Below are 189,829 nucleotides of genomic sequence, written 5' to 3' on the forward strand. Positions count from 1 at the left end.
TTTCAGAGTTCCGTCCCGCAGCTCACAGCAGGTTGTCGGTGCGCTTAAGGTGATCTCATCCAGTCCGTCCTGTCCATGGACCACGATAGCACGCTTTACACCAAGCTTCAACAGCACCTGTGCCAGCGGCTCCACCAGCTTTTCATCATACACGCCAAGAAGCTGATAATTGGCTCCGGCAGGGTTTGCCAGCGGCCCTAAGATATTAAAGATGGTACGGATCCCCAGCTCCTTCCGAACCGGTGCCACAAACCGCATGGCCGTGTGGTACGTCTGGGCAAAGAGAAAGCAGAAGCCGATCTCATCCAGGATCTTCGTGCTTTTCGCCGGACTGATCGTGATGTCCGCGCCAAGCGCTTCCAGCACATCTGCCGCCCCGCATTTGCTGGATACGCTGCGGTTTCCATGCTTTGCCACAGGGATTCCCGCCGCCGATACGACCATGGAGGAAATCGTAGAAATATTAAAGGTTCCCACCTCGTCGCCGCCGGTTCCCACGATTTCCAGAACATCCATGTCATGGAGAAGCCTGGTGCAGTGCTTCCGCATGCCAGCTGCGCAGGCCGTAATCTCATCAATGGTCTCTCCCTTCATCCGCAGTCCCGTCAAAAAAGCTCCCATGTGGATCTGAGACGCTTCACCGCTCATGATCTCATCCATGACCTGCTCCGCCATCTCATAGCTTAAATCATTTCCGTTTACGATCTCATAAATTGCTTCCTTAATCATGCTGGTTTCTCCTTCTGTAGTCCTATTTTAAGAAGTTCATCATCATCGTTTTTCCGTCCGGTGTGAGCACCGATTCCGGATGGAACTGCAGCCCATAGAGGGGCGCTTCCCGATGCATGACCGCCATCACCTCGCCGTCATCGGTTTCTGCAATCACCTGTAAGCATTCCGGGATCGTCTCCCTTTTGGCTGCCAGGGAATGATATCTTGCCACCGGTTCCTCCTCCTTCATACCCTGAAAGATCGGCGCCGACAGATCCAGCCTTGCCATACTCTGCTTTCCGTGCATAAGGGCCTTTGCGTAGGTGACAGTCGCACCGAACACCTCACAGATGGCCTGATGCCCCAGGCAGACACCCAGGATCGGGATCTTTCCTGTCAAACGCTGCACGACCTCCTCGCAGACGCCGGCATCTGCAGGCTTTCCCGGCCCCGGCGATAAAATGATGTGGCTGGGCGCCATGGCTTCGATCTCTTCGGCTGTATACTCGTCATTTCGGATCACGCGGATCTCTTCCTCTGTCACCGAACCGGTCAGCTGGACCAGGTTATACGAAAAGCTGTCATAATTATCGATCAGTAAAATCATGCTTCCACCTCCCCGGCTCTGCGGATGGCCTCGATCACTGCCCCCGCCTTGTTGGCACATTCCTCATATTCCTTTTCCGGAACGCTGTCTGCCACGATTCCGGCTCCGGCCTGGACATAAACCTTATTATTTTTCTTAACGGCAGTCCGAATGGCGATGCACACATCAAGATTTCCCGAAAAATCCATGTAGCCGATGGCTCCGCCGTAAACACCTCTGGCAATCGGCTCCAGCTCGTCGATGATCTGGCAGGCCCGAAACTTGGGAGCTCCTGAAAGGGTTCCTGCCGGGAGAAGCGCCGGAACGGTATCACAGCCATCCAGTCCCTTTTTCAGCGTTCCCGTTACCACCGAAGCAATGTGCATCACCTTGGAAAACCGATGGATCCGCATATAATCCTCCACCTGAACGCTTCCATATTCAGCAATCCGGCCAATATCATTCCGCGCCAGATCCACTAGCATGTTGTGCTCTGCCCGCTCCTTTTCGTCTGCCATAAGCTCCTGCTCCAGCGCCAGATCCTCCTCGACGGTTCTGCCGCGCTTTCTCGTCCCCGCCACCGGAAAGGTCGTCAGCTTTCCCTCATAAAGCTTTACCATGGTCTCCGGTGATGCTCCTGCGATCTGAAGATCATCGCTCTGAATAAAATACATATAAGGCGACGGGTTGGTTGTCCTGAGAACCCGGTAAGCATTGAACAGGCTGGCAGAATAATCTGCCTCAAACCGTCTGGAAACCACTGCCTGGAAAATATCGCCCTCTTTAATGTATTCCTTGGTTTTTTCCACCATGGCGCAGTACTCTTCCTTTGTCATGTTACAGGTAAACTCCGGTGCTTCTGTGACCGGCTCCCGCTCCATAGGGATCGTTTCACGAATCATATGAACGATCTTGTCGATCTCCAGCACCGCTGCATTATAGCCCTGCTCGCCCTCCTCGGTTCTGGCATTGACCACTACACAGATCTTCTGGCGGAGATGGTCATAGGCGATGACCTTGTCAAAGAGCATGAGATCAAAATCATTGAACTCACTTTCCTTCAGCTTCAGCTTTTTTTCTGCGTAACCATACATTTCATAGGCGAAGTATCCGACAAATCCGCCGGTAAACGAAGGCATTCCCTCGATCCGCGGCGCCCGGTATTCCTTCATAAGCCCCCGCAGCACCTCCATGGGTTCACCGGGGATCACGGTTTTGATCTCCCCGCTTTTTACGGTCACACAGCCCTGCTTACAGGTGGCATGGAGGATCGGATGGAAGCCCAGGAAGGAATAACGACCCCATCGCTCTCCACCCTCAACACTCTCCAGGAGATAATAATGCTTATCCAGTCTCGACAGCTTCCGAAGAAGATTGATCGGGGTCACGACATCGGCGTAGATCTCCCGGCAGACCGGAACCAGGCTGTAATCCTTCTGATACTGTTTGGTCTCTTCATAGGTTGGTGTTACCATGGCGTCCTCCTTAACTACTCATTTCCTGTGAAACGGAGCGTTTTTTGTTTCCTGAAACGTACTTTCCTGTGAAACAAAAAAAGCCTTCATCCCTCTTCTCCAGGGACAAAAGCCTCTAACATGCTTCTGCGATACCACCCTCATTGGCACTTATGCGCCCACTCTGTCACATACCATCATATGTGCCTCATTTTTAACGGCTGAGGTTCCCGTCGAAGCCTACTGAGCAATGTGCCGTTCGACCCGCCCTCTCAGGTCCATTCAATCTGTTCCGAAATACCGGCTCACACCAGCCGCCGGCTCTCTGAAATTTCTTTCCTGATCTACTTCTCCTGATCATCGGTTTAAAGTGATACTTGATTAAGTTTTTCTAATTGGTCTTAGTATAAAACCGCAGTTTCCATTTGTCAAGCAAAAATTTCTTTTCGTATCTGATGAAACTTCTCGTTGCGCTTCCTCTCATGATACGCTATACTGAATTAGGATTTTCCCTGAGAAACCTATTTTTTTATTTCTTTTTCACGGAGGAACGTATGAAAAACCAAACATCCAGCAGCATCGGAAACATTTACCGCCTGGACGGACGGGTTCCGGTCGCCAAGGCAATTCCCTTCGGCCTGCAGCACATCCTGGCGATGTTTGTGGCCAATTTAACCCCTATTTCCCTGATCGGTGCCGCATCAGGCTTAGGCAGCGGCCAGATCGCCATTCTGCTCCAGAACGCCATGTTTGTGGCCGGAATCGCCACCCTGATCCAGCTTTATCCCATCTGGAAGGTGGGCGCAAGGCTTCCCATTGTCATGGGCGTCAGCTTTACCTTTGTCACGATTTTAAGCTATATCGGTGCATCCTACGGCTATGGTACCGTCATCGGGGCCGTTTTAGTGGGCGGTATCATCGAGGGCGTCCTCGGACTTCTCGCCCGGTACTGGAAGAAAATCATCACCCCGGTGGTGGCGGCTTCCGTGGTAACAGCCATCGGCTATTCCCTCTTCACCGTCGGAACAAGATCCTTCGGCGGCGGCTATGCAGAAGACTTCGGCTCCGCCCAGAACCTGATCCTCGGCTCCATTACGCTGCTTACCTGCCTCTTATTTAATATCTTTGCCAGGGGCTATCTGAAGCAGCTGTCGGTTCTGGCAGGACTGGTCGTGGGCTATGTTGCTGCCATTATCATGGGGCGGGTCGATTTCTCCCAGATCTTCTCCGGCGGACTGATCGCCTTCCCTCATCTGCTTCCTTATACGCCTGAGTTTCATCCCGGTGCCATCGCTTCCGTCACCATCATCTTTCTGGTATCGGCAGCGGAAACCATCGGTGACACCACTGCCATGGTCTCCGGCGGTCTGAACCGGGAGATCGAGGATCATGAGATCACCGGCTCTCTGGCCTGCGACGGCTTCTCCAGCGCCCTCTCCTCTCTGTTTGGCTGCCCGCCCTTAACCTCCTTCAGCCAGAACGTGGGACTGGTCAACATGACGAAGGTCGTAAACCGGTTCACCATTATGACCGGCGCCGCCGCTATGATCCTGGCCGGACTTCTTCCGCCCATCGGCAACTTCTTCGCCAGCCTCCCCGAATCCGTTCTCGGCGGCTGTACCTTAATGATGTTCGGAACCATTCTGGTCAGCGGAATCCAGATGCTTGCCAAGGCCGGCTTTAACCAGCGCAACATTACCATCGCTGCCCTGTCTCTGGCTGTCGGCATCGGCTTCACCTCCGCCAGCGAAGCGGAGATCTGGCACATCTTCCCTCAGGTGATCCAGGATGTTTTCTCCGCCAACTGCGTGGCCGTGGTCTTTGTCATGGCAGTGATCCTGAGCCTGGTACTGCCGGAAAATATGGATATCGAAACAACACAGAAGTAAACGGACAGGCAAACCAATTCGTTTCCTGTGACAAAACAATGCTCCCGGCCATTGCGGTCAGGAGCATTTGTCTTATATTTTACTGATTTTATGCTGCCGATGCGTTGGCATTGATCCGGTCGATCACGCTCCTGATCCCCTGCCATACGCTCAGATCAGTAAATACATCAATAATACTTCCCTGTTCCGTAAAGGGCAGCTCCTGGAGAACCGACAGATCCTTCATCATTCCATTATGCACAATAAACTCAACAATCTGATTCACAAAATAAATTTGCCGGCTGTCCAGCCTTGTCTCGTCCAGATAGGCAGAAAACGCCTCCTTCGCAGCCGCCATGTCCAGCCCGACAATTTCACGGACAAACTCTCCCAGCGGCTTCTGTCCATACTCCGCTTCATAATCCTGCTTTGTGCCGACTTCGCTCCACAGGATTTTTTCAAGCTCCTTCACATCTGCCTCCTTCAGAGGAACATTGTTCTTTAACTTGGCAATCACTGCATTGTCCTGATGCTGGCGTACATAATATTCTGCTTTCGCCTTATATGCTTTCAGATCATCGTTTTCCAGCTCCGCCCCCTTCCACTCCGACGAAAGGATTTCGTCATCTATATCGATATCAAACCTCCGGTGCTCCACCGGAAGATACTTGATCAGGTCACGAAGATTTTCCCGGATATGTTCAAACTCTTCGATTCCAGCCTTCTCCACATAATCAGTATGAAGAATCTGCCCGATCAGCTCCGACTGCGCCATAATCTCCGGAACATTGGCTATTCCGGCAATGGCAGCTGCCTTTTTCATCAGCTCATGACGCCCCCGGCTGTAGTTCTTTCCTGCCAGATAAGCCAGTTCAATCCCATACATCAGCGCATCAAACCGCAGTGCCTTCGCATCGTACTGTTCCGGTTCAATGAGCGGAGCAAGTTCCTGGCGGATCATCTGCGTATCTTCAAACGTCAGTGTCTGATAATTCTTCTTTTCCGCATACCGCTCCACATACTTTAAGTGCTGGCGGACTGCAAAATTCTCCCGGTTCAGTTCCTGTACCTTTCCTGCCATGTGCGACACCAGCCTGTCACGATATGCCGTCAGGCGTTTCGTCTGATACTGCAAATCCTGTAACTTATAGGAAATCTCAAACTCCAGGCTGAAAATGGCTCCCTGCAGCGCAATCATATTAGCAGTAGGTTTTCCTTTATTCATGCGGAAAAACTCAAAATTTCCGCAGAAATCAAAGATATAAAACTTCTTTTTGTCCTCCCCGTCCAGAAGCTCCGGACAAAGGCGGGTTCCGCGCCCGATCATCTGCCAGAACTTTGCCTTACTCATCACTTTTTTGAAGAATACCAGATTCAGAACCTCCGGCACATCGATTCCCGTGTCCAGCATATCAACGGAAATAGCGATCTGCGGCAGTTTACCAGGATCCGAAAACTCATCGATTGCACTCTGTGCATAATTGATATAATTATCGATCACTTTCGCATACCCGTTCAGATTCGGATACTCCTTCCCGAATACCTCCAGAATCTTCTCCGCATGCGCATGATTTTTCGCAAAGATAATGGTCTTTCCGATCTTATTTCCATAATCAATTTTCAGTCCGTCCCTCATGAGCACATGCAGAACCTCCCGAATGGTGTCAGCATTGAAGATCCACTCATTCAGGGCAGACGAACCGATCCGTTCCGGCAGTTCCCCGTTCTCATCCACAAAGGTTCCCTCATAAACTTCCTTATCCTCTTCCGAAAGCTCATCATATACGATCCCCTGCTGAATAAATTTCAGGGTTGTTTCCACCGACAGAAAATCAACCAGAAATCCGTCCTGTACCGCCTGAGCCAGCTCGTAGCCATAAGTCGGAACCCCATTTTCCAGTTCAAAAATCTCATAGGTATTCTTGTCGATCTCATCCTTCGGCGTTGCCGTCAGCCCCACCAGCGGCGCATCAAAATATCGGAAAATATCACGGTATTTGTTGTAGATCGAACGGTGTGCTTCATCACAGATCACCAGGTCGAAATGTCCACAGGTAAACAGCTTTCCCTCCTCATCACGAACCGCATCAATGCAGTTCATCATGGTCTGATAGGTGGAGAATACACAGTGTGCCCCATAATTTTCTTTTTCTTCGCAGAGATTTGTTACGGAAAGATCCGGCAGCAGATTCACAAAGCTTCGTTTTGCCTGTGTAACGAGGGAATTTCGGTCCGCCAGAAACAGTACGTTTTTCACCCAGCCCTGTTCCAGCAGAACCTTTACCAGCGCAATGACGGTACGTGTTTTTCCGGAACCGGTCGCCATTACCAGTAACGCCTTGCGGCGGTTCTTTTTTCCAAAGCTGTCACACACCGCCTTGACCGCCGCCTCCTGATAATAGCGGCCCGCGATGGATTTATCCACCGTAATATAAGATAAACTCGACCGCATTTTCCGCAGATTAAACAGCTTTTCCAGATCCCGCTTGGAATACATGGCTGCCACTCTCCGCTCCGGATACTGCCCGTCAATGATCCTTGTCTCAAATCCATTCGTCAAAAACTCCACCGGTCTGCGTCCCTGCATCTTCTCAATGAGATCTGCATACAGCTTCACCTGCTGTCTGCCCTTGGAAACATCCACACAGGTACGCTTGGCCTCGATCACTGCCAGCACTCTGCCATCGTCTCCCAGCAGCACATAATCGGCAAATCCCACCTCCGAACTGTTCTGCATCCCCGGAATTTTATACTCATTGAGCCAGTTCTTCCCCTCGATCCAGCCAGCCTCGTCCAGCATGGAATCAATATAAAGCTTCCTGGTCTTATACTCGGAAATATCCAGAGGCTTCGGCACATACGTCTGCTGCTGTTCCTCACGTCGATTTGTCAGCTGCTCCCGGAGCGCTGCGTTCTCCTTCATCAGCTCGTCCAGCTTCAGCTCCGTTTCCGGCGGAATCACCGGCTCTACCGGCTTTTCTTCTAACAGTGCCGGATCAAACGCCCCTTCCGAATACTGATCCGCATAACAGTACGCGACAAAATCCATGAAAATATATAGATTCTCCAGGCAAAGCACGGCCTGCTCTTTGGAGATTTTCCGCCCTCCATGAGCTGCCGTGTTTCCGCTCTTCCGGATATAATCCATCCGCCGCCGCAGATCCTCATCCACAATATCCCGAAACTCGTCGGTATTCATCAGACTAACCAATTTATCATCCCAAGGCTTCACCAGCACCCTGTCCACCGAATACATCCACTTGATCGCTGCTTCCATCGCCCGGCGGCAGTTCAGAATCGATGCCGTATAATCAATGGGCAGAATCCGCTCCGCCGCAATGGCCGCATCCGCAAACCCATCGAATTTCTTCTCGTTTTTCAGGAAATCGAAATTCGTCATATGTATATCCCCACCTCCCCAATGGTTTTTAGCCGTTAAAAAAGGTTATGTTACCGGCAAATAAATGCTGGCACTTTCTTTCACATCAAGTCATTTCACGCCGGCCCGGCAGATTAAATGCTGCCAAAGTTTTTACTTTATCTGCATTTTCTTTTTATCAACTATAACTCTAACAAAGTATTTTGTCATATGTTTTGTAAGGTAGATTGTTTAATCAATGGCAATTTTGATTTGTTGACTTGATCACTAAACGCGACATAATTTTCAATCATATCCATCGGTGGACAGATAATAGGAAACTCTTCAATATGCTCTTTGTTAAGCTGCCTTTTATCAATTCCGCCAACACATACGCTTCTAATCAAATCACGATATTCATTTGACACTAATATCCTAAGAATAAATTGATTATTCACCTCTGGCTTTAAACGAATAAAATATACATGTCCGTTAACATTGGCTGCATCATCTTCACCTAAATACAAAGCAGCCCTACCAAGAGAACTATTTTCAGTATTTATTCGTCCTGTTTTTGTCATAAGAATATCGCCATGTTTTAAACTACTGCGTTTCATCTTTTCGTGAGTACCAACATCTATATAGGCAATATCATCCATTTCCAATCTATCTTTCCAAACATTTTGGCTTCTAAAAAAAATTATACCTTTATTCACATAAACTGCTGCCCCGCCTTTAGGAGTATTTCCACTATTTATTTGAACTGATAATTCTTTCAATTTTTTAACTGGCCAACCTAATGGATTCTCAACAGGATTCCCAAACATCTCAACAAATCGAGCTTTGATAAGTTCATCTAATCTCTTTATTTCTTTTTTTCTTGCCTGGATAATTCCATAAATTTTCTCAAGTATACTGGAATATTCCAGTTGTTTTTCTAATGAAATATCTGGTACTAAAGTTTCTTCTAATACTTTTCTGCTAATCGCCTTAAATGTACTTCCCGTTCCTTTATTATTTAGTTCTACGTCTTTACCTCTGAGTAGCCAAAAAATAAATTCTGTAGAAACCTTAGATTTATCTGGTGTCAATGCAGCTAAACCACGTCCTATACAACAATCTTCTTTCGCATAATTCATTGCACCAATCGGCGCTCTTACTGAAATCAAAATATCTCCTGCTGCCGCCATTTTTGTTGGTTCTGAACACCACTTTCTTGTCACAGGATAACGTTCACCAAAATCTGCATTTCCTTGAAAAAAAGGAACTCCCTCTCCTTTGTCATTATAACTATTTGAACTTGGTGACTGTCCCATGTTGATGCTACAAACTTCTTTTAACATCAAATATTCCATTGTCCCACCTCTACAAACACAAATCCTCCTTACGCAATGAATTTCTGATGGGATGTTTTTACATTGGTTTGATTTACCATTGCATATTGCATTGTGGTATCGATCTGGGAATGTCCCAGAATCTTCTGTACCTGTTCGATTGGCATTCCTTTATCAATTGCTCTAGTCGCCATTGTACGCCGGAACTTATGGGGATGAATTTTATGAAGATTGATCTTCCGTCCCAATTCCCGGAGTCGGATCTCCACTCCGCTGATTTTCAAACGGTCATGAGGTGCATCTAGCGTTACAAACAGCGCCGGATTGTTGTCAGATCGACTGGATAAGTAGTTCTGGAGGTGTAGCTTTGCTTTTGCATCAAAGTATACCCTGCGCTCTTTGTCGCCCTTGCCAAACACCACACATTCACGGGCTTCAAAATCCACATCGGAAATATTCAGATTCACCAGTTCCCCCACACGAATCCCCGTAGAATACAACAGATCGATCATGGATAAATCCCTCATACAGGCACAATGATCTCTTAACAGCTCAATGGCCTCATCGGATATAATCTCTTTAACCTGCTGCTTCGTCTTAATCTTATGAATCCTCCGCATGGGACTTTTCAAAAGATAATCTTCTTCCTCCAGCCAGGAAAAGAAACTGGAAAGATTCCGACGGATATTGTCCACCGTCACCTTGCCACAGCCATTAATCTTCTGATAATCCGCAAGATACGCTCGAATCTCCTCCGTGGTAATCTTCCGAACCGGCGTTAAAACGCTCTGGAAAAAGCGCTCCGCCGTCACCCGATAATATTGCAGTGTCCGCTCCGAACAGCCTTCAATCTTTTTCGCATCAAGAAACAGTTTCAGATATTCTGTGTTGCTGATCTCTGCCTTCGGAGCTTCGTTCTCCGAAAGATTTTTCAGCAGCACCTCCTGTAACTTTTTCATTTGTGTAATGCTCAGATACTCTGCCATTTCGTTGAGAATCAAGACCAGCTTTTCCTCCATGATGAAACACTCCTTTCGTCTGTGTACCATCATCCTGCACCGGCTTTCCGCCCACCGAACTCTATGTTTTAGATTACTTTATTTTCTCTGTAGCATTCAAACAAATACGATGGATTCTCATAGTACATGCTGCTGTTATAATCATCAATCTTTGGACTGAGGAATGAATTATATACCTTTATCAACGCTTCGATGACGCTGATCTGCTCTTCTTCCGCCACCTGCTTGATCAGCCGTTTATATACTTTTCCAATATCCCAATGGGACGGAATCGCATACTTACAATCCGCCACATTATCAAACGTCCCTGGTTGAATCCCCGCCTCTTCTATGAAATCGTCACTTACCCGATCAATATTATCACAATGGTAAACATCTGCCAGCTCGTAGATTCTTTCTAAACGTTCTTTTCCAAGAGCATTTACAACCACAGCCCTGGTATTCTTTGTTTTTCTGGCAATATAATCGATCAATGCACAGGTAAAAAACAAATCATTATCTTTCCGGCTTTCACGCCCTTGCTCCATTACTCCTTCACCTCCTCATATACTCGATATTCCAGACATTTTAACGCTTTTTCTGAACAGAAATTGATCTGATGCGTCGGATATTTAAATTTTGCCAGTACCCAGAACTGCTCTCTTGTCAATACTCCGTCCATATAATCGGAAATAAAGTTATAAATCTGGTCGTCCGCCATTGCTCCGATCACAATATCATAATCATGACTTGTTCCGGCTCTGCAGGAAATAATAAAATCCAGCCATTCATCTGTCATGTCCCGAAACTCTTTTATTTTTAAATCAGGATCATCAAAATCCAGCCGCACATCATATATGGATACGATCTTGGTTGCATAACGCTTCGCCCAGCGCTGCGCCTGTTCCTTGATAATCGTGCAGTAAAATCCCACTCCAAAATCTTTTGTATTCCGTCCCACTCGGATTTCCGGGTGTTTGACTGGCTGATACCCTCCATGGTACACCGTTATTTTTGCCATTTAACCCCTCCCATTCAACCAAAATACTTCTGCATAAGACTATCGAATAATAGCTGCGTTTTATCAAGCGCCGCCTGAACGGCAGCTTTTGATTTGTCGGTCTGTTCGACGAAGGCCGCGAACTGCTCCTGCAGCTCCAACGGTGGCACATATCCACGCAGTTTTCTTATTTTACCTTGGAACAGATTTGCCTGCGAAGATTGTGTCGCTGACATAGAAATCTGTCGCTGTAATTCATCGGAGGTTATAAGCCATTCTGCAAAAACGGGCTTGATTGTATCATCAAATCGAATTAATGCAGCGCTCCGAACCATTTGGAACCGCAATTCTTCTGGTACAACACAACACCTTCCAATACTTCCAGAGCAAGAAATGAGTACGTCTCCTGCCTGCGGCACGACGCGATGAGCGATGCGAGTATACTCTTCTTCGTCAATATAGTCCACATCGTCTAACTGAAGTGCGTGATTCAAGATATTGCGAGCGGACAATAGATAGATGCCCTTATCAGTACGGCGGGGAGTTGCGTGCTCTCCATCGGTAATGAGTACGCTAATTTCATCGAATTTCTTAACCGGATAGCCTTTCGGGTTCTGCTTGGGGTCGCCGAACAGTTCGATAAATCGAGCTTTGATAAGTTCATCTAATTTCTCAATTTCCTTTTGATAAGCTTTTATTATATGATTGACACCATTTAATATCTTTACAATTTTATCCTGTTTTTCCCGATTTAACACTGGAACTGGATATTCTGCAACTGCCCTAGGCTGTGCTCTCGTAAGAGAACCGCCAATACCTGTAACTTCACTTGTCATAAGCAGTTTGAATTGAGGGCTACGAAAATACCAAGCAAGAAATTCTGGATTATACTCAGAATTTCTTATAACAATCCATTCCGAAGATGCAATATTCTGATATGGCGATTCATCTGCCACAACCCACACACGATTGATTCGCGGATTGATCTTGCAAAGAAGTACATCATCTTTTTTTACAATTACTTTATTAGACGCAATTTCTTCCCCTCGCAAATATTCTGGATGTCCCGTATCATAAATAGGCACACTATATAATTCAAACATTGTACCCGGTGTTTTCATTGGGCTAATACTTTCACTACTATACTCATTGATGTTTCTAATTTTTGTATACTCCATATTTCATCCCCTATATCCGCTTACAACACTAACGCCTGCTTGCTCGCGGCCCCTACAAACACAAATTGTCACTTTCACTCAAAACCTCGAATGACATTTTTTCTCTTTGCCTTTCGATAATAAGGCTTACTCCAAACTTATATTTATAGTTTCCATCTGGATCCATAAACTTCTCAATTTTCTTCATGTCTTGTCCGGTATCATTATTCCAGTATGTCTTAACTTCCATCACAAGCAAATTATTTTCATTATTCTGGCGCTGGTGAATAATGACATCAGGATATACACACTTCTCCTGCAATTTTTTAATATCTGTTCCGTCTCGATTATATTCACAATCGAGTACATAACCTTTAAACACTGGCATTTTATCCATAATATTCTGCATATAATGTGCCAGGCGAAATACAATCGCACGTTCTCCAACATGATGCCCCCCATTATCTTGTTTAACTCCAGGTACCATATCAACAAGACAACTATCTTTTTTATAGAATCGCTTCAAAGCTTTATTCAACAGTTCTTCTATCTGTTCTTTTGTCACTTCCATATCGCCCACTATCCTTCCAGCAGCTTCTCCAGCTCGTCCATTTCTTCCCCGATCTTCATTTCCAGTTCGCGAAGATCCGCCATGATTTCCTCTGTGGACGGATATTCCACCGGTTTATACTCAATCTTTTTGTATTTATTGATGCTTAAATCATAATCGTTGTCCGCGATTTCCTGTTTCGGCACGAAGAACGACTGCTCGGTACGCTGGCGTTCTTTCTCTCCCTCCGGATTATGAAACCGGGCAACAATATCCGGAATATCGTTTTCTGTAACCGGGCTTCGCTTATCATCTAAGCTGAGGCCGTCTGCTTTCATATCATAAAACCAGACCTGATCGGTTCCGCCGTGACCGGTCTTAGTGAAAATCAGGATCGCGGTGGACACTCCCGCATAAGGCTTGAACACGCCGGACGGCATGGAAATCACCGCCTGTAACCGGTTATTTTCCACAATTTCCTTTCGGATTGCCTTGTGTGCGGTGGAGGAACCAAACAGAACCCCATCAGGAACGATGCAGGCACAGCGTCCTCCCACCTTCAGCATGCGGATAAACAGTGCCAGAAACAACAGTTCTGTTTTCTTTGTTTTACACACCTTCAAGAGATCTGCGGAAACGGTATCATAATCCAGACTGCCCTTAAACGGCGGATTTGCAAGAATCAGGCTGTATGCTTCTTTATCCGGATTCTGGTCGGAAAGGCTGTCCCGATACTCAATAAACGGATTATCCACGCCATGCGTCATCATGTTCATGGCGCCGATCCGGAGCATGGTCCGGTCCATATCAAACCCATGGAACATATGATTCATATAGTGTTCTTTATTCTGACGGTTGAACAGTACCTCCTGCTTTCGATTTTCTCTCAGATATTCACTGGCCGCAACCAGAAAGCCGGAAGTTCCGCAGGCCGGATCACAGATTACTTCATCAGCCCCCGGCTCCATCATATCTACCATCATGCGGATAATATGGCGTGGCGTACGGAACTGCCCATTTACACCGGCGGTCGCCAGCTTGGAGAGCAGATATTCATACACATCGCCGCGGACATCCGCCGACTTCATCTGTGCCATCTGCTCATAAATCGTGTCCATTGCCGTCACGATCTTGTCCAGCATCAGCGGTGTCGGAACCTTGAAAATCGCATCTCCCATATATTTGGAATAGGCGCTTTCCTTATCCCCGTGCAGGTTTTTGATAAAAGGAAATACCCATTCCTGCACAATACTGTACATTTTTGCCGCCGGAAAGTCATGGAACACACTCCATTTCAACTGGCTTCCGTCGATCGATCGTTCTCCGATCTGTACTTCCTTCGCAAACACACTCTGATACGGAAGTCCAAGCATGGCGGCTTCCTTTGCATGACGGTTATCGGTATCATCCAGATCGCGAATAAACATGAGATATGTCATCTGTTCAATGACATCCAGCGGATTTGTCAAACCGCCTGTCCAGAAAATTTCCCATAAGCTGTCGATTTTACTTTTCAGTTCCCCAGTAACCATTGTTTCCTCCCAAATATCATGATCTTCATTGACAAAATCGTATTTTTATGTATCATATAAGTGAACCACTGAAACGGCTGATGCCCCGTAGGTGGTGTTTTTTATTTTGGATATTTATAATCTACTATACTTCATTTTCACCGTCAAGCGTCTTAATTTCGTCATTTTTTGTATTTTGACTAAATTAAACTTTATATGACATAATTATCTGAACCCAAAGTCGCCTCCTCCGCTGCAGTGCGATCCCCGCGGAGCGTTTTTTATTTCATAGAACGTTCCTATGAAATAAAAAAAGACGGCCCGTCTGATATGCCCCTTTACCGGGCGCCCCGTATTCTGGGAGACATATCACTCAAAACCGTCTTTTCCTCATAATTCGTTCTTACAGTACCCGGATCACACTGGAAATCTTCTGGATCGTGGACATACCGTTTAACACAGCCATAGCGTCTTTCATGCAGCATTCTTTTACCAGATCGGTCATGACGGCGATCTCTGCGAAGCCGTCCTGTGTATTTTTCTGGATCAACTGAGCAATGCTGACGCCGTTGTTTCCGAACACTGCCGCGATAGTGGCCAGAACACCGGGCTTATCCTGTGCATGGAGCCGCATAAAATATTTGCTCTCGATCTCGCCCATGCTCTTGATGGGAAGCTCCCGGTAGCAGCTGCTGCCGATCCGTCCGGTGCAGCCCCAGACCATGTTCCGCAGTACATCGATCACATCACCGACCACAGCGCTGGCTGTGGGCATTTCACCGGCGCCTCTTCCGTAGAACATCGTATCATCGACCGCATCGCCGTGAACGAACACTGCATTGTATGCATCCTTGACGGAGGCCAGCGGATGACTGCTGGGGATCAGCATGGGATGAACCCGGACCTCAATCCCGTCCTCGGTATTCCGCGCTACGCCTAACAGCTTGATATCACAGCCAAGCTCTCTTGCATACTTGATGTCCTTGGCACTGATCCTGGAAATTCCCTCTGTGTAAACATCCGCAAAGGTTACCCGGGAATGAAACGCAATGGAAGCCATGATCGCCATCTTGCGGCCCGCGTCGTGTCCTTCCACATCGGCAGTGGGATCGGCCTCTGCATAACCAAGCTCCTGTGCCACCGCCAGGGCATCGGAAAACTCCATGCCTTCATCGGTCATCTTCGTTAAAATAAAGTTTGTGGTTCCATTCACGATGCCCATAACATCCGTGATTTCATTGCCCATAAGACACTGACGAAGAGGACGGAGAATCGGGATTCCGCCTGCCACCGATGCCTCAAATAAAAAGTCACAGTGATGTTCCGCTGCTGTTTTCAATAACTCGCCGCCTCTTGCCGCGATCAGGTCTTTATTGGCGGAAACCACATGGCGGCCTGCCTTCAGCGCTTCCATGATGTAGGTACCGGCCGGTTCCAGTCCTCCCATGACCTCAATGATCAGGCTGATGGAATCATCTCCGATGATCTCCTGCCAGTCTGTGGTCAGAAGACTCCTGTCTGCCTTCTTCGCCGCCTTTTCCACATTTCGGACCAGGATCTTTGCTATCTCAATCTCCACACCTGCGCGCTCCGGCATTTCATCTTTGCGCATCTCCAGCAATTTATACACTCCGCCGCCGACGGTTCCAAGCCCCAGCAGGGCGATTCTTACTTTTTTCATCTGTTTCCTCCATATCATTGTCTTTGATGATCTCACCGTTTACGATGGAACTTTCATTCCTCATAGATTGTAGGAAAAAACATTCTGTTTGTCAACCGAAAACAAACGTTTTTCTCCGAGAAACATTCTGCTTGTTTCCTGTTTCATCGGCTTTTCATCCGCTTTTCCTGTGTTTCTTTTGGAAATTTTCCACCATTTCCACCTAATTTTTATAAGAATCCTGCCCGGAAAAGCAATATTTTTACCAAAAAAAGATTCGGGGATTGCCTATTTTCCAAATTCCTGTTAAAGTAATAGTTAATTATTTTAAGGAGGTTTTTCTCTATGTCTGACGATGAAAGATTTATCCCGACTGATTCCGATTTCGACACCCGTCTGGATCAGCTTGTAGAATATTGCAGGAATTCCAACCGCATAGATTTGAATCTCTATACCGAATATGATGTCAAACGCGGTCTGCGCGATTCCAACGGTAAGGGTGTGCTGACCGGTCTGACCGAGATTTCCGATGTTATCGGCTTTGATGTGGTACGCGGAAAAAAAATCCCTGCTGATGGCCGCCTGTATTATCAAGGCTATAACATTCAGGATCTGATCCACGGCTGCCAGGGACGCAAGTTTGCGTTCGAGGAAATCACTTATCTGCTGCTCTTTGGGAACCTTCCCACAGAAGCCCAGCTGGAAGAGTTTCTGGAACTGATGGGACATTTTCGTGCCTTGCCGGATACCTTTGTCCGCGATATCATTATGAAGGCTCCCAGCAAGGATATCATGAACTCTCTCCAGAAAAGTGTTCTGACCCTTTATACTTATGATAAAAACCCCGACGAGATCTCGATCCCCAATGTGCTGAAGCAGTCGCTTCACCTCATTGCCCAGATCCCGCTGGTTTCTGTTTATGCATACCAGGCCTATCGTCACTACCATCTGGATGACAGCCTGGTGATCCGGAATCCCAGACCGGAGCTTTCCACTGCGGAAAATATCCTCCGGCTGCTCCGTCCCGACGGACAGTATACCGAATTAGAAGCTAAGGTTCTTGACGTTGCCCTTGTTATTCACGCAGAACACGGCGGCGGCAATAACTCCACCTTTACTACCCATGTTGTATCTTCCACCGGAACAGATACCTACTCAGCCGTTACTGCTTCTCTTGGCTCCTTAAAAGGCTTCAAACACGGCGGTGCCAATTTAAAGGTTCAGAACATGTTTGCCGACTTAAAGGAGCATGTTTCCGACTGGTCCAATGAAGCAGCTGTTCAGGCTTATTTACAAAAGCTCATCAACAAAGAGGCCTTCGATCACAGCGGCCTGATCTACGGTATCGGTCATGCCGTTTATACAAAGTCTGACCCCCGGTGCGTCATTTTGAAGAAATATGCGGAAGCTCTTTCGGAGGAAAAAGGACGTACGGAAGAATTCAACCTTTACCAGACTGTGGAACGTCTCGCCTGCAAGCTTTTGCAGGAACAGAAAAATCTCCACAAGGATGTCTGTGCCAATGTCGATTTTTACAGCGGCTTTGTTTATAACATGTTAGGACTGCCCAACGAGCTCTTTACCCCCATCTTTGCCATCTCCCGTATTTCCGGCTGGTGTGCACACCGGATGGAGGAGCTCATTAACTCCAGCAAGATCATTCGTCCCGCCTACAAGTATGTGGGGCACCATAGAGATTATGTGGAGCTTGGCGATCGAATGTAACCATTGGCTCCTGTATGACAGGCGAGATAAAACAGACAGCCGCATATCGGAACTGTCACATAGTTTTTATTTCATAGGACGAACTTTCCTATGAAATAAAAGGCCGGAGAGTATTCAGGCTCTCCGGTCTTTTTATATACATGCGGCATAAACTATGACAAGTCACATTCGTTCAATTCTATCTCATGTAAAACAGTACGCCCAGGGTTCCCGGTCCGCAGTGGCTTGAGATCACGCCGCCGGCTCTTGTCTCAATTACATCCCTGAAAATCCCAAGGCTCTTTAAATACGCCCGCACCTGCTCCACGGTCTCCGGATCGCAGCCGGAGTGGGTAATAAATACCCGCGCCGGATCTGCCTGTAAAAGCTCCGGTTCCATATCCTTTGTGTATTTCACCAGAACCTTTCCCAGCGGCCCGCGATATTTTTTATCTACGCCCATCTTTCCGTCCTTGACAACGATCCGGGGCTTTAATTTTAAGGTATTGGCAAGAAGCGCAGTCACCGAAGAGCAGCGGCCTCCTCTGGCAAGATACGTTAATGTATCTACCACAAAGCTTGCCCTGACCTTTTCTCTGGCGCCTTCAATGGCTGCCACGATTTCTTCTGCCGATGCACCTGCTTCTGCCATCTCGGCAGCACGCAGCACCTGAAGTCCGATCCCTGTGGAAAGGCTCATGGAATCGATCACAAAGATCCGATCCGTCTCCAGCTCTCTCGCCGCAAGCCGCATCACATTACAGGTGGTACTCATATCCTCGGAAATACCGAAAAATACAATATCACGTCCTTCTTCCACATACGGCCTTGCCTTTTCAATGGCCATTTCCATAGAAATCGCGGAGGTCTTCGGAGTCGTTTTCTTTTCCTCCGCCCATCTGAAAATCTCCTCCGGCGTCACCTGGGTCCGGTCATAATAACTCTGATCGTCCATAATGATGCACAGCGGAATCATATCAATGTCATACTGTTCAAACAGTTCGTCTGTCAGATCACAGGTACTGTCTGCAATAATCTTAACCTTCTTCATAGCTTCGCCTCTCCTTTTCTGTTCCATTTTCATACTCCGCCAAACTCCACGGTTTTGCAGCCTGAACGCTTCTCCGTTTTACATCCTTCTGTTCTCTTCCAGAAATTTCTCCACCGTCTGGTTGAACAACGCCGGCTGTTCGGATATAAGAAAATGACTTCCCGGAAGGATCGTAAGCCGGCTGTCCGGAATGCACCGCCGGATCCGCTCTGTCTCCTTTTGACGGATCATATCTTTCGTTCCTGCGATCACCAGTGTCGGAGCCTGGATCTTTGCCAGCTCCGCCTCTGAAATATGAGGCTCCTTTACCATCAGCGCCAGCCGCTCTTTTCTGGCAATTGCTTTCTTATCTGCCAGTGCGATGAGCGATACCAGCCCATACCCCATGACAATGGGGATCTGAATGGACAGTTTCACCCCGGACGGACGCGTGTTTCCGCCATTTAAGATCAGGCTTTTTAAATATTCCGGATAACGGATCGCAAACAGCATGGCAATATTGGCTCCATCGCTGAAGCCTAAAAGATGGATCTTCGTTAACCCCATCTGATCCAGCAGAGCCTTCAGATCCTCCGCAAACTGCTCCAACGTAAACGGGCCGGTTCCCCTCGGTGATTTTCCATGTCCTCTCGTATCAACGGCGATCACCCGGTACTTTGCTTCAAAATAATCCCTCTGTGCCTTGAAAATCATCCGGTTTTCGCCATTTCCATGGAGCAGGATCAGTGGTTCTCCCGCCCCGCTCTCCTCATAATACAGCCTGAATATCTCATTTTCCACGTTCTGCCTCCGCTTATTCCGGAACTGCCAGATCCTTTTCCTCCAGCTCTGTAAGAATTTCTTTATAATTGCTGTCCAGCGCGATCTTTCCGGGTGCCTTCTTCATGTTAAGCATAACCTGACCCTTCGCCTTCGTCGGGCTCTGCATTACGCCTGCTCCACCGACACAGCCGCCGGGACACGCCATTCCTTCCAATAAATATCCGTCATACAGCCCTTTCTTTGCGTCTTTCATAAGCTGGCGACAGTTGGCCAGCCCCTCGGCACTGGCCACCTTCACCTCATGGCCCGGCTTCATGCGCTTAATACAGTTGACTACCGCCTTCGCCACACCGCCGCTGACACAGAAGCCCCGTCCGTCAGCACTGGAGGCTGTCATAGGCTCCGTCTGCTCAATGGCATCAAACTCAATCCCCTTCGCCGTAAACATGCCCATGACCTCTTCAAAGGTCAGCACGAAATCAATATCGCTGCGGATCGACCGGCGGCTTGCTTCCAGCTTTTTTGCGGAGCAGGGGCCAATAAAGGCTACCATACAGTCAGGATGTTTCTTTTTGATCAGCCGTCCTGTCAGCACCATGGGCGTCAATGCCATGGAAATATAGGGTGCCAGCTCCGGGAACTGCTTTTTTACCATCACCGACCAGGCCGGGCAGCAGGAGGTTGCCATGAACGGCTGTTTCTCCGGCACTTCCTCCAGGAAATCTCCCGCCTCTTCGATGGTACAGAGATCTGCACCCACGGCCACATCGACCACATCGGCAAAGCCCAGTTCTTTTAATGCTTCCGTTATTTTTTCCGGCGGCAGGTTCTTTCCAAACTGTCCCACAAACGCCGGAGCCACCGCCGCATAAACGGGAACGCCGCTCTTGATGGCCTGAATGGTCTGGAAAATCTGTCCCTTATCGGCAATGGCTCCAAACGGACAGTTTACCATGCACATGCCACAGGAGACACAGGCATCATAATCGATCTGGGCCCTGCCCAGCTCGTCCGCATGGATTGCCCCCACACCACAGGCTTTCACACAGGGCCGCTCCAGTTTGACGATAGCTCCATAGGGGCAGACCGATGCACAGCGGCCACACTGGATACATTTCTCCCGGTCAATATAAGACCGCCCCTGTACAATGGAGATTGCCTCCTTCGGGCATACTTCCGTACAGGGATGTGCCAGGCAGCCCTGACAGGAGTCCGATACCCGGACTTCGTTTTCCGGACAGGCCGAGCAGGCAGCCTTGATGATATTGACCAGCGGAGCTTCATAAAACCGCTTTGCCACGGCGCTCTCCTCGATTCCCTCCTCTACCGGGATATGCTTGGACATATCACGGACCGGAAGCCCGATCGCCAGGCGGAGACGCTCCTCCACAATGGCCCGCTCCAGAAATACACTCTCCCGGTAAGTAGCTGCTTCGCCCGGAATAATCTCATAGGGCAGCTCTGCGATCCGTTTAAAATCACCGCCCTCATACGCCATTTTTGCCACTTCGGAAAAGATCATCTGGCGGATCTTTACCACATTTGTATATACCCCTCTCATGCTCATAGGAATACCCTCCTGCTGTCATTCTCTGTCTCATGTCTGAATCCGATATCCAGACAGCATATTTTTTAGTGTATCATTTTCTCCCCGTTTTTTCAATGATTTATCCCTTTTCTTGCACATTCCTTCATTCTATTGTATAATAAACCTATTAAACTGACAGGAGTTTCGTTCTATGATGATCTCAACAAGAGGGCGTTATGCCCTGCGCCTGATGATTGATCTTGCCGAGCAGCCATCTGACCGTTTCACACCGCTTCGGGAAATCGCTGCCCGTCAGGAAATCTCTGAAAAATATCTGGAGGGAATTGTTAAATCCCTGGTTCAGTCCGGCCTCCTTACCGGACTTCGCGGCAAAAAAGGCGGATACCGTATGACAAAAAAGCCCTCGGAATACACGGTTTATGAAATCTTGTCCGCCACCGAAGAAGATCTCTCTCCCGTTTCCTGCCTGGAGTCAGGCACCCCTGCCTGCCCCCGTGCCGACGGCTGCCGGACGATTTCCATGTGGAAAAATCTGGATCAGATGATCATTCAGTTTTTCAGCGGAATTACACTGGAAAAGCTGATGGAAGATTCAAAACAGTCATTCACCTAAAAACAAAAGCGGCATATCTTGTGCTGTTACAAGTTATGCCGCCATTTTTAATTACATCAAACCAATGAATTATGTTGTTTTCAAACCTTCTTTTGCCCTTTTTCCACTGACCGCTTCTTTTCCAAGATCAGACGACTTTCTCTGACGTATCTTCGCTGCTCTCGAACCGTCTTTTCCCCATCATAATATCGAACAGTTATAATATCTACCGGCAATTCTTTATCCATATCGCTCACCTCCCAAGACTGTGAGAACATTCTATCATAAATAAAATGATATTCAAGTCTTGACAAAAACTGTCTTGAGTCAATCAATCAAAATTTCAAGTATGTTTGCATCATCGTTAAGAAATATATCCATACAATATTCACTTCCGCCATATTCAAGTACTGCCCCCATCTGTTTCTTCTCCGGAGCTTCAAAACACAGGTTTGTATTTCCATCCGGATAATGTGCGATAAATCCCCACTCATGAGATCCATAAATAAAATCAAATCTAATAAAACATAGTTCCTCATTCTCCCAAATTCCAACATTGATATACGTAGTTGATTTACTTATCTGAAATGCCATCATTTTGCTTTCTCCCTATTCTATTTTCATAATTCATGTTTACTTGTTTTACACATAAGTGTCTAACCCTGAAACCGGATTTCTTATATTTTATCTCCGCATTTCCCATCGAATATAGCTACTTCCATTCTATGTCCTGCCAGATTTTTATACTGTTACATGTTTGGGAATCATATAGAATATCAAAGAAAAAGCAATCTAAAAAAGAATTGTATAACACACGAAAGGTTTCCTTGTGGGCATTGTAAAAAATAATGACAGGAACATGCAGAATAAACCGATTTCTATTAGAAAAGCAGCAGTGAAAAGCAACTCATAACAGGCATCAACTGTCGGGCAACAAATGGGCGACAAATGGCACATAAACGAATCACTTTTCACTGCTTTTATCAACTCGTGACCACTCTTACAAATGGCTTAAATCCTTGATTTCTTAGAACTTGCCAGCCTTTGCAGCTTCCTCGATCGAAACTGCAACTGCAACAGTCATACCAACCATGGGGTTGTTGCCGGCACCGATCAGACCCATCATTTCTACGTGGGCAGGAACGGAAGAAGAACCAGCGAACTGTGCATCGGAATGCATACGTCCAAGCGTATCGGTCATACCGTAGGAAGCAGGGCCTGCTGCCATGTTGTCGGGATGAAGGGTACGTCCTGTACCACCGCCGGATGCAACGGAGAAGTACTTCTTTCCGGCTTCCAGACGCTCTTTCTTGTAGGTACCTGCAACGGGATGCTGGAATCTGGTGGGGTTCGTGGAGTTTCCGGTAATGGAAACGTCAACATTCTCTTTCCACATGATAGCTACGCCCTCAGGTACGCTGTTTGCACCGTAGCAGTTAACCTTTGCACGAAGTCCTTCCGAGTAGGACTTTCTGAATACTTCCTTTACCTCGTTGGTATAAGGATCGTACTCAGTCTCAACATAAGTAAAGCCGTTGATTCTGGAAATGATCTGAGCTGCATCTTTTCCAAGACCGTTTAAGATAACACGAAGAGGTTTCTTACGTACCTTATTTGCCTTCTCTGCGATACCGATCGCACCCTCAGCTGCTGCAAAGGATTCATGGCCAGCCAGGAAGCAGAAGCACTCGGTCTCTTCTTCCAGAAGCATTTTTCCAAGATTTCCGTGTCCAAGACCTACCTTACGGGTGTCCGCAACGGATCCGGGAATACAGAATGCCTGAAGTCCTTCGCCGATGGCTGCAGCTGCGTCTGCGGCTCTCTTGCAGCCCTTCTTGATTGCGATTGCAGCGCCTACGGTATATGCCCAGCAGGCGTTCTCAAAACAGATTGGCTGGATTCCTTTGATCTGGTTGTATACATCAAGGCCTGCTGCCTTTGTAATCTCAGCGGTCTCCTCGATGGAATTGATACCATATTCCTTTAAAACAGCAAGAATCTGTTTTTCTCTTCTCTCATATGATTCAAATAAAGCCATTTTTTACGATTCCTCCTAATCTATGTATTTAGACCTGTGAATTACTCCTGTCTGGGGTCGATGATCTTAACCGCGTCAGCAACTCTTCCGTACTGACCCTTTGCCTTCTCCCATGCAGTGTTGGGATCGTCACCCTTCTTAATGAAGTCGGTCATCTTTCCAAGACTTACGAACTGATATCCGATGATCTGATCGTCCGCATCAAGAGCGATTCCGGTTACATAGCCCTCTGCCATTTCCAGGTAACGGGGACCCTTCTTCAGAGTACCGTACATAGTACCAACCTGGGAACGAAGACCCTTGCCAAGGTCCTCAAGACCGGCACCGATTGCAAGACCTTCTTCGGAGAATGCACTCTGGCTTCTGCCGTATACGATCTGAAGGAACAGCTCTCTCATTGCAGTATTGATGGCATCACATACAAGGTCGGTGTTCAGAGCTTCCATAACGGTCAGGCCGGGAAGAATCTCTGCCGCCATAGCTGCGGAGTGAGTCATACCGGAACATCCGATGGTCTCAACAAGCGCTTCCTGGATAATACCGTCCTTTACGTTCAGGGACAGCTTGCAGGCGCCCTGCTGAGGAGCACACCAGCCCACACCATGGGTAAAACCGGAAATATCCTTTACCTCTTTGGCCTGAACCCATTTTGCTTCCTCCGGGATCGGAGCAGCGCCGTGATGAACGCCCTGAGCAACGGGACACATTTCTTCTACTTCGCGTGAATAAATCATGTTAAGACTCCTTTCAGAATATATATTCTATTCAACATCATATTCTGTTATATTTTCTCACAAAACCGCGAATTAGTCCAGATATTTTTCCCTTAAAAATTAGATAAATTGAAAAGAATCTCTTTCCCTTATTTCGGCAATATGATAAAATATAGACAATATGGATCCATTCTGCGCATAAGAATCCCTCAAAATGCCGGAATGACCCAACCAACATCTTCACAATTCAGATGGGAGAGGTAATATGATAATCACAGTCACAATGAATCCGGCCATCGACAAAACGCTGGATGTAAACGGATTTCAGGCCGGAAATGTCCACCGGGTTACAAAAGTCATCCAGGACGCCGGTGGAAAAGGCATCAACGTATCAAAAACCATTCATGCCCTGGGCGGCTCCACCATCGCTACCGGTTTTCTGGGGGGAAACTCCGGCCATATGATCGAGCATGCGCTGGAGGATATGGATATCGGCCACGATTTTATTCATATCGACGGTGAAACACGCACCAACATCAAAGTAGTCGATACCACAAAAAAAGGCTTTGTAACCGAGTTTAACGAACCAGGCCCGGAGATCACCCGGCAGAACATCGATGCTCTGGTAAAAAATCTGGAGGAGCTGGCACGCCCCTCTTCGATCTTTGCATTCTCCGGCAGCGTCCCCGCCAGTGTTCCAAGAGATATTTATGCGTATCTGACCCGAAAACTGCGGAAACGCCAGGCAACCGTCATGATCGATGCCTCCGGCGATCTGCTGAAGGAATCCATCAAGGCAAAACCGTTTCTGATCAAGCCCAACGTCTTTGAGCTTGCCGGTCTGTTCGGTCTTGAAGGCGAGCTTTCCACCGACACCATCGTGGATCTTGGAAAAGAGCTTTTAGGAAAGGGAATCAATACCATCGCGGTCTCCCGCGGACAAAACGGCGCTGTTTTTCTGGATCACAACAGGGTGTTTACGGTCAGCGGTATCCAGATCCAGGCCCATTCCACAGTCGGATCGGGTGATGCCATGTTAGCCGCCCTGGCTTATGGACTGGACACAGAGCTTCCCTATGAAGACTCCGCAAAGCTGGCCATCGCCGCCTCCGCGGGTGCCTGCACCACCATCGGAACAAAGCCGCCCGCAAGAGAGCTGGTAGATGAACTGGTAAAAGAAGTGAACTTGACTTATTTATAAATTTTCCGGATTTTTAAGTAAAAACGCCTGCCCGGTTTCTCCATCTGGATCCGCCGGACAGGCGCTTCTTTTATTTCTCAGGAAACTGCATCCTATGAAACTAAAAACTATGATTTTCAATTCCGATTTAATCTGCCTATTTTCTCACCAGCAGGGATTTTCCGGTCATTTCCTTAGGCTGCTCCAGTCCCATAAGCTCGATCAGCGTCGGTGCGATGTCTGCCAGACAGCCGCCCTCTCTCAGACTGTAAGCAGGATCTGCATTTACCAGAATGAACGGAACAGGGTTTGTGGTATGAGCAGTGTAAGGCTCTCCGGTCTCATAATCCACCAGCTGCTCTGCATTTCCATGATCTGCACAGATGAACATCTGGCCGTTCACTTCCTTTATTGCCTCCACAGCCTTTCCGACACACTCATCTACTGTTTCCACAGCCTTGATAGCAGCTGCTTCCACACCGGTATGACCAACCATATCCGGATTTGCGAAGTTAATAATGATCACATCATACTTTCCGGAACGGATTGCGCCAGTCAGCTTATCACATACCTCATAGGCACTCATCTCCGGCTGGAGATCATAAGTCGCAACCTTGGGGGATTTTACCAGAATCCGGTCTTCTCCTGCGTTAGGTGCCTCCACGCCTCCATTGAAGAAAAAGGTTACGTGGGCATATTTCTCAGTCTCAGCAATTCTTGCCTGGGTCATATGCTTTGCAGCCAGAAATTCACCAAAGGTATTGGTAATCTCTACTTTATGGAAGGCAACCAGCTTGTTGGGAATGGTCACATCATATTCGGTGAAGCATACATAGGTAGTCACTACCCTCTCGCCGCGGTCAAAGCCGTCAAACTCATCGGCACAGAACACTCTGGTCAGCTCTCTTGCGCGGTCGGGACGGAAGTTAAAGAAGATCACGGAATCGCCGGTCTTGATGGTCGCCACAGGCGCGCCGTTTTCCATTACAACCGTGGGAACTACGAACTCATCGGTCACACCCTCATCGTAGGAATCCTGGATCAGTTTTACCGGATCGGTTCCCGTCTTGCCCTCGCCCCTGGTGAGTGCCTTGTAGGCAAGCTCTACACGATCCCAGCGGTTATCACGGTCCATGGCATAGTAACGGCCGCTTACGGAAGCCACCTTACCGACACCAAGCTCGTTCATCTTCTCTACCAGCTGTGCCACATAATCCTTTCCGGAAGCCGGAGGGGTATCACGGCCGTCCAGGAAGCAGTGAACATATACCTTGGAAAGTCCCTCTCTCTTAGCCAGCTCCAGAAGACCGAAGATATGGGTGATATGGCTGTGCACGCCGCCATCAGAAACCAGTCCGTACAGGTGAAGGGCAGAATCATTCTTCTTGCAGTTTGCCACAGCTTCGGCAAACGCTTCATTCTTAAAGAAATCGCCGTCCTGGATCTCCTTGGTGATTCTGGTAAGATCCTGGTATACGATCCGGCCTGCGCCCATATTCATATGACCAACCTCAGAGTTGCCCATCTGTCCGTCGGGAAGTCCCACTGCCAGCCCGCTCGCATTGCCCTTTACAAAAGGACAGTCCTTCATTAACGCATCCATAACCGGGGTCTTTGCTTCATATACGGCGTTGCCGTCATGGCGGTCATTGAGGCCGTATCCATCGAGGATCATCAGTACCGTAGGTTTTTTACTCATAATCATTCTCCTTTATCTCTATGGTTTTCCAAATGAAACCGTTTGTTTCCACCGTGCATTGTACCTTATTTTTTTGTCCGGCGCAAGCCCCGATGCAGAAAATCTTTCCTGCAGATACCAAAAGGACGCCTGTTTCCAGGCGTCCCTATCCATATACCTTCCCCAAAATGCCTGTTCAGGCACCCACGAACAAACTTTTAAGTTTCTGTTTCTCCGGTTTTCCCCAAAACCGCAGACTCAGAACCTCTTATTTTCCAAGCATGATGTTCAGAATTTCCACATCAGTGGATTTCATTCCTTCACGTCCCATACGTCCAATGTTGCGGATGGTCTGTTCCATATCTTCTACGACCATGCCTTCGCCGGGCTTGAAGCTCCGGTCTCTCTTGGCCAGCTCATAACCCAGAAGACCTGCCTCCACAGCACTTGCAATCTTTGATGCACAGGAGGACTTTGCACCGTCACATACCATGCCGCCGATGGTGCTGATGGCATTGATAATGGTATGGCCGATCACATCCAGAGATGCTCCGTCAATGTAGGCAATACCGCAGGCTGCGGAGCATCCGGCGCTGGTTGCACCACAGTAAGCAGACAGGTTACCGATGTAACGTTTCTGATGTAAGGAAAGGAGGTTTGCCAGAGTCAGTGCACGCAGCATTTTTTCTTCCGAACAGCCAACCTTTTTTGCATAGACTAAGATGGGCATGCTGACAGTAATTCCCTGATTTCCGCTTCCGGAGTTGATCACAACGGGAAGTGCACAGCCGCTCATACGGGCATCAGAGCCTGCCGCTGCCATGGCTTTTGCCTTAATTCTCCAGTCTGAATCACCGTTTACCTCCAGAAGTGTCTGTCCAACCATGGAGCCCCAGGGATTTGCAAGACCTTCTTTTGCAATGGCTTCATTATAATCCAGCTGACGCTGCATCAGAGGCTTTACATCCTCCAGCTCTACGGTGTTTGCAAACTCATAAATATCTTTCAGGTTCAGCTTGCTCTTGTCACCCTGGGATCCGGCCTCCAGATCATCCTGAGAAAACAGAACCTTTCCGTTCTTCTCGATCCTGGAAATATGATTGTGCTTTGTCTTTACTTCAACGATGGCGCTTTCCTCTCCCGCAAATACTTCGGCACGGATGTAAAGATTTTCCTCACCCTCCTGAAGATGGCAGTCGCACATACCGGATTTTACCAGTTCTCTTGTCTTTTCAATCTGCTCTTCGGTTACACTGTTCACAACTTCCAGCTCCAGATCTTCCCGACCGCCGACAACACCTAAAACAGCTGCCACGTCGATACCCATCTGTCCGCCGGAATTGGGAACTACTACGCCTTTTACGTTTTTCACGATATTGCCGCTGCAATACATGTCCATACGTTCAGGCATCTTGCCCAGTACAGCCCTTGCCTTGGCTGCTGCGAATGCCACGGCAATGGGCTCCGTACAGCCCATGGCGGGCAACAGCTCTGCCTTTAAAATTGTCAGATAGTTGTCGTAAATGTTCCTTTCCATACTTTGGTACCTCTTTCCTTTCCTATCAGAAATGTTCCATACAGACCGCAGCCCCGCCTGAAGCTCAGGCGGGCCGCTGTATAGGGTAAATATAATATGTTACTTTTATGCACCCAGGTAAGCTTTCTTTACCTCGGGGTTCACAAGCAGTTCCTGACCGGTTCCCTGGAGTGTAATGTTTCCAGTTTCCATTACATAACCACGGTCTGCAATGGAAAGCGCAACCGATGCATTCTGCTCGATCAGTAAAATTGTTTTTCCCATGTCCCGGATCTTTACGATCAGTTCGAAGATATCTTCGATGACAATGGGGGCAAGACCAAGGGAGGGCTCGTCCAGCATCACGATGTCAGGATCCATCATCAGACCTCTGGCAATCGCAAGCATCTGCTGCTCGCCGCCGGATAAGCTTCCGCCTGCCTGCTTATAACGTTCCTTCAGTCTGGGGAACAGCGTATACTGCTCTTCCACCAGTTCCTGAAATCTTGCTTTTGTCATATTCTTGTTTCCAAGAGCACCTGCCCGCAGGTTTTCATAAACGGACAGAGCCGGGAAAATCTTACGTCCCTCCGGCACGTGACACATGCCCATGTGAACGATCTTGTTTGCATGAAGCTTTGTAATATCCTGGCCCTTGAAGGTGATCTTGCTTCCGGGGCGTTTCTCTACCAGGTTGGAGATCGCCATCAGCGTAGAAGTTTTTCCGGCGCCATTGGAACCGATCAGGGTAACGATCTCACCCTTATTGATCTCCAGATTTACATTGCTCAGTGCAATGATATAACCATAGTTTACCGACAGATTCTCAACCTTTAACAATGTCTCAGCCATTTACTTTCACCGCCTCTCCGGCAACAATGCCCTTACCGAAGTAAGCCTCCTGGACTTCCTTGTTTGCCTTGATCTCATCAGGTGTTCCCTCGCAGAGCTTCTGACCGAAGTTCAGAACCAGAATTCTGTTACAGGAATTCATAATAAATTTCATATCATGCTCGATAACTGCGATAGTATAGCCCTTTTCATTCAGCATCAGAATAAACTCACGGAGAGACTCGGTCTCATTGGGATTCATACCGGCAGCAGGCTCATCGAGAAGCAGGATCACCGGGTCAAGAGCCAGTGCTCTGGCAATCTCAACCTTTCTCTGCATACCGTAAGCCAGGTTGCCTGCCATGGTATCCTTATAATCTGCCAGTCCGATGGATTCCAGGATCTCCAGGCTCTTCTCTACCGCATATTTTTCGTCTGCCTTATATCTTTTTGTATGGAGGATTGCGTCCGCCATGTTGGATTTCGTCTGAATATGGCATCCGATCTTTACATTATCCAGAACGCTCATGAACTTGAATAACTGCAGGTTCTGGAAGGTTCTTGCCATCTTCTTTCTTGCAATCTGGTCGGGAGTCATCTTTGTGATGTTCTCTCCCTGAAGAAAGATCTCACCCTTTGTGGGGGTATATACACCGGTACACATGTTAAAGAAGGTTGTCTTTCCGGCTCCGTTAGGGCCGATAATGCCGAAGACATCTCCCTTCATGATCTTCATATCAACCGATTCTACTGCCTTCAGACCACCGAAGTATTTGCAAATGCCTTTTGCTTCCAGTACAGGAACTTCACTCATTATGCCTTTCCTCCTTCTGTCTTCTTTGCTTTTTCCTCTTTCATCTTGATCTTGCCGCCTGCCAGCATAGACTTGGAGGCACCGATCAGACCCTGAGGACGGATCCACATCATTGCGATGATGAGAATTGCATAGATCACATATCTCCAGCTTTCCAGGAAACGAAGAGCCTCAGTCAGCACGGTAACAACCGCTGCACCAAGGATCGGTCCTGCAAGCGTACCCTGTCCACCAAGAACAACCATAGCCAGTACATTGAATCCGGCATCGGTGGTGAACTGAGAAGCCTCAATGTAGTTTACAAACGGTGCATAGGCAACGCCGATCACGCCTGCCCAGAATGCTCCGTACATAAAGTTTACAGACTTATAAAAGCTTGTCTCAACACCAAGAGACTTTGCTGCGATCTGATCCTCACGAATCGACATCCATGCACGGCCCACACGGGATTTAAGTACACGGTTTGTCACGAACAGGAACAGAACCAGTAAGAATAAGAAGATGAAGTAATAATACTTCGGCTTGAACAGATCCAGACCGAAGAAGGACGGATAGGGGATCTGCTTGATACCGAGGGAACCGCCGGTAACCGGTGTCCAGGTCTGGGCAATAATACGGATGATTTCCGATGCTCCCAGCGTTGTGATGGATAAGTAAATACCGTTCAGTCTCAGCGTCGGAAGACTTACGATGAAGCCGACCAGCATAGCCAGGATACCGCCGACGAGCAGCAGAAGCCAGAAGCTGATTCCGAAATTCTTGGAAAGAGCTGCACTGGTATATGCGCCGATAGCGAAGAAGCCTGCCTGTCCGAGACACATCTGTCCGCTGTATCCATTGATCGCATTCAGGGAGCCGGCCAGAGTTGCATACATCATAATATTGCATAAGTAACGGATATAAAGGGTCTTCTTAATCACAAAGGGCAGAATCGCCATGACCACAAACAGAGCGAGCAGAACCCACACTTTGTACTTGCTGTAAAATTCTTTCATTTTCTGCATTATACTCTCGCCCCCTTCTTGCTTACGAATCCCTGAGGTCTGAATAACAGTACAAGGATCAGGAATGCGAACGCGAATACATCACGGAACACGGCTGCACTTGCAACAATACCAAGGTTCTCGATAATACCGATGCACAGACCACCAAGGGCAGAGAACCGGATGTCAACCAGACCACCAAGTACGGAAGCTGCGAATGCCTTCATACTGTAGCTGGAGCCCATGGTTGCAGATACGGAATAATAGTAAATGGAAAGCAGGATACCTGCGATACCACCGAAGCCGCAGCCGATACAGTTTCCGAGAAGCGCCGTCCGCTTCACGTTGATACCCATTAAATAGGAAGCATCCTTATTCTGGCTGACTGCACGAAGCATAACGCCCCACTTGGTCTTGTTAAAGAACAGAGTCAAGGCCACAGCCAGTACGATTACCAGAATAATAATTACAATCTGAAGAAGCTTGATGTTTAACACTGCTCCAAAAAGGTTAATATTAAACGTCTTATTATCAATGATGTTCAAAACCGGCTTTGTTTCAGGTCCAAACACGATCTGAGCCAGGTTCTTTAACAGCATACTGATTCCGATGGTACATAAAAGGGAAATATGCCGGGGAGCATTGAAGAAACGCTCATAGCACAGCTTATAAATCACAATACCGATTACAAAGGAGCCTACAAAGGCTGCCAGAATTGCGAGTGGAAGATTGTTTCCCACTCCCTGGAAAATATAATATGCAGAGAAGGCACCTATCATCATAACCTCGCCGTATGTGAAGGTTACCATACCTACTACGCCTACGATAACGGAATAACCAATGGCCATCAGCGCGTAAATTGAACCCTGGCAGATTCCGTTAAGGAGCTGATTGAGAATATATCCCATGCTCTTCCTCCATTACGAAAGAGGGGACGGCGAAATTGCTCACGCCGCCCCGCTTCTTGTTCAATGATTTTTACTGATCGTTTTCTTACTTGGAATAGTCAAAGCCTTCCAGTACGGTCCATTCGCCGTCCTTAACACCACAGATCATGTAGTTACGGTTGATGTCGCCATCTTCGGTAAACTTGATCTCGCCGGTAACGCCGGTGTAGGCAGGCAGGTTTGCAAGTGCATCACGGATTGCATCACGAGTGATCTCGCCATCGCCGATGGACTTGATTGCCTCAGCGATCAGGTATACACAGTCGTAAGCGCATGCAGGGTGGATAGTAGGAGCGAATCCAGCCTCACCTTCGAACCATTTTGCCCAAGCAGTCAGCTCTGCATCGTTCGGGTCAAAGAAGAACGGAGAGGTTACGATCAGATTGTTCTGATCGGTTAACTGCTTAGCAACCTGCTCAGAGGTTCCAGGCCCTAAAGCAACATGCTTGATCTCCCAGCCTGCAGCATCTGCCTGGTTGAATACCTGAGCAACTGCATCGCCCTGATCCATAACAACCAGAACATCGGGATTTACGGACTGCATCTTGGTGATCAGAGCACTGAAGTCCTTCTCACCGGAAGCATACTTCTCAACAGTTACTTCCATGCCCTCAGCCTCTGCTGCAGGAAGGAAGTTATCGTAGCAGGACTGACCCCAGTCACTGTCTACACGGATAACAGCTACCTTCTTTACTCCAAGGTATTTGCCAAGGATGTACTTTGCCAGGTAAGGAGCCTCAGCATCCTGACGTCCCATAATACCGAAGCAGTACTTGCTCATGGAAGCGTAATCAGGTGCAGATGCCGTAGGGCTTAACTGAGTGATTCCGTAACGGTCGCAGATCTCTGCGTTTGCCTTGCAGGCACCGGATGTGAAGTCACCGAGGATTGCCATAATTTCATCGTTCTCAGCAAAGTCAGTTGCCATTGTGGAAGATGTAACCGCATCACCCTGGGTATCCTTGATATCAATTTCCAGTTTGTAGCCGTTTGCGCCGCCGGCAGCATTGATCTCCTCGATTGCTTTGTTAAAGCCGATATCAAAGCCCTTGCCGTACTCAGCGTAGTTGCCGGTCAGAGGTGCCAGGCCGCCTAACTTAATGGTACCCTTGAAATCACCGCTTGCAGCTGCCTTTGTTTCCTTGCTGTCGTCTGCTGCCTTTGTTTCTCCAGCCTTTGTCTCTTCAGCTGCCTTTGTTCCGGCAGCGGTTGTCTCTTTCTCGTTCTTGGAACCGCATCCAGCTAATGCAGATACAGCCATTACAACGGAAAGAGAAAGTGCTAAAACCTGTTTTTTCATGTTTCTACCTCCCTTTTTTATAATGTGAGCATGCTCGCCTCATTCTTCCATTATACTTCTTATTTATGGAAGTGAAGCTTGCATACCGGACATCCTTTCGCAATGGTGTCAGTCAGATCCAGGGTAAGTCCCATGGACTCTGCAATTCCTCTGTCACCGTCCATTGCCATATCACAGAGCTTTGCACATGTTTCATCATCAATGCCCTGTTTCTTCCATGCCGCCAGTAAGGGGCAATAATGGAATTCAATCTTCAGATCATCTTTTGTACACTCCGTTACATCCATCTGGAATGTGGATTTTCCAAGATCATCCAGGAATGCATGCTCAAACTGTCTTAAATCCGAAGGATCTTCACAGGCTGCCTTAAAGCCTTCTCCGTGGAAATGACCTGTTGCACGGATGGCCTTTCTTGCGATACCCTCTGCATCAACGCCTTCCTTTACGCCTTCCTGGTAAGTAAGTCCCATCCAGGTTGCACGGTGCTCGATTGCTTTCCGGTTAATGTTTACTTTCTCATCATAGACGAGAGACACATTCTTAATTGCCATACTCTGATCCTCCTGATCGTTTTTCCTTTTTCTTTGCCTTTTTTGTGCATCTTCTGTAACATCTGCACTGTTTATGAACTAATCATATCAGTCATATATTATCTTGTCAATAGTTTTTTGGTAAATTTATTTTATTCTGCATTATTTTGTCAAACGGGCACACTTCCCCCTTGCTCTTTTTGTGCATTTTGACTTTCAATTGACAAACGCAATCAAAAAAGTTATAATAAAATTCAAATGCAGGCATTCGAAGGGACAAAACAAATGAACACTAATAATACTAGTTTAAAAAATCAAATTTACACTTCGATCCTTAACGACATTATCATCGGTGCCTATCCCCCTGATCAGGTCATAAATGAAAAGGGATTGATGGAAAAATTCAGCGTAAGCCGTGCTCCCGTCCGGGAAGCCCTCATTGAGTTATGTAACGAAAAGGTACTTTACAGTATCCCCTACTACGGATACAAAATCACACCCGTCACCGATACGGATGTTGCCAACGTTAAAGCCTACCGAAGCGTAGTAGAATGCGGGTTCATGCAGGAATACTGGCGAAAGCTGACCCCCGATGCGATAGAACGCCTTTCTGACATGATAAAAGAAGATATGGCACAGAAGGAGGCGGGCGATGCCATCTCCAACTGGAACGACAACCTGCGGTTCCATCTGGCATTTTTTGAGATCTACGGGAACCAGTACGCCTACAACAATCTCCGTTCCGCCATGTCTATGCAGACACGGGCTTATGCCCAGGCCCGCTGGAACGAATGGCACTCCCACATCTTCCACGATTTCCCCGCATTTCATGGCCCCATTCTGGAAGCCATCCAGGAAAACCAGATGGATCGGGCTTTACGACTGCTCCGCGCGGATATTATCAGCATATGATTCTTACAAACACCTTTTAACGCACACGAGGCGGTGTCTCCCATTCGGGATACACCGCCTCGTGTTTTCTCTCTTTGTAATTGCTTTCGTTAATTCCTGATGGATTTTACTTCCAGTTAACGATCTGGCCAAAATCAGCTTTAAGAGCTGCGCCGCCTACCAGGCCGCCATCGATGTCTGCCTGAACAAACAGTTCGGGAGCAGTCTTGGGATTTACGCTTCCGCCGTACTGGATACGGATTGCTTCTGCAGTTGCTTCATCATAGATCTCAGCAATGCACTTACGGATACCGCAGCAAACTTCCTCAGCCTGCTCTGTTGTAGCTGTCTTGCCGGTTCCGATTGCCCAGATGGGCTCATAAGCGATAACCGCAGTTTTTGCCTGCTCAGCGGTTACACCGAGGAATGCAATCTTAACCTGCTGACGGATGAAGTCCATGGTTACGCCCTGCTCTCTCTGCTCCAGAGTCTCGCCGCAGCATACAATGGGAGTAATGCCATGCTCAAATGCCTTCAGAACCTTCTTGTTTACAGTCTCGTTTGTCTCAGCGAAATACTGTCTTCTCTCAGAATGTCCGATGATCACATACTTAACGCCTACATCTGTCAGCATTGCAGGGGAGATCTCGCCGGTGAAAGCACCCTTCTCCTCGAAGTACATATTCTCAGCACCGATCTGGATGTTGGTTCCCTTTGCAGCCTCGATTGCAGGGATGATATCGATCGCAGGTACGCAGAATACAACGTCTGCTTCTTCTGTCTGTACCAGGGGCTTTAAGGTATTGATCAGTTCTACTGCCTGGCTGGGAGTCATGTTCATTTTCCAGTTGCCAGCGATAATTTTCTTTCTTGCCATTGTTTTGTTCTCCTATATTTGATAATGATTGTTTCTTCGTCAGGTATCCTCTCCTGCCCTCAGTCTCGCTTTGCTTTGCTGAGGGCGGAGAGCCGGTTTTCAACTCCAGAACCGATTCGCTTTACGCGGATCCCGCGCTTACGCGCTTGCCGGTTCTGTCGTGATAAGCCTCAGACAAAAGTAAATGCTCACTTTGCTCGCGCTTCCTTTTGTTTCTTCGGCGGGTAACCTCTCCTGGCCCTAGCGCTTGCTTCGCCTCGCTGAGGGCGGAGAGCTAAGTTCACACTAAGCTCTGTCTGCGCCTTCCGGCTTGCCAGTCGCTAAGTGTTTACTTATCGTTCGCAGCCGCTACGCCGGGCAGTTCTTTGCCTTCCAGGAATTCCAGAGAAGCGCCGCCGCCGGTGGAGATATGTGTCATCTTGTCACCAAAGCCAAGCTGATTTACTGCTGCTGCAGAATCACCGCCGCCAATGATGGTGATGGCATCGGTCTCAGCCAGAGCCTTTGCAACTGCGATAGTTCCCTTTGCAAGAATCGGGTTTTCAAATACACCCATGGGGCCGTTCCAAACAACGGTCTTTGCGGACTTCACTGCATCAGCGTACAGCTTTGCAGTTTCGGTTCCGATATCCAGACCCATCTTGTCTGCCGGGATCTTGTCTGCGGGAACAACCTCCACAGCGATCTCAGCATCAATGGGGTTCGGGAATTCTGCTGCGATGGTGGTATCAACGGGCAGAAGCAGCTTCTTTCCAAGCTTCTCAGCCTTCTCCATCATTTCCTTGCAGTAAGCAATCTTTTCATCATCAACCAGAGAAGTACCAACCTCATAGCCCTTTGCCTTTAAGAAGGTATATGCCATGCCGCCGCCGATGATTAGAGTATCACACTTCTCCAGCAGGTTCGCGATTACATTTAACTTATCAGCAACCTTGGCACCGCCGAGGATTGCAACGAAGGGACGCTCCGGGTTATTTACTGCGTTGCCAAGGAAATCGATCTCCTTCTGCATTAAGTAACCAACTACGGAAGTCTCCACATACTGGGTAACACCTACGTTGGAGCAATGTGCTCTGTGGGCAGTACCGAATGCATCGTTTACAAATACATCGCACAGGGAAGCCAGCTCTTTGCTGAATGCTTCACCGTTCTTTGTTTCTTCTGCTCTGTAACGGGTATTCTCAAGAAGAACAACCTCGCCATCCTTCATTGCCGCTACAGCAGCCTTTGCGTTGGGGCCGACAACCTCGGGATCAGCAGCAAATTTTACTTCCTGGCCGAGAAGCTCGGACAGTCTCTTTGCAACGGGTGCAAGAGAAAGCTCCGGCTTGGGCTCTCCCTTAGGCTTTCCGAGATGGGAGCAGAGGATTACCTTTCCGCCATCAGCGATCAGCTTCTTAATGGTAGGAAGAGCTGCAACCAGACGGTTCTCGTCTGTGATCTTTCCATCCTTTAACGGTACGTTGAAATCACAGCGTACCAGGACTTTCTTTCCTTTAACGTTGATATCATCAACAGATTTCTTATTAAGCATAACTGCCTCCTTATAACCTGTTATTTTTTCAATGAAACAAAAACAGGTCCGGTCCTTTAAAAGAACCGGACCCGCCGATAATTCCTATTTACACTGGGTTTACAATTAAGCTAACTCAGCGAAGTACTTGATGGTTCTAACCATCTGGCTTACGTAGGAGTTCTCGTTGTCATACCAGGAAACAACCTCAACCTGAGTCTTGCCATCAGCAAGAGGAGAAACCATGGTCTGAGTTGCATCGAACAGAGAACCGTAAGTCATACCAACGATATCGCTGGAAACGATCTCATCTTCGTTGTAACCGAAGGACTCAGTCTGAGCAGCCTTCATAGCAGCGTTTACTTCTTCCTTTGTTACAGCCTTGTCTACAACTGCGAACAGAAGAGTTGTGGAACCTGTAGGGGTAGGTACACGCTGAGCAGCGCCGATGAGCTTGCCGTTCAGTTCGGGGATTACAAGACCGATAGCCTTAGCAGCACCGGTGGAGTTGGGAACGATGTTTACAGCGCCTGCACGGCTTCTTCTCAGGTCACCCTTTCTCTGAGGACCGTCAAGGATCATCTGATCACCGGTGTAAGCGTGGATGGTGCACATAATACCGGACTCAACGGGAGCCAGATCGTTCAGAGCCTTTGCCATAGGAGCCAGGCAGTTTGTTGTACAAGAAGCTGCGGAGATAACGGTATCTTCCTTGGTCAGAGTCTTGTGGTTTACATTGTATACGATAGTAGGAAGGTCATTTCCTGCAGGTGCGGAGATAACTACCTTCTTAGCACCAGCCTGGATATGAGCAGAAGCCTTCTCCTTGGAGGTATAGAAGCCTGTGCACTCGAGAACTACGTCTACACCAAGCTTGCCCCAGGGAAGATCCTTTGCGTCCTTCTCTGCGTAGATTGTGATTTCCTTGCCATCAACAGTGATGGAGTTGTCGGAGTAGCTTACGGTATCAGCCAGAGCGTACTTGCCCTGAGAAGAATCATACTTCAGCAGATGAGCCAGCATCTTGGGGCTGGTTAAATCGTTGATTGCTACAACGTCATATCCGGGTGCATTGAACATCTGTCTGAAAGCCAGACGGCCGATACGTCCGAAACCATTGATTGCTACTTTTACTGCCATTTTGAATTCCTCCTAAAATAGAATATGGTGAATTGTTAGTAATACCTTTTATCAAGTAGTACCCTAAGTTCATTAGCTATTTTACATAATTTGTTTAAAAATAGCAAGCCATTTTTTTTGATTTTTAAGTGAACGCAGCGGTTTTATTCATTCTCCACAATATTTTTTCAAAAACGTCCCAAAATCCGGCATTATGACATAAGTTTCACAGATTCTCAGGATTCAATCCGTACAGTTCCGGGATTACAAACCGCCCGTCCTTCCGGATCAGCACTCCGTCGAAATAAATTTCCCCTCCGCCATACTCCGGTGTCTGGATGCAGACAAGATCCCAGTGGATCGAGGAGCCATTTCCGTTGGGCGCTTCTTCATAGCAGTTCCCCGGTGTAAAATGGAAGGATCCGCGGATCTTTTCGTCAAATAAAATATCCTTCATGGGCTTTATCACACAGGGATTCACGCCAAGGGCAAATTCTCCCACATATCTTGCTCCCCCATCCGTATCAAATACGTGGTTGATTTTTTCTGTATCATTGGCCTCGGCTTTCACGATCCTTCCGTTTTCAAAGGTTAAACGGATGTTTTCATAGGTGAAGCCCTGATAGACCGACGGCGTATTATAGGAAAGAACACCGTTTACGGAATTTCTTACCGGTGCGGTAAACACCTCTCCGTCAGGAATATTCATGATTCCCGCACAGGGGATTGCCGGAATATCTTTAATGGAAAACGTAAGGTCTGTTCCCGGCCCCAGGATGTGCACCTGGTCGGTCCGGTTCATCAGCTCCACCAGCGGCTCCATGGCCTGTCCCATTTTTTCATAATCCAGACAGCATACATCAAAATAAAAGTCCTCGAACGCCTCCAGGCTGGTGCCGGCGCTCTGTGCCATAGACGGAGACGGATAACGAAGTACTACCCATTTCGTTTTAGGCACACGGATCTCATGATGGACCGGTGTGGTGTAAAGAGAACTGTACATGGACAGCTTCTCCGGCGGCACATCAGAAAGCTCATTCAGGTTATCTCCGCCCCGCACAGCAATATAACAGTCCATCTGCTCCATCTCAGAGCTGTCCACCTGTGCCATCAGCCTTAACTGTTCCTCGCTGCAGTGTAAAAGAACCTCCCGCTGTACTCTGGGATCGGTATAATGAGCAAACGGAAGCCCGCCCGCCTCATAAACCTCCTTGATCAGTGCCCTTGCCAGATCCTGAGTATCCATACCGGTGTAATGCACATACACCTTTTCTCCCGGCTGAACTCTGCAGGAACTATGCACCAGATTATACGCCAGTTTCTTTACTCTCTCATCCATGTTTTCTTCCTCTTTTCCGATATTTTTTACAGACGGACAATGGTTCCACCCATGAGCGCTGCTTCCTCTTCGCTGTGCGTGATCATGATCACCGTTTTTCCGACACCGTTTTTCCGGATAAACCCGGAGGCACCGGCTTTTGTCTCCGTATCCAGACCATCAAATGGTTCATCAAACAAAAGCATTCCTTCCGGACCAAACCGCTGTCCTGCCAGGACCGCCCGCGCAATGGCCACTCTCCGCCTCATACCGCCGGACAGCTCCAAAACCGGCTGATCCTGTGCAGCCCCGATGATTCCAAGCTCCGAAAGTGCTTCCCGGATTTCCCGAAGCTGTTCCCCGCGTCTTTCCCGTCCGGTTCGCTTCCTCCCTGTACAGTCCGCTGCTTCTCTTTCTGTCCCGGCAATCCTCCGCCCTCCGCCCGGAAGCACAGCCCGGATATTTTCCACCGCGGAAAAGGCTTCAAACAGCCGATCCTCCTGGAATACTGCCGTTCGATTTTCCGGCACGCCCAGGATCCGTCCGCCATCCGGCGTTTCCAGTCCCATAAGAAGCCGCAGAAGCGTCGTCTTTCCGCAGCCCGACCGTCCCATGAGCACCGTAGTCTCTCCGCAGAAAAAGCGCCTGGAAAAGCCGTGAAACACAACCGTCTTTCCATAACGCTTTTCCAGATTTTCTATTATGATTTCCCGCTGTTTCATTTTTTACTCCGTTTCCGGCTGTTTTTCTGTCCGCCGGGCAGCTTACCTGCCATTTTCATGAATACCAGCTCAAAGCATGCGCAGACGGCTACGATCAGGATCGTCCATGCAAACAGATCCGCTGTTTCCAGATAGATCTTTGCCTCATACAGCCGCTCTCCCATCGATCCGTCGGGAATCCCGATGACCTCTGCCGCCACACCGGCTTTCCAGGAAATTCCAAGCGCCAGAGAAGCTGCCGAAAGAAAAAACGGGCAAAGCTGCGGCAGATACAGATAGTAAATTCTTCTCCCGGTACTCATCTGAAAAACCTCTGTCATTTCCAGAAGCTTCTGATCGGTACTGCGGATTCCCTCCAGAAGGTTAAAATAAAACACCGGAAGCACCATGAGAAAGGCAATCAGGATTGACAGACCGGAGGCCTTTACCCAGATCAGCGCCAAAATAATAAAGGAGGCCACCGGAACCGTTTTCATCGCCTTCAGGTAAGGCCATAAAAACACTTCCACGCTATGAAACCGTGCAGAGAGCGCCGCCAGAATGCCGCCCGTGATCATGCCGAGAAAGAATCCTGCTTCAATCCTTAAAAAGCTGTATCCCACCGTTTTCCAGGTGTCTGCCCTTCCAAGAAGACTCCACAGGCGCCCTGCCACATGAAGGGGCGAAGGCAGAAGAAGCTTCTGCCCCAGCCACATGGATAACAACTGCCAGAGCAGGATTGCTGCCGCAATGGACAGAAGCCGCTCTGTGATGGTTTTTCGTTTCATTTTACTTTACCAGATAAAAATCGTCTCCGGGCATGGCACCGCCAACTGCCTGTGGATTCTGCTCAAACAGGATCTGCAGATAGCCGGAGAGTGCTGTTTTCATGTCTTCTCCGTCCAGATAGGTAATATTGCAGGCCGGGATTGCCTGCTTTGCCACTGCAGCCTTTACAATGTCATATTTTTCCACCAGGGCAGCGCCCTCTTCCACATGCTCATTGATGTATGCCGTAGAAGCCTGATATTCCTTTAAAAATGCTGCCAGCGCATCGGGATGCTCCTCTGCGAAGGCCTTCCGGACAATAAGACCGGCCGTGATCAGCATGCTTGTGTTGTCCAGTGCCTCCCACTCCTTTGTCAGATCCAGAGCCACTTCCAGGCCTTCCACCTGTCCCTTTGCAACGGTTACGAAGGGCTGAGGCAGCATTGCAATCCCACTCTCCTGCCCTGCCAGAAGAGATACCACCTCGGTCGGCTCACTCTTCCACTCAATGGCCACATCCTTCTCCGGATCGAGACCGTTCCGGGTCAGCAGATAATTAAGCGCATACTCCGGTGTGGAGCCCTTACCGGTTGCATAGATCGTCTTTCCCTTCAAATCGGCAAAGGAGGTGATCCCCGCCTCGCCTTTTTCCACAATATAAAGTACACCAAGCGTATTGACAGCCGCAAACTGTACCTTACCCTCTGATTTATTATACAAGACCGAAGCCAGGTTTGCCGGTGCTGCCAGAATATCCAGTTCTCCCTGAAGAAGCTTCGGAGTCAGCTCATCTGCACTGGCTGCCATGGTAAAATCCACGGAAAGACCGGAAGCTCCGTTCTCCGCATCATCCAGAAGCTTGACCATACCCATGGTGGTCGGACCCTTTAAGCCGCCAACACGGATCACCGTATCGTCCGCTGTCTGGGAGGCTGCCGCCGATGTTTCCGTTTCTTTTTCTGTTTCAGTCTCTTTTACGGTTTCCGTTTCTGCTGCTTTCGTGGTCTCCGGTGCCGTTGTCTCTTTCCCTGCGCTTTTTCCGCAGCCTGTCAGAACAGACGCCGCCAGTAGAATGATTAATACCCATGCTGCCGTTTTTTTCATGTCTCCAGTCCTCCGTTTTCGTTTACTCTTTCTTCTCAGGATCGAGAAGCTCCTGTTCCTGCACAGAAGCTTCCTGATCCGATGCTTCTGCTTCCTTTTTTTCCGCTTCGTTGTTCTCTGTGTCGTTGTTCTCTGTGTCTTTGTTCTCCGCTTCGTTGTCTTCCGCTTTTTTCGGATACTTTTTTCCGCAGTAAGCTACAATCGCGATTCCTGCGATCAGCATAAAGACCGCAATAAACTGGGAGGTGGAAAGCACTCCCACCTCGCCTCTGGGATCATCCCGGAAGCACTCGATAACAAACCGGCCGATGCTGTAAAAAATCAGATAAAAGCCGCCCACCTGACCGTCGGACTTTGTCTTTTTCGCACAGAATAGCAGTGCAAAAAAATTCAGGAAATCTCCGGCACTGGAAAGAAGCTGAGTCGGAATCAGTGGAATTCCTCCCGGTGCAAACCGGCATTCTGCCGGAAAGATCACATGAAATGCACTGGTGGTCTCTTTTCCGTAGCAGCAGCCTGCCAGAAAACAGCCGATACGCCCGAAGGCCTGCGCCAGTGCGATAGACGGCATAACCAGATCAAAATATTTCAAAAAAGAAAGCTTTTTGATCCGGCAGAACAGCCAGCCGGTAAGGATCCCGCCGATCAGTCCGCCGTATACTACAAATCCATTGGACAACGTTGCCAGAAACTGTTTCGGATCTGCGATCAGGCTCGGAAGCTCCGTGATCAAAAACAAAAGCTTCGCCGATGCCCAGCCTCCCACCAGACACCACATTCCCAGCGAAAATACCTGATCATTGCCGATCTGATATTTTTTCTCCCGGAACATGGCTACCCAGAACGCCAGGACAATCCCGATTGCAATCATCAGACCGTATCCGTATATGGTAAACGATCCGATCTGGACGATAACTTCTTTCATTGTTTTATTCTCCTCTTTTTTATTCGCTTCATTATACCACGTCTGTGTTTCATTATCCACCTCTGTTTCCGCTTCCGATAAAGTTTCTCCAAAAGAAAAACTTTCCATGAATCGAAAATAAACTTTTTGTTAAATGTTAATATTTCATTGACTTTCAGTGAATATTTGTTATACTTTTTGGAGAACCCTTAAAGGAGGTATTTTCATGAATCAAAAAAGCTCCGATCCAAGGCATCTGGCCGAACAGCTTCTGAACTTTTCTCTTTCTCTGTATGTCCGCATGAAGGAGCATCTCCTTCCCGATACAGACATAAAGCTAAGCAGTCATGGCTTTCATATTTTATACATTTTAAATGAAAGTCCTGATGGAACGGTTCCCATGACAGAACTGGTTTCCCGGCTGGGCCGTACCAGACAGCAGCTTTCCAAGCTGATCAGCGATCTGGAGGATGACGGGCTGGTTAACCGCGTTCACACCAGTGAAAACCGCCGCCTGGTCTACGTTTCCCTGACTGCTGCCGGAAAAGAAGCCGCATGCAGGTCCCGTCAAAATATGACCGATGCTGTGGAACAGGCACTCCGGACAATACCGGCCGAAAAGCTGAATGAGCTTGACATGCTTACCAGCCAGCTTGCAGACCTTGGATCCCGTATCAACCACTATTTACAGGAGGTATCTGATGAAAGAAGTACAACCACCTAAAAAGCCACTGTTGTTCTACTACCTGATCGCCCTGATCCTGCTGCTTCTTCTGAACGCTCTGCTGTTTCCACGGCTGTTCAGCACAAGGGTCTCGGAAGTAGACTACGGTACCTTTCTTACCATGATTGAAAATAAAACTATCGGTGAAGTGGAGATTGATGACAATGAGATCATCTTTTCCGATAATGAAGATCCCGCCCATTACTATAAAACCGGAAAGCTGGAGGACGGTGATAAGCTGGCAGACCGCCTTTACAACGCAGGGATCACCTCATTCAGCACTCCCATTGTCCAGCAGACCTCCCCGATCCTGAGCTTTTTACTCAGCTGGATTTTCCCGGTTCTGTTCTTCGTTGCCATCGGACAGCTTTTAAGCCGTTCTCTTGCCAAAAAGATGGGCGGCGGTATAGGCAATGCCATGAGCTTCGGAAAAAGCAATGCCAAGGTTTATGTCCAGTCCACCACCGGCATTAAATTCAGTGATGTGGCCGGTGAAGATGAGGCAAAGGAGATTCTGCAGGAGATCGTGAATTTTCTTCATAATCCTGCCCAGTATACGGAAATCGGTGCAAAAATGCCGAAGGGTGCTCTTCTTGTCGGCCCTCCCGGAACCGGAAAGACTCTTCTTGCCAAGGCGGTCGCAGGCGAAGCCAACGTTCCGTTCTTTTCCATCTCCGGCTCGGAATTCGTAGAAATGTTCGTCGGCATGGGTGCTGCCAAGGTTCGTGACCTGTTTAAGCAGGCTGCCGAAAAGGCTCCCTGTATTGTCTTTATTGATGAGATTGATACCATCGGAAAAAAGCGTGACGGCGGCGGTGTCGGCGGCAACGATGAACGGGAACAGACCCTGAATCAGCTGCTGACCGAGATGGATGGCTTCGATGGTACCAAGGGCGTTGTGATCCTGGCTGCTACCAACCGTCCGGATTCTCTGGATCCTGCCCTTCTCCGTCCCGGCCGTTTTGACCGCCGTGTACCCGTGGAGCTTCCGGATCTTCAGGGTCGTGAAGCCATTCTCCGTGTTCATGCAAAGAAGGTCAAGATGGGCGACAACGTGGACTTCTCTGCCATCGCCAGAGCCGCCGCCGGTGCCAGCGGTGCCGAGCTTGCCAACATGATCAATGAAGCAGCTCTGCGTGCAGTCCGGGACGGCAGAAAGTTCGTCACTCAGGCTGATCTGGAAGAAAGCGTCGAAGTCGTGATCGCCGGATATCAGAAAAAGAATAAGCTGCTGACCGACAAGGAAAAGCTGACCGTTGCCTACCATGAAATCGGACATGCACTTGTCGCCGCACTCCAGACCAACTCCGCACCGGTAACAAAGATCACCATCATTCCCCGTACCTCCGGTGCACTTGGCTACACCATGCAGGTAGATCAGAATGACAAGAATCTGATGTCCAGAGAAGAGCTGGAAAACAAGATCGCCACCTTCACCGGCGGACGGATCGCAGAGGATCTGATCTTCCACTCCATCTCTACCGGAGCCTCCAACGACATTGAGCAGGCAACCAAGCTGGCCCGCGCCATGATCACCCGCTACGGCATGAGCGATGAGTTCGGCATGGTAGCCTTCGAGACCATACAGAATCAATACCTGGGCGGCGATACCTCTCTGGCCTGCTCTGAGACCACCTCAGCCAAGATCGATGATATGGTGGTAGCACTGGTAAAACGCCAGTACGACAAAGCAGAACAGCTTCTCCGCAGCAATATGCCGAAGCTTCATCAGCTTGCCGAATACCTTTACAGCCATGAGACCATCACCGGTGATGAGTTTATGGAGATCCTCTCCAGGCCCATCCCCGCTGTTGCCGATCAGTCCACAAAGGAGAATCACTGATCATGAACAAAAAAGAAATCTCTGAAATCAAGAAGCAGTTCACTCCGGCCAACTGTGCCATCACAAGGCTCTGCGGCTGTTATGTGGACAACGAAAAAGAGAGGAAAGCCGAATTCAAAGAGGCCTTCCTCTCCCTCCCTGAGGAGGAAATGTTTAAATATTTTGAATTATTCCGAAAAAATCTCTCCGGCACTCTCGGGAAAAATCTGATCAACATGGAATTTCCCCTGGCCGCAGAGAATCCCGGAAGCACCCATGACCTGCTCATGCAGCTTCGGGAAACCAGACTGACCGATGACATTCTCATCGACACCTTTTACGACAAGGTTCTGGACAGCCTTGATGAACCTGGAAACTTTCTCATTCTGCTGATTCACGGACTTTATGATATTCCCGGAAAGTCCACCGACGGAAACGAGATGTTCGATGCCTCCGAGGAGGTTTACAGCTTCGTGTTATGCTGTGTCTGCCCGGTGAAGCTGACAAAGGCCGGTCTCTGCTACAATGCCTCCGAGGGCATCATTCAGAACCGGATCCGTGACTGGGTGGTGGACATGCCCTTAACCGGCTTTCTATTCCCCGCCTTCAATGACCGGAGCACTGACATCCACAGCCTCCTCTTCTACTCCAAGGACGCCGACCAGTTCCAGGCACGTCTCATTGAGGATATGCTTGGCTGTACTCCTCCCATGCCGGTTACAAGCCAGAAGGAAGCCTTTCAGGCTCTGGTGGAGGACACCCTCGGTGATGACTGCAGCTTTGAAGCCGTAAAGAACATCCACGAAAAGCTGACAGAAAAGCTGGAGGACGGCAAGGACTCCCCGGACCCGGCCGCACTCACCAAGCGGGATCTGTACCTGCTTCTATCCGACAGCGGCGCTGATGAGGAGCATCTGGAAGCTCTGGACGAACGCTTTGAGGAAACCGCCGGAAAAGACGCTTCCCTCTTCGCCTCCAATGTGATCAATGCCAGAAAATTCGAAATCAAAACCCCCGATGTCGTGGTTCAGGTCAAGCCGGACCGCGCCGACCTGGTGAAAACCATGGTCATCGACAGGCAGGAATGTCTGGTGATCCCTCTGGAAGAGCATGTGGAGGTAAGCGGAATCGTGATCAAAACAAAAAGTGAATCATAAGGATTCTCATCAAAATCACCGGTCCTACTTCAGGATCTTCCGCACGATGCAGAGCACCGCTCCCAGAACTGCGCAGCTTCCGGCAGTTTTTGTCACGGAACCGGCCACGGAAAAGTACAGATTGACGCCGTCCAGGATTCCTGCCCGGTAAGGCAGAAGCATTTGGATCGCGGACGCGGTGAAGATCAGCAGCGCAAACAGGATAAATGCAGTCAAGCCGCGTCCGGTATCGAACTTTTTCAGCCTTCCGTCGTATGCCATGCGCCGTCTGGACGCCATCCAGGCAAGTGAAATCAGACCGTATAACAGGGTCACACCTGACATGGCAAGAAATACCGCCTCGCCTTTATTGAAATTCTCCGGCTGAAGGCTCAGCGTTCCCAGAACGCTCCGCTCGATCCAGATCTCTTTTCCAAGGAACCCGATAATTCCAGCCATAAGAACTACACAGGCCAGACGAAGGACGGTAGAGATCAGACCGGAGGCTGCGCTTCCGGCTGCCTTTCCGGCTTTCCCAACCGTTTTTCCGGCACTTCCAATCGTTTTTCCCGCAGTATGTCCGACAGATCTCACGGTCTTTGCCGCTTTCTTTTTCTTCTTTTTCTTTCCGCCTGTCTTACTGCCCTGGCCGTAGGAATCATCCTCCTCCCAGAGTTCTTCCGGCTCCTCGTCCACATTGGCATAGGGATCCCGTCCCAGATTTCCTTTTGCCACAAAGACGTTCTGCATTCTCTCGCCCAGCTTCTTTCCGGGCTTTGCACCTTCCTCCGCAGTTCCGGTTTCAGAAACAGGAGTTCGTTCCGGATACGCAGCTCCTCCGGCCAGATTTCTCGGTCCCTCTTCCGGCGTATATTGATCCAGCGGCTCCAGTACCACGGTTTCATCGCCAAGACCATCCGGTTTCTCAAAAAAACGTTCTTCCGGAATAAAGGACTCATCCTCCGGTACAAAATCTATATCAGAATAAGACGGCACTTCCCGCTTTGCTCTTTTGCTGTTTCCTGCACCCTGCCCGGGCAGCTTTGCACCGCAGTAACGGCAGAACGCACCGTCTGCCTGTTTTCCACAGTTTGGACAATACATGTTCTCTTCTCCCTTCTGTCATATCCGGCCTTTTCGCCTGCTGAGTGGTTATTATAACACGCTCAACTCCAAAAAGCAAAAGAGTTCACAAAATCTTAACTATTATGAAAGAAGCTGTTTTTCCACGTTTTCAAATCCAAGACGCGCAATGGTATCGGCAAACCGCTCCCCCGGCTGTCCATGATCCTTAAAGAACAGGATCGCCTTTTCGATCACGGTCATGACCTCTTCCTTTGTGGTAAAGAACTGATTTAATGCTCTTCCCATGGCCACCTTCTTTCCCCAGCGGCCTCCAATGTAGATCTTATAACCGTATGTACCGTCTGTGATCGAATCAAACCGGCATGTTCCGATACAGCGGCCGCACTGATTACAGAGCTCGGTATTCCGTACCAGAACGCCGTCCACCACCTTCGATGCCCCGACAGGACAGGCAGCCTCTACGGCACACTTTTTACAGCCCTTGCAAAGCTCCTTATGAAACTGCGGGATCCGCTGGCCTACCACCCCCAGATCATTGAGGTTTGGCTTCACACAGTTATTGGGACATCCGCCTACGGCAATCTTGAACTTATGAGGCAGCTTCACATCATGATATCCCACATAAAACCGCTGATGGATTTCTTCAGAAAGTGCATAAGAGTCCAAAAGCCCATACTGGCAGGTCGTACCCTTACAGGACACCACCGGCCGCACCTTCGGCCCGGTTCCGCCGGCCATGAGTCCTTCCTCTGCAAGAAATGACTGAAATTCCCCGATCTTTTCATAGGGGATTCCGGGAATCTCCACGGTCTGTCTCGTGGTGTACGTTAAGGTTCCGTTTCCGAACCGTTCGGCTGCTTCTGCCATACGCCGGTGCTGGGCGGCAGTCACTCTTCCGTTTCCGGTAATCACACGGGCGGAAAAAGAATCCGTCCCCTTATTGTTTAAAAACCCAAGTCCTTTTAAGCGCTTCTCCTCGTCTGCGCTGATGGTTAACGCTGCCATACGCTCCTCCTCCATTGTCCTTCTTTTTGTTTTTCACCTGTCTTTTTCTAATCTGAAATCAAGTTTCCTCTTTACTATACCACTTATCTTTCCATATGTCATCTGAATATTATTTTCATTGTTGCCCAGTGCGGCTCCATGAGCGGTGCCGCCAGAACCCTTTACCTTTCTCAGGCAGAACCGGGAATTAAACCTGCCGGAGGGAATTGGAAAGCTGACGGAATAAGGTTCCACTGTCTGTCAGCAATTTTCCATTATTTTCCAAAATACATCCACCAGAGTTTCATCTGCCAATATAATCCAAGCTCATAATGACCTTCTTACAAGGTTTTCAAGTGCTCCAGTCTCCTCTGAAACATTTCATACATCTGCGGAAGCTCCGAAAAAGCCTCTTTCTTCACCTCCATGATCTGATTCAGCCCGACTGCCCGTACTGCTTCCTCCGCAGCTTCCCTCTGGGTCGCATGACGGCCAAACAATGTCTGACAGCCAGCTCCGTCAAACGTATCATAGGAATGAAAGGCCTGGTTAAAATCCATCAGCTTATGGAGTGATATCGGACGGTTTGTCCGATTATCCACCAATACGCCCCAGTTTCCCCAGTGACGGTCTGTATTTCCAATCAGGTAATCCAGCAGATTCATCATATAATATCCGTGACGATCCAGTGAGAGCACTGTTTTTTCCAAATTCTTATCATGATTCATCACATACAATTCGAATGCCTCCATGGAGGCAATGGAAACCTTCAGAGAAGTCATATTTTCACTGACACTGACATCCTCTCCCTCAAAGCTTCCTCTCTCATAAAGCACCTGATCTTCCGAAAAGCACCGGCAGACCTGGCTGGCCAGCAGCTCCCGTTCCACTGCCTCTTTTCCGCCGTCCTTCAGCAGCTGGAATCCGTTTCCGGTTCTCCTCCATGCTTTCGCAAAACAGCCGTTGGTTGCCGCATCTCTCGCAAGCTCCTGATTTTCTACCATGTACTGTCTTCCTCGAAGGGAAATATCCAGAAACGTGTTATCCAGATGATTCTGATACAGATTAACCTCTGCAAACGTCACCGGTTCTCCGGTCCGGCGCACCCAGAATACATCCGTCAGCGATGCACAGCGATATGACAATGCGATCTTGGCCCGTTCCCGGTCCGTCACCGCCTGCCTCATTCCCATGCTGTTTAAAATTTCTTTTGCATATTTCCGATCCAGTGTCAAGACCCTGGATGCGCACCAGTAATAGAAGTTGGTGATATTATTAACCAGCGTATCCAGATCCTCCGCTTCCTCCAGCCACAGATTATACGGAAGAAATGCCTCCTCATAGATTTTACTGTGTCCGTACTGATCAATCCGCGCCGTAAGCCGGTCCATATGCATGATCTCATAACCAACCGCTTTGATTTTTGTCAATCTGAATTCCTCCATTCGCCATAGACTGATACCGCAGGCCTGCGCTGCTGTACAAATGCTTTCCGGACATCACCGTCTCATTCCCATCATACCATACCATATCTCTTTTTACAAAATAAAAGAGAAGAAACCGCAGTCTCTTCTCCTCATTTATTTACAGGCTTTCTTCCAGAATATACGGCGTTACCTGATATACGTAATAATTCACCCAGTTGTTATACAGCGCGTTGGCGTGCATCCGCCAGGTAAGCATGGGTCTCTGGCTGGGATCATCATTGGGATAATAATTTTTCGGAATGGCAGTGTCCATGCCCTTTCCGTGGTCTCTGCGGTACTCGCCGTCCAGGGTGATCCGGTCATATTCCGGGTGACCCATAACAAAAATCCGCTTGCCGTCCCGGCTCTGTACCAGGAATACTCCAGCCTCCTCGGACTCTGCCAGGATTACCAGCTCGGAACACGCCTCGATGTCCTCCTTCCGATCATAGGTATAACGGGAATGAGGTGCACGAAATACATCATCGAAGCCACGCACCAGAGGCACCGTCCGGTCGATGACACGGTGCTCATAGATCCCGAACAGCTTCTTATCCATGATATGCTTCTGGATTCCGTAATGATGATAAAGCCCCGCCTGGGCCCCCCAGCAGATATGAACGGTGGAGGTTACATGGGTGGTGGTCCAGTCCATGATCTTCGCCAGCTCCGGCCAGTAATCCACATCCTCAAACTCCATCTGCTCCACCGGTGCGCCGGTGATAATCATACCGTCAAACTTCTGCTTCCGGATCTGATCAAAGGTCACATAAAACTTGTTTAAATGGCTCACCGATGTATGGGTGGACTCGTGGCTGGACATATGGAGAAACGTAATGTCAAGCTGGAGGGGCGTATTGGAAAGCGCGCGGAGAAGCTGAGTCTCCGTGTCTTCCTTGATGGGCATCAGGTTCAAGATCACAATCTGGAGGGGACGGATATCCTGGGAAAGGGCACGGTCCTCATCCATCATGAAAATATTTTCGGTTTCAAGAATTGCTCTTGCGGGCAGATCGTTCTGTACTTTAATCGGCATGTCTGTTCTCCTGTCTTGTCATCGCAAGGAACTCCGCTTCCGTAAGAATGGGAATTCCCAGCTCCTTCGCCTTTTTATTTTTGGAGGAGCCTGATGTGCTGTCATTGTTAATGAGGTAATCGGTTTTTGAAGTCACCGAGCCGGTCACCTTTCCGCCCAGAGATTCGATGAACGCCTTCGCCTCGCTTCGGTTGGCGAACTGCTCCACGCTCCCGGTGATCACAAAGGTCTTTCCGGCAAGGATCTGAGATTCCGCTGATGGCGTTTCTGTTTCAAACGTCACCAGCTTTAACATTCGATCTGCCTCCTCATTATGCTTTTCCGATGCAAAATAAGCCAGGATCCCGTCCGCGATCACCGGACCGATCCCCTCAATCTTCTCCAGCTCCTCCCGCTTTGCATGGCGGAGAGCATCAAAATCATCGGAAAACGCACGGCACAGTACCTTGGCATTGGCGGCGCCGATCCCGGCGATTCCCAGTCCGTACACAAACCGCGCCATGGTCGTATGCTTCGCCCGCTCCAGCGCAGCCTGGAGATTTTCGTAGGACTTTTCTCCAAACCCATCCATGGAAACGATCTGTTCTTTATAGCGGTCCAGCAGGAACAGATCGGCAAATTCTTTCACAAAGCCCTGATCCACAAATTTTTCCAGTGTCGCCTCCGAAAGCCCGTCGATGTTCATGGCATCGCGGCTCACAAAAAGCGAAAAGCGCTTGATTTTCTTGGCAGGGCACTCACCGTTTTCACAGTACAGTGTTTTTACCCCGTTTTCATTGTGAATCCTGGTTGGTCCTCCGCAGACCGGGCAGATCTCCGGAATTGCTGCCGATCCGCTCCTTGTGAGATTTTCCGCGATCTGGGGAATGATCATGTTGGCCTTATAAACCGTGATCTCATCCCCCTCGCCCAGCTCCAGTGCTTCCACAATACTCACGTTATGGACACTGGCGCGGCTTACGGTCGTGCCCTCCAGCTCCACCGGCTCAAAGACCGCCACCGGATTGATGAGCCCGGTTCTGGACGCACTCCACTCAATATAGGAAAGATGGGTCGTCTGGATCTCATCCTTCCATTTAAAGGCAATCGAATCTCTGGGGAACTTGGCCGTCCGTCCTAGAGACTGTCCGTATGCAATATCATCGTATAATAACACCAGTCCGTCGGACGGAAAATCATTTCCGCCGATCCGCTCCGCAAACTCCTTCACAGCCCCGGGCAGAGATTCCCTTGTCACCCGCTTATATTCCACCACATCAAAGCCCTGGGATTTCAGCCATTTGAACTGCTCCTCCCTGGAATTTTTGAAATCAACGCCTTCTGCCCGCACCAGGGAAAAAGCAAAAAAGTTCACATTCCGCTTTGCCGTGACTGCATTATTCAGCTGGCGGACCGTTCCGCTGCATAAATTTCTCGGATTTTTATACCGGGCGTCGGCCTCACCGATTTCTTCGTTGATCTTATAAAAATCCGAATACTTGATGACCGCCTCACCGCGGAGCACCAGCTCTCCCTTATACGGGATCTGAAGCGGAATGTTGGCAAACACTCTGGCGTTATTGGTAATAACCTCGCCAATCTCACCGTTTCCGCGCGTAACCGCCTTCTGAAGTGTTCCGTCTCCGTAGGTCAGCACAATGGTCAGACCATCCAGCTTCCAGGAAAGAAGCCCATCCTTGTCCTTCAGCCATTCTGCCAGAGCTCCTACATCCTTTGTTTTATCCAGAGACAGCATCGGACGCTCATGACGCTCCTTGGGAAGCTCACTCAACAGCTCATAGCCCACCTGCACCGTGGGGCTTCCTGCCAGAGTCGTTCCCGTCTTCTGTTCCAGGGACAGCAGCTCGTCATAACGTGCATCGTATTCATAATTGCTCATGATCTCGCGGCTTTCCTGATAGTAAGCCTTCGATGCTTCCCGAAGCTGTTCCACCAGCTCCTTCATCCGCGTCATTTTTTCCATATGCTCCACGGCTGTCACCTGCCTTCTGTCTTACTTATGTTTATGGGTCTCCCGATAAGGACGGCCGCTGGAATTTTTTAACCGACGCTCCAGCTCCCGCTGCTCTGCTTCTGTTGCCTCCCGATAGCCGCCGGAGGGGATTCCATCCAGGGTAAATTCCATGACACGAATCCTCTTTAATGCCACAACCCGGTAACCGAAATATTCACACATCCGACGGATCTGGCGATTCAGTCCCTGGGTTAAAATGATCTTAAACTGGCGGACACCGGTTTTCTCGGTCTTACAGGGCGCTGTCACCGTATCCAGGATCGGAACGCCGCGGCTCATGGCCTCTAAAAACTCCGGTGTCACCGGCCGGTTCACCGTCACCAGATATTCTTTTTCATGGTGGTTGCCGCCCCGAAGGATTTTATTGACCAGTTCTCCCCGGTTCGTCATAAGGATCAGTCCCTCTGATTCCTTATCCAGCCGTCCAACCGGATAGACACGAACGGGATAATTCACCATGTCTACAATGTTTTTCTCGCCCTTGAATTCCGCTGTCGTGCAGACGATCCCGGCAGGCTTGTTGACCAGCAAAAGCACCGGGCGGTCTTTTCCGCCGACCATGGTGCCGTCAACCTCCACCTGGTCTCCCGGAAGGATCTTCTGTCCCATGGCCGGAAGTTCGCCGTTCACGGTCACACGGCCTTCTTCCACCATGCGGTCCGCCTCTCTTCTGGAACAGATACCGGCCTCACTCAGATATTTATTTAAACGGATTCCTGTTTCTTCCATAGTAATTCCTGCTCTCCGATCTGGTTTTATAACCGGCTTTCAGTATAACAAGAACGTCCGCCACTGTCAAGCCGGGTTCCGAGAATGCACACTGTCCGTCTGTCATAGACATTCCGTCCACGGACGGCAAAAGGGACCCGGATTTCTCCGAGCCCCATATAAAAAAGGAAAATACGATTAAGGCTTGTTTATGAAATTACTTTTTGCTGATCTTTACCTTTGTGGTCAGTGTCTCACTTTCCTTGTAAGGACGGAACAGCATGTAAAGAAGGAATGCTACCAGAGCAATTGCAATGATGAATGCGATCACATTGCCGTTTCCGGTAAACATCATACCAAACTGATATACAACGAATGCGATCACATAAGCGAATACGCACTGATATCCGATTGCAAACCAGGTCCACTTAGGGCTGTTCATCTCACGCTTCATGGCACCGATTGCTGCGAAGCAGGGCGCGCATAACAGGTTGAAGATCAGGAAGGAATAGGCGGAAAGCTGCGTAAATTCCATTCTCATGTTAGCCCATACCTGCCAGCCGTTCTCTGCAACCTCATCGAATCCGCCGAAGAGTACGCCGAAGGTACCAACAACATTCTCCTTTGCGATGAGACCGGTGATGGAAGCAACCGCTGCTTTCCAGAAACCCCAGCCCAAAGGTGCAAAGATCCAGGCGATGCAACGGCCGATGGCTGCTAAAATACTCTGCTCCATATCTACCATGCCGAAGCTGCCATCAGCCCAGCCGAAGTTGGAGGTGAACCAAACCAGAATGGTTGCAAGAAGGATGATGGTGCCGGCCTTCTTAATAAAGGACCAGCCACGCTCCCACATGGAACGAAGAACGTTGCCAACGGTCGGCCAGTGGTATGCAGGAAGCTCCATAACGAAGGGAGCAGGATCACCGGCAAACATCTTTGTTTTCTTTAACATGATACCGGAAACAATGATCGCAGCGATTCCGATGAAGTATGCACTGGGGGATACCCACCATGCACCGCCGAACATAGCGCCTGCGATCAGGGCAATGATCGGAAGCTTTGCGCCGCAGGGGATGAAGGTTGTCGTCATAACGGTCATCTTACGGTCACGGTCATTTTCAATCGTTCTGGAAGCCATGATTCCGGGAACGCCGCAGCCGGTACCGATCAGCATCGGGATAAAGGACTTACCGGAAAGGCCGAACTTACGGAAGATACGATCCATAACGAATGCGATACGGGCCATGTATCCGCAGCTCTCCAGGAATGCCAGGAACAGGAACAGGACTAACATCTGAGGTACGAAGCCTAAGACAGCGCCGACACCGGCAACGATACCGTCAAGGATCAGACCCTTTAACCAGTCTGCACAGCCGGCCTTATCCAGACCGCTCTCGATCAGTCCGGGGATACCGGGAACCCATACGCCGTAATCTGCGTTGTCGGGCTCTTCATGCGTCAGAGCTTCTTCATAAGTATCATAATCAACCGGCAGCTCTTCGGTTACATTTCCGTCATCATCATACAGATAAGCGGTTGTGGTAACCTCCTTTGCTGCATCGGTAAGAACGGTTTCCTCATCCGTGGAAGCAGCTTCATCCACAGCACCCGCTTCGTCACATGCATCCAGGAATGCATCGATCTCTGCGCCGTAAGGCTCATATTCCTCTGCTGCTTCTTCATAAGCGCTTCTGCCGATTCCGAACAGATACCAGCCATCGCCGAACACACCGTCATTCGCCCAGTCTGTAGCAATGGTACCGACAGTGGACACCGATACATAGTAAACAATGAACATAACGATCGCAAAAATCGGCAGAGCCAGCCAGCGGTTGGTTACGACCTTATCGATCTTATCCGAGGTGGAAAGCTTTCCGGCGCTCTTCTTCTTATAGCAGCTCTTTATGATGGAAGCGATATAGATATAACGCTCGTTGGTGATGATACTCTCGGCATCATCGTCCATCTCTTTCTCTGCTGCCTTGATATCGTCTTCTACATGAGCCAGGGTTGCCTTATCAATCTTTAACTGCTCCAGCACCTTCTGGTCACGCTCAAATACCTTAATGGCATACCAGCGCTGCTGCTCTTCCGGCATGTTATGTACAACGGCTTCCTCGATATGAGCCAGTGCATGTTCCACCACGCCTGCGAATTTGTGCATGGGGATTGTCTTCGTACCCTGGGCAGCCTTGACCGCTTCCTCTGCTGCTTCCATGATACCGGTTCCCTTTAATGCGGAGATCTCCACGACCTTACAGCCAAGCTGTCTTCCCAGCTCTTCCGTGTTGATCTTATCACCGTTCTTCTTTACAACATCCATCATGTTAACTGCAACAACAACCGGAATTCCAAGCTCGGTAAGCTGTGTCGTCAGATACAGGTTCCGCTCCAGGTTGGTTCCGTCAATGATGTTTAAGATTGCATCAGGACGTTCTGTGATCAGATAGTTTCTTGCAACAACTTCCTCCAGGGTGTACGGAGAAAGCGAATAAATACCGGGAAGATCCATGATGGTAACATCATTATGCTTCTTCAGCTTCCCTTCCTTTTTCTCTACGGTTACGCCGGGCCAGTTACCAACAAACTGATTGGATCCGGTCAACGCATTGAACAGAGTCGTTTTACCGCAGTTGGGGTTACCCGCCAGGGCAATTTTGATACTCATAGTTCTTCGTCCTTTCCTTGAATTAGTCTCCTCTAATCATACTTCTGAAAAAACAGCTCATTTCTGAGCGTTTTTCTAGTTGATCTCTATCATCTCGGCATCTGCTTTTCTCAAAGACAGCTCATATCCTCTCACCGTTACCTCAATGGGATCTCCGAGAGGTGCTACCTTCCGTACATGGATCTCCACACCGCGTGTGATTCCCATGTCCATGATTCTGCGTTTCACCGCGCCTTCACCGTGGAGCTTCACTACGGTTACGGTGTCGCCGATCTTTGCCTGTCTCAACGTCTTCATACCATAATCCTCCTGTTAGTCTGCACTGGCCTGCACCATGATCTTACCTGCCATCTCCCGGCTGATCGCTATGCGGGATTCCTTTACGTTCACGATCAGATTTCCTCCGATGGTGGAAATCACAGTCACAAATCCACCGGAAACAAATCCCAGGTTCTCCAGATGGGTCCGTACCCCTGAATTTCCACCCACCTTGTGGATCATCTGCTCTTCTCCGATGGGTGCGAATGTCAACGGCATCATAATTTTCCCTCTCTTTCGTCCGGCACGGCAAACTGCCGCCGTAATCTCACTGCCATGTCCGCTTCTCCGAGAGATAGTGGACGCTAACCAGCGATTTAAAATATTGGGTTAGAAACTTCTAACCCAACCAACTGCAATGTTAGCATGCTCTAACCTCTTTGTCAATAACTTTTTTCATTTTCTCAATATTTTTTTGCCGGCAGCAAATTCCGGTCACGATGCTTCAATCCTTCGGCGTCTTCTTCAGTGTCTCCTCCAGTTCCCGCACTGCCGTCCCGATCTCCGGCGAGAAATCCAGATACCATTCTGTACTCTCTTTTATATAGTTTCGTTTAAATTTCTCGCTGCACGCAGAAGCGCTTTTCAGGTTATGAAGCCGGTCTGCCGCTTTCACCGCCCGCGCCATGGGATTTTTCTTAATCCCGGCGATGTAATCCGCCATCACATAGCCCGGCCGCTTTGTCAAAAGCCGCACGGCCTCCAGTACCTCGCGGCCTCCAAGTGCTTCAATCTCCGTCTCAGACGCATCGGTGTCCTCCAGAAGGTCATGAAACAGGCCGGTGATCTGATAGTCCACATCATAGCCCTGTGCACGCAGAGCCGCCGCCACCGCCTCCGGGTGGGTCATATAAGGCTTTCCGCCAATCCGATACTGTCCCGCATGCTTCTTCGCCGCATACTCATACGCCCTCTGATACCGCTCCTGATCCGTCATGACATTCCTTTCCGGACTGTGTATTCCACCCCGTCCGCCTGTGTGTATTTTTGTTCAGTATATCATAAAACTAACGGAAAGGACAGCGGCTCCGGATTGAAAACGAGGCGTTAGCTCGATTCCGCTTCGCTCCATCTCGCTATCGGCCGTCGCCCCGTTTCAATCTGATATAGCCACGAGACGTTAGCTCGATTCCGCTTTGCTTCATCTCGCTATCGGCCGTCGCTCCGTTTCAATCTGATATAGCCACGAGGCGTTAGCTCGATTCCGCTTCGCTTCATCTCGCTATCAGCCGTCGCTCCGTTTCAATCTGATATAGCCACGAGGCGTTAGCTCGATTCCGCTTCGCTCCATCTCGCTATCGGCCGTCGCTCCGTTTCAATCTGATATAGCCACGAGACGTTAGCTCGATTCCGCTTCGCTCCATCTCGCTATCGGCCGTCGCCTTATAGAAATAAAAAAGGAAGCCCGCAGGCGAGTAAACTCGCCGGGGCTTTCTTTTTTATTTCTGCACGTCTCGTGGCTATATTACATCATTCCCATACCGGGGTTTGCTGCGGGCATGGCGGGTGTATCTTCTTTGATGTTTGCTACTACGGATTCGGTGGTTAAGAGGGTTGCTGCTACGCTGGTTGCGTTCTGCAGTGCGCTTCTGGTTACCTTAGCGGGATCTACGATACCTGCGGGGATCATTTCTACATATTCCTCATTCAGTGCATCGAAGCCGAATCCGGGCTTGGATTCTTTTACCTTGTTTACGATTACGGAGCCTTCCAGGCCGGCATTTGCTGCGATCCGATACAGAGGAGCTTCCAGAGCCTTCAGTACCAGCTTTGCACCGGTCTTCTCGTCACCTTCCAGGCCGGCAACCAGCTTCTCAACTTCTTTTGCTACATGAATGTAAGCAGAACCGCCGCCACAGATGATACCCTCTTCTACAGCTGCTCTTGTTGCCGCCAGTGCGTCTTCCATACGAAGCTTTGCTTCCTTCATCTCGGTCTCAGTTGCAGCACCGACACGGATTACTGCTACGCCGCCGGAAAGCTTTGCAAGACGCTCCTGAAGCTTTTCTTTATCAAATTCAGAGGTTGTTTCCTCGATCTGAGCCTTGATCTGGCTGATACGATCTTTGATTGCCTTGCCGTCACCCTTGCCATCAGCGATAATGGTAGATTCCTTCTGAACCTTAACAGACTTTGCACGACCAAGCTGATCCAGAGTTGCATCCTTCAGTTCCAGACCAACCTCTTCAGAGATCACGGTACCACCTGTCAGGATTGCGATATCCTTTAACATCTCTTTTCTTCTGTCGCCGTAGCCGGGCGCCTTTACGCCTACTACGCTGAAGGTTCCTCTTAACTTGTTCACGATCAGAGTAGTCAGAGCCTCGCCCTCGATATCCTCAGCGATGATCAGAAGCTTTGCGCCGCTCTGTACAACCTGCTCCAGAAGAGGCAGGATTTCCTGAATGTTGCTGATCTTCTTATCGGTGATCAGGATATAAGGATTATCCAGCTCTGCACACATCTTCTCCATATCGGTGCACATATATGCGGAAAGGTATCCTCTGTCAAACTGCATACCTTCTACCAGATCCAGTTCGGTCTTCATGGTCTTGGATTCCTCGATGGTGATAACACCGTCCTTGGAAACCTTCTCCATGGCATCTGCAACCATCTCACCAACGCTGTCATCGCCGGCAGAGATTGCCGCAACTCTTGCGATCTGCTCCTTGCCTGTGATCGGCTCGCTCATTGCTGCGATTGCTTCAACAGCCTTATCGGTTGCCTTCTTCATACCCTTTCTCAGGATAATGGGGTTTGCACCTGCTTCCAGGTTCCTTACACCCTCATGTACCATTGCCTGAGCCAGTACGGTTGCAGTTGTGGTGCCGTCACCGGCAACATCGTTGGTCTTGGAAGCAACTTCCTTGATCAGCTGTGCGCCCATATTCTCAAATGCGTCTTCCAGCTCGATCTCCTTTGCAATGGTAACACCATCATTGGTGATCAGGGGAGTTCCGAAGGACTTATCCAGAACAACGTTTCTTCCTTTCGGTCCAAGGGTTACTCTTACCGTATCTGCCAACTTATTTACACCGGCTTCCAGGGCCTTTCTGGCCTCTGTACCAAACTTAATTTCCTTTGCCATGATCTCTCAGTCTCCTTTTCTTATTTTACAATTGCCAGAATGTCGCTCTGCTTTACGACAACATATTCTTCATCGTCCAGCTTTACTTCTGTTCCTGCATATTTGGAATAGATGACCTGATCGCCGACTGCAACTTCCATCTTTACTTCATCGGTTCCGGGGCCAACTGCGATAACTTCTGCCTGCTGGGGCTTCTCCTTTGCTGCACCGGGGAGAACGATTCCGGATTTTGTAGTTTCTTCTGCTTCAACCTGTTTTAATACGACTCTGTCGCCTAAAGGTACTAATTTCATGATTTATTCCTCCTTCTTGATTTGCTAGCACTCACTTGGTTTGAGTGCTAACCAACTGTCACTATACTATAAGATTTACCCTCAAAATGCAACACCGCCCTCCGTCCTGTTTTTGTCTATTTCATTCTATTATCTCTTGTTTTCTCTTGTTTTCTTCTGTTATTTTGTTTTTTCTTATTTTTCAATGCAGAAGCTTCATTTTCTTTTACATTTTTTCGAAACTGTCCTCTTTTCAAAAGACACAAAAAGGATTATAATAAGTCGAAATCTTATGGAACAGAAAGGAGACCGAGTAATGCGGAAACATATATTTGGAAAGCTTGCTGCCGCAGCAGTCGTTGTCGGAGGGACAGCTGCCGCTGTTTCCCGTCTGTTAAAGCTTCGTGAGGCACGGGAACAGGGATGTGATGAATGTGATGAAGATGAGTTTGATCATGAGGCTTTTTCCGGAAAAACGGAACGTACTTATGTTCCGTTGACACCAAAGGCAACAGCAGACCAGGACACTCCGGAAACAGACTCCGAAGAAGAAGCGGTGGAAGATCTTTTAAACGAAAGTGAAACTGCGGAAGCGGTCGAGGACTGATCTCCCCGCATTCCATCCAATCTCAAAGACCTCCTATTGCCCCTGAAAAACCAGGAGCAGTAAGAGGTCTTTTTATCGCCTGAGATCCACGGATCTCCAGATGTTTTCTTCCTTATTTCGGCAGCTTGAAGGAGCTCTTCAGGGAGACGATCCGGTTAAATACCGGCTTTCCAGGCTCGGAATCCTTGCTGTCCACGCAGAAATAACCGTTTCTCACGAACTGGAAGCTGTCATATGCCTTAGCCTCAGCCAGACCGGGCTCCAGACGGCAGTCCTTTAATACCGTGAGGGAATTGGGATTCAGATTCAGGCTTCCGTCCTCCTCATTATAAACACCCTTTTCTTCATCTACGATATTCTCATAAAGACGAACCTCGGCGGGAACCGCATGACGGGCAGATACCCAATGGATCGTTCCTTTGACCTTTCTTCCGGTGAAGCCGTTTCCGCTTCTGGTCTCCGGATCATAGGTGCAGTGAATCTCGGTCACATTTCCGTTTTCGTCCTTCACCACATCAGTACAGGTTACAAAGTATGCATTCATGAGGCGTACTTCATTTCCGGGGAACAGACGGAAATATTTCTTCACAGGAACCTCCATGAAGTCCTCCTGCTCCACATAAAGCTCTTTGCAGAACGGAACCGTTCTGGAACCAAGCTCCGGATTCTCCTGGTTGTTCTGTACTTCCATGTACTCCACCTGATCCTCCGGATAGTTGTCGATTACCAGCTTTAACGGATGAAGCACTGCCATCATTCTGGGCTTCTTTAACTTCAGATCCTCGCGGATACAGTACTCCAGCATGGGCATTTCACAAACTGCATTGCTCTTGGAGATACCGGCCATCTCCACAAACATCTTGATTGCCTCCGGTGTATAACCGCGGCGGCGCAGACCGCTGATGGAAACCAGTCTGGGATCATCCCAGCCGTCCACAATGCCTTCCTCCACCAGTTTCTTGATATAACGCTTTCCGGTCACCACATTTTTCAGATACAGCTTTGCAAACTCGATCTGCTTCGGCGGATTCTCAAACTCACATTCCTTTACAACCCAGTCGTACAGCGGTCTGTGATCCTCAAACTCCAGGGTACAGATCGAATGGGTCACATGCTCCACGGCATCCTCGATGGGGTGGGCAAAATCATACATGGGATAAATGCACCAGGTATCACCGGTGTTATGATGGCTCATATGGGCCACACGGTAGATAACCGGGTCACGCATATTAATATTGGGAGATGCCATATCGATCTTGGCACGGAGCACCTTTTCCCCGTCCTTATAAACGCCGTTTTTCATATTTTCAAACAGCTCCAGATTTTCCTCCACGGAGCGGTCACGGTAAGGGCTGTTCTTTCCGGGCTCCTTTAAGGTACCGCGGTACTCACGGATCTCATCGGCAGTCAGGTCGCAGACAAACGCCTTTCCCTTCTTAATAAGCTTTACGGCACACTCATACATGGTCTCAAAATAGTTGGAGGCAAAGAACAGACGGTCCTCCCAGTCAGCGCCGAGCCATGCCACATCCTCTTTAATAGAATCCACAAACTCGGATTTTTCCTTTGTGGGATTGGTGTCATCAAACCGGAGATTGAATTTTCCGTTGTATTTCTTGGCAAGTCCGTAATTCAGAAGAATGGACTTCGCATGCCCGATATGGAGATACCCGTTGGGCTCAGGTGGAAACCGGGTCTGGACATGGTCATACACGCCCTCTGCCAGGTCCTTATCTATGATCTGTTCGATAAAGTTTTTTGTTTCGTTTTCCATATAAGCCTCCTGCGGTCTGTATTTTAACGAATCCCGCCCTCGCCGGCGAAATCCAAGATTCTTTTATCATATCACAGAATCCTCATTTGTAAAACCCCAATTTCCGAACTGCCCTCTTACTTTAAAAATGCCCGGAATGCCAGATAGTTTTCATAAAGGTCTGCCTTGGAAACCACCTCATAGGGGGAATGCATGGAAATCACCGGCACACCGAGATCCACAGTATCAATGTTATACCTGGCGATATATTTGGCGATGGTTCCGCCTCCGCCAAAATCGACTTTTCCCAGTTCTCCGGTCTGCCAGATCACTCCGTTTTCGTCAAAGATCCGGCGCAGGAAACCGATGTACTCGGCACTGGCATCGTTGGAGCCGCTTTTTCCTCTTGCTCCGGTAAATTTCATCATTCCGGCGCCGCAGGAGAGATACACTGCATTGGTCTTTTCGCAGACATCGGGATAATTGGGATCATAGGCCGCCGTCACATCCGCGGAAATACATTTGGAATGTGCCCGAACCACCGACGACGGAACACCGAAGCTGTCGGACAGCGCCTCCATCAGATCCAGAAACAGTATGCTCTGCATTCCGGTGGTTCCCTCGCTTCCGATTTCCTCTTTATCCGCCAGGATCACCATAGTGGTATGGACATCAGAAGACTCCTCGAACAGTGCCCGCACCGCCGCATAGGAGCAGACACGGTCGTCCTGTCCATAGCTTCCCACCAGTGCCCGGTCAAAGCCCACATCACAGGCCTTGAACGCCGGGACAAGGGAAAGCTCGGCACTCATAAAATCCGCCTCTGTGATTCCGTATGTATCAGAAAGAATCCGGAGAAGCTGTTCCTTCACGGTCTTTTTGTCCTCCTCAGAAGCTGCCGTAAAGGGAATGTTTCCAAACCAGATATTCAGATCCTCCCCCTCGATGGCCTGTCCCAGAGGCTTCTGGTTCTGCTTTGCTGCCAGATGCGGAAGCAGGTCGCTGATATAAAACACCGGATCCCCGGTCTGTTCTCCGACACACACGTTTACCACAGAGCCGTCCTTTCGAGCGACCACCCCATGGAGTGCCAGAGGCATGGCTGCCCACTGATATTTCCGAAGCCCGCCGTAATAATGGGTCTTTCCAAATGCGATGCCCTCTTTCTCATAAAGCGGAAGCTGCTTTAAATCGATCCTGGGACTGTCGATATGAGATGCCACGATCCGAACCCCGTTCTCCGCCAGGTTCTCCGTACCGACCCGGATCAAATACAGGTTCTTTCCGCGGTTATTGTAATATACCTTGTCGCCGGAGCGGAGCTTTTTTCCGAATGTAAATGGAACATATCCCTGCGCTTCCGCCTCTTTTATCACCTCGGCACAGGCCTCCCGTTCCGTTTTTGCCAGATCCAGAAAGGTCTTGTATCCCTCTGCAAAAGAAAAAATCTCTCTTTTTAACGCTTCGTCTGCCGCCTCATAGACGTTGGTCCGCTGATATGCTAATGTTTCTGTCTGTTCACTCATTTTCTGTTTCTTCCTCCTGCTGTTTATCGGTCTGTTTCTACTTCCTGTATCGTTTTCCCCTCTTCTGTATCAGAATTTTTCACTTTCATTGACACTGCTCTGCTCCCATGATACACTCTCTGTAAATATCAGGAAAGAGGGATTTTATGAATTTTCAGGAATTTGTACTGCTGACCAGCATGCTTGTGATCATCTTTTTTCTGTTTTCCATGGCAGGCTGGCTCATCGAAGTAACGCTCAAGTATATCCAGTTCCACCGGTTTATCAACCGCGGCTTCTTCATCGGTCCCTACTGCCCCATCTACGGCTGGGGTGCTGTCGCCGTTACAGTTCTGGTCGGAGGCATGATCGGACGCCACGGAACCATCGGGGAAACCTTTTTAGCCGGTATGTTTGTCTGCGGTGTTCTGGAATATTTCACAAGCTGGTACATGGAAAAGCTGTTCCATGCCCGCTGGTGGGATTACAGCCAGAAGCCCATGAACCTCCACGGCCGGATCTGGATCGGCAATCTTGTGCTGTTCGGTGCCGGTTCTGTGGTGATCGTCAAATGGATCGATCCGGTGCTCTTCCGTATTCTGGGCGGCTGGACCCCGCTTGCGGTAAAGCTGACCGCGCTTCTGATCCTGCTTCTGCTGCTCGCCGACGGAATCATCTCCCATTATCTCATGGGGATTGTCGGAAAGGAATTCAATACTCAGTCCGGTGACAATACCGAAGAGATCAGTAAAAAAGTTCATGCACTCCTAAAAGAAAAAGGGTATTTCCTGCGTCGTATCCATGATGCCTACCCTGCTGCCCAGGCCCGCTCCAGCCGGATGATCCGAGAATGGAAGGCAGCAAAGAAGAAATTTAAAGAAGCTTCCCAGACCTGGAAAGCAGAGAAGAGTAAGGCTGCGAAAGAAGCAAGGCTGAAAGCTCAGACTGAGCTTCGCCGGATTGAAGAAAAGCTGTTCCCGCCTCATTCTGAATCTCTGTGAACCAAACCCTCCCTATGAAATGGGAAAGAAAACAGCAGTCGCCGTGGCTGCTGTTTTTTTACTGCTTTCCAGCACTGCCTCCGCGCAGAGATTTACCAGGCTTCTGCCCACCTTAACAGCCCGTGCCGTCACCAGAAGCCGTTCCCCCACCGGAACTGTTGCAAGATAGTTGATCGTCATGGATACCGTCGGAGTCCGCAGCGTTCCGCTCAGATAACGAACCAGGATCCCACAGGTTGAATCGATTGCCGTGGCAATCAGTCCACCATGCATAGTGCCAATGGGATTCTGTTCCCATTCCTCCACCTCATAAGAAAGAGTGATCCACCGTTCCTTCTCACTGCAGGCCACAAAAGACTTTTTCATCATCTCATGGATTCTGGGCGGATCATTTCTTTCCTCAACGGCCATACGGATCCCATATTCCATGGCTTTCTGTCGTTCCTGTTCACTGGCATTCTCCGTCAGATTCTTCTTTTTTTCCAGTATTTCTAAGTAATCCATTCCGCTCTCTCCTGTATTTTTACCGACTGCGCCTGTGCCCGCACTTCAGGCAGAAGCACGATCTTCTGCTTCTGATGTCTCCCATGCTGTCCTTGTATGTCCGGCTCTCAGGCCTGCTTCCGGAAAACAAGAAGTTTACTGAGTACATAGTTTCCGACCGTCACTACCACCTGGCTCACCAGCTTTGCTATTTTATCGTTTCCGTGAAGCACGGTCACCAGCAGCCACATGACTGCCATATCCATCAAGAGCGTTGCCACACGGGAACCGACAAACCGTGCGGCTTCTCCAAGTTTATTCTGATTTTTGCTTTTAAATACGAATGTTCGGTTTGTCACATAAGCAAACGCAACTGCTCCGATCCAGGAAAGGATATTGGCAATCTGGAGCTCCAGCGCATGGTTCGGATTCAGAAAGGTCAAAACGCTGCCGTAATAGATGAAAAGGCTTACCACCGTAGTCAATACTCCCACGATCAGATAATTGATCAGCTCTTCGTATTTTTTATACAGATTTTTACAGGTATTCCACATTTTATTTTTTTCCTTTCCGATAAAACTGGGCACTCCGTTCATAAAATGTACGGATCTGGCTGCTGTTGCTTAACCGGATCACATTTTCTGTCCGCCGCGTCACAAAGTCCGTCAGCTTTTTCATATATTCGTCCCCGGTAATACTGCCCTCTGCCACATAAGTAAGCCCTTTTTCCCAGCTTGCCGTCAGCTCCGGATTGAGAAGCGGACGGATTGAGACATAAACTGCGTCATGGATTACCTCTCCCAGCAGCGTCGGTGTGATTACCTGGGTTTTCTTATTCAGCGCCAGATATTTATTGTTCACCAGCTTCTTTAAGATCTCTGCTCTCGTGGCACTGGTTCCGATCCCGCTGCCCTTGATCTGCGCACGGAGCTCCTCATCTTCAATAAGCTGTCCGGCATTCTCCATGGCAAGAATCATGGTTCCGGAGGTATAACGCTTCGGCGGTGAGGTCTCCCCTTCTTTGATCCCGATCTCCGAGACCGGCAGCCGCATTTCCTTTTTCAGCTTTCCAATGGCCTCCAGAAACACCGGATCACTGATGTCCGCCACCTGGTCGTCTCCGTCTTTTTCCGGTTTATCCGGATTATCCCCGGAATCATTGCTGTTCTTTGTCTTTTTTCCGCCCCCGTTCACTCTAAGCCAGCCTTCCTCCATCAGGACACGAAAACCAGCAGTAAACCGCTCGCCGCGGATTTCCAGTCCCAGAGATACCTTCTGATAGACGGCCGGCGGGAAAAAGATACTTAAAAACCGACGCACGATCACCTCATAGACACGCACGGAAATCTGGGACAGATTTTTTAATGTCCCGATTCCCTGTCCGGTCGGAATAATCGCATAATGGTCGGTGATCTGTTTATCATTGACATACCGGGTTTTAGCAATTCCACGATAGGTTCCGTCCTCCAGGATCCTGGAAACAAAGCCTGCCACACCCGGAATGGCTGAAAGCCCCCTTATATTCTTCTGGATCTCCTTCGCCACCGCTGTGGAAAGCACTCTGGCATCAGTTCGCGGATATGTAACCAGTTTCTTTTCATACAGCTCCTGAACAACCCTTAAGGTCTCGTCCGGGCTCAGCTTGAACCGTCTGGAACAGGTATTCTGAAGCTCCGCCAGATTAAATAACAGCGGAGGATTCTTCTTTTCCTTTTTCTTCTCCACCGAAACGATCCGCGCCTCAACCGGCTTCTCTTCCATCAGCCAGGAAACAAATTCCTCCGCCCTTTCCCGCTCCAGAAATCCGTTATCCTTATAAAGATAAGGCGCCATGTAATGACGGCTGCCTTCAACCGCATGCCACTCCGCATCAAAGGACTTTCCCTCGCAGGATACAGTGGCCATCACACGAAAAAAAGGAGTTTTTACAAAATTCCGGATCTCCCGCTCACGCCGGACCACCATACCCAGCACGCAGGTCATGACCCGTCCCACACTAACCACGGTACGATCTGATTTCATGCAGGCAGAAATGGCATTTCCATATTTCAGCGTCAGCAGTCTGGAAAAATTGATCCCCATAAGATAATCTTCCTTTGCCCGCAGATATGCCGATTCCGCCAGATTGTCATAGGCGCTCAAATCCTTCGCGGTACGGATCCCCTTTAAGATCTCCTCCTCCGTCTGAGAATCGATCCAGACCCGCAGACGTTTCTTTCCTTTTACTCCGGCCTCCTGTTCCACCAGACGATAAATATATTCTCCCTCCCGCCCGGAGTCGGTACAGACATAGATTGTTTCCACATCATTTCTGGTCAGCAGCCGCTTCACAATCCCGAACTGCTTTTTCACACCGGAGATCACTTCATACTTAAAGATATCGGGAATAAACGGCAGCGTTTCAAGGCTCCACCGCTTGTACTTACTGTCATAGACCTCCGGATAGCTCATGGTCACCAGATGACCGACGCACCAGGTTACAATCGCTTCTTCTGATTCCAGATAGCCGTCACCGCGTTTCCCGCCAAGCTTCAGCGCCTTGGCAAATTCCTGAGCCACACTGGGCTTCTCTGCTATGTAAAGTGCCTTTCCCATAAACCTGTCTTTCCTCCAATGGTCTTTATCATATCATAGACTTTTGCATTTCGCAAGCAAGTTTTTAGAACATATGTTTGCATTTTATATAATTATGTGCTATACTGTTTTTATCCAACAGAACATGGAAAGGAGGCGTTTCATGAACACCAACCCGCTTATTTTTCATATCGATGTGAACTCTGCTTATTTAAGCTGGACTGCCGTTCATGAGCTGGAGCTCGGACGGACTGAGGATATCCGCCTGGTTCCCTCTGCCATCGGCGGAAACAGGGAGACCCGCCACGGAGTCATTCTCGCCAAGTCTCCATCCGCAAAGGCCTGCGGCATCCGTACCGGTGAACCTGTGGTCACTGCTCTGAAAAAGTGTCCTTCCCTCCAGCTCTTCCCGCCGGACTTTGAACTGTACGATAAAAATTCCAGAGCGTTTCTTTCCATTTTAAGGACCTACAGCCCCCATGTGGAACCGTTTTCCATTGATGAGGCGTTTATGGATATGAGCGGAACTGAACTACTTTACGGATCCTCCCTGAACGCCGCCAAACAGATCCGGGATCAGATCTTCTCGGAGCTTGGCTTTACCGTCAATATCGGTATTGCCGAGAACCGCCTTCTCGCCAAAATGGCCAGTGACTTTGAAAAGCCCGGAAAGATCCATACCCTATTTCCCCCGGAGATCCGAACAAAGATGTGGCCTCTTCCGGTCACTGATCTGTTTATGGTGGGGCGGTCTGCCGCAGAAACGCTGCATGCGCTCGGAATCCATACCATCGGCGAGCTGGCCTCCTCCAACCCGGCCACCCTTCGTGCCCATCTGAAAAAACAGGGGGAAATTCTCTGGAAATATGCCAACGGACAGGATGACGGTCTCTTCGACCGTGACACCAAAGACCGGGAAATCGGGAATTCCACCACACTCCCCGATGATATTGACTCCTCCGATGCCGCAAAGAAAATCCTTCTGGCTCTCTGTGAAACCGTATGTACAAGGCTGCGCCATCAGAACCTGCGGGCAGCCTGCGTTTCCGTACAGATCACCGACTGTAATTTTATCCGCCGCAGCCACCAGAAAGCGCTTCCGGTTCTTACCAATATCACCGGTGAACTTTACAGTGCCGTCTGCGCTTTATTTGATGAACTGTGGAACGGAACTCCCATTCGGCTTCTCGGTGTCCAGACCAGCAAAACAGCTTCGGAATCCTACCGTCAGTTCAGCCTGTTTGATTCCGGGAAAGCAGAAAAACTGGAAAAACTGGATTCCTGTGTCGATGAAATCCGAAAAAAATTCGGAGATGATTCCATCAAACGTGCCAGCTTTTTGAACGGTCAGACCCGTCACATGATCGGAAAACAAACAGGAGCGAAAAAACACGATTGATTCCGTTCAGGAGGTTAAATATGCCCGCATGGTGCGCAGTGCGCTTTTTTCCAGCCGGCTTACCTGTGCCTGGGAAATAGCGATCTCTCTGGCCACCTCCATCTGGGTTCTTCCCTCATAAAACCGAAGATGAATGATATGACGCTCCCGCTCGGGAAGTCGTTTTAAAGCTTCACCCAGCGAGATTTCTTCCACCCACTTTTCCTCCCGGTTTTTCTTGTCACTGATCTGATCCATCACATAAAGCGTATCTCCTCCATCGGTATAAATGGGTTCATAAAGGCTTACCGGACTTTGTATGGCATCCAGCGCATATACAATCTCCTCCCTGCTCATACCCACCTCCTCCGCGATCTCCATAATGGTCGGCTCCTTTTCGTTCTTCCGCAGAAGAAGCTCCCTGGCATAAATCGCCTTATAAGCTGTATCCCGCAGGGAACGGCTAACCCGCAGCGGACTTCCCGAATCTCGCAGATAGCGGCGGATCTCCCCGATGATCATGGGAACCGCATAGGTGGAAAACTTTACCATCATATCCGGATTGAAATTATCGATGGCCTTCATAAGCCCGATGCACCCAATCTGAAACAAATCGTCAATATTTTCCTGATTCCCGGAAAACCGCTGGATTACACTGAGCACCAGTCGAAGATTTCCTTTGATATAGCGTTCTCTCGCCTCCGGATCTCCCTCCCGGATTTTCTGAAACAGTACCGTCTTTTCCTCCTCTTTCAGGAGTGGAAGCTTTGAAGTATTTACTCCGCAGATCTCCACCTTGTAAACAGCCATACCCGTACCTCCGCGTCATCATTCTGTCGGTTTCATACGCCGGTCTCCGATTTCGGCCAGGTTCCAAGCCTGGTACGATCAATCGTTCCCAAACCGTTGTATCTTATTTGAATCATGCACGTTTTTTTCGGGATTTATGCAGTTGGAGGAATTTTCCTGTCTGACAGCGCAGGCATAAAAAGAACAGCCAAAAGGATTCCTTTTTATCCTTTCAGCTGCTCTTCTGTTTTTCTTGTTTTCCGAATAATGATCCGAGCTTACCGTGACATATTGACTACCTTATCGTCAAGTGCCTCCATTCGCTCATCACTGATTACATACACATTATTTTCTTTGTCATAATCCAGAACCACATCTACATTGATTTTGCTTCCCCTGGTCATAGCAGAAGTCTTTCCTTCCAGCGCTGAGATCACTGCCTCGCCGTAAGCTTCCTCGTATTCCTGCTCACTCAGATCATCCAGTTCTCCGTTTTTTGCCCGGTTATTAAAATCATCTACCGCCGACTGAAAATCCGTCTGCAGGGTTCCGAAAAAGAGAACCGGTTCGATCTCCATGGTAACGGTATACGTATCACCATCCCGAAGCACATCTACCGCCTGATAGCTTGCCTGCCCGTAAACAGTCTTCGCCATAGTAGAAATCCGTTCCGTCAGACCGGCACTGATCATATCCATCTTGATGGAAAGCGCATCGCCGATTTCCTGAGTAAAATCCTGAACATTTAACTCATAGATCTTCTGGGCTTCTTCTTCTGTTGCTCCGGTGATCTCCATATATTTATCGTAGGATCCAAGATAATTCGCGTCCATGATACCGGTCACATATTCTTTATAGGCTTCCTTTCCGCTGGAAGATCCGCCGCTTCCGGAGCCACAGGCTGCAAGTCCCACAATCATTCCGGCAGCCAGTACCACTGCTGCCGCCCGTTTCAGTATCGCAGGTGTTTTCATCTTAAACTGTTCCTCCTGATCTTTTCTCTTTGATTCGCAAAATTTACCCCATATTATAGCACAACTATTGAAATTGTACAATTTCTTTTTTTAACTGATGAATGATCTTCTTTTCCAGCCTGGAAATATAGGATTGGGAAATCCCCATAAGATCTGCTACCTCCTTCTGCGTCATCTCATTTCCATCGGTTCGTCCCAGCCCGTAGCGCAGTGCCACGATCCTTTGTTCCCGTCTCGACAGTTTTGCGATAGCAAGGCGGAGCAGCGATTTTTCCACTTCATCTTCAATCCCGCGGGAGATCACATCCTCTTCCGTTCCAAGAATATCAGACAGCAAAAGCTCATTTCCGTCCCAGTCCACATTAAGCGGCTCATCAATGGACACCTCCAGTCTGGTCTTGCTGTTCCGCCGCAGATACATTAAGATCTCATTTTCAATGCAACGGGAGGCATAGGTTGCAAGCTTGATATTCTTCCCGCTGTTAAAGGTATTGATGGCCTTAATCAGACCGATGGTTCCGATGGAAATCAGATCCTCCACACCAACTCCCGTATTATCAAACCGTTTTGCAATATAAACCACCAGCCGCAGGTTATGTTCGATCAGTGCCGCCTTTGCCTCTTTCTCCTCCGCCGTTCCCAGCCGGGCGATCATCTGCGCTTCCTCCTCCGAAGCCAGCGGTGCCGGAAGCACCTCGCTCCCTCCGATATAATGTACCTCATTTTTTCGGGCAAACAGAATACTCCTCATGCTGGAAATAATTTTTAACTGAAATCTGCTTGGAACTGCAACCCTGATGACCATGTTTCTTCCTCCTCTTTCCTTTCCATGCTGCCATTTCGCTAAAACTGCCCGGCAGGATCAGCTGAAAGCTGCCATCCGATGTCAGTGCTCCCTCTTTTAATCCGATCAGCACCGGCCCCGGCTTTCTGCCAAGTACCGTCCCCTCCTCTGTAAGAAACACCAGCTGATCTGCAATCCGTCCCTCCAGAAGCCCGTTCCCCCCAACAGTCCGATAAGGGATCATCAGAACACCGTCCGATTCGGAAAACAACGAAATGAATGCCTCCCGTTCCCCTACAGACACTGCCAGCCCCGTCGCCGGGTCCGTCAAAAGATTTCCGGTATCCCAAAGTGCCCGAACCGTAACTTCCCGTTCTTTCCTCTGTACCCGTACCAGAACCAGCTTCTGCGTTTCCTCTCTCTGTGCAAGAAAAAAAGAAATTGCCGATTTTCCAAGAAGGACCGCAAAAGCCGTCAGAGCACCAAACAAAAGCAGATCCGCCGCCCCGTCCGTTTCATGAAAAAATCGTTCTGCCATATATCCGATCCCGGTGTGAAACCGTACCAGCGTGAAAGCTCCGCCTAAAAAGATCGATGACAGAAACAGGCTTATCACGGCTCTTGCAAGGAATCGTCTGCTCCTTTGTCCAAAGGCGATCCTGCACAGCAGCGGGCCTGCGATTCCCACGGTAAGGAGGACTCGCCATACTCCGGAAAGCTCCAAAAACGGGATCACACTACTCCAGATTCCTCCGAAGCACGCTGCCAGAAGTAATCGGTGCCTCGCCACCGTTACTCCCATGATCCATGCCGTCAGAATCAGAAGTCCAAGATCTGCCCAGGCGTTTACCGCAAACAACACATCTATGTATAATTTAATTTTCACGGACTTATTATAAAAAATCCTCTCTGCAGAATCTGCCGAAAGGACAGGGCTGTTATAGACTTTTCATTGACCGATTCAGCCGTAAACAGGCAGGATTTTTCATTTCCATGGAAGATCAGACAGAAAAAGACCAGAAAAAAGAAAAATGGTGGGATTTTCGACATGAAATAAAGAAATAGAAAGGTTAAGCTGTGCTGTGGCGGCGACTCTGAATCATTCACAGCCCGCTCAAATTCAAAAAGATCCGGCTTCAGGCAAGTAAACTTGCCATAGATCATCCGTTATATCGAACACATAGTGTCCTGGCTTCGCCAGTCCACACGCGGGCAGCACTCTGTGCGCTTTCCTCCGGGCTCGAAAACACCTCGCCTCGGAGTCAATGCGTCGTAAAATGCCCGCACAGAAAACGAAAAGGCATACTCTTCGACAAATAAATTTGTCTCTGAGGATGCCTTTTCATTTTCTATGCGTTCGCTTTACTCAAAGCTTTCGCGTTCAGTTTCGTCTTGTGAGGAAATCAGGGATTTTAATTTCTTTGTTTTCAGGTGTTTTATAGGTTGCTCCGCCGTTGAAGGTGGGAGCGGATACCGGACGGGTGGGTGTTACAACCCGGCGTTCCGGTGCTGCGCTCTGGGCAGGAGCTGTCTGTCTTACCTGCTGTGCTGCACTCTGAGGAGCTGCCTGTGCATTCGGACGGTATGACTGGTAGGAAGCGGTCTGCTGAGCAGGAGCAGGCTGTGCTGCTGCCTTAGGCGCTTCTGCTGCACCATAAGTTTCCAGTCCGGTTGCGATAACGGTAATGCTTGCTTCGTCCTGTGCGGTATCATCATACTGTGCACCGAAGATAATATTGGCTTCATCTCCTGCAAGCTCCTGAACATAGCTGGCAGCCTCGTTTGCCTCGATCAGGCCAACATCACCGGAGATGTTGATAATCACGTGGGAAGCACCCTCAATGGTTGTCTCAAGCAGAGGGCTGGAAACAGCTTCCTTAACTGCCTCGATGGCCTTATCATCGCCCTTTGCACGGCCAATACCGATATGGGCAATCCCCTTATCGATCATGGCAGTCTGGACATCAGCAAAGTCAAGGTTGATCAGAGCCGGTACATTGATCAGGTCGGTAATTCCCTGAACTGCCTGCTGAAGGACCTCATCTGCGCGCTTCAGTGCTTCAGGCATAGTAGTACGGCGGTCAACGATCTCCAAAAGCTTATCGTTGGGAATTACGATCAGTGTATCTACATTCTCTTTCAGACGTTCGATTCCGGAAAGGGCATTGTTCATACGGACACGTCCCTCAAACTTAAAGGGCTTTGTCACAACACCAACCGTTAAAATCCCCATTTCCTTTGCAAGACCGGCTACCACCGGTGCTGCACCGGTTCCGGTCCCGCCGCCCATACCACAGGTAACAAATACCATATCTGCACCCTTGATGGCTGCGGTAATATCCTCAGCGGTCTCTTCCGCTGCCTTCTGTCCTACCTCCGGCTTTGCTCCGGCACCGAGGCCCTTGGTCAGCTTCTCGCCGATCTGAATCGCTGTGGGAGCCTTGCAGAGCTGAAGCGCCTGCTTATCGGTATTGATCCCGATGAACTCCACACCGCCGATATTTTCATCAATCATACGATTAACAGCGTTATTGCCGGCACCGCCGACACCGATTACAATAATCTTCGCTGAACTTTCCGATTCGTTCATTTTAATTTCTAACAAAATATATTCCTCCCTTGAATGTCGCTCACAAGGCGGTTTTCCGCCGTTTCCGGCCTGCCGCCTTTATAGCATAAGTCATTTTTCTGAAATAATCAACTATTAGTTTCATAAAAATCTATTATTTTTTACGAAGCTTTTTCGATAAACGGATACGACGGATTCTTCGCATCGGGGCTGTAGCCGTCCAGATAAACCGTACCAGAGCGCCCCTCCAGCTTCGGAAGCATGTCCCCGAACTCCGAAACCTTTTCCGCCAGATACTGGCTGGTTCCCAGAACCGCCTCGATCCCGCCGGAGTAAAGCGTGATGGTTCCGTCAGACGCAAAATTCACCTTGTCCACGCTGATCCCCTTTCCCGAAAGCAACTGGGATAAATTCAAGATCACCCGGAATACACTGTCATCATCTACCGTCAGCTTTTCATACAGAATTACATTATGAAACTGAAGTCCGGTGATCAGCGGCACAGACAGATCCCGCTGTCCGGAGCTCTCTACAATAATCCCGTCCTTATCGAAATACAGATACGAACCCATATATTCCAGACAGCCTGCCAGGCTCTTTTCATAAACGGTGATCCTGGCCGAATGGAGTCCGGTGATCTGTACCTGGTATTTTTCCACAAAAGGAATATCCTGCTTTGTTCCGAATTTTTCATTCCAGAACGTATACAGCGTATTCCGTTCTTTGTCTGTGGGAAAAATCCGGCTGATCAGCTCCTCGTCCGTGTAACGGGTACTGCCCGTCACCTCAATATCCGTAATTCTGATTGTCAGCGCAAAAAATACCATAATGCCAAGAAGCAGAGCCAGAATCCCGGAAAGGATCCACCGGGCATGCCTGCGTTTTTTCTTTTTCCGCGGCCGGTTCTGTCCCGTCCCGCGAAAGGACCGCTCTTCCTCCCGGTATCCCTCTTCCTTCTCATACGGATCGTCCTCGATCCATTCCGTTCTTCTCCAGGTTCCCTCTTCGTCCTGTCGGATTCTCCATCTCATTCGTTCCATGGCACTCACCGTTTAAACCGAATGGCATTGGAGACACTGAGAGCAGCTCCCATCTCCATCATCAGGAACACTACCGAGGTTCCTCCGTAGCTGATAAACGGAAGCGTGATCCCGGTATTGGGAATGGTATTTGTTACCACCGCAATATTCAAAATCACCTGAAGAGCGATATGAGCCATGACACCAACCACTAGGAGGGCTCCAAACAGATCCGGTGCATTGTTTGCTATGACCACAAACCGCCAGATCATAAACAGAAACAGAAGGATCACACAGACAGCCCCAAATAATCCCAGTTCCTCACAGATGATGGAAAAGATCATATCGTTCTGCGCCTCCGGCACAAATCCCAGCTTCTGCATGCTAGCGCCCAGCCCTTTTCCGAAGATTCCGCCGGAGCCTATGGCATATAATCCCTGAAGCACCTGATGACCGCCCTCCAGCGCATAAGCGGAAGGATTTTTCCATACCAGGATTCGTTCCAGCTGATAATCATGCATAATTCCATGCTCGATCAGTACATCAACAAATACCCTCGCCAGAATGATCAGTCCGATTACGGCTGCCGCAGCCAGGAAAAACCGAAGCTTTTTCCGGCTTGCCACAAACAGCATGACAAACACAATACCTGTCAAAATAATACCGGAGCTTAAATTATTCATGGTAACCAGAAGGATCGACGGAGCCTGAACTGCAACGATCAGGATCATAGTCCTCCACAGATCGATCTTTTTGGAAAACCGGTTGATCAGGGACGATGTAGATAAAATCAGTGCTACCTTAACCGCCTCCGCCGCCTGGAACAAAGAGGTGCTTCCGAATCCAAACCACCGTTTTTTTCCGTTATAGGCAATTCCGAGAGGGGTAAAATTTACTGCGATCATCAGAACAATCGCCAGAGCATATGCTAACACCGCCAGCTTCCCAAACCGGTGATAATCGATCTTGGAAACAGCAAACATCACAAGAAATCCGATGATCAGGGCGAATCCCTGTTTCTTTAAATAAAACAGGGAATCGCCTGTTTTTAACTGCGCCGCATAGGAGCTGGAGCTGTATACCATGATGAGTCCGAAGCAGCACAAGAAAATGATCACCGCCAGAAGACTGTAATCATAATAGCGCTCCCGCTTTTCTTTTCTCTGTTTCCTGTCTGCCATAACCGTTCTCCAACTTTTTAGTTCCGTTTCCGTGCCAGCTCCTTAAAGATCCTGCCCCGTTCCTCATAATTCTTAAACATGCCCCAGCTTGCACATGCCGGAGAAAGAAGCACCGCATCACCGGGAACCGCCGCCTGCGCCGCCTGCGCCATGGCATCTTCCATGGAATCGGCAAAGCTTAAACAATCTCCGTATCCCAGGGTTCTTGCTTTCTCGGCAATCTTTTCCGCCGTCTGTCCGAGAAGGATCAGCTTCTTCATCTTTCCCCGACAGGCCTCCAGCCATTCGGTATAATCGGAGCCCTTGTCATAGCCGCCGGCGATTAAAACCGTGGGCCGCACCATAGCGCAGATTCCTTTAATGGCCGCATCAGGATTCGTTCCCTTGGAATCGTTGTAATACGCAACGCCGTCCCGCTCCACAACGAACTCGATCCGATGCTCTACCGCGGTAAACTCCCGAAGTGTCTTCCGGATCACCTCCATGGGCACGCCCATGGCATCTGCAACCGCTGCCGCTGCCATGGCATTTTCATAATTGTGAAGTCCGAGGATCTGAAGCTCTCCGGTCTTTACAACCTCCTCCGGTTCTCCGTGAAGCTCGCTGATGATCTGATCGCCATTCAGCCAGATTCCACCGGGGACGCGCTCCCTGCTGCTGAAATACACAACCCTTGGGCGAAGTGATTTCCCGAATTCCCGAAGAAGCGGATCTTCATAATTGAGTACACAGGTGTCTTCCCCGGTCTGATTCTTTGTGATCAGCTCCTTGACCCGCACATATTCCTCCATAGAGCCATGACGGTCCAGATGATCCGGTGTCAGATTCAAAATAGCACTCACCTGCGGGTGGAACGTATCGATGGTTTCCAGCTGGAAGCTGGACACCTCTGCCACCGTCACTGATTCCCCAGTGGTCTCCAGTGCTTTTGCCGTATAAGCAGTTCCGATATTTCCCACCACAAAGCTGCTCTTGTAATAGTTTCCAAAAATCTTTCCGGTCAGCGCCGTAGTCGTTGTCTTTCCGTTTGTTCCGGTGATGGCTGCCAGCCGTCCCTTTGCATGACGGAACGCAGCCTCGATCTCGCTCCAGATGGGGATTCCGGCCGCCTGGATCTTCTTCACAAACGGCGCCCGAAGCGGAATTCCGGGGCTGATAACACAAGCCTCCGTTTCCGAAAGAATCTCATCGGTCAGCTCTCCCAGTACGATTTCCGCACCTGGAAGCTGTTTTTCCAGGTTTTCTTTCGACAGCGTTTCATTTCCGTCATAAAGGATCACTCCTTTTCCGGTATCCAGAAGCATTTTTGCTGCTCCGACCCCACTGATTCCGCCGCCGGCAACCAGTATTTTCGTTCGTTCTTCGTTCATGATTTTGTCATTCCTTTCCCTTACATTGCCATATAAGCGATCAGACAAAGGATCGCCGTCACTGCTGAGAATACCGTCACGATCCTGGTCTCCGACCAGCCGCCCAGCTCGAAATGATGATGGATCGGCGTCATACGGAAGAGACGCTTTCCATGGGTTGCCTTAAAATAAGTCACCTGAAGCATGACTGATACGGTCTCCGCAAAATAAATAAATCCAAACAGCAGGATAAAAATCGGAAGCTGCAGCATAAATGCTGAAGATACGACAAAGCCTCCCAGCGCCAGGGATCCGGTATCTCCCATGAATACCTTTGCCGGATATGCATTGAACAGCAGAAATCCGAGAAGGCTTCCCACAACCGCGCCGGTAATGGGTTCAATGGCATGGCCCTCTCCCATGGATATCACTGTAAAGAACACGGCCACCAGGATTGTTACGCTGGTGCATAAGCCGTCCAGACCATCCGTTAAGTTGACCCCGTTATCGGTTCCCAGCACGATCACAAAGAATGCCGGAATGAAAAACCAGCCGAGCTCCAGCGCTTTTCCGCCGGTAAACGGAATAATCATGGCTGTCGATACCGCATCGGAGGTCATCAGATAATAACACAGGATCCCGGCGATGATCAGCTGGCAGCCCAGCTTCTGAAGCGGCTTTAAACCCTCAGACCGCTTTAATACCACCTTGATAAAATCATCCAGAAGTCCCACCAGGCCAAAGCCGACTGTTGTAAACAGAACCGGAATGATTTTCGGATAATCCTTCACAAAAAACAGACTGGTGACGGCAATACTGATCAGGATCGCCAGGCCTCCCATGGTCGGCGTTCCGTTTTTCTTGGCATGCGCCTTCGGCCCCTCCTCACGGATCGTCTGGCCGAATTTCAGACGCTTTAAAAACGGAATCAGAATGGGACATAAAACTGCACTGATGGCAAAGGATACCAGCACTGCGATGATCGCTGCATACTTCATATGAACACTCCTGTATTTTCCTGAGAGACACACCTCTCCATATTTTCCTAACTGTTACAGTATAATTCTTTTCCACGGAAGAATCAACCTCTGAAGGTTCAGACTATTTCCGGCACTTTCTATTCCTCCGGGCTTTCAGCCGCCTCGATGCCAAGATAGGGCAGGATCATATCGAACACCTCAGCCACTGCCGGAGCGGCAATGGTTCCTCCGTAATAAATCCCCTGCGGCTCATCGATGGTGATCAGTGCCATAACGCTCGGATCCTCAGCCGGAGCAAAGCCCAGAAATGAGGAAATATACTTATTCTCACTCCGCGGTAGCTTTTCGGAGGTTGCCGTTTTTCCGCCGATCCGAAAGCCTTCCAGATAAGCCCGGTGGCCGGTTCCCTCCGCTACCACCTGCTCCAGAAGATAACGCATGGTTTCACTAGTTTCTTCCGACAAAATTCTTCCCCGGCCTTCCCAGGAAAGCTTCTCCACCGCATTTCCGCCGTCCCGCCGGATCTCTCCTGCCAGATGAGGGATCACCCGGTTTCCGCCGTTCACAATGGAGGCCGCCGTGGTAATAAGCTGCAGAGGCGTGATCTGAAAGGACTGGCCGAAGGAAACCGTTGCCAGCTCCACCTCGCCCATGTTTTCCTCCCGGTGCATGATGGTAGACGCCTCCCCGGGGAGATCCACTCCTGTCCGTCCAAGGAGCCCGAACTGCTTAAAATAGCGGCACATACCTGAGCTTCCAAGCCTCAGCCCCACTTCCATAAACACCGGATTGCAGGAATTCATGGTTCCCTGAAGAAAGTTTTCTGCTCCGTGTCCGGTCACCTTATGGCAGTGGATCCGCCGGTCCTCGACAATCTTATACCCTGGACAGTAAAAGGAATCCGACAGGCTTACGACACCCTCCTCCAGCCCGGCCGCCGCCGTGATGATCTTAAAGGTTGACCCGGGCTCGTATGTATCATTGATGCAGGCATTACGCCACATGGCATTTAACTGATCCCGGTACTGTGTTTCGGAATTCGTCTGCTCTGCAGGTTCCTCCGAAGCCTCAGATTCCGTCATGCTCTGCATCTCCGGTTCTGTTTCATAAGCCGATGTCAGCGTAAAGGGATCGTTGAGATCAAACTCCGGCACATTGACCATGGCCAGGATCTCCCCGTTTCTCGGATCCATGACGATCATGGAAACCTTTTTTGCCTGTTTCTGGAGCAGCACCTTTTCAGCTGCCTGCTCGGCATATTTCTGAATATTGACATCCAGCGTCAAATATAAATCCGCGCCGTTTACCGGCTCCCTCCGGGATTCCGCCTCTGCATCCAGCTCAACACCCCTGGCGTCCGTCAGTGTCAGGATCGTCCCGTTGACACCCTTCAAGATTTCTTCATACTGAACCTCCAGGCCGATGATCCCCTGGTTGTCACCGCCGGTGAACCCCAGAACTCTGGACGCCAGCGTTCCGTAAGGATAATACCGCTTATAATCCTCGTCCACCTTTACTCCGTCCAGATCACAGGCACGGATCTCATCACCCACCTGTTTTTCCACATTGGATTTCAAGATCTCTCTGGAGCTTACCTTCTCCACCTTTTTCCGGACTTCCTCTTCCGAAAGTCCCAGCTTCTCACTGACTGCTGCCGTAACTGCATCGGCATCAGTGATCTGGCTGTGAATCACGGAAACGGTGCAGACCGTCCGGTTATCCGCGATCACCACGCCATTCCGGTCGCAGATCCGTCCACGCGCCGCCTTTATGGATCGTTCCCGCTCATGAAGTTCTTTTGCCAGAGCTGTATAATGAGCAGACCGGAATACCATCAGATAACCCAGCCTGCCCATCAGAATCCCGAACCCCGCCAGAATAAACAGAAACACGATCAGAAGTTTCAGCCGATGATACGTGCTGTTTGGTGTCATGCTCTCCTCCGGGTACTTTTAGTACAGCTTATTCCTCCTGCCCCTGGAAAATTCCATTGGCATAAGAATCCGGATTTCCATTCTCCTGTCCGGCTTCTTGCGTCGGAACAGCAGCTGCCGCTTCACTCTCCGGTGCCACCGGATTCTCGATCGGTTTCTGGAGCGGAGACTCCGCAGGAAGCGCTTCCGTCTCCTCCGCTCCGTCCGTCCGGTCCGGATAAAGATTCAGATAAGGAAGCATATCCACCCACAGATCATGGGTAAGGGTCGTGGTATGGCCGCCGGTGGACTGATCCGGCACATTGGGTTCATCAATCAGCACCATCATGAAATACTGAGGATCATCCGTCGGTACAAAGGTACAGAAGGATACAATGTACTTATTTTCACTTCGCGGCTGCTTCTGCGCTGTTCCGGTCTTGCCGCCGATCTTGTAACCGGGAACTGCCGCTGACCAGGAGGACTGGCTGTCTACCATGGCAAGCATGGCATCCCGCAGAAACTCAGAGGTACTTTCACTGATGGTCTCCCGCACCAGCGTTTTTTCATTAGTCTCCACCACCGAGCCATCGGCGCTCAACACTTCTTTTACCACTCTCGGCGTGTAATATTCCCCACCGTTGATCAGGGAACAATAGGCTGCCGCAATCTGGATCATCGTGACATTAAAGTTCTGTCCGAACGAATTGGTAGCCAGGTCGACCTCGCTCATATTTTCCGCGCTCTGTAAAATACCATATTCCTCACCTGGAAGATCGATCCCGGTCCGCTCACCGAGGCCGAAAACAGGCTGATAACTGCAGAAGGTTTCCGCTCCCATCTGCCAGCCGATCTGCATCAGGGCATCGTTGCAGGACTCCACGATAGCTCCCTTCACATCCAGTACCCCATGGCCGGCATGATTGTGGCAGTTGATCCGTCCGCCTCCATTGGGGATATCCCAGCCGCCGTCACACAGATAACTGTCCGCTGTGGACAGCTTTCCGGATTCCAGCCCCGCTGCAATGGTCAAAGGCTTTGCCGTAGAACCAGGCTCATAGGTAGTCTGAGTCACATAGTTTTTCCAGATCTCATTCAGAGTCTCCATCCGCTCATCATCGGTCATAGCATTCATCTGCTCTTCCGTAAAATACCCGCTTATCGAAAGATCAGAAGGATCGTTGAGGTCATAATACGGGTAGGACGCCATGGCAAGAACCTCGGCATTGTTGGGATTCATAACCACCACTGCCGTATTTTTCGATCCGATCTTCTCATTGAACAGCTTGATCTGATTCTCCACAATGGACTGAAGGTTCACATCAATGGTTGAAACCACCGTGTTGCCGTCCACCGCGTCCCGTGTCACCGTCTCCGCATTGGAATCCTCGTTGATGGAACCGTACTTCCGTCCGGGGATTCCGGCCAGATCATCATTATAGTACTGCTCGATCCCATAACTTCCTGAAGACCCATCCTCCGATGCAAAACCGATCAGGTCACAGGCCAGAGTCGAATACGGATAAACACGCTTATACTCTGTCTCAAACCAGACGCCATCAATCTTCTCCTTAATTTCCTTATTGTCATTGATTTCTGCCTCTTTCGCCAGAAACCGATCCCGGTCCGCCTCACTCATCCGCTTTGTATAACGGATATAGCTCCTGTTTGGATCTGCATTGACCAGATTTTCCAGTTCTGTCCGGTCATATCCAAAACATTCTGCCAGCGCATCCAGGGTCGGATTCAGAATCTTTTCGCTGGATGTGATAACCGATGGGTCCAGAATCAGGTTATAGACTGCCTCGTTGGCTGCCAGAACGGTACCATTCCGATCCGTAATCTGTCCACGCTTAAAAGGAATCGTTTCTGCCGTGTAGGTCTGGTGGGCCAGTACGATCTGGCTGTAATCCTTCCCGTTTTTGCCCACAATAACTCCCACAGCAACAGCCAGTCCAAACAAAACCAGCGCCACCAGTAAAAAGGTCAGCGCCAGCTTTTGTTTCATATATGTTTGAAATATTTTAGGAGCATTTTTCTTCGGACGCCTGTTCTCGCGCCTGTTATTTCGGGATACTTTCATTTTGCTGCACATACTCGCTTTCTGTTCTGTCGTAGTAGATCACCTGATTTTCATCGGGATATACCATACCGAGTTCTTCTGTGGCTCTCCGGTAAATCTCTTTTATATCGGAAGCCACTCCGATCCTGGAACGAGCCGCTTCGTTGGCATCTTTCAGCGCTGCCAGATCATTTTCCAGTCCCTGTACCTCATCGATCCTGGCATCAATGGATGCCCGAACCTGAATATAACCGATACTGCAACCCAGTACCGCCACTAAAAGCATCGATAAAAACAATACAAAGGACGGACTCATCTGCAGGGCCTTTTCCCTGTTCCTCCGAACCTTTCGAACCGTCTCTCCGTCCGTCCGGACCGGCGGATAAAGCTCCGGTGCTTCCTCCAGCTTTCTTACCGTATTTCCGTCAATCTGCGTGCCATAACGCTTCGCCTTGTATTCCCGCTCCGTTCTGCTGTATGAGCGTTCTGCCTGTCTGTCTCTTCCTGAAGCCATGATTCTATCCTCCCGGGGCAGCTCCCGCGGGGGAGTTATGCCCTCTCAAATACCCGAAGCTTGGCGCTTTTCGCCCGCTTGTTCTCAATCAGCTCTTCCTCCGATGGTAAAACCGGTTTTTTCGTGATTACCTTTCCCTTACTCACCTTTCCGCATACGCAGACGGGGAACCCCGGCGGGCAGGTACAGGGGTTTTCATTTCTCTTAAAGTTTACCTTCACGATCCGATCCTCCAGAGAATGGAACGTGATGATACAAAGACGGCCGCCCGGATTCAGCAGATCGATCATCTTATCCAGTGAATGCTCCAGCACATCCAGTTCCCGGTTTAATTCGATCCGGATCGCCTGAAACGTTTTTTTTGCCGGATGTCCGCCGTTCATGCGGACTCTGGCCGGGATCGCTGCCTTAATGATCTCTACCAGTTCTCCGGTTGTTTCAATGGGTGCTTTTTTTCTTGCCTCTACAATATGTTTCGCAATATTCTGGGCGAACTTGTCCTCTCCGTAATCCCGGATAATTCGGAACAGATCACCCTCGCTGTATCCGTTTACAATGTCCTTTGCCGTCATTTCCTGACGGTCATCCATACGCATATCAAGAACGGTATCTTCCTTATAGGAGAACCCGCGCTCCAGCGTATCCAGCTGGTAAGAGGAAACGCCCAGATCCAGGAGAATTCCATCCACGCCGCTGATTTCCAGTTCTTTCAGGACAAGATCCATATTTTCATAATTGTTTCTGACAATCGTTACCCGATCCTTAAAAGGGGCGAGACGCTCTGAAGCAGCTGCAATGGCCGCCCGGTCCTGATCGATCCCGATGTATCTTCCCCGTTCGGACAGCTTCTCACAGACATGGTAGGCATGTCCGCCGCCGCCCAGCGTTCCGTCCACATAAATCCCATCAGGACGGACATTCAGATATTCGATTGTTTCTTCCAGCAATACTGACTTATGTTTAAATTCCATGGTTAAATCCTCAATTCTTCCAGACTGGCTGCGAGATCCTCGATTCCTTCATCACTGCTTGCATTCTCCCATGCTTCACGGTTCCAGATCTCCACCCGGCTTCCGACTCCCACCAGAGTTACTTCTTTTTCAAGGTTTGCATAGGTTCTCAAGCTTCCCGGAATCAGGATACGTCCCTGCTTGTCCACCTCGCACTCTCCCGCACTTCCGATAAAGAACCGGGAAAAGGTTCTGGCATTTTTATCGGTCAAAGACATATGGCTGACCATTTCCACAACAGTTGACCACTTTTCTTCGGTGAACACAAAAAGACATTTATCGAGACCCTTGGTCACAATAAATGTATCGCCGCCGGCCTCCCGGAACTTTGCCGGTACGATCAGCCGTCCTTTGGCGTCCATTGTATGATTGTACTCACCCATGAACTGATTTGTCATCTGTGCCACCTGACTGGAAAATCCACCACTTTTTACCATCTGAACCCACTTTTTAACCACTTGCCTCCATTTTAAGCCATTCATACACAAAAAACAAGGGGGTTTTTGATAAAATTCACTTACTGGAAAGAATTCCCTGCACAATAACAAAAAAAGAACCGGCAAGCCGATCCCCATTCGGCTGCCGATCCCTTTGATAGAGTATCTTTATCTGTTTGAAGTTTATAATGGTTTTTTCACTGCTTCTTCAGAATACCAGATTTTTCACTCCCCCACAAGCCTCCCCGGGGGATATTTTTTCAATTGGTTCTGCCGATTTTTTTCTTCTTATTCGCCAGATACAGATTCTGAAGCTCTGCACCATAAAACCGGCCTCATTCCTCATAAGCCTGTCATAAACTCTGTTTCACGCTCCTCCCAATCCATGTACTGCTCAATCACCCCGTCCAGCTCCCTGCTCAGCTCCAGAATCGCTTCCGGCGGCTTTCCCTCTTCTATCGCACAGGAAAGCTGTCCTCTGAGCTCCTCGATTCGTTTTGTCAAGATTTTCCCCTTTCTGTAATCTCTCTCCCCTTTTCCTCGTGATTCTCTGTCATTTTATACCAGATTTCTTCGGAAAGCAAAAGCTTTTCGCCGCCGCTTTTTCCAAATTTCGACGAAAATCGAGGAATACTCCTGCCTCGTTCACCCGCACAGCTCAGAGGCAGCTTCCAGCTGCAGCCGGGTGATTTGTACAGGTGGCCTGATGATGTCAATTGCCCGGAAACCCCTTGCTTTTTCTTTTCTTTTTTGCTACACTGACACAAGTAGTTTTTATCCTGTGCAGGGCAACGCACACAGGAAACACGGCCGGTTTTCCGGTCAGGCTTATGAAAAAGTGAGGATACTATTATGGCAAATGAACTGAATTCCGGCTGCACCTCTGACTGCAGCACCTGCGGCGGCTGCGATGATGGTCAGATGACCGTAACTCTGACCCTTGACGATGATTCCTTATTGGAATGTGTGGTTCTTACCACGTTTGAGGCGGCAGATAAAAATTATATCGCACTGCTCCCCACCAATCCCCCGGAGGGAGAAGAGGGCGAGGTTTATCTCTACCGTTTCGTGACCATGCCCGACGGTTCTCCCAACCTGGAAAACATCGAATCCGATGAGGAATACGAGATCGTTTCCGACGCGTTCGAGGAGCTCCTTGATGCGGCTGAATTCGATGAACTGGTAACTGAGGAAGAGGAAGAATAACCAATTTGTTTTATTTGACACAAAAAGTGCCACAGGATCCACCGTTTACTGATCCTGCGGCACTATTTTTTCACTATTTTATTCAGGGACTTTTACCGCGCCTCCTGCGCTGCCGGTTCCAGCGTTCCATTTTCCAGAACCGTAACCAGACTTCCCTCAAGGATCTTCTGTTCCCAGAGAAAGGCGTCCTCCACCAGGAATACCTTTGTTTCTCCGGTATCGGAAAATTCCACCTCCACCTCATCTCTGGCCGGTTCTCCGTCCGGTCTGCCCTCACATCCGAAGTCCTGCTCAAAAATCGCTTTTACCACTGCGGGTCTTCTCATCCTTCCACCTTCTGCTGTTCCGTTTTCAGCCGCACCATGATCTGGCAGTTACTGTAATCCGGAAGCGTGATTGTCGCCGACCGGTCGGTACAGTCTCTGGAAAGCCGCCCGTTTACCTTATTTGCCAGCCCACGGAATGCTTTCTTTCCCTCCGGTGCCTCCATAATGACCGAATCTATGTATGCAGTAATATCATTTCGTTCTTCTCTTGGAAGTGTCCCCCGCTTTGCCTGGATTGCTTCCACTTCAAACCCATATTTCATATTTAACACCCTTTCGAACAGCCGTTTTCCCGGCTACGGGTTCTATTCTATCTGGATTCCTCCTAAAATGCAAGCCTATTCTTCTTTTAGACGATTTTTATGCCCTCGCACATAAAATCGGATACAGTTTTTCAAACTCTTCTATGTGAATACAGGAAACAATCTTTCCTTCTCTCAGTTCCCGGTAAAGCTCCGATGCATCCACCCAGCGGACCTGGGCAACCTCTTCCTTCTGAAGCACCAGTCTGGCCGGATCCACATTCTTCTTTACCAGATAGACCCAGTGGAATTCCCGGTCATTATACGTCTCTCCATGATAACTCCATACTGTTTCTGAACGCAGAGAGAACAAAAACTCCAGTTCCTTTGGCTCCAGTTTTACACCGATCTCTTCCTCTGTCTCCCGAACCGCCGTTTCCAGATAATTGCCTCCGGCAGACACATGACCGGCTGCGGACACATCCCACATGCCAGGATAACTGTCCTTTTCCGGGCTTCTCTGCTGTAACAGCACCTGGGGCTTTCTTGTTCCATCGCCGAGTTTTTTACTCCGCATGAGCCAGATCCTGGATGCCCCATGCCAGTCTCCGTCTTTATGTACCTGATGACGCTCCTTCTTAAATCCCGCCGGTTCTCCCTCCGGTGTCAGAACATCAAAATATTCCATCTTGCCTTCATTCCTTTCCGCACACAACGTTCCATTTTATGATAGCACAAATTCGGAATTTTGTATACCAGACAGAATATTCTGATTGTATGCCACAAAGAACCTGCCTTTCTAATAAGCCCGTCTCAGGATCTCCAGCACATCTGCTTTCCCTACCTGCACCGGATTTACTAGCATGGCACCATCATTTAAAGCTGCGGCTGCTACCTGCTCAAAAAGTCCCGGATCGGCGGATGTTTCCTTCAGGGAGACCGGCAGACCGCACCGGTCATGAAGCCTTGCCGCCAGGTTCCGGACCTCCTGCACCATGGCGGTTCCACGATCTTCCGGGGCGATTTCCGCATATGCTTCCGCTCCTGCAAAATGCAGAAGCAGTTCTCCGTACAGATTTCCAAGAGCCTCCATGTTATATTCCATACAATAAGGAAGCAGAACTGTCATGGCATCTGCATGAGGCACATGACAGATACCGCCCAGTGCGTGGCCGATGGCATGAACCATTCCAACCATGGAATTGGAAAACGCTGCCCCCGCCATAGTAGAGGCATTGGCCATACCGAGCCGCGCCTCTTCATCTGTACCATTTTTCACCGCCTGCTCCAGATACATTCCCACCATATGGACGGTCGCCGATGCATAGGCATCGCTGACCGGATTTTTCTGGAGACAAGTATACGCCTCAATGGCATGACAGAGGGTGTCCATACCGGTAGAGGCTGTGATCCTGGACGGAAGTGTCATCGTCATGCGGCTGTCAAGCACGGTCACATCCGGCTGAAGATAATAGGAAATAAACTCCATTTTCATGCCATTTTCCGCATTTCGGATCACCGCCACCAGCGTAGATTCGGAGCCGGTTCCGGAGGTCGTTGGAACTGCCGCAAAGGGGATATGGCGTCCTCTCGTCAAAATCTCGCATCCCAGAAGCTCCATGATATCCTCCGCCTTCTGGGACAGCAGCATACGAACCCCCTTTGCCGTATCAAGAACGGAGCCGCCGCCCACCGCCACCAGACTGTCACAGCCGTTTTCCCGGTAACATCTTGCAATCTGATTTACCACCTCAGAGGAGGAATCCGCCGGGATCTCGCAGAACACCGCGCCGATCGTGATTCCGTCCTGCTGAACCGCGTCACAAACCAGATCCGTTGTACCAATTTTCTTTAATACAGCATCCGAAAGCACCATAGGACGGCTGGCCTCCAGGGCATGGAGCTCCGCAGGGATATTTTCCAGCGCCTGCTTTCCGGAAAGTAATTTTGTGCTGTGCTGAAACTCATAATACTCCGGCATCATCAAACCATTCCTCCTATCATCGCGCCAATCACTGCCCCATACGTACGGATCAGTCCCATCCTTGTCTCCGGCACCTCTTTTAAAATCCGTTTCGTCATTATCTTCGGAAACAGGTATGCCTCCGCCAGATCTACACACCGCACCACGGACATGGCTCTGGCAATATCGCCCTTCAAAGAAAAATAATGTCTTGCGTATGCTCCTGCGATCCCGACCTGCCCTGCCATAACCGGAAAAGCCGCATCCACACTCTTGAACCGGATCAGCAGATCCAGCTTCTGCGGGTCGGTCTGTACCGGCAGACGGTTCAGACATTCTCCTGTCCATTCCATATAAAGCGCCGGAGCCTGTTCTCCCATGGAGATCCCCCAGGTAAACCCAGGCTCCCAGGACTCAACCTCTTCCTGAATCCGCTCCTCTTTTCCGGCTAACACTGCAAGCCCCTGGAACAAAAAACGGAGAATCACAGCGGAAACCAGCTTCTTTCCCGCCAGGACTCTCCTTTTCCGGGCAGATACCCGATAACATGGTTCTGCCTGTACTGCTTCCTGCCTGATAACTGCCTGACTCATCATACCCTCCTGTATCCTTGTCTCTGCACAAAAGCTGTCCCGTGCAGAGATCGATCCACTCTCTTTCTGCATCCGATGCCGGAGCTGCTCCGACAATCTGCACACGATTGGCATTATAACGCGTCCGCATTTATTTGGCAAGTATAATTATTTGATTTTAAAAATATTTCAACTTTAAGACTTTTGTTTTTCCAGCTGGAATAAGATCATCCCTCCGACAATAAGAATTCCGCCAATGACTGTCTCAACTCCGGGCACCTCTCCTTTGACAAGAAATCCGATGAGGCTGGTCAGAAGCGGCATGGCAAACATAAAATTCGACACATCGCTGGTCCGATCCGCCAGGGAAAATGCTTTCGCCCAGAATACATATCCCAATGCACCGCCCAGAATACCAAGATACAGGATCGCACCCCAGGACACCAGAGACGCTGTTTTCATTTCCGGAACCGCACCCGGCAGAAACAGCAGCAAAAACAGGGTCCCGCCGAAGATACAGTAGGCCGTCACCTGAAACGGCGTATAATCCCGGACAAACATCCGCTGGAGCAAATTGTAAATACTGAGGGCCACCGCCGCCAGAAGCATCCAGAGGATTCCCGGCTTAATGGACAGCGCACCGTTCCAGAGCGCCAGAACCAGAATGCCTGCAAAGGCCATGGCGATACAGAGCCAGCCCCGGACACTGATCTTTTCCCGTAAAAACACGCTGGAACATACGGCTGTCAGAATCGGAATAAACTGGGAAATGACACTGCATGTCGCTCCGTTGATGGTCTCCACTGATTTATTGAATGCTGTCACATAGAAGGCAAAACCGATTCCTCCCGCCAGAAGGAACTTCGGAACATCTTTCCATTTCGGTAACCCGATCCGCTTCACAACCAGAATCACCAGCATAACCGCCGAAGCTGCCAGATACCGCAAAAGTCCGATGCTCTGGCTGGAGAAACTCTCCTGTGCAAACTGGGTAAACAAAAAAGCGGCTGCCCAGATCAAAGTCGTGATTCCGGCATAAATCATATAAGATGAATTCTTTTTCTCCCTCATACCTGCTCCCTCTGTGCCATAACTGCCTCGGCAAACCGCATGCCTCCGGCCCACTTTCCACGATAATAATACCAGTTGATCCCGATATAGGTCACGATCCAGCTAAAGGGAAACGCGATATAGATCACCCGGATATCCGGAATAAAATACGATACCAGGAAAATGAATCCGACCCGCGCCGCACACATACCCGTGAGACTGACCACCATGGGAACCACCGTATGACCGGAGGACAATACTGCCCCGTTGATGATCTCATTCCAGGAAAATATGATATATAATGGAAGCTGATGCCTGAGCTGAAGTGCTCCGTAGGCAATGGCATCCGTATCCGTGGTAAAGATCCGGCAGCAAGGCTCCGCAAAAATACAGAGGACCAGACTCATGAATACCGTGATTCCCGATGCGATCCACATACTGATCTGTTTTCCCTGTTTTGCGCGCACATAGTTGCCGGCTCCCATGTTCTGGCCGCTGAAGCTGGTCAGAGCAAGACTCAGAGCTGAGATCATCGCATACAGATACCCCTCCAGTTTGAAAAATAACGTACAGCCTGCCATGGCCGCCACACCGAAAGCATTCACCTGCGACTGGACAATGACATTGGAGATATTGACCAGTACCATGCGCAGTCCCGCCGGAACTCCGACCTGCACCACATAAATCGTTTCTTTTTTATACAGACGGATCCCCCGTACAGTAAGGCGATACGATGGCTCCAGTCTGGTCAGCTTCAGAAATACCAGCACAGCCGGAAGAATCTGGGAGATAGCCGTTGCCGCCGCCGCGCCAGGTACACCCCAGCCGAGAACCCGCACAAACAGAAGATCCAGTCCCACATTGATCACACCTGCAAAGGCCAGATAGATGAGCGCACTTCTGGAATTTCCCATGGCGCGCAGGATTCCGCTTCCCATGTTATAAATCATCACAGGAATCATGCCAAGAAAATAAATTTTAATATAAGCCGTAGACATTGGAAGTACATCGGCAGGTGTTCCCATGAGCACCAGAAGCTTCGGTGCCAGGATCTGTCCGGCCGCCATGAGGATCGCCCCCGAAATCAGTCCGAGACAGATGGAGGAATGGATCGTCCGCCGCAATTCCTCCAGATCTCCCCGTCCGAACGACTGAGACACGGCAATGCTTGCGCCAGTAGACACTCCCACAAATAAATTGATCAGCAAAAAGGTCAGTTTGTCACTGGCCCCCACCGCTGCCAATGCTCCGGAGCCTACGCTCTGCCCCACAATGGCCGCATCCGCCGTACTGTAAAACTGCTGTAGCAGATTGGAACACAAAAACGGGAGTGCAAACAGCACAAGCTGCTTCCAGATCACGCCCGATGTAAAATTTGTTACTGATTTTTCTTTTCCCATAAACGGCTTCCTCCCCATGCTTTTATGGATTTCCTCTTATGATTTCCCATCCCCCCTCGGGCTGAATGATTTTATCCTAACATGAATAGGGAGCTTTTACAATCTACGAAACTGCTCTGTTTTTCCGGAAATGTTCAGTATCCTCCACTCTCCTCCCCTGCCGTGCAATCACCACGAAGCGTCTTGTTTCACAGGACACACTTTCCTATGAAATAAAAAGCAGGAACCACTGTTTCCGGCGATTCCTGCTCTGATTTTTCTGTATTCTGTTGTCTCTTAATCTTCCCGCAGCTTCCGCAGTTCATCAAATACGACATCATTCAGAACCTTGATATAAGTTCCCTTCATTCCGGAGGAACGGGATTCAATGACCCCGGCACTCTCAAACTTCCGAAGGGCATTGACGATCACCGAACGGGTAATTCCCACACGGTCTGCAATCTTGCTGGCAACCAGGATTCCCTCGGTTCCCTCCAGCTCATCAAAGATATGCTGGATGGCTTCCAGTTCGGAAAAGGACAGCGTACTGATCGCGGATTTCACAATCTGAACCTTCCGGTTCTCCTCGGCAGTCTCTTCATTGACAGAACGCATCATCTCCAGGCCGACCACGGTAGTTCCGTATTCACTGAGGATAATATCATCAATTCCATACTGATCCTGGGACTTATAGATAAACAAGGTTCCCAGCCGCTCACCGGCAATATCGATCGGAGTGATGATCGCCTGATATTTTTTTACGTTGGTTTCGGCAAATCCAAGAGTTTCCAGATTAACATTTTCTTTTGTCGAAAGGACACTGAGCAGACGTTCGTTAAACATTTTATCCACAAATCCGCCGACCTCGTCCTGGATCAGCTCTCTGATCTCTTCGACCCCGTCACAGAGCCCAACACCGAGAACCTTTCCCTTCTTACTGATAACCAGAATATTTGAATCCAGGATATCGCTCAAAACCGCGCAAATATCATTAAAGACAACCTTACTTGAGTTGTTGTTGTGAAGTAATTTATTGATTTTTCTTGTTTTATCCAATAATTGTACGCTCATTGACGACCTCCCTCTGTTATTTTAGACTTAACTACTGTTATCCTAACATAACCAAGGGGAAAGCGCAAGACTTTATTGAATTATTTTCCTAAATTTTATACTATTTAGATTATTCCGGTTTTTCCATCAGATAACCGCAGGTCTGTTCAGAACAAATCAGCTTATTTCCTTTTTCCACCATGTAGCTTCCGCACTTGGGACAGCGCTTGTCAGACGGCTTCTGCCAGGACATAAACTCACACTCCGGATTGTTGATGCAGCCGTAATACCGTCTGCCCTTTTTTGTCTTTTTGATGACAACATCGGCTCCGCAGAGCGGACAGGGCACACCGGTTTTTTCAAAGTACGGCTTCGTATTGCGGCAGTCCGGAAAACCGGGACATGCCAGGAAGCGTCCATGAGGACCATACTTGATCACCATGTTGCGGCCGCAGTTCTCACAGATCTCATCGGTAACTTCATCTTCGATGGTGACCGATTCCAGCTCTTTCTGGGCTGCATCCACAGCTTCTTTGAGATCCGGATAGAAGTTACGGACAATGGTTTTCCATTTGACAAGGCCCTCCTCCACGCCATCCAGCAGCGACTCCATGTTTGCAGTAAACGCCACATCGACCAGGGTGGGAAATGCCTCTTTCATGATTCGGTTGACCGCCTCACCAAGCTCCGTCACATACAGATTTTTATTTTCCTTTGCCACATACCGCCTTGCAATAATCGTCGTGATCGTCGGCGCATACGTACTGGGACGTCCGATTCCCGCCTCTTCCAGCGCCCTTACCAGAGAAGCCTCCGTATAGTGAGCCGGCGGCTGGGTAAAGTGCTGCTTATAATCAAACTCCTTTAAGGAAAGCTTTGTTTCCTTTGTCAGATTTTTCGTCAGCGTTGTCGCTTCTTTTTTCTCGTCCGGATCTACATAGACCGTTGTGAAGCCTTCAAACTTCACCTTGGAGGCCGATGCACTGAACCGATACTCTCCTGCATCAATTTTCACATTGGTAGTCTCATACACAGCCGCCGACATCTGGCTGGCTGCAAACCGCCTCCAGATCAGCTGATACAGACGAAACTGATCCCTGGAAAGAGATTCCTTTAATTTCACCGGAGTCAGGCTGATGTCCGTGGGACGGATGGCTTCATGAGCATCCTGAATCTTTGCTCCTGCCTGTCCCTTTCGCTCTGACTGATGAACGAATGCTTCGCCGTACTGTCCGGCAATATAGGAAGCTGCAGCCGCTTTTGCTTCATCGGAAACACGGGTGGAATCGGTACGCAGGTAGGTGATCACGCCGATAGTCCCGCTTCCTTTTACATCAACGCCTTCATAAAGCTGCTGAGCCAGGCGCATAGTCTTCTGGGTTGAAAAATTCAGTGCGTTGGCTGCCTCCTGCTGAAGCGTACTGGTTGTGAACGGAAGCGGCTGCTTCTTCACTCGCTCGCCGCGCTTGATCTCACTGATCTCAAACGGCTCATTCTTTGTTTTTTCCAGAATCCGCTCCAGTTCTTCCTTTTTTTCTATGGTCACTTTCTGATTCTTTGTACCGTAGAACTTGATCCGCATGGGCTTCTTTTCACCCTCGCAGAGAACATCGGCCTCCAGGCTCCAGTATTCCTTCGGAATAAACGCCGCGATCTCATCCTCTCGGTCACAGATGATCCGGAGCGCTGCCGACTGGACACGACCTGCGGAAAGCCCCCGTTTTACCTTCGCCCATAACAGCGGGCTGATGGAATATCCCACCATGCGGTCCAGCACACGCCGGGCCTGCTGGGCATCCACCAGATTCATATCGATCTCTCTGGGGGCCTTTAACGATGCTTTTACGGCCGTCTTTGTGATTTCATTAAACGTGATTCTCTGTACCTTTTTATCTTCCAGCTTGAGCGCTGCCATCAGATGCCAGGAGATGGCCTCTCCCTCCCGGTCAGGGTCGGTTGCAAGATAGATCTTATCCGCTTTTTTCACCTTTTTCCGCAGATTTGCCAGAATATCTCCTTTTCCGCGGATGGTGATGTATTTCGGTTCAAAGTCATTCTCAAAGTCAATTCCCATCTGACTTTTCGGAAGGTCCCGTACATGTCCGTTGGACGCTTCCACTTCATAATTTGTCCCTAAAAACTTTTTAATGGTCTTTACTTTCGCAGGGGACTCCACGATGACCAGATACTTTGCCATAGTGTTCTCCTTTATGTCTTTTGACCGCATAATAATGCGGGGACGGCTCTGCCGCCAGTCCCTCCATTACAAGATCCACCAGGCAGCGGGCTAATTCTTTCATTTCTAGCCCCGTTTCTTCGCACAGCTGACTGGCCGATTTCGGTTCGGAATCCAGACAACTATACACCCTTTCCCATTTTTTATCAAGTAATATCTTTTTTTCCTCATAAAAATTTAAGTTTTTCTGGCTGAGTGCCCAGAATCGCAGCATATCCTCCGGCTCCGTCAGAATCCCGGCTCCGTCCCGGATCAGCTCATTGGTTCCACGGCTTAACCGGTCGCCGACACGCCCCGGAACTGCCCAGATCTCCTTTCCCTGTTCCAGAGCACAGGACGCCGTGATCAACGATCCGCTTCTTGTGTCTGCCTCCACCACAGTCACTCCATCAGAAAGACCGCTGATGATCCGGTTTCTGGCCGGGAAATTGGCGGAAAAAGGCCTGAGTCCCGGCGGATATTCTGAAAGAATCCCTCCGCAGGCAGCCACCGCCTCATAGAGCTTTCGGTTCTGTGCCGGATAGACCACATCAATGCCGCAGCCGAGGACTCCGAATACCAGTCCTGTTTCCCGACAGCCCAACAATGCTCCTTCATGGGCCGCCGCATCAATTCCCTTTGCCAGCCCGCTGATCACCTGAATTCCGGCCTCCGTCAAAACCTGTCCCAGATTTCTGGCCATGGAGGCGCCGTAATAGCTGCAATTCCGTGCTCCCACGATGGCTGCCGCCGGTCCGTTTCCAGGAAGCGATCCCCGTACAAACAGTCCTGCCGGAGCATCCGGCAGATTCCGCAGACGCGCCGGATAATCCGGATCTTCCCAGGTCACAAGACGGATTCCCCGGCGCTTCATCTGTTCCAGTCCTCGTTCCGCCTCTGCCTCCCGCCCCGCTTCATACAGACAATTCCGGATCCGTTCTGCCTTTCGATCCGGCACGGCCTTCAAAAACACCTCTTTTTGTCCGGCCTCAGATAAACCAAAGAGTGCTTCCGCCCCTCCTGCTGCCTCCAACAGTGCCAGCTTGATCTCTGCCGGAATAAATACTGCTGAACAAAACCAGAACCATGCTGTTTCCCATTTTCCCATCCTGCTCCTTTCCGCCCCGATTTCTTCTATATATAAGGGACATTTCTGAATCTCAGCGGTCTTACTTTTCTTTCCGCAGATTCCGATTATTCCCGCTAAAATCCCACACGTTCAAAATCTGCCCGGAAGCTCAGCGCCTCTTTTAAATGAACGGTTTCTACTGCTTCCGTACCCTCTAAATCTGCGATGGTTCTCGCCGTTCGCAAAATCTTATAATATGCTCTTGCACTGATCTCCATTCTGGAACACACCTGCTTCCAAAACTCGTCCTCTTCTTTTCCAAACATACAGATCTTCTCCAGCTTCCCTGCCGGCAGGGCCGCATTGACTGTAAACGGTTCGTTTCGCTGTTCTGCCCGCTTCTGCTGCCTCCGTCTCGCCGCTGTCACACGGTTTCGGATCGCCTCCGAAGTCTCCGCCGGTGCCGTTCTCTGTAATGTCCACACCGGCGGCGGCTCCACAATCACGCCAAGATCAAACCGGTCCAGCAGCGGCCTGGAAAGTTTTGCCTGATACCGTTGGATCTGCCAGTCACTGCATGTACATTTCTGGCGGTTCGGATAGCAGCCACAGGGACAGGGGTTCATGGCGGCCACCAGCATAAAATCTGCCGGAAATACAAAGGTTCCACCTAACCGGGAAACTACCACATTCCGTTCCTCCAGCGGCTGGCGCAGAGCCTCCAGTGCCCCTCTGGAAAATTCCGGAAATTCATCAAAAAACAAGATCCCATGAGTTGCCAGGGAAAAGACCCCTGGCTTCGGCGGCATGCCTCCTCCTGTCAAAGCTGTCACCGGGACCGTATGATGCGGTGCCTGAAATGGACGTTCCCAGACCAGCGGCTGATCCCCGGTGGTTTTCCCGCAGACGCTGTAAATCCGGCTTACCTCCCGGCATTCTTCCCAGGTCATAGATGGAAGAATCCCGGAAAGTGCCTTTGCAATCATGGATTTTCCGGCCCCGGGCGCTCCCACCAGGATCAGGTTATGGCCGCCCGCCGCAGCAATCTCCGCCGCCCGTTTTGCGGCCTCCTGTCCACGGATATCGGAAAAATCTACCGTTTCCCGATTCTCCTCCTGCTCCCGCTCCGAATCGCCGGTTCCACGTTTTCTGCTTTTCCCTCCTGCCGCCCCATGCTTCTGCTTTGTCTTTTCCAGTTCTTCCCGGAAAAACCGCTCCGGCTGTTCCGGCTCCGGCCGGATATTTTTCATCTGATCCGGTTTTTTCAATAACTCCAGAACCTGATTCAGATGGGAAACGCCGAAAACCGGAAGCTTACCGGCAGCCTTTGCCTCCCGCTCATTCTCTTTCGGAACGACTGCCATGGCCAGTCCTTCTCTGGCGGCACATTCCAGAATCGACATGACACCGGGCACCGGACGGATTTCTCCCTCCAGTCCCAGTTCTCCCACAAAAAGACAAGTTTCCAGTGTTTTCCCCGGAAATGCATCCAGCACAGACAAGGCGGCCACCGCAATGGGGAGATCAAATCCTGTCCCGGTCTTTCGCAGACTGGCAGGCGCCAGATTGATTACGATTTTCTTCGGCGGCATGGAAAACCCCATATTTTTCAGTGCTGTCCGTACCCGCCACATGGCTTCCCGCACCTCCGTAGACAACGCCCCAACCATATCTACTCCCGGAAGCCCGTTGCTTAAATCTGCCTCCACTGTCACAAGCCTGCCGTCCAGACCGTGAAGTACGGCACTGTATACTCTGCTATACAAACACACTCCTCCTTTTCTGAAGTTTTACTTTTAAACAGGAAACAATTCTTGAAGGGAAATATCGGTAACGATATGCTGATTTTTTTGTAAAAGATAACAGATATTTCTGAGAATTGAAATTTTTTGTTTCATAGGACCACTTTCCTATGAAACAAGATCAACCCGGATGGGGCCGGAGACTATTGTCTCCGCTCCTCCAGCCATGCATAAAGATCATCAAAGATCACTTCACGATCCAGTTCATTTAAAATCTCGTGACGGTCACCAGGATACAGCTTCATGCTCACATCCCGAAAGCCCAGCTTCTGAAACTGACGGAAACAAGTCTCCACACCTTTTCCGTAATTTCCCACCGGATCTTCCTCCCCGGCCACAAACAGCACCGGAAGTTCTTTATTCATCCGTGCAAAATCCTTTTCCTTCGCCAGATCTACCAGGATTGAAAAGAAATCCCGGTAGGCCCCGGCTGTGAAAATAAACGAACAGTAAGGATCCTGGTTGTAGGCATCCACAATCGCCTCATCCTTTGTCAGCCAGTCGTTTTCTGTCCGCAGTTCCCGGATCCTCCTGTTGTTTCCGCCCAGAGTTAATTTATAAAGAAGTTTACTCCGGTAACGGTCACCTCGGGTCTTACAGATTGCTTCCGCCAAAAGCTTTGCTGTCTGCACAGCAGCTAACGGCATGAACCCGGTTCCCATGATAATCGCGCCGTCCACCTTCCGACTGTATCTGGTCAGATATTTTCTGGTAAAATAGGAACCCATACTGTGCCCCATGATAAACAGCGGGACACCCGGCCAGAGCTCACGTCCGTTACAGGTCAGCCGGTATATATCTCCGATCACATGACGGTCGCCATCTTTCTTGGCAAAATATCCCAGCTCCGCCTCCGTCTCCGCCGTCTTTCCATGCCCCAGGTGATCATGTCCCAAAACCGCATAACCGCGTTCTGCCAGATAACAGGCAAAGGGCTCGTACCGCTCCACATATTCTACCATACCATGAACGATCTGCAGAACCGCTTTTACCTTCCCTCCCGCCGGCTGCCAGGAAATACAGTGAAGCGTCTGTCCCGGATTCCCGGAGGGCACCGAAAATTCTTCTTTTTTTACCGTTTCGTTCATAACCCCCGCTCTCCTCTCGTTTTTTCTCTATTCTAATCGTTCCAGCAATTCTTCGCAACCTGCTTTTTCTTAAATTTCTATAACCAGCAGCAAAAAGACTTGCAACAATCCTCATTTCCCGATAAACTGTAGATAACGGTTCAGGACCCACGCTATCGGCTCTGGATCGTTGTCATTTCTCTGCCCCGGCAGAAATCCCCCGCCGCCGTAATACAAGACGGCGCCGGATTATTTAAGGAGGAATTATGAAAAAAACATTATCCTGCCTGCTCCTTGCAGGCTCTATGCTGCTCACTGCCTGCAGTTCTTCCGGCAAGAAAACAGAGACCACCACAGACGCCGGACTCACATCCCGGCGTGCCACCGCCGAAGCTACTGCTTCTTCCGTGTCTGCAGATAGCGATATTACCGTCCCCCTGAAAGACGGTGATCTCCGTGCCATGCTCCTTGTGGATCCGGATGGAAACCAGTATTTCGTAGACATCCATTCCGGAAGCTTTTTCACCACTGCAATTCCGGACAACCTCACTGATGAAACCGGAGCTGCGCTCTCGCAATCAGATCTGACTGCCGGTGATATTCTGGACATCACCGGAGATGGGATCATGCTGGAAAGCTATCCCGGCCAGTATCCAGGTGTCACAAAGATGGTTCGTGTCAAGGACGGAACCCCTGAAGATGCCGCTGTTTATGCAGATCTCATCGACAGTGTCTACCGGCCAGCCGATCCTTCTGAACGTCCTTTCCTCAATGCAGATTATGAGGATGATCTTGCTGCCACTACCGTCATGCTGACGGAAGGCAATTATGACTGGACCTACACAAAAGCAGATGGAACCACAGCCACCGACCGTTCCTGCGGTTCCCATATTTTAGAGTGGGATACCTTAAATGATACCGTTCTGGCCGCCGGAACGCAGGTCTATTTCCGTTCTTCCAGCCAGCCGGCGCACCTGACCGTGACCCGTTTCCCGATCTCCCTCTGGAAAGGGTATCAGAACGGAAGCGCGGAAGGCTCTTCAGCTGCGGAAGAAGCCACCATTGCTGCCAGTGAGGCTGAAATCCGCAGAGCAGCTGAACAGGATAACGGCGAAGAAGTTCCGGTTTCGGAAGATGAATCCGGTTTCTATATCAGTGCTGATCCGGACTATGTCTATCTGATCTCCGCAACATGGCCCTCGGGAACCATCGAATACGGTTTCTATACAAGAGCACAAAAGACAACAAACTGATTGACAGTAAGCCTAAAAGAGTCCGACAGCTTTCGCTTTTCTCAAAAAACTACTAGGAAAAGCTCCGCCTGCGTGGTATACTGTGTATAAGATTTCATCGTGACAATACTATAATAGAAATGAGGGGAATCATCATGAACGATAAAAGGATTGTTGTTGCCCTGGGCAGAAATGCCTTCGGCACGCTGTTCCCGGATCAGAAAAAAGCGGTTGCAAAAGCCGCCAGCGCCATCGCCGATCTGGTGGAAGAAAAGTACCAGATTGCCATCACCTTCAGCAATGGTCCTCAGGTTGGCATGATCCATACTGCAATGACCGAATTCAGCCGTCTTTCTCCGGAGTATACAGTTGCTCCCATGTCCATCTGCGGCGCACTGAGCCAGGGCTATATCGGCTACGATCTCCAGAATGCGATCCGTACCGAGCTTTTAAACCGTGGGATCTTCAAGCCGGTTTCCACCATCATTACCCAGGTTCGGGTAGATCCTTTTGATGAAGCATTCAGCGAGCCTACAAAGGTCATCGGCCGTTATATGTCTGAGGAAGAAGCTCAGGCAGAGACCGCCAAGGGCAACTATGTTGTAAAAGAAGAAAACGGCTACCGTCGGATTGTGGCAGCTCCGAAGCCCATTGATATTTATGAGATCGATGCGATCCGCGCACTGCTGGATGCCAACCAGCTTGTTATTGCCGGAGGCGGCGGCGGAATCCCCGTTCTTCAGCAGGGAACCCGCTTAAAGGGTGCCAGTGCCGTCATTGAGAAAGATCTGACTGCGGCTCGTATGGCGGATATGGTTGACGCATCGACTCTTCTTTTCCTCACCGGAACAGAACAGGTAGCTATTAACTATCAGAAACCGGATCAGTTCTTTGTGGATGAATTAACTGCAGAAGAAGCAAGATCTTATATGGAAGATGGACAGTTTGAGGCCGGTTCCATGCTGCCGAAGATTGAAGCATCCGTGGAATTTGTTTCTGCAGACAAAGACCGCCGGGCAATCATCACCGATCTTTCGCTTGCAAAAGAAGCTCTTGCCAGAAAGACAGGAACGCTGATCCATAAATAAACAGGACGTTTTGTTTCATTGGCTTCAAACCGTATTCAATGAAACTGCAAAGGAATCAAAAATCCCTGGCAGAATGCCTTTCATTAAGGCCGTTCTTCCAGGGATTTTTTTTATAAAATCTCGTTTCTGCCTGCAATCAGTCTTTATACATTAAATCTGAACAGGATCACATCGCCGTCTTTTACTACATAATCCTTTCCTTCCAGGCCAACCAGGCCCTTTTCCTTTGCTGCCGCATAGCTTCCTGCATTTAACAGATCCTGATAATTTACCACTTCGGCCCGAATGAAGCCACGCTCAAAATCACTGTGGATCTTTCCGGCTGCTCCGGGTGCCTTGGTTCCTTTGGTGATCGTCCAGGCTCTCGTCTCCTTCTCTCCCGCTGTCAGATAACTGATAAGACCAAGAAGCTTATAGCTTGCACTGATGAGCTTGTCCAGGCCGGATTCCTTCAGTCCCAGATCCTCCAGGAACATCTTCTTCTCATCCTCTTCCAGCTCGGAGATCTCTTCCTCGATCTGTGCACAAATTACAAATACCTCGCTTCCCTGCTTTGCAGCAAACTCCCGAACCTGCTGCACATAGGGATTGGATGCGCCGTCATCTGCCACATCATCCTCGCTGACATTGGCTGCAAAGATCACCGGCTTGGCAGTCAGCAGATTCAGTGTATGAATAAATGTTTCCTCGTCATCATCCGCCGCTTCATAGGTAATAGCAAGGTTCCCATCCTCAAGATGAGCCTTCAGTCCCTTTAAAATCTCCAGTTCCTTTGCAAGCGCCTTATCATTGAAGGCCGCTCTTGCGGTTTTGGAAATCCGCCGTTCCAGGATCTCCAGATCCGAAAAGATCAGCTCCAGATTGATGGTTTCGATGTCACGGATCGGATCAATGCTTCCGTCCACATGAACAATGTTGCTGTTCTCAAAGCAGCGTACCACATGAACAATGGCATCCACCTCTCGGATGTTCGCAAGGAACTGGTTTCCAAGTCCCTCTCCCTTGGATGCACCCTTTACCAGACCGGCGATATCCACAAATTCAATGACCGCAGGTGTCACCTTTTTGGACTGGTACATATCGGCCAGAAGTCCCAGCCGGAAATCCGGAACTGCAACGACACCCACGTTGGGGTCAATGGTACAGAACGGATAATTGGCAGACTCTGCACCTGCCTTAGTAAGCGAATTAAACAGCGTACTTTTTCCTACGTTGGGGAGTCCCACGATTCCTAATTTCATCTCTATATATCCTCCTATTATGTATCTGTCTGTGGTCGTGCCAACACATGGACCGATCCGATCATCGACCACGATGTGTACTCAAATCAAAAAAATCTCAACACAGCATTTTGTATTATACCATGCCAAGACTTTTTTGTGAACATTTTGCTTAAAATTCTAATATGAATTCCGTCCTGTCTCTGTGGAAGGACCATAATTCCGGATTATTTTATCATTCTTCTGCGGTCTTATCGAATAAACATCGCATCCCCAAAGCTGAAGAACCGATACCGTTCTTTCACGGCTTCCTTATAGGCGGCCAGTACATGATCCTTTCCTGCCAATGCCGATACCAGCATCACAAGGGTGGACTGGGGCAGATGGAAATTGGTGATCAGGGCATCGATACACTTAAACTGATAACCGGGATAAATAAAGATCTCTGTCCAGCCGCTTTTTGCCTCCAGATGACCGTTTTCGTCTGCCGCGGACTCCAAGGTACGGCAGCTTGTGGTTCCAACGGCAATGATCCGATGTCCGGATTCTTTGGCACGGTTGATCTTCTCGGCTTCTTCCGGCTCGATCCGGTAAAACTCCGAGTGCATATGATGCTCCTCAATATGCTCCACCTTTACCGGTCGGAAGGTTCCAAGGCCCACATGGAGGGTCACACTGGCAATCTCCACGCCCTTTTCCTTGATCTTCTCCAGAAGTTCCTTCGTAAAATGAAGGCCCGCCGTCGGTGCTGCTGCCGATCCGTCGTACTTGGCATACACGGTCTGATAACGGTTCTTATCCTTTAACGGATGAGTGATATAGGGGGGCAGAGGCATCTGTCCCAGCTTGTCCAGGATTTCCTCAAAAATTCCTTCATAAGAAAACTGGATCAGGCGGTTTCCTTCCTCCACCACATCGACCACGGTTCCTGTCAGCAGGCCGTCTCCGAAATCCAGAACAGTTCCGACCTTTGCTTTCTTTCCCGGCTTTACCAGGGTTTCCCAGATATTATTGTCACGACGTTTCAGCAGAAGTACCTCAATAGAAGCTCCCGTATCCCGTTTCACGCCAAACAGACGGGCAGGAATTACCTTGGTATTATTGATCACCAGGCAGTCACCGGGAACAAGCTCATCAATGATATGCCTGAAAATGTCATGGCGGATCTCTCCGGTCGTTTTATCCAGCACCATCAGACGCGAGGCACTCCGATCCTCCAGAGGATCCTGGGCAATCAGTTCCTCCGGCAGTTCATAATCAAATTCTTTTACATCCATCTTCTTCTCCAGACTCCAGAAAAAGGGACGCAGCGCACGCCCCTCTTCCGGTTATTGTTTCTCTTCGTTTGTATTCTGTATCATGCTCGGATCTGTTTCCATTTAAGTCCGCCTGCTTATGATTCCGGTGCGGCGGTGGTCAGATAACCAGCTCCGATATAGCAGGTCTGTCCTTCGTAAACCACACGGCTCCAGCCATCGTTATATCCGGTCCGTTTAATGGATTCACCAGGTGCAAGAGCACCTACAACCTCTGCATTTGCATCAGGACTCTTCCGGATCCGGACACTTTCCTTTGCATAAACCGTTTCATCCACTTCGGTAAAACCGTCTCCGGCACTGGGCGCCGACATAGTCAGATAGCCGGCTGCAATATAACAGGTCTCTCCGTTGTACTCCACACGGCTCCAGCCGTCGTTATAGCCGGTTCGGTGAATGGCCTGGCCGCCTGCCAGCGTTCCGGCTTCCTCGCCGTTGGCATCGGGGCTTCTCCGGACCTTGACATTCTCTTTTGCATAAACCGTTTCATCCACATCTGTAAAGGCTCCGGGATCCTGCGGTGCTGCGGTTGTCTCCGGTGCTGCAGTCGTTTCCGGCACCGTTGTCTCCGGTGCTGCGGTCGTTTCTGCCGCCGTTATCTCGTCCGAAGAATTTCCATACAGCTTTACAACCAGTGCATTCAGAGCTTCATCAGAAGCCATGGCCTCTGTCAGGCGATCATCCGTTTCCTGCATCAGCTTCTTTACATCGTCCCTGGTATTGACCTGATCCATATAAGCCGCCACCTCACTGTCTGTAGCCTGGCTGTAGATATACATACCGCCTTCCTCATTGGTGCAGACATACAGACGGATCAGACAGGGAGCCGGTGTCTCCACATTGATAAACTTCATATCATAAGACACATACACGATATATGTACCGTCAACCAGTCCGTTCAGCGTATAGCAGCTGATATTCTCATAACTCTCGATGAATTCGCGTTCGGACCTGAGCTGTTCTTCCGAGATATTCTCAGTGGAATCAACCAGCTTGGAAATAGCCTCCACATCACAGTTTTCCACTGCTTCAAAGTAAGCCTTCACCAGGTTGTTGACATCCTGATTGGTATCCTTCTCAAGTGCGCCGCCCTGGCTTTCCGCCGCCGACGTTGTCACCTCAAATACGGTCGTACCCTTATTCGATCCGCTTTTCTTCATCTTTCCCACAACCACGATCACTACGATCACCATGACCAGTGCGATCACTGCCATGATCAAGTATTTCGCGTATATCTGCAGAAATTCCACTACTGGATTTCCTTTTTTTCTTCTGCGGCGGGAACTGCTTCGTTCCGAAGCTTCTTCTGTCTCTTTTTCTTTCGAGTTCAGTTCGTCCATAAAAACGCCTCCTTTTCGTATGCTTTGTGCTCCGTTTTCAGGCTGAACCGAACGCCCTTTTTCTGGATACACTGTTTTATCATACCAAAAAATTCCCTGAATTGCAACCTGCACACTGTTTTTTCACTTTTTCAAAAGATTTTTCCACTTTTTTTATTTTTCCTCTTGCTCTTCCGGGGAAAATAAGGTAGAATAGACTGCGTTGGACAATCATGCACCTGTAGCTCAGTGGATAGAGCAGTGGCCTCCGGAGCCACGTGCGGTGGTTCGATTCCACTCAGGTGCAGTCCTTCTTTCTTTTTTTATTTCTGCCGTTCGGCAATTATTTCCCGTAAAAACAGCTAATTTTATATGGGTTTTAAGTTTTTTTGTATTTCTCTTAAAGATTTCTGTTTCTGTCAGTCTTTTTATCTGCTTTTCTATTTGTATCCATTTTTTTATTCTCAGTTTTTCACAACTGATCAGTTTCTCCATCATTTTCTTTCATTATCAGGAGGTATCTTATGAATCTTTTGCAGTCCATGAACTATGAGGAATTTTTAGACCGGGTACGCACCATGGCCGAACATCGGACCGGTGGAGAAGCCCAGGTTACGATCCGCCCGATCCTGAAAAACAATAATCTGCGGCTGGATGGGCTTCTGATCCTTTATCCGGGCGAAAACATTTCCCCGGCCTTGTATCTGAACCAGTATTATGCCCGGTATCTTGGCGGCATTCCCATGGAAATGATCCTGGATGAAATCTTCGCCACCTATGAATCCTGCCGCTGTCCGGATCGGTTTGATCTGGATCAGCTCCGTGATTTTGATGCCCTGAAAAAACACCTCTCTGTTCGTCTGATCAGCCGTTCCGCCAACGAAGCGCTGCTTCAGACCGTTCCCTACATTCCGTTTCTGGATCTGGCGGCTGTTTTTTCTCTTACCATAGACACCGGCTCTCTCGGTACCTCGACCATCCAGGTCAGAAATGAATACCTGGAATTCTGGGACGTGGACACGGAAGTCCTGTATCGGACTGCCCTGGAAAATCTCCGCAGCCAGGATGCTCCTGCGTTCTTTCCGCTTTCCTCCCTGGCCGGCTCCTTTGGCGGAGAACAGATTCTTTCCACCGTCTATGTCCTTACAAACCAGACAAAGCTCTACGGCGCCGCCTTTCTGCTCTCGAAACGAACTCTGACAGCCTTTGCAGAGCGGCATGGTGATTTTTATATTCTGCCAAGCTCCGTCCATGAAGTGATCCTGGTTCCCTGCTCCACCGGCTTCTCTCCCGCTTCTCTCCTGGGCATGCTCCGCGATGTAAACCGGACAGATCTGGAAACAGAAGATATTCTTTCCGATAATCTTTATGTCTACCGCCGGAACGAACATTCCCTCGGGCTGCTGCTTGTCCATCCCTCAGACAGTGCGAAAAAGGAAACTGCCATCTGTACTGCGGATCATTGAAAACCAGCTGAACCATCGTCCTTTTCTTCGATCAGAATCTGTTTGTGTGCGGCTCCCTCACCACATACGAAAGCCGCCCCTTTCGGAACGGCTTTCTCTCCGGCCATACAGACCGGTTTTGATTCTGTTATTTTGATTTTATTCTTTTGATTCTGTTTCTTCCGGATGCTTATTCTTCCGTCTTTTCTGCTTCCTGCGCAACATCCTTCATGCTCAGGTTGATTCTTCCCATGCGGTCGATTTCCAGTACCTTAACGGTCACTTCATCACCGATATTCACGACATCCTCAACCTTTGCAACACGCTTCTGGGACAGCTTGGAGATATGAACAAGACCATCTTTATTGGGAGCCAGCTCCACAAACGCACCGAAGTTCATGATCCGGACAACCTTTCCGGTAATAATCTCACCGGGCTGTACATCATTAACGATGCGGTTGATAATGGTGATTGCCTTGTTGATCATCTCCTTATCAGTTCCACATACAGATACGGAGCCATCATCCTCGATGTCGATCTTCACGCCGGTTTCTTCAATAATTTTATTGATAACCTTTCCCTGCTTTCCGACTACATCGCCGATCTTGCTGGGATCGATCTGGATCTGGATGATCTTGGGTGCATACTGGCCAACCTCGGCACGGGGCTCTGCGATCACAGGCTTCATAACCTCGTCCAGGATATACAGTCTTGCTTCTCTTGTACGGGCAATGGCCTCCTCGATGATCGGTCTGGTCAGGCCATGGATCTTGATATCCATCTGGATTGCTGTAATACCCTTATGCGTTCCGGCCACCTTAAAGTCCATGTCGCCGAAGAAGTCCTCAAGGCCCTGGATATCGGTCAGTACGATGTAATCGTCATCGCTGTCCCCAGTTACCAGGCCACAGGAAATACCTGCTACGGGAGCTTTGATCGGAACACCGGCTGCCATCAGAGACAGCGTCGATGCACAAACGCTTGCCTGAGATGTAGAACCGTTGGATTCCAGTGTCTCGGACACGGTACGGATTGCGTAAGGGAATTCCTCCTCGCTGGGCAGTACCGGAAGCAGTGCTCTCTCTGCCAGTGCACCATGACCGATCTCACGGCGTCCCGGTCCTCTGCTGGGCTTTGTCTCGCCAACGGAGTAGGACGGGAAGTTGTAGTGGTGCATATATCTCTTGGAGGTTTCATTTTCATCAAGGCCGTCTAACTTCTGGCGTTCAGAAAGAGGAGCCAGGGTGCAGGCATTGAGAATCTGAGTCTGTCCGCGGGTGAACATACCGGAGCCGTGAACTCTGGGCAGGATATCGATCTCTGCTGCCAGCGGACGAATCTGTGTAATGGCACGGCCATCGGGACGCTTGTGATCCTTTAAGATCATCTTTCTTACAGTCTTCTTCTGATATTTATAGAGTGCTTCACCGATCACCGGTACCCACTCCGGATGCTCCTCGGCATAGCGAGCCTCCAGCTTGTCGCTCAGATTCCGGATATTCTCCTCACGAACCTGCTTTACATCGGTAAATACCGCGTTCTCCATTTCTTCTCCGGAGATGGTCTGGGTCATATCATCCCAAAGCTCTGCGGGAACCTCGCAGCTCTCATAGCTGTGCTTCGGCTTTCCGCACTCTGCCACGATAGTATCAATGAATTTAATAATATCCTGGTTTACTGCATGTGCAGCAAAGATTGCTTCGATCATCTTATCTTCAGGTACTTCGTTTGCACCGGCCTCGATCATGATAACCTTTTCTCTGGTGGAAGCAACGGTCAGAGCCAGATCAGATACCTTTTTCTGTGCTGCAGTGGGATTGAATACAAACTCACCATCGATCAGGCCTACCTGTGTGGTGGCAGTCGGACCGTCAAACGGAATATCTGAAATCGATACGGCAATCGCGGAGCCCAGCATCGCGGTAAGCTCCGGGCTGCACTGAGGATCTACAGACATAACCAGGTTATTTAAGGTTACATCATTGCGGTAATCCTTGGGGAACAGCGGACGCATGGGACGGTCAATGACTCTGGCTGTGAGGATCGCATTCTCAGAGGCCTTTCCCTCTCTCCGGTTGAAGCCGCCGGGAATCTTTCCTACGGCATACATTTTTTCTTCAAATTCAACGCTCAGGGGGAAGAAATCAATTCCCTCTCTGGGCTTGTCAGACGCAGTTGCGGTAGACAGAACTACCGTATCTCCATAGTGCATGAACGCTGCACCGTTGGCCTGTGCTGCAACACGGCCCACATCAACTGTCAGGGTTCTTCCTGCCAGTTCCATTGAAAAACTCTTATACATGTCTTTCTCCTTTTGATTTTAGTTGGGCGGCGTCCATCGAAACTACTGAAAAAGCCAGAATTCCACTCCGATTCTGTTCTTTTCAGTGGTCTCGATTTTAAAGCGCCGCCGGTCGGCAGTTACATTTCCGGGACTTTACAGCAAAGGTCAGGGTGGACTGCTCCACCCTGACCTCTTCAAGTCTCTGATTACTTTCTGATTCCCAGACGAGCAATGAGGCTACGATATGCTTCAATATCGTTTCTCTTCAGATAATCCAGAAGACCACGTCTCTGACCAACCATCTTTAACAGACCACGTCTGGAATGATGATCTTTGGGATTTTCCTGAAGATGAGCAGTAAGCTCAACGATTCTTGCTGTCAGGATTGCTACCTGTACTTCCGGTGAACCGGTATCTCCGGGCTTTCTTCCGTACTCGTTAATAATTGCTGTTTTCTTTTCCTTGGAAATCATTGTTCTTCCTCCTTAAACAAATTGGAACGTTCCCGAACGGAACCTCCGCCGGAATCGCTTCCTTATGGTCACACCAGATACCAGGCATTGGTTGGAGTTATCCGCACGCTGAGTATCGGCGCATTGTCACACCAGAGTAGTATAGCATAAACCAGATGGCTTGTAAACCACCTTTTCATCGAAATAAAGCCTTGTTTGTTCTCCGGTTTCCAGAATGGCAGGTGCCTCTCCGTTTTCTGTGTGGAGCATCGCCCGGTATTGCCCTGGCGGCGGCAAAAGCTTTTCTCTCGGAACCGAAATCGTCAATACCCGAACGGTTCTCCCTGCATCTTTGTCTGTATTCCCGTTTTTTTCTCCGGCCACCTCCGGCCATCCGTATGGATCGGCACTCCGTGAATCCCACTGCTCTGCATCGATTTCCATCCGTTCCTCGTTCCCGATCATTCCTGTCACCGGATAAGGATATCCCAGCAGGTCCACCGCCTGAGAAACTCTTCCTGCCGCGATTTCCTCACGAACTCTGGTACTGCTGATGGCATTTCCATCTGCAGACAGTTCTTTTTTTAAAACCTCCAGCTCATAGCCGTATTTCGGTGCCAGTGCTTTAAGAAGTGCTGTGTTTCCGCGCCGCTGATACCCGAACCCGAAATCCGGTCCGGTAATAATCTTCTTTGCGTGAAGCCCATCTATCAGGATCTGTTCCACAAAGGCTTCCGGCTCCATACGGCAGACAGCCTCCGTAAACGGAAATTCAATCAGAAGCTCCACACCAAGTGCTTCCATACGCACCCGCTTCTCTTCACTGGTCAAAAGCACCTTCTTTTCGGTCTGCTCCACCACTTCCCTGGGCGGACGGGTAAACGTAAACACCGTTTTCGTAAGCCCCTCTGAGGAAAAAAGAGCAGCGATCAGCTTCTGATGGCCCCGGTGGATTCCGTCAAACTTTCCCAGTGTCACCACGGTGGGCTGTTCCCGGTTAATTCCGGTCTGTCCCGTTATGATCTCCATAACTCCTCTCCTTTCCTCTTCCTGCATTATAAAAACATCTTCACCGGCCGGTATCTTTGAATCTTAGGATCATACTGATAGATCCCGGAAAACCTTCCGTCTGCTGCATAAATCCGAACCAGCCCGTGCTCCGGCGGTTTCACCTCGGTCAGTTCCTCACATAACAGCGGATTCCCGTTTTCCAGCCGTTTTTCTGCCTCTGAGACCGCCTGAAACAACGGATACTGTGAAAACAGCCTGTCCACCGGCGTCAGGATTTCCTCCAGCTGCCCCTCGTCCCGGATTTTCTCGATCTGAGACAAGGTATACGCCTCTTCCAGCGTAAACCGCTCAACCCTTGTACGAAGCAGCTTTTCCATACAGCCGCCGCACCCGAGCTTTCGCCCGATGTCATAACACAGGGTTCGGATATACGTTCCCTTGGAGCAGGTCACTGTCATGGTAACCCGCGGAAGTGCAATTTCCTCAATCCGGATTTCATGGATCTGAACCGTTCTGGCCTTTCGCTCCACCTCTTTTCCGGCTCTGGCAAGGTCATACAGTTTTTTTCCATTTATCTTCAAAGCCGAATACATGGGAGGAATCTGGTCATAGCTTCCAGTAAAAGACTGTACTGCTTCCCGCACGTCCTCCTCAGAGGCCGTTACCGGTACCCGGGCAGTCACTGTCCCTGTGGTATCCTGGGTATCGGTTTCCATTCCCAGTAAAAGCACCGCCTGATATGTTTTGTCTTTGTCCGTCAAAAGCTCGCAGACCTTGGTTGCCTTCCCCAGGCAGACAGGAAGGACACCCTCCGCCTCCGGGTCAAGGGTGCCCGTATGTCCGATCTTTTTCTGTTTTAAAATCCCGCGGAGCTTCGCCACCACATCATGGGAGGTAAAGCCCCGTTCCTTATATACATTAATAAGTCCGTCCATAATTCCCGTTTCCTCGTCTACCGGAGTCCGGCCTTGATGAGCTGCTTTTCGATCTGCTCGGAAAGGTTATTCAGCACATCGTAAGGACTTCCCGCCATAGTACAGCCCGCTGCACGCACATGGCCGCCGCCGCCGAAATAAGCTGCAATTCTGCTTACATCAACCACACGGTTGGAACGCATGCTCACCTTGTATTCCTGAGACGCCGTCTCATATAAAAAGATGGCACATTCCACGCCCTTTGTGATCCGAAGCTGGTCGATGATCCCGTCCAGATCCCTGGTGTCCGCCTCATAATAATCCATAGTTTTCTGACGCAGCACGGAGAATATGCAGAGACCGTCCATAAACAGCACGCTTTCTTCCAGCATACGCCCCAGAATCCTGTTCTGTTTATAAGTTTTCTCATAAAATGTCCGGTCTATGATCTCAGAGAAGTTAATTCCCCGCTCGATCAGTTCCCCGGCGATCCGCATGGTTTCCCGCGTGGTGTTGGAATGTTTGAACACACCGGTGTCATGGACAATACCCATATAAAGACATTCTGCCACCGCTTTATCCACACAGGCGCCGTCCATCAGCGTATACAGGATCTCACAGGTAGCACTCCGGTCAGGACAGATCACCGATTTTCCGGCATAGCCCTGATTGGTCACATGATGATCCACACAGGCTGTTGCCTCTGCCGTATTAAAATAAGAAACAAACCGTCCAAGCCGTTCTCTGTCGCTGGCATCCAGCGCGATACACAAATCATACACGCTTCCGTCCTCCGGATCGTGGCTGATCTCTTCCGCGCCATTCAGAAATCCGAAGCAGTCGGAAAACGGCTCCAGATACACCTGCACTGCGATTTGGGGATACTTGTTTTTCAGATAGTTTTTCAGTCCCAGGCAGGAGCCAACGCAGTCCCCGTCCGGCCTTACATGGCCAAGGATTGCCACATGCTTTGCCTGTTCCAGGATCTCCTCAAAAAAATCCATACGTGCTCCTTCCTTTTCTTTTATTCTTCTTCGCTGTCTGTCTCTTCTTCCGATCCGTCCTCCGCTTCTCCGGCCTCCTCACCGACCACCTCATCAATGAGCCTTGTCATATGAACGCCGTACTCAATGGACTGATCCAGGATAAACTTGATCTCCGGTGTATTCCGAAGGTTTACCGACTTTGCCAGGGCGCGGCGGATATAGCCCTCCGCATTTTTCAGCCCTGCCAGTGTCTCCTTTGCAGCCTCCTCACTTCCGAGAACACTGATATATGCCTTGCAGCTCTTCAGATCCGGAGCCACATTGACTGCCACCACAGAGGTCATGGGGTGGATCCTGGGATCCTTGACCTCTGTGCGGATGATATTGCTCAGTTCACGCTGAACCTCGCTGTTGATTCTGATATTTTTAATGCTGTTTTTACGCATGGTTCACCAATCCCTTTCAGACAACTCTAGCGGGGAACCTCCACCATGATGTAAGCCTCCACCATATCGTCCTCTTTGATATCATTGAAGCCCTCGAATACGAAGCCGCACTCGAAGCCCTTTGCTACTTCCTTGACATCATCCTTAAACCGCTTCAGGGAAGCCAGCGGTCCCTCGAAGATCTGCTCTCCCTCGCGGGTGATTCTTACGCTGCAGCCTCTCTGGATCTTTCCGTCCAGCACATAGGAACCTGCGATGGTTCCGACACCGGAAGCCTTGAAAAGCTGACGTACCACTGCATGGCCGATGACCTGCTCCTCAAATACGGGATCCAGCATACCCTTCATCGCTGCTTCCACATCCTCGATGGCCTGATAGATAACCTTGTACAGACGGATATCCACTTTTTCCCGCTCTGCAATGGATTTTGCGGTTGCGTCCGGTCTTACGTTAAAGCCGATAATGATGGCATTGGATGCCGAAGCCAGGGACACATCGGACTCGTTGATCGCGCCGACACCGCCGTGGATCACCTTTACCACAACCTCCTCGTTGGAAAGCTTGGTCAGGCTCTGTTTTACTGCCTCCACAGAACCCTGAACGTCTGCCTTGATGATGATGCCAAGTTCTTTGACATTACCTGCCTTGATCTGATCAAACAGATCGTCAAGGGACAGCTTTGCTTTTGTATCTGCAAGGAGTTTTTCCTTGCCCTCGGAAATAAAAGTCTCCGCAAAGCTTCTTGCTTCTTTCTCGTTCTCCGGTGCCACGAAAATCTCACCGGCACTGGGAACATCGTTGAGACCAAGGATTTCTACCGGAGTAGACGGCCCTGCCTCTTTTACCCGGCGTCCCTTATCGTCCATCATGGCACGAACCTTACCGTGACAGGGGCCGGCAGCAATGGCATCTCCCACATGCAGTGTACCCTTCTGTACCAGGATGGTCGCAACGGGACCCTTGCCCTTGTCGAGCTCTGCCTCGATAACGAGTCCTCTTGCCCGGCGGTTGGGATTTGCCTTTAATTCTTTTACTTCTGCGGTTAAAAGGATCATCTCCAGCAGATTTTCAATTCCTTCTTTTGTATGAGCCGATACGGGAACAAAGATTGTTGTGCCGCCCCAGTCTTCAGGAACCAGCTCGTATTCGGAAAGCTCCTGTTTTACACGGTCCACGTTGGCACTGGGCTTATCAATCTTGTTGACTGCCACGATGATCTCAACACCGGCAGCCTTTGCATGGTTGATCGCCTCAACCGTCTGAGGCATTACGCCGTCATCTGCCGCAACGACCAGGATTGCAATATCCGTTGCCTGGGCGCCTCTCATACGCATTGCAGTGAACGCCTCATGGCCGGGGGTATCAAGGAATGTGATCTTCTGACCGTTTACCTCAACCACGGAAGCACCGATATGCTGAGTGATTCCGCCTGCCTCTCTGGCGATCACATTGGTGGATCGGATCGCATCCAGAAGCGAGGTCTTACCATGGTCAACATGACCCATAACGCAGACAACGGGCGGGCGGGCCACCAGGGTATCTTCCGGATCGTCCTCATCCTTCAGAAGCTCCTCGATCACATCAACCTTGACTTCCTTCTCGCAGAGGACATCAAACTCCATGGCGATTTCTTCCGCGGTCTCATAATCAACCTCCTGGTTGATCGTAACAACCTTGCCCTGTAAGAACAGCTTCTTTACAATGGCAGAGGGCTGAAGCTTCATCTTGTCTGCCAGCTCCTTGATGGTAAGGGTTTCGGGGATCACAATGGTCTTGATCTCCTCCACAACCGGCTCTGCCTTTACTTCAGGCGCCTTAACCGGCGGTTTCACACCCTTTCCGCCGCGCTTTCCGGGCTTCTTTCCAAAATCTTCTTCCTGCTTCTTGTCATATTTATTATTCTGACGGCTGTTCTGTTTCTGTTTTCCGGTATTCTTCTGGGTGCTGTCAAGACCGGGAGCAGGAACTGCAAAGCCGCCGCCCTTTCTGGAATCTCCGGGACGTGACGTACCTCTTCGTCCGTCACGGTTCATCTGGCCGCCCTGGCTGTTCCGGTCTCCGCCAGGTCTCCGGTTTCCGTCAAAGCTTCTCTGGCCGCCCTGGCTGTTCCGGTCTCCGCCGGGTCTTCGGTTTCCGTCAAAGCTTCTCTGGCCGCCCTGGCTGTTCCGGTCTCCGCCAGGTCTCCGGTTTCCGTCAAAGCTTCTCTGACCGCCCTGGCTGTTCCGGTCTCCGCCGGGTCTCCGGTTTGCATCAAAGCTTCTCTGGCCATTCTGACGTTCTCTGGAGCCTTGTGTATTCTGAGTACGTTCTGCTGTCTTCGGTGCTTCCTGCGTGGTGCCTGCTGCCTTCGCTTCTGTCTCTGCTCCCTCCGGTGCTGCCTTCATGACCGGACGGGGACCTGCCGGTCTTGTACCGGGCCTCTGTCCTGCACCTGCAGGACGTGTTCCCTGGGCCCGTCTTGCCGCTCCGGGAACTGCCGGACGGGGACCTTTGCTCCTGCCCGCCTGGGAGCTGTTCTGGGAACGGAACACTGCAGTGATCCTCTTCTTCGGTACTGCCTGTTCTTCTTTCTTCTCCTCTGCCGGTGCTTCTGTTTTCTCCGGCTTCGGTGCATACGCTCTCCGCACCATATCTGCCTGTGCCTCATCGATCACGCTTAACGGGCTCTGTACATTTACCCCGTTTGCCTGAAGGACATCCAGCACATCCTTGTTGTTTTTATCTATCTCTTTTGCCAGTTCATGGACTCTCATCTTTGCCATACTTACTGCCTCCTTCTGCTTACTCACTCTCTATCTGTTTAACCACAGCGTCCCGGAAGCCTGCGTCTGTCAGCGCCACGGAAGCTCGGAACTCCCTGCCAATGGCTGCACCCAGGTCTTCTTTTTTACCCCAGAAGTACAAAGGAACTTCATAGTAAGTACACATATCTGTGAACATCTTCTTTGTATTGTCCGACGCATCTGACGCAACGATCACCAGGGCTGCTTTTCCGCTTTTGACCGCTTTCTCCGTGAGAAACTCACCGCTTACCAGCCTGCCCGCTTTCGTGGCAAGCCCCAGAAGAGAGGCTGTTTTACTTGCTCTCAATGGCTTCCAGCTCCTTTCTGAGTTTTTCATAGATTTCACCGGAAACCGCCATTTTGAACGAACGCTCCAGTCCGTGTCCTTTCACAGCTTTTTCCAGGCATGCTCTGTCAAAACACAGATACGCGCCGCGTCCGTTTTTCTTTCCGGTTGCATCCAGGGTAATCTCCCCGTCGGCTGTTTTCAGAATCCGGAGCATTTCCCGCTTATCCTTCATCTCACCGCAGCCAACGCACTGTCTCTGTGGGCTTTTCTTTTTTCCGTTCATGGAATCACGCTCCGTTATCGATTACTGCTGCGGATCATCATAGTCTGCACCATCGTCCTCATAGCCCTCCTGTGCATACTCTTCGTCATACTGATAATCCTCATCATCGTTGCTGTCATACTCGCCTTCCATGCCCTCTTCATATCCGATCTCTTCAAGAAGTCCGGATTCACGGGCCTGAGTCTCGCTCTTGATATCGATCTTGAAGCCGGTCAGTCGGGCTGCCAGTCTGGCATTCTGGCCCTCCTTGCCGATCGCAAGGGAAAGCTGATAATCAGGAACGATAACCTGTGCCGTCTTTTCTTCATCATCTGCCACCACGCAGATTACCTTTGCCGGGCTTAAGGCATTTTCAATGAGAAGGGCAGAGTTATCGCTCCAGTTGATAATATCAATCTTCTCTCCGCGAAGCTCTTCAACAACCGCATTGACTCTTGCTCCGTTTAAGCCGACACAGGCGCCTACGGGATCCACATTCGGATCATTGGAATAAACAGCCATCTTCGTTCTGGAACCGGCCTCTCTGGCAATGCTCTTGATCTCCACGATTCCGTCCTTCACCTCGGCAACTTCGGATTCAAATAACCGCTTTACCAGTTCGGGATGAGTTCTGGACACCATGATCCGGGGACCCTTTGTGGTGTCCTTTACTTCTAAAATGTATACCTTGATCCGCTCGGTGGGTTTAAATACCTCCCCCTTCACCTGCTCATTCTCATTGAGCATGGCATCTGCCTTTCCAAGATTGATGCTCACGTTCCGGCCCACATACCGCTGTACAATACCGGTCACAACCTCTTTTTCCATTCCGTAATACTGATTGAAGAGCACCTTTCGCTCCTCCTCGCGGATCTTCTGCAAAATCACGTTTTTCGCATTCTGGGTCGCGATCCGTCCGAATTCTTTTGACTTGATCTCCACACGGGCGATATCGCCGATGTTCAGATGAGGATCGATCTCTCTCGCATCCTCCTCGGAGATCTGAAGTGCCGGGTCTTCCACCTGCTCCACCACTTCCCGTTCTGCAAACACGGAGAAGTTATATGTCTCGCGGTTTACGACCGCCTTCACATTGTCCGCCTTTCCGAAGTGGGTCTTGCACGCCTGGATCAGAGAGTTTTCAATCGCCTCCAGAAGAGTCTCTTTACTGATATCTTTCTCTTTTTCCAGCAGCTCAAGGGCTTCCTTTAACTCCTTGTTTTCTTTCATTTTCCGATTTCCTCCTCTTTTGCTCCCTCCGGGAGTTGTTATTTCTTTCGGTTCTATGGTTCTCAGAAGTCGAATGCCAGGCGGATCAACGCAATCGCCGCCCGTTCAAAGGACGCTTCCGTTCCATCCTCCTGCTCGATGGTCACCGATTGGTCATCGTAAGCAGTCAAGATCCCTTCAAACTCCTTTTTCCGGTCAACCGCCCGGTACAGTCGGATCTCCACCGCTTTTCCTACGCTTCGCTTAAAATCCTTTTCTTTTTTCAGGGGTCTTCCAAGTCCGGGAGAGCTTACCTCCAGGATATAGCTGTCAGCAATATAATCCTCTTTGTCCAGAAGATCACTGAGCGCACGGCTGACCGTCTCACAGTCATTAACTGCGATCCCGCCCGGCTTGTCGATATAGGCGCGCAGATACATGGTACCGCCTTCTTTTACATATTCCACATCCACAAGCTCAAACCCCTGTTCCTCCACGATGGGCAGAATCAGTTCCTCCGTCCGCTTTTCGATGTCTTCCCGTCTTGTCAGCATTTCCGTCCCCTTTCCTGAAAACTTCAAAAACAAAGAGTGGACATCTGTCCACTCTTCATCTCGTCAACTCATTATCGGATATATCATAACACAGTTTTTCTGTGATTGCAAGCACTTTCTTACATAAACAAAGAACTCCTGTGCATTCCACAGAAGTCCGTTTCGAGCGCGAGACGGGATTCGAACCCGCGACCCTCGCCTTGGCAAGGCGATACTCCACCACTGAGCCACTCGCGCACATCATATAAAATTGTTTCTCTGCTTTCTACAATTTCCAATCGAGAATCTTTCTCATTATCCCGGAAACTGTAAGAGCGCGAGACGGGATTCGAACCCGCGACCCTCGCCTTGGCAAGGCGATACTCCACCACTGAGCCACTCGCGCACACTCATTCTCTGTTCCGTTCCATCGGACATGTAATATAATACTATGCCCGTTTCGATTTGTCAACAGTTTTTTGAGTTTTATTTATTGTTTTTAAAATAGCAACAATTCAGACCAGAAGCACCGTCAGAAAATATTCATTGTTCTTTAATTCCTTTGCTGCCATTTCCTCCCGTCTGGTAAACGAAATCTCCCTCCAGGTTTCTTCCGCAGCCAGTGAAATATGCCACAGCATAATTCCCATATCAAAAAGCACCAGCCGCTTCTTTGTCGGAAAAGCAAACAGCTCTTTTCTTATAAATACATGGATCCGGTTCTGGTAAACCACGAACCGCCAGGGCTGCCCGTTCATGGCCGACGGCGCCAGCCGCGCTGCCTGAAGCATAAGCCGTGTCTCCTCGGTGGAATCCTCCCGGAACACACACAGCTCCTTAAAGGGCAGCCGTTTTGCCCGGATCATTTCCCGGTATACCGGCTCGTCCGCCGTTCCGAAGGCCAGGACCATCAGCGGTTCCATGCCCTCCGGCTCCTCAATGCCTTTCACGGAAAGCGCTCCCTGATAACAGGTTCCTACTTCCCTGGCCGTCATATACAGAACAAGCTGCTCCATCAGATACCCGGCATTGGTCATGGCTCCTGCTCCCGGAACAGAATAGAATACCAGATAATACGGGGCCTTCACCCGGAACATGCCCTTGAACTTTGCACCGCTTCCCATGGCATCTACGATCTCGATGCTGTAGGAAAGCTCCGGCTCCAGCGGCTGTAATCCCTGCTCGAATTTCCGGAGATTTTTAAAAAAAGCCTGAGGCAGGAGTTCCATTTTAAAACGTCTGACTGATTTTCTCATGCACACTGCGTCATACTGATTCATACTCTCCCACCTCATCCTTATTTTTCTTCTGGCATCATCATATCATACTTTTCCATGCCATGGACGAAAAAACAGCACTTTTTTCTTAATATTTTCGTAATTTTTTCTAGCCCAGCAGCTCTTCCAGCTCGGTAAGGGCCGACTCAAAGGCCTTCATAGCTGCCCGCACCGGTTCCGGTGTACGCATGTCCACCCCTGCTCCTGCCAGAAGGTCAATAGGATCCTTGCTGCAGCCACCCTTTAAGAAGCCCATGTAATCCTCCACTGCCTGCTTCCCGCCATTTAAAATACGCTCCGAAAGGGCAATGGCCGCCGAAAAACCGGTGGCATACTGATATACATAAAACGGCGTATAAAAATGAGGAATCCTTGCCCATTCCAGGCTGATCTCCGGATCGACCACGATCCCGTCCCCGAAATAATCCTCATTGAGTCTCTGATACATTCCACAGAGCGTATCCGCGGTCAGAACCTCTCCGGCCGCCGCCATCTCATGGGCATTTTTCTCGAACTCCGCAAACATAGTCTGGCGGAAGACGGTTCCCTTAAAGCCATCCAGGAAATGGTTCAGAATATAGGCACGCTCGTTCCGGTCCTTTGCATGATCCAGAAGATAATGATTCAGCAGATTTTCATTACAGGTAGATGCCACCTCCGCTACAAAGATCTTATACTGCGAGTTGGTATATGTCTGCGTCTCATTGGAAAACCAGGAGTGCATGGCATGTCCCATCTCATGAGCCAGCGTAAATACATTGTCCAGTGTACTCTGGTAGGACATTAACACAAAAGGATGGGTTCCGTATGGGCCGGCACAGTAGGCGCCGCTCCGCTTCCCCTCATTTTCCGTATGATCGATCCAGCGGTTTTCCAGTCCTTCCCGAAATGCTGAAAGATAAGGCTCTCCCATGGGCTTCAGTGCCTCCAGGACAATCTCCTTTGCCTCCTCGAAGGGCACACGGATATCGGTCTGCGGCACCAGCGGCGTATACAGATCATACATATGAAGCTCCGGAACACCCAGCAGCTTTTTCCGCAGTGCCACATAACGGTACATGAGCGGATTATGCTCCCGCACCGTCTCAATTAATGTATCATAAACAGAGTCCGGAATATTGGCATCTGCCAGATAATAAGCCCGCGCTGACGGATACCGTCTCGCTTTCGCGTAAAACGCCGCCTGCCTTACATTCGCCTGAAACGTAGCCGCCAGTGTATTCCGATATGCCCCAAACGCTCCGTACATAGCATGGAAGGCATCCTCACGCACCCGTCGGTCCCTGCTTTCCAGAAGGGACGTATAGCGTCCGTGGGTGAGCTGGATCTCTTCCCCGTTTTCATTCCGTATCATCGGAAATTTCAGGTCAGCATTGTTGAACATCTTAAAGATCTGGGAAGCACCGTCTGCCATCTCTCCGGCATCCGCCAGAAGCTCCTCCACCTCCGGACTTCTGGTGTGGGCCTTTTCCCGCAAGATCAGCTCCAGCGTCCGTTCAAAGCTGTGATCCGCCGCCGGATCCTGACGAAGCGTATTCAGCCGCTCCTCCGGAATCGCCGCAATCTCCGGACTGATAAAGGAAGATGCCGATGCAGCCGCCACCCAGAGACTCTGTGCTCTTCCAACCATCTGCTGGTACCGCTGATCCGCCGTGTCCACATCGGCATTGAGATGGGCATAGCTGTAAAGCCGGTCTAACTCCATGCTCACATGCTCATCAAACCGAAGACAGCCATACAGCTTTTCTGCGCCATCCGCCAGATGACCACGGTACGTCTCATACTGTCCCAATTCCTGTTTCAGTGCCTCCATGGCCTGCTCCCATTCCCCCGGCGTCTGAAAAATATCCTCTGTTGCCCAGGACGCTTCCTTCGGCACTTCGTTCCGCTTTCTGATCTCTTTCATGCTGCTCCCTTTCTTCTTATTTTATTGTTCCCGCTTTTTGACTTTAAAAACGACAGCTTTGTTTCCGCCAGAATGATTGCTGTGAACAGCAGTACACAGCCAAAAATCATCCGTGGTGTCATGTGCTCCTTCAGAAAGATCACCGAGCAGAGTACGCCAAACACCGATTCCAGCGACAGAAACAGCGATGCTGAGGTGGCTGTCGTATACTTCTGGCAGACATTCTGAAGCAGGAATGCCACCATGGTGCTCACCAGCCCCAGATAAAGCATGCCCGACATGGCGCGGGGTGTAAACACCGCCACAGGAAATGCGCCATCCATGAACGGTGAAACGATCCAGGATATCAGCGCAGCCGTCCCGATCTGAAACAGGGTCATGATGATGGGATCATGCTTCTCTGTAAACCGGTCGATAAAAAACATATGGAATGCATAACCAAATCCACAGACGATGGTCAGCACATCCCCGATGTTCATAGTCAGATCTCCCTGAAGGGAAAGCAGCCCGATCCCCACAATGGCAAGAATGGCCGCTTCCACACAGTACCGGTCCGGCCGCTTCTTCGCAATGATCCAGCTTAAAAACGGCACGATCACCACATAGATCGTCGTCAAAAACGCATTTTTCCCCGCCGTTGTATACTGGATCCCCACAGTCTGGAAAAAATAACTGATAAACAGCCAGAATCCTAAAAATGACCCGCAGGCCAGATCTGATTTCCGGATCATCGGAATCTTTTTACAGAAGACCAGCGCCAGCCCCAGAAATGCAATGGTAAAGCGGAATGCCAGCATATAAACCGGCGGCACACTGTCCACCGAATCCTTCACCACCACAAAGGCAAATCCCCAGACCAGGGCCGTAAAGATCATGCCGAAGTCTGCCAGCAGGACTGTCTTCTTCCCTCGTTTTTCGCTCATGGTATCGTTCCTCATTACTTCTCCTCCCCGCCGGACTCAGGCGGGAAGCGTTTCTCGTCGTATTTGTTTGTATTCTTTTTTCAGCCAGAACTGATTATACTCTTTTTGCCCGGAATGTTCAATGCTTGTTTAAGGCAGGCTTTCTTCCACGCACAAGGCTCCATACCCGACCTGCGGATTGGGATATGCGGCATATCCGGCCAGAGGCCTGGCGCCGCTGCGGAGGTACGCTTTCAGCTTTTCTCCGTACAGGTAAGGATCATTTCCGCGGATGATCCCCCATTCCATTAAAATCGCCGCCGCTCCTGAAACAAAGGGCGTGGCAAAGGAGGTTCCGGTCACAGGAGTATAACCGCCCCCGGCGCTGGCAGTGACAATTCCAACACCGGGAGCGGTAAGATCCGGCTTGACCTGATTGGTAACGCGGGTATAGCCACGCCCGGAGAAATCGGCATAAGCACCGTATCGGCTGTCATAGGCACCTACTGTGATGACCCGCGCCGCAGTGGCGGGAATAGTCAATGTCGTATCCGGTGCGGGACTTAAAAACCGGGTGGCACGCCCGCGGACAGCTTCTCCCGGAAGCCAGAGATCGTACCGCCCGTCCACGATCTTCTCCGGCACAAGCTGTAACAGATAGATTCCGCTTTCCAGATACGCTTCTGTCGGGATCAGATCCAGATAGATCTCCTGAGCAGTGCTGTAGGGGATCGGTTCCCCGTAATAAACATAGATTTCCGATTCCTCTGTCCGGTAACGTGTCATGGTCTGTCCCTGTCCAAGCGGACCGAACCGCTGTCCCCTTGGCGTTACCAGATAGATTCTTACCTTATCCACATAGGATTTCCAGATCTGAAGATTCAGACCGGTTTCATATAACCCTACCGCAAATCGAATGATCTCCGTTCCTTCGTTTTCTCCCGGAGAGCCGGACTGTCCGCTTCCGCCAGTCAGCCCGGGATTTGTCAACGGCCGCTCCTTCGGATTTTGTAACTGTCCTGCCGCATGGCCGAAACCAATGCCCTCGTTTCCGCTTCCCACACAGATGGTCAGCCTCCCCAGTCCGGAAACCAGATCCAGATATGTTTCCAGCAGCGAAGTTCCTTCATGGGAACCGTAGCTGTTTCCAAAGCTCAGATTGATCACCATGGGGACGCCCGTTTCCAGCATCTTCCGTACTGCATAATCAATTCCCATGAGGAGCTCCGTGGTCCGGGGAAATCCGCCGTCCCGGTTTTCCAGCCTTACAACCAGAAGAACCGACTCCGGCGCCATGCCTCGATATCGGATTCCTCCTCTTCCTCCGTTTCCAGCTGCAATGGCAGCCACCGGCGTTCCATGATTTTCCGGATCACCGGAATCGCTTCCGTCCGGTCCCAGCGGATTTCCTGTTCTTAACGCTTCGTTGATCTGTTCCGCAGAAAACTCTGTTCCGATCCCGTAGCCTGCCGGCGGATTTCCGTCTATGGTCTGATCCCAGAGCCATGCGATCCGGCTGGTTCCGTCCCGGTTCCGAAAATCCTCCAGCCGGTAATCGATGCCGGAATCAATGACCGCGATCATGATGCCTGCCCCGAATAGTCCCGCCGCTCCGGTCTGTAATCCGCTCACACAGGACTCCTGCCGTCCCTCTGCCGACGCAAAGCACAGCCCCTTCGGCTTTTCCACATAGGTGATCTCCGGCTGTCTGGAAAAGGGTTCTACCAGTACCTCTGGCAGCGTGACCACCGCATAACCGCCGAGAAGCTCTGTGATCTGAACTGCTCCTGCTGCCAGCCGCTGAATATCCCCCGTATATTTGACGATGAGATCCCACGATTTTTCTGCCGGATCATACCCTGTCTTCAGATCCAGAGAGCGCTCCCGCTCTGCTTCGGGAACACGCAGTGCAAGATTCAGCGAGTTTTCCAGCTTTTCGTCCGTCATACCTGCCTCCGTACGTTTTTCTAAATATTATGACGGACACCTGTATTTTCATTCAGCTTCCGCTGTTTTCTTTGACACGATCTTATACAGCACCTGTGCCGCCCGCTCCATCTGCTCCGGATTGACCGACGAATAATTCATCACGTATGTATTTTCATATTGTTCCGCCCTGCCGCCGGAATAATAGCCGGACATGGGCGCCAGACGGATGCCCCTGGATTTCGCCTCCGCCACAAGGACCTCCTCCTTCAAAGAGGTTTTGATGTGCATAAGGAAATGCACCCCTGCTTCCTCCTCCTGGATTGTCACATACTCCCCAAGCGGCCCCTGCTCAAAGGCCTTCAGAATTGCATCCCGCTTGTTCTGGTAATAATTGCGGAGCCGGTTGATATGCTTCTCAAAGCTGCCGTTTTCCATGAACTGGGCCAGGGTATACTGCTCAAAGTTGGAGACGGTACAGGAATAAAAGGACAGTTCCCGGTAAAACCGCTCCGCCAGCGACGGTGGCAGCACCATATAGCTGATCCGCACCGTGGAAGCCAGCGTCTTTGTAAACGTATTCATATAGATGACCTTATCGGAGATATCAATGCTCTGGAGCGTCGGAAACGGCTTTCCGCCGAGACGCAGCTCACTGTCATAATCATCTTCGATGATATAGTGATCGGGATTTTTCGATGCCCAGCCAAGAAGCTCGTAGCGGCGGCTCACCGGCATGACGATCCCCGTGGGAAAATGGTGAGACGGCGAGGTATGAATAATATCCACCTGCTTTTCCTCCAGATCCCGGATCTCCACCCCCTTGGTATCCAGACGGATATTTTCATAAGGCACCTTCATCCGCTCATAGATCCGGGCGATCTTATGATACCCAGGATTTTCCACCCCGTAAACCAGATCATTTCCCAAAAGCTGGATCAGCAGGCTATGAAGATACTCTGTCCCGGCTCCCACCAGGATCTGCTCCGGCTGCACCTGCATGCCCCGGAATGCCCGCAGATACCCGGCGATGGCCTGGCGCAGCTCCAGAATTCCGCCGCAGGGCGGATTGATCATCAGCTGGATCCTGTTATCATTTAAAACACTGCGGACCGTCTTTGACCAGATGGTAAACGGAAAAATCTCGCTGTCCGTCTGGTTACTGGAAAAATCCGCAAAATAGGAGCTTTCTCCGCCGGTAACCATGACCGGGCGCTTCTTTACCGGCCGGATCTTCGGATTGGTATTTCCGATATCCGCCACATAAAAGCCCCGTTTCGGCATGGAATATAAATAGCCTTCCGCCATGAGCTGTCCGTAGGCATTTTCCACCGTGATCACACTGATACCCAGATTTTTTGCGAATGTACGCTTGGATGGCAGCTTCTCCCCGGCCTTGATTTTTCCCTGTATAATATCCCTTTTGATACATTTATATAAATATTCATACATGGAATCTGACCCTATATTTGTGAAACTGTATGTAAGCATTTCCGTTTTCTTCTCCAATCTGACCTTACTGAATATATTTATTTTGACGCTTTTTCAATAGCCACTCTCCCAGTATAATGGGGAACAGATCAAATGTAAAGAACAATCTGATCACGCGAAAAACGCGGCTGTTTCAGCGATAAGAACAGGAAAAGCTGGCGGACAGCCATCACAGAGAGGAAGCAGGCGCATGCGCCGTTATGGCACTGGAGCGGATCCCCGCAGACATCCGTGCAGCCGGCGGCGTTTCCCGTATGAGCGATCCGAAGATGATCCGTGGAATCCAGGAGGCCGTTTCCATTCCCGTAATGGCAAAATGCCGGATCGGGCATTTTGTGGAGGCACAGGTTTTGGAAGCCATCGAGATCGACTACATTGATGAGAGCGAAGTTCTTTCCCCGGCCGATGATGTCTACCATATCAATAAGCGGAATTTCCGCGTACCCTTTGTCTGCGGTGCCAAAGATCTGTGCGAGGCACTGCGCCGGGTCAACGAGGGGGCTGCCATGATCCGTACCAAGGGCGAACCCGGAACCGGCGATATCATCCAGGCAGTCCGCCATATCCGGAAAATGAACAGTGAAATCCAGAAGCTGACCTCCATGCGGGAGGACGAGCTTTATGAAGCAGCAAAAACGCTCCAGGTACCTTATGATCTGGTTCTGTATGTCCATGAAAACGGGACGCTTCCCGTTGTAAACTTCGCCGCCGGCGGCGTTGCAACTCCTGCCGATGCAGCTCTGATGATGCAGCTTGGCGCCGAAGGGGTATTCGTAGGCTCCGGTATTTTCAAATCCGGCAATCCGGCAAAGCGCGCCGCTTCCATCGTTAAGGCTGTCACCAACTTCACCGATGCAAAGCTGCTTGGCAACTTCCACACAGAAGCACCGGTAGCCGGGCTCGGAACCGTTCCCATGACCTTCATCCGGGCGCATTACGTGGCTTCTGTTTCCGATGATGCCAGGGTTCTCGCCACCGTGGAGGAGAACATTGTGGCAGTTCGTCACGGAAACCAGCTTGCCATTTCCTTCCACCCGGAGCTGGATCCGGATCTGCGGATCCATAAAACATTTCTGGATTTGATTTAGAAAAGAACAAATAAGGTTTCCTGCGTTGTAAAGTCGCTCCCAGTAAGGCTCACGGGCATTCTAAGCCATGACCTTACGCTCCTCCATAAAAAGTCTCCTTTCGTTTACAGCATGATTGCGTCCATAATCATCTGAATGGTATTACAGGTATCATCAAAGGAAATGTCCTTTGCATACTCATACTCGCGGCTGTATTTTTCCCACAGCTTGCGGAGCGTATCGCTTTCGCGGATCTCTTTCATAATTTCAGGGTAGTCTGTCTGAATCATACCGCTGCCGCGTTTCTGCGTCGTTCGTTCCAACGCCAAGCGCAACGTCGCTTTGTCACATTCCGCACCGTGCAGCACGTACAGAATATGTACGTCGTAATAATCTCTTGGACGAGTATTCGCAATGTTGCGGGATAGCACAGTTTCCAGCTTTTCCGCCAACACCGTTTCAAGGTTGTACGCAAGAATACTGATTGTTCGATCATCGAACAACAATGAGAATGTATATTCCACCTCACGAGGCGTTATGATATCGCCCGTTGTGACATCCACTGTCAGCGGCACACTGATCGGCGGATAGTTCGCTTTCAGCGCAACACGGATACCAGGGTAATCGTCAGTTTCCCGAATATCAGAGATATCGACAACCTCAAATTGTACATCGTCGTCAATCCAGACAGCACAAATCTCCATAAAAATTTTGTGGATTATTTCATGCGTCAGGGTGAATCCTTTAATCGTTGTATCCAGATCCATGGTTGCCCGCGTGTCCAGTCCCACAATGGCGGAAATTAGAAATCCTCCTTTGAGAATGAAATTGTTCTTATAAGGCGAGCTTGAAATCCGTTCCAGCAGTCGTTCAAGCATATAGTTCTGCATAACGAGCTGTGCCGAGATATGCTTCTCGGCCGCTTTGTTCTTGATAACGGCTTTCTATTACATTGGATTTTTTGTAATCATAGCAAAACCTCCATGTATCGCAGCACCTTAGGCTTCACTCGAAGCAGGTCTGCGTACTGCATCAGTCTGTGAATGTTCTTATCTTTAGACAATGCATAGCGTTTCATGGCCTCTCCAACGATTTGTACATCGCTGCCGCTACCGCGCAGGATATCACACAATGTCCGTTCCAAATTGTAAACACGAATTGGATTGCCGGAAGGAGACTTAATTTCAATTCTGCCGAACTCATAATTTTCTGGCACAACACGCTTAACAATTATATTTTCTTGCTTCAAGGACGGGGCATTGTAGCCTTTGGGAAAGGTCATCGTATATTTCGCCGGGGTACGGTCTGAATAATCCAACAGATACAAGGCGGTATCATGTGAGTAGATTCCACGTCCATACTTACGCTGCAAAAGATAAAAATCATCCTCCCACACACTGCTTCGCACATACAGGCCGCGTCCGAAACGATATATTTCACCGTTTTTGACAAACTCCTGTAACACACCACGATACACTCCGGCTTCCATCACCTGTGCTGTAGTAATCGTGCCATCCTCCGACGCTTCCAACAATTCTTCGATTTTCTCCTTGGCGTTCATGCTTATCACCTCGCTTTGACAATTGCACATTATATTATATAAAAATAATGTGTGATTGTCAATTTATAACGACGATCATATATTAAATTACTCAAAAATACGGCATAACCGTTAAGCTATACCGTTCTTTGCTTCAATATTTTTTTAATTTAGGAACGCTAAGACCGGCCGTACTAATTATAAATTTGTTTCCGACTCGCCGTGCCAGGCTCAAAAAGCTTTGCTTTTTTCGCTGTGGGCAGTCGCCATCCACCACTTTTAGTGCTCTCCGACTCGCCGTGCAGGCTCAAAAAGCTTTGCTTTTTTCGCTGTGGGCAGTCGCCCTATAAATAATTTGACCGGTCGTTTTTCGGAAGCCAGCTTCCTTTACGACCGGTCAAATTATTTGCACTGCTCGTTGCTATTGCACATATTTCCTGGCTCCAAAAATAGCGGTTCCGACACGGACCATGGTGGCTCCTTCTTCAATGGCCACTTCAAAGTCTCCGGTCATGCCCATGGACAGTTCTTTCATTTCTACGTTTGGAATGCTGGCGGCTTTGATTTCTTCGAAAACAGCCTTCATTTCTTTAAAATAGCCTCTGGCATCTTCCGGATGCTCCACCGGCGGTGCAATGGTCATAAGGCCTTTTACCTTTACATTGGAAAGAGCTGCGATTTCCTTTACCAGACCCATGGCTTCTTCCTTCGGCACGCCGCTCTTGGTTTCCTCTCCACCGATGTTAATCTCCACCAGAACATTACAGGTCACATTATGCTTCTGCGCTTCCTTCTGGATCTCCTGGGCCAGCCGCACAGAATCCACCGAATGGATCAGATACGCCTTATCCACAATGTATTTCACCTTGTTGCGCTGAAGATGACCGATCAGATGCCAGTGCAGCGGCTCGGTGATCACTTCCATTTTACTGCACATCTCCTGCACCTTATTCTCGCCGAAATCCACTACGCCGCACTCCATGATCTCACGGATCATTTCCACCGGTTTTGTTTTGCTGACAGCGATCAGCGTCACATCCTCCCGCTTTCTTCCGGCCCGTTCACAGGCTGCTACGACCCGCGCTTCTACATCCTTCAGGTTTTCTTTTACCATAATCTTCCACCTCAATTTTTCTTGCAGACTGGCCTTATTCTAACATATTTCTTCCGTTTTGTGAACTCCCCGGACAGCCTAAGTCCATACTGGAATCCATGTCCTACATAGCTTTCACAGCCCATGCCTTCGCATTTTGTCTGCTGTTCTTTTCTCCGTTTTTCTTGCTTTTTTCTCTTTGTTCCTTATAATAGAATCTGGAACCGGGCAGGTATCCGGATGCCTGTTCGAATCACTTTCAATTATCAGATTATCAGGGAGCATTGTATGCAAAAACGTATTATCTTTACGGATGAAAAAAAGAGGGAGCTGAACAAACCGATTGACGGCCGCTTCCCCCTCCACATTGAGCATGAAAATATTCAGGACTTTCTTCGCTGCCAGGTTCCCTTTCACTGGCACCCGGAGCTGGAGATGGCCTTTGTGACAAAGGGCAGTATCATCTGCCAGGCTAACGGAGCCACCTACCGTCTGACGGAGGGCACCGGCATTTTTTTTAATACCAATGTTCTTCATGCATACATGCAGGATGATGACAACGGCTGTCTCTATAAGGCAATTCTCTGCGATATCAGCCTTCTGTTCGGTCCGCCGGGAAGCCTGATTTATGAGCGTTATATTGCTCCCTTTCTCTCTGACACAACGCGTTCCAGTATCCTCCTGGACAGCAGTTCCTCCTGGCAGCGAGAATTGATTGACACCGCCGTCTCCATGGCAGACAAGGATCTTCAGCAGGCGCCTTTTCTGGAGCTTTCGCTTCTGGAGGGGATCACAAAGATCTGGCGGCTGCTCTGTGAACATACCGGTGCCGAACGGCCCGCCTCCAGTCGTTCTGTCAGGGATATTACCCGTATGAAAGCCGCCATGGCCTACATCCAGGAGCACTGCGGCGGTTCCATCTCCCTGGCGGAGCTTGCATCGGTCTGTTCCCTGAGCCAGAGTGAATGCTGCCGCCTGTTCCGACGGATCCTTCACCAGAGTCCCAACGAATATGTGATCTCCTGCCGGATCAGCAAAAGCCTGGGGCTGTTGGCCGAGGGGCGTCTCTCCATGACCGAGATTGCCGGCCTGTGCGGCTTCCAGAGCAGCAGCTACTTTTCCGAAACCTTTAAAAAGGTCATTGGCATGAGTCCCAGGGATTATAAATATCTGGTAACTCCCGGTTCAGGCGTTTAATCTTTAAAACGTTACAGCTATGAGCGCCAGCGTCAAACGAACCGCCAGGATCACAAATCCAAAACTTCCTTTTAGCAGAACTGTACGTCTTTTGTCTCTTTTAATCATCCGTCTGTTTCATCTTGTTTTCCCCCCACAAACAGTCTTTAATATCCCAGCCCCTCTTTTACCTTTGCTCCTACAAATCTTACAGCTGCTGCCGCAAGAACCTTCGTCGGATCAATATTGGGTTTATCAAAATGATACAGATCAAATGCCACCGGCAGTTCGGTGCAGCCGAGGATCAGCGTCTCTGCGCCGTGATCCAGAAGTTCTTCCATGCCCCGCTCAAATCCGGTCGTGTCAATGGACAGATTTCCGGCCTTTACTCCTTTATAAATAATGTCCATGACCGCCTGCTGATTTTCCTGCGAAGGCGTACACATCTCAATTCCGTTGGCATCAAACACTTTTTTGTATACACCGGACTGGCATGTCCCATCGGTAGCCAGAAGCCCTACTTTTTTCAATCCTTTTGATTTGATCACCTTTGCCGTCTCCTCGATCATGTTTAAAAACGGAGTGTCCACAAACGGTGTGATCCTGTCATAAAAATAATGAGCCGTATTGCAGGGCATGATCAATACATCTGCCCCCATTCCCTGTAACCGTACCGCACTCTTTACCATTTCCGGAACCGGATCTTTTCCTCCATGAAGGATCGCTGCCGTCCGGTCAGAAATCTCCGTGTTATTGTCAATGCAGACTCGCACATGTTCCTGATCATAAGCTGCATCCGTCAATTCAATGATCTTCTTAAACAGATCACATGTCGCCAGCGGACCCATTCCGCCTACAATACCAATTGTCTTTTTCATTCTGAACCATTCCTTCCCTTTGCGTTAGTCAGATGTTTTTCCATTTCTTTGTTATTATAGCACGATTCCCCCCTTCTTTCCTTCTCTTTTTTTGCATTATTTCATCTAATTGACATCGTTCTCTCCTTTGTTTATACTTGACTTAATACGCCAAAGTAGCTCCCTTATTTTCATGAATCCGGAACAGCACTTTCGGCGCCAACATTGAAGGAGGGGTTTTATGGTTACTGTTACACTTGGAAAAACCGGCATTACCGTCAACAAAAACGGCTTCGGTGCACTTCCGATCCAGCGTATCTCTAAGGAGGACGCTGCGTATCTTCTGCGAAAAGCCTATGATCACGGAATTAATTTCTTTGATACTGCCCGTGCCTATTCCGACAGCGAGGAAAAGGTCGGCTATGCGTTCAAGGGAATCCGGGAAAAGCTTTACATCTCCACGAAAACTGCTGCGAAAAACGCAGACGATTTCTGGAAGGATCTTCATACCAGCCTTACCAATCTCCAGACTGACTATGTCGATATCCTTCAGTTCCACACACCGGCATTCTGTCCGAAGCCCGATGATGGCACCGGACTTTATGAAGCCATGCTAAAGGCCAAAGAACAGGGCAAGATCCGTCACATCGGAATCACCAACCACCGGCTCCATGTGGCAAAGGAGGCCATCGAATCCGGACTTTATGAAACGCTCCAGTTCCCGTTCTGCTATCTGGCTACCGAAAAGGATATCGAGATCGTGAACCTCTGCAAAGAGCACAATATGGGCTTCATTTCCATGAAGGGACTGTCCGGCGGACTGATCACCAATTCGGCTGCCGCCTATGCGTTCCAGGCACAGTATGATAATACGCTGCCGATCTGGGGCGTTCAGAAGGAAAAGGAGCTGGATGAATTCCTTTCCTATATCGACAATCCACCTGCCATGACGGAAGAAATGGCCGCCTACATTGAGGAAGAAAAAAAGACTCTGTCCGGCAGCTTCTGTCGCGGCTGCGGTTATTGTATGCCCACCTGTCCGGCAAAAATCAACATCGCAGACTGTGCGCGGATGTCTCTGCTGCTGCGCCGTTCTCCCTCTGCCGGCCATCTTTCTCCCGAAGGACAGGCCATGATGGCCAAAATTCAGGACTGCATCCACTGCAATACCTGCATGACCAAATGTCCCTACGGGCTGAACACGCCCGAGCTTCTGGAAGCAAACTATAAGGATTATATGGAAGTTCTTGCCGGAAAGCCGATGTAACACATGTAGCTGAATAAAAATCAAAGCCTCCGTTCAGCACCACTCCCGATCCGATTCGGTCGAAAGGTGCTGCCCGGAGGCTCGTTTTTCTTAAAAGTATCCAGTGTCAACTGCCGATTTCCTGTTACAGGCAGATATAAAATGCCATAAGTTTCTCTGTGATCTCCCGCTCTTTAAACACTACGTTTCCAAGACGGTTCAGAGGCATGATCCCCATCAGGGAATTTGTGATAAACGCCTCTTTAAAGGACAGAACATCCTCCGGGCGGATCACGGCCTCAGAAACGGTTTTATGCTCCAGAAGCAGCCGGCGTACCACGCCGGGAAGAAGGCCACAGGTTTTCGCCGGTGTTACGACCCTGCCGCTTTTCTGCACAAAAAATACATTGGAAACGGCTCCCTCACAGATCTCTCCCCGCTCATTCAGAAAAATCGGTTCGTCAATCCCCTCTCTGGCAGCCCGGCGTTTTTCTGTGATCAGATCCGCACAATTTAACGATTTCATATAAGTAAACGGCGAAGTCGAATTCCGGAGTACTGAGGAATATGCCGCACAAAATCCATGCTCATACATCTCCGGCGTATAATGATTTTCCCGCTTTTCCATCCGCACATTTTTCTCTGACACAGAGATCTTCAGTGCTCCCCGTGCCACGGGGTGACAGGACAGCCATGCCGTCACCTGCTCCTTCGTCACCTTTTGAGAAATTCCCAGAGTTTCCATGGCTTCAGCCAGCCGTTCCAGGTGTTCCTTTATAAAACGGGGGACACCGTTCTCGACTGCGATGGTTTCAAAAGCTCCCAGCCCGAAATAATATCCCTCATCAGGAACAAACTGCCCCTGTTCTTTTCTCTTTCGTTTTCTCATGTCTCCGCCTCTTTTAAATCATCTTTTCTTCTTAATTCTGCATATGTTATCCTTAAAACCACTCCTATCATACTTTATCATGAAAGCCTCCGGAGTGCAAGCGGCGGAACGCATACTGCTCCTTTCAGAATTTTCCACTCCGGCCGGACCCTCCTCCTCCAGATTCACTCTGGCTGCCTCCACTCGAAGAGCTGCGCTCGATCTTCTGCCTGGACGTTGTCTTATGAGTAAAGTAATCTGTTTTCTCCGTCAGCTGCAGTTCTTTGGAAATATATACGTTGGCAGTCGCCTTCTTCGCTACGGAATTCATTTTTTCCCACACCACAGCAACAATGACCATAGAAACAAGCAGAGAAAGACCGATCACAATAAGAATGGGAATGAACATACTTGCCCGTACAGGTTTCCCTGCCGCAGCCTTTTCCAGATAGCTGTTACATTCCTTAATATAGTCATAAAAACCGCCGTACCAGTCATTTTCCCCGAAATTATCCAGAAAAACCTTTTCCAGCTTCTCCTGTCCATAGCTGTTAAATGCGTACTCGCAGCGTTCTCCATAACAGAACATCGCCCAGTCACGGTCATCCATGCTGATCAGCAGCATGATACCATCACGATCAGGTCCTTCCCCCATGGTATAGTCATGATAGATCGTATAGGTTGCCTTATAGACGCCATCGGAATTATAATCCCGAAAATCCTCCACCGTCACGGCATAAACACCGACACCGTATTTCTTTGAAACCGTTTCCGCCATTTTCTCCAGCTGCGCATTTTCACCTTCACTGAAAAGCCCTGCGGCATCCGTCACATAATTCAGCTGTGCCCCTGTCTGCTCTGCCGCTCCTGCACTTACAACAAGCGAAAACAACGCCATAAACGTCAGCAGGAGAAAAAATATTCGTCTCTTCATGTTCTCCTCCCTCCTTACCGCGCTATAAGCATCAGTGCGGTCACGCTGAGAGCAATCAGCGATGCTGCGATAGCCGCAAATAAACCAATCACCCGCTTCGTGCTGACCGGAAGATTTCCGACCAGCTTGCCCGTCTGGCCATTCATGGCAAAGAGGAAATCCTTCCCCTCCCATTTTGTGTTCAGCATCCACACAGGAAGCAGTGCGTAATGTACCTTGCCACGCTTCAAATAAATGCTCCGGCCTGTTTCACTGCAGGAGGTATAACCCGTTACCGTGCCCTCCAGCGCGCTTACCAGCGAGCCTGCACAGCGCTTATCCGCCCGCTCACAGCTGTCTTCCACGCTGACATCATATTTATCTGCCAGAAACCCCGGCAGATATGCTGTAGAAAATGGCTTAAGCTCGGAATAATCATACGGCTCGATGGAATCCATGTAGTCATCCGGCATCTTCCGGGATGCATCCACCGGAACCTTTTCAAAGGCAATGTTACCGGCGCGCTGCACATTAAAATGACTGGTTTCGGTTATCTCATAATCCCCGGATCGGTATTTGCTCACCCTGGTGGCATGAAACTGAACGCTCCCGCTGGCCTCACCGTCATACATCCAGAAGGGAACATATATCCCCTTGATTTCCTCCAGATGATTGGCTTTGGAGAACGTCGACGGCAGCAGCGGTTTTTTCAGATAGTGCCTTTTCAGCGCTTTGATTGCATCCTCCTTACTGAGCTTGAAGGGCAGGACATAGTCCGGCTTCAAGATTCCGGAAAACTGTCCCGGCACGACCGTTGGATTGCCGCAGTATGGGCAGGATGTGGCGGCTGTCGTTTCCTCACAGATCAGCTCTGCACCGCACGAGGGACAGCTGTAGGCACGCATTCCGTGCACGTCCTCACCCCAGTCCGCATTCAGATCAGAAACGTCCCATTCCGATCCGTCCCCGCCAGCGGAGGTTTCCGCCGAATCTGAAGGTTTATCCTTTTCAGTCTCTGCCGCTTCTGCTGCTTTCTGTTCCTTTTCTTTATAGAGTGCTTCGATCTCAGCCACATCGAAGCTCGATCCGCAGTACTCACACTCCAGTCTGCCGGATTCCCCCACAAAATGGAGCGGTCCCGTACATGCGGGGCATTGATAATTTGTTATCTGAGTTGCCATCTGAATTCCTCATTTCCTACGCTTATGTTTCCGCTGTCAGTAAAAAGCAGAAGCATAAGCCGCTTATCTTTCCTGATTTTTCACTGTAGCAAGAGTATAGAATGCATCGATCAGCGAAGCACCCGCATCGATCGGAGCATCGATCGAACTGCCGTCTTCAAACTCAAAGGATATCTGATACGTCGTTTCGTCAAGGATCATGATATCGTCATCCAGCGGTTCTTCATATCCCTTCACTGCTGTAACGAGCTGCTCCTCCTTTACGATCCGGAGTATCTCTTCGGCATCCTTCTCTTCGATCTGCTGCTTTTCCACTTCCGTATGTATATTGCTGCTGTCAATCACTGCATCATAGGAAAAGAACCAGTCATTGCCTTCTTTTTCAATGGTAAACAAATAGGAAGAGGACTGATCCATACAACATCTCTGGACAGAAACTGCCCTGATTCCTTCATAGTTCTCCGCCGTCTCATAATATTTGCCGGCAAGTGCATAGAGATACCTGAGCGCCTTATCACCAAACGCGATTCCTCTGTCTACTCTGCTTCCGTCGGAAAAGACGATTTCGGAGCTGCATGCCGGTGCATCCGGTGTTTGAAAAAGACGGATCGGCTCATGATATTTTCTGAACCGTTTTATCTCTCCTTCCTCACGAATAATCTCAAGGAATCCTTCCGCCTCTTCACATGGGATCTGGAGCGAACTGAACGAGACATAATACGCATTCTGATCTTCCACATAGCAGCTGGCGGAGAAGAACCAGTCCTCCTTCTCTTTTTGCAGGGCAAAGGAATAAACAGGCTCACGCGTCATTCCATAATACGTGGTATTGATCAGAGCAATATCATCCACCTTGTATTCTCTGCTGTTTCCGCATCCGAAAAGTCCGGAAACCAACAACACCAACACGGTAATTCCTATTTCACATATCATTTTCTTTTTCATGGCTTTGTATGATCTTCTTCATCTGCCGTCCTTGTCTGCCGCGAACTGCATTACTGGAACTTCATATTCGTAAGAATGATGTCCGTCATTGTTCCGGGAACACAGTCCATATCACGCAGTCCGACAGAAAGTGCACGATTATCATCGATCTGGGCGACATATTCAATCCATTCATAGCCGATATTCTTAAATGGGAGTCATCGTCTCCGGAGATCCATTTGTAGTAGCGATAGTTCGCCTTCATATGGTCACTGTATAATACCATCTCCTCCGGCTGCATTTTCACCGGAATTCGACTCCGAAACGCCTGCTTCGATGCTGTCCGGCATAGGCTCACCCGCATCGATCAGAGGCAGATACCAGTCACTGTAGCGATAAGGCCAGCCGCTCTCATCCATATCATCCCAGTGGAGTCCCCACGGACGCAGATAGATTTCATAATGAAATCCATCATCACCATTTTCATAGTCTCCGTCGATACAGATCAGGTTCTCATAGTCCAGCAGGCCCGGGTCAACGATCCAGTCCGCATGCTCGATCGCCACATCCGTAAACCAGCCGTCCTCTGACATCACAGTGCCGTACTCACCGGTTCCGGCCTCATTCAGGCTGACAGATACCGCAGCCATGGGGTTTGCCTTGGTATAATCCTCGTCCCAGATCGTAAGCGTTCCCGTATAGTCCGTACCGATGTCGATCACGCCACACACATCCCACCACTGGCCTTCCATACCCTCCGTTTCATAATCACCTGTACAGCCGGTCATTTTCCACCAGCCGTACCATTCGCCGTTCCACCAGCTGAGCAGCTCGTCATCGGTATCATCCGGCGATGTGGTCTCCAAATCCGTATTGGCTGCCTTTTCCCGGCTGAGTGTGGACGGCTCAATGGTGATTGTACCGTTTTTCTTGCCAAGCATCTGCTCAAAGGTCGCCTTGACCGTACTGGTCGTATCGGCCAGAACAAAGGCTGTCTGTACCTCAAGCGTTGCTCCCGGTTCAATTTCCTTAAACTGATTATTTGTTACAACATCAAAGTTTTCATAATCGGTAATAACTGACGCAACTTCCAGTTCTACGCCGTTCTGCATAACTGTTTCGCTGACGCTCCACAGATAGGAGGCATTTTCCTTACTGTTGTTTGTGAAGTCCAGTGTCAGAACGATCGCGTCCTTTCCTGATGAATCTTCCATGATGCATGCGCCCTTGTAGCGCAGCTCATAATCTCCAAGCTTGATTACATTTGGATCTGCCGCCGTCTTATCCTTGCCGCAGGCCGTGAGACCGAATAACATCAGCACCACAAGAAGCAGGCAGAAACGTTTTGTCTTCGTCTGTTTCATAATTTCCTCCTAACATAATTCCATGATATACCAATCGGCAAACCTGCCGATGTCGTGACGGTAAACGTCAAAACCGCCAGGGAAAAGGCAGAACAGATACCTGTCATCCAATCCCAATCCCCTGGCGGTAACGCTCGCGCGACATGATCCTCAGCTTCCTCGCCGTTCAAGCTCTTTTTCACGGTATCATGCAGCCTCCGTGCAGATATTGAGCTTTTGATCAGGTAAGTGAAATGACGCGTGTTGTGCTTCTATATGATCATTTTTTTGTAAAGGTTCCGCTGATGCCGTAGCCGGAATTTTCCTCCATGGTAAGGCTGCTGCCATCTACCGAAAACGTGTATGTAGACGGCTCACTCCAGGTTTCCAGCGTTACCGTAAGCTGATCATCCTCAATGCTGTAGGTGCCTTTTTGCTTCATGTAAGCATTTTCCATGGTACATTTTCCTTTTCCGTTAAACGACCATGTAATTACACCATCAGCACCAAGCTCTGCTGACCATGTGCCAGCCAGCGCGTCCTTGCTTCCACAGGCGGCAAGCGTTAAAATCATAATCGCTGCGACCAGGAGCAGTCCTGCAAGTCTCTTCATTTTTGAATGTCCTTTCTGTTCTGAATCATTGACAAATAGCTCAGCCATTTATTGCGCCGCCGCAGTATTCGCAGCAGCCGCTGGTATCCGGGGTAGTAGTTGCTCCGCAGTAGGGGCAGGTAACCGCTGCTTTGGGGGCAGCCGCCTGCTCAATCTTCTTCCTTACATCTGTGCGGAGCTGCGTCAGTGCCTGACGGATCTCCTCGCCGAGCTTTTTATAATTACTGTACTCAACATTGGTTTCCGGGTTACATCTCGATGTCATACCCGGACGCATCGCAGGCGGCGGGACAATATCCACAGAGCTGGTGTTGATCTGAAAACGCATTTCGTCAAAATAGGAATTGTTGACGAAGATGGTGATATAAAAATCATAGGAATATTCGTAGCGCGGCGGATTATAGCTGACTTCCTTTCCATCCTTATCCTTACGTTTGATCTCGGAGGAGCGTTCATCAATATCAAGATTACAGCCCGTCACATCTGCAAAATCCAGAACATCCGGGTTGGCCTCCAGTAAATCTCTTGCCCGCGTTACCATGAATTTTCCGGCATCCTCGTCAAGAAGCACCTTCGTATTCGTTCCGAGGACTCTGGTCGTATGGAATGCCGCAACCTTTTCCCGATTCTCTTCCCGATAAGCCAGCTGCTCCCTGATTTCCTCAACTGTGCTGTTGCGTCGGTCAGAGAACCATGGAGAAAGCTTCCTGGCACAGTTTTTGCAGAGATTGCCGTCCTCCAGCTTGCGGTTTCCAAGCATACCGATCTTCTCACCGCAAATATCACAGTATTTCTTATCAAACAGTCCCATATCGGTCTCCTTTGCCGTTCGTCATTCTGCTTTATGCTGCAGGCTGAGCATCGTCTTCCTTGGAATTGAGCACCGCACCATAGATGTAAAGTCCAGGCACCACGAGACCTGTCAGAACGCTCAGGATATCAAAATCACCACCGTTGACAAGGTTGAAGATCATGCTCAGAACACAGAATACGATTACGACAATGCCCCATCCTACGAGCTTTTTACTCTGATTTCCATGCTTACTGTACTTTACTCCCAGGATCCCTGCGATCAGTTCACAGATGCCGCCTGCCAGAGTGAGGATCAAAACCAGAAAATAGTTAAACGAGAGCGCCGAGCCTATACCAATTCCGGTTGACACTACACCAATTCCGGCGACAAAAACACCGGCAATGATCGTCAGTGCAGCTGCGATAATCATAAGAATCCCTGTAACCATTAAAAATTTGTGACCTTTCATTGTTAAATCCTCCTTTTTTATCTGCTTTGCTTCATGTCTGCTTTGTTTCATGTCTGCTTTGTTTCATGTCTGCTTTGTTTCCTGTTTCCGTTTTTCTGCTATGCCCACGGATCCTCCGCCGCCGGAATGCGGATCCCGCTTAAAATACTGGAATATTCCCAGAGAAACCACTCTCCGGTCGAGCCTTTCTGCCGCAGCTTCATGGGGCGTGGGGAATCTGCACCTGCTGTCTTCAGGAATACCCGAAGATATCCCGGCTCTATATCCTGCGGTCTTGGGTCTTCCAGTACATTGAGAACATACGGCCGGCACGGCTGATAACCGTTCTGCGGTGCTGCACCTTCAAAATAGGCAAGCGGCAGATAGGGCTTGCCGCGCAGTCGGTCGCGCAGGAACTGACCATCATACGGTGTCATAGGCCTTGGCCCCCGCAGAAGGTTCATCGCAGCAGTACCTGCATCTTTATCCCGGTCGAACAATGCCAGTGCACACAGAAACAATGCACAGATATGCTCCGGTTTTCGTCCTTCTGCGGCGAGTGCTTCAAACTCCGGCAAGTTCTCCGGTATTTTCTGAATTATAACCTGCAATATAACCAGTCCTCCTTCCTAAAGCATATCGATCACACCTGCGAGATATGTCGGCGATACGGATGCATAGATAAAATTATCGATCAGCTGGTCCTTCACCGCCTGCCGCACATTGGCTGCAAGCATTTCGTCTATGCGCTCATCCACCAGCAGCAAAATCTTACAGTCCCACCCCAGCTTCTTAACTTCATTCCGGATCTTCAGCCGTTCGCTCAGCTTCCAGACACCCTGCCGCATGACCTCCATAACAAGCACATTGGCATGACAGACTCGGCATAGGTCAAGCGTTTTCTCCGGATTCGAAGAACGGTAGACAATAAAATCCAGATCACATCTCGTGAGCGACTGCTCAACAGCCTCTGCCAAAAGACCGTCATTCATATCCAGCACGATTCTTCGCATCGTTGCTCTTCCACCGCCTTTCTCTTTTTTATAAATCTTTCATTTACATTTTAACGGATAAAAGCCTCTTCCGCCCCCGCCAATTGGCTAGGTTTTATGTTTTTTCCGTTTATGAAACTTTAAACTACAGAATCCATCGATACGCCTCCCCCAAAGAGCCGGAAACGCATTGCCTTTTTATATCCATCTATGATACTATGATATGAAAGGTAGGGTGGAGGTATCATATCTATGAGTAAGACGACAAAAAGAAGTATCCTGCTTGCACTGGTCACACTGGGACTGATTGTGTTTGCCATGTGGCTTCGATATGCCAGCCGAACCATTCTTCACCACCCGTTCTATGGTTATCTGCGAAGCGGGATCTATATTTTTCTGTTCTGCATGTGGGGGATTTCTCTTCATCTCCGTATTATACAGATGCAGGTGCGGCGCTATTTAGTGACAATTTCCGTACTGATGGTGCTGTGGCTTCTCCTGCGCTCGATCAAATTTTCCATCAACAGCGCAGAGGCTGAGCGCTGGCTATGGTACTTCTACTATGGCCCCATACTGTATATTCCCATGATGTCGCTCTTTGTTTCCCTGTCACTGGGCAAAGCAGAGAACTTCCGCCTGCCGCGATGGACAAAGCTTCTGTATATACCGGCGTTTCTGCTGCTTTTACTTGTTCTGACAAACGATCTGCACCAGTGGGTATTCTCCTTTCCATCCGGTATTTTATCCGATCAGGACTACCGATATGAGGCCGGCTACTTCTTCGTACTGGGCTGGGAGCTTCTGTGTGCGGTATCCGCGCTCGTTTTGATGGTAAAAAGCTGCCGTATCCCGCACACCAGAAAATTTCGCTGGCTGCCGCTGATTCCGTTTTCACTTTCGCTGGCCTATGTTTATGCGTATATCAGACAGGTCTACTGGGTCTGGGTGCTTGCCGGCGATATAACGGTGTCACAGTGCCTGATCTTTGCAAGTATCTTTGAATGCTGTATCCAATGCGGACTGATCCCGTCCAACCTCGGATACCGGGAACTGTTTGAGGCAACCAGTCTGCCGGTTCAGATCACAGATAATGCGTTTTGCACCACATATGTATCCGCCGCCATGCATGGAGCATTGCCGCAAACCGAACTGTGTCACATACAGACGGATACCGTCCCGCTGGACGACAATACGCTTCTGAAGCGGCATAAGCTGCGCCGCGGATGGGTATTCTGGAAAGAGGACATTTCAGAACTGAATCAGATTCAAAAAGAACTGGAGCAGACACGCGATGAGCTTCGTGATACCGGAGACGTCCTTGCGGCGGAAAACGCACAGCACGCAAGGCTGTTAAAGCTGGCAGAGGAAAACCGCCTGTACAATATCATGGAGTCACAGACGGCAAACCAGATCACGACACTGCAGGCGCTTCTGGCAGATTTACGACAGACAGAAGACCTGAAGCAGGCGGAACATCTGCTGGGTCAGGTCATCATTCTCGGGACCTACATCAAACGCAGAAACAACCTGATTTTTGTCGGTGTTCAGCGCGGTTCGATCTCCGTACAGGAGCTCAGACTGTGTCTCAATGAATCGATTGAAAACCTCAACCTGTATGGGGCAGACTGCAAAGCGCTTGTCACAGGCAGCGGACAGCTAACCGTCGAACAGGCGGCGCAGGCCTATGATCTGTTTGAAGCGGTCGTGGAGGCGAGTCTGGAATCACTGCAGTCCCTGCTGATCTCCATAGAGGTCAGAGAACAGGTACAGGTAAATCTCTGCGTTTCAGGCGCACAGACTCTTTGCGGGCTGAGCACACAATTCCCCGGCTTAGAATGGGAACAGGATGAGGATGGGCTTCAGTATATTATGCTGAAGCCGGAAAAATCGGTGGGGGTATAACGCATATGGACAAAATCAAGGACAGCTTCGACAGTCTTCCCATTGCAGTCTGTTTCTTCGACCGTAATAACATGATAAGGCTCATTAACCACCGGATGCTTGCCATAATGGGGCTTTTGCGGTGCGATGGCATCCAGACGCTTACAGAAATGCGGTCCGCCCTGCAATCGCCTCCCGCAGATGTGCACTGTTTGAACCCACAGCTCCAGATCTACCGGTTTTCGGATGGCAGGGCGCTGCGGTTTGCCGAGGAGCAGATCCGGATAAAGGCCGGCGGCCGATATACGCAGATTACCGCTGCAGATGTTACGGAGCTGATGCAGACGCAGCACCAGTTAGAAATAGAAAATGCAAAGCTTACAAATGCCAACTCCCACCTTCGTAATCTTTTCGAGCAGATGCCGGAGATTATCCGGGAAGAAGAGACGCTGGCAATGAAGCTGCGCGTACATGACGACATCGGGCACAGTATACTGGCCACACGGCGGGTTCTGCTCCGACAGACAGACCTAAAGGAAATTCGAGCCAACGCAGCGCTCTGGGAACAGGCAATTTCGGTGCTTTACCGTTCCAACCAGATGACGGTGCGGTTCGAGCCTCTGGACGAGGTCAAAAAACGAACGGAAGAAATGGGCGTCAGAGTTCTGTTTGCCGGTGATGAACCGCAGACGCAGAGCCTGCGCACACTGAGTGCACTGGCGATCCACGAATGTGCAACAAACTGTATCCGGCACGCAGGAGGCACCGAATTGTATGTGTGCTTCCGGCAGGAACCGGGGCATATGGAAATATCCTTGACCAACAACGGTGCTGCACCGGCGAAAACCGTCACAGAGGGCGGCGGTCTTTCCATGCTGCGCCAACGCGTGGAGGAGGTGGACGGCAAAATGGAAATTCAGAGTATTCCTTACTTTAAGCTCACGCTGGAATTACCGGAAGGAGGGAACGATACATGAGAGTGATGATTGTTGAAGACCAGACCATGATCCGGAGTCTTCTGGAGAACTATTTCCGTGCCGAGGACGGATACCGGATCGTAGCGTCCATTCCCGGTGCAAAGCAGGCCGTTGAGGTATGCCGGACAAGTTCTGTTGATCTGATTTTGATGGATGTACAGACGGCAAACCGGGAAAACGGTCTGACCGCTGTTCGTCAGATCAAAGCCATATGTCCGAAAAGCAGGATCATTGTTGTAACCTCACTGATCGATGGTGCGGTTCTGGATAAGGCAAAAGCAGCCGGTGCTGACAGCCTCTGGTATAAGGATTCTGACAAGACCCGGCTCATGGAGGTTGTCCGACAGACAATGGCAGGGGAACACATCTTTCCGGACTCGCCTCCGACCGTCGAGATCGGTATGGCAAAAAGCACCGAATTTACAAAGACAGAACTGAAGGTGCTGCGTCATCTGTTACGTGGGCTTTCTTATACGCGCATTGCGGCAGAGATGGGCTGCGAAATGTCGACAGTCAAATTCCATGTGGCAAATATGCTGCAGAAAACCGGACTGGAAAACAAACTTCAGCTTGCACTGGCGGTCAGCAACGTCAAACTGATCTCCGATCTGGCTGACGAATAACGGCTTTACTGCACTTTGAGCGCTTCCAGCAGTGCCACTGCTTTCTGCCAGGTTTCTTCAAACTCAAACTCCGGCTCGGATTCGCAGGTGATACCCCCTCCGACACCAAGATGATACGCTCCGTCTTTGTGGACCAGAGTACGGATCACAATATTCAGATCACAGCAGCCATCCAGGGTGATATAGCCCATGGAACCGGTGTAAAGTCCTCTCTTTCCCCGTTCCAGCTCGTCAATGATCTCCATGGCACGGATTTTGGGCGCCCCGGTGATAGAGCCGCCCGGGAAGGCTGCCTCCACCAGATCCATAACCGTTCTCCCCTGCTCCAGCTTTCCTGTCACAGTAGAAACCAGATGGAATACGGTCGCATAAGCCTCCACCTCAAACAGTTCCGGCACCTGAACCGAATACGGTTCGCAGACACGGCTCAGATCGTTGCGTTCCAGATCCACGATCATCAGAAGTTCGCTGCGGTCTTTTTCGGAATTCTCCAACTCCTTCCGCAGTGCTGCGTCCTCCTCCGGGTCATGGCCTCTCCGCCTGGTTCCTTTTATCGGACGTGTCTCAATCTCTCCCTGTTCCATTTTTAAAAACCGCTCCGGTGATGCCGACACGATTTGAAAATCTCCATACTGGAAATAGCCGCCAAACGGCGAGGGATTGATTCTGCGCAGCGTTTCAAAAACCTCATACGGATCTTTTTTACTTTCCATCACAAGCTGTCTGGTGAGATTTGCAATATAAATATCTCCCTCCACAATATAATCGCACATTTTTTTTACCGTTTCCAGATACTCTGCTTCTGTGGAATCTTCCCGGACAACTACGTTTGATCTCTCTACCTCCGTTTTCTCCGAGACCCTCCCTCTCTCACGGTAGTGCTTCCGGATTTGTTCCTCCAGCTCTCGGATTCCTGTCTCCGCCGGCTCTGTTTTTCCTCCGGCGATCAGATAAATGACCCGTTCTTTATGATCCTCTACAAGATACTGGTCATAAAAATTCCAGACCGCCTCCGGAATCAGATCTGTCTCCTGCTCCTCAAACCGACTGTCCACCCCGGCTCTTCTCCGGCCATAATCATAAGTAAAATAGCCGATGGCACCGGAAATCATCGGGAGATGGGTCGGATTTTCTTCCTGATGCTCCTCCAGATAAGTCTTCAGGACGGTTTCAAAGGCCTGATCAGACCGCTCGCCATTGATAAAAAGCTGCCCGGCTTCCTTTCGAAGCGTCAAATACGGCCTTCTTCCGATAATGGAATACCTTCCCAGTTTATTTTCCAGTGATGAGTCCAGAAAAACAGCCTGATCCTCCTCCCGAAACAGAACAAAAATCTCAGCCAGCGGCATATATATATCCATCCGTCTGATTCTCGTTGTTTCAGCCCTCAGCCATTCTCCGTCTCTTAATTCTGTTTTTTTACGCTCCATGGTATCCCCCTTTCCCTGTCTGCGCAGACGGTCCATTCCAGCAGTCACAGATTTCTGTAAAATTTCTTAACAGTTCATGACCATACTGCGTCAGCACTGCCTCCGGATGAAACTGGACTCCATAAACCGGCCACGTTTTATGCGACATTCCCATGATCACGCCATCCTCACTTCTGGCATCAACCTGCAATTCCTCCGGAAATGCTTCTTCCCTCACTACAAGTGAATGATATCGCGTTACCTCATACGTATCCGGCAGACCGGAAAAAACGCCTCCGCCGTTATGGGTAATTTCTGTCACCTTTCCATGCATAGGGCGGACCCCTTTTTCTACTCTGGCACCAAATACATGACCAATGATCTGGTGTCCCAGGCAGACACCGAGAATTGGAATTTTTCCAGCCATCTGTCTGATCACCTCGGCAGAGATCCCCCCGTCCTCCGGTCGGCCTGGACCAGGGGATATTAGGATTCCCTGTGGATTCATGACATGGATCTCAGAAAGCGTGATCCTGTCATTCCGGACCACCATCACCTCATTGCCCAGCTCCCGCAGATAGGCATAAAGGTTATACACAAACGAATCATAATTATCAATCATTAAATACATAAGGGTCTCCTGTTCTTACATGTATCTCGTAATAAGCCATGCACGCTCCAGACCTTCGGTCTGTCGCTCGCGGGCTGGCGCCCTATCGTAAACAAAATTTTTCACCAATTGCGTACAAGTACGCATGGTTCAAATTTTGCTTACGGCATGGCTTGTAACCATCGCGAAAAAAGACTGCCGAAATCCAACCGGGCATGGCAATTCATACCCGATCGGTTTCCGGCAGTCTTCTCTCTCCGTCAGACTCTCGTCCGCTTTATGGAAAAAGGCACACCTTTTATAATACTTTTGATAAAAATTCTCTTAATCTCGGATCATTGGGATGATCGAAGAAAGCCTTCGGTTCATTCTGCTCCAATATTTTTCCTTCGTCCATAAACAGGACTCTGGAAGCAACCTCTCTGGCAAAGCCCATCTCATGGGTCACGACCACCATGGTCATACCTTCATCGGCAAGCTGCTTCATGAACTCAAGAACCTCCCGTACCATCTCGGGATCCAGCGCAGATGTGGGCTCATCGAAGAGCATCACATCCGGATTCATGGCAAGGGAACGGACGATCGCGATTCTCTGCTTCTGTCCGCCGGAAAGCTGTGCCGGATACTGATCTGCCTTTTCCGGAAGACCAACCCTCTCCAGCAGCTCCATCGCCTTTTTATCTGCCTCTGCCTGGGTCATCAGTCCAAGCTTTACCGGCGCCATGGTAATATTTTTCTTGATGGTCAGGTGAGGAAACAGGTTAAAATGCTGGAATACCATTCCCATCTTCCGGCGGATCTGATTTAATTCCTTGCCGGATGCATGGGTAATATCCTGTCCTTCCACCGTAATTGTGCCCTCGGTCGGCGTTTCCAGCAGGTTCATACAGCGTAAAAACGTGGATTTTCCGGATCCGGAGGGACCGATAATTACAACCTTTTCCCCTTTTTCAATATGTTCGTCGATTCCGCAGAGCACAACCTTGTCTCCGAACGACTTGTGAAGACCCTTAACGTCTATCACTCTTCCTCAGCCTCCTTTCAAACATACCAAGAAGCTTCGTCAAAATAATGACGACGATCAGGTACATCACTGCCGTGATCAGGAGCGGCATTAAATAGTTATAGGTACTGTTCCCGATATTCTGTGCTGCCTTGGTCACATCAAGAACCGTAATATTTCCGATAACAGCAGTCTCCTTGATCAGAACGATAAACTCATTGCCCAGAGCGGGAAGAATATTCTTGATCGCCTGAGGCATGATGATGGATTTCATGGTCTGCATTTCTGAAAGACCGAGAGAACGGCCTGCCTCTGCCTGTCCGGCATCAACCGCTTCGATTCCGGCACGGATGATCTCCGCCACATAGGCACTGGAATTCAGACCGAAGCAGATCACACCGGAAAGGATCGCCGGTGAATTTCTACCCGTAAAGATCATGAAATAGATGATCAGCATCTGCACATAAACGGGGGTTCCGCGGATCACAGTAATATAGACATTGGCGATCCAGCCCGGCAATCGGAATTTTTTATGACGCACCGCCATGTATTTCACAATGGCTAACAAAGCGCCCACCGCAACACCCAGAAGCACCGCAAAGAACGATACCTCCAGGGTTACGCCAAATCCTTTCAAATAGGATAGATATCTGCCTTTTTCCAGAAATACCTTGGAAAAATCAGCCCAAACATTGGCAAGCCAGTTCATAGGATTTCCTCACTTCATTTATTTCGTAGTATGGTTGATGATAAACTCATCTACTTTTCCGTCGTCAACCAGCTTCTGAAGCACTTCGTTGATCTGGTCTAACATTTCTTTGTTGCCCTTCTGTACTGCAATGGCATACTTATCGGTGAATACTTCGCCGTCCAGGATCTCCAGGTCATCGTTCTCAGCTACCATCTGCTCAGCAGGAAGAGAGTCCATGATGATGCAGTCGATCTTGTCATTCTTTAAATCCATGGCTGCTTCCATGAACTTGCTGTACTGCTTGAGATCCTTTGTTCCAAGATCATCCTGGCAGTAGGAATCTGCTACGGTTCCGCCCTGTACGCCGACAACTGTATCTGCATTCAGTGCGTCAACAGAAGCAACACGGCCTGCATCCTTCTTTACGACAACAACCTGCTTGGAGGTGGTGTACTCGATGGAGAAGTCCATCTGCTCTTCTCTTTCGGGAGTTACGGAGATTCCGGCTGCTGCGAAATCAACCTTGCCCTGCTGTACAGCCAGCAGTGCGCTGTCGAAGTTCATGTTCTGGATTACCAGCTCTTTGCCCATGGCCTTTGCGATCTCGTTTGCAATGTCCACATCAACGCCGATTACAGTAGATCCGTCCTCGGTGTACTCATAAGGAGCAAAACCGGCCTCGGTTGCCATGATCAGCTTTCCGTCGTCCTCTCTTGCTTCTGCCGCGGAGGTCTCCTCTGCCTTATCGGTCTCTTCTGCCTTTGTCTCACCGGCCTTGGTGGTCTCTGCGGCCTTGGTGGTTTCCGTTGTCTTTGTGCTTCCGCAGGCTGCCATGGAAAGAACCATCACGCCGGCAAGAAGTGCTGCTGCTAATTTTTTCATAACGTTTCTCCTCTCATTTCATCTATCAGAAAGGCGGGTAATTCCGCCATTTCTTACATACCAGGTACTTCCAGGATACCTGCGGATTGCGGGCCCCAGGGCCTCACATCCACTCATGAACAGGCTCATGTGGATTCAGACCTTTTGACCCTGGTATCCTAAAACGTGAACTTATCAGCAAAGTAAGCATCCAGCTCTGCGATCGGCACACGAACCTGCTCCATGGTATCACGGTCACGAACGGTTACCGCACCATCGGTCTCGGAATCAAAATCATACGTTACACAGAACGGTGTACCGATCTCGTCCTGTCTGCGGTAACGCTTTCCGATATTTCCTCTGTCATCAAATTCACAATTGTATTTCTTTACAAGCTGCTCATATACCTTGAGCGCACCATCGTTAAGCTTCTTGGAGAGCGGAAGGATTCCGATCTTCACCGGTGCAATCGCCGGATGGAAATGAAGCACGGTACGGACATCGCCGCCCTCCAGTGTTTCCTCATCGTAAGCGCTGCATAAGAATGCCAGAGTCACACGGTCTGCACCGAGTGACGGCTCGATCACATACGGAATATATTTTTCCTTCTTCTCATCATCAAAGTAGCTCATATCCTCGCCGGAGGTATTCTGATGCTGGGTCAGATCATAATCGGTACGGTCTGCAATGCCCCACAGCTCACCCCAGCCGAAGGGGAATAAGAATTCCAGGTCTGTGGTTGCCTTAGAATAGAAGCAAAGCTCTTCCGGAGAATGATCTCTTGCCCGCATCTCATCTTCCCGGATGCCCAGATCTCTTAACCAGTTGATGCAGTAGGTCTTCCAATAGGAGAACCACTCCAGATCCGTTCCGGGCGCACAGAAGAACTCCAGCTCCATCTGCTCAAACTCTCTGGTACGGAAGGTAAAGTTTCCGGGTGTGATCTCATTTCGGAAGGATTTTCCAATCTGACCGATACCAAAAGGAATCTTCTTTCTGGAGGTACGCTGTACATTCTTGAAGTTTACAAAAATACCCTGTGCCGTCTCCGGTCTTAAATAAACGGTATTCTTCGCATCCTCGGTTACACCCTGAAAGGTCTTGAACATCAGGTTGAACTGACGGATATCGGTAAAATCATGCTTGCCGCAGCTCGGGCAGGGGATCTGATGCTCATCGATATAAGCCTTCATCTGCTCCTGGCTCCAGCCGTCTACGCTGCCTTCCAGCTCAATGCCGTTTTCCTCTGCATAATCCTCGATCAGCTTATCGGCACGGAACCGCTCCTTGCAGCTCTTGCAGTCCATTAACGGATCGCTGAAGCCGCCGAGATGGCCGGAAGCCACCCAGGTCTGGCTGTTCATCAGGATCGCGCAGTCTACACCTACATTATAAGGATTCTCCTGGACAAACTTCTGCCACCATGCACGCTTCACGTTGTTTTTCAGCTCTACGCCCAGATTTCCGTAATCCCAGGTGTTGGCAAGGCCGCCGTAAATCTCAGATCCGGGATATACAAATCCACGTGATTTGGCAAGTGCTACAATCTTATCCATTGTCTTTTCCATGTCTGCTTCCTCTCTTTTATAGAAAATCAGTAACGCTTTAGAGCCCTGCTCATTCCTGCCGGGCTCCGGTCTGTTACAAACACCCTTATTTAAATACAATATAGCTTACATCGGCTTCCGGTGTTGTCACCGTATTCTTGGAGTCAATGGTCACACCTGCACTCACAAAGGCTACCTTTCCTTCGATCTGCATGGTCACCGGTCCCTCGATCCGTACCACATGATACTTGCTGTTCTTTGTGACACTGTCCAGTGTCACGTTCTCATTCTTGGCATTCTTGAAATTTCCGCTTAAACTCATCTCGGCAACCGTTGCTTTTTCCAGGGCCGAGATACCGTCCTCCATGCCGCCGGTTCCGGTAAATTCCAGATAATCCGCACAGGTTGCATAGCTTAAATACAGAGATGCTGTATTGTCCTTAACCGTCAGGGAATCCACTGCCACCGGAAGGCTGGTATTTTTATCGGCATACGCCTCGGAAGCTGCACCTTTTTCAGAGTTATAGCTCTTCACCGCATTCTCCACATAGGCCTTCAGCTCATCCTCGCTGTAATTGCTTCCTGAGAAATCTTCAATATCAGCACTGATAACCGTTCCGTCTTTCTTCACATAGATACTGCTCCCGGTCGGCTCAAACTTCGCCGATCCGCATCCGGAAAGAACGGTCATGATCACTGTCAGCGCTGCAAGAAGTAACGTCCATGATTTCTTCATTCTTTTCCTCCTCATAACAGACTTCCCTCATTGTACCTTGTTTCCCTGAGATTTTCAATATGTTTCTGCCCTTAAAAAGAAGAAATCCCGTTTAAGATTTCTTCTGATTTAAAGGTTTTTGTCAGATACCGCTTTTTATTCTCCGCCTGAGCCGCCAGAAGCTCCTTCAATACCGACTCGGAAACTGCAAACGTAAACAGCTTTTCCACCGGCGTTTCGATCACGAACCCCACCGTATACCGGGCCGTATCGCCAAGACGCTTAAAGCAGGAAAAATCCAGGTCTCCGTTCATCGCCATCATGCGAAGCTCATAAACAAACCGCACCAGACGGTTATCCAGGCTCTTTTTCGGCAGGGCGCGGAGCGCCTGATAGAGAAGCTTTAAGGTGGAACACTCATCTGCATTCTCTCTGGAATAATAGTCGGCAAACTCCAGGAAATAATACCCCAGGTACACACAGTCCAGATCCGAGGTGACCTCCTCAAAATAATTGGTGATGGACAGATGCTTGACGGTGTAGGAGCTCCGCCCTTCATATAAGGTAAAGGTTCCGAAGCAGAACGGGCGTATCCCGGAGATCAGAGGACTGTTCTGCCGTCTGGCTCCCTTGGCAAACGCATGGAGCTTTCCATGCTCGCGGGTCAGGAGCACAACCCGCTTGTCATAATCACCCACCGGAGTCGCCGAAAGGACGATTCCCATGACATTGATCAGATTGTCATCGGACGGATAAGACATGAGAACCTCCTTCCTTAGTACTGGGTACGGATTCTCACCTTGTGTCCGTTCTCCCTCCACCGAAAGTCGGTCGAACCGGACACAAGGATGAGAATCCTGTTCCATTCCTTTTGCCACCCCCACTGCCGGAGCGTAAAGCACGCGCACCCCGACTCAAGGATGTGAATCCTGTTCCATTCCTCCTGCCACCCCACTGCCGGAGCATAAAGCACGCGCACTCCTGTCAGACTTTTCGGGACTGGTGCTACATATCCTTGCTGTATCCGTAGCTCTTCAGATACATGTCGTTATCGCGCCATTCTTTCCGTACCTTTACCCAGATTTTCAGATTGACGCGGGCATCCATCATGGCTTCGATGTCATGGCGGGCACTGCTGCCGATTTTTTTTAGCATGGCGCCGCCTTTTCCGATGACGATTCCTTTATGGGATTCTTTTTCGCAGATGATCTCGGCCTCGATGTCGAACAGGCCGTCGGGGCGCTCTTTCATTTTCTCGACGGTCACGGCGATCCCGTGGGGAATCTCGTCCTGGAGACAGCGCAGCGCTTTCTCACGGATGATCTCTGCTGCGATCTGGCGCATAGGCTGGTCGGTCACGGTGTCCTCATCGTAGTACATAGGCCCGCAGGGCAGATACTTCATGATCACTTCCAGAACGGTGTCCAGGTTGTCGCTCTTTAAGGCCGACACAGGAATGATCTCGGAGAAGGGGAATATCCTTTCATAAGCTCCTATGTACTTTAAAATATCTTTTTTATCCACCGTGTCGATCTTGTTGATCACCAGGATCACCGGTGCCTTCACCTGCTTCAGGATTTCCAGGATATGCTGCTCTCCGGCGCCGATATAGGTGGTAGGCTCTACCAGCCACAGTACCACATCGCTGTCCTTGATGGTACGCTCCGCTGCGCCCACCATGTACTCGTCCAGCTTGTGCTTTGCCCGGTGGATTCCGGGGGTATCAAGGAAAATGATCTGCCCCCGGTCATCGGTGTAGACTGTCTGAATCCGGTTTCTGGTGGTCTGAGGACGCGCCGAGGTGATGGCGATCTTCTGTCCGATCAGATGGTTCATCAACGTGGACTTTCCGACATTCGGACGGCCGATCAATGCAACAAACCCTGACTTCTTCTGCTTTTCCAACTGAATTCCTCCTTAGAGACGAAGCGTTTCTTTAAACAGCTCTTTTTCCGCTTCGATTTTTCCGGCTCCGCCGATGGCACAGATATCGCCTGAATCCAGGATCGCCTGCGCAATGTCCGCCAATGCCCGGATATCGTTCTCAGATGCTCCAAGAACCTCATCCCGCTCCTTCTGGAGCATCTCTGCTGTCACACCGGACAGATACATGCTGAGATTCCGGATTCCTCTGATATACGGTGTCAGAGGCGTATCCATGCTGCTGATCGTGCCGATGATGTATTTCGTCATATCCCGCTCATCCGCAGTGAAGTTTCTTAAATATCCGGGGACTCCCTCAAAAACCTCATTGGTCTTTCCAAGATTGGGATCCCGGTAGGAAACAAAGTAGCTGTCTCCGGTCTTCCCGAAGCCGCTCATGACTCCGTAGGCACCGCCCTTCACACGCACCTGGATCCAGAGATAATCATAGCTTAAGATCACCTGGAGGATCCTCAGTGCTCCGGTGTAGGAATAGCCCTTGTCCCGGTAGTTTCCGCACCGCGCCACGTACTGGACCTGGGAAGAGGTTTCAAAGCCTTCATTCCTCTGTTCCGTCCGGATCTCCTCACGGCGGATTATGTTCAGCGGAATTTCTTTCGTTCCCGCTGCCGTTCCCGGAAGCTTTTCCGCAAACGCCTTTAATGCCGCTTTAAACTCTTCATAGCCGGCCTCGTCTGCCGTCACGCAGGCAAACAGGTTTTCCTTCCGGAAAATCGTCTTTGCCAGTACGGAAAACTTTCCAAATAAGGCTTCCTTTTCTCCGTCAAAATTCTTTTCCAGACGTTTTAACAGCTCATAACATGCGATTCCGCCGATAGAATCTCCGAATACGGCAGAAGCCGAATGATAGGTGCCTGCCCGCAGCATGGCAGTAGCATGGCCGGACTGAATGAGATTCTGCTCTGCTCTGGATCGTGATCTTGCGGCCAGCTCCCTGATCCGTTTTTCCTCCATAAGATCCGACTCTGCCAGGATCTCATAAATTAACTCCATGGCCCGGCCGATCTTTCCGTAAAAGGCCTTTGCCGAAAACTCCAGTGCTGCCCGGAAATCCCCTGAGGAAGGCAGAACCGCATAATTAGGCAACGCTGCCGCAATACCCCCGGTTTCGATGTTGATCTCATTGGCCAGTTCCTGATAAGAATGCTCCTTTGTGCTCACCAGCCCCAGGATCGATTTAAACACCGCCAGATACGGCCAGTCCTCCTGAGGCACACCGCTCACATCAAAGCTGAGCCGCATATAACCGATCCCGTTGGTAAACACATCGGTGTGCAGTACCGGAATTCCGTCAACCTCTTTTAAGATGCCGCCCGGCTGTTTTGCCTGCTTTTCAATATCCTCTCTGGAAAGCATGGGGATCTTTTCCAGATCTTCCTTCGGTGACGGCTCCTGCTGGTAGGCCTTCAGCTCTGCTGTTGCTTTTATAAGCGCCTGTCTCGCCGCCTGATCCATGCCGTCAAGCTTCTTTTCCAGCTTCTCTGCCAGTGCATTCTCCCGTTTTGCATCCAGTCCCTTTTCCGGGGAAAGAATGATCACCGCCTGATGAAGATTATTTAATAAATAATCCGTGATCAGACTCTCAAAATAGCCGTCCTTCTGATGCGTCCGTAAGAACCGGAAGCTTTCCTCAAATTCCAGATGCATGAACGGATTGGTTTCCTCATACAGCCAGCTGTCAAAGCACTGAAGCCCGTACATCAGTCCCTTGGGATACGCTCCGAATTCCGCCTCCCGGTATTTGAACTCCAGCGCATTTAATCCCGCCTCCAGAAGGCGTTCGTCAATTCCGTTCTCAGCCATCCCCTCCAGCGTTTCCCGGACGATCTTTAAGAATTCTTCCAGCCGTTCCCTGTCGGTGTTTTTTGCTACCACAGAGAACACCGGCTGCAGGATCCCGCTGTCATACCCGCCGTAAATATCGGTTCCGATCCCGGCATTTACCAGCGCCTCCTTTAAGGGCGCCCCCGGTGCGGATAAAAGCACATATTCCAGGATCTGGAATGCAATATACAGATGGGGATCCAGATCGGTTCCCACCACCGTGTTGACCGAAAGGAAGGTTTTTCCGCGCTCCTCCTCGTCCTCTCCGATGGGATAAAAAATCTCCACCGGCTTTTCTGCCATGCAGGGCTTCTGGAACGGAATCGCGGAATCCGGCTCCATGGCATCGTAATCGGAAAGATATTCCCTGTCCAGGAATTCCAGCTTTTCCTCCATATCCATATCACCGTAGAGATAAATATAGCTGTTGGATGGATGATAATAGGTCCTGTGGAAATCCAGAAACTGCTCATAGGTAAGCTCCGGGATCACCTCCGGATCACCGCCGGACTCTGCATGATACGGGGTATCGGGAAACAGCACCGTTCTGGTATAACGGTCCAGTACGCTCTCCGGAGAGGAGAACACACCCTTCATTTCATTATAGACCACACCGTTGATGGTCAGCGGCCCGGCCTCATCCTCCAGTTCATAATGCCAGCCCTCCTGGCGAAAGATCTTCTCGTTGGTATAAATATTCGGGTGGAACACGGCATCCAGATATACGTCCATCAGGTTCTGAAAATCCTGGTCGTTGACGCTGGCCACGGGATAGACCGTCTTATCGGAATAGGTCATGGCATTCAAAAACGTATTCAGGGATCCCTTTACCAGCTCCACAAAAGGATCCTTCACCGGAAACTTCCGGGATCCGCAGAGCACCGAATGCTCCATGATATGAGGCACGCCGGTACTGTTCGATACCGGAGTCCGAAATCCGATGGTAAACACCTTATTGCTGTCGTCGTTGGAAAGCAGGAACAGCCTGGCCCCGCTTTTTTTATGACGCAGGATCCAGGCCTTTGAATTTAATTCCTTTACTTCTTTTTCAATGATCACTTCATAAGCATTATGCTGCATCTGCCTGTTAACTCCTTTCCGGTCAGATATTTCCCATAAACCAGTCCTTCAGGACTGCGAAACATTCTCTCATCATCATATTCGGAAGATAGATCAGATCGGTCTTCGCCGGAACACCCTGAACCTGCTCCATGCCAGCCTTCTTTCCGATGGCGACCGCCCGAAATACATGAAAATCGCTGGTCACGATCCCGATACGCGCCTCCCGGTCGCTGATGAGAGACAGACTGTATTCCAGGTTCTGAGCCGTATTCACCGCATACCGCTCCATATAGATCCGTTTCCGGCTGATGCCCTTCTGGGCCAGATAATCCCGCATGGCAGCTGCCTCGGAAATTTCCTCTCCCTCGCCCCTTCCGCCGGTGACGACCGCTTTTGTTTCCGGATGCTCATCCAGATACTCCGCAGCGGTATCCAGCCGGTACTTTAAGGACTTGGACAGCTCCCGTCCGTTGACCTTGGCCCCCAGAACTACCAGATAATCAAACCTGGCATCGGAATCCGGGATCATGGAAATTCCAATCATGGAACCGACAATCAGAAAAACCAGAAGAGCCAGCATCACCGTTGTGCGGACCGGCACCCTTACCCATAGGGGCAGTCTCTTTAAAAACAGCCGGGAGCTCTGGATCCCCCACACCATAGACAGAAGACCGCAGACCACCGCCAGAAGCAGCCAGAACAGAGAAAACGAGGTCCCCATTCCGGCGTAGGCCACCAGCAGAATATAATAGATCAGGGACAGACTCCCCAGTACTCCAAATAGTATGTTCATTGAACCGTCCTCTTATGCGGATTCACCCTTCTTCCGTAAAATATCATATCGCTCCGGTGTCTCGGAAAGCTTCACGAAAAGCGCCTGTCTTGCATGGGGCGCGCTTTCCTGGACCATTCCCTCGGTGTCGGTAATGCCCTCCACCAGTACTTCATGATTTTCACCTGAGGGCTTCATGATCTCAATGGTCTCGCCCACGGAAAATTTATTTTTCTGCTCCAGCGAAAACCAGCCGTCTGGACGGGCTTCTCCGGCAATACCAAGATAAATATACTCCTGCTTATAGGTGTTGCTGTCATAGATCTGGGCATCCGATCCGGGCTTTCCATAGAAAAAGCCAGTGGTAAAGGGTCTTGTGGTGCACTTTCCGATCTCCGCCCTGTACCATTCCATGTTTGCTTCATACTGTTCTCTGGAAGCAAACCAGTCATCAATGGCCCTTCGATAGGTTCTTGCCACCGTTGCCACATAAAGAGCAGTCTTCATGCGCCCTTCGATCTTTAAGCTGTCGATCCCGGAGGTCAGAATGTCGTCCATATGCTCAATCATGCACAGATCCTTGGAATTGAAAATAAAGGTTCCCCTTTCATTTTCATAAACCGGCAGATACTCGCCCGGCCTGGTCTCCTCCATGACTGCATATTTCCAACGGCAGGGGTGCGTGCAGGCACCCCGGTTGGCATCCCGTCCGGCCAGATAATTGCTTAACAGGCATCGTCCCGAATAGGAAATACACATAGCGCCGTGGATAAAGGTCTCGATCTCCAGATCATCCGGAATATTGGCCCGGATCTCCCGAAGTTCCTTTAAGGAAAGCTCTCTGGCGGACACCACCCGCTTTGCGCCCAGCTCATGCCAGAAGCGATAGGTTCCGTAATTGGTGTTGTTGGCCTGGGTACTCACATGACGCTCGATCTCCGGTGCAACCTCTTTGGCGATCATAAAAACGCCGGGGTCGGAAATGATCAGTGCATCCGGACCGATGGACTTCAGCTCCTCAAAATACCTCCGGACACCATCCAGATCCTCATTATGGGCGAGGATATTGGCGGTCACATAAACCTTCACCCCCCTCTCATGGGCAAAGGCAATCCCCGCCTTCATGTCTTCCATGGAAAAATTCTTCGCCTTGGCACGAAGTCCGAAGGCTTCTCCGCCGATGTAAACAGCATCCGCGCCATAGATCACGGCCGTTTTTAACACTTCCAGGCTGCTGGCCGGAATCAGAAGCTCCGGCTTTGTTCTCTCCTTCATCGCTGTAACTGCTCCTTTATTTTCACACTGATGGTCACGCCGTCCCCGATGGGGATCACCGCCGTCTCCAGTTCCTCCATGTGCTTGATGGTATAGAGATACTCCCGCATACGCGCATGGATCGTTCGGTTTCTTCTCGTCACCGCAAACCGCGACTCAATAAGATCTCCGTCCTGAAGCACATTGTCTGACACCAGAACGCCTCCAACCGGCATGAGCCGCAGCACCTCCGGAAGAAAATGGATATACTGCCCCTTTGCCGCATCCATGAAGATAAAATCATACGGTCCCGAAAGACTCTTTAAGATCTCTGCCGCATCGCCGGGGAGGAGGGTAATAACATCTTCCTTCCCGCCCCGTCTGAAGTTCTCCCGTGCAATGGGAATCCGTTTTTCATATTTTTCGATGGTAGTAATGGTACTGCCCTCGGGCATATGCTCACTCATTAAAAGTGCCGAATACCCCGTTGCCGTTCCCACCTCCAGAATCCTCCTCGGCCGCTTCATCTCCACCAGCGTTTTTAAGAGGCTTCCGGTCTCTTTCCGGATAATAGGAACAAAAGAGGCAGCCGCCTCCTTTGCGATCATCCGCAGGAATTCGCTGTCTCCCTGTTCCAAAGAATTAATATACGTGATAGTCCGTTCATCTACGATCATGATGCTTCCTCTGTATCCACAGCCGCACCGGAAAGTACATCCAGGATCATCTTTCCGGTCATGTTGCTGTTTAACCGGTAGCTGCCTGCCTTCAGGCTACTTCCGTAAAAATATTTCTGTGCAATCAGTACCAGAGAGCTGTCGATCAGCCCTTCTTTCTTCAGCTTCTCCGCCACCTGGCGGATATTCTCCCCGGAATCCACTGTAACCGTCACGGTGTATGGATGATCCGAGACACCCTCCCGTTCATCAAACACGTCCTTTCCGAACTGATAGCCCTTCACCGACAGTAAAAGGATCACGGACAGTGCCGCAGCCAGAACGGTAACGCGCAGCAGGACACTGAATATCCGTTTTTTCATATCCGTCTCCTTTCTGAAAGCCGGACCGGAACAGGCCGGAGCTTAAACCTCCATAATGATCGGCATGATCAGGGGATTCCGCTTCATCTTCTTCCAGATATAATCACTTAAGCTGTCGCGGATCACATTCTTGATCTTGCCCCAGTCACTGATCCTCCGGTCAAGGCAGTGCATAACCGCATCCTTTACCACAGCATGTGCCTCTTCCATAAGGTTTTCCGATTCTCTCACATAGACAAAGCCTCTGGAAACAATATCGGGGCCCGCAAGAAGCTCATTGCCTCTCCGGTCAAGAGTCAGAACCACGATGATGATTCCGTTCTGTGCCAGATTCTGACGGTCACGAAGTACGATATTGCCGACATCACCGACGCCAAGGCCGTCAACCAGTACCGGACCTGCCGTTACACTTCCGGTAACCTCCGCCGAATCCGGTGTCAGTTCCATGACATTTCCGGAATGCATAATATGAATATTCTCCTCCGGAACCCCCATTTCCTTTGCGATCTCGGCCTGTGCCATCAGATGACGGTACTCGCCGTGGACCGGAAGTGCAAACTTCGGCTTCACCAGAGAATAGATCAGCTTCAGATCCTCCTTGCAGGCATGGCCGGATACATGGGTATCCTGGAAGATAACCTTTGCTCCCTTGGCAGACAGCTCATTGATGACCTGTGCCACCGCCTTCTCGTTCCCGGGGATCGGATTGGAGCTGAAAATAACTGTATCTCCGGAATTGATCGATACCTTTTTATGGAGATCCGCCGCCATACGGGAAAGAGCCGCCATGGACTCACCCTGGCTTCCGGTGGTAATAAGCACCGTCTTTTCCGGCGGATAATTATTTAACTGGGAAATATCCATCAGCGTACCGTCCGGGATCTTGATATATCCAAGCTCGTTGGCAATGCCGATGATGTTGACCATGCTCCGCCCCTCCACGACAACCTTTCTGCCGTACTGATACGCAGAGTTGATGATCTGCTGGACACGATCCACATTGGAGGCAAATGTTGCCACAATGATCCGGCGATCCTTGTTTTCTTCAAAAAGCCGGTCGAAGGTCCGTCCCACCGTGCGCTCAGACATGGTAAAGCCCTCGCGTGCAGCGTTTGTACTGTCTGCCATCAGGGCCAGAACTCCCTTCTTTCCGAGCTCGGCAAACCTGGTTAAGTCCACCGGATCACCGTAGATGGGCGTATAATCGATTTTAAAGTCTCCGGTATGAACAATGGTTCCCACCGGCGTAAAGATGGCAAACGCGGCCGCATCGGCAATGCTGTGGTTTGTCCGGATAAATTCCACCCGAAAGCAGCCCAGGTTCACGGACTGTCCGTATTTCATGACCTTCCGCTTGGTGGACCGGGTCATGCCGCGCTCCTTTAACTTATGCTCAATGATCCCCATGGTCAGCTTTGTCGCATAAACCGGCACATTGATCTCCTGCAGCACATAAGGCAGGGCGCCGATATGATCCTCATGTCCGTGGGTGATCACAAAGCCCTTGACCTTTTCAATGTTATCCTTCAAATAGGTGATGTCCGGAATCACCAGATCGATTCCCAGCATATCATCGCTGGGAAACGCCAGTCCGCAGTCCACCACAATGATACTGTCCTCATATTCAAGGACCGTCATATTCATTCCAATCTGTTCCAGTCCGCCTAAGGGAATGATCTTCAGCTTGGATGTTCCCGTTGCTTTTTCTGTTTTTCTCAAATAAATTACCTCTTACTTTCTATAAATCCGTTCACTGGATATCCACATCCTCCAGAAGCTCATTGAAGATCCTCGCCAGGTACTGCTGTTCCTTTTCGTCCTCCACGATCTCATAAATGGCCTCTGCTTCCTCTGCCGCAGAAACATCTTTTAAAATATAACAATCTCCGTCCTCATCCTCCGAGTCGGTCACAAGCACATAATTACAGCCGGCCACCCTGGTCTCCTCCAGGACATAGCAGGCGATCGTTTCTCCGTCTTCCGCGGTCAGAATGATCTTCTCGTCCATATTATCTCCAATCTTTTTCTTCCGGAAACTTCTGTTCCGGATTCCTTCGTTTTTCCCTTCACCGGAAATCCTTTCCGTCAAAGCAAAAATCAAATGGCAACACAAATCACAGGGAATCAAGATATCCCTGTAAAATCAACACCGCAGCAATTTTATCCACGTAGTCCTTCCGGTGTTCCCGCCGGACTCCCGCTTCTTTCATGATCTCATCCGCTTCCACCGTCGTCAGCCGCTCGTCCCAGTAGATCACCGGAAGCCCGGTTCTGGCGGAAAGCTTTGTTCCGAATTCCTCCGATTTTTTCGCCCGTTCTCCGAAATCACCGTTCATATGGAGCGGACAGCCGACAACCAGCTTCTCCACCTCATATTCCTTAATCAGCTCTTCCAGCCGTGCCAAGGTACGGCGAAGCTTGTTTTCCTCCTGTCGTCTTACAATCTCAACGCCCTGTGCTGTAATTCCAAGAGGATCACTCACCGCAACTCCCACGGTCTTGGAGCCGAAATCCAGTCCCATAATCCGCATAAGCTATTTAACCCTTCAGCTTGCTTTCAATATAGACCTGCACCAGCTCTTCCAGGATCTCGTCCCGCTCCAGCTTTGTGATCAGACTTCTTGCACTGCCGTAGCTGGTAATATACGTCGGATCTCCGGACATGATATAACCGACGATCTGATTGATCGGATTATATCCCTTTTCGCGGAGTGCCTCATAAACCCGCGCCAGAATCTCTCCGGCCTCCGGTCTGCCCTCCTGCGATGCACTGAAAAATTGTGTTCTGTGTATATCTCCCATTTTATTCACGTCCTTACATGCTTGTATTTCTATTTTATACCAAATCGAGGTACCTATCAAGAGGTTTTTTCTGCCCGCAGGATTCCGTCCGCCAGAACACCGCCAAGCTTTACCGAAAGTAACATTCCCGGCTTCAGCATTTCCTCTGTTTTTTCCTCTATGGGAACCGCCGCCTTTACATACTCCCTTGTAAAGCCAACCATATAAGGCTTCCCCTCGATCTCATGGATTTCTTCCAGTAAGATCTCTGTTTCTTTTCCATCATAAAAGCTCCGGAATTCCTCCGACAGCCGTTTTTCCAGGGCAAGTGCCAGATGGCTCCGCTTTGTCTTGATCTCTTCCCTTACCTGACCGGACATGCCGGCCGCCTTGGTACCCTTTCGTACCGAGTATTTAAAAATATGCATTTCATAAAATCCGATCTTTTCCAGAAAGGAAAGGGTTTTCTGAAATTCCTCCTCCGTCTCTGCCGGAAAGCCCACGATCACATCGGTGGTGATGGCCGGGTGCTTAAAATACTTCCGAAGGAGTGTACAGGCTTCTTCATACTCTGCCGTGGTATAATGGCGGTTCATGCGCTTTAAAGTCAGATCGCAGCCGCTCTGGAGAGACAGATGAAAATGCGGACAGAATTCCGGGATCTCCGAGATCGCAGCCGCAAACTCCTCTGTAATGATCCGTGGCTCCAGAGAGCCAAGCCGGACCCGCGCGATTCCCGGAATCGCAGCCACCGACCGGATCACCTCCAGCAGTGCCGTTCCATCCAGTCCTGCCGGCGGATGCTCCAGAAAATCCTTTCCGTAGGACGATAAATGAATTCCCGTCAGGACTACCTCTTTATAGCCCTGAGCTGCGAGATTCTCCACCTCTGATAAAATATCCGAAAGTGCCCGGCTCCGGATCCGTCCCCGCATATAGGGAATGATGCAGTAGGAGCAAAACTGATTGCAGCCGTCCTGGATCTTGATAAAGGCTCTCGTATGCTCCGCCGTCCGCTTTAAGGTCATCCGCTCATATTTGCTGGCATGAGACAGATCCACTACTGCCTGCTCCGGCTCCGGATCCTCAAAAAATGTCTTCAGAAGCTCCGGGAGTCTTGCCTTCTGGTTATTGCCGATGACCAGATCGGCATCCCCCCGCTCCAGGATCTCCTTTGCCGATCCCTGAACATAACAGCCTGCTGCCACGATCACAGCATCGGGATTCTGCTTCTTTGCCCGATGGAGCATCTGTCTGGATTTCCGGTCTGCCATGTTGGTCACACTGCAGGTATTGATCAGATAGACATCTGCCTTTTCCTCAAAGGGTACCAGTTCATAGCCATGCTCCTCCAGAAGCTGCCCCATCGCCTCAGTCTCATAGGCATTGACCTTGCAGCCCAGATTATGAAGCGCTGCCTTTCGTTTTTTCTGTTCCATGGGAATCTCCTTTATAGTTTGAAGCAAATTTACACATGCATTTTATCCAATACTTCCGTTCGCTCTCTTGACTTTTCTTCGGTTTCTGTCTAGTATTATAGTAAGCCGAAATGATCCCTTACAGATTCATTTTCTGATCACCGGGATCTTTCTGATATAGAGGAAGGGAGAATGTATTTCAATGAAAACTGTTCAGATTTCTTTAAACTCCATCGATAAGGTAAAGTCTTTTGTCAACGACCTTACAAAGTACGATTATGATTTCGACCTGGTATCCGGCCGTTACGTGATCGACGCAAAATCCATTATGGGAATTTTCAGCCTGGATCTTTCCAAGCCCATCGATCTGAATATTCATGCCGATGACAACATGGACGCTATTCTGGAAACCTTAAAGCCTTATCTGATCAAGGAATAAGCCTTTAAACGTTTTAAGCTGTTGTCTGAAAAGCCGCGCCGGTCCGGTGCGGCTTTTTATATTACAGCATCTACTGAATCTTAATAATTTCCCGTCCTTCGATGGCAGTCTTCAGCATCTCATCGATCTTCTCCTGAAGCTTTTCTTCAGAACGGCGGATAATCTTCAAATTGGGTTTTGTTACGGGATGCTTTGCAACAAAGATCGTACAGCAGTCCTCAAAGGGCTGGATCGAGGTCTCGAAGGTATCGATCTTCTGGGCAATCTCCACGATGTCCTGCTTGTCAAAGCCGATAACCGGACGGAATACCGGCATCGTACATACTTCGTTGGTACAGGCAAGACTGGGAAGCGTCTGGCTGGCCACCTGGCCGATGCTCTCTCCCGTGATCAGGCCAAGGCAGCCGTTCTCCTCGGCAATCGCCTCTGCAATCCGCATCATATAACGGCGCATGATGATCGTCAGCTCCTCATGAGGGCACTGATCGTAAATATAAAGCTGGATATCCGTGAAGTTGATCACATGAAGATCCATGGGACCGGCATAGCGGGAAACCAGCCTGGCCAGATCCACCACCTTCTGCTTTGCACGCTCGCTGGTATAGGGCGGCGCATGGAAATAAACTGCATCGATCTTTACGCCGCGCTTTGCCACCATCCAGCCCGCCACCGGACTGTCAATACCGCCGGATAACAGAAGCATGGCCTTACCGGCTGTTCCCACCGGCATGCCTCCGGGGCCGGGAATGATCCTGGAATACAGATTGATCCGGTCACGAAGCTCCACATAGAAAAACACATCAGGCTCATGGACATCCACGGAAAGGGTCGGGAATGCGTCCAGAATCGCCTCGCCCAGATCAGCATTGACCTCATTGGACTCCATAGGAAACTTCTTGTTGGCCCGCTTGGTCTGTACCTTAAAGGTAAAGTTTCCTTCCGGATGGACCTTTTTGATATAATCAATGACACGTTCTCTGATATCCTCAAAGCCGTTGTCATCAAACTGCACCATAGGGCAGATCCCGGCGATTCCGAATACATGCTGAAGCTTTTCCACCACCTCATCAAAATCAAAGGCAGCGCCTGCTTCCACATAAACACGGCCATTTTCCTTTCTTACGGTAAAATCACCTTCGGTATCCCGCAGGGCAAAGCGGATCTGCTTTAACAGTGCATCCTCGAACAGATACCGGTTCTTTCCCTTAATCCCGATCTCCGCATATTTAATCAAGAACGCATGAAACAAATTGTCATGTGCAAACATGCTATTTCCTCCTGTATCGTCTCAGTACCGGCAGAAGCTCGGAAAGCATCTGCGCACAGTACCGGATCTCTTCCTCTGTGGTAAATATGCTGAAGCTGAATCGCAGCGTAGAATCCAGAAGCTCCCGTTCCACACCGATTCCGCGGAGGGTTCCGCTTACCGCCGGGTGGTTGGAGGAGCAGGCCGAACCGGAGGACACATAAATCCCCCGCTCCTCCAGGGCGTGGAGAAGCACCTCGCTTCTCACTCCCGCAAAGCTCACACTCACCACATGGGGCGCGCTCTGCTCATCGGTCAGTCCATTGATCTTCGTCTCCGGAAGCTCCTGCACAAGTTTTACAAATTCTTTTTTAATCTCATACATCCGGGCGATCTTCGCCTCATGATCCTCATAGATCTTCTCCGCTGCCACACCAAGCCCGGCAATTCCCGGAACATTATGCGTTCCGGAGCGCATGCCCTTCTGCTGGCCGCCGCCGTAGACAACCGGAACAATCTTCGTTCCGTCCTTGATATATAAAAAGCCGACGCCCTTGGGGCCGTGGATCTTGTGACTGCTCACCGAAAGCAGATCGATATGCTCCTTTTTCGGATTGATCCGGTATTTTCCGTATGCCTGGATCGCATCTACATGAAAAATCGTTTTCGGATTTTTCCGTTTGATCAGCGCACCGATCTCCTCGATGGGATTCACCGATCCGACCTCGTTGTTGACGTACATCACCGAAACCAGCGTGGTCTCCTCATCGATGGCTGCCTCCAGCTCCTTTTCTTTCAGATGACCGTTTTCATCCACAGGGATATAGCTTACACGATATCCCTCTTCCTCCAGATAGCCAAATACATTGTAAACCGAGGCATGTTCGATGGTTGATGTAATAATATGCTTTCCTGCCCGCCGGTTTGCTCTGGCCGCACCGATGATGGCCATGTTGTTGGACTCGGTCCCGCCGGAGGTAAACACGATCTCCGAAGGCTTCGCCTTCAGGGTCCTTGCAATTCTCTCCGCCGCCGCCTTTACATACTGCTCGGCTTCCATGCCTTTTTTATGAAGAGAGGACGGATTTCCATAGTCCTCCATCATGGTCTTTACCACAATATCCCTTACCTCAGGGAGCGCCACTGTCGTGGCCGAATTATCCAGATATGCTTCCATAGCTTCCTCTACTTTTCCAGCTGCAGCATCAGCGCCGCCAAAAGCGCCATGCCTGCCGTTTCCGTCCGCAGGATCCGCCGTCCCAGCGTAATGGGACAGAAGCCCCGCTCCTTTGCATATGCCACTTCCTCGTCCTCAAAGCCGCCTTCCGGCCCGATGAACACGGCCGTTCTGGTCCCCGGCTTCACGCCTGCGAGAACCTGCTTTGTATAAGCCATTCCTTCGGCATTCTCATAGGGGAACAGCTTACAGTCAAAATCTGCCGCTGCATCCACTGCTTCCTTAAAGGTCATCACCGGAGCCACCTCCGGGATCACCGTCCGCTTGGACTGCTTGGCCGCACTTTCCGAAATGGCATTCCATCGGCGTACCTTGGCCTCCGCCTTTTTCGCATCCAGCTTCACTACGCAGCGCTTCGATGCCACCGGAATGATCCGGCTGATTCCAAGCTCCACATTTTTCTGCACTACCAGCTCCATCTTGTCACCCTTGGGCAGGCACTGGAACAGCACGATCTGAGCCGGAAGCTCCGTTCCGTCCTCGTCCTTTTCCAGCAGCTCCACATGGACACCGTCCTCGGAAAACGCCTCGATGCGGCAGTTATAGCAGAGAGACGCACCGTCACTGATCCGGAGCTTATCCCCCTGCTTTAACCGCAGTACATTTTTAATATGATTCACATCAGAACCGGTGATCCGTGCTTCCTTCTCTCCGATCTGATCGTGATCCACAAAAAACAGATACATGGCTAACCTCTCTTTTTTGCTGTAACGGATACCCAGTCATTCTGATGCGTGATCTCCAGAATCTCCCAGTCACTGTTGGCCGCAAAAGCGTCCTTTACATCCTCCTCCTTGGTATTGATGATTCCGGAGGTGATAAAGATTCCGCCCGGCTTCAGATGCCGTGCCGCCTCGCCCTGAAGCATGATGATGACCGGCGCCAGAATATTCGCCACCACGATATCATAACAGCCAAGCCCTGCTGCCTTCTGGATCTCCTCATCATCAATGATATTGCCCTGAACCAGACCAAAGTCTGCTTCGCTGATTCCGTTCACCTCAGCATTTTCTCTGGCCGCGGTAATGGCATTCTCGTCCAGATCTGTTCCGAATGCACTGCCTGCCCCCAGCTTCAGTGCCGCAATGGCAAGGATCCCGCTTCCGGTTCCAACATCCAGTACCCTGTCTCCATGCTTCAGATACTTCTGGATCTGGCGGATGCACAGCTGCGTTGTCTCATGGGAGCCTGTTCCGAATGCGGTTCCGGGATCGATTTCGATCATCAGCTTATCCTTATGCTCCTCCGGTACTTCCTCCCAGGTGGGCTTGATCAGAATCTGATCGACCGTAAAGGGGTGGAAATACTGCTTCCAGTTGTTGACCCAGTCCTTGTCCTCAGTTTCTTCACAGGTAATGGTTCCCTCACCCACATTGGTGAACAGGCGAAGCTCCGAAAGTCCTTCCTGAACTCCGGCCAGAATTGCCGCCTCGTCCGCATCCATTTCCAGATAAAAGGACACCGACGCGGTTCCGTCATCGGGCGGGAGCTCCGGAAGAATGTCAATAAACATTCCCTTGGTATCCTCATCGGTCAGCGGCACATTGTCCTGAATCTCGATGCCCTCCACGCCCTGCTCCTCCAGCATACTGCTGATCAGATCGATGGCTTCTGTTGTTGTCTCAATGGTATATTTTTTCCATTTCATTGTAAACCTTCCTCCTGTTACATGGAGATCCATCCGAATGCGTTTGCCACAGAGCTTAATAAAATGATTGCCGCAAAGATCGGACAGAGATATTTGATCATGAAATTAAAAATCCTCTTCCGCTTAAAAGCTCCGCCCTCCAGGGTCACCTCTTCTTCGATTTTCTTTACTCCCATCACACGGGATACCAGCAGGCAGGTGGCAATAGCCGCAATGGGCATCATCACGGAGTTCGTCAGAAAATCAAAGAAATCCAGAAACTGCATGCCGATGATCTTCACCATGGCAAGGGGGCCATAGCCCAGGGACGACAGCGTCCCCAGTGCCAGCATGATCACGCCGACAATTACGGTTGCCTTCTTTCTTCCCCAGTGAAGCTCGTCCTGAAATGTGGAAACTGCACTTTCCGTCAGGGCAATGGAGCTGGTGAGCGCCGCGCAGAGCACCAGTACAAAGAACATAATTCCGACCACGGTTCCCAGTCCCATGCTGGCAAACACCTTGGGAATCGTAATAAACATCAGAGACGGTCCGGCCTGAAGGGTATCGGGATCTCCGCTGGAAAATGCAAACACCGCCGGAATGATCATGAGTCCGGCCATGACAGCGATCGCCGTATCAAACACCTCCACCTGCTTTGTAGAGGTTTCGATCGATATTTCCTTCTTCATATAAGAGCCAAAGGTCACCAGGATCCCCATGGCGATGGATAGAGAATAAAACATCTGTCCCATGGCCGCCACAACGGTCATCCAGGAGAAATTCTTTACATTGGGCACCAGAAAATACTTCACACCCTCCAGGGCCCCCGGTCTTGTAATGGAATAAACGGCAATGATCACCGATAACACCACCAGCACCGGCATCATAAACTTGGAGACCCGCTCCACGCCGTTTCGCACACCGGCATAAATAATTCCCACAGTCAGAAGTGCAAAGATCACAAAACAGATCTCTGTAGATACACCATTGGAAATAAACGCGCCGAAATAGCCGTCTGCGGCCAGCGCTGCGCCGTTTCCACGGACATACTCCGCCAGATACTTGATCACCCAGCCGCCGATCACGGAATAGTAGGGTACGATCAGGATCGGAATGATGGCATTGATCCAGCCGCCAAAGGACAGAAACCCATTCTTTCCGAATCTGGCAAACGCCCCTACCGGGCTTTTTCTCGTCATACGTCCCAGTGCCGTCTCCGCTACAATCATGGTATATCCGAAGGTCAGTGCCAGAATGATATATACCAGTAAAAAGATCCCTCCTCCGTACTTGGCCGCAAGATACGGGAATCTCCAGATATTTCCCAGCCCTACTGAGGCTCCTGCCGCCGACAGCACAAATCCCAGTTTGCCGGAAAAGGTACTTCTGTGATGATGATGCTTTTCCATAATAAATCTGTTCCTCTCACATTTTTTCTTCATTATTTTATGATACACAAGGAACAGTTTAACATAGGAACGGATGGAATGCAAGGAGGTGAACCGTTCCAATGCTGTTTTTCACACCGAATCGGTATATCGCTGCTTAGGGCGACTTACCTTTCGCGGCTCCACTTCTTATATGATTTCTTTACAGCCTCCGCCAATTCTTAACGCTTCCTTGGCATCTGTTTCGCCCCAGGCGTTGTATAATATAGACAGGAAGAAGGTGATTTTATGTTATGCATAATTCTTGTGGGGCTTGTGGCGGTTCTTGTAACTGCAAAGATAGGAATTCCGCTGTTGCTCTGCCTGAAAGAGCTTAATAAAGAAACCGATTGATTTTCAATGGAAGCTCCGCCGGAACCGCCACCTCAAAGGCGGTTCCGGTTTCTTTTTCGCTTCGAACAGAGATCCTTCCCTTATGGACGGAAACGATTTCTTTTGCAATGGCAAGACCCAGACCGTAGCCGCCGGCTTCCCGGCTTCTTGACGCATCGCCGCGGTAGAACCGTTCAAATAAATGCACCTGCATTTCCTTTTCGATATAGCTTCCCGTATTGTGAACCGTAAGCTTCACCTGATTTTTCACCGGCTCCAGAGCCACGGTAATAGTACCGCCCGGCTCGGAATATTTGCAGGCGTTGTCGATGAGGATCACCAGAAGCTGCTTTAACTTTTCCGGATCTCCGTTTACAAACAGATCCGGTGTGATCTTCGTATCCAGCATTTTCTTCTGCTCAAAAACCACTGACTCAAAGCCGAGAGCTGCGCTCCATGCAAGATCGCTGATGTTCAGCCGCTCCATATGAAGCTTTCCGGTCCCGGCATCCGCCCGTGCCAGCTCCAGCATATCCTCCACCAGCCGCTTCATGCGGACTGCCTCTTCTTTTGTATTCTCCACCCATTTTTCCTGCTGCTCGATGGTGTCCTCTTTATGACGCTGTAAGATCCCGATATTGGCAAGGATCACCGTCAGAGGAGTTTTTAATTCATGGGAGGCGTCTGCCACAAACTGCCGTTCCCGCTCCCAGGAGCGCTGTACCGGCCCCACGACCCACCTGGCCAGCCAGAGACTGATGAAGAAAAAGACCAGAAGGCTTCCCATTCCCACCAGAAGCAGGATCACCGCCAGACGGCGTATGGTCGTCAGCTCATCACTGCGGTCCATGAACACCAGCCTGATTCCCCGTTCGTCAGTCCGTTTCATGTAGCGCAGTCCCATGGAGGACAGGATTCCGCTGTCCTTTCCTGTTTCCATGCAGGTTTCTGCCAGTTCTTTGGCTTCCTCTTCTTCAATCTCAAGACTGTCCGCCCCGATGATCTCTTCCACATCGCCATTCGCATCGAGCCGGATCAGAAAAACGCTGCTCTCGCGGGGATCCTCCAGATTAAAGGGGCGGCCGCCCGGCGGTGCATTATCTCCGGTCTGCTCCGTTTTTCCGTCCGCTGGCCGTTCCCCCGGCTGAGGCTCCAGCTTCTGCTCCATCAAAATCTCGCTTTCCTTTGCAAGCTGCCGGCTGTTGATCACCATGACCGAGGAAAAGGTCACCAGAAGGGCGATACTCACCAGAAGCATATTGACCAGGATAAATTTTCGCTTCAGTTTCCGGATCATACGCCCTCCGTTTCAATCTTCTATCCAATCTTCCGTACCGTACCGATGGTTGTTTTTGCACCGAGATAGGCCAGCTTCTTCCGCAGGAACGAAATGTAAACCTCCACATTGTTATCCTCCGCATCGGATTCGCTGCCCCAGATTTTTAACAGGATCGTTTCTTTCGGAAGCACCGCTTTCGGATTGGACAAAAGAAGCCGCATGATCTCAAATTCCTTTTTTCCCAGATGAATGCTTTTTTCTCCCCGCTCCAGCATATAGGTTTCCAGATTCAGGTTGATGTCACCGCAGGAAAGTCCCTCCACCGCCACCTCGCCGGTTCTGCGGGAAACCGCCCGCAGTCTTGCCAAAAGCTCCTCCGTCTCAAAGGGCTTCGTCAGGTAATCGTCGGCTCCGCAGTCCAGTCCGTGAACCTTGTCTCCGGTCTCAAACCGCGCCGTCAGCATCAGCACCGGCGTCCGGATTTTTTCCTTTCGCAAAGTCCGAACCACCTGGAAGCCATCCATGCCCGGCAGCATCACATCTAAAATGATCACATCATAGATCCCGCTCCGTGCCAGATCCAGGCCATAGATTCCATCATGAGCCTGATCCACCGTATGTTTCCGCTCCGTCAAAATCTGTGCCAGTGCCTCCGCCAGCCGCACCTCGTCCTCAACAACTAAAATCCGCATACCATGCGCCTCATTTCTTCACCAGTAGATTTTCTTCAGATATTTATCAAACAGCTTGCTTACGCGCTCCCGCAATCCTTAATGGCATTCACAGTTCCGTCCTGTCGACTTTCCGCTCATCTGAGTTTTATATAACTATAATAACATAACCTTAAATCTGTCTGAAAGTTATTTTCATCGTTTCCAGACATACTGATGTTCTTAAAATGCTTTCTTTATCGTAATGCTCGCATCATTCTTTCCGCCGCGCCCTTTATCACTCGGTGTGCTGGCATAAATGATGGTATATCGGTCATCACCGTAATACTTTACTTTCTGATGATCCGATTTATCAAAAATAAAACCAATCTCTTCCAGTCCCTTCTTCACCTTCGGTGTCATGCCGCTGTAATTACTAAGTAAACGCTTTACCTCGTCTGCTCTTCGTTCTCCCTCCGCTTTATATCCATTGACTTCTAACAGATCCTTCAATATATCATGACGCCTGGTTCTCGCCTCTGTCGCCGATAATTCCTTTTTTAATACAGACAATACAAAATCTTTTGCTTCCCCCGGATAGAAGTCATCCTCATCACCGGCAATTAAAACAGGGACATCTGTCATCGAATCCAATTTTGCTTTTAACCAGCTTATTTCATATTCTTTCTTTTGGAGTTCCGAGGATAATTTTTCAATTTCAGCCTCTTTCTTCTGCATGTCACCCTCAAAACCATCCAGGATCTTGTCCGCTTCTGCTTTTGCCGCTTCCAGCGCCTGTTTCCGCATACTCTCCTTCGTCTGATCCAGATTTGATTTGAGCATAAGCAGTTCATAAAGAGCTGTTCTTCTTCCGGCTTCCGCTTCCGCATTTTCTTCCCGTTTAGTTGCCAGCCGATCCCGCAAGATCGCATTATTTACCCCGAACCATGTATACAGTGATCCCACCAATTGTGAATTACTGTACTGCATCACAGTTCTTGTTACTCTGTCCGAAAGAATGCGGTCGATCCCAACCGACATCCGGTACAAATATCTCCTGTGCCCGATTGCAGGATTCGGATGATAGATTCCAATGGCGCCGTAATATTCGTTGCTGCCGTTACATAATTCTTTCAATTTACGATTCGTACAATTTGTCTTCTGCACGAAAACATGAGCAACTCCTTTCAATTCCTTTGCCAGTTTATTCACATCTACCGGATCCTCGTCATAATACGTTTTCGTAATAATCACAACCGGTAATTTGTATCTTGCCGTTCCGTTGATAACATGAACCATCAATTCGAGATTGTCCTCATCGATCAGTAACGGCGTGCGCCGTACTTCAAGATTCCCATCTTTCCGAATATATCCACGATCGATCAGCATGGAAATAAAAAACGGTGTAAAGAATTTCGTATCCACATTTAATGCGTCCTCGCTATAACTGCGATCTAACCTTACTGCCATTTTCATTTCCGGGAAATTCATAATATAATCGGTATCCCATACCGCTCCGTCCGGCTCTCTCTTTTCAAATCGAACTGCAATGATATTTTTGTTGCGGTATTCCTGAATCTCCAGACATTTATTTTCATCCTCAAAGCGAACATTCCGCTCTCCGTTCCACTCGATTCCCGGTATCACGCTTTCCGGATGTCCCTTCTGATTCCACTCGATCACCAGCTTTATAAAGTCATCTTTTTTCATTTTTTTATCAATTTCAAGGATTGTTGAAAACAGTAACATTCTTATTCCCCTTTATCTTAAAAGCAAACATTTACAGGTACGATACCGGGCTGCTGTCACAGCCACCAGCATTTCAAATCTCCCGTTCTTTTTATTTCCTCTATGTTAATATATTATGACGTTGAAGTCAAAGGATAGTTTGTTCCTCCTGTTCTGTCGGTTTGTGACAGCCTCGAGGTTTTCCGGTGGGCAGGCCTGCAGAGGCAACTCTAATATGTGCCTCCTGCAGGACTGCCCCCGGAAACCGAGTCCGTCGCAAATCCACTTTCTGTTTCAGAGCAATTTAAGGTTTCTGCTGTATACTGCCCTCATAGCAAAGGAGGAACTGCTTATGAGCATTCAAACGTTCAAGCATCTGGAAAAGAAATATCAGCTCCAGACCGGCCAGTATGAGGCGCTTCTGCCACTTCTGGAGCAATACATGGAGCATGACCCGTTCTGCCCGGGCGGTGCGTTTTATGAAATCTATAACATCTATTATGATACCGATGATTACCGGCTGATCCGTGCTTCTCTGCAAAAGCCTTATTATAAAGAAAAGCTCCGTCTACGGAGCTATCAGCCCATGTCGGCTGCGAATATTCCTGTATTTTTGGAGCTTAAAAAGAAGGTAGGCGGGATCGTTTCCAAGCGGCGGGCCTCCCTTTCCTGGCAGGAAGCAGATCGGTTCATGGAGGCGCATAAGCTTCCGAACACGGAACAGTTTCTGAACCGTCAGGTGCTGGAAGAGATCTCCTGGATCCAAACCTGTCAGAAACTAACTCCGGCGGCTTCCATTTCCTACCGGAGGACGGCCTGGTTCGGATGTTCTTAACCAACCTAAATTACACACTTAGAATCCGGCGGATGGCACACATATTTCCCCGTACATTTGCCGATTTGCTTCCTCTTTGATATGATCATATCACGATATTTTAAGGATGCTAATTTTTATGGAAAAGTACAAATACGATGAAGGCAACGGTCTTTGGTACGAACTGCAAGGCGACTATTACATTCCCTGCCTGAAATTGTCGGATGAGAATCAGGTTACTATCGGTATATGGGGGCAGCGGCACTTGAATTATCTGCGAGAAAACAAGCGGGTTCTTCTCTCCGGCTTGCAGCTCAGTGGCAAATTGAATAGTTACCTTGCTGATATTGACAAACAGGCAGAAGAAATGTGTTCCCGGCTGGTTAAGCAGATGGCAGATCGTGAAGATATAACAGAACAGCTCAAGGCAGAGAATCAAATGGAATGGGTTCGCCAAATGAATAACATACGAATCAGAGCAAACGAAATCGTATTACGTGAGCTTATATATAATGCATAGATGAACTTGGGGATGGTTTGATTGCCGTCCCCATTGTTATTGCTTATTCTGCGTATATCAATGCAGAAACAATCTATAAATAAAATGCAGTTTCGAGTCCATGTGCTTGCTTTTACTCGTATTTTCGGTTATGTCGGTTTAAAAGGTATCTGAATAGGATTTTTGTCGTTTGGCATCTCTAAAACTATCTTCAAATAACTTACCCCAAAAACGAGAAAAACCCCGATGAAATCGGAGTTTTTCGGAGGGCATCTTTTTGTTCATAGCGGATTTGATTAAAAAGTATTGAAATACCGGCACGAACGCACATATTTTCTCATATATCCAAACAATAAATATTCCGTACTCATATATGTTGCAAAATTCTTTAAAGGTTTATTTCGGGAAACAGGCTAATTCTCGACAAGCTCGGCATATACCAAATACCTCTGGTAATTGTACGGATACGGATGACAGGTCGAAAGGGTTACTAGAGATCTGCCCGTCTGAATATAAATATTCTGACTGTCTTTAGGGTCTATAACCTTTGTTTCCACCACTTTATATACAAGCGTCTCCCACAAATTAGTGATATAAATTTCATCCCCCGATTTAAGCTCGGTAATTCTTTTAAACATATGGATTCCCTTATACCGCGTGTGGGCGGCAATTACGCAATTGGTGTTGCTTCCGCCGACAGGAAGTGAAGTGTTTGCAAGATAGGTCGCTCCCTTAGCCATGTTTTCCTCGCTTGCGCCGTTGTAAATAGGGAGCTTAACATCAATGGCAGGAATCGTAATATAGCCGAGTATATCGCTGTTAATCCCGTAATCGGAAAGCAGAAAATCCGGCTTTTCATAGGATAGCTGGTCAATCAACCCGCTTTGACCGCTTAAATACAGCTTCTCATTATAATCAAACATGGCCTTGCGCAGTTCGGCATACGGAAAGCCACCGTCATTTGGAGCGTTATTATCCGTTTGCAGTTCATCTGTTTTAAGCTGTTCAAATTGATCAATCGCTTGATTAGCCTGCATATTAAAGACAACCCTCAGGGCAATAGGATAAGCAAAAAAGCCAATGCCGACAATCAACAAGATAACAGCTATTATTCTAATCAGCTTTCTCATGCTTCTTCCTCCGTATCAAACCTTTAACCGCACTTCCAAGCAGCAACAGAACAAACACCGCCGTAATACCGATAGCCGCAAGCTTTGTATAGTCCTCCCATGTCATTTTCTTTTCGATTTTCGGTTCCTCGATCAAAGCTTCATCCTTTTCCTCAATTCGTCTGCCGTGTACCAGCAAACGATGGGTGTTCTTGCCATAGGGAGTGCAGGTGATCAGAGTCACACGATCCTCGCCCTCCTGTATAAAAAGAGAGGAACTGTCGTCAGGATCAACTGTCTCGATTTCGTAAACCTGATAGGTTAACGTCTCGTCCAGAACGTGAATACGAAAAATGTTGCCCTCTCTAAGCAAATTAAGATCGGTAAAAAGTCGTGCAGACGGCAAACCGCAGTGGGCAGAGAGAACGGCATGGGTGCTTTCACCGCCGGCGGGAAGAGAGGTGTTTTCCAAATGCCCTACACCAATCAACAATGTTTCTTCCTCTGTTCCGTGATAAATTGGCAGATACACATTAATCGCGGGAATCTCAATATAGGCCATTACATCATCAAAAGCCAAAAGCTCCGTATACTCGCCGTCGGTTATGGGATAAGCGTCCGGGTCAAACGGGTCTGTCAGCACCACGGCGTTTTCAAAAAGACTTTTGTTATAGCGCCTTACTGCCTCTTTCTCCTCCGCAATAACCTCAGGACTTAATTGGGAGAGGTTTTCCGAATGTTCGGTAATCGCACGGGTGCTGTTTTTCTGGTATAGGTAATTTGAAACCGTCGGATAGAGGAAAACAGCGATTCCGGCAATAAATACAAGTACGATCAATACGGTCGGCAATACTTTTTTCACACTGTTTTCCTCCTTTTGTAACGATTAAAAAGGGGCGGCAACTGCTCGCCGCCCCTTAAAGAAATCTGGGATTACTTGCTCTCTTTAGCTTTTGTTTTTTTGCGGGAAGCCACAAAGAGGACAACCGCACCAACCATGAGCGCAATACCGATTACGGTAAAGATTACAGTACCGGTACCACCCGTGATGGGAAGTTGGATGCCGCTGCTGTTGGGTACCTTAACGGTATAAACACCGGCGGTCGCCGCAACATCCGTATCGGCAAAGTTCACCTTTACGGCATTATCGAGAAGGTTATAACCCGAGGGAGCCTGCGTTTCTACGAGGTAGTAGTCATAATTTGTACCGTTTGCCTCGTATTTTGCAAAGGTTGCGGCGCCGTCGGCATCGGTGATCAGACCGCTTTCAAGCTTTATACCGTTGACACTGGTGTGGGGAATGGTTACGGCTGTTCCGGCGTCAATCTCAGCCTGTGTAGCGGTTCTGTACAGATCGAATTTTGCACCGGCAAGCTTAGTGCTTTCGTTACCGTCAACGTACTTATCAATCTTAATGGCAAAGGTCGTAACATCAACCGTATCCGTCTTCTGTGCATGGGAGTTTTCAACATAAGGATAGTTGGAATAGTCAAAGGTAACCGTGTTGGTTTCTTTGGTGTTAACTGCTGTTGTATCGTTATCGTTAAGGGTTGCGGTGTATGTAATCACAAGCTGTTTTCCGCCGTTTTCAGACCAGCTTGCGGCATACTGATCTTTAGAAACGCTTAATTTGAAGGTATAATCGTTGGTTGCGGTTGTATCAAGCGTATATTGGGTTCCCGCAGCGCTAGTAATATCCGTTCCGTTTCTCTTAACTTTAATCGAATCGGTATCAATAGCCAGTCCGTCAGGAAGCAGGTCGGAAACATAGAAAGACTTGTCTACCGCCCCTGTCGCATAGGTGGGAATATCAACCTTAATTGTATAGGTTACCTTTTCCTTCTTGGTTACGCTGGTTTTATTGGCGGCTTTATCAACAGACACTTCTTCGTGCTTTGCGCTAAAGGTTAGATCGTCGATAACATATTTACCTCCGGAAACGGTCGGTTCAAGCTTTTGGAGCATTAACTGATAAACCGAGGTTGTAGAGGTCGGGCGGATAAAGTACTCGCCCATTGCAAGGTTTGCAAAGGTGGCAGTTTTGTCTGCGGCAACAGTCTGAGTGCTGCCGACAGGAGCAATGTTTTTTTCAGAAATATACTTCGGAAGCCCTGCAAGCAGTGTTTTCAGATCATCGGAATCATCCTTAAGCGCATCAAACTGTTCAACTGTATATAGAGTTTTATTATAAGGGGTTTTGCCGTCAAAATAATCGGCAAAATCACTGTTCCACTTATAAGTCAACGTGTTCGTTTCCGCAACATAAGTAATATCGACCACCTTATATGCCGCGAGTACATCGTTTTCTACTGCGCTATTGATTGTGATAGAAGCGGTTGAGCTTGCGGTGACCTCTCCCTGTTCCGCGAAAACGCTCATCGGCAGAATGGACAACATAAGCAGTGCTGTCAGGATAAGGGTTGCTAATTTTTTGCCTTTCATTTTCATTTTCCTTCCGTTATTGATTTTTACTTCTAATTCGGCTTATTTTAAACCCAAACAAACCGATTGCCGCTGCAGCCAGCAGCATGAGTCCGCCCGCTGCATACCAACCGCCGGTAATATTTAAACCGGAAATAGGCATATGCAGCGTCAAATAGTTTGCAAGTTCAATATTAACCTCCTTTTCCGTAATTTCCTTTGATATTCCATCGATCAGGGCGGTGTTGCCCGAACCGTCAATGGTGATTTTTTTCGCCTCGCTTAACAAGCGATAGCCTGCAGGCGCCCTTTTCTCAATCAGGAAGTAGTCGGTATTCGGTATCAGCATACCGTCGAAAACCGCGGTTGCGGTTTTACCGTCCTTGCTTAAAACCGTAACACAGGAGGCAATCTCAGTGCATTTAATACTTTCTTCCTTATATACGACGGTTTTATCGCCGCCGTCATCATTCCTTTGGTATAGGGTGAATTCTGCACCGGCGAGGGGCACCTTGTTTTCCAACGTTGATTGGTCGCCGTCGATTTTAGAGACATTAAGAGTGAACTTTTTTTCAAAACGCGCGTAATAGGTTGCGTCGCCTACAGTTGTGTAACCGATTTCTGTTCCGCTGTTTGTAAGCATTTCGTCCGGGACTTTATTACCCTCAGAGTCATACCAGCCCACAAAAATATATCTATCTCCCACTGTTGCGGCAGAGCTTACCGATACTCCCGCTTCGTCGGTATGTGTATATATGCTGAGTCTTGCCACGTCATCGTCGTTTGTATTTTCCCACAGGTCTCCGTTTTGTACCTGACGAATAAATTTCTGCGTAACCGTGGGCACAAATCTTGCGTAATAGGTTGCGTCAACGGCGGTTGTATAGCTTATTGTTACTCCGCCGTTTATAAGCATACCCTCCGGGACCTTATTACCCTCAGAGTCATACCAGCCCACAAATTTATATTTTGATCCTGCAGTGGCGGTAGAGCTGATCGGAGATCCGACTGCGTCGGTATAGGTGTATCTGCCGAGCGTTCCTATTTTATCATCGTCGGTGTTCGTCCAACTGTCGCCGCTCTTTATCTGACGGATATAGGTCTGTGTAACGGTGTTGGAAAACCGTGCATAATAGGTTTTTACGCTTTCCTTTGCTTCAATGTAGGTGTATTCGGCGTTGGTTGTAACAAGATTTCCGTTTTCGTCATACCAACCCTCAAAGGTGTAGCCGCTGTTGGCCACCGCATTGACGGTTATCCTTTCGTCAATGGCCGCGTGGTAGGACTTGCCGCCGTCCGCATTATATGCGTCATTGTAATTCGTATCCGATGGATCGGTTACGCTTGTAATCTCGACCGTTCCGCCCAAATTGGAAGCTATGTATGTGTCGTCGGCGGCGTTATGCGCCTGTGGAATAAACGCCTGCAACCAGCGCCATTGAGCAATCATGGTAATACCCTTGTGGACATTGGCATAGGTTTTTGTTTCGCCGTTATCGCCCCAGGTTACACCTGTAACCTCTTCAGAGTTACTAACATTATCATGGTCTATCGTCTTGGTCAAGCTAACATTGCCGTTATAAATCTTAAAATACTGCGCCTTCGAGTCATCATTTACTCCACCAAAGGTGTAATCGCAGGCTATGGTATGCTCGGCGGGAAGTATCAGAGTTCCTAATTGTTCTGCATTTACCTGCTTATCTTCCGGAACATTTTCTACAACGTCGCCTGTAAGCTTCCAACCCATAAATTTCCAACCGTCGTTTTGTCCCTCCGCCGCATGCGAAATATACGGGTCTATAAAGATCGTCGCTGTTTCGGCCTGCGCCTCGTTATGACCCAACACAGGCTGGAAGCTGTATACATTCGCCGCTTCGTCTGTGTTATATTCCCGTTCAACCACATAAGCCTTACCGCCGTTGGGGTCGTAGGTTACGGTAGGGCTCTTGATAAATACAAAGTGCAGGTCGGTTGCCGAAGTAATATTACCAAGGTAATAGGTATAAATAATATCGCCGTCTGCATTCGTGGTTTTTAGCCATTTACCCGCTTTCTCCTCTTCGGTCAAGCTTCCCGTGTCTTCAATTACATTTCCCGCCAATTTCAAAAATTCAGTTTTGGAATTTCCGTTTTCATCAAGATTTGTGTGATACACACCTACAAATTCACAACCGTCCGAAGCATCGTCCTTCTTCACAACGGCCTGAATTTTAAGCGGCTCTCCGTCGGTAATAAAGGTTGAAAGCTTATTGTCAATCGTTACCTCATGGCCCGCCGTAGCGCCCGTACCACCGCTTGTTCCGTCACTTCCGCCGACAACCGCACTACCGTGGGTAGAGGTGCTTCCTGACAGAGGGTGGAAAATCTCAAAGTTAATGTTATCAAGAAAGTTGCCGTAGGTCTTTTCCTTGCCCACAGGTGCAGTAGAATCAATATATCCGACCGAGACAAAGCCAAACAGGGTATCGGTCTGCCCCGCCGGAACGGTATAGAAATAGTACTTGCTTAAATCCACCCCTGTATTGCCCGAGCCGTTGCCTGAACCTGCTGTACCCGTGGCGTTAGAGCCGTAGGAATTCCAAGGATTGGTACCGGTTGTAGCCCTTGAGGACGCCATAATCCATATATGCCATTCTTCGGTATAGATTGAACTGGGCGTTAGGCTGAACGCGTTGTTTCCCACGTTGTCTTCAAAAGTGCCGCTTTCGGCGAATTTTTTACTGTAAACGGTGTACTGTGTAGGCTCTGCTCCCGATGTAATCGTGCTGACATCTATATTGAGCCAGTCAACCATCTGCATAAACTGGTCGCGCCCGTCCTTGTTGGGCTTTGACGGGTCCTTGCTCTGCTTAGGTCCTATAACCAGAGCCATTATATCCGTTCCGTTTCGGCCGCCGTGATCCAGTCCCCATTCATATACACTTGACGGAGTTGTTTTTACATTCTGGTAAAGGGTGCTTTCCTCGTCCGCATTAAGTTCTGCGGCATAAGTTCCGTCTTTAGGTTCTAATGTTACACCATTTATATAAGTGCCTGTATTTTTTCTAAATAACTCAATTTTACCCTGAAAAGCCGTTGTATTCCATGAGGGAACAGCGCTCTGATTAGGCTGTGAATAGTTGCCTGTAAAAGTCTGCCCTTCCTCAAAGCTGCCGTTAAGCAACTTTCTGTTATCATCTTCCGTGGCTGCATATACGATTTCCACACAGGCTATCGCTATAATGCAGATCATTGCAATAACCGTACGCAGACTTTCAGTTGCTCTTGTTATCTGCTTTTTATTAGCATACCGCATACGCAACCACTCCTTTCTGATCCTCCGATTTCAGCGATAGATAATCCCTCATTAAATGGATTGTCCGCACGCCAACCGGAAGCCGATATTTTAACATTTTTCATAAGAAAGACTGCAAAATTCACACCTTTCTGTGTGCAAACTTGCAGCCGGTCGGTCATGCGAAAAATCGTTTAGATATCATGGCTTTGCGTTTCAGCCTTACTCATTTTTTTATCGACAAGCAACTTCCAAAGCTTGTTGTAACTGACCGTTAAAGACATTTTTCAGCACCTCGCAAGTAATATTTACTCTGTTATACTACATTCACATCGCAAATGCAAGAGAGTTTATCTGCATTTTTTTATTGTTTCGCAAAATATTACAATTTTCTGTCATACCATAAACAAAACACAAACAGCCCTGATGAGCTTCAAATTTTTGTCTGTCTCATCGGGGCTGTTTCATTTTATGCGGTTACAAAGATACAACCATATATCTCGGTATGTGCTTTCTACCGGTATTGTGCATAATCCATTCGCCAGAGTAAGCGAAGAAGAAATCGCCCTTTCTGTCGGCATAGATATATCGAACAACATCGTAATCGTCTTCGCCGAAGGTATAGTGGATTTTGCCCCAGTCATTGTTATGATCGGCACAGTATTCATAGGTGACTGAGTTATTGTCAGCGGATGTCAACCGCAGCTCTACAATATGGATGTACTCATCAATCGCAAGCTCAATCAGCATTTTCTCATATGCGCCGTTTACAATTTGAAAAGCGGTATCGGGTGAAGACAACATATGCTCGGCGGCAAGGTCTATGTAGGCTTTGCCCTTGCGGAGCAGCTTGACCGAATTACCGTTTTCATCTTTGCCCAGCTCATGAATACCGTAACATTCCGGGCAAAAGCCAAGATGATCGGCAACCATCATGCGTTCTCGGTAATCAAGTGCTTCGTAAGCGGTAAAGAGCGCTTCTGCCTGCAACTGTTTGAAAAATAACCTTTCAGGATTGGAGGTAGTGTCGGTTGTCACATCCTCAGCAGTGTTCTCTCCGTCCTCATCGGCGTATTTGCGGTAAAAATCGGTGTAGTGCGTGCTGTCAATTCCGGCACGGATGATCTCTTTGGTGTCTTTGACGCTTTTCCCGATTTCGGCGGCGATTATGGTTATCGTTTCATCGTCAAACTTATACTCATACTTTGCATACAGCGCCATTGCCTTTTTGAGCGTGCGGTATTCGTCCACACTTTGGACGGAATAACCTTGTCGCATGGTACTGATGTACTTGTCAATCTCGTTTTTGACATAATGCTCTTTGAAAATGAGAAACGGCACTCCGGTGGAAATATCGTATTTCTGCAGCGCCTTGTATATGCCGAAAACATACGACTGTTTCAAATCGGCGAAGTGCCCTTGCATTGCGGTTTCTTGCACCGTCTCCATAATAATTGTGTTCAGCCTTGGCTCATAGTAGTGGAAGAACCAACCGAGGTATTTTTCGTCCTTTTCAGCAAAGTAAAGAGCAATATACTCCTGAAAATCATCCCTTTTCAGCGGTGCCGGTTTCATACGGTATAAATACAAATCTTCTGTCCACTTTTCGTTTTTCACCGGCACACACCTTCTTTCACTTTAAAATCCTGTCCACTTCGGTGTATAACGCCTCTCGGCTCATGTCTTTTCTATACTGCGTTTTTGCATATTGATCGTCCGCCAACGCTCTCAGCTTATGTTCCTTTGCAAGATGTTTCGCCGCTTCACCAAAAGCTTTTGATATTGTACATCTGCCAACCTCTGTACGAATGGCTCCACAGCGGCGGTTATACAGCGATACGATAGGATCGTTTTCTGCTTTTTCTTTTCTGTTCAGCACGGCGGCATATTTTCGACAAGTTATCTTTTTACCCCGATACAGCTCCGGCGCAATACCGTAGGGGCAATATTTCTGCCGTCTTGCGCTTTGCATAAGAAAATACTTTCCGCAAATTTCACACTTGCGGGGATAGTGTCCGTAGTGTAGCCCCTCAAAAAAGTCTGTCAGGATCAAGCTGTAATAGCTGTCGAAATTCAGTCTTTTTGCAACGATTCCGGTTACGCTTTTTGCATTCTTTTTCACCGAAATATATATGCCGCTTTGCGTAAAGTGATAGTCTACGAATATTTCTAACGCCAATGGTAATAAATGCGCCTCGTCAAGTCGTTCAACCTCGTCAATGCGCCTGCAGAATTTTAATAGGCTCCCGTGTGCAAGTATCAAGTCATCTGCAAGAGAATCAAAAAATAACAGTATCGATTTTATCTCTGTAATGTTACTTTCAATTACAGAAAAATCCGTTACGTTTTTCATCCTGTCCGCCGTGCCGGCGGCAATATCATCTTGTGTCAATAAACTGAGCTTTGCCTTGTCGGCAAAGTATTCGCATATCTTCTGCCCGTTTTCTTCTGTGAAAAGCGTTGTTACTGTATTTTGGATTTCTTCAATATTCAGCCCGTCAAACGGTCGTAGTTTTGGCAATGCTTTTAAGGCTTCAAGAGTATTTGCACCCGTTTTCACAAATTCCGTGATGCTCAAGTATCCGTTGCTAAGCTGTGTGAGAATATGATAATTCAAATCATCCCGAAATACTGCAATCCGCGCGGCAGTATCTTTTATGTAAAACTGATTGAGTAGGTGCGTGGCAAACACTCCGGCGGGATAGCTTTTGCCTCCGAATATTACTCTCCCGTCACGGTAATCGGCAGTAAAAAACGCAGAAATCATTTTTTTGCTCCTTTGCTTCTATTCTATCACAAGCACTGTACCAAAAACTGTACTTGATGCTGTATAGAATCAAAAAGTTCTGTTCGCATAAGTATTATATATTTTATTATACCGTAAACAGCGCTGATTTTCAAGGGTTACCGCTTGTTGCGTTTTTAAAGTTTTAGTTGTTGCGCTGTTTCGTAAAAAATCTCTGTTTTCCGTTATTATATATACAGAAGGCAGGAAATGAGCCGTCGAGGTTGTACTCGGCGGCTTTTTTTTGCCCGAAAAACGGAAAGGAGGCGAAAGCAATGGTATTGAAAATCACACCGAAGCAACGGACGAAAATCAAATTCATTTACAAATTTCGCAGCAGATTTTTTTAGGCAAATTTGTTGAGCCAAAACGCCGATATTTGGCTCAAAACTGTTATTTTGACGTAAAAGTAGAGCCATTTTGGCTCAATAACGAGGCATGCCCCAATGGGAAAAGAAGCGTTTTCGGTATCGTGCAACGGAGAAATTCGCTGAAATTACGGCATTTGAGAGTCGCTTATTATTATGCCCTGTGGGATTTGTCTTACGGTATAACAAGCAGGGATTTTGTGTGCCACAAAAGTCCCCCTCACAGCCGAAATCGGCTGACTCTTTGAGGGCTGACCGCCCCCAATCCCCCGAAAAAAAGAATGAAAGAAGGAATAATGTATATGAAAGATATACGAATCGCCATGCGTGTCACGGCAAAAGAAAAAGAGAAAATACAATCAAAAGCCCGAAAGTGCGGGCTGAGTACAACTGAATATGTAAAGCAAAGAGCGTTAGGGTACGAGCCGAGAGGTATTCCGCCTGACGCTCTTTTTCTTTGCCTTGAAAAGCTCGATGAGCTTGCAGATAAAGCCAATTCACCGGAATTGGATGTGGAAATTAGCACGGTACTAAAAGAGATTACGGCGGCATTTTTGTTGCCGGGAAAAGGGTGATGCGACGTGGCTGTAACAGGCTTTTGGCCTATTTACAAGAATTTGAAAGCAACGCTTGACTATGCCGACAATCCAGACAAAACCACCGACCGAAGATATTTGGATGACGATTTATATGCGGCGCTTTCTTATGCCGAAAATGACAGCAAGACCGACCGTAAAATGTATGTCAGCGGTATTAACTGCTCCAAGCAAAATGCCTATGCCGAAATGGTTGCCGTACAGCGGCGGTTCGGGATGCGTGGCAAGGTTGTCGGCTATCACGGAATACAGAGCTTTGCGGCAGGCGAAGTCACACCGGAGCAGGCATTTGAAATCGGCAAAGTCACTGCCCGAAAGATGTGGGGCGATAGGTATCAGGTGCTTGTGACCGTGCATTTGAATACAGATAATGTGCATTGCCATTTCGTTGTAAATCCCGTGTCCTACAAGGACGGTGTTAAGTTCAAGAACAAAATCGGCGACCACAAGGAACTTCGCCGTGTGTCGGATGAGATATGCCGAGAGCACGGTTTGTCTGTTCTTGAAAACAGTAACTTCTACGGCGGACACAAAAAGGATTATTGGCGGCATAAGTCCGGCAAGAAAACACATCGGGACTATCTTCGTGAGGATGTGGAATATTGCTTGTCTTTTGCAACCTCTCCAAGAGAGTTTGAAAATCAACTTTATGCGCTCGGATATACCCTTGATCCCGTGCGTTTTTCCGTGAAGGCAAAGCATTGGGAGCGTTCTGTTCGTCTTGCAAATATCGGTTTTACAAAAGAGATTGTGCAGGCGCAGTTAGACAGAAACGCCGAGAACAGATATCACCTATTCACCTTGGAGTACCGTCCGCCGTACAGACCTAAAAAGTTTCCGCTGGAAGATGAACTGCGAAAGCTTGAATTTTCTATTGACCACTGCTATGATGCGGCGACGGTTTTTGTGGATACGATTTTCTATATCATCATAACGGTTATCCAAATTGCCGCCGAGCTTGCCGATGTAATGCTGCTGTCACCGGATTTAAGGGCGGCGGAAAAGGATTTGAAAGAGCTGATTTCAGATTATCATTTCCTTAAAGAAAATGACATTCACACCGTAGCCGATTTGCAAGCCAACATCGACGAAAGCAAAGCGCAGTTATCCGATTTGGAGCGTGAGCGTAAAACGCTTAGCAACCGTATCCGCCGTCCAAAATCGCTGGAGGATGAAAGCCAAAACAAAGAGAGCCGAAAAGCGATCAGCAAACAAATGAAGCCTGTTCGAGAAAAGCTTCGCCGTGCGGAGAAGATTTTGGAGAAGTCTCCGCATTTGTATGAATTATTAAAACAAGAATGCGAGCTTGAGAGAAAAGCCCGTGCAAGATATTTAGATAGGAGTAGATGAAAATGAAAAATACTATGAAAAAACCAGTTAATATTCCGGTAGAAAAACTTCGCCCGTTTGCGGGACATCCGTTCAAGGTAAAGGACGATGAGGAAATGAATACCTTGATCGAAAGCGTACAGACGCAAGGAATTCTTTCGCCGCTGATTGTCCGACCGATTGAAAACACAGATGAATATGAGGTGATAAGTGGACACCGCCGCTTACACGCCGCAGTTAAGGCAGGGATCACGGAAGTCCCTGCCTTAATTTATGCTCTTGACCGTGACTCTGCTGCTATTGCGGTAGTGGACAGCAACCTACACAGAGAGCATATCCTACCCAGCGAAAAGGCGTTTGCCTACAAGCTAAAAATGGAGGCGCTATCACATCAGGGCAAACGGACGGATTTAACTTCGACACAACCTGTGGCGAAGTTACGCACGGGAGATATTATTGGGGAAACATTAAACGAAAGCCGTGAAACAGTACGCCGTTTCATTCGCCTGACCCACCTTATTCCTGAACTACTTGATCTGATGGACGAGGGCAAAATTGCGCTTATGGTCGGCGAGGCTTTGTCTTATCTCGGCGACGAAGAACAATACGCCGTGTTAGAGGAATGTGAAATGAACGATTGCACACCGTCTTATGCGCAAGCCGTTGAAATGAAAAAGCGGTTTCAGGATAGACAACTCTCGGCTTACGACATCGGCGAAATCCTGTCCCGTGAAAAAGCAAATCAAAAGGAAACAATCAAAATTCCCTCAGCACGGTTAGCGGGTAAAATTCCAAGCGGCTACACGCTACAGCAGAAAGAAGATTTTATTGTTAAAGCTGTAGATTACTACAACAAATATCGCGCTCGTCAGCATGACCGGGATTCAAGATAAGGGGGAGTTCATAATGAATAAAAGAACAAACTGGATCGTTGGCATTTCCGACGGCAAAACTCACAAATATAAAATCGGCAATGTGACCTTTACGGTGTTTTCTGAATTTGAACCGATGAAATCGGAAAACACGATTAAGAGTCGTTTCGAGAAAAGTATCACAAGCGATTTCACAGATTTGACCGGTGAAATATTTGAAGATACAATGGCAGAGAAATATGTGTGTTCGGCTGCCGGGAAGGAGGACTAAATGCAGTCGAGAAAGAAAATTGAACAAACAGGGATCACGGCGCTTTACTGCCGCCTGTCTCGTGACGATGGAGGAGACGGCGACAGCAATTCCATTGTCAACCAGCGCAAAATGCTCACAAAGTACGCTAAAGAAAACGGATTTTCAAACACCCGGTTTTATGTGGACGACGGTATCACCGGAACACGGTTTGACCGTCCCGGTTTTCAGTCAATGCTTGACGATATAGAGATGGGCTATGTGTCAACTGTAATCGTCAAAGATTTGTCTCGTCTTGGGCGTGACTATGTCACCGTCGGGCAGTATACGGATATTTATTTTCCCGACCATAATGTTCGTTTCATTGCTATCAACGACTTAGTGGACAGCGACGAGGGTGAAAACGAAATAGCACCGTTTAAGAATGTTATGAACGAGATGTACGCCCGTGATATCAGCCGAAAGGTGCGTTCTGCTCATCGTATCCGAGGGACTTCAGGCGAACCGCTATCTCAGCCGCCGTATGGGTATATGAAATCTCCTGAAAACAAAAAGAAATGGATTATTGACTCGGAGGCAGCAGCCGTTGTAAAGGATATTTTTAAAATGACCTTAGAGGGCAAGGGTGCCGAAACGATCGCCCGAATCCTACAGGAACGCAAGGTGCTTGTGCCTATGGCGTATTGGCAGAGCAAGGGACTTCCGAGGGGCGGTAAGAAAACACAGCCGAATCCGTACAAGTGGTGCAAAACTACGGTTTCAAAAATCCTCGCTCAGCAGGAATACTGCGGGGATATTATCAACTTCAAAACCTGCTCTAAATCCTTCAAGAACAAAACACGGTATGCTAATCCCGAGGATAAATGGGCGATTTTCAAAAATGTTCACGAGCCGATTATTGACCGTGAAACCTTTGAACAGGTACAGAAGTTTATAGGCAAAACCCGCCGCCGCAATCCCAAACCGGAAAACTGGGAGCGCAATATGTTCTGCGATTTGCTCTACTGCGCCGATTGCGGGAAAAAGCTGTGGTTTAATATTAAGCACGACAAAGAGGATATTCCGTTCTTTATGTGCGGCAATTATCACGGCAACCGCGGAACCTGTTCCTCAACGCATTATCTGAGAGCAGACGCTATTGAACAAGTGGTAACCTTAGAGCTTCGCAGGCTGTCTAAATGTCTTTGCGATGATGAGGAAAGTTTTGCCGCTCTGCTTGCAAGCAAGACCAATGCGGATATTCTTAAAGAGAAAAAACACATTGAGGGAGAGCTGCAAAAGTGTATTGTTCGCAGTGAGCAGGTGTCTGAGCTGTGTATAAAGTGCTACGAGGATAATGTTTCGGGCAAACTGAGCGATGAGATGTTTATGCGGTTTTCAAACAAATACGAGACGGAACGGTTGGACCTAAAAGAAAAGATCAGCGCATACCGCAAACGCCTGTCGGAAGTGGATGAAATGCAGCTTGGAAAGGAAAAGTTTATGGCCGCTGTTCGGAAATTTATGCAGATGGATAAACTCACAGCCCCTCTGTTGCAGGAACTCATCGACCGCATTGATGTATACGAAGTAACGGGCACCGGCAAAAACCGCAAACAACAGATAAAGATTCACTACAAGTTTGTGGGGTATCTGGAACTGCCGAGTCTTGCAAGACAGCACAATTACCGCGAAGAAACCCGCAAGGGTGTTGCCGTAGAGTATGTTCCGAATGCGTTACCGGCATAACAAAAAGAGCAGGTTAATCCCTGCTCATACATACAAGAAGATGCAAAATGTAGGCAAAAAGAAATCGAGTGTCCTCATCCAACTCTCAGGTTGGTTATGAACACTCGATATGGTTCGGGAAAGAGGATCCGGACTTTCGGATCACCTTTGATTCCGAAATCCTTGCCGGTGATTTAAGAAGCTGCCAACCGACCGGTTTCATACAGGCAGACACAGAATCCATCTCCAGCGAGACTGTAATGAATTTTGTGTAAACTCATAATAGAGTATATATCCTCTCGGATTGATGTTAAAATAAATATTAATCCAGGAGGATATTTTTATGGCGAGACAAAGGAAAA

Annotated in this window: 174 protein-coding genes, 3 tRNA genes, 1 pseudogene and 1 other annotated feature (1 of these 179 running past the window's edge); of the genes and pseudogenes, 31 read left to right on the plus strand and 147 right to left on the minus strand. The window is 49.3% G+C overall.

Annotation, left to right across the window (positions count from 1 at the left end):
- The 3 genes in view from trpD to trpE are tightly spaced (at most 22 nt apart) and all read right to left on the minus strand, a layout consistent with a single transcriptional unit that may run on beyond the window.
- A protein-coding gene (gene trpD / locus ACTQ3K_RS02505) for an anthranilate phosphoribosyltransferase (protein WP_441565429.1) crosses the window boundary here: on the minus strand, positions 1-729 show its 5' portion. 279 nt of this gene lie to the left of the window's left edge; the window shows 729 of its 1,008 coding nt (coding positions 1-729); it begins with the start codon at positions 727-729; its stop codon lies off the left edge, out of view.
- Positions 730-751: 22 nt separating this feature from the next.
- A complete protein-coding gene (locus tag ACTQ3K_RS02510) occupies positions 752-1,318 on the minus strand; it encodes an anthranilate synthase component II (protein ID WP_441565431.1) in 567 nt (188 codons plus the stop codon).
- On the minus strand, positions 1,315-2,772 hold the full coding sequence (trpE, locus tag ACTQ3K_RS02515; RefSeq protein ID WP_441565433.1) for an anthranilate synthase component I: 1,458 nt from the start codon (positions 2,770-2,772) through the stop codon (positions 1,315-1,317). Before trpE ends, ACTQ3K_RS02510 begins: the two co-directional genes overlap by 4 nt.
- Positions 2,773-2,870: 98 nt before the next feature.
- Positions 2,871-3,121: a binding site (T-box leader), on the minus strand.
- A gap of 184 nt (positions 3,122-3,305) precedes the next feature.
- Between trpE and ACTQ3K_RS02520 the strand changes: the two genes are divergently transcribed.
- Positions 3,306-4,640, plus strand: coding sequence for a uracil-xanthine permease family protein (locus ACTQ3K_RS02520; RefSeq protein ID WP_441565435.1), 1,335 nt, complete (start codon positions 3,306-3,308; stop codon positions 4,638-4,640).
- An 88-nt stretch (positions 4,641-4,728) separates the two neighbouring features.
- Here the strand turns inward: ACTQ3K_RS02520 and ACTQ3K_RS02525 are convergent, their stop codons facing one another.
- The 9 genes from ACTQ3K_RS02525 to ACTQ3K_RS02565 all read right to left on the minus strand — a co-directional run bounded on the left by ACTQ3K_RS02525 (position 4,729) and on the right by ACTQ3K_RS02565 (position 16,208).
- Positions 4,729-8,019, minus strand: coding sequence for a DEAD/DEAH box helicase family protein (locus ACTQ3K_RS02525; protein WP_441565436.1), 3,291 nt, complete (start codon positions 8,017-8,019; stop codon positions 4,729-4,731).
- 185 nt (positions 8,020-8,204) lie between these two features.
- Entirely contained in the window at positions 8,205-9,332 is a 1,128-nt protein-coding gene (locus ACTQ3K_RS02530; RefSeq protein ID WP_441565438.1) for a restriction endonuclease subunit S, read from the minus strand.
- Between the two features lie 29 nt (positions 9,333-9,361).
- Positions 9,362-10,330 carry a site-specific tyrosine recombinase/integron integrase gene (gene xerA, locus ACTQ3K_RS02535; RefSeq protein ID WP_441565440.1) on the minus strand — a complete coding sequence of 323 codons (969 nt, stop codon included), beginning with the start codon at positions 10,328-10,330 and terminating at the stop codon, positions 9,362-9,364.
- 68 nt (positions 10,331-10,398) lie between these two features.
- Positions 10,399-10,857: a hypothetical protein gene (locus ACTQ3K_RS02540; RefSeq protein WP_441565442.1), complete on the minus strand. Its 459-nt coding sequence runs from the start codon at positions 10,855-10,857 to the stop codon at positions 10,399-10,401.
- Positions 10,857-11,330, minus strand: coding sequence for a DUF3990 domain-containing protein (locus ACTQ3K_RS02545; protein WP_441565444.1), 474 nt, complete (start codon positions 11,328-11,330; stop codon positions 10,857-10,859). The genes ACTQ3K_RS02540 and ACTQ3K_RS02545 overlap by 1 nt, the downstream gene beginning before the upstream one ends.
- A 14-nt stretch (positions 11,331-11,344) precedes the next feature.
- Positions 11,345-12,487: a restriction endonuclease subunit S gene (locus ACTQ3K_RS02550; protein ID WP_441565446.1), complete on the minus strand. Its 1,143-nt coding sequence runs from the start codon at positions 12,485-12,487 to the stop codon at positions 11,345-11,347.
- Between the two features lie 52 nt (positions 12,488-12,539).
- The gene (locus ACTQ3K_RS02555) at positions 12,540-13,037 is read right to left on the minus strand and encodes a hypothetical protein (protein ID WP_441565448.1); all 498 of its coding nucleotides are present in this window, start codon (positions 13,035-13,037) and stop codon (positions 12,540-12,542) included.
- 8 nt (positions 13,038-13,045) lie between these two features.
- Positions 13,046-14,548 carry an N-6 DNA methylase gene (locus tag ACTQ3K_RS02560; RefSeq protein ID WP_441565450.1) on the minus strand — a complete coding sequence of 501 codons (1,503 nt, stop codon included), beginning with the start codon at positions 14,546-14,548 and terminating at the stop codon, positions 13,046-13,048.
- 382 nt (positions 14,549-14,930) lie between these two features.
- Positions 14,931-16,208, minus strand: coding sequence for a homoserine dehydrogenase (locus tag ACTQ3K_RS02565; protein WP_441565452.1), 1,278 nt, complete (start codon positions 16,206-16,208; stop codon positions 14,931-14,933).
- A gap of 324 nt (positions 16,209-16,532) precedes the next feature.
- On the opposite strand from ACTQ3K_RS02565, the gene ACTQ3K_RS02570 reads away from it, so the two are divergent.
- On the plus strand, positions 16,533-17,912 hold the full coding sequence (locus ACTQ3K_RS02570; RefSeq protein ID WP_441565454.1) for a citrate/2-methylcitrate synthase: 1,380 nt from the start codon (positions 16,533-16,535) through the stop codon (positions 17,910-17,912).
- A gap of 178 nt (positions 17,913-18,090) precedes the next feature.
- Here the strand turns inward: ACTQ3K_RS02570 and ACTQ3K_RS02575 are convergent, their stop codons facing one another.
- The 3 genes from ACTQ3K_RS02575 to ACTQ3K_RS02585 all read right to left on the minus strand — a co-directional run bounded on the left by ACTQ3K_RS02575 (position 18,091) and on the right by ACTQ3K_RS02585 (position 21,265).
- Positions 18,091-18,942 (minus strand): DegV family protein, encoded by an 852-nt coding sequence (locus ACTQ3K_RS02575; RefSeq protein WP_441565456.1) that lies wholly within the window; start codon positions 18,940-18,942, stop codon positions 18,091-18,093.
- Between the two features lie 78 nt (positions 18,943-19,020).
- Complete coding sequence (locus ACTQ3K_RS02580) at positions 19,021-19,722, minus strand: alpha/beta fold hydrolase (RefSeq protein WP_441565458.1); 702 nt, start codon at positions 19,720-19,722, stop codon at positions 19,021-19,023.
- Positions 19,723-19,735: 13 nt separating this feature from the next.
- The gene (locus ACTQ3K_RS02585) at positions 19,736-21,265 is read right to left on the minus strand and encodes a 4Fe-4S dicluster domain-containing protein (RefSeq protein ID WP_441565762.1); all 1,530 of its coding nucleotides are present in this window, start codon (positions 21,263-21,265) and stop codon (positions 19,736-19,738) included.
- A 178-nt stretch (positions 21,266-21,443) separates the two neighbouring features.
- On the opposite strand from ACTQ3K_RS02585, the gene ACTQ3K_RS02590 reads away from it, so the two are divergent.
- Complete coding sequence (locus ACTQ3K_RS02590) at positions 21,444-21,866, plus strand: RrF2 family transcriptional regulator (RefSeq protein ID WP_441565460.1); 423 nt, start codon at positions 21,444-21,446, stop codon at positions 21,864-21,866.
- A gap of 80 nt (positions 21,867-21,946) precedes the next feature.
- On the opposite strand, the gene ACTQ3K_RS02595 is transcribed toward ACTQ3K_RS02590, so the two are convergent.
- The 4 genes from ACTQ3K_RS02595 to ACTQ3K_RS02610 all read right to left on the minus strand — a co-directional run bounded on the left by ACTQ3K_RS02595 (position 21,947) and on the right by ACTQ3K_RS02610 (position 24,617).
- Positions 21,947-22,093 carry a hypothetical protein gene (locus ACTQ3K_RS02595; RefSeq protein ID WP_441565462.1) on the minus strand — a complete coding sequence of 49 codons (147 nt, stop codon included), beginning with the start codon at positions 22,091-22,093 and terminating at the stop codon, positions 21,947-21,949.
- A 79-nt stretch (positions 22,094-22,172) separates the two neighbouring features.
- Positions 22,173-22,442, minus strand: coding sequence for a hypothetical protein (locus ACTQ3K_RS02600; RefSeq protein ID WP_441565464.1), 270 nt, complete (start codon positions 22,440-22,442; stop codon positions 22,173-22,175).
- A 430-nt stretch (positions 22,443-22,872) separates the two neighbouring features.
- Positions 22,873-23,883 carry a GGGtGRT protein gene (locus tag ACTQ3K_RS02605; RefSeq protein WP_441565466.1) on the minus strand — a complete coding sequence of 337 codons (1,011 nt, stop codon included), beginning with the start codon at positions 23,881-23,883 and terminating at the stop codon, positions 22,873-22,875.
- Positions 23,884-23,924: 41 nt separating this feature from the next.
- Positions 23,925-24,617, minus strand: coding sequence for an iron-sulfur cluster assembly scaffold protein (locus tag ACTQ3K_RS02610; protein WP_441565468.1), 693 nt, complete (start codon positions 24,615-24,617; stop codon positions 23,925-23,927).
- A gap of 244 nt (positions 24,618-24,861) precedes the next feature.
- On the opposite strand from ACTQ3K_RS02610, the gene pfkB reads away from it, so the two are divergent.
- A complete protein-coding gene (gene pfkB / locus ACTQ3K_RS02615) occupies positions 24,862-25,797 on the plus strand; it encodes a 1-phosphofructokinase (RefSeq protein WP_441565470.1) in 936 nt (311 codons plus the stop codon).
- A gap of 136 nt (positions 25,798-25,933) precedes the next feature.
- Here pfkB and gpmI read toward each other — a convergent pair whose 3' ends face one another.
- The 8 genes from gpmI to ACTQ3K_RS02655 form a co-directional block, all read right to left on the minus strand.
- On the minus strand, positions 25,934-27,475 hold the full coding sequence (gene gpmI / locus ACTQ3K_RS02620; protein ID WP_441565472.1) for a 2,3-bisphosphoglycerate-independent phosphoglycerate mutase: 1,542 nt from the start codon (positions 27,473-27,475) through the stop codon (positions 25,934-25,936).
- A 247-nt stretch (positions 27,476-27,722) separates the two neighbouring features.
- Entirely contained in the window at positions 27,723-28,991 is a 1,269-nt protein-coding gene (locus tag ACTQ3K_RS02625) for an L-cysteine desulfidase family protein (RefSeq protein ID WP_441565474.1), read from the minus strand.
- 105 nt (positions 28,992-29,096) lie between these two features.
- The gene (locus ACTQ3K_RS02630; RefSeq protein WP_441565764.1) at positions 29,097-29,810 is read right to left on the minus strand and encodes an ABC transporter ATP-binding protein; all 714 of its coding nucleotides are present in this window, start codon (positions 29,808-29,810) and stop codon (positions 29,097-29,099) included.
- Positions 29,811-29,814: 4 nt separating this feature from the next.
- On the minus strand, positions 29,815-30,615 hold the full coding sequence (locus tag ACTQ3K_RS02635) for an ABC transporter ATP-binding protein (protein ID WP_441565476.1): 801 nt from the start codon (positions 30,613-30,615) through the stop codon (positions 29,815-29,817).
- Entirely contained in the window at positions 30,615-31,619 is a 1,005-nt protein-coding gene (locus tag ACTQ3K_RS02640; RefSeq protein ID WP_441565478.1) for a branched-chain amino acid ABC transporter permease, read from the minus strand. The genes ACTQ3K_RS02635 and ACTQ3K_RS02640 overlap by 1 nt, the downstream gene beginning before the upstream one ends.
- The gene (locus ACTQ3K_RS02645; RefSeq protein WP_441565480.1) at positions 31,619-32,506 is read right to left on the minus strand and encodes a branched-chain amino acid ABC transporter permease; all 888 of its coding nucleotides are present in this window, start codon (positions 32,504-32,506) and stop codon (positions 31,619-31,621) included. Before ACTQ3K_RS02645 ends, ACTQ3K_RS02640 begins: the two co-directional genes overlap by 1 nt.
- Before the next feature lie 85 nt (positions 32,507-32,591).
- A complete protein-coding gene (locus ACTQ3K_RS02650) occupies positions 32,592-33,845 on the minus strand; it encodes an ABC transporter substrate-binding protein (RefSeq protein ID WP_441565482.1) in 1,254 nt (417 codons plus the stop codon).
- Positions 33,846-33,904: 59 nt separating this feature from the next.
- Positions 33,905-34,396, minus strand: coding sequence for an L-2-amino-thiazoline-4-carboxylic acid hydrolase (locus tag ACTQ3K_RS02655; RefSeq protein ID WP_441565484.1), 492 nt, complete (start codon positions 34,394-34,396; stop codon positions 33,905-33,907).
- A 264-nt stretch (positions 34,397-34,660) separates the two neighbouring features.
- Here ACTQ3K_RS02655 and ACTQ3K_RS02660 point away from each other — a divergent pair, with 264 nt between their 5' ends.
- Positions 34,661-35,287 carry a GntR family transcriptional regulator gene (locus ACTQ3K_RS02660; RefSeq protein WP_441565486.1) on the plus strand — a complete coding sequence of 209 codons (627 nt, stop codon included), beginning with the start codon at positions 34,661-34,663 and terminating at the stop codon, positions 35,285-35,287.
- Between the two features lie 106 nt (positions 35,288-35,393).
- On the opposite strand, the gene tpiA is transcribed toward ACTQ3K_RS02660, so the two are convergent.
- From tpiA to lgt, 8 genes are all read right to left on the minus strand, one after another.
- Positions 35,394-36,143, minus strand: a complete 750-nt coding sequence (tpiA, locus tag ACTQ3K_RS02665; RefSeq protein ID WP_441565488.1) for a triose-phosphate isomerase — start codon at positions 36,141-36,143, stop codon at positions 35,394-35,396.
- Positions 36,144-36,471: 328 nt separating this feature from the next.
- Positions 36,472-37,677: a phosphoglycerate kinase gene (locus ACTQ3K_RS02670; protein ID WP_441565490.1), complete on the minus strand. Its 1,206-nt coding sequence runs from the start codon at positions 37,675-37,677 to the stop codon at positions 36,472-36,474.
- Between the two features lie 105 nt (positions 37,678-37,782).
- Entirely contained in the window at positions 37,783-38,796 is a 1,014-nt protein-coding gene (gene gap / locus ACTQ3K_RS02675; RefSeq protein ID WP_441565492.1) for a type I glyceraldehyde-3-phosphate dehydrogenase, read from the minus strand.
- 205 nt (positions 38,797-39,001) lie between these two features.
- Positions 39,002-40,114: an aminopeptidase gene (locus ACTQ3K_RS02680; protein ID WP_441565494.1), complete on the minus strand. Its 1,113-nt coding sequence runs from the start codon at positions 40,112-40,114 to the stop codon at positions 39,002-39,004.
- Positions 40,115-40,140: 26 nt separating this feature from the next.
- Entirely contained in the window at positions 40,141-40,815 is a 675-nt protein-coding gene (locus tag ACTQ3K_RS02685; protein ID WP_441565496.1) for an ATP-binding cassette domain-containing protein, read from the minus strand.
- Positions 40,812-41,582 (minus strand): ABC transporter permease, encoded by a 771-nt coding sequence (locus ACTQ3K_RS02690; protein WP_441565498.1) that lies wholly within the window; start codon positions 41,580-41,582, stop codon positions 40,812-40,814. The genes ACTQ3K_RS02685 and ACTQ3K_RS02690 overlap by 4 nt, the downstream gene beginning before the upstream one ends.
- 1 nt (position 41,583) lies before the next feature.
- Complete coding sequence (locus ACTQ3K_RS02695) at positions 41,584-42,666, minus strand: ABC transporter substrate-binding protein (RefSeq protein WP_441565500.1); 1,083 nt, start codon at positions 42,664-42,666, stop codon at positions 41,584-41,586.
- A gap of 22 nt (positions 42,667-42,688) precedes the next feature.
- Positions 42,689-43,591, minus strand: coding sequence for a prolipoprotein diacylglyceryl transferase (gene lgt, locus ACTQ3K_RS02700; protein WP_441565502.1), 903 nt, complete (start codon positions 43,589-43,591; stop codon positions 42,689-42,691).
- Between the two features lie 205 nt (positions 43,592-43,796).
- On the opposite strand from lgt, the gene ACTQ3K_RS02705 reads away from it, so the two are divergent.
- The 3 genes from ACTQ3K_RS02705 to ACTQ3K_RS02715 are packed head-to-tail and all read left to right on the plus strand — an operon-like array spanning position 43,797 to position 47,273.
- On the plus strand, positions 43,797-44,294 hold the full coding sequence (locus ACTQ3K_RS02705; RefSeq protein ID WP_441565504.1) for a MarR family winged helix-turn-helix transcriptional regulator: 498 nt from the start codon (positions 43,797-43,799) through the stop codon (positions 44,292-44,294).
- Entirely contained in the window at positions 44,272-46,137 is a 1,866-nt protein-coding gene (gene ftsH, locus ACTQ3K_RS02710; RefSeq protein WP_441565506.1) for an ATP-dependent zinc metalloprotease FtsH, read from the plus strand. Before ACTQ3K_RS02705 ends, ftsH begins: the two co-directional genes overlap by 23 nt.
- A 2-nt stretch (positions 46,138-46,139) precedes the next feature.
- On the plus strand, positions 46,140-47,273 hold the full coding sequence (locus ACTQ3K_RS02715; protein ID WP_441565507.1) for a DUF4317 domain-containing protein: 1,134 nt from the start codon (positions 46,140-46,142) through the stop codon (positions 47,271-47,273).
- Between the two features lie 24 nt (positions 47,274-47,297).
- Here the strand turns inward: ACTQ3K_RS02715 and ACTQ3K_RS02720 are convergent, their stop codons facing one another.
- The 12 genes from ACTQ3K_RS02720 to ACTQ3K_RS02775 all read right to left on the minus strand — a co-directional run bounded on the left by ACTQ3K_RS02720 (position 47,298) and on the right by ACTQ3K_RS02775 (position 60,916).
- Positions 47,298-48,356 (minus strand): zinc ribbon domain-containing protein, encoded by a 1,059-nt coding sequence (locus tag ACTQ3K_RS02720; RefSeq protein ID WP_441565509.1) that lies wholly within the window; start codon positions 48,354-48,356, stop codon positions 47,298-47,300.
- A 102-nt stretch (positions 48,357-48,458) separates the two neighbouring features.
- Positions 48,459-49,343 (minus strand): (4Fe-4S)-binding protein, encoded by an 885-nt coding sequence (locus ACTQ3K_RS02725; RefSeq protein ID WP_441565511.1) that lies wholly within the window; start codon positions 49,341-49,343, stop codon positions 48,459-48,461.
- A gap of 320 nt (positions 49,344-49,663) precedes the next feature.
- On the minus strand, positions 49,664-50,719 hold the full coding sequence (locus ACTQ3K_RS02730) for a hypothetical protein (protein ID WP_441565766.1): 1,056 nt from the start codon (positions 50,717-50,719) through the stop codon (positions 49,664-49,666).
- A gap of 187 nt (positions 50,720-50,906) precedes the next feature.
- Positions 50,907-51,824, minus strand: coding sequence for a homoserine O-acetyltransferase MetA (gene metA / locus ACTQ3K_RS02735; protein ID WP_441565513.1), 918 nt, complete (start codon positions 51,822-51,824; stop codon positions 50,907-50,909).
- Positions 51,814-53,787 (minus strand): NAD-dependent DNA ligase LigA, encoded by a 1,974-nt coding sequence (ligA, locus tag ACTQ3K_RS02740; protein WP_441565515.1) that lies wholly within the window; start codon positions 53,785-53,787, stop codon positions 51,814-51,816. Before ligA ends, metA begins: the two co-directional genes overlap by 11 nt.
- Before the next feature lie 30 nt (positions 53,788-53,817).
- Positions 53,818-54,567 (minus strand): 23S rRNA pseudouridine(2604) synthase RluF, encoded by a 750-nt coding sequence (gene rluF / locus ACTQ3K_RS02745; protein WP_441565517.1) that lies wholly within the window; start codon positions 54,565-54,567, stop codon positions 53,818-53,820.
- Positions 54,568-54,763: 196 nt separating this feature from the next.
- The gene (gene feoB, locus ACTQ3K_RS02750; RefSeq protein WP_441565519.1) at positions 54,764-57,217 is read right to left on the minus strand and encodes a ferrous iron transporter B; all 2,454 of its coding nucleotides are present in this window, start codon (positions 57,215-57,217) and stop codon (positions 54,764-54,766) included.
- A 75-nt stretch (positions 57,218-57,292) separates the two neighbouring features.
- Positions 57,293-57,514 carry a FeoA family protein gene (locus ACTQ3K_RS02755; protein ID WP_441565520.1) on the minus strand — a complete coding sequence of 74 codons (222 nt, stop codon included), beginning with the start codon at positions 57,512-57,514 and terminating at the stop codon, positions 57,293-57,295.
- A gap of 15 nt (positions 57,515-57,529) precedes the next feature.
- Positions 57,530-57,757, minus strand: a complete 228-nt coding sequence (locus tag ACTQ3K_RS02760) for a FeoA family protein (RefSeq protein WP_441565522.1) — start codon at positions 57,755-57,757, stop codon at positions 57,530-57,532.
- Between the two features lie 223 nt (positions 57,758-57,980).
- Positions 57,981-58,472 carry an HD domain-containing protein gene (locus ACTQ3K_RS02765; RefSeq protein WP_441565524.1) on the minus strand — a complete coding sequence of 164 codons (492 nt, stop codon included), beginning with the start codon at positions 58,470-58,472 and terminating at the stop codon, positions 57,981-57,983.
- A gap of 528 nt (positions 58,473-59,000) precedes the next feature.
- The gene (gene groL, locus ACTQ3K_RS02770) at positions 59,001-60,623 is read right to left on the minus strand and encodes a chaperonin GroEL (RefSeq protein WP_441565526.1); all 1,623 of its coding nucleotides are present in this window, start codon (positions 60,621-60,623) and stop codon (positions 59,001-59,003) included.
- A 20-nt stretch (positions 60,624-60,643) separates the two neighbouring features.
- On the minus strand, positions 60,644-60,916 hold the full coding sequence (locus ACTQ3K_RS02775; RefSeq protein WP_441565528.1) for a co-chaperone GroES: 273 nt from the start codon (positions 60,914-60,916) through the stop codon (positions 60,644-60,646).
- Positions 60,917-61,211: 295 nt separating this feature from the next.
- On the opposite strand from ACTQ3K_RS02775, the gene ACTQ3K_RS02780 reads away from it, so the two are divergent.
- Entirely contained in the window at positions 61,212-61,502 is a 291-nt protein-coding gene (locus ACTQ3K_RS02780; protein ID WP_441565530.1) for a hypothetical protein, read from the plus strand.
- A gap of 112 nt (positions 61,503-61,614) precedes the next feature.
- Here the strand turns inward: ACTQ3K_RS02780 and ACTQ3K_RS02785 are convergent, their stop codons facing one another.
- Together ACTQ3K_RS02785 and ACTQ3K_RS02790 are read right to left on the minus strand one after the other, a co-directional pair.
- Complete coding sequence (locus tag ACTQ3K_RS02785) at positions 61,615-63,276, minus strand: glutamine--tRNA ligase/YqeY domain fusion protein (RefSeq protein ID WP_441565532.1); 1,662 nt, start codon at positions 63,274-63,276, stop codon at positions 61,615-61,617.
- Positions 63,277-63,392: 116 nt separating this feature from the next.
- Positions 63,393-64,781 carry an aminopeptidase gene (locus ACTQ3K_RS02790; RefSeq protein ID WP_441565534.1) on the minus strand — a complete coding sequence of 463 codons (1,389 nt, stop codon included), beginning with the start codon at positions 64,779-64,781 and terminating at the stop codon, positions 63,393-63,395.
- A gap of 146 nt (positions 64,782-64,927) precedes the next feature.
- Here ACTQ3K_RS02790 and ACTQ3K_RS02795 point away from each other — a divergent pair, with 146 nt between their 5' ends.
- Positions 64,928-65,761 (plus strand): putative ABC transporter permease, encoded by an 834-nt coding sequence (locus tag ACTQ3K_RS02795; RefSeq protein WP_441565536.1) that lies wholly within the window; start codon positions 64,928-64,930, stop codon positions 65,759-65,761.
- Positions 65,762-65,773: 12 nt separating this feature from the next.
- On the opposite strand, the gene ACTQ3K_RS02800 is transcribed toward ACTQ3K_RS02795, so the two are convergent.
- The 3 genes from ACTQ3K_RS02800 to ACTQ3K_RS02810 form a co-directional block, all read right to left on the minus strand.
- Positions 65,774-66,265, minus strand: coding sequence for a PaaI family thioesterase (locus tag ACTQ3K_RS02800; RefSeq protein WP_441565538.1), 492 nt, complete (start codon positions 66,263-66,265; stop codon positions 65,774-65,776).
- A gap of 107 nt (positions 66,266-66,372) precedes the next feature.
- On the minus strand, positions 66,373-66,798 hold the full coding sequence (locus ACTQ3K_RS02805) for a GtrA family protein (protein ID WP_441565540.1): 426 nt from the start codon (positions 66,796-66,798) through the stop codon (positions 66,373-66,375).
- 1 nt (position 66,799) lies between these two features.
- Complete coding sequence (locus ACTQ3K_RS02810; protein ID WP_441565541.1) at positions 66,800-68,839, minus strand: DNA topoisomerase; 2,040 nt, start codon at positions 68,837-68,839, stop codon at positions 66,800-66,802.
- Positions 68,840-68,981: 142 nt separating this feature from the next.
- Between ACTQ3K_RS02810 and ACTQ3K_RS02815 the strand changes: the two genes are divergently transcribed.
- On the plus strand, positions 68,982-70,217 hold the full coding sequence (locus ACTQ3K_RS02815) for a DNA polymerase Y family protein (protein WP_441565543.1): 1,236 nt from the start codon (positions 68,982-68,984) through the stop codon (positions 70,215-70,217).
- 6 nt (positions 70,218-70,223) lie between these two features.
- Here ACTQ3K_RS02815 and sigG read toward each other — a convergent pair whose 3' ends face one another.
- From sigG to ACTQ3K_RS02890, 15 genes are all read right to left on the minus strand, one after another.
- Complete coding sequence (gene sigG / locus ACTQ3K_RS02820; RefSeq protein WP_441565545.1) at positions 70,224-71,006, minus strand: RNA polymerase sporulation sigma factor SigG; 783 nt, start codon at positions 71,004-71,006, stop codon at positions 70,224-70,226.
- A gap of 257 nt (positions 71,007-71,263) precedes the next feature.
- Entirely contained in the window at positions 71,264-71,959 is a 696-nt protein-coding gene (locus ACTQ3K_RS02825; protein ID WP_441565547.1) for a hypothetical protein, read from the minus strand.
- Between the two features lie 64 nt (positions 71,960-72,023).
- The gene (gene sigE / locus ACTQ3K_RS02830; protein ID WP_441565549.1) at positions 72,024-72,764 is read right to left on the minus strand and encodes an RNA polymerase sporulation sigma factor SigE; all 741 of its coding nucleotides are present in this window, start codon (positions 72,762-72,764) and stop codon (positions 72,024-72,026) included.
- Positions 72,679-73,629, minus strand: coding sequence for a sigma-E processing peptidase SpoIIGA (locus ACTQ3K_RS02835; RefSeq protein ID WP_441565551.1), 951 nt, complete (start codon positions 73,627-73,629; stop codon positions 72,679-72,681). Before ACTQ3K_RS02835 ends, sigE begins: the two co-directional genes overlap by 86 nt.
- 495 nt (positions 73,630-74,124) lie before the next feature.
- Entirely contained in the window at positions 74,125-75,348 is a 1,224-nt protein-coding gene (gene ftsZ / locus ACTQ3K_RS02840) for a cell division protein FtsZ (protein WP_441565553.1), read from the minus strand.
- Positions 75,349-75,473: 125 nt separating this feature from the next.
- Positions 75,474-76,352, minus strand: a complete 879-nt coding sequence (locus ACTQ3K_RS02845) for a cell division protein FtsQ/DivIB (RefSeq protein ID WP_441565555.1) — start codon at positions 76,350-76,352, stop codon at positions 75,474-75,476.
- A 5-nt stretch (positions 76,353-76,357) separates the two neighbouring features.
- The gene (locus ACTQ3K_RS02850; RefSeq protein ID WP_441565557.1) at positions 76,358-77,512 is read right to left on the minus strand and encodes an FtsW/RodA/SpoVE family cell cycle protein; all 1,155 of its coding nucleotides are present in this window, start codon (positions 77,510-77,512) and stop codon (positions 76,358-76,360) included.
- 17 nt (positions 77,513-77,529) lie between these two features.
- Positions 77,530-78,882 carry a UDP-N-acetylmuramoyl-L-alanine--D-glutamate ligase gene (gene murD, locus ACTQ3K_RS02855; protein WP_441565558.1) on the minus strand — a complete coding sequence of 451 codons (1,353 nt, stop codon included), beginning with the start codon at positions 78,880-78,882 and terminating at the stop codon, positions 77,530-77,532.
- A 20-nt stretch (positions 78,883-78,902) separates the two neighbouring features.
- Positions 78,903-79,859: a phospho-N-acetylmuramoyl-pentapeptide-transferase gene (mraY, locus tag ACTQ3K_RS02860; protein WP_441565560.1), complete on the minus strand. Its 957-nt coding sequence runs from the start codon at positions 79,857-79,859 to the stop codon at positions 78,903-78,905.
- A gap of 119 nt (positions 79,860-79,978) precedes the next feature.
- On the minus strand, positions 79,979-81,775 hold the full coding sequence (locus ACTQ3K_RS02865) for a peptidoglycan D,D-transpeptidase FtsI family protein (RefSeq protein WP_441565562.1): 1,797 nt from the start codon (positions 81,773-81,775) through the stop codon (positions 79,979-79,981).
- Between the two features lie 28 nt (positions 81,776-81,803).
- Positions 81,804-83,762, minus strand: coding sequence for a peptidoglycan D,D-transpeptidase FtsI family protein (locus tag ACTQ3K_RS02870; RefSeq protein WP_441565564.1), 1,959 nt, complete (start codon positions 83,760-83,762; stop codon positions 81,804-81,806).
- A gap of 55 nt (positions 83,763-83,817) precedes the next feature.
- A complete protein-coding gene (locus ACTQ3K_RS02875; protein WP_441565566.1) occupies positions 83,818-84,330 on the minus strand; it encodes a cell division protein FtsL in 513 nt (170 codons plus the stop codon).
- Between the two features lie 35 nt (positions 84,331-84,365).
- The gene (rsmH, locus tag ACTQ3K_RS02880; RefSeq protein ID WP_441565568.1) at positions 84,366-85,301 is read right to left on the minus strand and encodes a 16S rRNA (cytosine(1402)-N(4))-methyltransferase RsmH; all 936 of its coding nucleotides are present in this window, start codon (positions 85,299-85,301) and stop codon (positions 84,366-84,368) included.
- A 2-nt stretch (positions 85,302-85,303) separates the two neighbouring features.
- Positions 85,304-85,738, minus strand: a complete 435-nt coding sequence (gene mraZ / locus ACTQ3K_RS02885; RefSeq protein ID WP_441565768.1) for a division/cell wall cluster transcriptional repressor MraZ — start codon at positions 85,736-85,738, stop codon at positions 85,304-85,306.
- Between the two features lie 381 nt (positions 85,739-86,119).
- Positions 86,120-86,281, minus strand: a complete 162-nt coding sequence (locus ACTQ3K_RS02890) for an aspartyl-phosphate phosphatase Spo0E family protein (RefSeq protein ID WP_441565570.1) — start codon at positions 86,279-86,281, stop codon at positions 86,120-86,122.
- 348 nt (positions 86,282-86,629) lie between these two features.
- On the opposite strand from ACTQ3K_RS02890, the gene ACTQ3K_RS02895 reads away from it, so the two are divergent.
- Positions 86,630-86,983, plus strand: coding sequence for a DUF1292 domain-containing protein (locus tag ACTQ3K_RS02895; RefSeq protein ID WP_441565572.1), 354 nt, complete (start codon positions 86,630-86,632; stop codon positions 86,981-86,983).
- A gap of 92 nt (positions 86,984-87,075) precedes the next feature.
- Here the strand turns inward: ACTQ3K_RS02895 and ACTQ3K_RS02900 are convergent, their stop codons facing one another.
- The 12 genes from ACTQ3K_RS02900 to ACTQ3K_RS02955 form a co-directional block, all read right to left on the minus strand.
- Positions 87,076-87,309 carry a hypothetical protein gene (locus ACTQ3K_RS02900; RefSeq protein ID WP_441565574.1) on the minus strand — a complete coding sequence of 78 codons (234 nt, stop codon included), beginning with the start codon at positions 87,307-87,309 and terminating at the stop codon, positions 87,076-87,078.
- Positions 87,306-87,572 (minus strand): hypothetical protein, encoded by a 267-nt coding sequence (locus ACTQ3K_RS02905; protein ID WP_441565576.1) that lies wholly within the window; start codon positions 87,570-87,572, stop codon positions 87,306-87,308. Before ACTQ3K_RS02905 ends, ACTQ3K_RS02900 begins: the two co-directional genes overlap by 4 nt.
- A gap of 97 nt (positions 87,573-87,669) precedes the next feature.
- A complete protein-coding gene (locus ACTQ3K_RS02910; RefSeq protein ID WP_441565578.1) occupies positions 87,670-88,239 on the minus strand; it encodes an NUDIX hydrolase in 570 nt (189 codons plus the stop codon).
- A gap of 111 nt (positions 88,240-88,350) precedes the next feature.
- Positions 88,351-89,535 (minus strand): iron-containing alcohol dehydrogenase, encoded by a 1,185-nt coding sequence (locus ACTQ3K_RS02915; protein WP_441565770.1) that lies wholly within the window; start codon positions 89,533-89,535, stop codon positions 88,351-88,353.
- Entirely contained in the window at positions 89,535-90,110 is a 576-nt protein-coding gene (locus tag ACTQ3K_RS02920) for a hypothetical protein (RefSeq protein ID WP_441565580.1), read from the minus strand. The genes ACTQ3K_RS02915 and ACTQ3K_RS02920 overlap by 1 nt, the downstream gene beginning before the upstream one ends.
- Positions 90,111-90,281: 171 nt before the next feature.
- Positions 90,282-91,157: a DMT family transporter gene (locus tag ACTQ3K_RS02925; RefSeq protein WP_441565582.1), complete on the minus strand. Its 876-nt coding sequence runs from the start codon at positions 91,155-91,157 to the stop codon at positions 90,282-90,284.
- Positions 91,154-92,536: an MATE family efflux transporter gene (locus tag ACTQ3K_RS02930; protein ID WP_441565584.1), complete on the minus strand. Its 1,383-nt coding sequence runs from the start codon at positions 92,534-92,536 to the stop codon at positions 91,154-91,156. Before ACTQ3K_RS02930 ends, ACTQ3K_RS02925 begins: the two co-directional genes overlap by 4 nt.
- A 276-nt stretch (positions 92,537-92,812) precedes the next feature.
- On the minus strand, positions 92,813-93,586 hold the full coding sequence (gene codY, locus ACTQ3K_RS02935) for a GTP-sensing pleiotropic transcriptional regulator CodY (protein WP_441565586.1): 774 nt from the start codon (positions 93,584-93,586) through the stop codon (positions 92,813-92,815).
- Positions 93,587-93,695: 109 nt separating this feature from the next.
- Positions 93,696-95,762, minus strand: a complete 2,067-nt coding sequence (topA, locus tag ACTQ3K_RS02940) for a type I DNA topoisomerase (protein WP_441565588.1) — start codon at positions 95,760-95,762, stop codon at positions 93,696-93,698.
- Positions 95,710-96,888 carry a DNA-processing protein DprA gene (gene dprA / locus ACTQ3K_RS02945; RefSeq protein ID WP_441565590.1) on the minus strand — a complete coding sequence of 393 codons (1,179 nt, stop codon included), beginning with the start codon at positions 96,886-96,888 and terminating at the stop codon, positions 95,710-95,712. Before dprA ends, topA begins: the two co-directional genes overlap by 53 nt.
- A 95-nt stretch (positions 96,889-96,983) precedes the next feature.
- Positions 96,984-98,615, minus strand: a complete 1,632-nt coding sequence (locus tag ACTQ3K_RS02950; protein ID WP_441565592.1) for a YifB family Mg chelatase-like AAA ATPase — start codon at positions 98,613-98,615, stop codon at positions 96,984-96,986.
- Between the two features lie 179 nt (positions 98,616-98,794).
- Positions 98,795-99,739: an alpha/beta fold hydrolase gene (locus tag ACTQ3K_RS02955; protein WP_441565594.1), complete on the minus strand. Its 945-nt coding sequence runs from the start codon at positions 99,737-99,739 to the stop codon at positions 98,795-98,797.
- A gap of 245 nt (positions 99,740-99,984) precedes the next feature.
- On the opposite strand from ACTQ3K_RS02955, the gene ACTQ3K_RS02960 reads away from it, so the two are divergent.
- A complete protein-coding gene (locus tag ACTQ3K_RS02960) occupies positions 99,985-100,971 on the plus strand; it encodes a hypothetical protein (RefSeq protein WP_441565596.1) in 987 nt (328 codons plus the stop codon).
- Between the two features lie 134 nt (positions 100,972-101,105).
- Complete coding sequence (gene arcC, locus ACTQ3K_RS02965; RefSeq protein ID WP_441565598.1) at positions 101,106-102,038, plus strand: carbamate kinase; 933 nt, start codon at positions 101,106-101,108, stop codon at positions 102,036-102,038.
- Between the two features lie 143 nt (positions 102,039-102,181).
- Here the strand turns inward: arcC and ychF are convergent, their stop codons facing one another.
- The 3 genes from ychF to ACTQ3K_RS02980 form a co-directional block, all read right to left on the minus strand.
- Positions 102,182-103,279 carry a redox-regulated ATPase YchF gene (gene ychF / locus ACTQ3K_RS02970; protein WP_441565600.1) on the minus strand — a complete coding sequence of 366 codons (1,098 nt, stop codon included), beginning with the start codon at positions 103,277-103,279 and terminating at the stop codon, positions 102,182-102,184.
- Positions 103,280-103,509: 230 nt separating this feature from the next.
- Complete coding sequence (gene queA, locus ACTQ3K_RS02975) at positions 103,510-104,535, minus strand: tRNA preQ1(34) S-adenosylmethionine ribosyltransferase-isomerase QueA (RefSeq protein ID WP_441565602.1); 1,026 nt, start codon at positions 104,533-104,535, stop codon at positions 103,510-103,512.
- 116 nt (positions 104,536-104,651) lie between these two features.
- A complete protein-coding gene (locus tag ACTQ3K_RS02980) occupies positions 104,652-105,914 on the minus strand; it encodes an SH3 domain-containing protein (protein ID WP_441565604.1) in 1,263 nt (420 codons plus the stop codon).
- A 214-nt stretch (positions 105,915-106,128) separates the two neighbouring features.
- On the opposite strand from ACTQ3K_RS02980, the gene ACTQ3K_RS02985 reads away from it, so the two are divergent.
- Both ACTQ3K_RS02985 and ACTQ3K_RS02990 read left to right on the plus strand, forming a co-directional pair.
- Positions 106,129-106,200, plus strand: a tRNA-Arg gene (locus tag ACTQ3K_RS02985).
- A gap of 217 nt (positions 106,201-106,417) precedes the next feature.
- Positions 106,418-107,359 carry a DUF5688 family protein gene (locus ACTQ3K_RS02990; protein ID WP_441565606.1) on the plus strand — a complete coding sequence of 314 codons (942 nt, stop codon included), beginning with the start codon at positions 106,418-106,420 and terminating at the stop codon, positions 107,357-107,359.
- A 169-nt stretch (positions 107,360-107,528) separates the two neighbouring features.
- On the opposite strand, the gene ACTQ3K_RS02995 is transcribed toward ACTQ3K_RS02990, so the two are convergent.
- The 18 genes from ACTQ3K_RS02995 to pdxR all read right to left on the minus strand — a co-directional run bounded on the left by ACTQ3K_RS02995 (position 107,529) and on the right by pdxR (position 126,009).
- Positions 107,529-109,640: a polyribonucleotide nucleotidyltransferase gene (locus ACTQ3K_RS02995; protein ID WP_441565608.1), complete on the minus strand. Its 2,112-nt coding sequence runs from the start codon at positions 109,638-109,640 to the stop codon at positions 107,529-107,531.
- A 188-nt stretch (positions 109,641-109,828) separates the two neighbouring features.
- Positions 109,829-110,095 carry a 30S ribosomal protein S15 gene (gene rpsO, locus ACTQ3K_RS03000; RefSeq protein WP_441565609.1) on the minus strand — a complete coding sequence of 89 codons (267 nt, stop codon included), beginning with the start codon at positions 110,093-110,095 and terminating at the stop codon, positions 109,829-109,831.
- 126 nt (positions 110,096-110,221) lie between these two features.
- A complete protein-coding gene (locus ACTQ3K_RS03005) occupies positions 110,222-111,103 on the minus strand; it encodes a riboflavin biosynthesis protein RibF (protein ID WP_441565611.1) in 882 nt (293 codons plus the stop codon).
- Positions 111,104-111,129: 26 nt separating this feature from the next.
- Positions 111,130-112,023 carry a tRNA pseudouridine(55) synthase TruB gene (truB, locus tag ACTQ3K_RS03010; RefSeq protein WP_441565772.1) on the minus strand — a complete coding sequence of 298 codons (894 nt, stop codon included), beginning with the start codon at positions 112,021-112,023 and terminating at the stop codon, positions 111,130-111,132.
- A gap of 14 nt (positions 112,024-112,037) precedes the next feature.
- Positions 112,038-113,003: a DHH family phosphoesterase gene (locus tag ACTQ3K_RS03015; protein WP_441565613.1), complete on the minus strand. Its 966-nt coding sequence runs from the start codon at positions 113,001-113,003 to the stop codon at positions 112,038-112,040.
- A gap of 20 nt (positions 113,004-113,023) precedes the next feature.
- Positions 113,024-113,431 (minus strand): 30S ribosome-binding factor RbfA, encoded by a 408-nt coding sequence (gene rbfA, locus ACTQ3K_RS03020; protein WP_441565615.1) that lies wholly within the window; start codon positions 113,429-113,431, stop codon positions 113,024-113,026.
- A gap of 26 nt (positions 113,432-113,457) precedes the next feature.
- Positions 113,458-116,193 carry a translation initiation factor IF-2 gene (gene infB / locus ACTQ3K_RS03025; RefSeq protein ID WP_441565617.1) on the minus strand — a complete coding sequence of 912 codons (2,736 nt, stop codon included), beginning with the start codon at positions 116,191-116,193 and terminating at the stop codon, positions 113,458-113,460.
- 19 nt (positions 116,194-116,212) lie between these two features.
- Positions 116,213-116,551: a L7Ae/L30e/S12e/Gadd45 family ribosomal protein gene (locus ACTQ3K_RS03030; RefSeq protein ID WP_441565619.1), complete on the minus strand. Its 339-nt coding sequence runs from the start codon at positions 116,549-116,551 to the stop codon at positions 116,213-116,215.
- Positions 116,508-116,786 carry an RNase P modulator RnpM gene (rnpM, locus tag ACTQ3K_RS03035; protein ID WP_441565621.1) on the minus strand — a complete coding sequence of 93 codons (279 nt, stop codon included), beginning with the start codon at positions 116,784-116,786 and terminating at the stop codon, positions 116,508-116,510. Before rnpM ends, ACTQ3K_RS03030 begins: the two co-directional genes overlap by 44 nt.
- 21 nt (positions 116,787-116,807) lie before the next feature.
- A complete protein-coding gene (gene nusA / locus ACTQ3K_RS03040) occupies positions 116,808-117,995 on the minus strand; it encodes a transcription termination factor NusA (protein WP_441565623.1) in 1,188 nt (395 codons plus the stop codon).
- A 62-nt stretch (positions 117,996-118,057) separates the two neighbouring features.
- A complete protein-coding gene (gene rimP, locus ACTQ3K_RS03045; protein WP_441565625.1) occupies positions 118,058-118,528 on the minus strand; it encodes a ribosome maturation factor RimP in 471 nt (156 codons plus the stop codon).
- A gap of 165 nt (positions 118,529-118,693) precedes the next feature.
- Positions 118,694-118,765: transfer RNA gene (locus ACTQ3K_RS03050), tRNA-Gly, on the minus strand.
- Between the two features lie 76 nt (positions 118,766-118,841).
- Positions 118,842-118,913: transfer RNA gene (locus tag ACTQ3K_RS03055), tRNA-Gly, on the minus strand.
- Positions 118,914-119,022: 109 nt separating this feature from the next.
- Positions 119,023-119,787, minus strand: coding sequence for a nitroreductase family protein (locus ACTQ3K_RS03060; protein WP_441565627.1), 765 nt, complete (start codon positions 119,785-119,787; stop codon positions 119,023-119,025).
- A 106-nt stretch (positions 119,788-119,893) separates the two neighbouring features.
- Positions 119,894-121,681 (minus strand): oligoendopeptidase F, encoded by a 1,788-nt coding sequence (gene pepF / locus ACTQ3K_RS03065; protein ID WP_441565774.1) that lies wholly within the window; start codon positions 121,679-121,681, stop codon positions 119,894-119,896.
- 5 nt (positions 121,682-121,686) lie between these two features.
- Complete coding sequence (locus tag ACTQ3K_RS03070; RefSeq protein WP_441565629.1) at positions 121,687-122,613, minus strand: DMT family transporter; 927 nt, start codon at positions 122,611-122,613, stop codon at positions 121,687-121,689.
- Between the two features lie 129 nt (positions 122,614-122,742).
- Positions 122,743-124,539: a S8 family peptidase gene (locus tag ACTQ3K_RS03075; RefSeq protein WP_441565631.1), complete on the minus strand. Its 1,797-nt coding sequence runs from the start codon at positions 124,537-124,539 to the stop codon at positions 122,743-122,745.
- Between the two features lie 48 nt (positions 124,540-124,587).
- Positions 124,588-126,009, minus strand: coding sequence for a MocR-like pyridoxine biosynthesis transcription factor PdxR (gene pdxR / locus ACTQ3K_RS03080; protein ID WP_441565633.1), 1,422 nt, complete (start codon positions 126,007-126,009; stop codon positions 124,588-124,590).
- A gap of 143 nt (positions 126,010-126,152) precedes the next feature.
- Here pdxR and pdxS point away from each other — a divergent pair.
- Positions 126,153-127,097: pseudogene (gene pdxS / locus ACTQ3K_RS03085) on the plus strand (pyridoxal 5'-phosphate synthase lyase subunit PdxS); the annotation flags it as partial.
- A gap of 104 nt (positions 127,098-127,201) precedes the next feature.
- Here pdxS and ACTQ3K_RS03090 read toward each other — a convergent pair.
- The 3 genes from ACTQ3K_RS03090 to ACTQ3K_RS03100 all read right to left on the minus strand — a co-directional run bounded on the left by ACTQ3K_RS03090 (position 127,202) and on the right by ACTQ3K_RS03100 (position 129,730).
- Positions 127,202-127,966 carry a nucleotidyl transferase AbiEii/AbiGii toxin family protein gene (locus ACTQ3K_RS03090; protein WP_441565635.1) on the minus strand — a complete coding sequence of 255 codons (765 nt, stop codon included), beginning with the start codon at positions 127,964-127,966 and terminating at the stop codon, positions 127,202-127,204.
- A gap of 77 nt (positions 127,967-128,043) precedes the next feature.
- Positions 128,044-128,637, minus strand: coding sequence for a type IV toxin-antitoxin system AbiEi family antitoxin domain-containing protein (locus ACTQ3K_RS03095; RefSeq protein ID WP_441565637.1), 594 nt, complete (start codon positions 128,635-128,637; stop codon positions 128,044-128,046).
- 400 nt (positions 128,638-129,037) lie between these two features.
- Entirely contained in the window at positions 129,038-129,730 is a 693-nt protein-coding gene (locus ACTQ3K_RS03100; RefSeq protein ID WP_441565639.1) for a YggS family pyridoxal phosphate-dependent enzyme, read from the minus strand.
- Between the two features lie 267 nt (positions 129,731-129,997).
- Between ACTQ3K_RS03100 and ACTQ3K_RS03105 the strand changes: the two genes are divergently transcribed.
- A complete protein-coding gene (locus ACTQ3K_RS03105; RefSeq protein WP_441565641.1) occupies positions 129,998-130,906 on the plus strand; it encodes an AraC family transcriptional regulator in 909 nt (302 codons plus the stop codon).
- Between the two features lie 146 nt (positions 130,907-131,052).
- Here ACTQ3K_RS03105 and ACTQ3K_RS03110 read toward each other — a convergent pair whose 3' ends face one another.
- Positions 131,053-131,763, minus strand: a complete 711-nt coding sequence (locus ACTQ3K_RS03110; protein ID WP_441565643.1) for an aspartate/glutamate racemase family protein — start codon at positions 131,761-131,763, stop codon at positions 131,053-131,055.
- Positions 131,764-131,983: 220 nt separating this feature from the next.
- Here ACTQ3K_RS03110 and ACTQ3K_RS03115 point away from each other — a divergent pair, with 220 nt between their 5' ends.
- On the plus strand, positions 131,984-133,009 hold the full coding sequence (locus tag ACTQ3K_RS03115; RefSeq protein ID WP_441565645.1) for an aldo/keto reductase: 1,026 nt from the start codon (positions 131,984-131,986) through the stop codon (positions 133,007-133,009).
- Between the two features lie 124 nt (positions 133,010-133,133).
- Here ACTQ3K_RS03115 and ACTQ3K_RS03120 read toward each other — a convergent pair whose 3' ends face one another.
- From ACTQ3K_RS03120 to ACTQ3K_RS03165, 10 genes are all read right to left on the minus strand, one after another.
- A complete protein-coding gene (locus tag ACTQ3K_RS03120; RefSeq protein ID WP_441565647.1) occupies positions 133,134-133,877 on the minus strand; it encodes an aminotransferase class IV in 744 nt (247 codons plus the stop codon).
- Between the two features lie 124 nt (positions 133,878-134,001).
- Complete coding sequence (locus ACTQ3K_RS03125) at positions 134,002-134,790, minus strand: TPM domain-containing protein (protein ID WP_441565649.1); 789 nt, start codon at positions 134,788-134,790, stop codon at positions 134,002-134,004.
- A gap of 14 nt (positions 134,791-134,804) precedes the next feature.
- A complete protein-coding gene (locus ACTQ3K_RS03130) occupies positions 134,805-135,950 on the minus strand; it encodes a hypothetical protein (protein WP_441565651.1) in 1,146 nt (381 codons plus the stop codon).
- Positions 135,951-136,013: 63 nt separating this feature from the next.
- Positions 136,014-136,883, minus strand: coding sequence for a hypothetical protein (locus ACTQ3K_RS03135; protein WP_441578588.1), 870 nt, complete (start codon positions 136,881-136,883; stop codon positions 136,014-136,016).
- Between the two features lie 260 nt (positions 136,884-137,143).
- Complete coding sequence (locus ACTQ3K_RS03140) at positions 137,144-138,238, minus strand: DUF5067 domain-containing protein (protein WP_441565655.1); 1,095 nt, start codon at positions 138,236-138,238, stop codon at positions 137,144-137,146.
- A gap of 259 nt (positions 138,239-138,497) precedes the next feature.
- A complete protein-coding gene (locus tag ACTQ3K_RS03145; protein WP_441565657.1) occupies positions 138,498-138,830 on the minus strand; it encodes a DUF5640 domain-containing protein in 333 nt (110 codons plus the stop codon).
- 40 nt (positions 138,831-138,870) lie between these two features.
- A complete protein-coding gene (locus ACTQ3K_RS03150) occupies positions 138,871-139,641 on the minus strand; it encodes a DUF4428 domain-containing protein (RefSeq protein ID WP_441565659.1) in 771 nt (256 codons plus the stop codon).
- Between the two features lie 31 nt (positions 139,642-139,672).
- The gene (locus ACTQ3K_RS03155; protein WP_441565661.1) at positions 139,673-140,092 is read right to left on the minus strand and encodes a hypothetical protein; all 420 of its coding nucleotides are present in this window, start codon (positions 140,090-140,092) and stop codon (positions 139,673-139,675) included.
- A 98-nt stretch (positions 140,093-140,190) separates the two neighbouring features.
- Entirely contained in the window at positions 140,191-140,682 is a 492-nt protein-coding gene (locus ACTQ3K_RS03160) for a DUF6935 domain-containing protein (protein ID WP_441565663.1), read from the minus strand.
- A gap of 18 nt (positions 140,683-140,700) precedes the next feature.
- Positions 140,701-141,084, minus strand: a complete 384-nt coding sequence (locus ACTQ3K_RS03165; RefSeq protein WP_441565665.1) for a hypothetical protein — start codon at positions 141,082-141,084, stop codon at positions 140,701-140,703.
- Positions 141,085-141,315: 231 nt separating this feature from the next.
- Between ACTQ3K_RS03165 and ACTQ3K_RS03170 the strand changes: the two genes are divergently transcribed.
- Genes ACTQ3K_RS03170 through ACTQ3K_RS03180 form a run of 3 tightly spaced genes read left to right on the plus strand, consistent with a single transcriptional unit; the run spans position 141,316 to position 144,544 of the window.
- Complete coding sequence (locus tag ACTQ3K_RS03170) at positions 141,316-142,965, plus strand: histidine kinase N-terminal 7TM domain-containing protein (RefSeq protein ID WP_441565667.1); 1,650 nt, start codon at positions 141,316-141,318, stop codon at positions 142,963-142,965.
- 5 nt (positions 142,966-142,970) lie between these two features.
- Positions 142,971-143,921 (plus strand): sensor histidine kinase, encoded by a 951-nt coding sequence (locus tag ACTQ3K_RS03175; RefSeq protein ID WP_441565669.1) that lies wholly within the window; start codon positions 142,971-142,973, stop codon positions 143,919-143,921.
- A complete protein-coding gene (locus ACTQ3K_RS03180) occupies positions 143,918-144,544 on the plus strand; it encodes a response regulator (protein WP_441565671.1) in 627 nt (208 codons plus the stop codon). Before ACTQ3K_RS03175 ends, ACTQ3K_RS03180 begins: the two co-directional genes overlap by 4 nt.
- Positions 144,545-144,549: 5 nt before the next feature.
- Here ACTQ3K_RS03180 and pabB read toward each other — a convergent pair whose 3' ends face one another.
- From pabB to mtaB, 19 genes are all read right to left on the minus strand, one after another.
- A complete protein-coding gene (gene pabB, locus ACTQ3K_RS03185) occupies positions 144,550-145,974 on the minus strand; it encodes an aminodeoxychorismate synthase component I (RefSeq protein WP_441565673.1) in 1,425 nt (474 codons plus the stop codon).
- On the minus strand, positions 145,964-146,584 hold the full coding sequence (locus ACTQ3K_RS03190) for an anthranilate synthase component II (protein ID WP_441565675.1): 621 nt from the start codon (positions 146,582-146,584) through the stop codon (positions 145,964-145,966). The genes pabB and ACTQ3K_RS03190 overlap by 11 nt, the downstream gene beginning before the upstream one ends.
- Before the next feature lie 277 nt (positions 146,585-146,861).
- Complete coding sequence (locus tag ACTQ3K_RS03195; RefSeq protein ID WP_441565677.1) at positions 146,862-147,587, minus strand: amino acid ABC transporter ATP-binding protein; 726 nt, start codon at positions 147,585-147,587, stop codon at positions 146,862-146,864.
- Positions 147,574-148,275, minus strand: a complete 702-nt coding sequence (locus ACTQ3K_RS03200) for an amino acid ABC transporter permease (RefSeq protein ID WP_441565679.1) — start codon at positions 148,273-148,275, stop codon at positions 147,574-147,576. Before ACTQ3K_RS03200 ends, ACTQ3K_RS03195 begins: the two co-directional genes overlap by 14 nt.
- Before the next feature lie 18 nt (positions 148,276-148,293).
- Positions 148,294-149,139, minus strand: coding sequence for an ABC transporter substrate-binding protein (locus ACTQ3K_RS03205; RefSeq protein WP_441565681.1), 846 nt, complete (start codon positions 149,137-149,139; stop codon positions 148,294-148,296).
- Between the two features lie 158 nt (positions 149,140-149,297).
- Positions 149,298-150,686, minus strand: a complete 1,389-nt coding sequence (locus ACTQ3K_RS03210; protein ID WP_441565683.1) for a glycine--tRNA ligase — start codon at positions 150,684-150,686, stop codon at positions 149,298-149,300.
- A gap of 85 nt (positions 150,687-150,771) precedes the next feature.
- Positions 150,772-151,401, minus strand: a complete 630-nt coding sequence (locus ACTQ3K_RS03215) for a hypothetical protein (protein ID WP_441565685.1) — start codon at positions 151,399-151,401, stop codon at positions 150,772-150,774.
- Between the two features lie 71 nt (positions 151,402-151,472).
- The gene (recO, locus tag ACTQ3K_RS03220) at positions 151,473-152,141 is read right to left on the minus strand and encodes a DNA repair protein RecO (RefSeq protein ID WP_441565687.1); all 669 of its coding nucleotides are present in this window, start codon (positions 152,139-152,141) and stop codon (positions 151,473-151,475) included.
- Between the two features lie 244 nt (positions 152,142-152,385).
- Positions 152,386-153,285: a GTPase Era gene (era, locus tag ACTQ3K_RS03225; protein ID WP_441565689.1), complete on the minus strand. Its 900-nt coding sequence runs from the start codon at positions 153,283-153,285 to the stop codon at positions 152,386-152,388.
- Between the two features lie 12 nt (positions 153,286-153,297).
- Complete coding sequence (locus ACTQ3K_RS03230) at positions 153,298-156,228, minus strand: insulinase family protein (protein ID WP_441565691.1); 2,931 nt, start codon at positions 156,226-156,228, stop codon at positions 153,298-153,300.
- A 22-nt stretch (positions 156,229-156,250) separates the two neighbouring features.
- Positions 156,251-157,003 (minus strand): YdcF family protein, encoded by a 753-nt coding sequence (locus ACTQ3K_RS03235; RefSeq protein WP_441565693.1) that lies wholly within the window; start codon positions 157,001-157,003, stop codon positions 156,251-156,253.
- Between the two features lie 12 nt (positions 157,004-157,015).
- On the minus strand, positions 157,016-158,257 hold the full coding sequence (locus ACTQ3K_RS03240; protein ID WP_441565695.1) for a peptidase U32 family protein: 1,242 nt from the start codon (positions 158,255-158,257) through the stop codon (positions 157,016-157,018).
- Complete coding sequence (locus ACTQ3K_RS03245) at positions 158,254-158,913, minus strand: O-methyltransferase (RefSeq protein WP_441565697.1); 660 nt, start codon at positions 158,911-158,913, stop codon at positions 158,254-158,256. The genes ACTQ3K_RS03240 and ACTQ3K_RS03245 overlap by 4 nt, the downstream gene beginning before the upstream one ends.
- Complete coding sequence (locus ACTQ3K_RS03250) at positions 158,910-159,275, minus strand: endolytic transglycosylase MltG (RefSeq protein WP_441565698.1); 366 nt, start codon at positions 159,273-159,275, stop codon at positions 158,910-158,912. Before ACTQ3K_RS03250 ends, ACTQ3K_RS03245 begins: the two co-directional genes overlap by 4 nt.
- A 42-nt stretch (positions 159,276-159,317) precedes the next feature.
- Positions 159,318-160,994, minus strand: a complete 1,677-nt coding sequence (locus ACTQ3K_RS03255; RefSeq protein WP_441565700.1) for a ribonuclease J — start codon at positions 160,992-160,994, stop codon at positions 159,318-159,320.
- Between the two features lie 31 nt (positions 160,995-161,025).
- Entirely contained in the window at positions 161,026-161,283 is a 258-nt protein-coding gene (locus ACTQ3K_RS03260) for a DUF1292 domain-containing protein (RefSeq protein ID WP_441565702.1), read from the minus strand.
- Positions 161,284-161,389: 106 nt separating this feature from the next.
- Complete coding sequence (gene ruvX, locus ACTQ3K_RS03265) at positions 161,390-161,806, minus strand: Holliday junction resolvase RuvX (protein ID WP_441565704.1); 417 nt, start codon at positions 161,804-161,806, stop codon at positions 161,390-161,392.
- Between the two features lie 7 nt (positions 161,807-161,813).
- Positions 161,814-162,077: an IreB family regulatory phosphoprotein gene (locus ACTQ3K_RS03270; protein ID WP_441565706.1), complete on the minus strand. Its 264-nt coding sequence runs from the start codon at positions 162,075-162,077 to the stop codon at positions 161,814-161,816.
- A 56-nt stretch (positions 162,078-162,133) separates the two neighbouring features.
- Entirely contained in the window at positions 162,134-163,495 is a 1,362-nt protein-coding gene (gene mtaB / locus ACTQ3K_RS03275) for a tRNA (N(6)-L-threonylcarbamoyladenosine(37)-C(2))-methylthiotransferase MtaB (RefSeq protein WP_441565708.1), read from the minus strand.
- A gap of 181 nt (positions 163,496-163,676) precedes the next feature.
- On the opposite strand from mtaB, the gene ACTQ3K_RS03280 reads away from it, so the two are divergent.
- Entirely contained in the window at positions 163,677-163,913 is a 237-nt protein-coding gene (locus ACTQ3K_RS03280) for an HPr family phosphocarrier protein (protein ID WP_441565710.1), read from the plus strand.
- Positions 163,914-163,983: 70 nt separating this feature from the next.
- Here ACTQ3K_RS03280 and thiI read toward each other — a convergent pair whose 3' ends face one another.
- The 8 genes from thiI to ACTQ3K_RS03320 form a co-directional block, all read right to left on the minus strand.
- Positions 163,984-165,180 (minus strand): tRNA uracil 4-sulfurtransferase ThiI, encoded by a 1,197-nt coding sequence (gene thiI, locus ACTQ3K_RS03285; protein ID WP_441565712.1) that lies wholly within the window; start codon positions 165,178-165,180, stop codon positions 163,984-163,986.
- A 1-nt stretch (position 165,181) separates the two neighbouring features.
- Positions 165,182-166,336, minus strand: coding sequence for a cysteine desulfurase family protein (locus ACTQ3K_RS03290; protein ID WP_441565714.1), 1,155 nt, complete (start codon positions 166,334-166,336; stop codon positions 165,182-165,184).
- 8 nt (positions 166,337-166,344) lie between these two features.
- A complete protein-coding gene (locus ACTQ3K_RS03295) occupies positions 166,345-167,082 on the minus strand; it encodes a 16S rRNA (uracil(1498)-N(3))-methyltransferase (RefSeq protein ID WP_441565716.1) in 738 nt (245 codons plus the stop codon).
- A gap of 2 nt (positions 167,083-167,084) precedes the next feature.
- Positions 167,085-168,044: a 50S ribosomal protein L11 methyltransferase gene (gene prmA, locus ACTQ3K_RS03300; RefSeq protein WP_441565718.1), complete on the minus strand. Its 960-nt coding sequence runs from the start codon at positions 168,042-168,044 to the stop codon at positions 167,085-167,087.
- Between the two features lie 17 nt (positions 168,045-168,061).
- Positions 168,062-169,435 (minus strand): sodium-dependent transporter, encoded by a 1,374-nt coding sequence (locus ACTQ3K_RS03305; RefSeq protein WP_441565720.1) that lies wholly within the window; start codon positions 169,433-169,435, stop codon positions 168,062-168,064.
- Positions 169,436-169,787: 352 nt separating this feature from the next.
- Positions 169,788-171,083: a sensor histidine kinase gene (locus tag ACTQ3K_RS03310; RefSeq protein WP_441565722.1), complete on the minus strand. Its 1,296-nt coding sequence runs from the start codon at positions 171,081-171,083 to the stop codon at positions 169,788-169,790.
- Positions 171,084-171,103: 20 nt separating this feature from the next.
- Entirely contained in the window at positions 171,104-171,757 is a 654-nt protein-coding gene (locus ACTQ3K_RS03315) for a response regulator transcription factor (protein WP_441565724.1), read from the minus strand.
- A gap of 201 nt (positions 171,758-171,958) precedes the next feature.
- Positions 171,959-173,464 carry a coiled-coil domain-containing protein gene (locus tag ACTQ3K_RS03320; RefSeq protein ID WP_441565726.1) on the minus strand — a complete coding sequence of 502 codons (1,506 nt, stop codon included), beginning with the start codon at positions 173,462-173,464 and terminating at the stop codon, positions 171,959-171,961.
- A 331-nt stretch (positions 173,465-173,795) separates the two neighbouring features.
- Here ACTQ3K_RS03320 and ACTQ3K_RS03325 point away from each other — a divergent pair, with 331 nt between their 5' ends.
- Both ACTQ3K_RS03325 and ACTQ3K_RS03330 read left to right on the plus strand, forming a co-directional pair.
- Positions 173,796-174,278, plus strand: coding sequence for a VTC domain-containing protein (locus ACTQ3K_RS03325; protein ID WP_441565728.1), 483 nt, complete (start codon positions 173,796-173,798; stop codon positions 174,276-174,278).
- 118 nt (positions 174,279-174,396) lie between these two features.
- Positions 174,397-174,777, plus strand: coding sequence for a TnpV protein (locus ACTQ3K_RS03330; protein WP_441565730.1), 381 nt, complete (start codon positions 174,397-174,399; stop codon positions 174,775-174,777).
- Positions 174,778-175,169: 392 nt separating this feature from the next.
- On the opposite strand, the gene ACTQ3K_RS03335 is transcribed toward ACTQ3K_RS03330, so the two are convergent.
- From ACTQ3K_RS03335 to ACTQ3K_RS03360, 6 genes are all read right to left on the minus strand, one after another.
- Positions 175,170-175,886, minus strand: coding sequence for a class C sortase (locus ACTQ3K_RS03335; RefSeq protein WP_441565732.1), 717 nt, complete (start codon positions 175,884-175,886; stop codon positions 175,170-175,172).
- Positions 175,870-176,727 (minus strand): class C sortase, encoded by an 858-nt coding sequence (locus ACTQ3K_RS03340; protein ID WP_441565734.1) that lies wholly within the window; start codon positions 176,725-176,727, stop codon positions 175,870-175,872. The genes ACTQ3K_RS03335 and ACTQ3K_RS03340 overlap by 17 nt, the downstream gene beginning before the upstream one ends.
- 71 nt (positions 176,728-176,798) lie before the next feature.
- Positions 176,799-178,307: a SpaH/EbpB family LPXTG-anchored major pilin gene (locus ACTQ3K_RS03345; protein WP_441565736.1), complete on the minus strand. Its 1,509-nt coding sequence runs from the start codon at positions 178,305-178,307 to the stop codon at positions 176,799-176,801.
- Between the two features lie 16 nt (positions 178,308-178,323).
- The gene (locus ACTQ3K_RS03350; protein ID WP_441565738.1) at positions 178,324-181,581 is read right to left on the minus strand and encodes a prealbumin-like fold domain-containing protein; all 3,258 of its coding nucleotides are present in this window, start codon (positions 181,579-181,581) and stop codon (positions 178,324-178,326) included.
- A 456-nt stretch (positions 181,582-182,037) separates the two neighbouring features.
- Positions 182,038-183,177, minus strand: a complete 1,140-nt coding sequence (locus ACTQ3K_RS03355; protein ID WP_441565740.1) for a hypothetical protein — start codon at positions 183,175-183,177, stop codon at positions 182,038-182,040.
- A 16-nt stretch (positions 183,178-183,193) separates the two neighbouring features.
- Positions 183,194-184,327, minus strand: a complete 1,134-nt coding sequence (locus ACTQ3K_RS03360) for a DUF6076 domain-containing protein (protein WP_441565741.1) — start codon at positions 184,325-184,327, stop codon at positions 183,194-183,196.
- A gap of 262 nt (positions 184,328-184,589) precedes the next feature.
- Here ACTQ3K_RS03360 and ACTQ3K_RS03365 point away from each other — a divergent pair, with 262 nt between their 5' ends.
- The 6 genes from ACTQ3K_RS03365 to ACTQ3K_RS03390 are packed head-to-tail and all read left to right on the plus strand — an operon-like array spanning position 184,590 to position 189,488.
- Positions 184,590-184,961, plus strand: a complete 372-nt coding sequence (locus ACTQ3K_RS03365) for a hypothetical protein (RefSeq protein ID WP_441565743.1) — start codon at positions 184,590-184,592, stop codon at positions 184,959-184,961.
- 54 nt (positions 184,962-185,015) lie between these two features.
- Complete coding sequence (locus ACTQ3K_RS03370) at positions 185,016-185,288, plus strand: plasmid mobilization protein (protein ID WP_441565745.1); 273 nt, start codon at positions 185,016-185,018, stop codon at positions 185,286-185,288.
- A gap of 6 nt (positions 185,289-185,294) precedes the next feature.
- Positions 185,295-186,659, plus strand: a complete 1,365-nt coding sequence (locus ACTQ3K_RS03375; protein WP_441565747.1) for a relaxase/mobilization nuclease domain-containing protein — start codon at positions 185,295-185,297, stop codon at positions 186,657-186,659.
- Positions 186,660-186,661: 2 nt separating this feature from the next.
- Positions 186,662-187,531: a ParB/RepB/Spo0J family partition protein gene (locus ACTQ3K_RS03380; protein WP_441565749.1), complete on the plus strand. Its 870-nt coding sequence runs from the start codon at positions 186,662-186,664 to the stop codon at positions 187,529-187,531.
- A gap of 13 nt (positions 187,532-187,544) precedes the next feature.
- A complete protein-coding gene (locus tag ACTQ3K_RS03385; RefSeq protein ID WP_441565751.1) occupies positions 187,545-187,781 on the plus strand; it encodes a hypothetical protein in 237 nt (78 codons plus the stop codon).
- Complete coding sequence (locus tag ACTQ3K_RS03390; RefSeq protein ID WP_441565753.1) at positions 187,782-189,488, plus strand: recombinase family protein; 1,707 nt, start codon at positions 187,782-187,784, stop codon at positions 189,486-189,488. It abuts the gene before it with no gap.
- The last annotated feature ends 341 nt before the right edge of the window (positions 189,489-189,829 follow it).

Source organism: Candidatus Paralachnospira sp. LCP21S3_A2, from assembly GCF_052118925.1.
In the GTDB taxonomy this organism is placed as follows: domain Bacteria; phylum Bacillota; class Clostridia; order Lachnospirales; family Lachnospiraceae; genus Lientehia.

Coding starts and splice junctions, on each gene's coding strand:
- ACTQ3K_RS03155 (WP_441565661.1), bottom strand. CDS start 140,092: ATGAAAGGTCACAAATTTTTAATGGTTACAGGGATTCTTATGATTATC.
- ACTQ3K_RS02995 (WP_441565608.1), bottom strand. CDS start 109,640: ATGTATAAGAGTTTTTCAATGGAACTGGCAGGAAGAACCCTGACAGTT.
- ACTQ3K_RS02545 (WP_441565444.1), bottom strand. CDS start 11,330: ATGGCAAAAATAACGGTGTACCATGGAGGGTATCAGCCAGTCAAACAC.
- ACTQ3K_RS03115 (WP_441565645.1), top strand. CDS start 131,984: ATGGTTACTGTTACACTTGGAAAAACCGGCATTACCGTCAACAAAAAC.
- arcC (WP_441565598.1), top strand. CDS start 101,106: ATGAACGATAAAAGGATTGTTGTTGCCCTGGGCAGAAATGCCTTCGGC.
- ACTQ3K_RS03215 (WP_441565685.1), bottom strand. CDS start 151,401: ATGAAGAAATCATGGACGTTACTTCTTGCAGCGCTGACAGTGATCATG.
- groL (WP_441565526.1), bottom strand. CDS start 60,623: ATGGCAAAGGAAATTAAGTTTGGTACAGAGGCCAGAAAGGCCCTGGAA.
- ACTQ3K_RS02775 (WP_441565528.1), bottom strand. CDS start 60,916: ATGAAATTAGTACCTTTAGGCGACAGAGTCGTATTAAAACAGGTTGAA.
- rsmH (WP_441565568.1), bottom strand. CDS start 85,301: ATGGAATTTAAACATAAGTCAGTATTGCTGGAAGAAACAATCGAATAT.
- ACTQ3K_RS03120 (WP_441565647.1), bottom strand. CDS start 133,877: ATGAGAAAACGAAAGAGAAAAGAACAGGGGCAGTTTGTTCCTGATGAG.
- ACTQ3K_RS03200 (WP_441565679.1), bottom strand. CDS start 148,275: ATGAACTGGCTTGCCAATGTTTGGGCTGATTTTTCCAAGGTATTTCTG.
- ACTQ3K_RS02600 (WP_441565464.1), bottom strand. CDS start 22,442: ATGATGGCATTTCAGATAAGTAAATCAACTACGTATATCAATGTTGGA.
- ACTQ3K_RS02765 (WP_441565524.1), bottom strand. CDS start 58,472: ATGACGGATCAGGAGCGGTATCAGAGGGCGTATGAGTATGCGGCGAAG.
- ACTQ3K_RS02705 (WP_441565504.1), top strand. CDS start 43,797: ATGAATCAAAAAAGCTCCGATCCAAGGCATCTGGCCGAACAGCTTCTG.
- ACTQ3K_RS03030 (WP_441565619.1), bottom strand. CDS start 116,551: ATGAAAAACTCAGAAAGGAGCTGGAAGCCATTGAGAGCAAGTAAAACA.
- ACTQ3K_RS03230 (WP_441565691.1), bottom strand. CDS start 156,228: ATGCAGCATAATGCTTATGAAGTGATCATTGAAAAAGAAGTAAAGGAA.
- ACTQ3K_RS02575 (WP_441565456.1), bottom strand. CDS start 18,942: ATGAAGAAGGTTAAGATTATTGCAGACAGTACCTGTGATCTGACAGAC.
- ACTQ3K_RS02910 (WP_441565578.1), bottom strand. CDS start 88,239: ATGGAATATTTTGATGTTCTGACACCGGAGGGAGAACCGGCGGGATTT.
- ACTQ3K_RS03005 (WP_441565611.1), bottom strand. CDS start 111,103: ATGGAGATCATAACGGGACAGACCGGAATTAACCGGGAACAGCCCACC.
- ACTQ3K_RS02720 (WP_441565509.1), bottom strand. CDS start 48,356: ATGTATTGTCCAAACTGTGGAAAACAGGCAGACGGTGCGTTCTGCCGT.
- ACTQ3K_RS02550 (WP_441565446.1), bottom strand. CDS start 12,487: ATGGAGTATACAAAAATTAGAAACATCAATGAGTATAGTAGTGAAAGT.
- ACTQ3K_RS02530 (WP_441565438.1), bottom strand. CDS start 9,332: ATGGAATATTTGATGTTAAAAGAAGTTTGTAGCATCAACATGGGACAG.
- ACTQ3K_RS03330 (WP_441565730.1), top strand. CDS start 174,397: ATGGAAAAGTACAAATACGATGAAGGCAACGGTCTTTGGTACGAACTG.
- ACTQ3K_RS03335 (WP_441565732.1), bottom strand. CDS start 175,886: ATGAGAAAGCTGATTAGAATAATAGCTGTTATCTTGTTGATTGTCGGC.
- ACTQ3K_RS02555 (WP_441565448.1), bottom strand. CDS start 13,037: ATGGAAGTGACAAAAGAACAGATAGAAGAACTGTTGAATAAAGCTTTG.
- ACTQ3K_RS02625 (WP_441565474.1), bottom strand. CDS start 28,991: ATGGAAAGGAACATTTACGACAACTATCTGACAATTTTAAAGGCAGAG.
- ftsH (WP_441565506.1), top strand. CDS start 44,272: ATGAAAGAAGTACAACCACCTAAAAAGCCACTGTTGTTCTACTACCTG.
- nusA (WP_441565623.1), bottom strand. CDS start 117,995: ATGAAAGAAAACAAGGAGTTAAAGGAAGCCCTTGAGCTGCTGGAAAAA.
- rpsO (WP_441565609.1), bottom strand. CDS start 110,095: ATGATTTCCAAGGAAAAGAAAACAGCAATTATTAACGAGTACGGAAGA.
- ACTQ3K_RS02605 (WP_441565466.1), bottom strand. CDS start 23,883: ATGGCTTTATTTGAATCATATGAGAGAAGAGAAAAACAGATTCTTGCT.
- recO (WP_441565687.1), bottom strand. CDS start 152,141: ATGTCTTATCCGTCCGATGACAATCTGATCAATGTCATGGGAATCGTC.
- ACTQ3K_RS02800 (WP_441565538.1), bottom strand. CDS start 66,265: ATGGATTACTTAGAAATACTGGAAAAAAAGAAGAATCTGACGGAGAAT.
- pabB (WP_441565673.1), bottom strand. CDS start 145,974: ATGGAGCGTAAAAAAACAGAATTAAGAGACGGAGAATGGCTGAGGGCT.
- ACTQ3K_RS02850 (WP_441565557.1), bottom strand. CDS start 77,512: ATGGCAGACAGGAAACAGAGAAAAGAAAAGCGGGAGCGCTATTATGAT.
- ACTQ3K_RS02955 (WP_441565594.1), bottom strand. CDS start 99,739: ATGAACGAAACGGTAAAAAAAGAAGAATTTTCGGTGCCCTCCGGGAAT.
- ruvX (WP_441565704.1), bottom strand. CDS start 161,806: ATGCGGATTATGGGACTGGATTTCGGCTCCAAGACCGTGGGAGTTGCG.
- ACTQ3K_RS03190 (WP_441565675.1), bottom strand. CDS start 146,584: ATGTATTTAATGATTGATAATTATGATTCGTTTGTGTATAACCTTTAT.
- trpE (WP_441565433.1), bottom strand. CDS start 2,772: ATGGTAACACCAACCTATGAAGAGACCAAACAGTATCAGAAGGATTAC.
- ACTQ3K_RS03210 (WP_441565683.1), bottom strand. CDS start 150,686: ATGGAAAAGACAATGGATAAGATTGTAGCACTTGCCAAATCACGTGGA.
- ACTQ3K_RS03380 (WP_441565749.1), top strand. CDS start 186,662: ATGAAAAATACTATGAAAAAACCAGTTAATATTCCGGTAGAAAAACTT.
- ACTQ3K_RS02610 (WP_441565468.1), bottom strand. CDS start 24,617: ATGATTTATTCACGCGAAGTAGAAGAAATGTGTCCCGTTGCTCAGGGC.
- ACTQ3K_RS03295 (WP_441565716.1), bottom strand. CDS start 167,082: ATGTATCTGTTTTTTGTGGATCACGATCAGATCGGAGAGAAGGAAGCA.
- rimP (WP_441565625.1), bottom strand. CDS start 118,528: ATGCTGACAAGACGGGAAGACATCGAAAAGCGGACGGAGGAACTGATT.
- topA (WP_441565588.1), bottom strand. CDS start 95,762: ATGGCAAAGTATCTGGTCATCGTGGAGTCCCCTGCGAAAGTAAAGACC.
- ACTQ3K_RS03135 (WP_441578588.1), bottom strand. CDS start 136,883: ATGATATGTGAAATAGGAATTACCGTGTTGGTGTTGTTGGTTTCCGGA.
- ACTQ3K_RS03280 (WP_441565710.1), top strand. CDS start 163,677: ATGAAAACTGTTCAGATTTCTTTAAACTCCATCGATAAGGTAAAGTCT.
- mtaB (WP_441565708.1), bottom strand. CDS start 163,495: ATGGAACAGAAAAAACGAAAGGCAGCGCTTCATAATCTGGGCTGCAAG.
- ACTQ3K_RS02525 (WP_441565436.1), bottom strand. CDS start 8,019: ATGACGAATTTCGATTTCCTGAAAAACGAGAAGAAATTCGATGGGTTT.
- ACTQ3K_RS03305 (WP_441565720.1), bottom strand. CDS start 169,435: ATGGAAAAGCATCATCATCACAGAAGTACCTTTTCCGGCAAACTGGGA.
- ACTQ3K_RS03125 (WP_441565649.1), bottom strand. CDS start 134,790: ATGAAGAGACGAATATTTTTTCTCCTGCTGACGTTTATGGCGTTGTTT.
- ACTQ3K_RS02680 (WP_441565494.1), bottom strand. CDS start 40,114: ATGGATGAGAGAGTAAAGAAACTGGCGTATAATCTGGTGCATAGTTCC.
- gpmI (WP_441565472.1), bottom strand. CDS start 27,475: ATGAGTAAAAAACCTACGGTACTGATGATCCTCGATGGATACGGCCTC.
- ACTQ3K_RS02905 (WP_441565576.1), bottom strand. CDS start 87,572: ATGAAATATGGGTTTGAAGTGGAAGCAATCCAGGCAAAGCGGGGGACA.
- ACTQ3K_RS03145 (WP_441565657.1), bottom strand. CDS start 138,830: ATGAAGAGACTTGCAGGACTGCTCCTGGTCGCAGCGATTATGATTTTA.
- ACTQ3K_RS02865 (WP_441565562.1), bottom strand. CDS start 81,775: ATGACACCAAACAGCACGTATCATCGGCTGAAACTTCTGATCGTGTTT.
- ACTQ3K_RS02520 (WP_441565435.1), top strand. CDS start 3,306: ATGAAAAACCAAACATCCAGCAGCATCGGAAACATTTACCGCCTGGAC.
- ACTQ3K_RS03270 (WP_441565706.1), bottom strand. CDS start 162,077: ATGGGAGATATACACAGAACACAATTTTTCAGTGCATCGCAGGAGGGC.
- rnpM (WP_441565621.1), bottom strand. CDS start 116,786: ATGAACGGAAAAAAGAAAAGCCCACAGAGACAGTGCGTTGGCTGCGGT.
- rluF (WP_441565517.1), bottom strand. CDS start 54,567: ATGGAAGAAACAGGAATCCGTTTAAATAAATATCTGAGTGAGGCCGGT.
- ACTQ3K_RS03350 (WP_441565738.1), bottom strand. CDS start 181,581: ATGCGGTATGCTAATAAAAAGCAGATAACAAGAGCAACTGAAAGTCTG.
- ACTQ3K_RS02670 (WP_441565490.1), bottom strand. CDS start 37,677: ATGCTTAATAAGAAATCTGTTGATGATATCAACGTTAAAGGAAAGAAA.
- prmA (WP_441565718.1), bottom strand. CDS start 168,044: ATGAAATGGAAAAAATATACCATTGAGACAACAACAGAAGCCATCGAT.
- ACTQ3K_RS02815 (WP_441565543.1), top strand. CDS start 68,982: ATGAACACCAACCCGCTTATTTTTCATATCGATGTGAACTCTGCTTAT.
- ACTQ3K_RS03205 (WP_441565681.1), bottom strand. CDS start 149,139: ATGAAAAAATTAGCAGCAGCACTTCTTGCCGGCGTGATGGTTCTTTCC.
- ACTQ3K_RS02655 (WP_441565484.1), bottom strand. CDS start 34,396: ATGGCAATTAAGAATGTGTCTCTCGTCTATGATGAGAAAGTAAACATT.
- ACTQ3K_RS02690 (WP_441565498.1), bottom strand. CDS start 41,582: ATGAAACGAAAAACCATCACAGAGCGGCTTCTGTCCATTGCGGCAGCA.
- ACTQ3K_RS02785 (WP_441565532.1), bottom strand. CDS start 63,276: ATGGAAAACGAAACAAAAAACTTTATCGAACAGATCATAGATAAGGAC.
- ACTQ3K_RS02755 (WP_441565520.1), bottom strand. CDS start 57,514: ATGAAGACGTTGAGACAGGCAAAGATCGGCGACACCGTAACCGTAGTG.
- ACTQ3K_RS02780 (WP_441565530.1), top strand. CDS start 61,212: ATGCGGAAACATATATTTGGAAAGCTTGCTGCCGCAGCAGTCGTTGTC.
- dprA (WP_441565590.1), bottom strand. CDS start 96,888: ATGGGAAAATGGGAAACAGCATGGTTCTGGTTTTGTTCAGCAGTATTT.
- ACTQ3K_RS02795 (WP_441565536.1), top strand. CDS start 64,928: ATGAATTTTCAGGAATTTGTACTGCTGACCAGCATGCTTGTGATCATC.
- ACTQ3K_RS02760 (WP_441565522.1), bottom strand. CDS start 57,757: ATGATGCCGTTGACATTCGCACCCATCGGAGAAGAGCAGATGATCCAC.
- ACTQ3K_RS02810 (WP_441565541.1), bottom strand. CDS start 68,839: ATGGGAAAGGCACTTTACATAGCAGAGAAGCCCAGTGTGGCTCAGGAA.
- ACTQ3K_RS03015 (WP_441565613.1), bottom strand. CDS start 113,003: ATGGATTTTTTTGAGGAGATCCTGGAACAGGCAAAGCATGTGGCAATC.
- ACTQ3K_RS02570 (WP_441565454.1), top strand. CDS start 16,533: ATGTCTGACGATGAAAGATTTATCCCGACTGATTCCGATTTCGACACC.
- ACTQ3K_RS02725 (WP_441565511.1), bottom strand. CDS start 49,343: ATGGCAGCGTTAACCATCAGCGCAGACGAGGAGAAGCGCTTAAAAGGA.
- ACTQ3K_RS03240 (WP_441565695.1), bottom strand. CDS start 158,257: ATGAAGGAGAGAACAAAGCCGGAGCTTCTGATTCCGGCCAGCAGCCTG.
- ACTQ3K_RS03110 (WP_441565643.1), bottom strand. CDS start 131,763: ATGAAAAAGACAATTGGTATTGTAGGCGGAATGGGTCCGCTGGCGACA.
- pfkB (WP_441565470.1), top strand. CDS start 24,862: ATGATAATCACAGTCACAATGAATCCGGCCATCGACAAAACGCTGGAT.
- ACTQ3K_RS02920 (WP_441565580.1), bottom strand. CDS start 90,110: ATGATGAGTCAGGCAGTTATCAGGCAGGAAGCAGTACAGGCAGAACCA.
- ACTQ3K_RS03090 (WP_441565635.1), bottom strand. CDS start 127,966: ATGCAGAACTATATGCTTGAACGACTGCTGGAACGGATTTCAAGCTCG.
- ACTQ3K_RS02645 (WP_441565480.1), bottom strand. CDS start 32,506: ATGGGATATATTCTCAATCAGCTCCTTAACGGAATCTGCCAGGGTTCA.
- ACTQ3K_RS02695 (WP_441565500.1), bottom strand. CDS start 42,666: ATGAAAAAAACGGCAGCATGGGTATTAATCATTCTACTGGCGGCGTCT.
- ACTQ3K_RS03150 (WP_441565659.1), bottom strand. CDS start 139,641: ATGGGACTGTTTGATAAGAAATACTGTGATATTTGCGGTGAGAAGATC.
- ACTQ3K_RS03105 (WP_441565641.1), top strand. CDS start 129,998: ATGCAAAAACGTATTATCTTTACGGATGAAAAAAAGAGGGAGCTGAAC.
- ACTQ3K_RS03175 (WP_441565669.1), top strand. CDS start 142,971: ATGGACAAAATCAAGGACAGCTTCGACAGTCTTCCCATTGCAGTCTGT.
- ACTQ3K_RS02715 (WP_441565507.1), top strand. CDS start 46,140: ATGAACAAAAAAGAAATCTCTGAAATCAAGAAGCAGTTCACTCCGGCC.
- ACTQ3K_RS03370 (WP_441565745.1), top strand. CDS start 185,016: ATGAAAGATATACGAATCGCCATGCGTGTCACGGCAAAAGAAAAAGAG.
- ACTQ3K_RS02990 (WP_441565606.1), top strand. CDS start 106,418: ATGAATCTTTTGCAGTCCATGAACTATGAGGAATTTTTAGACCGGGTA.
- sigE (WP_441565549.1), bottom strand. CDS start 72,764: ATGGTCATCAGGGTTGCAGTTCCAAGCAGATTTCAGTTAAAAATTATT.
- ACTQ3K_RS02585 (WP_441565762.1), bottom strand. CDS start 21,265: ATGAGAGGGGTATATACAAATGTGGTAAAGATCCGCCAGATGATCTTT.
- ACTQ3K_RS03315 (WP_441565724.1), bottom strand. CDS start 171,757: ATGCGGATTTTAGTTGTTGAGGACGAGGTGCGGCTGGCGGAGGCACTG.
- ACTQ3K_RS02660 (WP_441565486.1), top strand. CDS start 34,661: ATGAACACTAATAATACTAGTTTAAAAAATCAAATTTACACTTCGATC.
- ACTQ3K_RS03325 (WP_441565728.1), top strand. CDS start 173,796: ATGAGCATTCAAACGTTCAAGCATCTGGAAAAGAAATATCAGCTCCAG.
- ACTQ3K_RS03070 (WP_441565629.1), bottom strand. CDS start 122,613: ATGAGCGAAAAACGAGGGAAGAAGACAGTCCTGCTGGCAGACTTCGGC.
- ACTQ3K_RS03250 (WP_441565698.1), bottom strand. CDS start 159,275: ATGAAAAAACGGATATTCAGTGTCCTGCTGCGCGTTACCGTTCTGGCT.
- ACTQ3K_RS02925 (WP_441565582.1), bottom strand. CDS start 91,157: ATGAGGGAGAAAAAGAATTCATCTTATATGATTTATGCCGGAATCACG.
- codY (WP_441565586.1), bottom strand. CDS start 93,586: ATGAGCGTACAATTATTGGATAAAACAAGAAAAATCAATAAATTACTT.
- ACTQ3K_RS03390 (WP_441565753.1), top strand. CDS start 187,782: ATGCAGTCGAGAAAGAAAATTGAACAAACAGGGATCACGGCGCTTTAC.
- metA (WP_441565513.1), bottom strand. CDS start 51,824: ATGCCGATTAAAGTACAGAACGATCTGCCCGCAAGAGCAATTCTTGAA.
- ACTQ3K_RS02915 (WP_441565770.1), bottom strand. CDS start 89,535: ATGATGCCGGAGTATTATGAGTTTCAGCACAGCACAAAATTACTTTCC.
- ACTQ3K_RS02595 (WP_441565462.1), bottom strand. CDS start 22,093: ATGGATAAAGAATTGCCGGTAGATATTATAACTGTTCGATATTATGAT.
- mraZ (WP_441565768.1), bottom strand. CDS start 85,738: ATGACAAATCAGTTCATGGGTGAGTACAATCATACAATGGACGCCAAA.
- ACTQ3K_RS02790 (WP_441565534.1), bottom strand. CDS start 64,781: ATGAGTGAACAGACAGAAACATTAGCATATCAGCGGACCAACGTCTAT.
- mraY (WP_441565560.1), bottom strand. CDS start 79,859: ATGAAGTATGCAGCGATCATCGCAGTGCTGGTATCCTTTGCCATCAGT.
- ACTQ3K_RS02895 (WP_441565572.1), top strand. CDS start 86,630: ATGGCAAATGAACTGAATTCCGGCTGCACCTCTGACTGCAGCACCTGC.
- ACTQ3K_RS03345 (WP_441565736.1), bottom strand. CDS start 178,307: ATGAAAGGCAAAAAATTAGCAACCCTTATCCTGACAGCACTGCTTATG.
- ACTQ3K_RS03245 (WP_441565697.1), bottom strand. CDS start 158,913: ATGATCGTAGATGAACGGACTATCACGTATATTAATTCTTTGGAACAG.
- ACTQ3K_RS02870 (WP_441565564.1), bottom strand. CDS start 83,762: ATGAAACAAAAGCTGGCGCTGACCTTTTTACTGGTGGCGCTGGTTTTG.
- ACTQ3K_RS02540 (WP_441565442.1), bottom strand. CDS start 10,857: ATGGAGCAAGGGCGTGAAAGCCGGAAAGATAATGATTTGTTTTTTACC.
- ACTQ3K_RS03310 (WP_441565722.1), bottom strand. CDS start 171,083: ATGATCCGGAAACTGAAGCGAAAATTTATCCTGGTCAATATGCTTCTG.
- ACTQ3K_RS03140 (WP_441565655.1), bottom strand. CDS start 138,238: ATGAAACAGACGAAGACAAAACGTTTCTGCCTGCTTCTTGTGGTGCTG.
- ACTQ3K_RS02930 (WP_441565584.1), bottom strand. CDS start 92,536: ATGGGAAAAGAAAAATCAGTAACAAATTTTACATCGGGCGTGATCTGG.
- ACTQ3K_RS02560 (WP_441565450.1), bottom strand. CDS start 14,548: ATGGTTACTGGGGAACTGAAAAGTAAAATCGACAGCTTATGGGAAATT.
- ACTQ3K_RS03260 (WP_441565702.1), bottom strand. CDS start 161,283: ATGGACGAGAAGATCATTCTGACCGCGGAAGACGGAGAAACGATCGCC.
- ACTQ3K_RS02590 (WP_441565460.1), top strand. CDS start 21,444: ATGATGATCTCAACAAGAGGGCGTTATGCCCTGCGCCTGATGATTGAT.
- ACTQ3K_RS02960 (WP_441565596.1), top strand. CDS start 99,985: ATGAAAAAAACATTATCCTGCCTGCTCCTTGCAGGCTCTATGCTGCTC.
- ACTQ3K_RS03235 (WP_441565693.1), bottom strand. CDS start 157,003: ATGAACATACTATTTGGAGTACTGGGGAGTCTGTCCCTGATCTATTAT.
- ACTQ3K_RS03130 (WP_441565651.1), bottom strand. CDS start 135,950: ATGGCAACTCAGATAACAAATTATCAATGCCCCGCATGTACGGGACCG.
- ACTQ3K_RS03385 (WP_441565751.1), top strand. CDS start 187,545: ATGAATAAAAGAACAAACTGGATCGTTGGCATTTCCGACGGCAAAACT.
- ACTQ3K_RS03290 (WP_441565714.1), bottom strand. CDS start 166,336: ATGGAAGCATATCTGGATAATTCGGCCACGACAGTGGCGCTCCCTGAG.
- ACTQ3K_RS02565 (WP_441565452.1), bottom strand. CDS start 16,208: ATGAAAAAAGTAAGAATCGCCCTGCTGGGGCTTGGAACCGTCGGCGGC.
- ACTQ3K_RS03075 (WP_441565631.1), bottom strand. CDS start 124,539: ATGACGGACGAAAAGCTGGAAAACTCGCTGAATCTTGCACTGCGTGTT.
- ACTQ3K_RS03165 (WP_441565665.1), bottom strand. CDS start 141,084: ATGCGAAGAATCGTGCTGGATATGAATGACGGTCTTTTGGCAGAGGCT.
- ACTQ3K_RS02875 (WP_441565566.1), bottom strand. CDS start 84,330: ATGGCTTCAGGAAGAGACAGACAGGCAGAACGCTCATACAGCAGAACG.
- lgt (WP_441565502.1), bottom strand. CDS start 43,591: ATGAAAGAAGTTATCGTCCAGATCGGATCGTTTACCATATACGGATAC.
- ligA (WP_441565515.1), bottom strand. CDS start 53,787: ATGGAAAAAATGACGCGGATGAAGGAGCTGGTGGAACAGCTTCGGGAA.
- gap (WP_441565492.1), bottom strand. CDS start 38,796: ATGGCAGTAAAAGTAGCAATCAATGGTTTCGGACGTATCGGCCGTCTG.
- ACTQ3K_RS02900 (WP_441565574.1), bottom strand. CDS start 87,309: ATGAGAAGACCCGCAGTGGTAAAAGCGATTTTTGAGCAGGACTTCGGA.
- ACTQ3K_RS02510 (WP_441565431.1), bottom strand. CDS start 1,318: ATGATTTTACTGATCGATAATTATGACAGCTTTTCGTATAACCTGGTC.
- ACTQ3K_RS03360 (WP_441565741.1), bottom strand. CDS start 184,327: ATGATTTCTGCGTTTTTTACTGCCGATTACCGTGACGGGAGAGTAATA.
- rbfA (WP_441565615.1), bottom strand. CDS start 113,431: ATGCGTAAAAACAGCATTAAAAATATCAGAATCAACAGCGAGGTTCAG.
- ACTQ3K_RS02825 (WP_441565547.1), bottom strand. CDS start 71,959: ATGAAAACACCTGCGATACTGAAACGGGCGGCAGCAGTGGTACTGGCT.
- ACTQ3K_RS03170 (WP_441565667.1), top strand. CDS start 141,316: ATGAGTAAGACGACAAAAAGAAGTATCCTGCTTGCACTGGTCACACTG.
- pdxR (WP_441565633.1), bottom strand. CDS start 126,009: ATGCTTACATACAGTTTCACAAATATAGGGTCAGATTCCATGTATGAA.
- ACTQ3K_RS02730 (WP_441565766.1), bottom strand. CDS start 50,719: ATGCATATGGACCGGCTTACGGCGCGGATTGATCAGTACGGACACAGT.
- ACTQ3K_RS02980 (WP_441565604.1), bottom strand. CDS start 105,914: ATGGACGAACTGAACTCGAAAGAAAAAGAGACAGAAGAAGCTTCGGAA.
- xerA (WP_441565440.1), bottom strand. CDS start 10,330: ATGGAGGAAAAGCTGGTCTTGATTCTCAACGAAATGGCAGAGTATCTG.
- ACTQ3K_RS03100 (WP_441565639.1), bottom strand. CDS start 129,730: ATGGTAAAAGAAAACCTGAAGGATGTAGAAGCGCGGGTCGTAGCAGCC.
- ACTQ3K_RS02805 (WP_441565540.1), bottom strand. CDS start 66,798: ATGTGGAATACCTGTAAAAATCTGTATAAAAAATACGAAGAGCTGATC.
- ACTQ3K_RS03060 (WP_441565627.1), bottom strand. CDS start 119,787: ATGAATCAGTATGACGCAGTGTGCATGAGAAAATCAGTCAGACGTTTT.
- ACTQ3K_RS02635 (WP_441565476.1), bottom strand. CDS start 30,615: ATGAGTGAAGTTCCTGTACTGGAAGCAAAAGGCATTTGCAAATACTTC.
- sigG (WP_441565545.1), bottom strand. CDS start 71,006: ATGGCTGTTTACAAGGTGGAGATCTGCGGAGTAAATACTTCAAAGCTT.
- ACTQ3K_RS02685 (WP_441565496.1), bottom strand. CDS start 40,815: ATGAAACAGCGGGAAATCATAATAGAAAATCTGGAAAAGCGTTATGGA.
- murD (WP_441565558.1), bottom strand. CDS start 78,882: ATGAACGAAGAACGAACGAAAATACTGGTTGCCGGCGGCGGAATCAGT.
- ychF (WP_441565600.1), bottom strand. CDS start 103,279: ATGAAATTAGGAATCGTGGGACTCCCCAACGTAGGAAAAAGTACGCTG.
- ACTQ3K_RS02650 (WP_441565482.1), bottom strand. CDS start 33,845: ATGAAAAAACAGGTTTTAGCACTTTCTCTTTCCGTTGTAATGGCTGTA.
- queA (WP_441565602.1), bottom strand. CDS start 104,535: ATGGATGTAAAAGAATTTGATTATGAACTGCCGGAGGAACTGATTGCC.
- ACTQ3K_RS02845 (WP_441565555.1), bottom strand. CDS start 76,352: ATGGAACGAATGAGATGGAGAATCCGACAGGACGAAGAGGGAACCTGG.
- tpiA (WP_441565488.1), bottom strand. CDS start 36,143: ATGGCAAGAAAGAAAATTATCGCTGGCAACTGGAAAATGAACATGACT.
- ACTQ3K_RS03180 (WP_441565671.1), top strand. CDS start 143,918: ATGAGAGTGATGATTGTTGAAGACCAGACCATGATCCGGAGTCTTCTG.
- feoB (WP_441565519.1), bottom strand. CDS start 57,217: ATGAGTATCAAAATTGCCCTGGCGGGTAACCCCAACTGCGGTAAAACG.
- ACTQ3K_RS03095 (WP_441565637.1), bottom strand. CDS start 128,637: ATGAACGCCAAGGAGAAAATCGAAGAATTGTTGGAAGCGTCGGAGGAT.
- thiI (WP_441565712.1), bottom strand. CDS start 165,180: ATGTTTGCACATGACAATTTGTTTCATGCGTTCTTGATTAAATATGCG.
- ACTQ3K_RS02640 (WP_441565478.1), bottom strand. CDS start 31,619: ATGCAGAAAATGAAAGAATTTTACAGCAAGTACAAAGTGTGGGTTCTG.
- ACTQ3K_RS03320 (WP_441565726.1), bottom strand. CDS start 173,464: ATGTTACTGTTTTCAACAATCCTTGAAATTGATAAAAAAATGAAAAAA.
- infB (WP_441565617.1), bottom strand. CDS start 116,193: ATGGCAAAGATGAGAGTCCATGAACTGGCAAAAGAGATAGATAAAAAC.